The organism is Methylobacterium sp. NMS14P, from assembly GCF_028583545.1.
GTDB lineage: Bacteria > Pseudomonadota > Alphaproteobacteria > Rhizobiales > Beijerinckiaceae > Methylobacterium.
In genome coordinates this window covers 4459686-4684381 of the sequence record NZ_CP087106.1, presented here as the reverse complement: position 1 = coordinate 4684381, position 224696 = coordinate 4459686, and the positions used below count along the sequence as shown (strand labels likewise).

Sequence of the window (224696 nt, the reverse complement as noted above, 5' to 3'; positions counted from 1 at the left end):
GCATCGTCCCCTCGTAATTGGCCAGCGCCTCGATCAGCATCTCCTTGGTGCCCATGTCGAGGTGGTTGGTCGGCTCGTCGAGCACCAGGAAGTTCGGCGGGTCGTAGAGCATCAGCGCCATGACCAGCCGGGCCTTCTCGCCGCCCGAGAGCACCCGGCAGCGCTTCTCGACGTCGTCGCCCGAGAAGCCGAAGCAGCCGGCCAGCGCCCGCAGCGACCCCTGGCCGGCCTGCGGGAACGCATCCTCCAGGGTCTGGAACACGGTGCGGTCGCCGTCGAGCAGGTCCATGGCGTGCTGGGCGAAGTAGCCGAGCTTCACGCTGCCGCCGACCGTGACAGAGCCGTCGTCCGGCGCGGTGGTGCCGGTGACGAGCTTCAGGAGCGTCGACTTGCCGGCGCCGTTGATGCCCATCACGCACCAGCGCTCCTTGCGCCGCACCGAGAAGTCGAGCCCCTCGTAGATCGTGCGGGTGCCGTAGCGCTTGTTCACGCCCTTGAGCATCACGACGTCGTCGCCCGAGCGCGGCGCCGGCTGGAACTCGAAGGCCACCGATTGCCGCCGCCGGGGCGGCTCGACGCGCTCGATCTTGTCGAGCTTCTTCACCCGGCTCTGCACCTGGGCGGCGTGGGAGGCCCGGGCCTTGAAGCGCTCGATGAAGGCGATCTCTTTCGCCAGCATCGCCTGCTGGCGCTCGAACTGGGCCTGCTGCTGCGCCTCGTTGAGCTTCCGCTGGCCCTCGTAGAAGGCGTAGTCGCCCGAGTAGGTGGTGAGCGCGCCGGCGTCGATCTCGATGACCTTGGTGACGATGCGGTTCATGAACTCGCGGTCGTGCGAGGTCATCAGCAGGGCGCCGTCGTAGGCCTTGAGGAACGATTCGAGCCAGATCAGGCTCTCGATGTCGAGGTGGTTCGACGGCTCGTCGAGGAGCATCACGTCCGGGCGCATCAGCAGAATGCGGGCGAGCGCGACGCGCATCTTCCAGCCGCCCGACAGGGCGCCGACGTCGCCGTCCATCATCTCCTGGCTGAAGCTCAGGCCGTCGAGCACCTCGCGGGCCCGGCCCTCCAGGGCGTAGCCGTCGAGCTCCTCGAACCGGGCCTGGACCTCGCCGTAGCGCTCGACCAGGGCGTCCATCTCGTCGGCGCGGTCGGGGTCCGCGAGCGCCGCGCCGAGCTCGGCGAGCTCGGCCGCGACCGCGCTCACCGGGCCGGCGCCGTCCATCGTCTCGGTGACGACGCTGCGCCCGGACATCTCGCCGACATCCTGGCTGAAGTAGCCGATGGTGATGCCCCGGTCGGCGGCGACCTGCCCCTCGTCGGGCTGCTCCTGGCCGATGATCATCCGGAACAGGGTGGTCTTGCCGGCCCCGTTCGGGCCGACCAGGCCGACCTTCTCGCCCCGCTGGAGGGCGGCCGAGGCCTCGATGAAGACGAGCTGCCGCCCGTTCTGCTTGGTGATCTTGTCCAGGCGTATCATGGCGGCGGGCGCTGTCCGGGAGGTCGCTGTCCGGAAGGTGTCCGGGAGGTGTCCCGGCCGCTTACGGCATCGGCCGACGCGGCGCAAAGGCAGGGTGCCGCAGTGCGGGATAACGCTTGCGTCCGGCGCAGGCCTGGGCGCATCCCGGGACCCAGGATGAGGCTCGGCCGTTGCCCTGGGCAACATGAGGATCGCGATGCTGTTCGGTTGGTGGATGACGGGCATGGACATGGCCATGCTGGGGCTGGAGGCGCAGGGCGTCATCGCGCAGCGCATGGCGATGTTCGCCCTCGGCGGCCCCGCGGCCCAGGCCGAGGCGCAGCTCATGGTGACCGAGAAGATGCTGGCCGCCGGCGAGGCGGCGCTCATGCTCGCCGCGGGCGCCTCGAACGGCAAGGTGATCCGCAGCTACCGGCGGAAGGTCCAGGCCAACGCCCGGCGGCTGAGCCGGGGGTGAGGCCCGTGCCCGCCGGGTCTCGGCACGCCGGCATCGCGAGCGCAGCGAAGCGATCCGGCGGCGCCGCAGCCGCCGATGCCGCGCTACCCCGGGGTCGCTTCGCTGCGCTCGCGATGACGGGGTCGGCTCCTGAAGCCGAGGCCCGTCCTCAGTTGTTCGCCGTCCGGAACGTGTCGCAGGACTTGGTCTGGCCGCTCTTGTAGCCGGCCATGAACCAGCGCTGGCGCTGGGCCGAGGAGCCGTGGGTGAAGGAATCCGGCACCACGTAGCCCCGCGAGCGCTGCTGGAGCGCGTCGTCGCCGATCTGCGCGGCGGCGTTCAGCGCCTCGTCGATGTCGCCCTTGTCGAGCTCGGCGTACTTGTCGTTGGAGTTCTTGGCCCAGACGCCGGCGAGGCAGTCGGCCATCAGCTCGATCCGCACCGAGAGGGCGTTCGCCTCGGTCTTGCTGGAGGCCTGCTGCTGGCGCTGCTGGACCTTGCCGAGGATGCCGAGCACGTCCTGGACGTGGTGGCCGACCTCGTGGGCGATCACGTACGCGTAGGCGAAGTCGCCCTTCACGCCGAACTTCGAGGCCATCTCCTTGAAGAAGCCCGTGTCGAGATAGACCTTCTTGTCCAGCGGGCAGTAGAACGGGCCCATCGCGGCCTGGGCCGAGCCGCAGCCGGAGCGCGTGCCGCCGGTGTAGAGCACCAGCGTCGTCGGGGTGTACTGCTTGCCGGTCTGCTGCGGCAGGATCTGGCTCCACACGTCCTCGGTGTTGCCGAGGATCTTCGAGGCGAACCGGCCGCTCTCGTCGGTGGGCGCCTGGCGCCGCTTGGCCTGGGTCTGCGGGTCGGCCTGCTGCTCCTGCTGGCCGCGGCCGCCGCCGATCTGCTGGGCGCCGCCGATCAGGATCGCCGGGTTGATGCCCGTGAAGTAGCTGATGATCAGCAGCACCACGATGGTGCCGATGCCGAGCCCGCCGGCGCCGCCGCCGGGAAAGCCCATGCCGCCCCCGCCGCCGCCTTCACCGCGCCGATCCTCGACGTTGTCCGAGCTGCGTAGATCTTCCCAGCGCATGGTTGGGTCCCGCCATCGATGCTGCGCCGGCCGCCTCGGGCGGGCCGGATTTGGCTGTGCGTCGTCGTGTCCGGCCGCCGGAGCACCGGCAGCGGGAACGAAGCTCTAATGGCGGGAGGGGAGAGCCGGTTCCGCCCGCGCGGTCAAGCTTTCCCGTCGAGGAGGGCGCGCAGGGACCGGAAATCCCGCCACGCGAGGCGCTTCTGGACCGGCTGGCGCAGCAGGAAGGCCGGGTGGAGGGTGGCGAGCAGCTTCACCTCGCGGTTCGGCAACTTGTACGGGAATAGCCGGCCGCGGGTTCGCAGGATGCCGTCCTTGGTGCCGGTCAGCGTCTGGGTCGCGGGCGCGCCGAGGCAGACGATGATGTCCGGGTCGACGAGCTCGATCTGGCGCTCCACGAACGGCCGGCACACCGCCACCTCCTGGGGCGTCGGGTTGCGGTTGCCCGGCGGCCGCCAGGGCACGATGTTGCCGATATAGGCGCTGGTCCGGTCGAGCCCGACCGCCTTCATCATCTTGTCGAGGAGCTGGCCCGAGCGGCCCATGAACGGCTTGCCGATCCGGTCCTCGTCGGCGCCGGGCGCCTCGCCGAGAAACATCACGCGCGCCTCGGGATTGCCGTCGGCGAAGACGAGGTTCTTGGCGGTGAAGCGCAGCGGGCAGGCGTCGAAATCCGCCAGGATCTTCTCCAGCTCGTCGAGACTCCCGGCCTGCCGCGCCCGGGCGCGGGCGTCGCTCGCGGCCTCGTCGGGCTGGGCGCTGGCGGCGCGGCCGAAGGTGCGCGGCGCCGCGGCCGGCGGGGCCGAGCCCGGGGGCGGCACGAGCGTGTTGGCGACCGGGCTGGCGGGCGGCTCGGCGGGCTGCGCGGTGCCCCGCGGGGCGGCCCGGCGCGGCGCGCGCAGGGTCGGTGCGGGCGCGTCCGCCTCGGTGAAGCGGTCGTGCGGGCGCTCGTCGAGCGCCGCGTCGGCTCCGGCCTCCACGTGGAAGTCGAGATAGGCGATCAGGTCGGCTTGCGCGTCGGTGGGGCTCGGCATCGGAGGTATCATGTGGGCGTGCCGGGTCCTGTGGACAACTCTCGAAACCTTCCGGGCGGGCAAGGCCTTGCGTGACGGAACAGCGCGGTGCCGAGGGGCGGGTACGGATCGTCCTACCCGCCCCCTCAGCCTGGAGTGCCGGAGCGCAGCCGAGGTCTCGGAGAAGGGAGGAGGCGGGATCACACCGACAGCCTCCCGTGCGGCAAAGGGAACTTTGCCATAACCCTGGGCGTCGGCAACTTGCCTTTCTAGCTTGGAATCGCTTGAGACGGCATCAGGAAGGCCGGCCCGGCGACGAACCGGGCGCCGGAACAAGAAAAGGAACCCGAGGATGGCGCTGCCCGAACGCGAGAGCATGGATTTCGACGTGGTCGTGGTGGGCGCCGGCCCGGCCGGCCTCGCCGCCGCGATCCGCCTGAAGCAGCGCGCCGCCGAGATCGGCGAGGAGATCTCGGTCGTCGTCGTCGAGAAGGGCTCGGAGGTCGGCGCCCACATCCTGTCGGGGGCGGTGATCGATCCGATCGGCTTGGATCGCCTGCTGCCCGAGTGGCGCACCGACCCGGAGCGCCCGCTCAAGACCGAGGTGCAGCGCGACGAGTTCATGATGCTCACCAAGAACAGCGGCATCACCCTGCCGAACGTGTTCTTCCCCAAGCTCATGTCGAACCACGGCAACTTCGTCGGCTCGCTGTCGAACACGTGCAAGTACCTGGGCGCCCAGGCCGAGGCGCTCGGCGTCGAGATCTACCCGGGCTTCCCGGCCTCCGAGGTGCTGTTCGACGACAGCGGCGCCGTGGCGGGCGTCGCCACGGGCGATCTCGGCATCGGCCGGTCCGGCGAGCCGCGCGAGGACTACACCCGCGGCATGGAGCTGCGCGCCAAGTACACGGTGTTCGGCGAGGGCGCCCGGGGCAACCTGACCAAGGGCCTGATCCAGCGCTTCGCGCTCAACCGGCACAGCGACCACTTCAAGTACGGGCTCGGCGTGAAGGAGCTCTGGCAGCTCGCGCCCGGCAAGTTCGAGCCCGGCCTCGTGCAGCACACGATGGGCTGGCCGCTGCCCAACAAGGCCGGCGGCGGTTCCTGGCTCTACCATTTCGACGACAACCTGCTGTCGGTCGGCTTCGTCACGCACCTGAACTACGAGAACCCGACCCTGTCGCCGTTCGAGGAGTTCCAGCGCTTCAAGACCCATCCGATGATCGCCGAGACCTTCGAGGGCGCCAAGCGCATCGGCTACGGCGCGCGGGCGATCATGGAGGGCGGCTGGCAGTCGGTGCCGAAGCTGGTCTTCCCCGGCGGCTGCCTGGTCGGCTGCTCGGCCGGCTTCGTGAACGTGCCGCGGATCAAGGGCTCGCACAACGCGATCCTGTCCGGCATGCAGGCGGCCGACGCCATCGCGGACGCCCTGAAGGCGGGCCGCGCCGGCGACGAGCTGACCGCCTACGAGGCCGGCTGGCGCGACAGCCCGATCGGGCAGGACCTGAAGGCGGTGCGCAACGTCAAGCCGCTCTGGTCCAAGTACGGCACGCTGGTCGGCGTCGGCCTGGGCGGGATCGACATGTGGGCGACCAGCATCCTCGGCGCCTCGCCGTTCGGGACGCTCTCGCACGGCAAGCCCGACCACGCCTGCCTCAAGCCGCTCTCGGAGGTGACGCCGATCGTCTACCCGAAGCCGGACGGCAAGCTGACTTTCGACCGGCTCTCCTCGGTCTACCTGTCGAACACCAACCACGAGGAGGACCAGCCGCCCCACCTGAAGGTCCGCGACCTGGAGCTGCAGAAGCGCTCCGAGCACGACGTCTACGGCGGGCCGTCGGGCCGCTACTGCCCGGCGGGCGTCTACGAGTGGGTAGAGGACGCCTCCGCCAGCGACGGCGTGCGCTACCAGATCAACGCGCAGAACTGCGTCCACTGCAAGACCTGCGACATCAAGGATCCGAACCAGAACATCGACTGGGTGACGCCGGAGGGGCCGGGCGGGCCGAACTACCCGAACATGTGAGGTCAGCCCTCGGCTGAGGAGCCGAGGTACCCGTCTTCGCGAGCGGAGCGAAGCGATCCAGCGGCGCCACGCTTGCCGCGGTCCCGCCGCCCTGGGTCGCTTCGCTGCGCTCGCGATGACGGGAAGGCGGACGACCCGGGCATCCGCCCCCGCGCCATCCTTTCGCCTTGCGGGGCTGGCGGGATGGGTTCAGTGTCCCCAACGTTTTTTCGGGGATGCCCCGCCATTCTCGCGCCCGGCCCTCTTGTGAGCCGGCGCCCAGGAGCCGCGATCGGTTCATGATGATGACACGCGCCCGCCGGAGCGTTTCGGCGCTCGCCCTGCTGCTCGCCGCCGGGCTTCCGCAGACCGTGCTCGCGGCGCAGCCGAAGGAATCGACCCCGGTGCTCGACTACGAGCCCGCGGACTCGCTCGAGGGCAACTTCCTCTCCGCCTACATCGCGGGCGCGTCGCGGGACACGGCGGCGGCGGCGACCTTCTACCGCGAGGCGGTGAAGGCCGACCCGCGCAACGCGGAACTCGTCGAGCGCGCCTTCATCTCGCTGCTCGCCGACGGCGCCCTGCCGGACGCGTTCCGCACCGCCGAGAAGCTGATCGCCCGCGATCCGACCAACGGCCTCGCCAACCTCTCCCTCGGGGTGCGCCAGATCAAGGCCGGCCAGTGGGCGGCCGCCCGCCAGAATTTCTCGAGGAGCGGCCGCGGGGCGGCGACCGATCTGACCGCCACGCTGCTGACCGCCTGGTCCTACGCGGGCGCGGGCGACAGTAAGAAGGCGCTGGAGACGGTCAACAAGCTCCGGGGCGAGCGCTACTACAACACCTTCCGGGACTACCATGCCGGCCTGATCGCGTCGGTGACCGGCGACAACGCCGAGGCCGAGCGCCGCCTCAAGGCCGCCTACGACGCCGACCACAACACCCTGCGCATCGTCGACGCCTACGCCCGGATGGAGGCCAGCCTCGGCCGCACCGACCTGGCGATCCAGGCCTATTCCGACTTCGACCAGCTCTCGCCGCGCCACCCGCTGGTGCGCGATGCCCTCGAGAAGCTGAAGGAGGGCAAGCCGCTCACGCGGCTGATCGGCACCGCCCAGGAGGGCGCCGCCGAGGTGCTGTACGGCCTCGGCTCGGCCGGCTCGACCCAGGGCGACGAGCTGCCCGCGGTGATCTACCTGCGGCTGGCGCTCTACCTCGCCCCCGACCACGCCCTCGCGCGGCTGACGCTCGCCGACACGCTGGACCGGATGAAGCAGCCCGAGCGCGCCAACGAGGCCTACGCGCAGATCCCGGCCAATTCCCCGCTCAAGCTCAACGCCGACATCCAGGTCGGCCTGAACCTGGAGCAGATGGGCAAGGGCGACGAGGCGCTGGCCCATCTCGACGCGGCGATGAAGGCCCACCCGGACGACATCGACGTCATCACGGCGCTGGGCAACGTCCAGCGCGCCCGCAAGAAGTACGAGGAGGCGGCGGCCACCTACACCCGCGCCATCGACCTGATCGGCGACCGGCCGCAATCCAACTACTGGACGACCTACTATTTCCGCGGCACCGCCTACGAGCGCGCCAAGCAGTGGCCGAAGGCCGAGGCCGACCTGAAGAAGGCCCTGTCGCTGGTGCCGGCCAACCAGCCCGCCGCCAAGGCGCAGGTGATGAACTACCTCGGCTATTCCTGGGTCGATCAGAACATCAACATCGACGAGGCGTTCAAGCTGCTGCAGCAGGCCGCGGACGCCAGCCCGCGGGACGGCATGATCGTCGACAGCCTCGGCTGGGCCTACTACCGCCTCGGCCGCTGGGACGACGCGGTGCGCGAGCTGGAGAAGGCGGTCGAGCTGAAGCCCGGCGATCCGACCATCAACGACCACCTCGGCGACGGCTACTGGCGCGCGGGCCGGCGCCTCGAGGGCAAGTTCCAGTGGCAGCACGCCAAGGACCTGAACCCCGAGCCGGACGACCTCACGCAGATCAACGCGAAGCTGAAGGACGGGCTGCCCGACATCGAGAAGCCCACCGCCACCGCCGAGACGGTGCCGGCCCCGGTCGCCGCCCCGCACAATCCCGACAACCCGGAACTCCCGAAGGGCGCGCCCCAGCCGCACGAGGCGCCGGGCTCCGCCGACAAGGCCAAGAAGTCGGGGGGCTAGGGCTCCCGCCCGGCCCCGGCCGCGCCGGGAGATCCGGCCGGGGCGCGTGTCGGCCTGACCAGGCTCCGGGCGCCCGCGTCGGTCCCCCGCGATCGCGCGCGCTGTTCCCGGAGGCCGTAGGTCGAGCGACCTAATTGCCTGCCGATCCGCGCCCGCTATCGTCGCGCCTCCGAAACGTCCGGAGTGCGTCGTGAGAGCGCTGAAGCCTGTCGGGATCCTGCTGGCCCTCGCCTGCGCGGCGTCGGGGATCGGGGCCGCGCCCGCGCGGGCGCAGGACCCGGCGGCCGCGCCGCCGGCCTTCGCGCCCGACGCCGTTCCCGTCTCTGAGGCGCCGCTCGGCCGCTTCCCCTACTTCGCGCTGCCCGACGGCTACCAGCCGCTGAACCCGCCCGAGACGCGGGAATTCGGGCATTTCCTGTTCTGGACCGGGACGGCGCTGCACGAGGTCGAGGGCAGGGTCTTCCTGTCCCTGATCGGTCCCCGGGACGGCAAGACCTTCTCCGCCTACGAGCTGAGGAAGAACGTCGAGGCCGTGCTGACCCAGGCCGGCGGCCGGAAGATCGCGGACGGCCAGATCCCCGCCTCCGTGACCGAGACGCTGCCGGAGGACATCCGGGTCGGCATGTACGAGGGTCTGGGCAACGTCTACGGCGCGCCGGCGCAGACCTGGGTGATCCGCCGGCCGGACCGGCAGATCTGGGTGCATTTCGTGCCCGACAGCAACGGCGCGGCCTGGACGATCCTCGAGACGCGGCCGTTCGTCCAGACCGCCGCCCTCCTGCCCGCCGAGCAGCTGAAGCAGGATCTCGACAGGACGGGTAAGGCGGTGATCCGGGTCAACTTCGCCACCGACAGGACCGAGATCCTGCCGGCCTCCGCCCCGCAGATCGACGCGGTGGCGGCCCTGCTGCGGACGGATCCCGGCCTGCGGCTCGCGATCAACGGCCACACGGACGGGACCGGGGCCGCCGCGCACAACCGGACCCTGTCCGACGGGCGCGCCAAGGCGGTCATGGCGAAGCTCGTCGCGGCCGGGATCGCCAGGGACCGGTTGAGGGCCCAGGGCTTCGGCGCCGCCAGCCCGGTCGCCGCCAACGACGGTGAGGCGGGGCGGGCGCAGAACCGGCGCGTCGAGCTGGTCAGGTTCTGAGCGGCGCGGGCGCGCGGCGGCTGCCCGGCGCTCGGCGTTGCGCAGCTGACTCGGGACCGCTCCGCGCCTGAGCAGGGGGCAGCGGACTCGACAAGAGTATTTTGTCCGCCAGCTCATAAAAATCGACGCGCATTTTCGCGGGCTTTGACGCACAGTGCGTGGCCGTTCGCGGGCGGCCAAGCCGCGGCCCGCACGGCAGGAGAGTCGCACGGCAAGAGCCGGCGGGCGGGCAGCGTGCCCGCGACCCAGGGAAGGAAGGCCCATGCCGTCAGACATCGAGATCGCCCGCGCCGCGACCCTGAAGCCGATCGCGCAGGTCGCCGAGAAGCTCGGCATCCCGGATGACGCGCTCCACAATTACGGCAAGCACATCGCCAAGATCGACCACGGCTACATCGCCGGGCTGGAGAGCCGGAAGCCCGGCAAGCTCGTGCTGGTCACCGCGATCTCCCCGACCCCGGCGGGCGAGGGCAAGACCACCACCACGGTGGGCCTGGGCGATGCCCTGAACCGCATCGGCGAGAAGACCATGATCTGCCTGCGCGAGCCCTCGCTCGGGCCGTGCTTCGGCATGAAGGGCGGCGCGGCCGGCGGCGGCAAGGCGCAGGTCGTGCCGATGGAGCAGATCAACCTGCACTTCACCGGCGACTTCCACGCCATCACGTCGGCCCACAGCCTCGCGGCCGCGCTGATCGACAACCACGTCTACTGGGCGAACGAGCTCAACATCGACGTCCGCCGCATCCACTGGCGCCGCGTCGTCGACATGAACGACCGGGCGCTGCGCCAGATCAACCAGTCGCTGGGCGGCGTCGCCAACGGCTTCCCCCGCGAGGACGGGTTCGACATCACGGTGGCGTCCGAGGTGATGGCGGTGTTCTGCCTCGCCAAGGACCTCGCCGACCTGGAGGAGCGCCTCGGCCGGATCGTCATCGCCGAGACCCGCGACCGCAAGCTCGTCACCCTCAAGGACGTCAAGGCGACCGGCGCCATGACGGTGCTGCTCAAGGACGCCCTGCAGCCGAACCTCGTGCAGACGCTCGAGGGCAACCCGGCGCTGATCCACGGCGGCCCCTTCGCCAACATCGCCCACGGCTGCAACTCGGTGATCGCCACCCGGGCCGGCCTGCGGCTCGCCGACTACACGGTGACGGAGGCCGGCTTCGGCGCCGATCTCGGCGCCGAGAAGTTTTTGGACATCAAGTGCCGGCAGGCGGGCCTGACCCCCTCGGCCGTGGTGGTGGTGGCGACGATCCGCGCCCTCAAGATGCACGGCGGCGTCGACAAGAAGAACCTCGGGGCCGAGAACATCGACGCCCTGGAGAAGGGCTTCGCGAACCTCGCCCGGCACGTGACCAACCTGCGCGGCTTCGGCCTGCCGGTGGTGGTCGGCGTCAACCACTTCCACGCCGACACCGACGCCGAGCACGCCAAGCTCAAGGAGTTGTGCCGCGAGCGGCTCGACGTGGAGGCGATCACCTGCCGCCACTGGGCGGAGGGCGGCGCCGGCGCCGAGGAACTGGCCCGCGCGGTGGTCAAGCTCAGCCAGGCCGAGCCGGCGCCGATCCGGCACGCCTACGAGACCGAGAGCCGCCTCACCGACAAGATCCGGGCGATCGCCACCAAGCTGTACGGCGCCGCCGACATCCAGATCGAGACCAAGGCCGCCGGCAAGCTCGCCACCTTCGAGAAGGACGGCTACGGCCACCTGCCGATCTGCATGGCCAAGACCCAGTACTCGTTCTCCACCGACCCGACCCTGATGGGCGCCCCCGAGGGCCACATCGTCGGCGTGCGCGACGTCCGGCTCTCGGCCGGCGCGGGCTTCGTGGTGGCGATCTGCGGGGAGATCATGACCATGCCGGGCCTGCCCCGGGTGCCCGCCGCCGACACGATCCGGCTCGACGCCAACGGGCAGATCGACGGGCTGTTCTGAGGAACGCGCACGGGGCTCGCCCACGGGCGAGCCCCGCGCCTCGTCATCGCGAGCGCAGCGAAGCGACCCAGGGACACACCGCGTCCGGAGATCGCGCGCTGCCCTGGGTCGCTTCGCTTCGCTGCGCTCGCGATGACGGAGCGGGTCGGATCATGGGCCGCCCCTACGCGTCCCCGAACAAGTCCACCGCCAGCCGGGAATGCGCCTCGCGCAGCATCCCGGTATCGACCCCGAGCGGCTGCCCGTCGATCACCCGCCAGCGCCCCGCCACCATCACCCGGTCGGCCCGGGTGGCGCCGCACAGGACCAGGGCCGCCAGCGGGTCGTGGGCGCCGGAGAAGCGCAGCTCGTCCAGGGTGAACAGGGCGAGGTCGGCCTCGCGGCCCGGCGCGATCTGCCCGATATCGGAGCGGCCGAGGCAGGCGGCCGAGCCCTCGGTCGCCCAGCGCAGGGCGTCCAGGTGCGTCACGGCCTCCGCCCCGTAGCTGAGCCGGTTGATCAGCAGGGCGTGGCGCACGCCCTCCATCAGGTTCGAGCTGTCGTTCGAGGCCGAGCCGTCGACGCCGAGGCCGATGGGCGCGCCCGCCGCCTCCAGCTCGCAGGTGCGGCAGCGCCCAGAGGCCAGGGTCATGTTCGAGGTCGGGCAGTGGCAGACGCCGACGCCCGCGGCGCCCAGCCGCGCGACCTCGGCGTCGGTGAAGTGGATGCCGTGGGCGAGCCAGACCCGGTCGCTCAGCCAGCCGACCGCCTCGAGGTACTCCACCGGGCGGCAGCCGAACGTCGCCCGGCAATAGGCCTCCTCGTCCCGCGTCTCGCCGAGATGGGTGTGCAGCCGGCAGCCGCGCCGGGCGGCGAGCTCCGCACTCGCGCGCATCAGGCGCTCGGTCACCGAGAACGGCGAGCAGGGCGCGAGGGCGATCTGCACCATCGCGCCGGGGGCGGGGTCGTGGAACAGGTCCAGCACCCGCTCGCAGTCCGAGAGGATCGCGTCGTCGTCCTGGGTCAGGTCCGCGGGCGACAGGCCGCCCTCCCGGTCGGACAGGCTCAGGGAGCCGCGGCTGAGCGCGGCCCGGATCCCGAGGTCGCGGGCCTCGGCGACCTGGATGTCCATCGACGCTTCCAGGCCCTTCGGGAACAGGTAGTGGTGGTCGCCCGCCGTGGTGCAGCCCGAGAGCAGCAGCTCGGTGAAGGCGACCCGCGTGGCGAGCCGGAACGCCTCCGGGGTGATCCGCCCCCAGACCGTGTAGAGCGCCTCCAGCCAGGGGAAGAGCGGCTTGTTGAGCGCCAGCGGATGGGCGCGGGTCAGCGTCTGGAAGGCGTGGTGGTGGGTGTTGATCAGCCCCGGGATGACCACGTGGCGCGACGCGTCGAAGGTCGCGTCCACGGGGCCGGCGGGCCGCGCGCCCGCCGGCACGCACTCGACGATCCGGGTGCCGGCCACGACGAGCCCGCCGCCGGCGCCCTCGGCCAGGACGGCGCGCGGATCGCGGATCCAGAGGCGCCCCGGTCCCGGTTCCCCTGCCTCGGCCATGCGCGTCCGCTCCCGTCGCCCGAGGGGCCTGCGTAGCGGAGGCGTCGGGCCGGCGGCAATCCCGCGTGATCCCGCGTCGCCGTGCTTGAGGATCCGCGTCGGTCGGCGCCCCGGCCGGCCCGGCCAGGGTTGACGGGCCCGGGCCGCCTTGAGAAACGTCATGGGGACTGACCTATCACCCGTTGGGAGCGGCCGCGCCGTGACACGGACAGCCCCGCGCGAGGAGATGTTCGCGCCGAAACCCGTCCCGGGCGCCGCGCCGGCCGCCCTCGGCAGCGACGACCTGATCGAGCTCCTGTTCTTCGCCTACCGGGATTTCGTCGGCGATCCGGACCGGATCCTGGCCGCCTACGGATTCGGCCGCGCCCACCACCGGGTGCTGCACTTCGTCGACCGGTACCCGGGCCTGACCATCGCCGAGCTCCTCGATATCCTGCGCATCACCAAGCAGAGCCTGAACCGGGTGCTCAAGGACCTGATCGGGCAGGGCTACGTCGCGCAGAAGCCCGGTTCCAGCGACCGGCGCCAGCGCCTCCTGTACTGCACCGAGGCCGGTGCCGGCCTCGCGGCCGACCTGACGCGGGTCCAGGCCCGGCGCCTCGCCCGGGCGCTCGCGGCACCGGATGCCCGGGGCTCCCCGGAGGACTTCCTGATGGCGATGATCGAGCCGGAGGACCGGCCGGCGGTCCAGCGCCTGATGGCGCGGCGCGGGGGCGGGGCCGAGGGGCGCGTCGGCGCGGAGGAGCCCGCGTGAGCCACGCTGCCCGGTCCGACCTGCCCGACGAGGCCCCTCACGTCCTCGTGGTCGACGACGACCGTCGCCTGCGCGAGCTGCTCGCCCGCTACCTCACCGACCAGGGCTTCCGGGTCACCGCGGCGGCGAGCGCCGCGGAGGCGCGGGCCCGGGCCCAGAGCGTCGTGTTCGACGCCATGGTGCTCGACGTGATGATGCCCGGCGAGAACGGCTTCGACTACGCCCGCAGCGTGCGCGAGACCTCCCGGGTGCCGATCCTGATGCTCACGGCCCGCTCCAACCCGAACGACCGGGTGATGGGGCTGGAGATCGGCGCGGACGACTACCTGCCGAAGCCGTTCGAGCCGCGGGAGCTGACGCTGCGGCTCAACAACATCATCAAGCGCAGCGCGCGGCCCCGCGCGCCGTCCGCCGAGGCGGTGACCTTCGGGCCGTTCGCGTTCCGGATCGACCGGGGCGAGCTGCGCCGGGACGACGAGCTGATCCGCATCACCGAGCGCGAGCGCGAGATCCTGACGATCCTGGCGTCGGCGGGCGGCGCCAATGTCGAGCGCGAGCAGCTCGCCGGGCCGGGCGGCGCCGCGGCGGAGCGCACCGTCGACGTGCAGATCAACCGCCTGCGCCGCAAGACCGAGGTCGATCCCGCCAACCCGGTCTTCCTGCAGACCGTGCGGGGCGTCGGCTACCGGCTGGCGGTCGATTGAGCCGCGCGGGCCGGCACCGGGCGGCTCAGACCACCCGCGGCGCGTCGGGCTTCAGCTTGAGCGCCTTGGCGATCCGGGTGGACAGGCTGCCCACGATGGCGAGGCTGGCCGACGAACCGGCGAGGGCGCGGACGGCCTCCAGCGCCTCCTCGGCGCTGGGCTTCATCACCGCGTAGACCGTGGCGCCGGGCGTTGCGCCCCCGCCCTCCGCGGTGACGGAGACGAGGAAGGTCGTGTGGCGTCGCCGCAGGCGTCCAGGCATGGTCCAGCATTTGGCATGTCGGCTAACCATCACCAATGCCCGAGTCCCGGAGCCGGCCGGGAAACGGCACGATCCCGGCACGAGAACGCGTGCCGGGTCTCTCAGCTCAGGGCAAGGTCGATGCCGGGAAGCCGCAGCCCGTCGAGCCGCGTGCGCCAGAGCTGACCGGGGGCGACGGGAAGCGCGTCCGTCAGCGTGCCGGTGGTGACGACAGCCCCGGCCGCGAGCGGCGGGGCCGCCGGATCCTTAGCCAGCACATCGACGAGGTGCGAGAGAGCGGCGAGCGGCCCCGTCCCGAGCACGCAGCGGCCGCCGCCGCGGTCGGCGACGACCCCGTCCCGCAGCAGGTCGACGGTGAAGCCCGCGAGGTCGTCGATCCAGGCCGATCGCGCGTCCGGGGAGATCCGCACCCGTTCGCCCACCACCAGCAGCCCGTGCAGGCCGAAGGCCGCGACGGTGTCGGGCGCGGCGAAGCGCCAGCCGGGATAGAGCGACTGCACGATCTCGAAGCCGCTCGCCGCCCAGTCGAGGCAGGCGATCAGCGCCGCGGCATCCATGCCGGGCTCCGGCGCGCGCGCCAGCCCGAACACGATCTCCGGCTCGATCCGCGGCTCGACGAAGGCGGCGAGCGGGACCGGCCCCGACAGCGCGGCCCGGTCGCGCAGGGTCGTGTCGTAGACGTGCCCCCAGATCGGCGCCCGGACGCCGTAGCGCTCCCACAGGGTCGTGTTGGTGAAGCCGATCTTGTAGCCGACGGGTCGCTCGCCGCGCGCGGCGCGCAGGGCCCGGACCGCCTCGGCGACCCGGTAGGCCGCCGGCAGGTCGAGGGCCGGATCCCAGTCGGTCAGCGGCGCGATCGGGCGACGATGCTCGTGCGCGGCCAGGATCGTGCGGGCATGGGCCGCGGCGGAGATCGGCTGGGTCATCGGCGAACGGTGTGAGGGCCGACGGGGTGACATCCGCGCCGGGCCGCGTCGATCGCGGCGCCGTCGATCTTACGCAGGGTCCTCATCGCCGGGAACGCGCGATTTGTCCCCGCGCCGCCGGCCGCCGGGACTGTCCGACCCGTCGCGGCCGAGGACGGCGCCCCCGCGGCGGCGCCCCCGCCCGATCGTCCCGGGCGTTCCGGACCGGGACGGCGGCGCCGTACGGAAGGAAGGGGTCGTCGGTCAGCCGGGATCCGGGCTCCCGGTCCGGCCGCATATTTTCATTAGATCAATACCAAAATACGTTTCTCGCAGATGTGTCGTCAGGGGCACATACTGCTCACGGATCCGTGATAGCTGGACATCGGCGCCAATCTTCGCCCAGTAGTTCTTGTTTAGAGTCGGTGTAATGTCGAGATCTGTTGAGGGGCGGACCGCGTCGCGCGCGTTCGATCATGCGGAGAAGCTGCTCCGGATCGGGTTTGTATCGTCGACATCTATACTCGCGCTCGGGACGGCCGCGCTCGCGCAGCCCGCGCCCGTCCAGCCGGCGCCCGCCACGGAGATCGAGCTGTCCGAACTCAGCGTGATGGGCGAGGGGCGCGGGCGCAGCCTGAACAGCGATCTGTACGGGCGCGGCGGAGCGACCGGGCCGGTGCCCGGCTACGTCGCCAGCCGCAGCACGGTCGGCACGAAGACCGACACGCCCATCCTGGAGACGGCCCAGTCGGTCTCGGTCATCGGGCGCCAGCAGATCGAGGACCAGAACGCCCTGACCATCAACCAGGCGCTGCGCTTCACCCCGAGCGTCACCACCGAGCAGCGGGGCGGCGCCGGCTCGACGCGCCTGGAGCAGTTCTACATCCGCGGCTTCACCGCGCCGATCTTCCTCGACAACATGGCGCTGCCGGGGAACCGCGACGCCTTCCCCAGCGTCGATCCCTACCGCCTGGAGCGGGTCGACATCATCAAGGGGCCGGCCTCGGTCCTCTACGGGCAGTCCGGTCCGGGCGGCCTCGTCAACCTCGTCTCGAAGGTCCCGCAATTCGTCCGCCACGGCGAGATCTTCGTCCAGGGCGGCGGCTTCAGCGAGGTCCGCGGCGGTTTCGACGTCGGCGGCCCGATCGCGTCCGACATCCCGGGGCTCGCCGATCAGTTCGCCTACCGGGTCATCGGCCTCGGCTGGAACGGCGACGGGCCGGCCGTGACCACGAAGGTCGAGCGCGCCTTCATCAACCCGAGCCTCACGTGGCGGCCCTCCGCCGACACCTCGCTCACGATCATCGCCAACTACCAGCGCGACCCGTTCTCGGGCTTCTACGGCGGCTTCCCGGCCGTCGGCACGGTGTTCCCGCGCAACTTCGGCAACGGCGTCTTCGGCCGGCTGCCGGTGAACTTCTACGACGGCGACCGCAACATCGAGCGCTCCGACCGCACCCAGGCCTCCGTCGAGTACCTGTTCGACCACCGGATCACCGAGAACCTGCGCTTCCACTCGGCGGGTCGCTACCTGCGCTCGAACGGTGACTACCGCAGCGTGTTCACGACCTTCGGCGACGTCAACGGCCCGTACACGAGCGGCCCGATCATCGGCCGCTCGGTCGGCGGCACTCAGGTCGACATCGAAGCCTACACGATGGACAACAACTTCATCGCCAATTTCGACACCGGCCCGATCGCCCACACGGCGCTGCTCGGCGTCGACCACCGGACCTTCAGCACGCGGTCGGTCACCGGCCCGTTCCCGGCAACCACGAGCCTGAACGCCCTCGCCCCCGACCACGACCTGCCGATCCGGTTCCCCGCCTTCACGTCGACCTCGCGGATCGACGCGCAGCAGACCGGCGTGTACTTCCAGGATCAGGCGAAGTTCGACCGCTTCATCCTGACGCTCGGCGGCCGCTACGACACCGCCCGGCAGACCGGCCCGACCCGCACCTTCGCGCCGAACGGGCTGACCATCCAGGACGTGCCGGCCGAGGCCTTCACCGGCCGCGCCAGCCTGCTCTACCTGTTCGACAGCGGCGTCGCCCCGTACGTCTCCTACAGCGAGGCGTTCGAGCCGATCGTCAACGGGCGGATCTTCGACACGGCGTTCGGCTCGGCCGGGCGCATCCCCGTCCCGATCGCCAGCAACCAGTACGAGGCCGGCATCAAGTACCAGCCCCCCGGCACCGACATCCTGCTGACCACCGCGTTCTTCGACATCCGCCGCTCGAACGCGACCACCACCGACCCGGTCAATCCCGGCTTCGTCGTGCAGACCGGCGAGGTCGGCGTGCAGGGCGTCGAGTTCGAGGCGCGGGCCACCCTCGCCGAGGGCCTCAGCCTGATCGGCGGCTTCTCGCTCCTCGACATCCGCAACGTCCGCGACACCGGCTTCACCACGAACGACCTCACCCGCCGGCAGGTGCCGCTCCAGGGCTTGCGGCCGGTGCTGGTGCCGGACACGACCGCTTCCCTGTTCGTCGACTACCGCTTCACCGATGGCCCGCTGCTCGGCCTCGGCCTCGGCGGCGGCGTGCGCTATCTCGGTCCATCCTGGGGCGATCCCGCCAACACCTTCAAGGTCCCCGAGAGCGTGCTGCTCGACGCCGTCGCCTCCTACGACATGAAGCATCTCGACCCGCGACTGACGGGGCTCACGGCCCAGATCAACGTGCAGAACCTGCTCGACGAGCGCTACGTGACCGGCTGCTTCACCTATTCGGGCTGCTACTACGGCCTGCCGCGCACGGTCTACGCGACCCTGCGCTACCGCTGGTGAGGCGGTCGCCGTGCGCAAGACTTTCCGGCAGTCGATGGCGTGGCTCCATGCCTGGTCGGGCCTCGTCGTCGGCTGGGTGCTGTTCGCCGTCTTCGTGACGGGCACGGCGAGCTACTACCGGCCGGAGATCTCGCAGTGGATGCGGCCCGAGCTCCGCACCGACCGGTCCTTCGGGCCGGCGGAGCTCGCGGCGGCGGCCGAGCGCGGCGTCGCCTACCTGCAGGCCCACGCGGGCGGCGCGCGGACGTGGTTCCTCGCGCTGCCGCGGCCGGACCGGCCGGTGATGGAGCTGTTCTGGCGGACGGGCCCGGGCCGCCCGCCCGGCCACGTCCTCCTGGATCCCGACAGCGGCGCGCCGGCTGCGGTGCGGGCGACGCGGGGCGGCGACTTCCTCTACCGATTCCATTTCGAGCTGAACCTGCCGCCGCTCTGGGGCCGATGGATCGTCGGCGCCTGCGCGATGATCATGCTGGTGGCACTGATCTCGGGCATCGTCACGCACCGGCGCATCTTCGCCGACTTCTTCACCTTCCGCCGGGACAAGTCGGCCCAGCGGGGCTGGCTCGACGCGCACAACGTCACGGGCGTCCTCGCCCTGCCGTTCCACCTGATGATCACCTATACCGGGCTCGCCACCCTCATGCTGATGTACGTCCCCTGGGGGCTGAGCACGGCCTATCGCGGCGACAGCCAGCGCTACTTCGCCGAATCCGGCCAGATCACCGCGCCGCGCCCGCCCGCCGGCCAGCCCGGCACGCTGGCGCCGGTCGGCCCGCTGGTGGTCCGCGCCCTGGCGATGCGGCCGGAGCCCCTGGAGCGGATCACCGTCGTCAACCCGGCGGACGCGCGGGCCACCGTGGTGGCGGTGTTCGAGGAGCCGCACGGCCTCTCCCACGAGCACCCGCAGATCGCCTTCGACGGCGTGACGGGCGCGGTCCTGGAGGTGCGCGCGGGCGGCCTGCGGCCGGCGACCAAGACCTTCACCGCGATGGTCGGCCTGCACGAGGCGCACTTCGCCGGCCCGGCCCTGCGGGTGCTGTTCTTCCTGTGCGGTGTCGCCGGCAGCGCCATGGTGGCGACCGGGCTGCTGCTCTGGGCTGTGGCGCGCCTGCCCAAGGGGGAGGCGTCCCGGGGCTTCGGCCTGCGCCTCGTCCAGGGCCTGAACGTCGCGACGATCGCCGGCCTGCCCGCGGCCGTCGCCGCCTATTTCCTGGCCAACCGGCTCCTGCCCGCCGCGCTGCCCGCGCGGGCGGACTGGGAGGTCGGGGCCTTCTTCGCCGTCTGGCTGCTCGTCGCCCTGGCGGCGTTCCTGCGCCCGGCCGGGCGGGTCTGGCCGGAGACGCTGACGGCGGCGGCCGGGCTGTACGGCGCCGTCGCGGCCGCGGATGTCGGACGCCTCGTCGCGCACCGCATCGGCGGGGACGCGCCGGTCGAGCCGGTCTTCCTCGCCTTCGACGGCGCGATGCTGGCCCTCGCCGCCCTCATCCTGATCGCGGTCCGCACGCTCGCGCGGCGCGGCGGAGCGTCCCGCGGCCCCGCGAAGGCCGCCGGGCTCTCGATCGCGGGGCCCGCGCGGCAGGACTAGGCCCAGCCCGGCATTCCGGTACCGGGAGATCGAGGGTCGATATGATAAAATTGAACTGGTATCCTGAACCGGGTTCGACGAATAAATTCAAAATACTTCCTCGGGACTGACATATATCGGATGCGCATCGACTGTATCTGTGCAGAATGGAGCGGCCGGCATGCCAGCCGGTCGCGCCTGTGTCGTCGATTTTCACGCCCTTGATCCTTCGGCCCAGGCGTTCCAGCGCGGTCCATCCCAAGCGCACGCTGGACATGTCCCCGAGACCCAGAACTTGAGCCTCGAGGCGCGGCCCTCGGGGCTCTTTTTCTGCCGCGCCGGACGACGGGGCCCCGGCTGCCGTTCACGGACCCCGCGTGCCCGTACCAGAGGGCCACGGGAGCGGCAGGACGGGCATGCAGCGCATCACCATCGACGACGCCCTGGCGCCGCCCGCGCCGCGGAGACCGGAGGATCGGGGGCCCGCTACGGGGCCCTGAGCTACGTCTAGAGCCTTCACCCGCGACCTGGCTCGCCGGCCGACCGGCGAGGGGCATGAGCACGGCGTCTCCATCGCCAGCCTGCACGTGCACCGGAACCGCGACGCGTGCCTCGACGTGGCGGTCCTGCGCGGGCCGGTGGCCCGGATGCAGAGCTACGCCGACGCCGTCGTCACGCAGCGCGGCGTTCGCTACGGCCACCTGCACCTCATTCCCGAGCTCGTCGGCGCGGTTGAGTTCCACAAGGGGCCGTACTTCGTGCGCGACGGCGACCTTCGCCTCCGCGGGCCCGGTCGCATCGACTCTCTCGACAGCGTGCCGAAGAACCTCGCGCTGACCACGGTCGGCAGCTTCGGCGACGAGCGGGGCCCGTCGATCGCCTCGCTCCCGCTGGGCGAGGGCACCCTGCTCGTGGCCGGCGCGGCGCGGTTCTACGACGGGCCCTGGGCCGTCCCGGACGCGCTGCGCAAGCTCCAACATCGGCTACCCGGTCGACACCGGCGCGCTTCTTGGCGTCCCGCGCGTCGACCCGGCCTCCGGGCCGCGATCTCCGCGACGGCGGTGCATGGTCTGCACGGGCATCGCTTCGGTCTTCCGGCAGCCCTCGTCCCGGAAAGACCTTCCCGCCGGTAAGAGAACTACGAAAGCTCATTCTGCCGGCCGCGCGCTATCCTGGGATTGTCTCGGGAAAGTCCCGGATGTCCTGCCGCGCCGGATCGTAACGCATGTCCACCCTCGATGCCTATCTCGACGACAAGAGGCGCGCGCTGGCGGACCGCGCGGCGCGGATCCGGCGCGGCGCGGTCTCGCCCGTCCCGCTGTCGGCGCGGGCCACCGTGGAGGGGCGCAGCGGCGCGCGCCGGATCAGCATCCGCCGGCACGCGGTCGTCACCGACAGCCTGCCGGACTTCGCGGGCTCCGATCTCGGGCCGGGCTCGCCCGAGCTGCAGCTCGGCGTCCTGGGCTCGTGCCTCGCCCACACCGTGCTGATCCAGGCCGCGCTGCAGGACCTGCCGATCGCCTCCCTGGAGGTCGAGGTGACCGGCACCTTCGATCCGCGGGCCGGCGCGGAGGGGTTCGCCGACATCCCGGTTCACCCGCAGGACCTCGCCTACGCGGTCCGGATCGGGTCGGAGGCGGATCCCGCGCGGATCGAGGCGCTCCAGGCCCGCGTGGAGGCGGTCTGCCCGATCCTCAACCTGCTGCGTCTTCCGCAAGCCGTGACCGGCCGGTTCGAGCCGGTCGAGGCGCCCGCCCACCCCGCGACGGAGATCCCCGCGTGACGACCACACGACGCCGCGCCGCGGCCCTGATCCTCGCCCTCGGGGCCGGTCTCGCCACCGGCGCGGCCGCGGGGGACGCGGCGCCGAAGGAGTTCCGGATCGGCTACCAGAAGGTCGGCGTGGTCGTGGTGGCGCGCCGGCAGGGCGTCATCGAGACGCGCCTCGCGCCGCAGGGCGTCGCTGTCCGCTGGGTCGAGTTCCAGGCCGGGCCGCCGCTGCTGGAGGCCCTCAACGCGGGCAGCATCGATTTCGGCTTCGCCGGGGACACGCCGCCGATCTTCGCGCAGGCGGCCGGCAACGACCTCGTCTATGTCGGCGCCTCGGTGCTGTCCGGCGACGGCGAGGCCGTCGTGGTGAAGGCAGGCTCGCCGATCCGCACCGTCGCCGACCTCAAGGGCCGGGCCGTCGCGGTGGCGCGGGGCACCAGTTCGCACAACCTGCTGGTGACGGCCCTGGAGAAGGCGGGCCTCGCCTTCTCCGACATCCGGCCCGCCTACCTGCTGCCCTCCGACGCCGGCCCTGCCTTCACGAACGGCAGCGTCGACGCCTGGGTGATCTGGGATCCCTACCTCGCCCTGGCGCAGGCGCACGACGACACGCGGGTCCTCACCACCTCGCGGCAGATCCACGCCGTGTCGGACTTCTTCCTGGCGCGCCGGGACTTCGCCGACCGGTATCCGGGCGTCGTCACGGCGACGGTGGCGGCTCTGGCGGACTCGGCCGCCTGGGCAGAGGCCCACCGGGATCAGGTCGCGCAGGCGCTGTCGAGCGTGACCGGCGTCCCGTACCCGATCGAGACGACCGTCGCCGCGCGCTCCGAGTTCGGCGTCGGCCCGGTCACGGACGCGCTCCTGGCCAAGCAGCAATCGACCGCCGACCGGTTCCATCGGCTCGGGCTCCTCCCGCGGCCGATCCAGGTCCGGGACGCGGTCTGGACGCCGCGGACCTGACGGACCGGCCGCGCCGCGGCGAGGGACCGGCGGGCGGAAGGTTCCCCCGCGGATCGATCCGGCTTCCCGTGCTTGCCGGCGACCCGTATGGAGAATCCCGCCTCGCTGATCGCACCGGAGCCGTCATGGCGCGCACCCCCTCGTTGAAATCCTGCCTCGGCGCGCTCGCGCTGGCGTCGCTGAGTCTGGTCGTGGGGACGGCGGCCCGCGCGGACGCGACCCTCGACCGGATCAAGGGCCGCCAGAAGCTCACGGTCGGCATCATCCTGTCGGGGGCCCCGTTCGGGTACATCGACCCGCAGACCCGCGCCGAGAAGGGCTTCAACATCGACCTCGCCCGGGCGCTCGCCGACAAGCTCGGCGTCAAGGTCGAGCTGGTGACCGTCACGCCGCCCAACCGCGTGCAGTTCCTGCAGCAGGGCAAGGTCGATATCCTGATCGCCAACATGCAGTACACGGCGGACCGCGCGAAGATCCTCGACCACGTGCCGACGCCCTACGACCGCGCCGGGGGCGCCGCGCTGGGCCGCAAGGACAGCGGCATCCACGACTGGGCGGACCTGAAGGGCAAGCCGGTCTGCATCTCGCAGGGCTCGAACTACGCGCAGCCGCTGGCCGACACCTACGGCGCCGTGGTGAAGGGGATCCCGAGCCAGCCCGAGTCGATGCTGGCGCTCCAGGGCGGCAACTGCGTGGTGGCGGTCCACGTGGCGCCGACGATCAAGCTCCTGCTCGCCGACCGTCCGGACGCGTGGAAGGACTACGCCATCGTCATCCCCACCGAGCTGGAGCCGGCCGATTCCGTGATCTGGCTGCGCAAGGGCGAGCACGACACGAGCGCGGCCCTCGACGCGGCGGTGCGGGACCTGCACGGCTCGGGGGCCATGCTGGCCATGGCCAAGGCGAACCGGCTGGTCGACCCGACCTTCCTGGAGGAGGAGCAGCGCAAGTTCGCCGCGCAGGCCAAGCCGTGATCGATGCCGTGATCGATGCCGTGATCCGGACGCGGCCGGCGGCACGGGCGGCGGCACGGCCGGCATGATCGACGCGGTCCTGCAGCGCTTCATCGCCGGCGCGGCCACCCTGGGGCTGCACTACGACTTCCTGCTGAGCGGCGGCGAGGTTCGCTCCTGGCTGGCTGGCATGGCCATGACGCTGCTGCTCGTCGTCCTGGCGATCCCGCTGAGCCTCGCGGCCGGGACCGCCTTCGCGGCGGCCCTGACCTCCGGCCGCCCGTGGCTCGCCGGGCCGGTGCGGGCCTATGTCGAGCTGACGCGCAACACGCCGACGCTGGTCCAGCTCATGTTCGCGTTCTTCGCGCTGAACATGCTCCTGTCCCGGGCGCTGGGCGGCGCGGCGCACAACCCGTTCAGCCCCGTCTTCTGGGTGGTGGCGGTGACGGGCCTGCACGTCGCGGCCTTCCACGCGGAGGCCCTGCGCGGCGGGATCGAGGCCGTGCCGGCGCCGCTCGTCGAGGCCGCCCAGGCGACCGGCTTCTCGGGCCTGGAGATCCTGCGCTACGTGACGCTGCCGCTGGCGCTCCGCACGGCGCTGCCGGCGCTCGTGAACAACCTCGTCAACCTCGTGAAGCTCACCACCATCGGCTCGGCGATCGCCGTCAACGAGGTCACCTACGCGTCGATCATGATCTGGACGCAGCGCGACAACGTGCTCGAATTGATGATCGTGATCCTGCTGTTCTTCGGGCTCATCAACCTGACCGTGTCGCGGATCGGCCGCCTCGTGGAGCGCCGCCTCGCCGTGCCGGGATACGGCGCGTGAGCGCCGCCGCGCTTCCCGTCCGCTTCGCCCTGCGCGCGGCCTGGCCCTGGCTCGCCGCGGCCGGCCTGCTCGGGTGGCTCCTCGACGCGCGGCTCACCCGCGACCTGCTGGACTGGCTGCCCTATCTCGCCTCGGGCTTCGTCATGAACGTCGTGATCAGCGTGCTGGCCATGACGCTGGGGACGCTCGGCGGCGTCGTCCTCGGCGCCATGGAGCTGTCGGCCGCGCGGCTCGTGCGCGCCCCGGCCGTGGCCTACGTGCAGGTCTTCCGCAACGCCCCGCACCTCGTGCTGATCTTCGCCACCACCTACATCTTCCCGTTCGAGATCGTGGTGGCCGGCAACTACCTGCCGTTTCCCGACTGGCTGAAGGCGGTGCTCGGCCTCGCGGTTCCCGCCGCGGCCTACGTCGCCGAGATCGCGCGCGGCGCGATCCAGTCCGTGCCGACGACGCAGTGGGACGCCGCCAAGGGCATCGGCCTGTCGCGGGGGCAGACCCTGCGCTGGATCATCCTGCCCCAGTGCCTGCGCCGGGCGCTGCCGCCCTGGATGAACCTCTACGCGTCGATCACCATGAGCACGGCGCTCGCCTCCCTGGTCGGCGTCCACGAGCTGCTCCACGCCGCGACCGATGCCAGCACGGCCGTGCGCCGCGACGACTTCACCGTCGCGATCTACCTGACGGTGCTGCTCGCCTTCTTCCTGTTCTGCTACCCGATCTCGCGTCTGACCCGGCGGCTCGAACGCCGCCTCGCCCGCCGCTGACCGCCGGACCTTATGGCTCAAGACCCCGCAAACCGGCCGATCCTCGTGGACCTCCAGGATGTCCACCTGTCCTTCGGCGCCGTCGAGGTGCTCAAGGGCATCGACCTCACCGTGGCCAAGGGCGACGCGGTCTCGATCATCGGCCCGTCCGGATCGGGCAAGTCCACGATCCTGCGCTGCATCAACGGGCTCGCACAGCCGCAGGCGGGCCGGATCACCGTGGCGGGTGTGCGGGTCGACGCCCTGAGAACCGAGGCCGAGCGGATCGCCCTGCGCAAGCGCATCGGGGTCGTGTTCCAGCAGTACAACCTGTTCCCGCACCTCACGGTGCTGGAGAACATCACCCTGGCGCCGGTCCGGATCCTCAAGGTGCCGCGGGACGAGGCGGAGGGCCACGCCCGGGACCTCCTCGCCCGGGTCCGCCTCGCCGACAAGGTATCGGCCTATCCGGGCGCGCTGTCCGGCGGCCAGCAGCAGCGCGTCGCCATCGCCCGCGCGCTCGCCATGCGGCCGGAGCTCGTGCTGTTCGACGAGGTGACCTCGGCCCTCGATCCCGAGATGGTCGGCGAGGTGCTGGCCGTGATCCGCGAGCTCGTCCGCGAGGGGCTGACCAGCATCTTGGTCACCCACGAGATGCGCTTCGCCGAGGAGATCAGCGACACGATCGCGTTCACCGAGAACGGCCGCATCGTCGCGCAGGCGCCGCCCGCGGAGCTGTTCTACCGGTCCGACAACCCGCGCATCCGCCAGTTCATCGGCGGCTTCCAGGGATTCCGGGACGCGGTGCAGGACCGGGAGGGCATCTGATGCCGGACTCGCTCACCGCCGCGCTGGCGGATTCCATCGCGGGGTCCCGTCCGGACGCCGATACCGCCGCGATGGCGGCGGCGCGCCTCGCCCTGGTGGACTTCCTCGCCTGCGCCCTCGCGGGCAGCCGGGACCACACCGTCGTGACCGTGCGGACCGCGATGGGCGACACGCCCGGCCGGTCCCCGGTCATCGGCTCGACCCGGCCCGCGGACCCGCTCCTCGCCGCCGTCCTCAACGGCTATGCCGGCCACGTGCTCGACTACGACGACGTCCACGCGAGCGTGCGCGGGCATCCCACCACGGTGATCGTGCCGGCGCTCCTGGCGGCCCTCGACCCGGAGGCGCCGCCCTCCGCCGAAGCGTTCCTCGCGGCCTACCTGGTCGGCCTGGAGACGATGGCCCATCTCGGCCGCGCCATCGGTCCCACCCACTACGAGCGCGGCTTCCACGCCACCGCGACGCTGGGGCCCCTCGGCGCGGCCGCCGCGATCGCGCATCTGCGCGGGTTCTCGGCCGAGACGACCGCGATCGCTCTCGGTCTCGGCGCCACGCAGGCCGCCGGGCTGCGGCTGCAGTTCGGGTTCGACGCCAAGCCGCTCCATGCCGGGCTCGCCGCCCGCAACGGCCTGATCGCGGCCCGCCTCGCCGAGGCCGGCCTGTCCGGCGCCCCCGAGAGCCTCGACGGCGCCAACGGCTTCCTGCAGGTCTACGGCTTCGGCGAGGCGCGGCCCGAGCGCGTCCGCGAGGGCTGGGGGGCGCCCTGGCAGATCCTCCGCCCTGGCCTGACCCTGAAGGCGTTCCCCTGCTGCACGGCGGCCCATCCGGTGGCGGTGGCCGGCCTCGCCTTCCATCGCGAGGGGTTTCGCGACGCCGCGCGGGCGACCATCACCTTCCCGCCGGGGGGCGACGCCGCCCTGGTGATCCGCGCGCCGGGCACCGGCATCGAGGCCCGCTTCAGCCCCGAATACATCCTGGCCGCCGCCCTGGTGGACGGCGCGGTGCGCCTCGACCACTTCGACGCGCGCCCGGTCCGCCCCGACCTCGCGGCGCTCGCCGCGCGGGTCGAGCGCCGGCACGACGAATCCGCGCCCCGCCTGTCCGCCGATCCGGCGACGCGGTTCGTGGTGGTGGAGATCGCCGACGCGCAGGGCCGCACCGCGCGGCGGCGCGTCGACGGCCTGCCCGGGCTCGACGATGCCGACGCCAAGTTCCGGGACGCCACCGCGGGATCCGACGCGCTGAGCGCGGTGCCGGATCTCGTCCGCACCATGCGCGATGCCGGCGATCTCGCGCGCCTCCTCCAGCTCCTCGCCCAGCCGTGAGCCGCCCCATGACGACCGACCGGACCGCCGCCGCGCCGCGCCAGATGCATCTGGGCCTGTTCCTCCAGGGGGCCGGCCACCACGTCTCGGGCTGGCGCCACCCGAGCGCGGAGGCGGGCAGCGAGAATTTCGACCTCCTGCGCCGCGTCACCCAGATGGCCGAGGCCGCCAAGTTCGACATGGTCTTCCTGGCGGACGGCCTCACCAGCGCTGTCGACGCCCACCCGTCCATGATCGCCCGGTTCGAGCCGCTGACGCTGCTCAGCGCGCTCAGCATGGTGACGGACCGGATCGGCCTCGCGGCGACGGCCTCGACCACCTACGGCGAGCCCTACCACGTGGCCCGCGCCTTCGCGTCGCTCGATCATCTCAGCGGCGGCCGGGCGGCCTGGAACGTCGTCACCACCTCGTACGCCCGCACCGCCAACAACTTCTCCAAGGAGCACCCGGCGCACGACGAGCGCTACGCGGTCGCCGAGGAGTTCGTGGACGTGGTCTGCGGTCTCTGGGACAGCTGGGACGACGACGCCTTCGTCAAGGACAAGGCCCGCGGGGTCTACGCCGACCCCGCCAAGGTGCGGATCCTCGACCATGCGGGCCGCTATTTCCGCGTGAAGGGGCCGCTCAACATCCCGCGCGCGCCGCAGGGCCATCCGATCCTGATCCAGGCCGGCTCGTCCGGCCCCGGGCAGGACCTCGCGGCGCGCCGGGCGGACGTGGTGTTCACCGCCCAGCAGGACATCGCGGAGGCCCGGAGCTTCTACGCGAGCCTCAAGCAGCGGGTCGCCGGCTTCGGGCGCGATCCGGCGACGGTGGCGGTGATGCCGGGCTTCCTGCCGGTGATCGGCCGCACGCTGGCGGAGGCGAGCGCGAAGCTGATCGAGCTCGACCAGTGGACCCCCATCGCCAGCGCGATGCCGCTCCTGGAGGAGCGCGTCGGCCACTCGCTCGCATCCTACGACCTCGACGGACCCCTGCCCGACCTGCCGGTCTCGGACCAGCTCCGCAGCCGCGCCGAGCTTCTCACCGCCCTGGCACGCCGGGAGGGCCTGACCATCCGCCAGCTCGCCCTGCGGGTGGCGGCGGGGCGCGGCCACCACATGATCGTCGGCACCGCCGCGGACGTGGCCGACCGCATGCAGGCCTGGTTCGAGGGGGGCGCGGCCGACGGCTTCAACGTCATGCCGCCCTTCTTCCCCGACGGCCTCAGCGACTTCGTGCGCGAAGTCGTGCCGCTGCTGCAGGAGCGCGGCCTGTTCCGGACGGAGTATGCGGGCACGACCCTGCGCGCGCATCTCGGCCTGTCGCGCCCGGAGCCGGAATAGGGCGCCGCACAGGGGGCTGTCGCGCATCGTCGGCCAGACCAACCTGCTGGCGCTCAACGCCACGATCGAGGCGGCGCGGGCGGGTGCGGCGGGGCGGGGCTTCGCGGTGGTGGCCTCCGAGGTGAAGGCGCTGGCCGAGCAGACCGCCAAGGCGACCGAGGAGATCGCCCGCCAGATCGGCGAGGTTCAGGGGGTGACCGCGCAGGCGGTGACGGCGATCGGCGGGATCACGGGGCGGATCCGGGAGATCGACACCGTGGCGACGTCGATCGCGGCGGCGGTGGAGCAGCAGGGCGCGGCCACGCAGGAGATCGTGCGCAACGTCGCGCAGGCCTCGGAGGAGACGGGGGCGGCGGCCAGCCAGGTCCTGTCGGCGGCCTCCGAGCTGTCGCGGCAATCCGAGCATCTCGGTGCCGAGGTCGGCCGCTTCCTCGCGACGGTTCGCGCCGCCTGAGCGCGTCAGCGCCGGGTGCGCGACGGCGCATCCGGGCCCGTCGACGGGGCGGCCCGGGCCGCGAGCTTCAGCGCGTGGTTCCGGACGTCGGGGGGCCACGCCGCCATGCGGTCGGCGAAGCCCGCGCCGTCGCCGGCGAAGAGCGCCCGGATCACCTCCTCGAAGCCGGGCAGATCGCCCGCCACGGCGGCGAGGAAGCGGTAGGCGGCCTCACGGGCAGCCTTCACCCGGCCCTGCCCGCCTTCCGTCCGCCGCGCGTCGTCGACGAGCCGCCGCAGCGCCTGCGAGGCGCCACCGGGCTGCGCCGCGAGCCACTCCCACTGACGGGGGAGCAGCGTCACCTCGCGGGCGATCACGCCCAGCTTGGGGCGACCGCGGCCCCGCGCGGCGCCCTCGAGGTCCGGCCGGCTCCCGCGACCGTTCGCGGCGGCGTCCGCGGTTTCACGCCGGGCGAGCCGGGCGACGACGTCCGCCTCGGTGCCGCGCAGGTCGAGGTCGACGACGGCACCGGACCGATCGTCGAAGGTCAGGGCGGGGTCGCCGCCCTTCGCGGCCCATGCCTTCACGGCGAGCGCCACGTCGCGCAGGGCGCCGCCGGCGAGCCGCCGCGGGCCCACGAAGGCGGTGTAGGTCGGCGGTGCCTCATCCGACTTGGCAGGTCCGTCCGAATCCCGGCCGGGGCTGTCCTGGTCCATAATTTTACCCGGGTAATATTGCCTGCGTCCGGCCCCTTCGATAGCATCGCTGCCGAAGTGAGAGGACGTCCAATGCCGAAGGAAGCCCGGAAGGCGGCCGTGAACGCCTACAAGGAGCGCACGGTCGAGGCCGGTATCTACGCGATCCGCTGCGCGGCCACCGGCGAGACCTGGGTCGGCGGGGCCCCCGACCTGTCGACCATCGGGAACCGCCTCTGGTTCACCCTGCGCCTGGGCACGAACCCGCACCGCGCGCTCCAGGACGCCTGGAACCGGCACGGCGCGGAGGCCTTCGCGTTCGAGATCGTCGAGCGGCTGGACGAGGAGGCGAGCGGCTACGTCAGGGACCGGGTGATGAGGGAGCACCTGACCCGATGGGCGGAACGCCTCCGGGCCACCCGGATATGAGCGCGCCGGACGTGTCGGGCCGCCTGTCGGCCAACGGCATCACCCTGGCCTATGACAGCTTCGGCGACGCGGCCGCCGAGACGATCCTCCTGATCGCCGGTCTCGGGACGCAGATGATCCGCTGGACCGAGACCTTCTGCCGGGCGCTGGTGGACCGCGGCTTCCGGGTCGTGCGGTTCGACAACCGCGACTCGGGGCGCTCGACCGCCTTCACCGCGCACGGCGCCATGGACTTCGCGACCTTGTCGGCGGCGCTGGCCGAAGGCCGGCGGCCGGACCTCGCCTACACGCTGGCCGACATGGCGCTGGATGCGGTCGGGCTGCTCGATGCCCTGTCGGTCCGCCGCGCCCATGTCGTCGGCCGCTCCATGGGCGGCATGATCGCCCAGATCCTGGCGAGCGAGCATCCCGCGCGTGTGGGATCCCTCACCGCGATCATGTCGAGCACGGGCAATCCGGACCTGCCCGCGGCGGCGCCCGACGCGATGGCCCTGATGATGCGGCCCGCCCCCGACCCGTCACTGGACGCGGCGGGCTTCGTCGCGCAGGCCGTCGCCGTCGCCCGACGGCTCGCCGGCCGGTCCGACCCTCTGGACGAGGCGGCGTACCGGGCGCTCGTCGACGCGGAGCTGAGCCGCGGCTACGTCCCCGACGGCTTCGGACGGCAGCTCGCCGCGATGGTCCTCGCGGGCGACCGACGCGCCCGATTGGCGGCGATCCGCGCGCCGACCCTCGTGGTGCACGGGACGGAGGATCCCCTGTTCCCGCTCGCCTGCGGGCAGGACATCGCCGACGCGATCCCCGGCGCGGCGTGGCTGCCGATCCAGGGGATGGGACACGACCTGTCGCCGTCGCTGCACGGCCCCATCGCCGACGCGATCGCGCGAACCGCGCGGCGCGCGACCCTGTCGGTGGCCGGAGAACCGCCGGCCATCGATCCGGAGCGCGGCGCGTGACGGTTCGTCCGCGGCGGTCCCGGTCGCGTCAGCCGCCGCTGCGGGAGGCCCGGTAGTCGCGCGGAGTCAGGCCGTAGGTCTCCCGGAACGCACGACTGAGCTGGGCGCTGCTCCCGAAGCCGTACGCCTCCCCGATCTCCCCGATCGACCGCGGCTCCAGCGGATTGTCGAGGGCGGCCCGCACGGCCGCGAGGCGCTGCCGCGCGCGGTAGCGCGCCACTCCGCCTTCCGGTTCGAACAGGCGGTAGAGCTGGGAGCGCGACATGCCGAGCGCCCGCGCCACGGCGTCGATCCGGGGCGGCGTGTCGAGCTGGCCGCGGATGAGCCGCTTCGCGGCCCTGAGCCGGGCGGCCTCGAGCGGTGCGGCCGCGCGGGCCGCCCCGTCCAGGCTCGGGCGCGCGCAGGCCGCGACCATGTGGAGCGTGGCCTGGGCGATATGGGCGGCGTCGGTCGTGGTGATCGCTTCGCTGTGCGCGGCCAGGCTCCGGATGTGATCGGCGAGGAGGCAACCCGCGCCGCCGGCCAGGATCAGCCCGTGCATCGCGTCCTCGTCCGGCAGCACGGTGGCGATGGCGGCGCGCGAGACCGCCAGGATCAGCGAGTCCGTCTCCGGCACCCGGCTGCGGCGGTACGGCTGCGACAGGTCGTTGAGGCTGACCGCGCCCGCCGGAACCTCCACCACACCCCGTTCGGTCTCGACGCTGTAGGCGTGCCGGCTCAGGTGCAGGACGAAGCCGTCCTGTCCGTCGCGCCGGATCTGGGACCGGGACCGCGCGGGCCCCTGCGGTGCGGCGTTCATCACGCGCAGGGCCATCGGGCCGATCAGCGTCGTCTCGATCCGGCCCGTGAAGCCGTGCGGATCGGCATCGAGGTCGTGGGCGGAGAACAGCGCCCGCCATGCGGCGAAGCGGTCGCGTTCCGGAAGGGCGTCCGTGGTGAAGAGAGACCGGGGTACGAAGTTCACGGCGGGACCAACGACCGAGGGTGGGCGATTTTACCTTACGTTGCGCATTCGGCCAGTGCCAACGGGACACAATCTACGATCGGCGGCGGCCGGTCCTGCGGTGTGATGGCCGGTGACCTCTGATCCACCGTCTGGCCGAGGCCACGCCCGCGCTGGCTCCTGAGGCGCGTAGGCTTGCACGAAACATAACGTGTTATATGATGCGAGTCTGGGAGGACGACATGCCTGCAGACATCCTCGACGATCTCGGACCGCTGTTCCTGGGCAGCCGCCTCAAGCGCCTCGCCGACCGCTTCCAGGCCGACGCAGGCCGCATCCTCCAGGACGAGGGGCTCGGCATCCAGCCGGCCCAGTTCCCGCTCCTCGCCGCCATCGACCGCTACGGTCCGCTGACCATCGGCGCCGCCGCCGCCGCCCTCGGTGTCAGCCAGCCGGCGGCCACGCGCACGGCGGCCAGCCTCGTCGAACTCGGATTGCTCGACGAGGCGCGGTCGGGCGCGGACCTTCGCCAGAAGGCCCTGTCACTCAGCGGTGCGGGCGAGGCCCTGATGGCGCACGCCAAGGGCGCGCTCTGGCCGCGCGTCGACAGGGCCGTCGCGGGCCTGTGCGCCGGGCTGTCGGGCTCCCTGCTGGATCAGATCGCCGTGCTGGAGCGCAGGCTCGACGCCGTCCCGTTCGCGGCCCGCATCCGCCAGGACACCGCGGCCGGCGGCGCCGCGACGGGCCTGACGATCCGGGACTACACGGACGCGCTGGCGGGCCGCTTCCGCGACATCAACGCCGAGTGGATCGAGGCGATGTTCGCGCTGGAGGAGAACGACCGCCGGATCCTGTCCGATCCCCGCGGCCAGATCCTGGACCGCGGCGGGCTGATCCTCTTCGTGGAGGCGGAGGATCTCGGAATCGTCGGCACCTGCGCGCTGATGCGGACGGATACGGGCTGCTACGAGCTGACCAAGATGGCCGTGTCCGCGCGGGCCCGGGGCCGCAAAGCCGGCGAGCACCTGCTGCGGGCTGTGCTGGCCCGGGCCGCTGCCATGGAGATCGAGACGCTCTATCTGCTGACCAACACCGAGTGCGAAGCCGCCGTGCACCTGTACGAGAAGGTCGGGTTCCGGCACGACCCCGAGATCATGGACCGGTTCGGCCGGCGCTACGCGCGCTGCAACGTGGCCATGCGCTATCCCCTGTGACGCCGCCGGCCCGGCGGTTCGCGATCGACCGCGTTCCCCATGGCGCCGTCCGGCGCGGCGACGGAGGATCCGCAAGATGTCGTGGTTCGCCGACGGTGCGGCGTCGCCGCGGGCCCGCGCGTCAGAGGGCGGCCTCCGGGACCGGCGCGCCCGCCGCGCGGTCCGACGCCAGGCGGATAACCTGATCGCCGTCGCGGACCGAGGCCATCCGGTGCGTGACCGCCACGATCGTCAGCCGGTCGGCCTGCCGACGCAGGCCGTCCATGATCTGGCGCTCCGTCTCCGCGTCCAGCGCCGAGCTGGCCTCGTCCAGGATGAGGATGCTCGGGTCCGCGTAGAGGGCGCGGGCGATCGCGATCCTCTGCCGCTCCCCGCCCGACAGCTTCAGGCCGCGCTCGCCCACCACCGTCTCGAAACCCTCCGGCATGGCCTCGACGCGCGCCAGGATCGACGCCCGCTCGGCGGCCGCCCGCAGGCGCGCGGGATCGGAGGGACGCCCCAGCACGATGTTGACCGCCAGGGTGTCGTTGAGGAGCATCACGTCCTGCGGCACGACGCCGACATGGGCGAACCAGTCGTGGCTGCGCACGCGGGCGAGGTCGACGCCGTCGACCAGAATCCGGCCCTCGGTCGGGGCGAGCCCCTTGAGCAGCATCTTCAGGACTGTGGATTTGCCCGATCCGGTCTCGCCGACGAGGAAAGTGGGCCGGCCGCGCCGGGCGGTGAAGCTCAAGTCGGCGACGCCGCGCCCGTTCGGGTAGCGGAAGCCGACCGCCTCGAACGCGATCCTCCCCTCGGCCCCCCGATAGGGGAGCGGATCGGACGGTTCGGCCTCCTCGGGCGCGGCCCACATCCGGACCAGCGGGCGGAAACGGGCGGCGGCCTCCGCGGTCTCCTTGATCGCCATGCCGACGAGGTGGAACGGTTCGCTGAGCTGGATCAGCATCGTGTTGAACAGCACGATGTCGCCGACCGACAGCTGCCCGGCCTCGTAGCGCGGGAGGAGCATCAGGAACGTCACGGCCAGCTGCAGCGCGGCCGCGGCCCCCAGGGCGCCGCTGAACACGCCGCTCGCCAGCGCGAACCGGCGCCAGTTCGCGTACGCGTCCGCGGCCCCGGCCGCGAAGCGCGCGCTGATCCAGGCCTCGCCGCGGGTCTGGCGGAGCGTGTCGATGAGGGTGATGGCGTTGCCGACGAGCCGCGCGTTCTCCTGGCCGCGCTCCATGGCGGCGTCCAGGAAGGGCCGCACGCGACCGATGCGGAGGTAGTCCAGGCCGATCACGACGGCCCCGTAGACGAGCACGATCGCGGCCGTCTCCCAGCTCAGAAGGCTGCCGAGAAGTGCGGCCCCGACGCCGATCTGCACGGCGCCCGGCAGGAGTCCGCCGATTCCCAGCTGCGTGACGACGTTGAGGGTCCGGGCGCCTTCCTGTCGGGCGCTGCCGACCTCCGCGGGGTTGTGGTCCAGGAAGAAGGCCGGGGTCTTGCGCAGCAGGCGGGCGAAGAATGCGGCGTTGGCGATGACGCTGAGGCGCTCGGCGGACAGGAAGGCCATGAAGCGCGCGGCCTGACCGCACGCTCTCGCGACCCCGTAGACGATCGCGTAGAGCAGCAGCAGATGCAGGGCCGCCGCCGTGTCCGGCCCGCGCGCGAGCGCGTCGACGGCGCGGGAGAAGAGGTAAGGGGCGGACACCGCCGCCACGGCGCCCGCGAGGGTGGCGGCGAGGACCAGCAGGATCGTCCAGCGCGCCTCGTGCCAGTAGGCGCGGAGGAGGGAGCGGAGAATCGGCGCCATCGCTGCAGGGGTTCGCTTCCGACGCCGGACAGGATCGTCGGTGCGCGCGGCCGCGTCTACCCGGACGTCACGCATCTGCCCGGCCCGGCATGACCGACGACGGCGGATCTCGGGCCGCGGACCCGGTCGGCGCATCGGCGACGGGGCCGGAGCCCGGACGAGGTGCGGAGCGCTCCGAGCCGCTCCAGTCCGGGACGGCTCATGGCACCGTACGCGTCAGGTCTCGCGCAACAGTGGAGATGCGCGGGCAGACGAGACACCGGACACGAAGAATTCAACTGAAAATTGATTTGAGCGCTTTGTTTGTGAGCGCATCGGAAGCAGATCCTGTAACGGAATATTATCGTCGCGCTTCCAAGTTAGTGGCTTCGATCTGGAGCTGCGCTCGGACTATGAAAGCTTGGTTCGCGAAACTCTCGATCAAGCACCGGCTCGTCGGCGCACTCGGTCTGCTCATCGTTTGTCTGCTTCTCGTCGACGGCGTGGGCCTGCGCGCCGTCGGCAATCTCGCCGAGGACCAGGGCCGCCTCGGCGACAACACGCTGCCCAGCGTGCGGTACGCCGGCGAGCTGCGCGGCAACGTGATCGATGTGCGCGTCAGCGTCGTGAACCACATCCTCTACCCCGAGGCCGCCCACATGCGGGCCGAGGAGGCGGCCCTGTCGAAGAAGACGGAGGCCGTGGCCGCCGCGATGCGCCACTACGCGCCGCTGATCGACGGCCCGAAGGAGCGCGCGCTCTTCGACGTGTTCGATCGGGAATGGAAGAGCTACCTCGCGGCGATTCCCGCCGTGCTGGAATACTCGCGGACGGGCCACAAGGATCTGGCGTTGCGCGAGAGCCTCGTCGGCGTCCGCCCCCACATCAAGGCGGCGTCCCAGGCGCTCGAGGAGATCGTGGCGCTCAACAACGCCAGCGGTGAGACGGCGATCGCCCAGGGGGCGGCCACCGCGTCCGGCGCGAAGCGGCTCATGCTGGCGATCGGCGCCGTGGCCCTCGCGCTCGCCATCGCGCTCGGAGCGCTGATCGTGCGGAGCATCGCCGCCAGTGTCCGCGCCGTGCTGGAACCGATGCGGCGGCTCGCGGCCGGGGACCTCGCGGTCGCGATCCCGCACCAGGGCGAGCGGAACGAGATCGGCCAGATCGCCGACGCCGTGCAGGTCTTCAAGGAGTCGGGGATCGAGGCACGGCGGCTGGCCGCCCTGCAGGCCGAGGCCGACGCCGCCAAGATGCGCCGCGCCGAGCTGCTCGACCGCATCACGCGCGGTTTCGAGCGGGAGGCCGGGGCGCTCACGGACGAGCTGACCGCCGCGGCGACCGAGATGGAGGCGACCGCCGCCTCGATGACCGAGATCGCCGCGCAGACCAACACCCTCGCGGCGAGCGTCTCGGTCGCCGCCGAGCAGACGTCCGGCAACGTCCAGCAGGTCGCGAGCGCGACCGAGGAGATGGCGGCCTCCGTGCAGGAGATCAGCGGGCAGGTGACCCATTCGGTGGAGATCGCCGCCTCGGCGATCGCGCGCGCGCAGGAGACCGGCAGCATCATCCGGGAGTTGTCCGACAGCGCCGACCGGATCGGCGCGGCGGCCGGCCTGATCTCGGGCGTGGCGAGCCAGACCAACCTGCTCGCCCTCAACGCCACCATCGAGGCGGCGCGCGCCGGCGAGGCCGGGCGCGGCTTCGCGGTGGTGGCCGCGGAGGTCAAGACGCTGGCCGAGCAGACGGCCCGGGCGACCCAGGAGATCTCCGCCCGTATCGGCGCGATTCAATCTGCCACGCGCGGCGCGGTGGAGGCTGTCCAGGGGGTGACCCGCACGATCGACGACATGTCCGGCATCGCCACCCACATCGCCTCGGCGATCGAGGAGCAGGGCGCGGCCACGCGCGAGATCGCGCGGAACGTTCAGGAGGCCGCGCGCGGGACCCGGCAGGTCACGGGCCATATCGGATCGGTGCGCGAGGGGGCCGGCGAGACGGGATCGGCCGCGACGCAGGTTCTCGGCGCCGCGCGCACCCTCGCGATGCGGTCCGACGGGCTCAGCCGGGCCGTCCGCAGCTTCCTGGACGAGGTCCGGGCCGCCTAGGGCCGGGGCCGCCGCGGTCGCGAGGCCGCGCGGGTCTGCGCGCCCGGGGATCGGGCAGCCCCGCCTCCGCTCAGTTGCAGCCGTCGCAGATGCTGCGCTCGATCTTGTTGAGCCGGGCGCGCTCGTGCTCCTGCACGGCGCGCGGCGGCACTTCGCCCGGGCCGAGCGAGGTGCCGGGGGGCTTGGTCACGCCGAGGCTGTTGGTGTTCGGCGCCGTGATCGTCGAGGCCGGGCCGCCGCCCGTGCCGGTCTGGTCGGGCGCCAGGCCCTGTGCCGCGAGCGTGGCGGGCACGGCCAGGCTCAGCAAGGCCAAGCCCGCGGAGCGGAAGAGGGTTCGGGTCATTGTGCCTCCCGTCGTCGAGCGCGCGTGAAACAACCTGGCAGTACCCGTCGCCTGCCGGAACCGCCTTCGTCCAGTCGTGAGCCGGATGGCTCCACTATCCACCGTAATCTGACCGACCGATAGAGTCCCGATGGCGCTCGGCATGGGCGGATCTCTGGCCAGGCCGACCACCGGCCCTGTCGATCTGAACTGGTCGTCTCGATCATCCCCCGAAATCTAAGCGGACGGACCTTAGTCAAACGCTAATAAATCTTAGCTAAACATTTACAAGAACGAGGTCAGGTCCCGTCGAGAGCTTGGCCGGGAATCGGGAGGCTTTCATGTGCGTCGCGTGTGATTGGGCGCCCCATTTCCAGGCCTTCGGGGGCGGGCGCGCCGTCAATCGGCGCGCGGTGCTGCGGTCGGGCGCCGCCATGACCGCGACCGCCATGACCGCGACGGCGATCACCGCGACGGCCCTGGCGCTGGACATCGTCCCGACGGACGCCCGCGCCGGACAGGGCGCGCCCCGCGCGACCACCGCGGGGCCGGCCGACGTCGTGTTCCACAACGGTCCCGTCTACACGGTGGCGGGACCGGCCCCCTGGGCCGAAGCCGTCGCGGTGCGCGGCAACACCATCGTCCATGTCGGTGACGCGGCCGGCGCGATGGCGCTGGGCGGCCCGGCCACGCAGATGGTGGATCTCGAGGGCCGGCTGCTGATGCCCGGCTTCGTCGAGGGCCACACCCACCCGTTCCTCGGCGCGTTCCTGACGTCCGGCGTCGACCTGCAGCTCGACAACCTCGCCCAGGTCCTCGCGGCCATCGAGGCCTACGCGCGGGCGCATCCGACCGGCCCGATCCGCGGCTTCGGGTGGCGCGTCGACATGTTCCCCCCGGAGGGCCCCAACCGGGCCGAACTCGACGCCATCCTGCCGGACCGGCCGGCCTTCTTCTTCGCCATCGACGGGCACAGCCTGTGGGCCAATTCCGAGGCGCTGGCCATGGCCGGCGTCGACCGGGACACGCCCGACCCGATCCCGCGCTTCAGCTACTACGCGCGCGACCAGAAGGGCGACCCCACCGGCTACGTGCTCGAGGTCAACGCGGTTCTCGGGCTGGTCAACGCCGTGGAGCCCATCAGCGTCGCCGCCATGGGCAGCCTGCTGGAGGGCTGGCTGCCCAAGGCCGCGGCCGCCGGCATCACCACGGTCTTCGACGCGGGCGTCCCGCCGGTCGGCAGCGATCAGGCCGCCATCATCGCGCTCTACGTGGAGGCCGAGAAGCGCGGCACGCTGCCGTTCCGCGTCTCCGCCTCCTACTCGGTGAAGTCGCTGCCGATCGACGACACGGTCGAGCAGTTCAACGCCGTGCGTCGGCAGGTCTCCGGCGAGCTCGTGCACGTCGACATCGTGAAGATCGTCGGCGACGGCTCGCAAGGTGGCTACACGGCGTGGCTGATCGAGCCCTACGCCGACCTGCCCGACTCGACCGGAGGGTCGCCCTTCACCGAGGCGCAGTGGCACGACCTCGTCGGCGCGGTCGACGCGGCGGGCTTCGACGTCCACGTCCACGCCTGCGGCGAGCGGACCGCCCGCGTCGCGCTCGACGCGATCGAGAAGGCCGTCGCGAACAATCCGGCCCGCGACCGGCGTCACGCCATCGCGCATCTGGTCTATGTCGAGGACAGCGACGCGCCCCGCTTCGCCCAGCTCGGCGTGACAGCGCAGTTCTCGGCCAACTGGTCGTCGGCCGATCCCGACACGCTGCAGAACATGATGGCGCGCTACGGCGCGCATCGCGCCGGCCGGATGTTACCGGACCAGGACGATCCTGAAGCAGGGCGGCCGCGTCTCCTTCGGGACGGACTGGCCGGCGGCCGGCTATGTCTCGACCTACGCGCCCCTCACGTCGATCCAGGTCGGCGTGACGCGGCAGCTGGTCGGGCGGCCGGACGCGCCCGTGCTGAGCCCGGCCGAGGAGCGCCTGACGGTCGCGGAGGCGATCCACGCCAACACGATGGGCGCCGCCTACCAGCTCCGCATGGACGACAGGATCGGGTCGGTCGAGGTGGGCAAGCGCGCCGACCTGATCGTCCTCGACCGCAACATCCTGGCGATCGACCCGCACGAGATCCACCGGACCCAGGTCGTCCTGACCATGATGGACGGCGTCGTGCGGCACCGGGCCTGAGGATCCGGCCGGCCGCTCAGGCGCTCGGTGCGGCGCCGGCGGCCGTCCCGCCCGAATCCGCGAGCCGGTCCGCCACCATCCGGCAGAACGCTTCGGCGGCCGGCGGCATCGTCCGACCCGCCTTCTTGATCAAGCAGACCGGGCGCTCGAACAGCGGGTCGTCGATCGCCCGCGAACGGAGCAGGGGCTCGGCCCGCATCTCCCGCGCCGCGCCCGGGAGGATCGTCAGGCCGAGGCCGGCCCGGACCATGCTGACGGCGGTCATCATGTAGGTGGCCTCGCAGGCCACACGGGGCAGCCGGCCCGAGCCGACGAAGGCGCGGTCGACCACCGCCCGCACGCTCGTGGCCGGATCCATCAGGATCAGGGGGTGCTCGGCGAGCGCCGCGATCGTGACCCGGGGCAGCGCGCCGATCGGGTGATCGGCGGGGTAGATCACGTGCAGGGCGTCGCGCGTCCCGTGCAGGACGCTGATCTCCGGATCGCGGACGTCGCCGCCGACGATGCCCAGATCGGCCTCCTCACCGCGCACGAGGTCGAGCACCCGCTGCGCGATGACGTCCTTGATCAGGAAGGTCACGGCGGGGTGCTCGGCGCGGAAGCACGCGATCGCGTCGGACAGCACGCTCGCCGCGAAGGACGGCAGCGTCGCGACGCGCACGACCCCGTGGCGCCGCGCCGCGAGGTCGCGGGTGTCGACCACCACGGCGTCGAGGTCGCGCAGCACCCGCTGGAACACGGGCAGCAACTCGCGGCCGAGCCGCGTCGGCGCGACGGTGCGGCTGGTCCGGTCGAGGAGCCGCGCGTCGAGCATCGCCTCCAGGCGCTGGATCTGAACCGTCAGGGCGGGCTGAGACAGGTTCAGCAGGGCGGCGGCGCGGGTGAAGCTGCCGGTCTGGACGACGGACACGAAGGCCCGCACCTGCCGCAGGTTGAGATCCATAGCCCCGGACTATCGCTGCGATCCGATCTTTTCAATTGTATCATGAAGTCTTCCGCCGTCTCCTGACCCGATACAGGCGCGGATTCGAACCGCGTCGGCGCCCAACGGGAGGAACGGATGCTGGCCCTGCTCGGCCTGTGCACCATCGCGCTGCTGCTCGCGGTCATCCTGACCAAGCGGATGTCGCCCCTCGTGGCGCTGATCGTCATCCCGGTCGCGGCCGCCCTGATCGGCGGGTTCGGGTTCGACACCGGCAAGTTCGTCCTCGCGGGCCTGCAGAGCCTCGCGGGCGTCGTCGGGATGTTCGTGTTCGCGATCCTGTTCTTCGGCATCGTCAGCGATGCCGGGATGCTCGACCCGATCATCGACCGGATCCTCGCCCGGGTCGGCACCCGCCCCACCCGGATCGTGCCCGGCACCACCCTGCTGGCGCTGCTGATCCACCTCGACGGGTCGGGCGCGGTGACCTTCCTGATCACCATCCCGGCGATGCTGCCGCTCTACGACCGCGTCGGCATCGACCGGCGCGTCCTGGCCTGCGCCGCCTCGATGGCGGCGGGCGTGAACTTCCTGCCCTGGACCGGGCCGATGATCCGCGCCTCGGCCGCCCTGAAGCTGCCGATCCCCGAGATCTTCTCGCCCCTCGTGCCGGTTCAGGCGGTCGGGCTGGTCTTCATCTTCGCCGTCTCGTACTGGCTCGGCCTGCGGGAGGAGCGCCGTCTGGCCCTCGTCCCCGGGGCGGCGGGGTCCGCGGGGTCCGCGCCCGGCCCGGCCCCGAGCGCCCGCACCCTGAGCGACGCGGAGCGGACCCTGCGCCGCCCCGAACGCTTCTGGATCAACATCGTCCTCACGGTCGCGGTCCTGGGGACGATGGTGTTCCTGGCCGAGAAGGTGCCGCCGGCGCTGATGTTCATGCTCGGCACGGCGCTCGCTCTGGTCATCAACTACCCGCAGGTCGACGCCCAGCGGCAGCGCATCGACGCGCACGCCAGGGCGGCGATCCTGATGGCCTCGATCCTCCTCGCCGCCGGCGTGTTCACCGGGATCATGCAGGGCACCGGCATGCTCAAGGCCATGGCCCAGACGGCCGTCACCTTCGTGCCTCCGGAGATGGGGCGCCACATCCCGTTCGCGCTCGGCCTCGTCTCGATGCCCCTGTCGATGCTGTTCGACCCGGACTCGTTCTACTTCGGCGTCCTGCCGGTGGTGGCGGAGGTGGCCCACCAGCTCGGCGTCCCGCCGGTCCAAGTCGCCCAGGGCGCGCTGCTCGGCCAGATGACGACGGGATTCCCCGTCAGCCCGCTGACGCCCGCGACCTTCCTGGTCTGCGGTCTGACCGGGGTCGACCTCGCCGACCACCAGAAGTTCACCTTCCCGTTCCTGCTGGCGGCCTCGGTGGTGATGACCCTCGCCTGCGTCGTCCTCGGCGTCTTCCCCCTTTGACTCGCCCTTTGACTTCCTCTGACAGCGGAGAGCGCGCCATGAGAACCGTCCGCCTCGGCGCCGGCGCCGGCTATGCCGGGGACCGCATCGAGCCCGCCGTCGAGCTCGCCGAGCGCGGCGACATCGACTACCTCGTGTTCGAGTGCCTCGCCGAGCGCACCATCGCGCTGGCGCAGCAGGCGAAGCTGCGCGACCCCGAGGGCGGCTACGATCCGCTGCTGGAGGCGCGGCTGCGGGCCGTGCTCGGCCCGTGCCGGGCCCGCGGCATCCGCATCGTCACCAACATGGGCGCGGCCAACCCGGTCGCCGCCGCCCGGAAGGCCGGGGCACTCGCGCGGGAGATGGGTCTCGCCGGCCTGCGGATCGCCGCGGTGACCGGCGACGACCTGCTCGACGCGGTGCGGGCGGGCGACTTCGTCCTGGAGGAGAGCGGCGAACCGGTCGCCAGCCTCGGCAACCGCATCGTCTCGGCGAACGCCTATCTCGGCGCGGCGCCGATCGTGGCCGCCCTCGCGGACGGCGCCGACGTGGTCATCACCGGCCGCGTCGGCGACCCGGCCCTGTTCCTGGCCCCCCTGGTGCACGCCTTCGGCTGGGCGATGGACGACTGGGAGCGCCTCGGCCGCGGCACCCTCGTGGGCCACCTCCTCGAATGCGCCGGCCAGATCACCGGCGGCTACTTCGCCGATCCGGGCTGCAAGGACGTTCCGGACCTCGCACGTCTCGGCTTCCCCATCGGGATCGTGGCCGAGGACGGCACCGTCGAGATCACGAAGGTCGCGGGCTCGGGCGGCCGGATCAGCCTCGCCACCTGCAAGGAGCAGCTGCTCTACGAGGTGCACGACCCGGCCCGCTATATCCAGCCGGACGTGGTCGGCGACTTCTCCGGCGTCGAGATGGAGCAGACCGGCCCCGACCGCGTCCGGGTGAGCGGCGCGGCCGGCGCGCCGGCGACGGGCCTCCTGAAGGTCTCGGTCGGATACGTGGATTCCTATATCGGCGAGGGGCAGATCTCCTACGCCGGACCCGGTGCCCTGGCCCGCGGGCGCCTCGCCCTCGCGGTGGTGCGCGAGCGCCTCGCCCTCACCGGCGTGGCGACGGGCGAGCTGCGCTGCGACCTGATCGGCGTCGACGCGCTTCACGGCGCGGCGCTGTCGGGCGGCCGGGAGCCCTACGAGGTCCGCCTGCGGGTCGCCGGTCGTACCGAGACCCACGCCGAGGCCGTGCGCATCGGCAACGAGGTCGAGACGCTCTACACCAACGGCCCGGCCGGCGGCGGCGGCGCCTGGAAGTCGGCCCGCGAGGTGGTGGCGGTGCAGTCGGTCCTCGTCCCGGCCGCGCTTGCCCGGCCGCGCGTGCACGTCGTCGAAGTCTGAGAGCCGGGAGTCCCGAGGATGAAGCTGCGCGCGCTCGCCCATGCCCGCACGGGCGACAAGGGCAACACGTCGAACATCGCGCTGATCGCCTACGACGCGGCCGATTACGGGCACCTCGCGGCGCACGTCACGGCCGAGCGGGTGCGGGAGCATTTCCGCGGGATCGTGACCGGCGATGTGACCCGCTACGCGCTACCGAGGATCGGGGCGCTGAACTTCGTGCTCACGGGGGCGCTCGGCGGCGGCGTCACCCGCTCTCTGGCCCTCGACGCGCACGGCAAGGGCCTCGGCTCCGCGCTCCTCGATCTGGACATCCCGGACCGGCCCGAGACCGGGATCGCGCCGCGTTGAGGCCGCCGGCCCGACGCGCGATCCCGGGGCTCAGCGCCAGCCGAGCAGCACGACGAAGCTCGAGAAGGTGAGAGCCGAGGCCATGAGGGTGAGAACGAGCGGATCCATCCCCACCGGCTAGCGGGCGGCCGCCGGCGCGGCCATCGGGCGTTCGGCCGCTGCGGCATGATCGCGGCCGGCCCGCGATCCGGGTTCGAACCAGACGCCGCTCACGACCGTTGACGGTCGTTCAGCGTGACCGTTCGAAGAGCCCAGATGGACCGCCCCCGCCGCGTCGGACTGCCCTGGTACGCCCCGGAGCAGTACCAAGCCCTGCGCACCCGCCTCGCGGACGGTGCCAAGCTGCCGCCCGACTACGAGACTTGGCGCATCGCCACGGAGCAGATGGAGCGGGAGGTGCAGCGCAGCGGCGTCGAGGTCGTGCGCGTGCCGATCGAGCCGGAGATCTTCGCGGCGTGGTGCGAGCGCGCCGGGCTCCCGCGGGATGCGGCGGCGCGCGCCCGGTACGCGGCCGCCGCGCTGGCGGCGGATTGGGCCGTCTGAGAGCGGGATCCGGGGAAGGCGACGGGCGCAGAAGATCGCCGCGCCGCGATGCGCGAACGCCTCCGATGATGCTCGACCCGCGCCGTCGCGGGTCCATTGTCCGGCCGCTTACAGCGCGCCGCCAAGGAACGAGTGCGGGCAGTTCTTCCCGCCCGTGGTTCGTCTCCGATCGAACAAACAGATCCGGGACAATCGCGCATATTGGAATTATTACATGTATATTTTGCCGATTATCTACGGTTGAGCTGCTGTTATAGAGCCGAGAGCGGGTTCGATATCTTGCGTCCGTGTATCGCGGGCGCGCAGATGGGGGTGTTCAGCCTGACCGGACCGATAGTTTGGACCGAGCCGATTGGGAGGCTACTGGATGGCCGCTGTCATGGGTAGCCGGAAGGTCAGATCCGGGTAGCTGACAGGCGCGGGTGGCCGATAGCCCAGGGACGAATGCGGCCGGACGAGGTTGTAGGTAGTTTGCCAAAGGCCGATCACGATCTGCGCCTCCTTCAGCGAGTAGAAAATCTCCTGTCTCAGGCACTCATCCTGAAGCTTGCCATTGAAGCTCTCGTAAGTCACCGTTCTCCCACGGCGAGCCCGGTGCGATGTACTGGATCTGTGCTCCGGCTTTGGCGGCCCATTTGCGCAACACCTTGGAGATCATCTCAGGGCCATTATCGCAGCAGATGTGCTTCGGGATGCCGTGCAGGCACATGGCGTCGGCCAGCGTCTCGATCACGCCGACGCTGTTGATGCGTCGCGCCACTTTCAGCGCCAGACAAGCCCCGCTATGCTCGTCGATCAGCGTCAGGACCCGGAGCGAGCGTCCGTCGTGGGTCCGCGCCGTGGGTCCGCGCCTGGACAAAGTCGAAGCTCCAGACGTGATTGCGGTGGAGCGGACGCAGTCGCACGCACGAGCCGTCATTCAGTCAAAGCCGGCTGCGCGGCCGGTGCTTCTGCGGGACCTTGAGCCCCTCGCGACGCCAGATGCGCTGAACCCGATCCCTGCCCACCTGCCACCCTGCTGCCTGCAGCAGCGCGGTGACGCGGCGATAGCCATAGCGTCCGTACTCGGACGCCAGGGCGATGATGGCGTGGGTCAGCTCATCCTCGTCGGCCAGCACAGTCGGCACGTAGCATTGCGTGCCGCGGTGCTGGCCGACGATCCGGCAGGCGTGACGTTCCGAGAGGCCGTACTTCTCCCGGATCCCGTCGACCGCCTGCCGGCGTCGCTCGGGGGCTAGATGGGGTATTCGGGGTGCCTCGCGCTGCGGAAGCGGCGGCATGATGGCGCTCCGATCCAATCCCGGAGCCCCACCATGAGCGAGCAGCACCACGTCGGCCTCGATGTCTCCGTGAAGGAGACCGCGATCTGCATCGTCGATCCCCATGGTCAGGTCGTGCACCGGGCCACCGTCGAGAGCCATCCCGAGGTGATCGGCCGGCATTTGATCGACCTGGGCCACAGCTACGCGCGTGTCGGTCTGGAGGCGGGACCGCTCTCACCGTGGCACTACGCCGGCTTGGTCGAAGCCGGACTGCCGGCGATCTGCGTCGAGACCCGCCACATGCATGCGGCTCTCTCGGCCCGCATCAACAAGACCGACCGCAACGACGCGATGGGCATAGCTCAGATGATGCGGGTCGGCCTGTTCAAACCGGTCCACGTCAAAACGCCTGCCAGCCAGCAACGCCGCCTGCTCCTGACCTCGCGCAAGCTGCTTCAGCGCAAGGCTTACGACATCGAGAGCGACCTGCGCGGCCAGCTGCGCAACTTCGGCCTCAAGGTGGGTGTCGTGGGGGCTGCCGGGTTCGAGCAGCGCGTGCGCGACCTCGTGCTCGATCTGCCCTTCGTCGCGGCCGTGGTCCTGCCGCTGTTGGAGGTGCGCTCGGCGCTGCGGACCCAACTCGCCAAGCTGCACAAGATGCTGCTGGACCAGGTCCGCACCGACCCGGTCTGCCGGCGCTTGATGACCGCGCCGGGCGTCGGGCCGGTCGTGGCGTTGACCTACCGTACCTGCGTCGACAACCCGGCCCGCTTCGGCCGATCGCAGTGTGTCGGGGCGCATTATGGTCTGACGCCGCGGCTCTACCAGTCCGGCGAGACGCTGCGGGTTGGCCGGGTCTCGAAGTGCGGCGACACGATGATGCGCGCCGCACTGTATGAGGCCGCGCTCGTGCTGCTGACTGGCGCTCGGCTTCGATGGTCCTCGCTGAAGGTCTGGGGGCTGGCTGTGGCCAAGCGCAGAGGCATGCAGAAGGCCCTCGTGGCCGTCGCCCGCAAGCTGGCGATCGTGCTGCATCGCATGTGGCGCGACGAGAAGGACTTCCGTTGGTCGGCCGAAGCCGCGACGGTGGCCTGACGCCTACGGATCAGCGCAACACGTAACACCGAGCTCCTCCGGCGTGGAGGAGGTCCCTGTGGGGACGACGGGAGCGGGTGAGACCGAGGAAACTCGAGCGTCGGTTCTGCCGAGCGCGCGGCTTGAGAATCGCTCCGCCCACTCCCTCTAACCCCATCATGAGGCGGCACCGGCCGACCTCGGAGAGAAGCAAGAGCTCCACTGGACCGATCACGCGTCGAGCCAGGATGCGCACGAAAGGGCGTTGACCGATGAACCCCGGATAGAGAACAAGTTTCCCGAGGCGACGTCCGTCAGCACCTGCTTTTCCAGGGACAGGTCAGCCACGAGCCGCCGTAGCCGCGCGTTCTCGCGCTCCAGATCCTTCATCTTCCTGGCTTGATCGACTTGGAGGCCGCCGTACTCCTTGCGCCAGCGGTAGTAGATCTGCTCGGAGAGCTCCGCCTCCTTGCACGCCAGTGACAAACTTTTGCCCTGGGCCGTCTGCACCTCGATCTGGCGCAGCTTCAGCACCACCTGCTCCGTCACGGCAACGCTACGGTCCAGCGCGCCAAGGCCTACGTCGAGGCTCATTTGAGTGACGCGACCCTCGACCCACCGCAGCTCGCCGCTGCGGTCGGCGTGTCCCTGCGTCGGCTGCAGGAGCTGTTCCACGAGCGCCGCCGTCACATCTCCGACTACATCTGGGCACGCCGCCTGGAGGCGGCAGCCAGGCGCCTGGGCGATCCGGCATGCGCCCACCTGTCGATCGGCATGCTGGCTTACGGCTGCGGTTTCAGCAGCCAAGCGCATTTCGCTCGCCGCTTCAAGGATCGCTCCGGCATAAGCCCGCGTGACTACCGGCAGGCGCACAGGTAGGACGTGTCATCGGTCGCGTCCGCTTGCGGGCTACCGGCCTCGGCAGCTGAGTGACCGGATCGGGTGGTTTCCCGCCGGTCCGCTTATAGAAACTGCAGCCACAAAACCAGATCTCACTCAGCCCATGTAACAGCGCATATGAATCCATCCAGCCAATGACGCCTATGGTTGCAATACTGCTTCTCTGCTTGTCGAGAGCGCAAGCACAGCAATTCCGTGTCAATTCTGCTCAAACGAGCGACGGGTAACGGCGCTAGCTGTAAGCGCATACATGCTTAGCAGGCAAGCCAGCAGCACCATAAAGCCGTTTCGACCACTTAAGAGGATAGCCGGCCCTTGAAGCACCGGCCAGTCCGGTGTCACGATGAGCGGTACGGTCACTGGAAGCGCAAATGCACAGAGGGCAAGGCTCCAAGTAACAGCAGCCAATCGCCAACGTCGTTGCGCCAATCCGCCAATGGGCGATTGGCGCGCGCTCAACAGCGCACCATAAAGGGCTGGCCATATCAAAATGAGGTGATCACCTTCCATCAGCGGACCACAGCTTAACGCGAGGCCCAACGTCAGGCCGATCTCGGTCAAGGACCGTCCGGCATCTGAAGGTTCACCGCGCGTTGTCGGATCCGGAAGCAGTGCAATAGCCACCAGAAAAATCCCGACTGCGATGGCAGCGGCGAGGATGCCGACGACGGGAATGATTGCCGGCGCGTCGAACCAGGGAACGCTGTACGGGTTCTCGCCGAATAGCCGCATAGCCAAGCTGCGAAACGACTGATGGTCTTGCCGTGCGGCGGCGGGCAGCATCGTGTAGAAGGCCGACGTCGCGAGCCACCCCCTAACTCCCTCTATCGGATTGCTGATGAGGAGGAACGGGCCGGTAAAAAGAACAGCCGCAATGCTGGCTGTCAGAACAGCGGCGCGCCAACTACGTCGGCATAATAGATAGAAGATCAACACCCCCATGAAAGGTTTGCATACTATCACAAAGGCCCAGGCAATTGCGCCACGAACGTCATCAAATTTTAGGAATGATCGGAGCCCGAGTAGAGTGACAAAAAGCAGAAGCAAATTTATCTGCCCATGATAGAGATCGGAGCGAACTATGCGGCTGCACAGGAGAATTCCGGTCAGGAAAAGGAGCCATTCGTCCGGGACAATGCGCCCGAAATTTCGCAATAGAAGCACGCTGCCGACTAGGCATCCGATGCTAAGGCAAGGCCAAATTATCCAGAGCTTGCCATAACCAAGCAAATGACCGGCCGAGGCGACGAGGGCGGCCACAAGAGGCGGATATGCAAAGGGATCTTGGCTTCCGTTGAATACATAGGGACTTTGCCCCTGTGCAAAAAGCTGCGCGGCATCAAGGTATAAGCTCAAATCCACTGTGGATGGCCAAGCAGGGTCCCTTGCGATCTTAACAAGCGCAAGCGCAATCCCGGCCATCATCAACACAACGCCAAAAATCCCCACGACACGCTGTATGATCGTGGGAATCTGGTCCGAGATGTGCGATGGGCCTGTTTCCGCCGAATTCTTCAATAATACGGGCATCGCGCAGTCCAGCTGTTTCAAAAGTGAGGGATTTGCTTAGTGATGCTCGTCAATGAATTGAGAGTGCCCAGCTTCTTATCAAATGGTCCGAAAGGTTATACTTTTGTGGCCAAGGTAATTGGTGGCGGCACCAACCGCTATTCCCACTGCGTGGGCGGTTGGGTCCGTCAACACACTCGGACCCAGCGTAGGCGATAGAAGCGTGCGGACAGCAATCGCGATCGTGATAGTGACAGCGGCGCCCGCGAGATTTACGAACAGGAACCCCACCAACTGCGCACCTAGCGACTGGCGTGAGTCTGGGAAGACGTAGCTTCGATAGGTCACAAAACCAATCATCATGCCAACCGCAGTCGCAACAGCGACTGCAGCCGCGTAAGACATTAAGGTGCTGAAGAGAAAGCGAGACAGCCAGCTTATGCCCGAAGCAAAACCACCAGCCAATAGAAATCGGACGCGCCGATCAAGGTGATGATGCTGTGCCATCTCAGGTCGAAACCCCCGCCCAGGCCAGCACAAAGCAGACCGATAGGGCCGTTCCAGCTGCAAGCGCGAGCCGGTCGGTCAACGCGAAGACCACTGGGTCATCCTGCAACTCCCCGCGCTGACAGGCTACCCAGATCCGCCCTAGGATAATGGAGAGAGCAAGCGGGAAGCCCCAGAGCCAAGCCACGTCGCCATAGAAGGTCTGTTTAAAGGCATCATCGATTACGTAGAACACTAGGATCAACAGCGCCGAGGTGCCCGCCGCCACTCCAGCAGCCAAAACCAGGGGTAGATCGACGCTTTGATAGCCGCGCCCGCCGATCCGGCCGCTTTCGCGCGCTATGGCTCGGGCGATTTCCGTATGTCGCTTGGCCAGAGCTAGGGAAGCGAAGAGGAACATCGAGAACACGAACAGCCAGGGCGAGGCAATCGCCGCCACCGCCGCTGTGCCGACCGCCAAACGGATCGTGAACAGGCAAGCTAGGGTAAGCGCGTCGAGAAGCACCACACGCTTAAGATAGAATGAATAAGCTAATGTGAGCCCTGTGTAGGCGGCTAGGGCCAGCACCACCTTACCCCCCGCCAGCGTGCCGAGCAGAAACCCGGCGGCTAGGCCCGCTGGCACAGCCGCAAAGCCGTAAACCATAGGCAAGCGGCCGCTAGCCAGCGGACGGTTCTTTTTCGACCAATGACGGCGGTCGTCAGCCACATCCCAGATATCGTTAAGGATGTAGGTGGCCGAGGCAATCAGGCTTAGTGCCAGGAAACTGATGACAAGCTGGAAAAGGGCACCTGGCTCGAAAATACGCCCAGCCAGGATCGCGGGGACCAGAACGAGTGCGTTTTTCACCCATTGGTGTGGCCGCATGCTCTTGAATAGTAGGCGCGCGTAAGAGGGGCGCCGGAAAACACCGACTACATTGGCAGCCAGAGTAGCTGCCCGCTCAACCCGCCCCGAGGCCTCGACCACGATGGCTTTGCGCGCAGCCCGCCACACAGGCAAATCGGCTCGACTGTCACCTGCATAGTCGAAGCCGAGCGGGTAGCGACGGGCGAGTTCAGCAGCCTTCTTCTGTCCCTTCAAGTTCGTTACACCGTCACTGGCGATGACGTTGGTGATGAACGAGAAGCGCCGCGCAATTTGAGCAGCTGTCACGTTGTCGGTGGCCGTCGACATATGAACAAGGCGCCCACTCTGGGCCTCGGCCTGCGCAAAGGCCATCAACTCGGTGTTGATGGGCAGAGCCTCAATGTCGAGGGTGGCGGCCTGCGCCATACGACGCTTGAGATAGGCACGCCCACTCAGAGCCCAGTAGAGGATCTTCAACAGGTTGAGCAAATCTGCTCGTACTAAAGCGATCGCTTTCTCGTAGAGGACGTCGGCGCGCAGCAGCGTGCGGTCGAGGTCGAGGATCAGCGGTACGTCAGGCGATGGGCGCGCAATCGGATCCGCCTGGAAGGAGGCTTTCGCCGGAGGCTGTATTTGCGCTGATAGCACCGGAGCGGCTCCACAATTCCCGCTTGAGCATCGTGGGATTCCGGGCTCGATGAATTCCTCCTTTCGACGTATCCAGGACCGACTGCGAGCCTCGACCAATTGCATGATATGCAGATACCTGCACCGCTGTCATGGGTCGGCGGGAGCCTGTCGTCTCTAGAAGGCTCCTACTCTGGGCGTTCATTCCGCTTGCAGCCGATCCCTGCCATCTGGAGAAGCAGAACCCGAGGTCTGCTTTCAGCTCATTGTGTTGAAAAACTCGCGACTGATCTGAAGCAGCACTGCGAGCCACGCTGTTCGGAAAAGGTCCTGCTATCACGTCGCCCGCGATTCACCGCGCAAGTGGCTGTGGGTTGGAAAGGAGAAACGGGAATTCTTAGGAACGCCTGTTTGAATGGCGCTTAAAGCGCTGCCTCCGAGTTTTTCAACAAAATCAGCTATTTGCCACACAAGCCTGCACGACCGGGTTGGCTCGGCTGCGGAACGACCGCATCCAGTAGGAGGTCAACCGTCTGCTCAAGAGGTCGGGATTGCTCGTCCGGATAACCCGTCGATCGCGGCCTCAATCGCGGCGACCGCCTCTTCCCGCGTAAGAAGGGCCATGTCCACCACTAGCCTGGGCGAGGTCCACGGCACGTAGTCGCCTCCCATGACTGACGACCACGAGGGAAGCTCGAACCCGGCTATGTCCGCGGTTCTGGCCTCGACGCGGCGTCGATGTTCCACCCCATCGCTACAGATGACCTCGGTCTCAAGGAGGCGCGCGGCCTCTCCGCACGCCACGTCCCGCCAGCCCTTTCGGCTCTCCGGGACTGGATTGACGCTGTCGGCGATAACGAGGCTGCCGAGCCTGAGGTTCTATGCGGCAACGGCGAAGGCCGCCACGTAACCTGCCGCACCGATCTCTGGGCCGAGCTTCGCATGGTGGGTAAGAGCATGCTCGATCTCCTCCACGCGGCCGTATGCAGCGGAACGCTTGACCGCGAGGGCCTTCCCCAAGATCGTCTTGCCTGTGCCGGGTAGTCCCCCGAGGACGACGAGCATGCGGGCCTCTAGGGCTCTGCTACGTCCGCTTATAGGGTCAGCCGGGTTGATCGTGAACGACTGAGGCGGGTCGCTAGCGGGTGGCCTATCGGCTAGAGACGATGAGCAATGAACACGCGCCTTGCTACACCCAGAGATGCCGCGGCTGGTAGCAGCGTCCTCCGGCGGTCAATCTCCGAACTTTGCCATGCCGACCACGCCGGCGATCCAGCCACCATCGCGGCATGGACGGCGAATAAGACCCCTGACAGTTGGCTCGTTTGGCTGGCCCAGCCCGGCGCATCGCTTCTCGTAATCGAGCGTGCGACCGAGATCATCGGTGTAGGTATGGTCGATAGAGGGGGGACAATCCTACTCAACTACGTCGCACCGGAGGCCAGATATCAAGGGGTCAGCACTGCGCTCCTTGAGGCGATGGAAGATGTCAGCGCCCAACATGGGGTCGCGATGTGTCTGCTGGAGAGCACGAAGACGGCGCAGCGGTTCTATATCGCGCGAGGCTATGGACCACTGGAGGGGTATAGCTCCGTGGTCATGGCTAAGCCTCTGGCAGAGAAGCTCGCAGATCGCCCCAAACCGAAACAGACGGGCGGTTGACGGATGTCGGCTTTCGGGATGCTCCGACAGGTGTCTGAACGGCTGGGTTGGGTCGGCAGCGGGCCATCCGCTCGGGGTGGAAAGCTTCCGGTCTGCTCATCGATTGGCAGCTCGGGAAGCTGCCGTCGCCCCAGCCATGGTCGTGCTCGGAAGGGGCTCAGGCTTTCGCGACGACTGGAAGCCGGAAGGGCGCTCCGAGCCGATTGAATGCGTTCATCGCCGCGATGGCGATCGTGAGATCCACGAGATCCTTTGCCGTGAAAGCCGCGCTCGCGGCCTCATAGGCTTCGTCGGAAGCGTGCGTCTTGCTGACCAGTGTGACTTCCTCCGCCCACGCGAGCGCAGCTCGGTATTGGTCGGAGAACAGGTGGGGCACCTCGGCCCAGACTGGCACCAGGACGACCTTCTCGAACGGCATCGTCTTGAGGAGATCGCGGGAATGTAGGTCGATGCAATGCGCGCAGCCATTGATCTGCGACACGCGCAAGAAGACGAGGTGGATCAGTTCGTGGGGTAGGTCGGTGCCCGTGGTGATGTAGTGGTGGATGCCGAAGAGCGCCCTCGCGCCCTGCGGCGCCACCTCAGTCCAGACCAGCCGCTTGTTCTGACTCATGACGGATCCCAGTGCTCGGGACGCCGGAGATCGACGTTCGAAGCTACGACGAGCTGGCCCGCAAAGATGTGACATGCCACGCCACATTCCTGCTCGACAGGCGGACACGTGGCTCGTTCACGCTCGGACGTCCGCTTCGGAGCAGTCTCTCCGAGTCATCCGCCGACCGGATTGGATCGCAAGCGGGAGGTCCGCTTGGGGTGAGAAACGGCCTGTCCGCTTCCAGCTGGAAAACGAGACAAGCCGCCGTTGCGCGGAGCTATTTCAACGGCAGGAATAACTCCGCGATCGCCTCATGCTCAGGAACCTCCGGGAATAACGCAAGGCGCTGGCAGTAGAGTGGAAAATCCCGGGTCTCCTCGCCGCTGGAGGGAAGCCACTTGCGATAGAGGTAGATCGCGGGAACCTCTAGGTTTTCGGTGTTGCCCATGACCCGGAGCACCGCGCAACGTCCACCAGGGATTTCACCGACCCTGATCTGCTCGCCATTCGCCTCAATCGGTTGGTCGGTCCCGACGCAGAGGTCAACGCTATAGTCGGCCGGCGACGCGGGACGGCGCTCGAACCGCCATACGTTAAACGTCGGGTTCGTCCTGGGGTGGAGACCGGCGGACTTCCGCCACGCGATGAACCTCTGGATGGTGGCACCGAGCGTCGCCGGATCGCCGCGGTGCTCCATGATCGCCACCCGCATCGATGGCGCATCACGGATCACCACGTCGTCGGCTGTGAACGTTCTTTGCATGAGCTTGCTCCTCGCTTCTTCGAGAGGCCCGAAGGCCGCAAGCCACGGTTCCCAGTCGGGAGCCTTCCTGAACGACGAGGGCGACTGTCTGAACCGTTGCCGAAAGGCTCGGGCGAAGGCGTCCGGTGCGTCGTAGCCGGCGTCCATCGCGACTTCAGTGACGCTCTGGGCGTCTCTGTAGGCCAGCCGGTATGAAGCGCGCTTCATGCGAGCAAGCTGAACGTAGCGATGCACGGACAACCCGAAGGTCGCCGTGAACTGCCGATGGAAGTGGTACTTCGAGAAAGCGGCGATGGCGCTGACCGTCTCCAGGTTCAGATCGTCGTCCAGGTGCCGATCAATGTGATCCAGCACCCTCTGCATCCGGGCGTGGTAGTTTCGGAGCGCCGCACTCATCGTCCCGACCTTCGTGGCGAGACCAGCTACGCGCACATGCGTATGACTTACTCGACCGATCTTGCGGTTCGGCTAGAGTTGAAGGCTGTTCCAAGGTTTGCTTGCGGGCTGACCGGATCCTCAGGTGAAAGGCTGGGTTGGGTCGATCGCGGACCGACCGCTCAGGGTGGAAAAACGACGACCGCCGGCTATGAAGCAGGACTGCCCCAACGCCAACGCCGCAAGTGGCGGGACGGATTGGATGGAGACCGATCGACCCATGTTAGGTGGAATGTCAATTGTGGCAGCCGTTGACCGTATTGCAGACTATCTCAACGCTCAGCAGAAACGTGGGCTCATGGTGGGCGTAGACGGTGTAGACGGCGTCGGCAAAACGACCTTCGCCGATGATCTTGGGGGCGCGCTGCGGGCACAGGGACGCGAGGTCATCCGCAGTTCGGCAGATGGGTTCCACCATACTCGTTCAGTTCGCTACCGCCTCGGTCGATCATCTCCCGAGGGCTTTTACCGGCATTCCTACAACTACCCCCTTCTCCACCGCGTGCTGCTGCAACCGTTGATGGCGCAGGGCTCGCGGCTCATCCGGCCCGCAGCTTTCGATCATGTAACGGATAAGCCGATAGAGGCAGAGGAGCGGATCGCGTCAAATGACGCGATCCTCGTCTTTGATGGCCTGTTTCTGCATCGCCCGGAGCTGCGTGGCTACTGGGATTTCACAGTCTTCCTCGATGCGCCGTTCGAGGTCACCATATCAAGGGGAGCAAGCCGAGGTCCAGGGTTCGGCGATCCTGATCCTAAGGCGACATCGAACCGACGTTACATCGAAGGCAATAGGCTGTATTTCAACGAATGCAAACCAAGGCAGATTGCCTCGGTTGTCGTTGACCACTCGGATCTAGCACGGTCCCATATCATCGCATGGAATGACTAGCACTGCCTTCGTGATCTCATGTTCTTTTTCGGGTTTGCTCGCCCCACCGACCCCTTATACCGCTGACGGCCAATCCCTTGAAAGCTCGAATGGCAATGGCCCTTCACCCGACCGCTCGCTCTATCATCGACCCAGAGCCGACATTTATGAAGCGGGAGGTCGCTCCATAAAGCAGTGTGCCTCGGAGCGTGTCAGTTCCACGAAGCCAAAACGTCTATAGAGCCTCCCTACCGGGTTCCAATATAGATATTTCAGTCTAATCGGAATATTGCGCACCTCCGCTAGGCCGATAAAATGCTGAAGGATCGAGCCTCCGCGTCCTTTTCCTTGAAACATCGGAAGCAAATAGAATTCACCAAGCCGCATATGTGTCGGCAAAATCTCGATTGAAATCGTACCTATTCGTTGTCCTATGTGCTGGATTGCAAAGAAAGGCTTTGCGGCGTATCGCTCTTCGTGAACTCTGCGCTGCAAAGCTTCGTCCCAGCCCCATCGCGCTGCAATGTGTGGCCCTAGCGCGGAGCGCTTTGCTTGGAAGGCAAAGTTGATGTCGTCAGCGTTGTTCCCAAGGCGTGGGAACGAAAGGTCGGGGGGCAGGCTGGGTAACTCCACTTTTGCATTGTAGCCGAGGAAGAGGACCGCCTGCCACTCCGAGCTGACATTTACAGGAGGCCGCCGAACGACCGCTTGTAGGAAGCGTTTGTTGCGATCCAGGCGGCTTGGTTGGGTCGCTAGTGCGTGGCCTATCGGCTAGAGACAATGAGCAATGAACGCGCGCCTTGCTACACCCAGAGATGCCGAGGCTGGTAGCAGCGTCCTCCGGCGGTCAATCTCCGAACTTTGCCATGCTGACCACGCCGGCGATCCAGCCACCATCGCGGCATGGACGGCGAATAAGACCCCTGACAGTTGGCTCGCTTGGCTGGCCCAGCCCGGCGCATCGCTTCTCGTAATCGAGCGTGCGACCGAGATCATCGGCGTAGGTATGGTCGATGGAGGGGGGACAATCCTACTCAACTACGTCGCGCCGGAGGCCAGATATCAAGGGGTCAGCACGGCGCTCCTTGACCTGATGGAAGATGCCAGCGCCCGACATGGGGCCGCGATGTGTCTGCTGGAGACCACGAAGACGGCGCAGCGGTTCTATATCACGCGAGGCTATGGACCATTGGAGGGGTATAGCTCCATGGTCATGGCTAAGCCTCTGGCGGACAAGCTCGCAGATCACCCCAAACCGAAACAGACGGACGGTTGACGGATGTCGGCTTTCGGGATGCCCCGATAGGTGTCTGAACGGCTCAGTTGGGTCGATAGGTAGCCGTCCGCTTTTCCGGCGCCCCGTGTCCGAGGCGGACATTCCGCTTACGGCCACCTCCGGCTGCCCCTCGGGCCAAGGCGAGCGTCTCTGATGGGTGGATTTCTGCCGGTCTGCTTTTGCGCGCAGAGTTAGATAAGCGGACGCCCTGCGATTGTCTGAATGGCGCCGGATGCGGAATGGTGGCTTCGATCAAGCGTCAGCGGCAGTCCGAGCGGCTCGCACCGCTGTCGGACGGTAAAGCTTCATGGTGTGCGGGGACGTACGACTTACGGGAGCAGACGTTTCGTAGGTACTGGCATCAGGTAAGACGCGCTTGGGGGTGGCAGTCACGGAAGGCCCGCGCGTTTACGCGTGACCGATCGCCGATTTGGCGCAGCACAGTCAGCGTTGCCAATCCGGTTTGAAACTTCCCCTTCCATGCCCTCGTACAGGTTGGCGTACGCCCGGCCTGGGCGCGGCGCGAGGCCCTGCCCCGGCGTCCGATTTGTTGTGCTCAAACGCTGTTGGATTACAATTTTTATTTGAGAAATCAGGAAATTGGTGGTCGTCCCTTATCTTCCCTCACTGTGCGGAGGGGGATTCCTTCCCCCTACAGGAGACGTCGAATGAAGATCGCCACCATTGCCCTCGCCGCCTCGGTCCTCGGCAGCCTCGCGCTCGGAGCTGGCGCCGCATCCGCCGCGCCGTTGGGCCCGAACGGTCTCCAGGCCAGCCCGGCCGGCGTCACCCAGGTCCGCATGATGCACGGCGACCGGATGATGATGAAGAAGCGCATGATGCACCGGAAGATGATGCGCCGGCACATGATGAAGAAGCGCATGATGAACCGGATGTAGGCCTCGTTCCGGCGGCGGTCCCCCGGGCCACCGCCGCCCCTGTCCACGTTCATCAAGCACCCGCGCCTTGCCACGCACCTACCTGACGCGGTCCGCGCATGACCTGGGCGAGGTCGAGCGCCGTCGCTGGCACGGAGGACTTCGTCAACCCTCGATGGCGCCGATCTGCTTCAGGATGCCCAGCTCGTCGGAGGAGCCCCAGCGCTCGACCATCTTGCCGTCCACGAAGCGGCCGATCTGCATGCCGCGGACCTTGATGGCCTTCCCGGTCGGCTTGTGGCCGTTGAAGTCGCCCTGGTGCGTGCCGGTGAGCGTGTAGGCGAAGGCGACGCTGTCCCCGTCCGCGACGAGCTTCTTCACCTCGACCTGCATGTCGGGAAATGCCGAGCGGAGCTGCGTGAAGAAAGCCTGGTATCCCTCGGGCCCCATGTGCTGGCCCGGCGCGGGGTCATGGTCGTGGCAGTCCGGGGCGACGACCTCGGGAAAGGCATCGAACCGGCCGCCGTTGACGAGTTCGCCGAATTTCTCTGTCGCCTGGATGCTGGTCTCGCGGGACATTTTGTTCCTTGGAGTTTGAAGGAGGCGACCCGCCCCCCGGGTATCTGGACGGACTCGAAACGCCCGCCACGGTCCGACGTTGCGGGTGCGACGTCCACGAGGGCGGCGATGGCCGACAGGCCAGGTCGCCCGTCCCTAGGTGACGTTGACCGGCACCCGATGCCAGCAGGCGCAAAGGTAGCCCTTGTGGTTCCAAATCTCGTCCGGCAGCGCCGGCTGCGTCTGGCCGGCCGCGTCCCAGGCGCGCACGGCGAGTTCGTGCCCGCCGGGAGGCAGGTCGAGGTTCGCGCTCCAGAACGTCCAGGCGAACGGCGCGTCGGCCTCGTGTTCGAGTTCGGCCTGCACCCAGGACCGACCGCCGTTCCCGGAGACGTCGACGCGTACGACGGCCCGGTCGCCGCTCACCGCATAGCCGCGGACCCTGTTGCTCCCCGACTTGAGGGCGGCCCCGGACCCGGGCTCGCAGATCGCCGCGTTCAGCGGCATCGCGTCGATGGTGTGCCCCTTGGCCGGATCGGCGGTCTCGGCGGTCACGTCGGCCGGGTACAGCTTGTAGTCGCCGGCCTGGATCGGGTTGTCCGACGGGTGGTCCTGGACGCTCAGGCGCCTAAGCCATTTGGGGCTGCGCACGCCGGCGAAGCCCGGCACCACGGCGCGGACCGGAAAGCCGTGCTCCGGCAGCAAGGCCTCGCCGTTCATGGCGTAGGCCAGCAGGGTCTCGGGCGCCATCGCCTTCGCGAGCGGGATCGAGGCCCCGTAGGGGTGGCCTTCCACCGTGTCGTGGCTCTCGAAGGCGACATGCAGGCCCAGGCGCTCGGCGACCCCCGCCTTACGCAGGACGTCGCTGAGCCGAACCCCGGTCCATTCCGCGGTGCCGATGGCGCCGGCATCCCATGGGTCGCCCGAGACCGGGGCGACCGCACGCATGTCGGCGCGGCGATTGCCGGCGCACTGCATCGTGGCCGTGACCCTGGTTTCCGGGAAGCGGGTCCGCAGGTCCGATAGCGACAACTCAAGCGCGGCGCCGGTTCCTCCATCGACGGTGAGGCGCCAGGTCGCCTCGTCGAGGTCCGGCAGGTCGCCGTGCGAGCGGACGTAGAAATCCTTCGCCGGCGTCCGGTAGGAGGCCCGCAATCGGTCGAGGGGCGGCTCGGCGTTGTAGGGCCGGTCGCCGTGAATGATCAGGCGTGCCTTGCGCTCGGTCAGGCTCGACATCGGGGCTCCCGTACGGGTGGGGTCTCCGGAGTGAACGCCTCGGCGGCGGTAAGGGTCAGTCGGCGGCCGAGGGACCAGGGCGGCGGCAAGGGGCATGGCCGATCTCGGGGGACAACCGGCCTTGGTGCTCGTTCGCCCGGACGGCCACATCGCGTTCCGTGGGTCCGCCGATCAGCCCGAGCGCCTCACGGAGTACTGCGCACGTGTGTTCGGCGAACCGATCCGGCCGTAGAATCGCCGTCCATCGAGCTGCCGGGAAGGGGACCTTCCCGGGGTCCGCGAAGGGTGGGTAGCGAGAGCGGGGTTGCCGCCAGCTTCAGTCCCCTGGCCGCCCTGGCATCCGTGAGCGACACCGCCTGCGGCGCCCCTCCGTCCGATTTGGTACGGAGGGGCGAGCCTTCCTCAGTTGCGGGCGTCGCCGTCGCGCATCTGGCCCGTCGGCTCCTGGACGTGGGCTTCAAGGAACCAGAGTTGCTTGTCGACGGCGCGCGAGACCTCGGTGAACAGGTCCGCCGTGCCGGGGTCGCCCGCCTCGTCCGTCTCGTCGATGTTCTCGCGGACGGCATTGGCGTAGGCGGCGTAGCTGTCGATCAGCGCGGCGACATGGTCGGCGATGGCGTAGATCTCGGTCGGGTAGGCCGGCAGCTTCGTCGCCCCCGCCACCACCTGCGCCGTCCCCATCGCCGTCCCGCCGAGCTGCACCGCCCGCTCGGCCACCTTGTCGTTGAGGTCGCTGATCTCGGCGCGGAACCCGTCCAGCATCAGGTGGATGCCGATGAACTGCGGCCCCTTGAGGTTCCAGTGGGCCTGCTTAATCGCCAGCGCGAGGTCGATGCCGTCGGCCAGCCGGGCGTTCAGGGCCTCGATGGACACCCTCTTGGCATTGGAATTGGTGTCGTTGCGCGTCTGGTGGGTGCGCGGGGTGCTGCTCGTTGCCATGCATCTGCTCCGTGATGTCGACGCGGCAATTGTGGAGCGGAGGGGAGGTTCCCCCTGCCGGGGTCCGACCCGCACGCTTCCCGTTCCCCGGCCGTCCAGGGTCGACCGTCAGGCATGACCGTCCGGCGTTACGATCCCGCGTCCCTGGCGGGGCGCAGGACCACGACGTTTTCGACTTGCGCCGTCACCGTGGCATTACCGAGCACCTCGGCGACCTTGCGGGCGAGCTGCTCGCGTTTGAACGGCTTGGCCACGAGGTGCACCCCGTCGTCCAGCCGGCCGTGATGCACGATGGAGTTCTCCGTGTAGCCGGACATGAACACCACCCGCACCTCCGGGCGCAGGGCCTGGACGCGCTCCGCGAGTTCGCGCCCCCTCACCTTCCCGGGCAGGATCACGTCGGTCAGCAGCAGGTCGACGGTCGCCGCGTTCGCGCCGAACACCCGTAGCCCCTCCTCGCCGTCGACCGCTTCCAGCACCCGATAGCCGAGATCGGAAAGGATCGCGCAGGCGATCTCGCGCACCCCCGCCTCGTCCTCGACGACCAGCACCGTGGCCGTGCCGCGCGGCAGTTCCACCGGGGACGCCGTGCGCTGCCCCACGGCGGTCACCGCCCCGACCGCCCGGGGCAGGTAAATCTTCACGGTCGTGCCCTCTCCGGGCTCGGAGTAGATCTTCACGTGCCCGCCCGACTGCCTGACGAAGCCGAACACCATGGCGAGGCCGAGCCCGGTGCCCTTGCCGTCGGGCTTGGTCGTGAAGAACGGCTCGAACACGCGGGCCACGATCTCGGGCGTCATGCCGTGGCCGGTATCGGAGACCGCCACCATGGCGTAGTCGCCCGGCGTGATCTCGGCGTTACCCCGGGCGTAGGTCTCGTCGAGAACCTTGTTGCCGAGCTCGATGGTCAGCCGGCCGCCGCCCGGCATCGCGTCGCGCGCGTTGAGCGCGAGGTTGAGTACCGCGCTCTCCAGCTGGGCCCGGTCGGCCATTGCCGGCCACAGGCCCGCGGTCTCGACGTAGCGGACCTCGATGTGCTCGCCGAGCGTGCGCCGCAGGAGGGGGATCAGGTCCGGCATCGTCGCGGCGAGGTCGACGGGCGCCGGGGCGAGCGGCTGCTTGCGGGCGAAGGCGAGGAGCTGGCCCGTCAGGGTCGCGCCGCGCTGGGCCGCCCAGGCCGCGCGCTCGATCCGGGTCTGCAGCCTAGCGTCGCCGTCGAGCTTCGCCCGGACGAACTCCAGGTTCCCGAGGATGACCTGCAATAGGTTGTTGAAGTCGTGCGCGATGCCCCCGGTCAGTTGGCCGACCGCCTGCATCTTCTGGGCCTCGCGCAGCACGGCCTCGGCCTGGGCGCGCTTGGTCATGTCCGAGATCGTCAGGACGAAGCCGCCGTCCGGCATCGGCGTCCGGCGGATCTCCAGGTGGTGGCCGTCGGCGCGCTCGCGCTCGTAGGTGACCGCCTCGCGGGGATTCCGGCTGCCGTGGCGGACTTGGTCCTCGCTCTCCAGGGCGGGGCGGCCCGGCTCGCCGGTGTGCTCGGCGAAGGTGCCGTAGGCGGTGCCCGGCCGCAGCATCGCCTTCGGCAGGTCGAGCAGCACCTGGAAGCACTCGTTCCAGTTCGCGAGCCTGCGCCCGGGCCCGAACACCGCGACGCCCTGGCTGAGGCTGTCGAGGGTGGTGCGCAGGCGCAGCGCCAGCGCCCGCTGCTCGGCCTCGGTGCTGTGGGAACGCGACCAAGCCTGGTTCAGGAGGCGGGCCGCCCAGAGCATGGTGAGGACGGCCAGCGCCGAGCCGGCAATGACCATCCAGCGCACCCAGGCCGCCCGGCCGTCATTCTGCGAAAGGCGTTCGTCGAGCAGGCGTTGCTCCTCGGACAGCATGCCGTCGAGCATGGCCTCGGCTTCGCGCATGTGGTTGCGGCCGGCATCCCCGTTGATAATGCGAAGGGCGTTCTCAAGCCCGCCGTCGCGGCGCGCCTGCAAGGTCTGCGCGAGTTCCTCCAGCTTGTGCTGGATGGCCGGCGCCAGGGCGCGGATGCGCTCCTGCTGCACGGGGTTGTCGGCGGTCAGCCTCTGCAGCTCGCCCTGAAGCAGGCCCAACCGGTCGCGAGCCGCGTCGTAGGGCGCGAGGTACTCGTCCCGGCCGGTCAGGACGTAGCCTCGCTGGCCGCGCTCGGCGTCGCGCAGGGCGATGGCGAGGTCCTTGGTGGTGCTGAGGACGCGGTAGCTGTGCTGCGACCATTCCCGGGCCTCGCGCGAGGCGTTGAGGCGCTCCCAGGTCACCGCGCCGACCAGGGCGACGATGGCCATCAGGACGCCGAGCACGAGAAGGTTGGCGCGCCTGACGAGGTATTGGGTCATGGTGTCCGTGACTGCGCCGGCCGTTCGCGGTCGCCCTTCGGACGCTATCGCCGTACGACCTTGGCCTGGAGCTGGAAGCGTGGGCATCGCCTGCCCGTGGGTCCGTGGCCACCGCCTATGTCGTGATTGCGGGAATTTGCGGGCGGCCCGACGCAGGGCGGCGCTCCGAAGCCGTGGAGATGGCTGCCACCTTCGTCATCGTCCGCGGGGACCGGGGACCGTCCAGGCGTTTACGGATGCGTCTGTCCAACCGGAGCCGTTATGTTGAACCCCTTCTATGCCGCGTTCCTGCTCGCCGTGGAGGCGCAGAAGGTCATCGAGTTGCGGCTGGTGCGGATCGCCTGGGGCGGCGCCGAAGGTCAGGCCGAAATGGTGTCTATGGTCGGCGAGAAGGTCGTGGCCGCGATGGAGGCCACCAACACCCTGATGGCGGGAGGAACCCAGGGCGATGTCATCGCCCGCTACCGGGAGCTCGTCGCGGACAACACCCACCGCCTGATGGCCTGAGACGGCCGTCCCGACGGTCGCGGGACCGCGCCGGGCAGGCCACTCGCGCTCACGCGCCCTCCGACCTTACGGCCAACCATCGGTATGTGGCTTCGCAGGCGGGGTGTCGTCCTCCGGAGGGAGCAGCGGCAAGTGGGGAGGCGGGACGCGTCCCGGGCTCGGCAGCGTCGGCAGGCCGAGGTCCTCGGTCGGTTCGGGTGCCTCGTCGGTCCGGTCCTTCTCGTCGGGCATGTCCGTTCTCCAGCGGTCCTCGATCACGCGCTCAAGCCCGTTCGGATGTCCGGCCGGTCACCCGGCCTACGGGGACACGCCGGTCCGGCGCACCGGAGCCACGCGGAAGAGCAGGCTGTTGGTGACCGAGAAGGTTCAGGCGACCGGCGAGGCCGCGGTGACCATCGCAACGGGAGGCACGCCGCGCAAGGTCGTGAGGAGCTACCGCAGCAAGGTCCGGGCGAACCGTCGACGGCCTCGCCGGTCAAGCCCATGCCCGTGACCCAAGTGCCCGGGCGGTCCGGCCCGACGTGCAATTGCGGGCGCGACCGTCCGGCTCGACGCGCGTTGTCGTCGGCTCCCGCACGAGGGGCGACCAAGGGGGACACGTCATGCAATCCGACACGTCGCGCCCGGGTGACGATCCGCTGCCGCCCATAGGCGACCCGCCGCCGGATCCGGCACCGCCGGAAGGCGATCCGCCAAGCGAGCCTCCGGCACCCCAGCAGCCAGGCCCCATCAACGGGCGCTAGCCCCGGGAATGCGGTCCCCCGGACCCTGCGGTCACGCAGTCCCCGGGGCATCGCCCACGTCGGACTTCGGTTCGGCGGTCGCTCAACCTCCCCGCCCCGTTGGCCTCGCCGGCGGTCCACGCGTGGCTCGGGGCGGACGTCAGGATGATGCGCTTGCCGCAACTCCATGGCGCCCCGGGTTCGCCTTCCGGTCGTTCACGACCACCCTCGGGAACGGGGGCTGCCGCGGCATGCCGGTCCCCGCGTGCGGCCCTCCTCGCCGTAGCCGAAACCCGCCGACCTGCCTGCGACCCTGAGCCAAGCCAGCCGAATCCCAGTCCCGCCCACACCGCAAGAAAAGACCGCCCGATGAATATCCGTATTCCCACCCTGGCGATGCTCGCGCTTGCGACGCCCCTGGTCGCGAGCTGGCCATGCGCCGCGCAGGAGGGACCGGGGATGGAAGCCATGAGGGCGAGTTGCGGGGGCGACTACCTTCGGTTCTGCGCCGGGATGAGGTCTGACGGACCCGAGGTGAAGGCCTGCTTCAGACGCAATCGCCCGAATTTGTCGGAGGGATGCTCGTAGGCCATCGTCGCCTACGAGCGAACCCGTGCCGGATCGGCCGGCAGGGCCGATGACTGAACCGCGCTACGAATTACGCGCGTGGCCTCGGCTCCCTGCGGCCGACCTTCCGACCGGCAACATCCGGGGAACCGTCCGACCCTCGATCCTCGAAAAAGTGCCCGCCCGGTGGTGGCCGGACGGGCTGAGGGAGAAGGTCGAGTCTCGATGGGGCTGATGACCTGAGCCTTCAGCCGGCGCAGTTGTCCCGGCGATGCGGGTAGGTGCAAGCCTGGCCAGGGTCGCGGTGCGCGCCGCGGTCACGTACCGTTACCCCCGGGGCCCGGCAGCCAGCCTCACGACCATCCAACTGCCTTCGAGCGATCAACCATCGGGTCGAGGGCCACCGTTGTCTTCGGCCCTAGTTGACATGAACGAGGAGGCCGCCGGCATCATGACCATCGCACGCAAACTCATCTACGCCGCGTCGAACGGCGACCGCTGGTTCCTATGCGTCGGCGAGCGCCCAGCGGACGTGTTCGTCCTGCATGAGCCGAACGGTCCCTCGGGCGGGAGACCGTCCCGCGTCGAGCTCTCGACCTTCCTCGCCACCGGAGCGGACCATCCGGAGCGGCTCGCGCTGCTCAACGTGATAGGCTCGCTCGTCGCGGCCTCCGGCGCCATCGTGCCGGCATCCTCGTCCGCGCCGGAACCCGGCGCCGCCGGGGCCGAACCGACACCGGGGGAAATGGTCTCATCGACCTGAAGGCAGCCCGTGGCCGATGCGCCCGGTGCATGCATCGAACTCCATGTCGGCGCCCTTGGCTGCTTCCATGCGCAAAGCGGCGCCCGACGGACCGTCGGACGCCGCTCGTTGGACGGTTCGGCGCAGCCAGCGGCCCGCCGTTCGAAGCGACGGTTTAGTATCCGTAGCCGTAAGCCGGGTAGCCGTATCCGTAGGCCGGGGCGTAGCCGTAACTGGGTGCGTAGCCGTAGCCGCCATAGTACCCGACCGGGCGGCCATAGCCGTAACCGTAGCCACCGTACGAATTCGCGACGATGGCGCCTGCGGCGAGACCCGCGATCCCGAGGCCGATGGCTGCACCGGAGCCGATGCCGCGGCGATAGCCGTAACCGCGATAGCCGTAACCGCGTCCGTAGCCGCCGTAGCCGCCCCGGAACCCGATGCCGCGATATCCGCCGCCGTAACCGTAGCCGCCATGGCCATAACCGTAGCCGCTGCCGTAACCCCAACCGCGTGCTTCGGCGGGCGCCGATGCCAGCAGACCCAGGCCGAACAAGGCCGTGGAGGCGAGTGCGATCTTACGCATTCGACATCTCGTGATATGTGGGGATGCCCTATAAGCTGCAACGGCCGGGCGACGTTCCGGGACGACGTGAGGCGCGGAACGTCGCGGCATCCCGGCCAGGACGAAAGGCGGCGGGGTAGGCATCGAGGCCATCCCGACCGGCGCAGGTCCGCAGGTCGGAACCCGCCCGCCACGGACCGTCGCCCGAGCAGGGCCGGCCTCGCCCAGGGGGTGGAACCACCGGACGAAAAAAAGGTGCATTCGAACCTCCGTGTCCGGCGCACGTCGCGGATGCCCTCCGGCGTGCCCGGCTCCCCCACTCCCCGGACCCGCACACAGGGTGCCGGGCCGATACGTGCGAAAGGTCGTGCCCGTGCCGAACTCCCGGCAGCCGCTGCAGTCGAGAGCCGCCGCCAATGCGCCCCTGGTGAGCCTGCGGCGGGGGAGCGGGCAGCTCTTCGAGACCGAGCGCCGCCTCAACGCGGTCCTGAACAACGCCTCCGTCTCCATCTTCCTGATGGATGACCGCCAGCACTGCATCTACATGAACCGCGCCGCCGAGGCGCTCACCGGCTGGACGCTCGCAGAGGTCCTGGCGCGCGACTGCCCGCTGCACGACATCGTGCACCACACCTACCCGGACGGTCGGCCGTTCCCGCTGGCCGAATGCGCCATCGACCGCGCCTTCCCCGAGAACAACCAGGAGCGTGGCGAGGAGGTCTTCGTCCACCGGGACGGACATTTCTTCCCGGTCGGCTTCACCGCCAGCCCGATCCACGACGATGCCACGAACATCATCGGCACGATCATCGAGGTCCGCGACATCAGCGAGGAGAAGGCGGCGGCCGAGCGCCAGCGCCTGCTGATCAACGAGCTGAACCACCGGGTGAAGAACACCCTGGCCACGGTGCAGTCCATCGCCGCTCAGACCTTCCGCGGGCGGACGGAACAGGCCGTGCGCGCCGTGTTCGACGCCCGCATGGCCGCCCTGTCGAACGCCCACAACGTGCTGGTCGAGGACAACTGGGAGAGCGCCAGCCTCCTGCAGGTGATCGAGCGGGCGCTGGCCCCCCACCTTTTGGCGGAGGTCAACGTTAACCGCTTTCGGCTACAAGGACCGGACGCGCGGTTGCACCCCAAGGTGGCGGTCACGTTGGCGATGGCGCTGCACGAACTGATGACCAACGCAGCCAAGTACGGCGCCCTGTCGGTTCCCGAAGGTCAGGTCGCGGTGACGTGGTCCTCGCATGACGGGGACGAGGGGCGCCAGCAGTTCGACCTGCTCTGGGAGGAGAGAGACGGACCACCGGTCACGCCGCCGGCCCGCAAGGGGTTCGGCTCCCGCCTGATCGAGCGGCAGCTTCCCATGGAGTTCGACGGGAGCGCCGTGATCGACTACGCCCCGGCCGGCGTCACCTGTCGGCTGGAGATCCCGCTGACCACGTTGGGATGGGTCGGCCAGGAAGCCGTCGAGGGGCGGGGCAACCCATGACGATGTTGGTCGGACGCCGTGTGTTGCTGGTCGAGGACGAGAGCCTCGTGGCCATGCTCGCGGAGGACATGCTGCTCGACCTCGGTTGCGAGGTGGACGTCGCCATGCGGCTCGACAAGGCGCTCGGCCTGGCTCGGTCCGAGGCCTTCGACCTCGCCGTGCTGGACGTGAACCTCGGCGATGCGCGCAGCTACCCGGTCGCCGACCTGCTCTTCGGGCGTGGCATCCCGTTCCTGTTCGCGACCGGCTACGGCCAGCGGGGACTTGAGGTGAACTACCGGGGCATCCCGGTGCTGCAGAAGCCCTACCAAGCCGAGCCGTTGGAGCACCTGCTCGTCCGGCTGCTGACCGGCGAGGCGTCCCTTCGCGGCGGCGGCCGCGACCTGCCGCCGTCATGCCGGTGCCAGGACACGCATGGCGGCGGCACCCGGTTTCGTGCCGACCGAGCCAGTTGAGGCAGTCCACGACACCTTGACGTCTCCGGCCCATGGCCGGGATGAGGTGTGGTCGATGGAGATACGGTGCGTAGGTAGCGATACAAGGCGACCGTCGGCGGTGGACGGTCGACCGAGGGAGCCGTCGGGAGAGGGACGGCAATGAAGGCGGGGAACGGGAACCGGGTGGTCCTGCTCGCGAACGACGGCCGTCCCCGGGGCGTGGCCCTCGGGGACGACGGCCAGGCGGAGCACGTGGGCGCGTGCCCCGGATTGCGCGACTGGCTCGGCATCCCCAACGATGCCGGGTCCGTCGGGGAGGCCTGCTGCAGGCCGAAGGCGCCCGGGCCGGACGCCGTGTTGCACCCCGAGGCATCACTCCCTATGGTCGCTCACACCGCTCGGATTGCCGCTCAGGTCCCCTTGGAAGGTTTCGCAGGCGCGAGCGAGGTCGCACCCTCGGCCACACACGCTCCCATCGCGCCGGAGGTCCCGGAGGCCGAGCGCCATTCGGTCGAGACCGATGCGACACGGAGCTGACTTCGATGTCCCGCCTGCCGGGAACGACGCGGTTGGGGCGTCGCCGCCGGTCGTCGTCGATCCCGCTCGCGTTGCCGCACTCGACGATCTGGCGATCCTCGATACCCAGCCCGAGGCCGCCTTCGACGACGTCGTACGCCTGGCGACGCGCCTGTGCGCCACGCCCGTCGCCCTCGTCAGCCTGGTCGCGGTCGACCGCCAGTGGTTCAAGGCGCGCGTCGGCTTCCCGCGATGCGAGACCGATCTCGATGGTTCGGTCTGCAAGTTCGCGCTCGCCGAGCCCGACCTCCTCGTCATCCCGGACCTGACGGTCGACAGCCGTACGGCCGCCAACACGCTCGTCACCGGCGAACCCTTCATTCGCTTCTACGCGGGCGCCCCCCTGCGCCTGTCGGACGGGCAGGTCGTCGGTTCGCTGTGCGTCATCGACACCGAGCCGCGCCCGTCGGGCCTGACGCGGGAGCAGGCCGACGACCTCCGCGCCCTGGGCCGGCAGGTCGGCGAGCTCCTGGAATTGCGCCGGGCCCTCGGGGCCCGCGACGCGCTGCTTGCCGAACAGGAGGCCGGACGACGCGAGCGCGATCTCCTGGCACGCACCAACGCGACCGTGGCGGCGGCCGGGGGGGACCTCGACGCCATCCTCGACGCGGTGACGGCGGGAGCGATGCTGGGCGTGCCGGCGGCCGAGGGTGCCGTCGTCGAGCTGGTCGACGGCGAGGACCTCGAATACCGCGCGGTCACCGGCGCCCTGGCCGCGCACCGGGGCCTGCGCGTGCCGCTGCACGACAGCCTCGCCGGGCGGTGCGCGTTGGGCGACGTCCCGTTGCTGGCGAACGACGTGCTTCGTGACGGGCAGGTCAAGCCGCACCTCGCGCACATGGTGGCCATGCGGTCCGCCGTGCTCGCGCCGATCTCGCGCGGAGGCCGTGTCGTCGGCGTGCTGAAGCTCCAGTCCGGTCGGGTCGGGGCGTTCCGGGAACGCGACCGCGACCTGGCGCGGCTGTTCGCGGCCGCCGCGACGGCGGGCCTGACCGCCGTGGCCGAGGCCGAGGAGGCCACGGCCAGGCGCCGTGCGCAGCAGCGCCTCGACCTGCTGTCGCGGGTGTCGGCGGCGCTGCTCACGGCCGACGACCCCGCCCGGGCCGTCGAGCCGATCCTGGCGGCCGGTGCGGCAAGCCTCGGATTCGACCAGGGCTACCTCTACGACATCGCCCCGGACCGGCGGCACCTGCGGCTGACGCACGCCATCGGGGCGAGCGAGGAGATCCAGGCCGCCCTGCGCCATGTCGGCTTCGACAGCCCGTTGTGCGGCATCGTCGCCGAGACCCGGCGCCCTTTCGTCCTCGCGGCGGTCCAGGCCACGCGGGAGCCGCGCTATGCGCTGGCCCGGCAGGTCGGCATCGACGCCTTCGCCGGTTACCCGGTCATGAGCCGCGGCTCCGTCGTCGGGGTCATTTCGTTCTGTTCGGCCCGGACCCCCGCCTTCGACGCCGAGGCCCTGGCCTTCTTCGAGACCGTGGCCCGCTACGTCTCGGCCGTCCGGGAACGCATCGCGGGCGAGGTGGCCCTTCGCGAGGGCGACAAGCGCTCGCGCCTGGCGCAGGAGGCGGGGCAGGTCGGCACGTTCGAGGTCGACGTGGAGACCGGGCTGATCAACGTCTCGGCCGAGTTCGCGCGGATCTACGGAGTGCCTCCCGTCGGCCTGTACTCGGTCGAGCGGTTCGAGACGCTGGTCGTGCCGGAGGACCGCGCCGTCGCTTCGAACGACGGGACCCGGCGGGCCGGCACCGCGGCGCTCGACGTCGAGTACCGCATCCGCAGGGCCGACGACGGCGCGCCGCGCTGGATCGCGCGACGCGCGAACTTCCTGCGCGACGCGGCCGGCGCCGCCACCCAGATGTTCGGCACGGTGCAGGACGTCACCGACCGTCACGAGGCGGAGGAGGCGCTGCGTCGGAGCGACGCGCGCTTCAGGGCCATCCTGGACACCGTCGAGACGGCGTTCGCCATCGTCGAGGTCAAGTTCGACGACGACGACGACCGGCCGGTGGACTACCGCTTCGTCGAGGCCAACCCGGCCTTCGAGCGGCAGGCCGGGGTCAACCTGCGCGGCAAGTGGGTCACCGAGTTCGCCCCCGACCTGGAGCGGTTCTGGTTCGACACCTACGGCCACGTCGCGCGGACCGGCGAGCCGGCGAACTTCGAGAACTACGCCGAAAGCTTCAAGCGCTGGTTCGACGTCCGCGCCGTCCGCGTCGGGCAGCCCGAGGAGCGGCGGATCGCGATCTTCTTCAACGACGTCACCGCGCGGCGGGACGCCGAGGAGCGCCTGCGCGCCAGCGAGGCCCTCGCGCGCCAGAACGTCGACCGGGTGCGGCTCGCGCTCGCGGCCGGCGCGATCATCGGGACATGGCACTGGGACCTGCCCTCCGACCGCTTCACCGTGGACGAGGCGTTCGCGCGCAGCTTCGGCCTGGACCCAGCGCTCGGTCGTGAGGGGATCCCGCTCGCCCAGATCGTCGCGACGGTGCATCCTGACGATCAAGCCGGGCTGTCCGCCGCCATCACCGCCTCCATCCTGCGAGGCGGCGCCTACGCCCACCAGTACCGGGTGCGGCGCGCGGACGGGCGCTACTACTGGATCGAGGCCAACGGTCGGGTCGACCACGGTCCGGACGGAACGCCGCTGAGCTTCCCGGGCGTCCTGCTCGACGTCGAGGAGCGGCGCGCGGCACAGGAGGCCCTGCGCGAGAGCGAGGAGCACTGGCGCGGCCTGTTCGAACGCCTGAGCGAGGGGTTCCTCGTCGGCGAGGTCGTGCGCGCCGACGGAGGCTCCGTGACGGACTGGCGCTACGTCGACGTGAACGCGGCCTGGGGTGCCCTCGTCGGGATCGAACCGTCCCGCGTCGTCGGACGCACGATCCGCGAGGTCTTCCCGGGAATCGAGGACGCATGGGTCGACGAGTTCGCGGATATCGTCGAGACCGGGCGGCCCATCACCTTCATCCGACAGGTCGGCACGCTGAAACGGTGGTACGAGGGCCGCGGTTTCCCGCTCGGACCCGAGCGCTTCGGCGTCATCTTCCTGGAGGTGACGGCCCGCGTCGAGGCGGACGCGCGTCGCGACGCGTTGCTCGCCCTCGGCGAACGCCTGCGCGAGACCGACGACGTGCCGACGCTCGTCCAGGCCGCCGCCGAGATCATGTCCGGCGCACTCGGCGCCACGCGGGCCGGCTACGGGCTCGTCGATGCGGCCGAGGAGACGGTCGACATCCCGACCGACTGGTGCGCCCCGGGCGTCGCCTCGGTCGCCGGGCTGCACCGGTTTAGGACCTACGGGAGCTACCTCGACGAGTTGAGGCGCGGCGAGGTCGTCGCCGTCGAGGACGTCGAGCGCGACCCCCGCAGCCAGGCCGCGGCGCTGCTCGGCATCGGGGTGCGCGCTCTCATCAACGTGCCGGTCATCGAGCGTGGACAGCTCGTGGGGCTCGGCTTCGTCCACTACGCGGAGGCCCATGCCTTCACCCGCGACGAGCTGGCCTTCGTGCGGACCGTCGCCGACCGGATACAGACGACCGTGGCCCGGGTGCGCGCCGAGGCCGACCAGCGGGTGCTCAACGAGGAGCTGTCGCACCGGCTCAAGAACACGTTCGCGATGGTTCTGTCGATCGCCACGCAGACCCTGCGTCGCGTTCCCGACCGCGCGCCCGTCGAGGCGTTCGAGAAGCGCATCCACGCCCTCTCTTCCGCCCACGACGTGCTCCTGCGCCAGAGCTGGACCGCCGCGCCGGCGAGGGAAGTCGTCAAGGCCGTGCTCGCGGGCGTCGGCCACGGCGACCGCATCGATGTGTCGGGCCCCGAGATCGACCTCGGTCCGCGCGCGACGCTGTCCCTGTCCCTTCTGCTGCACGAGCTGGCGACCAACGCGGCGAAGTACGGGGCCCTGTCCGTCCCCAATGGCCGCGTCTCGGTCGACTGGCGCCTCGACGGCGAGGACGAGGCCAGGGAGGTCACCTTCGACTGGGCGGAGCGCGACGGCCCGCCGGTGGCACCGCCGACGGCCGGCGGCCGCAAGGGCTTCGGGTCGCGCCTGATCGGCCTTGGGCTCGTCGGAACGGGAGGGGTGGACCTCTGTTACCCCCCGTCAGGATTCCGGGCGACGATGCGCGCTCCCCTCGTCCAGTTGCAGCATTCCTGAGGAGGTGCGTTTGGGCCAGGCAATGCCCCCTGCGAGCTTGGTCGTCCTCGTCGTCGAGGACGAGCCACTGCAGCGCATGATGGCAGTCGACCTCGTCGAGGAGGCCGGGTTTGAGGCCCTCCACGTGGCCAGCGCCGCCGACGCCGTGCTCATCCTGGAGACGCGGCTCGACATCCGCGTGGTGTTCACCGACATCGACATGCCGGGCGGCCTGAACGGCATGCACTTCGCCGCCGCGGTCCGGGACCGCTGGCCGCCCATCGAGCTCATCATCGTTTCGGGCAAGCGGCGCCCCCTTCCGGAGGAATTGCCGGCGCGGGGCGTGTTCTTCCAGAAGCCCTACAAACGCGACGAGGTCACCGCGACGATGCGAAGGATGATGGCTTGAGGGCCCAGCCTCTCAGTCGGCCGAGATCGGGTTCCGAGTGCGCTTGACGTGTGTGCATTCGCTTCCTCGAACCGGTGACCGGAAGGGGCGGCCGAGGTGCTGCCGGCCGGGTCCGCCCGTGAGGACTGCCCGGCCGCGCGCTGACTTACCGGAGCGTCGGGGACTCGCCCGGCTGCAGGTGTCGGTCGCCGCCGTCCGGCCCGCCGGGCGAGACGTGGTCGTTCAGGCGGCCCAGGTGCTCGAAGACGTGCTCGAAGGCGGCGGTGACGGCCTTCTCGAAGCTCCCGTCGCCCTTGCCCTGGGCATCCCGCAACGCGCCCAGCAACGCGCGGTGCTTCTCGGTATCCGTCGACATGGCGTTCCTTTCCGCCCGGGCCCGCCCCGGGGTCGAGGGGAAGCCGCGGTTGACGGCGGTAGTTCCTGAGGCCTCGACGGAGACTAGGAACGCCCGGAGCCTCGAATAGTTGGCTCCCTAACGGGCCTCCCTTTTCGCGCAGGCCCTACCCCCTCCCCAAGGATACCGAATGACCGTCCGCAAGCCGCTTCGCCTTGCCTTCGTCCTGGCCGGGACCACGTTGCTCGCCTCCCCGGCTCTCGCCGCCGACCAGCCGCAGCCGACCGTCAAGGACCGGTTCGACGCGGCGGTGTCGTCCGTGACCGGATCGCCCATGGCCGACCTCGACATCGACATGAAGCACGTCCTCGACGCGATGAAGAAGCTCGACCCGAAGCCGATCCCGAAGCTGTCGCCGGAAGAGGCACGCAAGCAGCCGACGCCCGCCGACGCCGTGAGGGAATACCTGAAAGAGCAGGGCAAGACCGCTGCGCCGTTGCCGGGGGTGGCCACGAAGGACACGGCCTACGAGACCGGGGGCGGCACGCAACCGGTCCGGATCTACACGCCCGAGGGCGCGCAAGGTCCCCTCCCGGTCGTGGTCTACTATCACGGCGGCGGCTTCGTCATCGCCGACATCGACACCTATGACGCCACCCCGCGCGCCATCGCCAAGGGCGCCAACGCCGTCGTGGTCGCGGTCGAGTACCGCCATGCGCCTGAGGCCAAGTTCCCGGCCCAGCAGGAGGACGCACTCGCGGCCTACAAGTGGGTGCTGGCGAACGCCAAGACCTTCGGGGGCGACCCGGCCAAGGTCGCGCTGCTCGGCGAGTCCGCCGGCGGCAACCTCGTGACGAACGTCGCCATCGCGGCCCGGGACCAGGGACTGGAGAAGCCCGACCACGTCGTGGCGGTCTACCCCATGGCCGGCACGAACCTCGATACGCCTTCCTACAAGGCCAACACCTCAACCAAGCCACTCAACAAGGACATGATGGCTTGGTTCTACGACCAGACGGTCCGCACCGACGCCGACCGCGCCGACCCACGCCTGGACATCGTCGGCAAGGCCGACCTCAAGGGATTGCCGCCGTTCACGGTGGTGACCGCGCAGATCGACCCGCTGCTGGACGATGGCAAGGCCCTGGCCGACAGGATCAAGGCGGCCGGCGGGCAGGCGACCTATCGCGAGTACCCGGGCGTCACGCACGAGTTCTTCGGGATGGGCAACGTGGTCTCCAAGGCCAAGCAGGCCGAGGACGCGGTCGTGGCCGACCTGAAGAAGGCGTTCGCGAACGAGGCGACTGGGACGACCGCCCCCCGTAACTGACCTGAGTACGGGAGCGGCCGTATCGCCGTTTCCCCGCTTTCCGGAGGCCGCCCCGATCAGTCGGGGCGGCCCTTTTCCTATGGATGTTCCCCTCAGCGTCCCTGGCCACGCCGGACGCATGCCGTCAACTCAGCTTCGAGGCGGGGCTGTCGGGCGCCCCTAGGCCCCCATGGTCATGACGGACCCTCCGTCGACCCGGAGGAACTCGCCGGTGATGAAGCTGGCTTGTTCGGAGCAGAGGAACGCCACGGCGGCGGCGACCTCCTCGGCCCGGCCACGGCGCTTGGCGACGATGCCCGGCCGTTCCTCGTCCAGCGTCTGCTTCACGGCCTCGTCGAAGGAGATGCGCTTTTCCTTCGACTTCTTCTCCATCTGGGCGTCGGTCATCGGCGTGGCGATGAAGGCCGGCCCGACCGCGTTAACCAACACGCCGTCCGGCCCGTAGGCCTTGGACAGGCCCTTCGCGAGGTTCAGGACGCCCGCCTTGGCGGCGGCGTAGGGCAACTCCTCGACGTAGGGCTGCACCGCGTCCTCGGACGAGAACAGCACGACGCGGCCCCAGCCCGCCTTTCGCATGTGCGGGATGAAGGCCCTGGCCGCGCGCACGCCGGCCATGAGGTCGGTCTGGATCGCCTCCAGCCAGTCGTCGTCGGTCAGTTCGAGGAAGTCCCCGGACGCGCCGGTGATGCCCGCGGCGCAGACCAGGATGGTCGGCTTGTCGTCGTAAGCCATGTTGGCGAAGGCGGCGAGCACCTCGATGCCCTTGGCCTCGCTGAGGTCGGCCTGGACGGCGCGGACCTGACCCAGCGCTGCCAGTTCCGCGGCGGTCGCCTCCAACTCGGGGCCTTCCTTATCGGTTAGGACGACGTGGACGCCCTCACGCAGGAGTTGTTCGGCGGTCGAGCGGCCCATGCCCGACTTAGCGCCCGTCACGACGGCGACCCGCCCTTTGATTCCGAGATCCATCTGTTTCGTTCCATTGGCGCCCAGGTCCCGCCAGATATGACGAGGACCTTGGATGCGTGAGTTGACGGGGATCGGCGCAGTCGCTCAGCTCGGGTGGAACACGACCTTCACGCAGCCGTCCTTCTTGTCGCGGAACGTCTTGTAGAGGTCCGGACCGTCGGCGAGGTTGGTGGAGCGGTGGGTGATCATCGACGTCATGTCGATCTTACCCTCCTGGATCAGCTTGGTCAGCGTCTCCAAGTAGCGCTTCACGTGGGTCTGCCCGCTTTTCATGGTCAGGCCCTTCTGGACGATCATGCCCATGTTGACCGGGATCGGGCCGCCGTAGACGCCCGGCACCGAGACGATGCCGCAGGGCCGCACCGCCTTGATCGCCTCCATCAGGGCATACGGGCGCTCGGTCGAGGTCAGCTTCTCCTGCAGCGTGTTGACGAGGCTGGCGACACCGTGGCCGGCGCTGGCCTCCATGCCGACGCAGTCGATGACGCCGTCAGCGCCCTCGCCCTTGCTGATCTCCTTGATCCGCTCGAACACGTCCTCCTTGGCGTAGTCGATGATGTCGGTGGCGCCGTACGTGCGGGCGAGCGCGAGGCGCTCCGGCACCGTGTCGATGGCGATGATGCGCTCGGCCCCCATGATCTTGGCCGACTGGATCGCGAACAGGCCGACCGGCCCCGCGCCCCAGACCGCGATGACTTCGCCGCCCTGGATCTCGCAGTGCTCGGCCCCCTGCCAGCCGGTGGGCAGGATGTCGGTGAGGAACAGCAGCGACTCGTCATCGACGCCCTCGGGGGCCAGCATCGGCGCCACGTCGGCCATCGGCACGCGGACGTACTCGGCCTGCCCTCCGGCATAGCCGCCGGTAAGGTGCGAGTACCCGAACAAGCCCGCGGTCGGGTAGCCGAACTGCGCCGCCGCCATCTCGCCGTTGCGGTTCGAGCGCTCGCAGACCGACCAGTTCCCGAGGCGGCACTGCCGGCATTCGCCGCAATTGATGTTGAAGGGGACGACGACGCGGTCGCCCTTCTTGAACTTGGTGAAGCCGGGGCCGACCTCGACGACCTCGCCCATGAACTCGTGGCCGAGCACGTCGCCGGCCTCCATGGTCGGCATCTGGCCGTCCATCAGGTGGAGGTCCGAGCCGCAGATGGCGCAGGACGTCACCTTGAGGATGATGTCGCGCGCGTCCTCGATCCGGGGATCCGGCACCGTGTCGCAGCGGATGTCGCCCTTGCCGTGCCAGCACAGTGCCTTCATCGAGGTTCTCCGGTCGGGGGCGAGGCCACATTCCCCCTTAAGAGGAACGCGCTCGCGAACGAGGCTTCCTTTGGGAAGTCAGCCTCATTCACGGGGGTTCCGTAGCGCCCGTCCACGTGCCGCGACGAGTGCGGCCCACGTTCGAACCCTCACTTTCGAAGCCGGGGCGAGGATCGCATTCTGGGGCGTGCGGCTCCACAGGGAATCGGGAGGAACCCTGCTCGTCGAGCTCCTGTTGGCCCGGGCAACCGGAGGATCCCATGTCCGCAGAGACGTCCAAGCCATTCGCCGTCGTGACAGGCGGCTCGAACGGCATCGGCTTCGAGCTCGCCCGCCAGCTCATCGGGAGCGGCCACGACGTGCTCATCGCCGCGCAGGACGAGGGACACCTTGCGGATGCGGCGCGGCGACTCTCGACGGAGGATGCCCAAGTCAGCACGCACGCCTCCGACCTGTCGTCGGAGGCCGGCGTCGACAGCCTCTTCGAGGCCATCCGCTCGGCGGGACGGCCCGTGGACGTGCTGTGCGTCAACGCCGGCTTCGGCCTGGGCGGTGCCTTCGTGGACACCGACCTGCGGCGCGAACTCGCGATGATCGACCTGAACGTGCGCGGCGCCGTCCAGCTTACCAAGCCCGTGGTCAAGGACATGGTCGCGCGCGGCAGCGGCAGGATCCTGTTCACGTCGTCCATCGCCGCCTCGATGCCCGACCCATTCGAGGCGGTCTACGGCGCCACCAAGATGTTCCTGCGCTGGTTCGGCGAGGCACTGCGAAGCGAACTGAAGGACACCGGGGTGACCGTCACCGTGCTCATGCCGGGGCCGACGGAGACCGATTTCTTCCGCCGGGCCGAGATGCTCGACACCAAGATCGGCGCCTCGAACGGCAAGGACGATACGGCAGCCGTGGCCAAGGCCGCTCTCGACGCATTGCATTCGGGAAGCGACAAGGTGGTCCCGGGGCTCAAAAACAAGGTCATGAGCGCCGTGACGGAGGCACTGCCGGACACGGCTGCGGCCGCGCTTCACCGCGGCCTGTCGAAGCCTGGCTCGGCGGGCTGAGCCTAGCAATCTGGGACGCCGCGGGCGCCCTCGGGCGACCGTCTCGATGGGTCCCGCGTCAGCCTACACCGATGAACCCGAGGATCTCCGCGGCCAACCCCTCCGCGTTCTCCTCGGGTATCCAGTGGTTCGACCGCTCGACCGTCCGGAACGTCACGTCCTTCGCGACCTCTTGCATCATCGCCTCGGTGAAGGGGGCGAAGGTGCTCTCCACGCCGGCCAGGGCCAGGACCGGCAGCCTGAGCTTGCCATCCCGTTCGACTTGGGCCCGGTTGTGGGCGTCGTCGGTCGGAAAGGCACGATAGAGCTCGAACCCGGCCCGCATGGCACCCGGGCGCGAGAAAGCGCGGACGTAGCGCTGTATGGCATCCGGTCCTATGGCCTCGGTATCGTAGGCGAGGTCCTGATAGAAGCGTTCCAGGTAAAGTTGCTCGCGCCCGGCGGTGAGGAGTTCCGGGACGTCCGGCGCGCGGTGGAACTGGAAGTGCCATAAGCGGTCCGTGTCGCCCAAGGCCGTCGTGTAGGCATCGGTCCCGGGAAGGGGCGCCTCCATCACCACGAGACGGTCGGTGCTGTCCGTGAAGCGCCGGGCGAAGGCGTAGGCGACCATCATGCCGATATCGTGCCCGACCACCGTCACCGGACCGGTCAGGCCCATGTGCTCGTAGAGCAGCGCGTGAAGGTCGCCCGCCATGGTGTGCTTGTCATAGCCGCCTAGCGGCTTCGACGAGCCGCCCGCGCCGCGGTAGTCCGGAACCACGACGCGGAGGCCCGCCCGCACGAGGAGCGGGGCGACCCGACGCCAGACGTAGGCGGTCTCCGGATACCCATGGACCAGCATGACCGTGCGCTCGCCCGCGCCGGCGGTGCCGTAGTGCACCCGTATGCCGGGCTCGATCTCGGCGGAATCCCACTCAACCGAGACCTCGTCCCACATCTCTCTCATCGGTACCTGTCCCGCATGATGCGGCACGGCCTACGAACCGCGCCGAAAGGTCGTGTGAGGGTCGTCCTGACCCACGCCCCGGTCAGGCGCTGCGGGCCTGGTCCGGATGGCGTCCTTCGGCGAACTCCTCGACGATCTTGGCGCAGAAAGCGGGCAGGTCCTTCGGGTTGCGGCTGGTGACGAGGCCCTTGTCGACCACCACCTCCGCGTCGACCCATTCCCCGCCCGCGTTGCGGATGTCGGTCTTCACCGTCGGGAACGAGGTCAGCTTGCGCCCCTTCACGACGTCGGCCTCGACCAGGGTCCAGGGCCCATGGCAGATGACGCCGACCGGCTTGGCCTGCCGGAAGAAGTCCCGCACGAACTCGACCACTGCCTCGCTGCCGCGGAGCTTGTCGGCCCCGACGCTGCCGCCGGGGATGACGAGACCGTCGAAGTCCGAGGCGGACACGCCGTCGATGGCCTTGTCGACCGGGTACTTGCCGGCCGGGTCGAGGTCGTTGTTGACCGTCTCGGCCTCGCCTGCCTCAAGCCCGACCACCGTGACCGTCGCGCCGGCGGCGAGCAGCGCCTCGCGGGGCTTGGTGAATTCCGGCTCCTCCGTCCCCCGGGGGGCGATGAGGATGGCGATGGTCTTTCCCTGAAGGGTCATGTGTCATTCCTCTCTGCGGGATGTGGGAAGGGGTAAGCTCAGGCCGGGATGCTCTCGGGCGTGGCGGTGTTCTCGGCGGTGACGCCGTTCTCCCGATGGCGGAAGTCGCTCAGCGCCCGGTAGACTTGGAGCCGCGCCCGCATGATCGACCCGAGGGGGCGGTGCGCCGAGAGGCTGTGCGCGGGGCGGAATGTCATCACCTCGTCGAAGTAGCGCACCCGCTCGGGGGAGTAGGCGTCCTGCCGGGGCAGACGGAGCGTCGCCACCGTGCGGTAGGGGCTGATCGCGACCGGCCAGTCGACCGAGGCATCCTCAATGGGCTGGCGCTCGGCATCCGCCCAGAGCTGCGCCTTCAATTCGAACACCACGTCGTCGTCGCGGAAGAACGCGACCGTGGCATGCCGGAAGCCGTCCTCGTCCACGTGCGGGTCGAGGCGCCATTCGGCGAGGTCCCGCTGCGCCTGCGTCGCCGGCACCGCACCGAGCTTGGCGACGTAATCGCCGAACCGCATCGGGGCCTGGCTGAAGTAGCTGTCGGCGAGCGGATGGCTGTAGGGATGGCCGAAGAAGTCCGCCATGGCGCTCTCGGTCCCGAAGGCGTGGAGCACCTTGTTGAGGGTGCGGGCGCCGGCCGAGACCGCGCTCTTCACGCCCTCCGGCATGCCGGTCGACTTGCCGATCACCGTGCCGTCCCGCAGGAAGCCCGCCGCCGTGCCCGACGGGAAGGTGGTGCCGGTGGCGAGCACGAAGTCCTGGGTCTCGACATCGTGCCCCGGAAGCTTCTCGCCGGGCACGCCGAACACCTTGATCGACATGCCCCGGTGGGTCGACACCCGGTCGCCCAGGGTCTCGCCGGGCCCCTGCGCGAAGCGCACGGCGACGGGGTGCGTGCCGGGCTTGGCGAACAGGCCCTGCGCGAGTTCCGGGGGCAGGTTCTCCGAAACGACCAGCTCCCCGACGACGCAGGCCGAGCTCTTGGCATGGCTCGCGCGGACCGCATGGTGCTCGCGCTTCTCGACCGTCTGCGACTGCTGGGTCATGCCCTGGATGATGCCGTCGATGGTCTCCTGTTCATCCGGCGCAGGCCGCTCGATGTCGGGAGCGTAGCGAAGGCTGGACATGGCGGTCTCTCCATTGCGGCCCGACCGCGGGAAGAGCCGAACGCATGACGTTCCTGGCCCGACCTCAGGCCGTGGGACTGCAAGTCCGCGAGGGTGCACCCCACGACTGGCAACCCGGCAACGCGACATTCCCGAGATCGTTCACGGGCGATCGAGTGGCCCGCAATCGGGAACGTCGCCCGTTCCACCCGGTTCTGTCCGGAGCCGAACAAAGGAGGCCCGACCTTGCACGCACTTGTCCGCTACAGCCCCGACGTCGAGACCGTTCAGCCCGACGAGGGCGAGACCATCGCCGGGCTGAACGAGACCTTCGACACGATCCTGGAGAGGGTCGCGAAGGACTCCGGGCACGCGGTGCGCTCGGTGCACGCCAAGGCCCACGGCATCCTGGAAGGGACCCTGACGGTCGAGGCGGGCATTCCGCCCGAGCTTGCCCAGGGCCTGTTCGCGACGCCGGGCGAGCACAAGGTCTTCATGCGCCTGTCCACCAATGCGGGCGACATCCTGCCGGACGCCGTCTCGCTGCCGCGTGGCCTGGCCTTGAAGGTCCTCGACGTGCCGGGCGAACGCCTACCGGACGCCGAGGGCACGACCCAGAACTTCATCATGGTCAACGGGCCCGTCTTCCAGGCCCCGAACGCGAAGAAGTTCCTGGGCAGCCTGAAGCTGCTCGCCGGCACCACGGACCGGGCCGAGGGACTGAAGGTCTTTGCCTCGACGGTGCTGAGAGGGGTCAACAAGGCGCTGCAAGCGGTAGGGGTCGAGAGCCCGACCATCGGCTCGCTCGGCGGCGCGCCGAACGTCGACCCGCTCGGCGAGACCTATTACAGCGTCACGCCGTTCCGGTACGGCGACTACATCGCCAAGTTCTCCATCGTACCAGTCTCGCCAGGCTTGACCGACCTGACCGGCAACGAGATCGACGCGTCCGGTCGCCCGAACGCCATCCGCGAGACGGTGCGGTCCGAGATGCGTGCCGTCGAGGGCGTGTGGGAGTTCCGGGTGCAGCTCTGCCGCGACCTCGAACGCCAGCCGGTCGAGGATCCCACAGTGGAGTGGAAGGAAGACGAGGCACCCTTCCGGAAGGTCGCGACGATCCGGGTCCGCCCCCAGGACAGTTGGGAGCCCGGGCGTGTCGACGCCGTCGACGAACGCATGCGGTTCAGCGTCTGGACCGGGTTGGAAGCCCACAGGCCGCTGGGCAACATCAACCGCGCCCGAAACGCGCCCTACAAGCACTCGGCGGAGTTCCGGCAGCGGTTCAACGGCTGCCCGATTCACGAGCCCACGGGGCGTTGAGCTCGCCTTGAGGAGCATGCGGGAAGGCGCATGGGGCAAGTCGCTCCCCGTCACCTTCCCGGGTGCCATTGTCGATCCGCGCCGGGACGTCGAAGGAACTCGATGGAAGCGAACAAGGACTTGGTCCGCCACTACTTCACGGCATTCAGGGACCGCGACGCGGCGTGGTGGGAACGCTTCATCGCCCCGGATTTTGTCCGCCACGACCCCGGCCTCGACTTCGAGGTCCGGGGGCCGGCGGGCGTCGCCAGGCTTGGCGAGGTGCTGCACGGGGCATTCTCGGACATCGAGATGCACGTCGCCGAGGTCATCACGGAGGGCGACAGGGTGCTGGCGCGGCTGCGCTTCACCGGCCGCCACACCGGCGATTTCCAGGGCAAGGCGGCCACGGGCAACACGGTCGACATCGCCGTCATGGATTACTTCCGGGTCTCGGACGGGCGGCTTGCCGAGCACTGGGCGCTCATGGACAACCTCACCCTGCTCAAGCAGATCGGCGCCGTCGAGACCTGAGGCGTCGCACCCCAGGCGAACGAGATACGAGGGCCCGGCGAGGTTGGTCCCGATACGACGGCCGGTGAAGGTATTTCCATGGTCCGGCGCCGGGTCAGGCGCGGCTTTCGGAAGGCGGCTTGGGCGGGGATGCTTCGGCCTCAGGTGGCGGCGGCAGATGAGGCGGCGGAACCCGCCCCGGGCTGGGCGGCGTCGGCAGGCCGAGATCCTCGGTCGGCGCGGGTAGCTCTTCGATGCGGTCCTTGTCTTCGGGCATGGTCACCTCCGTCGGCTTGCGACTACGCGCGGGACGGGCATCGGATGCTTATGGCCGACCGTCCCTGGCCCGTCTTCGATTGCGGCACGGCCGGGTGGAACCGGCCACGCCACTGCAACTTGGCCCCAGGACATGAGCGGTTGCGGGTTGGCCGGGCCATCGAGAGTAACGGATCTTGAGCGGTTCGGACCTGAAGTCGCTGTCGCGCGAGGAGCTTGAGGCGGAGATCCTGCGCCTCAGACACCGATTGGACGAGCCCGATCCGGATGCGTCCGGCCGGACCGTCCGGCAGCAGCGCCCTGATGCGGTGGGCCATCGCGATGCCGCCCATCCCCGGCATCACCACGTCGGAGAACACCGCGTCGAACCGGTCCGGATCGCGCTCGATCTCGGAGAGGCCCTCCTCGCCGTTCTTCGCCCAGACCGTGGAATGCCCGAGCTCCTCAAGGATCTGCGTGCAGGTCCGCCCGACATCGAGGTTGTCCTCGACGACGAGGATGCGCAGCGCCCGGCCGTCGGACGCCGCAGTCCCTTCGTCCGGCGCCTCCACGGCGGGGGCGTCGACCTGGGGCTGGTACAGGGTGAAGGCCGTCCCGCGGCCAGGGACGCTGGCGACGTCGACGTCGCCGCCGGACTGCTTGGCGAAGCCGATGACCTGGCTGAGTCCGAGGCCGGTCCCCTTTCCCACGTCCTTGGTCGTGAAGAACGGCTCGAAGATGTGGGGGAGCGTCGCCGGGGGGATGCCCGTACCTTGGTCGATCACCGAGACCGCGACGAACGGCCCGCGCGTGCCGGCGTGCCCGCGGATCTCGGGCAGGCCGCGGCGGCATTCGAGGCGCAGCGTCAGCGTGCCCTCGCCGTCCATCGCGTCCCGGGCGTTGACCGCCATGTTGATCAGCGCGGTGTCGAACTGGGTCGGGTCGGCAAAAACGTGGCAGGACGCCGTCGGGACCTCGACGACGACCCGGATGCGGGCACCCGTGACCGAAGACAGCATGTCCGCGGTCGAGGCGATGCGCGCGCCGACGTCGAACGTCTCCGGCATCAGAGACTGGCGGCGGGCGAAGGCGAGGAGTTGGCCCGTGAGCTTGGCGGCTCGGTCGACCGTATCGGAGACCGCGTCGATGTACCGTCGCCGCCGCTCCTCCGGCAGGTCGGGCTTGCGCAGCAGGTCCATCGACGAGCGGATGATGGTCAGCAGGTTGTTGAAGTCGTGGGCGACGCCGCCGGTCAACTGGCCGACAGCCTCCATCTTCTGGGCTTGGCGCAGGGCCTCCTCGGCCTTGGCGAGCTGTTCGAGGTCGCGCAGCCGCTGGGTCACGTCGGTCGCGTATTGGAAAGCGCCGATGCGTCGGCCGTCCGCGTCGCGCAGCGGGGTGAAGGCGAGTTCGTAGTAGGGCCGCTTGCGGTCGGGGTCGCCGAAATCCTCGACCAGCGTGAAGGCATCGCCCGTCAGCGCCCGGGACCAGACGGCGCGGGCCTGTGCCTGCTGGTCGGGGTCGTGCGAGAGCAGGCCGATTAGGTCGTCGCCGACTTGGGGCCGGATGCCGTAGATGGCCTCGAATTCGTCGGCGTAGGCCCGGTTGAGGGCGAGCAGCCGGAACTCCGGGTCGAGGGCGCAGACGAGGGCCTCGGTGATCTCGAAGACGTCCGCCCAGAGCTTGCGCTGGGCGAGCGCCTCCTCGATGCGGCGCTCCAGGTGCGCGTTGAGCTCGCGCAGGTCGCGCTCGGCGAGCTTGCGGTCGTGGATGTCCTCGACGACGCCGTACCAGGAGACGATGGCGCCGGTTCCGTCCCGGCGCGGCTGGGCGCGGGCGCGCATCCAGCGGTACTCGCCTGTCGAGCCCATGCGCAGGCGGTAATCGACGTCGACGGGGTCGCCCGAGGCAAGGCAGGCCGTGAAGACCGTGACCGTCGACGGGATGTCCTCGGGATGGACCGCCTTGATCCAGCCGGACCCGTAGGGCTCGCGCGGCCCCTGGCCTGTCAGGGTCAGCCACCGGTTCGAGAACGAGGTGATGTTTCCTTCCGGGTCGCAGGTCCAGGGCACCTGCGGGTTCAGCTCGACCGTGTGCCGGTAGTGGTCCTCGCTCTCCCGGAGCGCCGCCTCGCCGACGACGCGGGCGGTCGTCTCCGCAGTGACGCAGAACAGGCCCGCGATCCGACCGTCCTCGTCGAAGGCGGGCGAGTAAGTGAAGGACCACCAACCCCGCTCGGGTCTGCCGTCGCGCGAGAGGTCGAGCGGCATGTCGGTGACGGTGGTGCCCTCGCCGGCCAGCGTCGTGGCGACGAGCGGGCCGATCTCGTCCCAGATGCTGGCCCAGACCTCCCGGAAAGGACGTCCCAGCGCCGTGTCCCCGCGGTAGCCGAGGATCGGCCGGTACGCGTCGTTGAAGAAGCACAGGAGATCGGGCCCCCAAGCGAGAAACATCGCAGTGGGGCACGCGAGCATCTGCGCCAGCGTGCCCTTGAGCGCCGGCGACCAGGTTCCGGGCAGTCCGAGCGAGGTGCCCGCCCAGTCGCGCTTACGGATCTCGGCGCCGGTGACACCGCCGGCGGGGAGGAACTGGAACGGATCGATCACGCCGGGTCGGACCCAAACACCGCGGCGCGGCGGGCATCCCGGCAAGGGTTCGTTCCTCGGCGGCGGAAGTCGCCGCCTGGAGCGAGCGAGCGGAAAATCGACTGGAGTGGCCACATGCGGCGGCTATCGCCCGTGATGGTGGGCCGGGCAATCGGACGGCCTGTCACGCCTTGCCACCGGCAGTTGGTGCAGGTTCGTCGCCTTCTTGACCGCTCCAGCCCTGGTCCTGATCGGGCGGAGGCAGGTGCGGCGGGGGCAACCGACCGGGGCTGGGAGGCGTCGGCAGGCCGATGTCCTCGGTCACCGGCGGGACTTCGCCGGATTCGATGTCGCCTTCCATTGCCATGCCCTACGCTCGACAGCGAGGGACAACGCGGAAGGATCCGGAAGGTCGCCGGCCCAATCCTATACCGAGATGTCGAGACAGGAACGGCAAACGGCCAGACCGTTCGCACCGGGGACGCCGTCCGTGCCGCCACCGGTTGCACAACACCTCGCCGGTGCCGCAGCTTGCCTTCCATTTGGCTAAGAGCACGTGAAGCAGGGGCTGACTCGAACGACTGCCGGACCACGGCACGGCGCGTAAGACCTGACTTTATCAGCTACTTACAGTAGTCGGCCTCAGGATGTCCGACAGGCAGTCCCATCCGGGCCGAGATAGACTGATCGGCGCCTCAAGCCCCCATGGTCATGACCGAGCCACCGTCGACCCTAAGGAACTCGCCCGTGATGAAGCTGGCATGCTCCGAGCAGAGGAACGTGACCGCGGCTGCGACTTCCTCCGCGCGTCCGCGGCGCTTGGCGACGATGCCGGGACGCTCCTCGTCCAACGTGAGCTGGACCGCCTCGTCGAAAGAGATGCCCTTCTCCTTCGCCTTCTTCTCCATCTGAGCATCGGTCATCGGCGTGGCAATGAAGGCCGGCCCCACCGCGTTCACGAGTACGCCGTCCGGCCCGTAAGCCTTGGAAAGGCCCTTAGCGAGGTTCAGGACACCCGCCTTTGCCGCAGCATACGGCAGTTCCTCGACGTAGGGCTGCACGGCATCCTCGGAGGAGAACAGCACGACCCGGCCCCAGCCGGCCTTGCGCATGTGGGGGATGAACGCCCTAGTCGCGCGCACTCCAGCCATGAGATCAGTTTGAATTGCCTCAAGCCAGTCGTCATCGGTCAGTTCGAGGAAGTCCCCCGATGCACCAGTGATGCCTGCGGCGCAGACGAGGATGGTGGGCTTGTCGTCGAAGGCCATGTTGGCGAAGGCGGCGAGCACCTCGATCCCCTTGGCCGTGCTGAGATCCGCCTCGACGGGGCGAACCTGGCCCAGCACCGCAAGTTCGTTGGCCGTGGCCTGCAGCTCGGGGCCTTCCTTGTCGGTCAGGACGACGTGGACGCCCTCGCGCAGAAGGTGTTCGGCGGTCGAGCGGCCCATGCCCGACTTGGCTCCCGTCACGACCGCGACCCGTCCGCTGATGCCGAGATCCATTTATCCGGTTCCGTCAAATCTTGAGAGGTCCACCCAGGGGGCTGGCTGGACCGGTAGTTGAGAAGTCCGCCTTTTGACGGGAGTTCCGTTCCCTTAATCCTCCCCGGGGGAGCACAAGCTTGACGTTCGCGTGGGCCTGGACCGAACGACCACTTCAATCGGCGCAACGACCCCGCGTCGAACCGATGCACCCTGGACGATGCGGGGCCTCCGAACCTTGCAGGTCAGGCTCCGACTGGGGAACCTCCTCCACACTCCACTATTGCCGCCTCGACACAGTGGAGCATAGGCATGGCCACGAGCAGCACCCCGCGTACTCACCAGACCCGCAACAACACCAATTCTAACGCCAAGAGGGTTTCCATCGAAGCGCTGAATGCACGGCTGGCCGACGGCATCGACCTCGCCCTCGCGATCAAGCAGGCCCACTGGAACCTCAAGGGGCCGCAGTTCATCGGCATCCACCTGATGCTCGATGGTTTTCGTGCCGAGATCAGCGGCCTCAACGACAAGGTGGCCGAGCGGGCGGTGCAACTCGGTGGCACGGCACTGGGCACAGCGCAGGTCGTGGCAGGGTCGACCAAGCTCCCGGCCTACCCGATCGGCATCTATGCCATCGCCGACCATATCGCCGCACTGATCGACAGCTACGCCGCCTATGCCAACGCGGTGCGTGAGAACATCGACGAGACCGACGAGGCGGACGACCCCGATACCGCGGACTTATTCACCGAGGTCTCCCGCACCGTCGACAAGCAACTTTGGTTCCTCGAAGCCCACGTCCAGGAGCAGACGGGCCAGATGCGCGACGGCGACGCTCGCAACTGAGCAGTGGTCGCCCCTCCGTACCTGACCGTGCAGAGGGGCGCTCGTAAGAAGCGTGGCGCCAAGCCGGTATGCTTTCGGGCGAGGCTGTGTTCTCTGCGGTCACGCCATTCTCGTGTTGCCCAAAATCGCTCCGCGCTTGATAGGCCTGGAACAGTGCGCGCATCACCGAACCGAGTGGCCGGTGCTCCGCAAGGCTGTACGCCGGCCGGAGAGTCATCACCTAGTCGAAGTAGCGCACCCGCTTGGGTGAGTAGGCATCCTGTCGAAGAAGCCGAAGCGTCGCTACCGTCCGGTAAGGGCTGGCCGCGACCGGCCAGTTGATTGAGGCGTCCTCGATAGGCTGGCGTTCGGAATCCGCCCAGAGCTGTGCATTCAGATCGTAGACCACCTCGTTGTCGTGGAAAACCGCCGCGGCCACATGGCGGAAACCGTCCTCGTCGCCGTGCGGGCCGAGCCGCCATTCTGCTATAGCCAGTTGCGCCTTCGAAGCTGGGATCGCTCCGAGCTTGGCGGCGTAGTCGCCAAACCGCATCGGGGCTTAGCTGAAGTAAATGTCGGCGAGCGGGGGCGCTGTAGGGTGGACAGCGGAAAGGACTACTAGGCCTTTGTGCAAAAACTGGAGGAACCGTTCCCTAAGAATCAATTGCATCTGAGCGGTCGGGCCACCGAAAAACATTCTCTTCAACCCCGTAAGCCTCGGGATGACATGCCTCAGGACTCGATGATCGACCGAATCTTAGTAGCCAGTCCATCGACGGGGAAGGGTTTTGTGATCATCTGCATGCCGGGATCGAGGTGCCCGTTCCCAAAGGACGCGTTCTCGGCGTAGCCCGTCATGAAGAGAACCTTCAGGTCCGGCCGGGTCGTCCGTGCCTGGTCCGCTAGCTGGCGGCCGTTCAGTCCGGGCAACCCGACGTCGGTGACCAAGAGGTCGATGCGCACGTCGGACTGGAGGATGCGCAGGCCGGCCAGCCCGTCGGGCGCCTCCCGCGTCGCGTAGCCGAGCTCGCCGAGGACCTCCACGACAAGGGTGCGAACGGTGTCGTCGTCCTCGACCACGAGGACCGTCTCGCCATGTTCCGCGCGCGGCGTCTCGACGGCGGCGGTGCCATCCTCCTCCGCCTCGCCGAAGTAGCGTGGCAGGTAGAGCTTCACCGACGTGCCCTGCCCGGCTTCGGAGTAGATCTTGACGTTGCCCTCGGACTGCTTGGCGAACCCGTAGATCATCGACAGGCCGAGGCCGGTACCCTGGCCGATGGGCTTTGTGGTGAAGAACGGGTCAAACGCCTTGGCGATGACGTCGGGCGGCATGCCGGTGCCGGAATCGGTCACGCAAACGCAGACGTACTGGCCCGCCCGCACTCCGATCTCGCGGGCGACGTAGGCGTCGTCCAGGAACGCGTTGGCCGTCTCGATGGTCAGCCTGCCACCGTCCGGCATCGCGTCCCGGGCATTGATGGCGAGGTTGAGAATGGCGTTTTCCAGCTGGTTCGGATCGCAAAGCGTCAGCCAGAGGCCGCCCGCGACGACGACCTCCAGCCGGATGCGCTCGCCGAGGGTCCTGCGCAGCAGGTCGTCCATCGAGCCGACCAACCGGTTCATGTCGACGGGCTTGGCCTCAAGCGGCTGCCGGCGCGAGAAGGCGAGCAGACGGTGCGTGAGCGCGGCGGCGCGCTGGGCGGAGGCCATTGCGAGGCCGGCGTAACGCGTGAGGTTCTCCGTCCGCCCCTCGTTAATGCGCGTCTGCATGAGGTCGAGCGAGCCGACGATCCCGGTCAGCAAGTTGTTGAAGTCGTGCGCTATGCCCCCCGTGAGCTGGCCGACCGCCTCCATCTTCTGGGATTGGCGCAGTTGCTCCTCGGCCTGCTCGCGCTCGGCGATGGCCTCGCGGACGCGGGCCTCAAGGGTGTCGTTCAACTCGCGGAGCGCGACCTCGGAGGCCTTGATCGCCGTGATGTCGTAGACCACCCCGACGTGCCGAAGCTCCGCGGAGGCATCATCGCGCACGGCTTCGCCGCGCCGGGCCAGCCAGCGGTGTTCGTCCGTACCGGCCAGCCTGACCTGCATTTCGCCGTAGGGCAGCTCGCCGGGTGTACGCAGGTCGGCGTCGAGCAGGGAATTTCCCTGGACCACGAGCGCGTTGACGGCGCTGACCGCAAGCGTTTCCGTCGGCATGATGCCGAGGAGGTTGCAGAACTGGGACGAAACCTCGACCGTCGCGAAGCTCGGCACGTACTCGAACGTTCCGATGCGCCCGGCGGTCTGTGCGATGCGCAGCCGCTCCTCGACCCGCTTCTGCTCCGTGATCTCTACGAGGGCGCCGGTGAACCGGACGGGGGTTCCGTCCGTGCCGTACACGCAGCGGCCACGGGCGTGGACCCAATGGATACCGCCGTCGGGCGCCTGCAACCGATACTCCCGGTCGAAGACCTCGGCTCCGTTGAGGATGCCGCTGACAGCGATCTTGACCCGCGTTCGGTCTCCCCCGTGGATGCGATTGAAGAAGGCGCTGACCGGGACGCCGTCGAGCCCTCCGTTCCGTTCGATCCCGTTGAGCAGGGCGAAGCGGTCGTCGACGTGCAGGCGCTTGCCCGGTATATCCCAGTCCCAGGTGCCGGCCACGCCGGCGGCCGTCAGCGTGATCTTCAATTGCTTCTGGGCGTCGACGAGCCGTCGCTCGACGCCGACAAGTCGCTCCCGGGCCGCATCGCCGTTGCGGGCACCGCTCACGTCGACCTGCGAGGCGAAAAAATTCGTGATCTCGCCGCGCTCGTCGAACACCGGGCTGAGGTAGAGCTCGTTCCAGAACGTTCCGCCGTCTTTGCGATAGTTCAGGAGCGCGACCTGGACTTCGCGCCGCTCCGCCACCGCAGCCCGCACCTGGGCAATGGCGGCGGGGTCCGTCTCAGGGCCCTGAAGGAAGCGGCAGTTCTGTCCGACGATTTCGTCGGCCTCGTAGCCGGTCAAGGCGAGGAACGCGCGATTGGCGAAGACGATGGGATTGTCGGGCAGGCGCGGGTCGGTGACGACCATCGGCTGCCGGGTGCGCTCAAGCGCCACGACGAAGGTACCGGCGTTCCGGCGCATCGCCTCGGTCGCGTCGCGGACGGTGGGCGGCGCGGTGCGCCGTGCCCCGTCTAGGTCGAACCGCTCCGTCACGCCTCGGTCTCGCCGATCGCGCGCTCGACGAAGTCGTCGATCAGCACCCTCAGGTTCTCCAACGCGGGCAGGTCCATCAGCATGGCGATGTAGCCGCGGATGTCGCGCTCGCGCACGGAGAAGTTGATGTAGAGGAACAGCACCAGCGCATCCCCGGCCGAGCCCGACACGGGTTGGAAGATGCGCTGGCCGTCGCCGCGCATCACCTCGGGCAGCGACATGTTGAGCGTACGCTGCAGCAGGTTCGCCATGGTGGCCAGGCAGCCGTTGAGGATGACGTTGCCGGTTTCGGTAAGCGCCTCGTCCTCCATCTCGGCGGCTTCATCCGCGGAGAGATCCTCGCCGGTGACGGCCCTTACGAGCTCGCGCCCGTTCTCCTGCGGGAAGATCAGCAGGGCACGGCCGGCGAAGGCGCCGGTGAAGTCCTGGTGCACGACGACGAGCTCGGAGGCCTCACGCTCGCCGATCATGCGCGCGGCCTGCGCCTGGGAGACGATCTCGACGGACGGCACGGACAGGATCACCTGCACGCCAATCATCTTGCGAAGGCTCGCTGCGGCCCGGCTGACGCCGATGTTTACGAGCTCGGTGAAGGCGTCGCGCTGGAGCTCGCTGAGGTCGACGGTCGCCGCCGTCACGATGCGGCCCTGCGCAGCCTGAGCGCGGCGCCGGACAGGAAGCCGGACAGCGTCTCCTCGGTCAGCGGCTTCGGCAGAAAGGTGGCGTCGACGCTACGGGCGCGCGCGATGATCTCGTCCTGGATGTTGGCCGAGACCACCGCGATGGGCATGCCGGGCTTCATCGCACGCAACTCGGCGGCGAGTTCGAGACCGTCCCGGCCGGGCATGTTGAAGTCGAGCAGGGCCAGGTCGACCTGCCGCTCCCCGACCAGGGCGAGGGCGGCGTCGGCGTTGGCGGCCTCGGCCACCTCCCAATCCGGCTTAAGTTGTCTGAAGAGCTTCGCGACCACGAGGCGGGCGAGCTTGCTGTCGTCGACGATGAGGGCTGTGGTCGTCATCGGTATGGTCGCGGGACTTGAAGGTTCGGGGCGTCCGCCGTGCGGGCCGATCACGGCCTATATGCGGCAGGATAGCGTCACCGGCAAAGAGGATGGAGGCTAATTGTCCCTGGACGTCGGGGTGTTCAGCCAACGGGCCACGAACGGGTCGCCGCACGTGCCGAGAATGGTCGGCCGCAACCGCAGGACCACCTGGTAGACCGCGGTGTGCATGCGCGTGCAGGCGCCCCAATCGACCGTCGCGGCCGGGTCTTCCAGAAGCAGCCCGGCCAGCGTCTCCGCATCCTCGACCGGGCAGACGCCTTCCAGGCGTACGATGCCCCTCGCTCCTGCCTCGGCTATGCGGTTCACGGCCATCGCTCGCCTCCGTGCGTCCCGTGGTTCGGTGTAGAAGGGTCGGCCAGCATGGAAGCGGGGTCAAGGATAAGCAGCACCCGCCCGTCGCCGAGCATGGCCGTGCCCGCCACGCCGGGCACGGTCCCAACCAGACCGACCGGCGGACGCACGACCGTGTCGAGGCGATCCTCGATGCCGTCGACCTCCAAGGCGACACGCTCCCCCCCGATGTGCACGACGAGCAGCAGGGCGTCGCTCCGCTGCCCGGACATGGACGGGATCGGTTCGGCGAGCAGGTCCGCGAGCGGGACGACGGGCAGCGTCCGGCCACGGTGGACCGTCGCGGTCCCACCGGCGACCGAATGGACGTCGGCCCGGGGACGCCGCACGACCTCCTCGATGGCGTCCATCGCCACGCCGTATGTTGCCCCGCCTCCGGCGACCACCATCACGCGGACGAGGGCCACGCTCCGCGGCAGGTGGAGGCTGACCGTGGTGCCGTTGCCCACCTGGCTGTCGACGCCCACCCGGCCGCCCATGCGCTCCGCCGCGGCTCGCACCGCATCCATGCCGACGCCCCGGCCGGACAGGGCCCCGACGTTTTCCGCGGTCGAGAAGCCGGGCTCGAAGATCAGGTCGGTCACCGCGGCGTCGTCCAGCGCCGCCACCGCCTCGGCCGAGCGCAGGCCGCGCTCGACCGCACGGCGGCGGATGAAGGCCGGGTCGAGGCCGCGCCCGTCGTCGCTGACGGAGACCACGATGCCGTCGCCGTCCTGGCCGGCGCGGATGCGGACGCGCCCGGCCGCGGGCTTCCCGGACCGGCGGCGGGTCTCCACATCCTCAAGGCCGTGGTCCACGGCGTTGCGCACCACGTGCAGGAGCGGCTCGAACAGGTTGTCGACGATGGCCTTGTCCGCCTCCGTGTCCTCGCCGCGCACGTCGAGCTCGACCTCTTTGCCGAGGCCGCGCGCTGCCTCGCGGACCGGCCGAGCGAAGCGCCGGAATACCTGCGACAGCGGCGTGAGCCGGAGCGAGACCGCGCCGCGATGGAGTGCGGTCGCGAGGCGGCCGATGGTGGCGTCAGCCTCGCGGATCCCCCGTGCGAGGGACGCGGCGTCCTCGCCGGCCTCGGCCCGGGCCGCAAGATGGCCGAGTGCGTTGCGAGCCACGACGAGTTCGCCGACGCCGGCGACGAGCGCGTCGACCCGGACGGCGTCGACCCTCAGCGACCGTACCGCGTCGGCGCCCGGCGACGGATCCTGCCGCATGGCGTCCCCGGCCTCCTCCCCGCCGGGCGGGGGAACCGAGGCTTTGGAGATCGCTTGCGGCGGCTCCGACAGGATGGACGAAATCGCCGCGGCGACGGCGTTCGCGTCGCGACCGGCCACCTCCTCGCAGAGCTCGGCGTCCCGATCCCGCCCCACCGAGCGCAGCGCGTTAGCCGCAGCCCGCGCGCACGACTCGACTCGTCCGCCCTCGATAGAGGCGTCGGTCTGAGCGGAGAGCACTCGGACCTGCTCGGCCATCACGGCGGCGAGGACCGGATCAACGACCCCTCCCGACGCCTCGGAAGGCCCCGCCCCGGGCGCGGGACCGATGGCGGCAGGTACCTCGACCAGTGCGACCTGGTCGCCCACGAGCCTGAATACAGCCTCCACGTCGCCGCGCGGCGCGGACGCCAGCAGCATTACGACCAGGTTGCAGGCGTAGACGTCTATCTCCTCCTCCGGCGGCCACGGAGCCACCGGCTCGACCTTCACGGCCCGGAGGCCCGGGACCTTGCGCACCAGCCCCAGCGGATCGTCCCCGGAGAAGAAGCAATCCGCACGGGGCTCGTAGCGGACCGCAATCGCCGCCGCCCCCGCGGCATCCGAGGTCGCGACGAGGCGGTCCACCCACCGGGGTAGCGCGACCGCTTCCGTCGCCGGGGCCGCTCGATCCCGCGAGACGAGTGACCGATACCGCTCGGACAAGGCGGCGGCCTCGGATGCGGCGGCATCGGGCAGGCGCTCCGTCGCCTCGACGGCATCGGCCCAGCGCGCGGTTGCATCCAACGTTTCAAGAGACAGATCGACCAGGGCGGCGTCGACGGCCAGCGTCCCGGCCCGCGCCGCCGACAGGCCGTCCTCGGCCGCGTGCAGGACGGCGAACCATGCCGGGTAGTCGAACAGCCCGACCGAGCCCTTGAGCGTGTGGAAGGCGCGGAAGACCCGGTTCACCGCTTCCGCGTCGCCCGGTGACGCCTCCAGGGCCAAGAGGTCGTCCGTCGCGGACTGTACGAGTTCCCGCGTCTCGACCAGGAACTGTTCGAGGAGCTCGTTCACGTCTGCCGTCCCGCCGGGATGCCGGCGAGCGCACGGGAGTGTGCGACAAGCACGTCCTCCGACAGCGGCTTCACCAGGTAGAAGTTGGCGCCCGCCGCGCGCGCGGCCTCGCGGTCGCCGTCGCCGGCCTCGGTGCTGGTCATCAGGGCGGGGATCGAGCGGATCGGCGGCTCTCGCCCGCGCAGCGCCCGCAGGAAGCTGAACCCGTCCATCTTCGGCATGTTCACGTCCACGACCAAGAGGTCGTAGGTCGCGCTGAGGACCCGCTCCAGCGCCTCGACGCCGTTAAGCGCCTCGTCGACAGCGAAGCCCGCGCGCTCCAGGGCGCCGCGGTAGTACATCCGCACGAGGCCGGCGTCGTCGACCACGAGCACGCGCGGCGGGGCGAGGGAGCCGGGTTCTGTCTCAGACACGCTCGCCCTCCCGCGGCCGTCGGTAGACGATGGCGTCATCGTAGCGGCAGACCCTGAACAACGGGGAAATGCGGCTCATGCTCTCGGTGTGGCCGAGGCAGACGAAGCCGCCGGGGACGAGCGCATCGTAGATGTGGTCCGCCGCAAGCCGCCGGGAGGCGTCGTCGAAGTAGATCAGGACGTTGCGACAGAACACGACGTCGAACCGACCCTGGCCGGCCATGTCGGCCGCATCCGTCAGGTTGCAGGGCGTGAACCGGACCGAATCCCGCAGGTCGGCGAGGATGCGCCAGGCCGGCCCGAGGCGCGTCTCCTCAGGGGTGAAGTAGCGCGCGACAAGGTTTGGGTTGAGCCGCATCAGGGCACGCTCCCCGTACAGGCCGTCCTCGGCTGCCCCAAGCGCGCGGGTGTCGATATCCGACCCGACGATCTCGATGTCGTAGCGGTCGACCTCCGGCCAGTTCTCCAAGAGCCAGAGCGCCACCGAGTACGGCTCCTCGCCGGTCGAGCACGGCATCGACCAGATCCGGACGGCCGAACCCGCCGGCCTGCCGGCGACCACTTCCGGCAGCAGCGAGGCCGTCAGGCAGCGGAGCTGATGATCCTCGCGGTAGAAATAGGTCTCGTTGATGGTGAAGGCGTTGATGAGGTGCTCGATCTCGCAGTTGGCCTCGGAGCGCAGGCGGGCGAGGTAGACCGCGAACGACCGGGACGCGGTGGCCTGCATGCGCTCCGCCAAGCGCCGGTCGACGAAGTAGCGCTTGGCCGGCGTGAACAGGATGCCGGTGCGCCGGTAGAAGAACTCGCAGAAGCGCGCGAAGTCGGCGTCGGAGACCGGCGATGGGGTGTCCGCCACGCGCTCAACGCCCCGATCCGATGCGGGCCAGCACGGTGTCGATCGCCATGGAGAGGAACGCCTCGTCCGCGAAACGTGCCTTCGCCGCCGTCAGGGCCGGCACCGCCTCCGGCGAGCCGACCTCGGCCAGGACCTCGACCGCGGCCCCGCAGACGTTCGGATGGGTCTCGCCCTCCAGGAACCGAGCCAGCAGGTCGTTCGCCGTTCCAGTAGGCTGCGTCCGGGCGATTTCCGTCGCAAGAAGCCTGACGTCCGCGTCCGGATCGGCGAGCAGGTCGGGGAGGACCGACAGCGCGGGGCCCGGCATGGCCTGCAGCGTCTCTATGCAGGCGTTGCGAAGGCCGGCATCCTCCGAGCGGAGATGGCCGGCCAGCGCCGCGGCGGCCGCGTCGTTGGCAATGGCGAGGAACCTGGCGAGGATGGCCTCGCGGCTCCGCAAGTTCTTTTCCCTGCCGAGGGCGGCGGCGAGGTCCCGGGGGTCCTCGGAGGCCGCGCCGACCGCCTTCGCGGCGGGAATGGGGTCGCGTCGGACAAGCGGCATCAAGGTACCATTTCGAGGAGCGCTCCGGCGATGTCGTCGAGGGGCGTAACGACGCTGGCGCCGCCGGCCCGGACCAGCTCTCCCGGCATGCCCCAGACCACCGCCGTCTCCTCGCTCTCGGCGATGGTTCGCCCGCCGCGTCGGCGCATTTCGGACATGGTCACGGCCCCGTCCCGGCCCATGCCGGTCATCAGCACGCCGACGAGGCGCGCCGGATCGACCAAGTCGAGGGCGCTCGCGACGAGGCGGTCGACGCTTGGATGCCACAGGTAATCCGCGTGCGCCGGGACGGGTTGCACGACCAGCCCGGACGGTCGCCGAGCAAGCGTCACGTCCGCGTCCCCCTTGCCGACGTAGACGTTGCCCGGGGCGAGCGGCATCGGCCGTGCGGCCTCCTGCACGCGGAGGGCGCAGAGGCCGTCGAGCCGTCGGGCCAAGGGACCGGTGAAGCTGCCCGGCATGTGCTGGGCGACGACGACCGGCCAAGGGAAGTCGGCAGGCAGCCCGGAGAGCAGCGCGTCAAGGGCGGGCGGCCCCCCGGTCGACGTCCCGACCAGGACGATGCCATCGACCGCCCCGGGGACGGGGGCGGGCCCGGGACTTGGCGATGGCGGCCGTACAATTTGGCGGCCCTTCACGCGCGGACGCTCGGCCCGACCGCCCTCGAAGCTCGTAGTCCTCGCCCGGACGCGATCCGCGAGGCGCAGGGTGGGGCGTAGTCGGGCACGGGCAGCCGCCCGGACCTTCGACACGATCAACGGGCCCAGGCGATCCATCTCCAGCGAGACCGCGCCCCCGGGTTTGGCCACGAAATCGATGGCACCCCGGTCCAGCGCGTCGAGGGTGACCTCCGCGCCGTCCGCCGTGAGGGACGACACCATCACCGTCGGCGTCGGCCTATCCAGCATGATCCGGTCGAGGCAGGCGAGACCGTCGAGGCCCGGCATGTTGACGTCGAGCGTGACGACGTCAGGTAGGAACCGACCGAGCTCGGCCAGCGCCTCGTCGCCGTCCCGGGCGAAGGCGACCTCGAAATCTCCCTCGGCCGCGAACACGCTGCCGAGGAGCTTGCGCATCAGGGCCGAGTCGTCGACCACCAGCAAGCGGATCATGCCGCGCCGTTCGCCTTCGTCCCCCGGCCGTCGGGTCGCCTCGCCACCGCGCGGATCGCCTGTTCCGTGCCCGCAAGGAGGGCCCGCGCGTCGACGATGGGTAGAAGCTCGCCGTTCTCCAGGGTGGCGACGCGGTCAACCGCCGCACCGGCTTCCCCCGAGAGGTCCGGTGTGGGACGAACGGCGGTCGCCGGGAGGCGCAGCAGGCGCGAGACGCCGTCCACCAGCAGACCGGCCGCCGTTCCCCCGCCGTCGAGCACGACGATGCGTCGCCTGGCGTCGGGCTCGCCAGGCGGCAGCCCGAAGCGTCTGCGCTGGTCGATGACGGCCAGAACCGTACCGCGGACGTCGACGGCCCCGGCGACGAGGTCCGGGGAGCGCGGCAGCCGCGTCATGGTTTTCGGGACACGAAGGACCTCGCGAACCGCGGACACCGGCAGCCCGTAGCTCTCCCCTGCCAGGTGAAAGACCACGAACTGCTCCGTCGATGCATCCGCGTCGGGGGCGTTTGGATCCTCGACGTCGGCGGCTCGCTCGGACGTGGCGGTCACGGTCGCACCCTTCAGAAGCAGGTCCACGGAGAGGACCGAGACCAACCTAACGCCGGCGTCGATCCGGCAGATGGCCTCGACGGCGGTCGCCCCACCGCGACGCAGGGCCGCCGGGACGGGCTCGACCGCCTCCGGCGCCAGCCGCATGATCGGCCCGAGCGCATCGACGACCAAGCCGACCTGCGCACTTGCGGCGCGGGCCACGACCACACGTGCCTCGGCGGCCGGCGTGAACCCACCGTAACCCAGCAGGGCGGCGAGGCCCAAAAGCGGCAGCACGCCGTCGCGCAGCGCGACCACCCCCAGCGAACCCTCACCGGCCCCGGGTACCGGAACGATCTCCGAGGGCAGGCCCATCACCTCCGCGACGTGCTCCAGAGGCAACGCGTAGGTTCGGCCGCCCGCCACGAAGGAGACCAGGGAGATGCGCTCGGCCTGCCCGGCCCCGACGTCGGGCGACGCCTGTCGCGAAACCTGTCCCGGTGCGCGAACCCGGCGGGGGAACGCTCCGGCGACCAAGGCCGGCAGATCGATCAGGCGGGCCGCGCCGGCGTCGGACGAGAGCGTCAGTCGTCGGGTCCCCGCGGGGTCGCCTTCCCCGGCTTCCACCCTTCCACCGGCGAACGCGACGACACGGTCCACCAGCAGGCCGACCGGTTCGCCCGCGTCCGCTACCACTACGCGTGACGGCTCGGTGCCGGGCTCCCTGTCGGGGGTCACGATCCGGCGCAGGTCGAGCACGGGCAGCGCGGCGCCGCGTAGGTTCGCCAACCCCGACAGGGCGGCCGGCGCCCCGGGCACGCGAGTCAGCGGCGGCGGTCGCAGCAGTTCCCGGACGGCGCCCGCGTCGAGGGCGTAGTCGTCTGCCCCGAGGCAGAAGACGAGGTAGCGCCCGTCGCCCTGGCTGGCGGCTCCCGTCCCGGCCTCACGCATCCGAGGCCTGCAGCTCGTCGGCCAACGAGGCGATCTCCTCGATGCTCGCCGCGAGATCCTCGGCGCCGCGCGATTGTTCGCGCGCCGCGGTCGCCGCCTCGCTGGAGGCGCGGTCGGCCTGCTCGGCCGCGGCCGCGATCTGCTGCGAGCCCCTCAGCGCCTCGCGGGCGGCGACGACGATGGCGTCGGCCCCCGCGGTGACCTCGGCGTTCCCCGCCTCCAGACCCGCGATGTCGGCCTCGACGCCACCCAGGCCGGCGACGAGGGCGCGGTTGCGCTGCACCTCCGTCTCGCCCGCGGCGATGACCTGCTCCAGGGCGCGCCGAACCGCGGCGACGCCGTCCTGGATGTCGCGCACGGTGTCGCGGATGCGGTCGGCGTTCGCCGCCGCGTCGCGGGCGAGCGCACGGATGTCGTTCGAGACGACCGCGAAGCCCCGCCCGCCCTCGCCGGCGCGGGCGGCCTCGATGGCGCCGCTGACCGCGAGCATGTTCACCTGCACGGCCACCAGCGCGATGGTGCCGACGATCTTCTCGATCCGGCGGTTGCTGGTCTCCAACTCGCCGATGCGGCCGAGGCAGGCGCGGGTGTCGTCGAGCGCCCGTTCCACGCCGTCCGCGAGACTGCCGACCGCGGCGCGCCCCTCCTGCAGCGAGGCGGCGATGGCGGCGACCCGTTCGCCGGCGCTCGTCGCACTCGCCTTCGAGGCGGTGGCGCTCCGCTCGACCTGGCCCATCGCGGCGCTGGACTGCTGCGCGGCGGCGCTCTGGATGCCGGTGCCGCGGCTGATCTGGTCGATGGCGGCGAGGATCTGCCCGGCCGCGCCCGACAGTTCCTGTACGGTGGCGGACAGCTCCTCCGCCGCCGACCCCACCTCCGCGGCGCCGACCCCAGCCGAGCCGCCGCCGGTCAGGTCTTCGGCGAGGCCGGCCAGCGCCTGCGCCGTCGTCTGGGCCTGGTCAAGGGACTGCGCCTGCTGCGCCACCGCCTGCTGAGCCTGGCCCGCCGCCGCGGCCTGCTGCTCGGCGGCGGTCGCGATCTGCTCCGCCCCGCGCTGCGCCTCGCGGATCGCGGTCTCCGCCTCGACGGAGGCGGCGAGGATGGCCTGCGCGCCTTCCGCGACCATGCCGAGGTCCGCGCGCGCGCCGTCCAGCCTGTCGGTTACGCGACCGCCGGCCTCGGCCTCCGCCGCCGCCTTTCGGGCCGCCGCGCGGATGGTCTCGCCGATGCCCCGGACCTCCGTCCGGATGGCGTCGGCCAAGGTCCGGACCTCGGCAGCGCTGCTCTCGGATGTCTCGGCCAGAGCCCGCACCTCGTCGGCGACGACCGCGAAGCCGCGTCCGTGCTCACCGGCCCGGGCCGCCTCGATGGCGGCGTTCAGGGCCAGGAGGTTGGTCTGGTCCGAGACGTTTTCGACCGTTCCGGTAATCTCGCCGATGCTCGCCGCGCCGCGGTCGAGTTCCTCGATGAGCGCGACCGTCGCCGCCTGCCGTTCGGAGTTGGTCCGGACCGCCGAGACCGAAGCCGTAATCTGCACGCCGGCCTCGGCGAGCAGCGTCTGGAACGCGGTGGTGGCCTGCCGCGAGGCGTCGGCGCGCTCGCGGGCTTCGGACAGGCGTCCGACGATGCCGGTGATGGCGGTCAGGGATTCCTGCGCCGCGCCCGCGGCCTCCTCCGCGCCGGCGGAGATCTGCTCCATCGCCCGGCGCAACTCCTCGGCGGCGGAGGACGCCTCCGTCACGCCGGCCGCGAGTTCCTCGGTCGCGGCCGCGAGCCGTTCGGCGGCCTTCTCCCGCCGGGCACGGGAACGCTCGCGCGACCGTGCCGCCGTGGGTACTTGCCGCGAGGGTGGCGACGTGACCTCGGCTTCGGTCGCCTCGACGGGCACCGCCTGCGATACGAGCCGCGTCGTCTTCACCAGCGCCATGGACCGGTCACCCGCGTTCGACCGTCCTTCCTGCCGGATGCCGCTCAGGGGATGGTTCGGAAATGATGCCACGCTTCTTAAGCGAGCACCGACTTCGGTCAAGCAGCGAGCCGGGTGGATCAATCACGATTGCCGCCGGGCGGACTTCGTCGGGTATCGAAATCTCGGTCACCGACACCGGCCTCGGCATGTCGCCCGGTCGAGTGGACGACCTGTTCCGGCTGGACAGGCGCGTCACCACGCATGGTACCGCCGGCGGACGCGGTAGCGGACTGGGTTTGCTGCTTTGCCGGGATCGCGTGGAGCGTCAGGACGACCGCCTCGAAGTGCGAAGCGCTTTGGGGCGCGGCACGACCTTCAGCTTCGTGTTGCCGGCGACCGATGACACCCGTTCCGATGCACGGACCATGTCCGGGTCGCTGCGCGACAGAGAGGTCAGTCCGGCAGGCGGCAACGTCGCCCGAGGCAACTCGGAAGCTCCGTATGCCGGGTGCAACCGTGGGACGGTCGGTCAGTTCTAGTGTTTTCGGGAATGCCTGGACGCGCCGGATCCGGTCGCGGGATCCAGGTGGTGGAACGGCGGTCGGGAGTACGTTTCGGTGTCGCGTCGAGACGAGAACGGTTCAGTCGGGATCAACCTGCAACTTCTACAGGCTGCGGTCGAGGCGACCGGAGAGGCCATCCTGATAACGACCGCGGACCTCGACGAACCCGGACCGGCCATCCTCTACGCCAACCCGGCCTTCACCCGCCTGACCGGGTATGAGTCGCACGAGGTGGTCGGACGCTCGCCGCGGTTCCTTCAAGGCCAGGAAACAGAGCGTCCGCCGTTGGACGCGGCACGCGCGTCGCTAACCGCCGGGGAGGCCTTCCAGGGCGAGGCTCTCAACTACCGAAAGGACGGGTCGACCTACAGGGTCGAGTGGCTGATCACGCCCGTGCGGGCTGCGGACGGAGGCATCACCAACTGGGTCTCGGCGCAGCGCGACATCACCGAACGTCGGGCGTTCGAGGACCGGCAGGCGCTGATGGTGCGCGAGCTCCATCACCGGGTGAAGAATACCTTGGCGACCGTCCAGGCCGTCCTGAACGCGACCATGCGTTCGTCGGTGTCGATGGTCGAGTTCTCGCGGGCCTTCACCGGGCGGATCGTGTCGCTCGCCAGGACGCACGCCCTCATCACGGAGGACATGGCGCAGGTCGCCTCGTTCGAGGGGCTGTTGCGGGCCGAGCTCGACCCGTATGACGACGGCGGACGCATCGCGCTCGACGGGCCGAACTTGAGGCTGCCCTCCGAACTCGCGGTTCCGGTCAGCATGGCCCTGCACGAGCTGACCACAAATGCCCTGCGGCACGGCGCGTTGGGTCATCCGAACGGGCGGGTCGTGGTGACGTGGAGCGTCGAGGATGGCGCGACCGGGCCGTCACTATTCTGGACCTGGAATGAGCACGACGGTCCGCCGCCGACGCTGCCGACGCGCGAGGGGTTCGGCACGCGTCTCCTGAACAAGATCCTCACGGCGCAGACGGCGGCGGAAGTCGATGTGGCCTTCGACGCCGACGGTTTGCGGATCAGCGTGCGCATACCACTCCGTCAAAGCTGAGGCCGGCGGAGGGGGACATACTGGCACGAGGGCTTCTGACCCCGCACACGCAGGACGCTGCGGTCGCGCGATTGGGCATGAGAAGGAACCGTGTCGCCGTCCCGCGATTGGCCCTGACGCACGTGCCAGCTCCCTCGCTTCTCCGGTGGGAAGCCGCGCGACGCGTGACAGTCATCACCCACCCTCAAACTTGGTTCTGGCGTCCCTAGTCTGGTCCGGACGCCTGTCCGGAGCATCGCGCATGGAATACGGTCTGGCGACGGCGGTGCTATGCATTGTGGGCGGTGGCATCGCTGCCCAGGTGCTCGCCGCGTGCCTGCGCATCCCCGCCATCGTGCTGCTGCTCGCGCTCGGGTTCCTCGTCGGCCCCGTGCTCAGCCTGCTGCACCCGACCCGCGACTTCGGTGAGAACCTGCGTCCGCTGATCGGGCTGGCTGTCGCCATCGTGGTGTTCGAGGGTGGCCTCGCCCTCGACTTCCGCGAACTCAGGGCCTCGGGAGAGGGCGTGCTCCGCCTCACCGCCTTCGCGCTGCCGGTCAACTTCGTCCTGGGCACCCTAGCGGCCCATCTCATCGGCGGCATGATGTGGGGGCCCGCCTCGGTGTTCGGCGCCATCCTCGTCGTGACGGGCCCGACGGTGATCCTGCCCCTGTTGCGCCACGCGCGCCTTGAGCGACGCTCGGCGGCGTTCCTGAAGTGGGAGGCCATCGTCAACGACCCGGTAGGGGCCATCCTCACGGCTGTCGTCATCGAGATCCTCGTCGGCGTGCCACATGGCGCGGACGAGACCCCGGCGGTCGCCCTGGCGCTCCACCTCGCCGAGGGGATGGTCGTGGCAGGCGGGCTCGGCGTCGGCTTCGCCCTCGCGGTCGCCTGGGCGTTCCGGCGCGATCTCGTCCCGGAAACGCTCAAGACGCCCGTGCTGCTCGCCCTCGCCCTCGTCGCCTACGTCGTCCCGAACCTGCTCATGCACGAGGCCGGGCTGATCGGCGCCACCGTGTTCGGCATCGCCCTGGCCAACCGGCACGTGCCGGGCCTCGCGGAGTTGCGACGGTTCAAGGAAGCTCTCGTCGTCCTGCTCGTGTCATGCCTGTTCGTCGTGCTGACCGCCGACCTCGACCTCGGCGTCCTCGGCAAGCTGTCCCTGCCCATCCTCGGCCTCACGGCCGCCATCCTGTTCGCGGTCCGCCCGGCCGCCATCTGGCTCGCGACGCTGGGCAGCGACCTGTCGCGGGGGGAGCGCCTGTTCGTAGGCTGGATAGGCCCCCGCGGCATCGTCGCGGCCGCGGTCGCCGGCCTGGCCGGGCCCCGCCTGAGCGAGGCGGGCTATGCCGGCGGCGACCTGATCCAGCCCACCGTGTTCGCGGTCATCGTTGCCACCGTCATCCTCCATGGCTTCTCGCTGGGCCCGCTGGCCCGGCGGCTGGGCCTGTCGACCGCGACCGAGACCCAAAGGCTCGCGGTCGTCGGCGCGTCCCCATGGGCGAGCGACATGGTCATAGCGCTGCATCGCGCGGGGGTACCGGTCGTGCTGGTGGACACCTTCCCGGGAACCCTCCAGGCCGCCCGTGACGCGGGGGTGCCGACCCTGCAGGCCGAGCTCCTGTCAAGGCATGCCGAAGAAGGGCTCGCCGACCATCCCCCGGACCACCTGCTCGCGGCGACCCGGGACGAGCTTTACAACGCGCTGGTGTGCACAAGGCTGGCCCCTGAGATCGGGCGCGAGCGGGTCTACCAACTGGCGCTGTCGGCGGACCATCTCCTGCACGAAGATACTGGCGTGAGCCGGGACGCCCGCGGCAAGGTGTTCGGTGACGGCAAGGCCGACTTCGATGCCCTCGCCGGGCGGCACGAGGCCGGTTGGCGGTTCGAGGTCGTCCCCGCGAACGCGGAGGCGCAGCCCGACGTGGTTGCCCTGCTGAACATCCGGACGGACGGATCGGTCGAATTCCTGTCGCCCGACAACGAGCGTGCCGCCCTCGGCGAAGGGGACCGCATGCTCACCCTGTCCCCGCCGAACGTCCCTACCATTGACGTCGGGGAAGAACCGGCACCGGTATACGCCTGACGACGGGCCTTCGAACGATATTCGGGCTAGACGGGTTCGCCCTCGGACCGAATGGTCTTTCCTGTGAGCCACCCCTTGTCGAACCCGGCTCAATAGGTCAGCGTCGCCCGTAGGCCGACCACTGTGGCGTTCTTGATCCTGCGCCCGAGCTCGTCGCGTGGATCCGGGACGTTGCCGCCTGGGTGGAAGACGTACTGCAGGTTCGGCTGCACCGTGACGCCCGGGCCGAGAACCGCCTGGTACGTCGCCTCGACCAGGGCCTCGAACCGGCGCCGGGGCATCGCGATGCCCGTCTCCAGGATCGTGTCGCGGTCCGCGCCGCGGGCCGAGGGCGAGATGCGCGCGTAGGACACGGCGACGCCCGCGGTATCGTCCGACCGCCCGGGCAGCAGGCCGCGGTAGCCGATGCCGGCGTCGAGGTAGAGGTCGACCAAGTTGCGGTCGCCGGGCGAAGCCATGGCGCGGACGAAGGCGCTGGCGCCCTCGTCGTCCTTGCCGGGCTCGCGGTACACGGTCTGGTCGATCATCGCGTACAGGCCGTCGTCGCCGCGGAACCGGCGTGGGGTGCCCGTGGTCGCGGGATCGGCGAGCGAGTGGCCGGTGTCGTCGACCCGGAGCGAGTCGAACCGCCCGAAATGGTGCCAGCCCCCGAACGTCACCGTCCCGGGCTCGTCCAGGACCTGACCGGTCCGGGCCCGTTCCTGGACGTTGTAGGCGTAGGCGACCTCGGCGATCAGGAAAGCCGGGTCGGACATGCGGAAGTTCGTTCCGGTGCGGTTCCGCCGCTGCGGGTCCGGGTCGTTCCACGCCTGCGCCGGTCCGGCCGGGTCTCCGTCGAACAGCCCGACCTGGAACGAGAGGTTCGGGGTCGGGAGGTACTTGGCGCGGACCGCCGGGGCGCCGAACGGGTAGGCCGGGCCGCCGCTCGGAAGGTTGGTCCCGGTGAGGGTCGGCCAACCGAACGTCGAGTTGATGAACAGCGTCGCGGTCTGGCTGACCAGGAACTCGGTGTCGGCCGCGACTTGCCCCAGCTTGATGGTGAGCTGGCCGTCGAGGAGCTGCTGCTCGACCCACAGTTCGTACAGGCGCGTCGACGGCAGCGCCTCCAGTTCGCTCACCACCGCGAGGTCGTTGACGGCCGCGCGCGTCAGCCCGGCGCCGTTGATCTGGAAGGCTTCGGCCCGGAACGCCAAACCTTTCCATCCCGCGAGGCGGTCGAGGTCGGCGTCGAGCTGCATGTCGAGGCGACCGATGACGGTGGCGGTCCGGCGCGTACCGCCGCTGGTGTCCCCGAGGATGTCGGCGATGGCGTTGAAGCTGAGGACGACCCCGCGGTCGGACAGGTACCGGCGCAGGCCCGTCGGGTCCGCCGCGTCGCCCAGAACCGCCTGGATCGAGGTCGTCGCCACGGCCGACGGCTTGCCGGACACCTCCGGCTGGGCCACCGACGTGCGCGGGTCACCGCCCGCGCCGGTGTTGGTCGTCTGCGCAACGGCAACCAACGGGACGCAGCCGAGGATCAGGGCGGTAACCCGGATCAGGGATGCCCGCGCATTCACGTCCAGGGCACTCCCACGCGATCGGCGAATGGACGTGTTCGCGGGGCTGAACGGGCTGGCCTCAACCCGATGACTATGTAGCGCTGGAATGTCGGATGGGCCGGCCATGCCGCTTGTTGGTCGCCCTGGATTCGGGTGTGGGCCGCACCATACCGGAGATACGGAGACGCGTGAAACACTCAGGCTAAGGCGCAGTTCGTGGTCGCTCGTTCGCCGAGCCCGAATGGAAACACCCGATGAAGCCGTCGAACCAGCACGAGGATGGTCCCGGGGCAACCTCGCCCCCTGCCGGTCGTGAGTGGCCGGGAACACCGGGGGAACCTCTTTGGGCGATGGCGTTCGATGCCGAGGGGCGGGGGCGGACCATTACGGTGTCGGAGGCGACGGCGGACCTCGACGCGTTCGGCGGCGGCTTCGTCTGGCTGCACTACGATCTGGATGCTACTGACCTCGTTCGGCCTTCGCGTGAAGGCAAGCTCGGCCCTGCCCGGCTCGCCGAGGCGGTGTTCGCACCCGACGAGCACCAGCGCGTCACGGTCGAGGGCGACCACATCGCCGGTGTCGTCGCCGACCTCGCCAGGCCCGGCGCGAAGCCGGTCCCTGCCGGCAGGCTCCACTTCGTCATGGGGCCACGCAGCCTCGTCAGCGGCCGACGTGGACCGGCGGAGAGCCCGGACGCGACGCGGGAAGCGGTCGGTCGGGGTGACACCGCCGCCTCACCCGTCCTGCTGCTGGAGATCCTGGTCGGTCACGTCGTCTCGGCGATGGCATTGACTGGGCAGCGTCTCTCGGATGCCCTCGACGGGATCGAGGACCACGTCCTCGACGGGCGCCCTCGTGACGACCGTCGCCGCCTCGGGCCGGTGCGGCGCAACGCGGTGCGGCTGCATCGGCAGATCACCGGTCTCGCCGCGGTGTTCCACCGCCTGGAGACGGACGGGGCAACGGCGGACGTGCACGGGCCGGCGATGGCCGCAGCGGCCCGCCTGGCGCAACGGCTCGACGCTCTCGACCGCGACATGAGCCTGCAGGCGGAGCGTGCCCGGCTGCTTCAGGAGGAGGTATCCGAGCGGACGGCCGAGGAGGCGAACCGTCAGCTCTACACGCTGTCGGTCCTCTCGGCCCTGTTCCTGCCCCCGACCTTCATCACCGGGCTGTTCGGGATGAACGTCAAGGGCCTGCCCTTCACCGATGCCCCCCACGGGTTCGGTGTCGTCTCCGTGCTCGCCGCGGTGTCGGCCGTGGCGGCCTACGCCGTCATCCGGGGCCTCGGGATACGCGGTCCCAGACGGTGACCATGATCCGCCGGACATCCGGTCCCGTTCACCGCGGCTGGGGGTCCCGGAGCGCAAGGTCGAGCTGGCCGCTCTCCGTGTCGCGGCCGCTGCGGTGGTCTAGGTGGCGCAGCACCGGCGTGACGGTGATCCCGTGCATGACGATGGAGACCAGCACCGCCAGTCCGACCGTCGCCCAGATAAGGTCCGGCGCCTCGAAGGAAGCATGCCCGAACGCGTACGCGACGTAGTACATCGTGCCCAGGCCGCGGATGCCGAAGAAGGAGATCACGGCCCGTTCCTCGGTCGGCAGCCCTGAACCGGCCAGTCCGACCCACCCGCACAAGGGACGGACGATGAGCAGGGCGAGGACCACGAAGACGGCCGCGGGCCAAGTCAGGCCCCCCAGGAGCCCCCCACCGGTCAGCGCGAAGCCGAATCCCACGAGGAGGACCATCATCAGCAGGCGTTCGAGTTCCTCCGCGTAGTCGTGCATCTTGCGATGGTAGTCGTGGCCGCTGTTCGATGCCCGCAAGGCCAACGCCGCTGCGAAGACCCCGACGAACCCGTAGCCGTCGACCGCCTGGACGATGCCGTAGGCGAGGCAGGTCACACCGAGCGCCACGAAACCGTCGCCGGTTCGCGAGAGCTTGGAGACGTTGGGCAGGTGGAAGGTCAGCCATCCCAGCGCCCGGCCGACCAGCGCACCCAGGACCGCCCCGACCGCGACCTTCCACGCGACGTCGACGGCCAGCCAATGCCCGAGGGACAGGCCACCGCTGGCAAGGGCGATGGCGAGGTTGACGAAAGGGAAGGCGAGGCCGTCGTTCAACCCGGCCTCGGAGGTGAGCGCGAACCGCATCTCGTCCTCCTGCCCCTCCGAGGGATGCCCGACCTGAACGTCGGAGGCGAGCACCGGATCGGTCGGTGCGAGCGACGCGCCGAGCAGCAGGGACGCCGCCGCCCCGAGCCCGAGGAGGGTGGACGCCAGGACGGCAAGGGCCGCGATGGTCAGCGGCATGGCTATGCCGAGCATCCGCCACGTCGTCGCCCAGCGCTTCCAGCCGATCAGCCGGTCGATCTTCAGCCCGGCGCCCATCAACGAGATGACGACGACGGCCTCGGTCGCGTGCTCGACCAAGCGAATGTGCTCGGCCGGGTGTCGCGCCAGCCCGGCGAAAGGTGGGACGAGGGACAGCGCCGCGCCCGCCACGACACAGCAGATGGGGAGGGACAGCGGCAGCGCCCGCAGGACCATCGGCAACCACGCCGTGAGCAGGACGAGTGCGCCGAAACCGGCGACGACGAAGACGTGAGGTTCCATCGCTTGGCGAACCGGTGCTGGGCGGAACCGTTCCGCGGCGGTCCGTTGTCACCATGAGTGTACGGTCTGCCCCGGCATTCCCCGGATCGGCGCGACCGGGACCGCATCGCGCCGCCGACATGGCGGGAGGCGCTTCCGGAACCGCCTCGTTATCAATTCCCCTGGCGAGGAGGGCGTATTCGGAACGGTGCGGGGGGCTCCGGCGCGGTCGCACAAGGTCGGGCGACGTCCCTGTGCATGACCGGAAGCATGGTGGTGATCCGCGCAACTCGTGGCCTCGACCGACGTTCGCCAATTGACGTTCCCGGTACCCTCCCGGGGCAATCAATCGGACGATGACCATGCAGGACGAACGCACCCATCTCGACATTCACGACCGATCCAGCCGCGAGACCTACGCACGACAGTTCGGGGTCAGCGAGGACCAGTTGCGCAAGGCCGTGCGGCTCGTCGGAAGCCGTATCAGCACGCTGCGAGGCCACCTCAAGCGCCCCGCTTGAACGCGGTCCTCGGTATGCCCCTGGGGCGGCGGGAGGATCGGCCCACGTGGCCGGCCCCTCCGCGCATGGTACGCCTCCGACCATCTCGGGTGGCTCACACCGGATGTTGCGGCGACGCCACGCCCCTGCGCATCGTTTGACCGGTGCGGAACGGCTGACTTTGGTGACCTGTTACCCGGGCCATGGAACACTACCGGTCCACCCTGGGCACCGCCGCCATCGCCGCCATCGGCCTTCTCGTGGCCGCCCGCGTGCTGCATCCAGGCAACTTCGAGGAGCTGCCCCGTGCCGCGCGACCGGTCCCGGCGCAGTCCGGGGCAGCGTCGACTCCCGTCACAGCGAGGGTCGACCCGCCCTTCGGCCTGTACATGCGCCCGAGTGCCCTGTCGTCGGAGATGGCGGTGTTGGCCCCGCGGCTGACTGCGCCGCTACCAGCCGGAATGACGATGATGCCGATCCTGCCGGCGTCGATGGCGAACGCCTTCGGTCAATCCCGGTACACCGAGGCGCGACGACAGCCCAGGGCCGCCGAGCGGATGGTCCACGGGAAGCCGGCAACGGTGGCGCGCGCGAGGACGGCACAGACCTCGTCGAGGGACGCTCGGTCGACACAGGTCGAGACGCAGGAAGTACCGGGCCGTGAGCTCGCGCGTGATGACGAGGGCTGACCTCCGATCCGCCTAACCTAATAAACCCAGGAGAGGACGTATGAAAACTCTGCTCGCCGCCGGCCTCGTCGCCGGCCTGTTCCCCGCCGTGCCTGCCCTGGCGCAGAGCATCGACATCGGTCCCGGCGGCATCCGGGTCGACCCGCGCTCGCCGCGCGAGCGCGAGTACGACGCCATCCGCCGGGAGGAGCGCCGGGATGAACTTCGCGAGGAGCGGCGCGACGCCATCCGGGACGACATCCGCCGGGAGGAGCGCCGCCGCGACTTCGAGGATGGCGTGCCGCCCCGTGGCCGGTACTGAGGAACACGGCTGCCGATGGTCTCGGAATGGCGGCGGGCAAGGTCCCGCCGCAAGCGGAAGGGCGATTCGACGATGCGAACGAACTTGGTCCTCCTAGCCACGCTGGGAGTGATGGTGGCCGGTCCGGCCGGCGCCCAACAGGTCACCACGGGTGGCGCTGGCAATACCGGCGTCACCGCGCCCGCCACCGTCGGCGGCGTCGGTCCCGGCGCCCGGGACCTTGGGCCTAGTCCGATCACACGGGGCAACGAGGCCAACCCCAGCAACTCGTCGGTGCCCGGCACGACGCCGGACGTGAACATCGGCGGCACCCCGACAGGTGGACCACCCGGCACCGGCGGCACCTCCGGCGGCCCTTCCCTCGACGGACGGTGACCGGCGGTCGCTTCCAAACCCGATCAAGGATCAGAGCATGAACCTCGTCACCATCCTCCTCATCGTGCTGATCGTGCTAGCGCTCGGCGGCGGCGGTTACGGCTACTACGGTGGCGGCTACAACGGCATCGGCGGCATCGGCCTGGGCGGCATCCTGATCATCGTCCTGGTCGTGCTGCTGGTGACCGGGCGGCTCTGAGGGCGGTGCCACCCGTCGGACGGATGAACGAGCTCCTCAGTTCCAGGTCAGCCGTCCAGGAGCATTCTCCAAGCCATCCGGACCGACATGGTCGGGCCGCGGGCCTTTGGAGTTGCAGTCATGATGGGCTTGAAGGTGATGGGCCTCGCCGGTTTGATCGGAGCAGGTTTCGCCTCCTCGGCGGCCGTTGCCGCCCCGGTCGGATACGGGTTCGGGCCGCCCGAGCGTGAGGCATTCGTCGAGCGGGTCGCCGGCGGCTGCGGTCCCGGCTTCCACCCCAACCCCTGGGGGCGCTGCCGCCCGAACGATTGGGGCCGGGGAGGCTGGGGCGGACCGCGGGGCGATTACGGATACGGCTACCGCGGCCCGGACCACGGTGGGTATGGCGGCTACGGCCGTGGCCCTAACGGCTACGATGGCCCGCGGCGGTTCTACGGCGGATACTAAGCCGCGCGCTTCCGGGGCGGCCTCTGAGCGTCCCTGGCCGATCTGACGTCAACCCATCGTCGGCAGCGAGGGGCAAGGGAACGACGAGGCCGCACGGTCTCAGCCGCATCGTCCGACCTCGGGTTTCCCAACTAATGTTCGCGATGTCGCCCAGGCGTGGTAGCGGCACACGTGGCAGTCCAAGGGAAGAGCCGCCAAAGGTCGTTCGGTCAGTCGGCACGGACATGCCCCCGTCACCGCAACGGCGGCAGGGGCTCAACCCTGACGCCTACGGCTTGGCCTTGAGAGCGACGAACGGATTGGTCTCCGTCGCCGACCCGTTCTTCGCGTAGCACGCCTCCAACCGGTCCAGCCCCGCGGCGCTCTTGTCGAGCGCCACCCTGATGGTCGCGCCCTCACCCTTCACGTCCAGGGCGTCGGCGAGCTTCAGCGACTTGAGGAACCGCTCATCCTTGACCGGCAGCGACACGGCGTTGCCGGACGCGGCGACGGTCGCCTGCAGGACCGAGGATCCGGCGGCCAGCTCGACCGGGTAACTCTTGCCGCGACCGAGCTTCCACTTCGGCGAGCTCATCGTCAGATCGAGCCCGGCAGCGTCGCGGGCAAACTCGACCTCGACGCCGTCGTCGGTGGTTCTGGTCATCGTGCAGCGCTCGAATTTCTGCCCTTTCGAGACCGCCTCGACCTTCCACGGTCCGATGGCGACCGTTCCCTCGGGCGTCTGTGCGACCGCGGAGACGGACATGACCGACAGGATGAGGGCGGCGAAGGCAAGGCGCATGCGGGTCTCCTGAGTGCGCGGACGGGATCAGGTCACGAAACGCCCCGGGGTTCCCGGCGGGTGTCGATGCTTCGGACGAGGAAGGGGGAACACGACGGTGCCGTGTCGCCGTCGTGACCCGTTCCTTTTCATGTCGCTTCCACCACGCGGCCGACTTCATACGGGTTCCGCGATCCCGGGGCCTTTCGCTGCCAGGGCCCATGCGTAGCTGCGGACCGCATCCGCCGTGCGCCGCGCGCGTTGACGTCCGCTCCCGCCTCGGGGGCGAACAGGGGGGACAAACCATGCAATCGGATACGCCACGCCCTGGGGACGACCCGTTGCCGCCCATCGGCGATCCGCCCCCCGACCCGGCACCTCCGGAGGGCGAGCCGCCGAACGAGCCGCCGGTGCCCCAGCCGCCGGGTCCGATCAACGTGCGATAGTCTTGCAAGCTGGACGCCGCCGGGAACCGTGCATCCCGGCGGCCGGTGCCGGACGATCCGGGATCGGGGCGGAAGGTCCGTCGGAGCACGGCGGTTCGGGTCCCTAGGCGGTTCGCGCTCGCGCAACCTCCGCGAGGCATCCGTGTTGTCGACCGCACCAGCGGAACGCGCCGCCGCCACGAGGCAGCCTGGCGTCGGCGAGCGCACCGGCCCCCCGCCAGCGAGGCGTCCATGACCGATCCGACGCCGCTGCCATCCGAAGTCGGGAACGCTCGTCGCCTCGACGCCCTGCACGACTATGCCATCCTCGACACGCCGCCAGAACAGGGGTTCGACGACATCGTCGAGCTGGCGCGCCTGACCTGCGCGGTTCCCGTGTCCCTCGTCAGCCTCGTTGCGGGCGACCGGCAGTGGTTCAAGGCCCGCTCGGGCTTCGACCCCTGCGAGACCACGTTGGACAAGTCGGTCTGCGCGCATGCCCTGGCCGAGCCAGACCTCCTGGTCATTCCGGACCTGACGCAGGACCCGCGGACGCGCGACAACCCGCTCGTCACCGGCGAGCCGCACCTGCGCTTCTACGCTGGGGCCCCCTTGCAGGCACCGGGAGGGGAGCGCCTCGGCAGCCTATGCGTGATCGATCTCGAACCGCGTCCGGCCGGGCTGACCGAGGCTCACGCCACGGCGCTCCGGGCGCTGGCCGGTCAGGTCATGACCCAGATGGACCTGCGTCGAGCCATGGTCGAGCGCGAGCGCGTCCTCGCAGGCCAGGCGGCGCTGATCGCGCAGCAGAACGCGCTGATCTCCACGCAGGCGGCCATCACCAGGGCGAACGGTGACCGGGACATCATCCTCGACGTCCTCGTGGCCGGTGTGATGAAGGCGGTGCCCCAGGCCGAGGGCGGCGTCATCGAGATGCGCGAGGGTGACGAACTCGTCTACCGCTCGACACGCGGGACGCTCGCGGACCATGCGGGCCTCCGGGTACCCGTCGATGGCAGCCTATCGGGCCATTGCCTCAAGACCTCCAAGCCGGTGCTTTGTCCGGACGTCACCTTGGACCCCCGTGTCAGGCAGGAGCTCGTCCCGATGCTCGCCCTGCGGTCGGCCGTGTGCGTGCCCATCGCCCGAGGGAACGAGACCATCGGCGTCCTGAAGCTCCAGTCGAGCCGACCCGGCGCCTTCACGGGCCGGGAGCTGCGCGTCGCCGTCCTTTTCGCCGGGACCGTCCCAGCTGGCTTGGCCGAGGCCGGCGAGGCCGAGGCGCGGCGCGGCATCCGTACCGGCGAGGCGACCCTGCGCACCGTGATGGAGACGCTCCCTGTCGGCGTCCTGATCGCGCAGGCCCCTTCCGGCCGTATCATAGGGCACAATGCGCGCGCCGCCGCCATCCTCGGGCACGGGCTGGCCCCGGCGCAGCCCGGCGAGGGGCCGGCCCGCTGGGTCGGGTTTCACCCGGACGGGCGCCCCGTTGCCCTGGGCGAGTGGCCGCTCCTGCGGGTGACCCGGGACGGCGAGCGCCGGGCTGAACTGGAGGTCGACTACCAACGGGGCGACGGCACGCGTGCTTGGGTCAATTTCACCGCCGCCCCGATGTTCGACCACGATGGCCGCCAGATGGGTGGCGTAGTGGTCGTCACCGATATCGACGGGCGTAAGCGGGACGAGCTCGACCTCGCCGCCGCCAAGAAGGTCGCCGAGGAGGCCAACAGGGCCAAGAGCGAGTTCCTGGCGAACATGAGCCACGAGCTGCGCACCCCGCTCTCGGCGGTCATCGGCTATTCCGAGATGCTGCAGGAGGAGATGGAGGATCTCGGCCAGGAGGACCTGCTGCCCGACATGCGCAAGATCGAGGCGAACGCGCGCCACCTGCTCGGACTCATCAACGACGTCCTCGACCTCTCGAAGATCGAGGCGGAGCGGATGGAGACCTACGTCGAGGACTTCGCGGTCGAGACAGTGGTCCGCGACGTCGCCTCGACGGTGGAGGCTCTCGTCGCCCGCAAGGGCAACACGCTGACCCTCGACCTCGGCACCGACCTCGGCGAGGCGCGCACCGACGTGACCAAGCTGCGCCAGTGTCTGATCAACCTCCTAAGCAACGCGGCAAAGTTCACCGAGGACGGGCAGGTTAGGCTGTCGGCGGCGCGGGACGAACGAGATGGAGGAGCCTGGCTGACGTTCGCGGTCTCCGACACTGGCATCGGCATGTCCCCGGAACAGCAGTCGCGGCTGTTCGAGCGCTTCACCCAGGCCGACGCATCGACCACGCGCAGGTTCGGCGGCACGGGCCTCGGCCTGTCCATCACCCGGGCGTTCGCGGGAATGCTGGGCGGAGACATCGCGGTGGCAAGCGAACCGGGGCGGGGCACGACCTTCACGGTCTCGGTGCCGACGTGCATCACCGGCACGAACGATGAGGTCCCCTCTGCAATCGACGATGCGGGTCCCATCACCGTGGATGCGGCCGGCGACGGTGTCGTCCTCGTTGTGGATGACGACGCGGCGACGCGGGAACTCCTGGCCCGCTTCCTGGAACGGGACGGATACCGGGTTGCGGTGGCGGCGGATGGCAAGGAAGGCTTGGACAAGGCCCGGAGCCTCGTGCCGCGCGTCATCCTCCTCGACGTGACGATGCCTCAGATAGATGGGTGGGCGGTCCTGCGCACCATCCGGCGCGATGCGGCCCTGCAGGAGACGCCCGTCGTCATGGTGACGGTCCTCGACGAGCAGAGCCGCGCCTACGCGCTGGGCGCCACCGACTACCTGCAGAAGCCGGTGGATTGGAACGAACTCCACACGGTGATGGACCGGTTCCGCCCACGGACCGTCGCCCCGGAGCGAGGGCCGCCTAGTCGATGATCTCGACAACCCGGCGTGTGCGCGGGTCCACTAGCACCGGATGGTCGTTCACGACGGTGTAGTTGTAGCGCGGCAGGGCGAACTCGGGGGGCACGTCGTAGTAGACGACACCGTCATCAGGCAGCACGGTTCCGACCTTAAGGGTGCCCGGATAGGCGAAGGACGGACGCCGCTCGCCCGTGGCGTAGATGCGGAAGCGCTCACGCCGGTCGATGCCGAGGATGCCATTGGCCGTGCCCACCGCCGCACCGACCGCACCGCCCACGACGGCGCCCAGCGGCACGGCGATCATCTCGCCGCGGTTCGCTCCTTCCTGCGCGCCGCGTTCCAGCCCTTGGGCCTGGGCCGCCGCCGCCCATGCCACCATCGCCGCCGCAACCACTAGTCGCACCTTGCCTGCCATCTTCCATTCCCCCCTGATGCCGGTAGGCCCGGCGTCCTCGTTGCCCGCCGGTCGAGGGCTCAGCGGCTGCCGGTCATGGCCCGCACGGGTGCACCGGCCAGGTCGACCGTCGAACCGACCGTGTCCCGCAGGCCGGAGCCGACGTTGGACAGGTGCTCGCCGTAGGTCTCGCGCGTCTGCGGGTCGACGATGGCCACCGGGGCCGCGACCGCCAGAGCCGCACCGGTCGCGACCGTGGAGGCGGCCCCGGCCGCCGTGCTCACCAGCCGGTCGCCGATGCCGACCTGCCCGTCGGAGATCGGCTGGCCGTCCGCGAGGCGCTTTCCCAAAAGGGCGACAACGTCACCGGAGGCGAACTTGCCGTGGTTCAGCGGGTCGTCGCCCTTCACGGACGAGAGGTTCAGGACACCGATGTTCTGGCGCTCCAGCTCGGACCTGTAGGGCTCGACGGACGGGTCGATGGCGCCCAGCCGCACGCTGTCCCCCCAGACGAGCCGCGACACCGCCAAGGCCTGATCGTCGCCCGACACCATCAGCGTCAGGCGCGGCCGGTCCGGACCCATGTCGCGGAACGCCTCGCGGGCTAGGTCCATGTCGACGTCCGGGGCAGCGAGGATGACGTTGCGGATCTTGGGCGCCACGCGCCGGTCGCGGATGGCCATCTGGCGCAGGCTCTCCAGCGTCAGCCAGTTGCCCATCGAGTGTGCGAGCACCGTGACCTCTCCGACGTTCGGATCCTTGGCCAGATCCCGCAGCAGCGTCTCCAGGCCGTTGCGCGAGAAGTTGGTGCTCTCCCGGTCGTAGCCGTAGGCCAGTACGCTGCCCTTGGACGGCCACGTGAACAGCACGGGCGCGACCTCGGCCCCGGAATCGTGGACGATCTGCGCGAAGCGGAAGACGGCGTCCTCGAACTTGTTGTTGAAGCCGTGCACGAAGACCAGCACGTGGCGCTTGACCCCGCGTCGGACGGCCCGGCCGGTCCAGGCCGCGACCTTCGAGCGGTCGACCGGATCGGCGCGCAGGGCGACGAAATCGGTGGCCGGGTTCCCGGGGAGCGACTTCGGCCACTGCACGGAGCCGGGCTGGCGTGTGGCGTCGGGCGGGATGGAGACGGCGAGGTCGGTATAGGTGACGGCGTCGCCACGCTCGCCGGAGAACAGCACGCCGCGGTCGCTGGCCGACTTGCGGGTCGTCGCCACCAGCATGTCGACCAGCGAGGTGCCGGGGGCCGTTTCGACGGCGGCGACCGGAAGCAGCACTCCGGTGGGGCGACCGGCGCAACCGGCCAGGAGCGAGAGGGCTGCGGCGGCTACGATGCCCCGGATTGCCCCACGTGGCCCCACAAACGTCCCGTACACCGGCGTCCCCCGACAAACCTCGACAAGGCAGGGCGGGATAATGGTTTATCAATTCCTACCCGGGACCCGGATGCCACCCGATTGCGGCGGACCCGGGTCCGGTCATTGTCGCCAGGTCCCACGCCCGGCGCCCGGTCGATGGTCTCACTGGGTTTCGTTTAAGGGGCGGTCTCGTCTCGGAAGATTGCGAACCGACCGCTCATGCGGCGTCCCGGTCAGGCTGGCTCGTGTGGCCGGCAGACCGGAGGCATGCTTCGACCGCCTCGCGTAGCGACGACACGTAGGCATCCGCGCCGACCTCGCGCCCCACGGCCGCGTCGGTGAGAACCTTCTCGCCCACCGGCCACAGGCCGACCAGGATCGGCACGCCTGGCGCCCGCCGCCGCAACCGCTCCAGCAGGTAGCGCAGGTGCGAGGGATTGCCGGTGATGTCGAGGTAGGAGACGCAGACCATCGCCACGTCCTTCATGTCAAGATCGCGGATGCCCTCGCGCGAGGCGGCTTGGTACGGGGCGACCCGGGCCCCCAGGCCGTGCTTGCGCAGCAGTTGCGCCAGCATCGCGGACGACGCCTCGTCGAGGGGGCCGCGGCCGGCGAGGCAGAGGACCGGCGTCTCCCCGCGCCAGCCATCCGGGAGCTCCTCGCGAGGCGCCGCCTGGCCGGGCACGGCCTCGGTCTTGGCGTGCGTCCTCTCGGCCAGCGTCGGGGTGTCGGCCGGGTTCACGGCCTTCGCGTCCTGGCTCGGCTCGCCGTCTTCGTGGTCCTCGAAGTCCTCGACGAGGGAACGCGACGAGGAGCGGATGTTCTCAAGCTGCGCCGGTGTTACGACCCCTCGGGCGTAGTCGTTGGCGGCGAGCTGCAGGCCCTTGAGTGCCACCTCGTCGTAGTACGAGGAGAGCGAGCGCTCCTTCAGCATCCCCTCGGCGATCTCGCGGACCTCGTCCGGGTCGCCGGCGAGCATGCGCTGGTAGAAGTTCTCCACCGGCGTCAGCGGCGGCCGGTCGCCCAGCAGGACGTCGAGGAACTCCAAACTGTCGACGTGGCGGCCGAGCACGACGAGGCAGACCGTGAACGGGGTGGCCAGGATCAGGCCGATGGGCCCCCACAGGAACCCCCAGAACAGGGTCGAGACGATGACCGCGAAGGGCGAGAGGCCGGTGGAGTGGCCGTAGAGGAGCGGCTCGACCACCTGCCCGAAGACGGGCTCGGCGATCAGGAACAGCGCCGCGGTGGCGATGACCATCGACCAGCCCGGGTCGACCGCGGCCGCGAGCGCCACTGGAAAAACGCCCGAGACGATGGCGCCGATATAAGGGATGAAGCGCATGATGGCCGAGAGCACGCCCCACAGCAGCGGGTTGGGCACGTCGATGAACCAGAGGCCGATGCCGATCAGCACGCCGAAGGCGGCGTTCATGCCGAGCTGGGCTAGGAAGTAGGTCCCGAGCCGGCCCGCGGCGTCGTCCATCGCCACGGTCGTGCGGTGCAGGTCGCTCGACCCGAACAGGCGGATCATGCGGTTCCGCAGGTCCTCGCGCTGCAGGAGCAGGAACACCACCACGACGAGCACGATGCCCACCGTGGTCAGCGGCTCGACGACCGGGCCGAGCACCTTCTCGGCCAGGGCCAACGGCGAGAGCTCGGGCTCCTGGACGCGGACGAGTTGCGCCTTGGGCGTCTCGCCCGCGGGACCCGTCTCGGCGGACGTACCGGCGGCGTCGGCCTTCTGCGTCGCGTCCTGGACCTGGTGGCTGAACTTGGCGATGACCCGGTTGGCCTCGCCGAGCCAGCCCTGCTGCAGGCCGGCGAACTTCTTCTGCACGGTGGACTGGTATTGCGGCAGGTTGCCGGCGAGCCCCGCGACCTGGGTGCCGATGACCGCCCCGATGCCGCCGAGCACCGCTAGGGCGAGCAGCACGGCGACGATGACGGAGGGCACCCGACCAAGCCTTAGGCGTCGCAGCAGGTTGACCACCGGCCCCAGGACGAAGCTGAGGAGCACCGCCAGAACGAGGGGGACAAATACCTCGCGCCCGAAGTAGAGCGCCGCGACCAGCACGACGCCGACCGCGAGGGTCAGGAGGCCGCGCAGCCCGGGCACGAGCGGCGGGGGCACCTGGGCGGGCTGCTTCGGGGCACCCGCAATGTCTGTCGGCATACGCTGGACTCCTTGCCGCGGGATGTCGCGCGGCATGCCCCTCCCAACGTCGTCGTCCCTGTTTCGTCCCCTCAAATCCTCGAACGGGTGCGTCGCCACCGAATGACGGGTGCCCCACGCGTATCGGGGAACGACGGCCTGGCGGACATCTTGCCTGGGCTGAGGTTTCCGATCTGGGGATCCGTTCATGCGCATCCGTTGCGGCTACACCCTCTCCCTCGACACGTTCGCCCCGACTTCGATGGTGCTGCTGCTCAACGTCCGGCCCGAGCGGCAATCCGACCTGCGCAGCCGCGAGGACATCGCGTTCGATCCGCCGGTCGAGGCCAGGCGGTTCCGCGACCCGTTCGGCAACGTCGCCACGCGCATCCTCGTCCCGGGCGGCCGCATCATCATGTCGACGGACTTCGAGATCGAGGACCACGGCCGGCCCGACGACCACGCGCCGGACGCCCGCGAGATCCCAGTCCACGACTTGCCGGACGAGGCGCTGCCCTTCCTGCTGGGCTCGCGCTACTGCGACACCGACAAGCTCTCGCAGACAGCCTGGAACCTGTTCGGCGGGGTGGCCCCCGGCTGGAACCGTGTCCAGGCCATCGTCGACTACGCGCACGGTCGGCTGCGCTTCGACTATATGCAGGCGGACGCCACCCGCAGCGCCTTCGACGGCCACGGCCAGCAGGTCGGCGTCTGTCGGGACTTCGCCCATCTGGCAATCACGCTCTGCCGGTGCATGAACATCCCGGCGCGCTACGCCACCGGCTACCTCGGCGACATCGGAGTGCCGAAGGACCCCGCGCCGATGGACTTCTCCGCTTGGTTCGAGGTGTACCTCGACGGGCCGGCGGGACCGCGCTGGTACACGTTTGACGCCCGGCACAATCACCCGCGCATCGGTCGCATCGTCATGGCCTACGGTCGCGACGCCACGGACTGCGCGATCACGACGAGCTTCGGACCCTCGCCCCTCGCCGGCTTCACGGTCGTCACGGACGAGGTGGTCGAGGGGACCTGACGGCGAGGAAGGTGTTCCGCGGGAGGCATCGAAGCGAGCGCCTTCCCGTGTCGGGTCGCGGACCATGGCCGCCTGGCCCGCGCGGCGGCGAAAGGTTGGGATGTGCCGGCTTGGCGGCCGGGTTGGCCGGAATGCCGGGAACGCAGCACCGCGCTATGGGCGATTGCGTTCGCGCGGGGGCCTTTCGGTATCGCGGCGACGGCCTCGGCCTGTGTCATCGTCAGCAGGGATCAGGCTCCTGCCCGGGCGTTGTCGGATGCGACCGTCCAACCGGAGCCGTTATGCTGAACCCGTTCTATGCCGCGTTCCTGCTCGCCGTGGAGGCGCAAAAGGTCATCGACTTGCGGCTGGTGCGGATCGCCTGGGGCGGCGCCGAGGTCCAGGCGGAGATGGTCTCGATGGTTGGCGAGAAGGTGGTAGCGGCCATGGAGGCCACCAACACCCTGATGGCGGGCGGCAGCCAAGGTGACGTCATCGCCCGCTACCGGGAGCTCGTCGCGGATAACACCCACCGCCTGATGGCCTGATTTAGCTTAAGGGTCGACCGAGGCCTTCACCTCAGCCGACCTAGAGGCGTATCGGCCCTTGTCTTGCGGCTTGATGTAGTGGTTGTAGGAGCCCCGTAGGTTCATCATCTGCTAGGCGTACGCGGCCATGTCCGCTTCCAGGGCGCGCCCAGGTGCACGTGAACGACTGCGTTGGGTCGGTAGCAGGCCGTCCGCTCCGGGTGGAGGCTGTGTGAGAACGCATTTGTGGTCTGGAAGGACCTGACAGCGCGTTGCGCAAAGAGGCCGGGCTTTCAGCCCCGGATGGCTGCGATGAGCGGACCGGCACCGAGGATCGCGATCACGCGCTTCATGTTGTAGGCGAGAATCTGCAGGCTCATCTCACTGGCCACGTTCTTCAGCCCCCGGGTCAGGAAGTGGGTCGCTCCCATCCAGGCTTTGAGGGTGCCGAAGACGTGCTCGACCGTCTGGCGGCGCTCACGCATCGCGTTCGGGTTCTCGTCGCGCCGGCGTTGGACGGCTTCCAGCACGTGCTCGTGTTCCCAACGCGTGACGCGCCGCTGCTCGGCGGGCGTACAAAGGTTTTTGATCGGGCAAGCCGGACAGGCCGACGTCCAGTAGCGTCGCAGGGTCATCCCGTTCTCGACCCCCTCGAAGCGGTAGGTCAGCGTCTGGTCTCCCGGACAGCGGTATGTGTCGTCGCTCGCTTGGTAGACGAAGTCCTGCTTGCCGAAGCGGCCCTCGGCCTTCGCACCGGATGTCATCGGCTTTGGCAGCGTGACCGCGATCCCCGCCCGGTCGCAGGCCAGGATCTCCTCACCCGAGAAGTAGCCGCGATCCGCCAGGACCTGGATGGTTTCCTGGTCGATGGCGCTCTGCGCCTGGCCTGCCATGTTGGCGAGTTGGGTGCGGTCGTGGCCGACGTTGGTGACCTCATGGGCGACGATGAGGTGATGCTTCGTGTCCACCGCTGCCTGAACGTTGTAGCCAACGAGCCCGGTGCCCTTGCCGTTCGTCGCCATGGCCCGCGCATCGGGGTCGGTCAGCGAGATCTGTCGGTCCGGCGCGGCCTCGACGAGTGTCTCCATCGCCTGCAGCGCGCGCAGCCGATCTCGGAGTGCGGCGAGCCGCTCCTTCAGGCGCGGGGTTCGAAGCTCCGTCACCTCGGCCTCCTGACGGTCGGCGGTATCGAGGGCCGCGAGGTAGCGCACGATGCTCGCCTCGACCTGCTCGATGCGCCTGCGGACCGCGGCCGGAGTGAAGTTTCGGTCGCGCGTGTTCACGGCCTTGAACCGACTGCCGTCAACGGCCACGATGCCCCCGGCCAGAAGACCGACCTGTCGGCAGAGCATTACGAAGTGCCGACAGGTCGCGCGAAGCGCGTCCCCGTTCTGAAGTCGGGTGCAAGGCGTCCGACCAGCCACATCAGCTCGACATTGCGGCAGGCCTCCCGCTCCAAGCGCCGGCTCGACGGGATCTGGTTGAGATATCCGTACAGGTAGAGCTTCAACAGCGTCGCGGGATGATAGCCCGGTCGGCCGGTCGCGGCGGGCCTCACGCCGGCAAAGCCAAGGGCCGTGAGATCGAGCTCATCGACAAACACATCGACGACGCGGGTCGGGTTATCCTGGGCAACGTAATCCTCCAGACAGGCAGGAAGCAACGTGACCTGATCGCGGTCTGCTGCTTGGACAAAGCGTGCCATATTTCATCTCCCACCTTGGGAGAAAGAATATCAAAATAGGCACGAACCTCGAACAAGAAGATCGCCTATGCACATCGTTCGCATATACGACGCGACTGACAACATGCTTGATTTCGACCTGCGCCATATCCTTGCAGCGCTTGGAGCACAGGCCACCGAATGCTCATGGATGGTGAGCGGTGTCGCAGCATACGACGAGGCTTTCGATGCGACGGGCGAACAGGCTGGAGGTCTCGAAGAGCTTGCCGCCTCCGGGAGACGGATTAAGGGAGATCGTCTGCGAGACCTTGCCAACGGAACCCAGCAGGTCATCTGGGGCGAGTTTCAGGCTTACGCGGATGCCAGCGCTACGGCGCCCGTATTTATTCTGCGCGCCATCGACAGCAGCTTCTACGAGGTTGCCACCAACGACCCGCATGTCCTGCAGAACCTCAGGGCGACCTTCCGCGATGTCAGGTCAGCCTGATCACCAGACGCTCTTTTCACACAGCCTCGGTGGATTTCCGCCGGTTCGCTTTCGGGCGGCGAGGCATCAAAGCTGACGTAAGCTACTCAGCCAGTGGCGCACTGACGTGCATAAAGCCCTCTTGAATCCTCGCCATGACATCACTTCGATCCATGTCGTGGCCGAGCTTCACTGCCGAAGCAAACCCCTCGGCGTTGGTATCACTGGAGTTGACCCGTTTTGGTGGATCGGTGGAACGCTTGCGGATCAGGGGTCGGCGAACGCGCTCGGTGGGGCACGTCGAGCCGCCGAGTTGACCAAGCGGTTGCTCGCATTCTCGCGGCTGCAGCCCCTGCAGCCACAGCCGACCGACGTGAACCGGTGCGTCTGCGACATATCCGAGATGCTCCGGCGCTCGCTTGGCGAAGGCATTGCGGTCGAGACGGTTCTGGGGGCGGCCTGTGGCCGGCGTTGGTCGACCGGCCGCAGCTCGAGAGCGCGATCCTCAACCTGGCCGTGAATGCCCGCGGTGCCATGGCGGGCCAGGGCCACCTCACCATCGAGACGGCGAATGCCATGCTCGATCAGGCCTACGCTGACGACCATGTCGAGGTAAAGCCCGGCCAGTATGTGGCGGTGTCGATCACCGACACGGGCGTCGGCATGGGCCAGGAGGTGATGGCCAAGGCCTTCGACCCGTTCTTCACCACGAAGAGCGTGGGGCAGGGGACGGGGCTGGGCCTGAGCCAGGTGCACGGCTTCGCCAAGCAGTCCAATGGGCACGTGAAGCTATACAGCGAGCCCGGGATTAGTACGACGGTGAGGCTCTACCTGCCGCGTAGCCGGGTCACTCCGGAAACCGCTCAGGTCGCCGCCGCGCGCCTCTCGCCGGATCTCGCCGGGCAGAAGGTTCTCGTGGTCGAGGATGAGGCCGGTGTGCGCAGCTTCGCCCTGAGCGCGTTGCGCGAGCTAGGGTGCCAAGCCATCGGCGCCGACGGACCTGAGAGGGCGCGCCGCATACTCGCCGAGCATCCCGACGTCACGATCGTGCTGACTGACGTCGTGATGCCCGGAGAAACCGGACGTGCGCTCGTCGACAGCATCCGGGACACGCATCCCGACCTCATCGTGCTGTACATGACGGGTTACACGCGCAACGCCATCGTCCACAACGGGATGCTAGATCCCGGCGTGCGCCTGCTCAGCAAGCCCTTTACCGTGTCCGATTTCGGTCGGGAGCTGCAGGCGGCTTTGGAAGAGAGGCGGCGCGCTCACGTCTCGCCCTAGGCTACACCTCGGAGCCGTCGATTGGGGGCTAACTTTAGGCCCTGCCACCTGGCGTTCATGTCGATTTGGCGTACGTTGCCCTTAGCCGAGGAAGGACGACATGGGCTTGCTCGCTTTCATCCTGATCGGTGGCCCGTGGGTGGCAGCAACGGCCTGGCTCTGGCACCGCGCTGGCGGCGTCGAGGCATGGCGGAGCGTGGTCCACGGCAAAGTGCCCAACGGACAGTAATGGGTTCCGCGTCCGCCGTGAGCCTCTAACGCTTCTGACAGGGATGGCTCCCTAAACCTGACCCGTGGGATCGTCGCCGGTGTGGCCAGGTGGCTTACGCTGTCGACTGCGCCGCAAGCCGGGGCGAGCAAATGACTGCATCGGTTATCCCCCTACCGTTGAAGGGATCTGCGCTTCGAAGTTTCGACGACACGGCTGCCGAGATGCTGGCTGGAGGCCGGGTAACAACCCTCACAGCCGCGAGGATCATCCTGCTCCTGGAAGACATCCAGGCGAAGCGGTCTGAGCTGATTGCGGTGATCGACGACCTTCAATCACGCCCGCCCAGCGGGAACGCACAGGTCGACAGGATTAACGCGGACCTGCGCGTGGAGGCCGTCAAAGGTCTCGGCCACATTGATCAGATGATCCGGCTTCTCGGTGTCTTGCAGGTCGACACTGCGATCAAGGACCCGCCGGGTTGACCAAGAACAACCCATCAGCGGTCGCGGTGCCAACATCGAGCTACCTGGATCGAGTGCCTTAATCGATTGTTAACCATGCCCCTTAAGAAATCGTTAGGAGTTGAAATTTCGGCAGGCAATCAAGCTGGATACAATTTTCTGGGTATCAGTCATCGTTGCGATCTTATGCGGCATCTTTATCTTTTGCCTTGAGCAATATGAGGAATGGATCCACGAAAACCAAGCCACCGATGAAATAGTCAGTTACGACCGCGCTTGACGGCGGAGTTAAACCCCAACTTCACCTTCACATTCGAGGACGGCTGTTTCGCCAGTAGCTTGCCGATGACCAGGATGTGTGGCCGCGCACAAAACCCGGCGAACGATCGGCAGAGTATGCCGTTGAGAGGTCACAGCCGGCCAAGCACAGCCGCCGCGATCAAGACCGCCGCACCGACGATCTTCCTCACGCGACCCGACTGACCGGATGGCTTCCTTGTGAAGTCAAACGAATTTGCATGGAGATCGTCATGAAGCTGCATCTGCTCGCCGCTGCCACCCTGGTTGCCGTCGCCACCCCCGCTCTGGCGCAGGGCATCGACAGCAAGCACAGCCCCTACCCGGCTTCCGCTTACTCAGGCTACGCCGGCAACGCCTCGGTGGTCCTGCCGGAGATCTCGGTGACCCACTACCGCGCGGCCCCGGCCTATCGGTACTCGGGCCAGCATGCAGGTGGCCCGGCCGATGCCCTGGCCCGCTGACGAGCCGACACGGCTGCGTCTCACCTGAAGCTAGGTGTGACGCAGCCTCAGGCATCGCGGGAGCCTAAGCCATGGTGTGGAAGCGCACCTGAGCAGGCGTCGGGCGCCACTTATGCACGTAACGAAGTCCCGACAGCGGTTGTGCACTGCACTGTGCGGGCTTAGGTGGAGATCGTGAAATCGCGATGGCGTCGCGGTTTTGCAGCCCTTCCCAAGGGCGTTTCCTCTCAAGACTTCGGGCCGCTCCAAAAGGGCGGCCTTTTTTCTGTTTGCATACCTGCTACAGTAACGCTTCCCCCTGCTGATGTGCCCGAGGTGTTCGCGACACCACACGGCGCTGTTGCGGGCGGACGCGCGATGATAGGTAGTGCGGACCAGTTCTCCGCACCTGACCCGTGAAGCCTCGGACGGGCGGTCGCCTGAGGGTCGGCGCAGTGCGGGGGAACTGGACACCGCGGAGCGCTGGCCCACGGCCATCATAGCTGCCGACGCAAGTCTCAATGGGCGCGGGCGCCTGGTTGGACCGAAGTCATGTTTCGAGCCAGCAGCACACCAGCAACCACTAGTGCCTGCCTCAGCACCGGCAGCATCTCCTTCGCGCCGTCCTGTTCGACAAGTCCGTGCGCGATCAGCAGGTGGTCCGCCACGGCTTCAAGGGTCGAGCCGGGTGGCGTCGTCGGGCTCATGGGGGGCGGGACGAAGTGGTTGAGGGCGCCGTAGGAACTGAGCGGTTCGGAGCCGCTGGGGGTGATCTCGGTCAGGGAGCCCAAATAGCCCAGGAAGGTGCGATCCGGTGGTCCGTAAGAGGGGACTGCGCCAATCATCACCCAGGCGTAGCTGCCATCGGCCCGACGCAGGCGAGTGCGGAGGCTGTACTCGCTCTGCTGGTCACGGGCGCCGCGCAGGAACGTGACTGCGGTCTCGTAGTCGTCGGGGTGCATGCACTTAAACCAGCCGTGTTCGACGGCCTCAGCGGCGGCTTGGCCTGTAAACGTGGTCCACTCGGGGCTGACGTAGGTCACGCCCCCATCCGCCTTCGCGACAAAAATCATCTCCAACGCTCCATGGGTCAGAGCCCCGCATTTGCGTCAGGAGCCGATCGCCGATCGGAGAGGACTACCGCGTAGTCCCTACTTATGTCGAACTTTAACTTGCATTAGCTCCTGGGTACGGCCAAGGGTTGTCACCGTTGCGTGGTACAATTTTCTCCTGGCGCCTCTCAAATGGAAAAATTCAACCCGCCAGCGCAGGTGTTGCTCTGCCGCGTCGCGGACGCACTTGGCATACCGGTAGATAGCTTCCTGACAGATCCGTTGCCCGAGGAGATGGCGCTGACCACGGAGCAATGCCTGCGCCTGTGGTCTGAAATTAAAACAGACGAGGGGCGCCAGCAGGCCTTAGAGGCTTTGAGGGCTATCGCAGAACAGGAACGGGCGTAGCGTTCTATTGGTGAAGATTGCTCACCGCATCTGGCGGAGCACCTGCTTCAGTGGAGTCACGGTCGGATCGGGGCGCTTTGCGCATCGAGTTTGATTTCGGCCACCTGCTTTTGCATCGTACAGAGCTTCGTCCGCCAGTTGATAGAGATCGGCGAGCACATAGGCTTCTTCGGTTCCTGAAACGGCAACCGCGAGCCCAATACTGACCGTCACCGCTCCAGCGCCTATGCCGGCGGAACCGATGCTCAGGGCCGATACCTCAGCATGGACCTTCTCCGCGATGCGAGCGGCCCCGGCTCGGTCAGTGTCCGGCAGCATGAGAGCGAATTCTTCGCCGCCAACGCGGCAGACGAGGTCCGCCGGGCGGTGCACGCTAGCTGAGAGGCACTGCGCCAAGCCTCGTAGCACCTCGTCCCCTACTTGGTGGCCATACCGATCGTTAAAACGCTTGAAGTGGTCGGCGTCGACGATCAGCAAAGACAGCGGCTGACCGCTCCGATGTGCTTGCGCCCAGACTGTAGACCCGACCTCGTCGAAGGCCCGGCGGTTCGGCAGGCCAGTCAGGGCATCAGTCAATGACAGCCGCTCAAGTTCCGCCTGTATGGCTTCACGGCGTCGTAACTCGCGGCCGAATAGCAAGGAAAGCGCGATCGTGAGCCCACATAGCACGAGCACGATGGTGCCAATGACGAGCGCCTTCACCCGCCACTCGGCCTCGATTTCGGCCGTTGAGAGAGCGACGTTCAGGATTAGGGGTAAGTCGCCGACCTGGCTGAAGCGGTAGTGCCGCTCGACGCCGTCTCGGACGGAGGTGTGAACGAAGCTGCCGCTGCGCTCGCGTGTGAAGCCCTGGAATGTAGGGGCACCGGCGATATTCACCCCGATATCCGCCTCTGCGAAGGGGTGGCGCATGATCCGCGTGCCGTCGCGAAGGTACAGGTTAATTGCGCCGTCGCGCCCGAGGTCGATCTGGCTGAATAGGTTCGTAAAGTAGGACAGCTTCACGCTGCCGAGGACGACACCGCCGAAAGTGCCATCAGGCTTGTTGATGCGGCGACTGAACGGAAGCATTCGCTCGCCGGTCAGGCGTGAGACGATCGGCCGGCCGATATAAAGGCCCAGCCCAGCGCGCGCTCTGTGGAGCTGAAAATACTCACGGTCGATATAGTTGCCCTTGCGCGGAGGGACCGCATCAATGTCGGCGACAATGTCGCCGTGCTCATCAATGACGATCATCACGCCCATGTCACGGGCGGTAGCAGCGCGGTCGAACAGGATTAACTGACGCAGGTCCGGTGCCATCCCGGACAGACCTGGCGTTTTGAGATTGTCGACGGCCGATTGGATCGAGAGGTCGTACATCTCGACGTTACGGGCAATATCGCGTTCCAGAACCTGCACGAGGTTCTTTGAAGTCTGCTCGGCTCGGTCCCACGCGTCCCGACGCATATCAAGGAGCATCAGGCCGGACACCATCAGCATGCCGACCGGAGCTAGAACGCCGAGCGTGATCCAAGTGCGGGCGGGACGGAACGGGCGTGCCAGTCGCTGCAGCGGAGGCATCTGATACCTCGCGATCAAACCCACAGCGGCGATGGTAGCGGGGCAAGCCTTAAGCAGCCCTTTCCGACTCGCGGAAACCGCGATCGAAGCCTGCAACATGCACGTTCTGGTCGAGGCGCGAACCCTGTTCAAGGTTTTGAAGCGGGGCTTTGAAATCAACGTCGCTTTTCAAGGCGCCTATTTTGCAGCTGCATGCGCGCTTTACAGCTCGCACTTCCTAGAGGCTGTTATGAACCTGTGGCGAGTTGAGCGGCCTGTCTGAGCATGAGGCAGACGAAAGCGACGAGGTGCAGGTCTGCCAGGGTGCTGGCATAGCGCTCGTAATCTTTGACGAGCCTGCGGAAGCGGGTCGCCCAGGCAAAAGAGCGCTCCACGACCCAACGGCGCGGGAGCAGCACGAAGCCGCGCTTAGCCTCGGGCAGCTTCACCACCTCCAGTGCAATGCCATGCTCGCGGGCTGCCGTGGCCGGCTTCTCACCGGTATAGCCCTGATCGACGAAGGCGACCTCGACGCTCTCACCGGTCGCCGCCTGCACGGCCTTGGCGAGCCGGCCCACCTGGGCCCGATCATCGGCATCGGCGGGCGTGACGTGCAGCGCCAGGAGATGGCCGAGGGTGTCCACCGCCATGTGCAGCTTCGAGCCCTTCTTGCGCTTGGCCCCATCGTAGCCGGCCCGCTCGCCGCTCTCGGGCGAGGAGCGCAAGGTCCGGCTGTCGAGCACAGCCGCCGTCGGTTCCGGCGCACGACCCGCAGCCAGACGCAGCACCGCGCGCAGATCCTCGGCCAGTTGCTCGAAGCAGCCGGCCGATAGCCAGCGCTGGGCCTGCTGATACACGGCAAACCAAGGCGGCAGATCATGCGGCATCAGCCGCCACGGGCAGCCGCTCCTGACGACGTAGCGCAGCCCGTTGAACACCTCCCGCAACGCATGCTCGCGCTGACCGGCATCCTCGTGCAGCAGCGTCAGGTAGGGCGCGACCAGCGCCCACTCCTCATCGGAAACGTCGGACGGATACGGCTGGCGGGCAGGGCTCATCCCCACCCATCTGAGCATCAGACCCACCCAGGTCCATAACAGCCTCTAGGACGGGTTGAGAGCTGAGGTTAGGGGCGCCTCACCGTGATGACGCGGTGAGATCATAGATGGCTACCTCGACGCCCACGTAGCCAAGCTGCTTGCACCAACTTGGTCTACGGCCACGGGATCGAAGGCATCTTCTGGCGGTGCGTCCAGACCAAGCCGCGATAGGAGCTTGTCAGCGTCGCGACACCTGGTCGATCGCCTAGGAAGGCATCCACAGCCTGAACAGAACGGCTGACCGCGGCTTCGATGCTCGAGGCGTCAAGCACGGCGCTGTGGGTGTCGACCCCGCCTTCTGGGCGCATGCGGGCGATCCGTAGATAGTACCGCATGACCGAAGTCCGTGTTCACAGACGAGTCACCGGCATATGGGGTCGTGACCTCGTAATCGCGAAACGCGGTAGTGCCATGACAGCGAGTCTTCAGACGTAGGGCCCGCCGAACAGATCCCCGAGCGCCTTCCTGCGGAACAACGTGCGCCAGCGTCGCCGCTGATGCTCTGGCCGGTCGTGGATCATGTGGCAACGCTGGCAGAAGGCCGCGAGGTTGGCGTCCGCGTTATTCGAGGTGTCGTGATCCCGATGGGCGGCGGCCAGGACCACGCGGGTCTGGCGCGCCCGCCTGAGGATGTCAGCTTCTACCGCAACCCGGATCCGCCTGCCCCAGCCATCACGCCACCGGCTGGCTTCCGCATCCCACCAGCGCCCGTCGCCGAGGTGGTAGACGATGCGCCCGTGCGGTCGCCCGCAGCCCTCGCAGCAGCCTTTCGCCCTCCCGAACCGTATGACGGCCGAGAGCTGCGCCCAGTCGATGGGGTAGAAGAAGCGGTGCTGGGGGCGGATCGGCATCGTGGCGGCACTCTGCCACTCGGCGTCAAGAAAGCGTAGCGGTATTCTCTGCAGGATCTGTCAGGCAGACGCGCCGTACGCTTACCATCGCGCACTTAGTGCTGCCGCAACCAGTACACCCAGCGTTGCGCCAAGCTGAGCACCAGTTAGGGCGCCAACCCAATTCCAGTTGAAGCCAATTGCGAACCCAATCGCACCAAGCACGAAGGCAATGCACAAAAGCAGGATAAACACCACTGTGCCTCGCGCGTTGGTGTGTGATTAAATCAGCATACACTCACGGAATTGTAAATACATTTGGGACATGGCAATGATATTTTGATTTCAATCCTTTTGCAACCTGAGATACCTTCGAGGAATGCCGATAAGAGAGGCGCTGACAACAATATAAGGGTTGTTTATGGCATAATATTCTGTTAACGTTGACGCGAGGCACTTATTCCCAGTCATCCGTCATCTATCTTGAGAGGTCGGATCATGGAGCCGCGGGCTGTTCTTCCTGTCTCCGTCGCTGCCGGTACGACGCAAGACATTGCCGAGATAGCCGAACGAGTCGCAGACCAATTTACCGAACAGATTAGCCTGGCAGCCGAAGCTTTGGTGCCTACAGTTTGTATGGTCCCACAAGACAGACGGTTGGCTTGGGCGTTCAAACGCGGGCTCGATGTTGGCGTGGCGGTCACGGCGTTGTTCCTACTCCTACCGCTGCTGATCCTGATCGCCGCGCTCGTCTACGCCGGCGATCGCAAAGCGCCGATCTTCCGCCACATGCGGGTGGGGCGGGACGGACGCCGCTTCGGCTGCCTGAAGTTCCGCTCCATGGTGACGGACGGCGACGCCGTGTTGGTGACGCATCTGGCCGCCAATCCTCAGGCCCGCGCCGAGTGGGCGGCCACCCACAAGCTCAGCGACGACCCGCGCGTGACCGCGATCGGCTACGTACTGCGCAAGACATCGCTGGACGAGCTGCCGCAGCTCTGGAATGTGCTGCGCGGTGAGATGAGCTTGGTCGGTCCGCGCCCGATCGTGCCTGCCGAAGTCGCCCGCTACGGGCGGGCCTTCCCGACCTGTTTCGCCATGGCGCCGGGTGTGACCGGGCTGTGGCAGGTCTCGGGCCGCTCCGACACGACCTATGCCGAGCGCGTGGCCCTGGATCTGGACTACGCCACCCGTTGGACCCTGCACCGAGATCTCGCCATCATGCTCCGCACCGTACCCGCCGTCCTCGCGCAACGCGGAAGCAAGTGAGCGCTTGAGTTTCGAGGCGCACCAGCGGGCGAACTGATGCCGCCCCGGCGCTCTGAGGATCCCAATGCGATTGCCCCCGTCAGGATCGAGGTCATCTCGCGACGAGGTCTGAGCCAGGTCGAGGCCGGCCGGTACGTCGGGGTCAGCATGCCAACGTTCGACATGCTCGTGAGCGAAGGGCAGATACCCCAGCCTTTCCGGGTTGGCCGTCGGGTCATCTGGGATCTGCGCAAGTTGGATGCCGCCTTTGACGTGCTGAGCGGCCCGGAGGAGGGCCCCGGCTGGGAGGACTGGGACGACCCAAAGAAGCGGATCATCCCTTTGTAGCCACCGGCAGAGCTACCGTTGTCGCCCGGCGCCCGCGCCGCTACACGCCCATGCTTGAGGATGACGCCGGGGCCTGGATGAGCGATGTTGTGGCCGCTCTCCTGCTGGCCTTGGCGGCCGAGAACGCCGAGCTGCGGGAGGAACTGGCCTCGGCCCAGGACATGCTCGTGGAAACCGCGATCGACGCCGGCAACATGCACGCCCTAGTCAAGGCCATGCGGACCGAGCGGGATGCGTGGCAAGAGGAAGCCGAGCAGTTGCGGGCGCAGGCGATGCGCAGGGCCTGACGCCTCGACACGCGCCCCGCCGACCGCCATCTTGAGCTTATGCCCGCACAGCACGGCCAGACCTACGATCCGCAGGAGGAGTCAGCGTTCCGGGGCGGGTAGTTCAGGGCTTCACACGACCGTAATCCGACGGTGTCTCATGCATCAACGTAACTGCCTCGATGCGTCCGACGTGCGCATCCTCATGGCTGCGGGACGCGCAGAGGCTGAACGGCGCAGCCTTCCGGTGACGTTCGCGATTGTCGATGAGGCAGGCGTATTACTCGCCCTTGAACGCCTCGACGGCGCGCGGCTTCACACGCCGGAGGCGGCTTGGTTGAAGGCTCGGACGGCCGCGATCACGCGCACGTCGACCCAGGATCTTCAGGGAGCGATCCAGGCGAACGCGGCGCTTCTCGCCTTTCCAGATCGCCTACCTCTGACGGGTGGATTGCCGCTGCTGGTCGGCGACGAGATCGTGGGCGGCGTCGGTTCGTCCGGTGGCGAGCCCGAGGACGATCTAGCCGTGTGTCACGCCGTGTACGAGGCGCTCCGACGGCTGCCCCTCCCTGGCTAAGCGTCTGCGGCCGGGCTGGACGCACGCAACGTCGCCCACGTCATCATCAGATGACCCAACCGCATCAGCCGATGGGGTGCCGAGACCCCGCCGTAGCTCGGCCGTTTGTGTCTTGCGTCGATCCGGTATGGATAGGGGGCCTCTCATACGGAGGCGCACCTATGTCGGACGAGAACGAGACCCCCGAGCCCACCTCGAGACGCCCAGGTTGGACACCCGCGGCCCGGAAGTCCCGCAAGGGCATGTCGAAGCGGCTGAAGCACAGCCTCGATGCCCACGCCGAGACCGAGGGCGAGCGCCGTCAGAACCGCCTGAAGACCGGCACGCCGAAGCGGGACGATGTCGGCAGGGCGGTGCTGCACGCGGTGCTGCGAGCCATGGATCGGAACCCGCATCTGGAGGGCCCCAGGAGATACGGCGCTACACGATCGCCCTGCTCGGCCAAGCGCTCTTCAACAAGGAGGAGGCCGAGCGGGTGATCGCCGACATGATCGTCCGAGCCGACCACGACTTCGAGGAGTCGATCTACGGCCGCGCTTTCCGGGCGTGGCTCGATGGCGGGTGCCGGGGGCCTCGTCCCGAACGAAAGGGCGATGACAAAGGCAAAGTGCGGTCGATCCCGCGGCGGCCGGACGGCACGATGCCCTGGACGAACACGACGCCTCGTCCGCCGGGCTCGAGGCGCCGGAAGCAATCATCGGATGATGCTGCCTGAGCGGTCATCGGCTGGCTTCTACTAACGGGGGGCCGAGGTGAATTCTGGGTGCGCCGGGGTCCTCACCCGACCGCCCAGAACAGCGGGAGCGCACCGGCCAGGAACAGAGCCGACGAGAGGAGCACGGCGAGGCGCTCGCGATGGTGCAGGACGAAGGCGTGAGGGCTGGCGAACATGGCAAGGCCGGATCGGGAGTGAGGTCAGCACGCTCGCTCCTGAACCTTGACGGATCGGGGGCGCTTCGCGCTGTCCACAGGTGATGGCCGATCCCTGTCGCTACCGAGCCACATCCTTCTGGATGTGCTTGGGCGCACCTCACGGAGGCAGCGTCGGGCGTAGCCCTTCCTCAAGGCCGCTATCGCCCCTCTGCGGCCCGATCCAGCGGCGCAGTGACCTCACGGGTTGCTGCGCCGTTGTCGTTCTGGGTCCTTGCCCGAGAAGGCGGAAGCACCAGGAACGGCGTGACAGTCGACGCTGGCGCAAAAGGCGCGGGCCGAGCCCTCAGGGGGCCGGCCCGCTTGCCGTTCGGTTTCGCCTGTCAGAAGCCGTAGCGACGCCGCAACATAGCTGACCGCCGTCGGCGGCTGCCATCCGTAGCGACCGCCTTGCGCCGTTAACGCTTCCTCAAGAATGTCGCTTCTGCAGGGCTAGCGATGTCAGCACGAATGGAATGCCTCTCCGTGCCGGTCACGGTCACGACAGAGCGCCCATCCTTCGCGAACCGCTTGTCGGCCTGCGAAGCCCACTCGTCAGCAGACGGGAGGGGAAGCCCGAGCTGGCGGGCGAGCGAGACGAGGTCCTTCAAACGGCCGGTCTGGGTCTTGCGCCGCAGGTTGAGCCGATGGGTCTCCACAGTGCGAACACTCAATGCCAGGCGCCGGGCGACCTCCTTGTTGCTGAATCCGGCGCAAAGGAAGCAAAGGACGTCAATTTCACGGGGCGACAAACCGAAGTTGCAGCTCTGGCCCGATTTCATGACGCCTGGCTGCTCCCGGGGAACGAGGCAAGCCGCTCCCTCCACAAGCGCGAGAAGCGCCACTCTCAGTTCCTGCTGCGAATGTGGGCGCCCAACGAACGCGTCAGCACCCGCGTCCAACAGAGCTTTGGAGTGGCTAGCGGTCAGCGCGTCAAAGATCAGTAGGATGCGCAGGTCCTGCCGACGCTTCCTTAGGCCGGCAACGCGCTCAATCCCGCCCGCAAGCTTGTCCGCGCTAAGACAGATCACGGCGACCCTGGGCTCATCAGCGGCGTTCTCCAAGGCGGTCTCGCCTAGCAAGCTGATCCCTGGCAAGTGCTCCAGAGCAGCGCGCGCAGTTGCGCTCAGGTCTTGCGGTTCATCCAGGATCAGGACGCCAACGGTCGTACTCATAAACTCGCACCTTTTGCCTCCGGGTTCGATGTACCGAACCGGGATCAGAAGCGGACTTGCGAGGAATTTTTAGGTGCTTGTGGCGATCAATCATATATGCGCTGGATATTATCCAAATGTGATTTCAGGTAAATTTTCCAGATAATTATAATATACTAAAATTTACAGAATTGAAATCTTAGGCGCGTCCTTATGTCTGGATATAAACCGATTTAGATCCAAATAAAGTCTATGACTGTGACACAGATTGTAATTGGCTATGGCTCAAGAACACCACTCAACGCGCGGTTGAATGTCGCGGTATGGGTGGCCGATCAGTGTTTTCCGTTCCGCCGAGCCTGATCCGTCTCCTCAGCCGCGACTGCTTCAACGGCGGCAATGACGTTCTCCAGTTCGGCGACCTGACGGATCGCGCTCTGCGCCGGCAGGCCATCATGCTCGGCCATAGCCAGGATGAGGGTGCGCTGGTGCGCCTTGAGGCGTTCGAGGAGGGCATCGAGCTTGTCGGACATGGGCAGGCTGTAGCTGCAAGATGCCGGCTGGGCCAATACCAGCGCCTCGACACCCGCGGTGACGTTCGCCATCCTAGAAATATGCTCGAGCAGCAGGATTAGATCTACGACCCGCAGAAGAGGCCGGCCTTACAGAAAGGCTTGGCTAGGCATGCTCGATCTCTCGCCCTCGGCCACCTCTCAGGCGCGCGCTGGGCGCTGGTCCTTTTCACGCTCGCGAGCTGCAATGCGGTCGCCGGGCCGGCCAAGGCGCCTGAAGCTGCGCTGCCTCAAGACGCTGCTCGCCTCGACCAGGCCGCACGGATGATCGTCCGCGTGACCCTCATCGGCCAGAACTGCGCACCGTTCTACGCTGTCGATCAGGCCCAACTGCAGGAGATCGGAACCACGCTTTTCTCCCAGTCGCTCGACCGCTTCGGTCAGGACCGGCTGCTGAAGGCCATGAATGTTGCCGAGACCGAAGACACAGCGGCGCTCCGCGAGAGCGGTGCCGCGTTCTGGTGTCCTCTCCAGCGGGCCTACCTGAACAGCCTGAGGATGCGAGGCTTGATCGGGGGACAGCGGTAAGGGCCAGATCCAGGTCCCGACAGACGAGCTGACGCTTTGTGCGGCCGGATCAGCTCCGCGCCCGCACCCCGTGCTGTTGCAGCATCGTGAAGAACTTCGACGGGTCGTACACCCGAGCACGCAGGCGAGCGCACATGACAGTTTACGGGTAGCGGCTGAAACAGACCCCCAAAATCCCCCAAACCCCCATGTGGCTGAGCCGCAGGCGCGAAGCGCCATGTCAGGCCCGCTGCATCTCCGTGTCGGTGCTCGACGGCAGGAGTTCAACCCGACAGGCGTAGGCGATGCCACTCAGCAGGATCAGGAGCACGAAGGCGGGGAGCGGCATCAGAGCCGGATCGCCGGCGAGCAGGTGGCTGCCGACCGCACCGGCCATGAGCACCGCGAGCAATCCCGCTCCGAGGGCGACGCACCCGCGGGCCCAGAGCAGCACCGCCCCAAACAGCTGCAGGGTGCCGACCACGTACATGAACCAAAGCGGGTAGCCGAAGCGGGCGAAACCCTCGACCTCGAACGGCACAGCGGCGAACTTCATGCCGGCCGCTGCCAGGAACACCACCGTCAGCAGGCCGCGCAGTACCGTGCCGCCGACGCGTCGCCGATCCCAGACTCTCGTCATCGCTTTCCCCTCTTCCTCGCTGCTGCGGATCAGCTTGGGCGGTTCACACGAAGTGAGCCGGTAGCGCCGCAGTCTGCGCGACCTGAAGGAGGGCGAGGACCAAGCCCGACATCATCGACCAAGCCACGATGTGGTCGGTCACGGTCATGCCCCGGGTCATCATCTTGGTGGCCATCGTTCGTCCCCTTGTCTGTGCAGCCGTGGGTCGGCTGTCCTGGGGCGGCCTTATGGTTAAGCTCGGTTGCGCCGATATTGCTTCGATTGTTGCGTGTGGCGGTGCCAAATCAGTTTGTCGGCCGCGCCTTGGCGCCTCTCCGTGCCGAAAACTTTATTCACGGTCAGCCAGCCACCCTCACCCGTTGAGCCTGAAAGGAGACACCATGTCGAACGTCATCACCCTGCCGCCCCCCGCGAAGGCCGACGCCTCGACAGCGCGCTATCAGGAGGTTGCCGTGTACGGGCACGCCGGCCCTCTCACCGTCACCCTGGCCCGCCGTGAGGATGCCGCCGGCTGGCTGCATGTCCTGCTGCTCGGATCCGCTGTCGGTCTGGAGATCATCGCCAGCCTGCCGGACGATGAGAAGGGCCGCGCTGTCGCCGACTTCGTGGGCCCTGCCGTGCTGCGCACCGCGGAGCTGACCGAGACGGAGTTCGCTGCAGGGCCGACTCGGGGGGCCTGCTGATGTTCGAGTCAGCTTACGTTTCCACATCAGCAGGATCGTCCCACCGGATACGGCGAGGACGCGCCATGGGTGCGGCCGCGGCAATGCCGATCCGAGTTGCGGCAGCCACAACCGCTATGATGAGGCAGATGAAGAACAGCTGGTCGAGCATAGCACCGCCCTCAGATGTAGGCTCGGGCGACGAGATGGCGGCGTGCCGAGCGCTGGCGCGCGCGTGCGTTGTGCAATCGCCGCATCTGCTCCTGGAGAATTTCGTCCTCATGCGGAGGCCGAATTGTTATCGCTGTGGGCTGCGGAACGCTCAAACGGTCCTCGCGCTGCGGATAGATTGGTTTCATGGCCGCCCTCCTCCGTAGTAATTACGGAGAAGCTTAGCCATTCGTTAACCAATTGCAACCCGGCGGCGTGGATAAGCGCTGAAGCCGTCGACAGCCGATTGCGTCCTGCCCTTCCTGTGGGTGCCATAACCCTTGTGACGAGGCCGATCACGAGTTGTAGCTCGCCTTCACACGAAGTGCGGCGGCAGGATCATGAACTGCGCGTGCACGATCAGGCTGAACGCCATGGCAGCCGTCACGACGGCGTCGACGAGGCGGTTCGTCAGGGTGATCGGCTTGGTCATCGTGGCCTCGTCAGCTCGGCTGTTCCGAGGCCGCCTTATGGCCAAGCTAGATGTCTCGAGGATTGCTCCGATTGTTGCGTCGAGGAGCGAGAGCCGGAAGGGCTTCGCGAGGTGCCCTCCCAGCCGGTTCAATTCACGCGAAGTGCGCCGGCAGGCTCAGAGCCTACGCGTAGGTCACCAGCGCGATCGCGCCAGCCATCAGGGTAGCGGCTATGGTGATGCGGTTCGTCCAGGTCATTGTCGACTCCATCAGGTTCGCGATTGTCGTCGCGGTGTTACCCTGATGTATGCTCAAGCTTACGGGCTCGGCGTGCTCTGGAGCACCCGCAAAGACGGAGCTGTCCAGGAGTCGTGACCGCTGCAGTCGCCTTCGTGGCCTGTGCTGCTGTCAGGGCACGGAGCGCCTATCGAAAACGTCTGGAAGGGCCCCTCGCCTCTATGCCCTACGTCAACAGTGCCGTTCAGCTCTGTCTGATAGCACTCGCGTCCTTCGTCGTTGCGAAAATACTGCCATAAATGTTCGTCAGTATAGGAAGTAGACCTAGGATTAAATCTTTAGCGGAACCCAATCTTCGGCTTCATATCAATCTCAATCGCCCTCAGTGCATTCTCGAATGCTTTGTCTTCAGTCAAGAAAGACCGGTCAGAGCGCTCAATCAGTTTGCCGCTTCTCCGAAGGGTCCATCCAAACTGGCCTTCCGGCTTCTTTAGCGGTTCCACGGTGATTGAATAGGGGTGCGGCACATCGAGCGTCATCGCCGAGCTATGCCGCCTTCACGTCTCGGCCGCAACCATGATGTTCAGCGACGAGGATCAATCCTGTGAGGTCGTGCCGAGCACCGCAAATGATGGCGACAGCGGCGCCAGGTTTGGCTCTTCACCTGGGAATGTTTGCCCGAATTCGCGGCAACTTCAGCAGCCGGCCGCATGGTCAGCATGACGCGGATGGCTGTGATCCAGGAGAGTCACAGGACGATCATGCAGGAAGCCCGCCGTAGAGTCGCGATGCAGACGGATCCCGATTTCGGAGACGCCGTCATAGGCGCATTCAAGCTAGTCGAAGACGCCTATGCACGGGGCGTCATCTCGCCGAAGCGTCGAGGTGAACTGCTTGAACTGCTGGCAAACGATGGGGCAGGTCTGTTCGAGGTACGTGAGTACGAGAAGCCTCGTCCCGATCCCACGGTAATGAGCATCGGCGTGTTCTTGGAACCAACCGCAGCCTTCCTGAACGAGCTTGGATTGTCAGGGCTAGAGACGACCTCGCTTGAGCAAGCCAGCTCTGACACCGACGTGAAGCGCTAGAGGCAAGCACGCCGGGACGGATGCCCCGGCGCGGCAGTGTTTCTTAGCGACAGATGCGGCGCGGGCCGACCGGGGTACGGCGCACGACGCAATACGGGCCAGGCCGGAAGCCACGGGCGATCGGGCGGCAGCGGCCGAGGGGGCCACGAGCGAAGCCGGGACCACAGCCCACAGCTACGGTGGTGACGTGGGCAGCGCCCGCGAGGGTTCCGGCACCGATCGGCGCAAGAGGTGCAGCGCTAGCTGCGGATGCGAAGCCGAGACCGCCAACGAGAGCGGCTGTGGCAGCGAGCATCTTCAGGTGCGTCATGGTCATCCCCCACGAGGTCAAGCGCATGCGCCGCCCCGCAGGCCTTGTCGTAGCGAAGCCGGAGCCTGTAAGTTGCTGTTTTCTGATCGCCCGGTTGTCATAAGGAACCGATTGTATCAGCCTAGGTCAACAAGCGCCTGAGAGAGAACACGTGTCCAAATTGATCTTCGTCAATCTGCCGGTCGAGAACCTTGACCGATCCATCGCCTTTTACGAGGCTATTGGCGCCCGAAAGAACCCGCAATTCTCCGACGACACCGGTGCTTGCATGGTTCTATCCGATGTCATTCACGTGATGATCCTGACCCACGACAAATTTAAGCGCTTCGCGATCCGGCCGATCCCGGATGTGCGGGCAACCGGGAACGAGGTGCTGCTCTGCCTATCTGCCGATAGCAAGACCGAGGTCGACGCCCTCGTGACTGCTGCCGCGAGTGCCGGCGGACGCGCCGACGTCAACGCGCCTGACGACCACGGCTTCATGTACGGCCGCTCCTTTGAGGATCCGGACGGCCACGTTTGGGAGACGATGTGGATGGACATGGCGGGTTTCCAGGCGGCGCAGGGTTAGGTCGGCAGCAGCACATCTTGAGAGCGCGTCGATGTCCGCCGGCGCCTCGCCCCGGCTGAGCCGAGCCGCGTCGCCCGGCTTGGGGCCTCGTCCTGAGCGACCGAGTAGGTAGCGTCGCTCAGCGTTCCGGCGTCGTGCCGGCACGCGTCGTCAACCTACACGACCTTCACTCCGTCAGGCTTGTCCACTCCGGAGCATCGCCGGCAGATGCCGGGGTACCCGGCACCGACGCCAAGCCGAGTGGCCGCTTTTCGGTAGTGGCTCAACGTCGGTTCGCCACCCCGAGCTGAAGTTGTCAGGTGGCCGACGAGTGTCCGCTTCCGGGAAGCGCGGATGGCGGTCGGAACGGCTGGGTTGGGTCGGATGCGGAATGACCGGATGGGGTGGTTTCCCGCCGGTCTGCTTCCAGACGATGGACGCATCGAAGCGGACACCGCCGATCCGCCCGCTCACGGCCCATAGCAGGCCTTGGGAACGTTCGCTCTCAGGCTCTTGGTGAAGCAGGTTTGGACGACGGCAATAGGCCGAAAAGAGACCGTTTGCTCCAGGAAATCGTCGAGGCGAAACGATCATCCATGGGCGATGAGTTCGACTTCTCTTCGCTCATGTCACATCTGCCGACCCCGTCTCGTCTTTGTGGATGACGCGCGTTTCGTGATCCTGACGTGCCAGGTGCGCGCGCGTCCCGTGGAAGGGATGACGATGAATACTGTAGTACCTGCCAATGCCGGACGAACCGATCCGGGATACGCTGGCTCTTCGCGTGTACGAGGTGAGGAGTTGGTGCCATCGCGCTACATGGTGCGGGTCGGTGAGATCGATGTGCTGGTCGTCAGCGATGGAGTGCTGCCGCTCCCGACCAAGATGTTGGGACATAACGTCGATACGGCCGAAAGGGCGGCTTGGCTCAACGACATGTTCCTGCCGTCGGACGCGTTCGACTGGTCGCTGAACGTGGTTGTGGTCCGCAGTGGCGGCCAGACCATCCTCATCGACGCCGGCTTGGGGCTGGACCCGAACCTGAACCTGCCGCGGGCCGGACAACTGGTCAGGCGACTGGAAGCCGCTGGCATTGATCTCGCGGCTGTGACCGACGTGGTGCTCACCCACATGCATATGGACCATGTCGGCGGGCTCCTTGTCGACGGAGTGAAGGAGCGGCTGCGCTCGGATCTGCGGATCCACGTGGCGGCTGCCGAGGTCAAATTCTGGGAAGCGCCCGACTTCACGCAGGTCGACATGCCAGAGGGGTTTCCTGATGCGCTCAGAGCGGCCGCTAAGCGGTTCGCGCAGGAGTACCGCAACCAGTTGCAGCTGTTCGACGAAGAGCACGAGGTCGCCCCGGGCGTGATGGTCCAGCGCACCGGCGGCCACACGCCCGGGCACAGCGTGGTCCGCCTGTCATCCGGCGGCGATCGGCTGACATTCGCCGGCGATGCCGTGTTCACGGTCGGGTTCGAGCATCCCGACTGGCACAACGGCTTCGAACACGATCCCAAGGAGGCGGCTCGCGTTCGCGTTCGGCTTCTGCGGGAACTGGCGGCGACCGGCGAGCAGTTGATCGCCACGCACCTGCCGTTCCCGTCCGTCGGCCGGGTTGCGGTTGATGGCGACGCTTTTCGGTGGGTTCCCGTGTTCTGGGACTTCTGAGTGCACGGAGCCCGTGCTGGCCCGGTCGTCCGTTGAACCCGGGAGTTCGTGCACGGGTGCCTCATCGACAATCGTTCATCCTCGGGATCGATATCGGTCCTGAGGATGCGCTTCCGTGGGATCGTGCACCGTCCCGGCAGGTTTGAACCGGGAAGACGTTTTCCACGTTGCCCCGGTCCCGAGCATCCCACAAGGTCAAGCCGTCGCTAGGCTCAAGTCGGGCGCATTGATCTTCCACGTCAATGTCACACTGCGAGGGGCGCTCCTCGTCATGACCGCGACCGTCCCGACGGGACTGAAGTTGAGACGGAGCGTCACATGAAGATCGTCGTCATCGGCGGCACTGGGCTGATCGGCTCGCAGGTCGTCGCCAACCTGAGGAGCGCCAACCTGAGGAGCGCCGGCCACGAGGTGCTCGCGGCCTCGCCCAATACCGGAGTGAACGCTGTCACGGGCGAGGGCCTCGCAGATGCGTTGAAGGGCGCCAGCGTCGTCGTCGACGTCGCCAACGCGCCCTCCTTTGCCGACGACGCGGCGATGGACTTCTTTGTCCGCGCCGGACGGAACCTCGCGGCGGCAGAGAAGGCTGCGGGCGTCACGCACCACGTGGCGCTCTCGGTGGTCGGGACCGAGCTCCTGCTCGACAGCGGCTACTTCCGCGCGAAGCTTGCCCAAGAGGAACTGATCGCTTCGGCGGGCGTGCCCTGGACGCTGGTCCGCGCCACGCAGTTCTTCGAGTTCGTCGGCGCGATTGCGGGAGCGGCTATCATCGACGGCGTTGCCCGGGTGACCTCCGCCTCAATCCAGCCGATCGCATCGGCCGATGTAGCCGAGAAGGTCGCTGAGGCCGCGCTCGCACCACCTCGCAACGGCATGATCGAGATCGCCGGTCCTGAGCGGCTGCCGATGGTCGAGCTGGTGAAGCGCCAGTTCGACGGCATCGGCGAATCGCGTGAAGTCATCACGGACGACACCGCCCACTATTTTGGAGTGCTCCTCGAAGATCGCTGGTTGACACCCAATGGTGACGCTTGGCTGTCAAAGCGGCGCTACAGGGACTGGCTGGCTGCGCAACCGAAGCGCGTGGCCTGAGGTATGCTGCCGATGGATGCGGCCTACGTCTCGGCGCTTTCCGCGCTTGCGGGTTCCAGCATCGGCGCGATGGCCTCCTTCGCGACCACATGGCTGACGCAACACAGCCAGGAGCGCGCAACTCTGCTGGTGCAGGACCGCGCGCGACGGGAAGCCCTCTACGGCGAGTTCATTCGGGAGGCGTCGACCTTGTTCGGCGACGCCTTCCAGCATGACCTTAAAGATCCGGCCAAACTGGTGAACCTGTATGCCATCGTGAACAAGATCCGGCTCTTCGGCGGGCCGGAAACGCTCGAAGAGGCGGAGCGTGTCATGCAACGCATCGGCGAGACTTACTTCGCCCCGCATAAGAGTATCTCGTCCTTCGCGGACATCCACCACGCCGGCGACCTCGATCCACTCTGTACCTTTTCCAGGGTATGCCGCAGGGAGCTCGCAATCGCCCGGCGGTGAGACTCATTGGGGCATCTGCTCTCCCGCTGCCCCTCCGAACAGCCTTGCCATACGTTCGAGCTTGTCCGGGTTGCGTGTGAAGTAGATTCCGACGATCAGGCCGCCCTGGATATCGAGGGCCACGGTCTGGAGGGTCCCGCCCGGCTCCAGGCTGAAATAGCCCGGCAGGCCATCGATCCAGAGGTCCTGCAGCTTCTGGGCATGCTGGATCCACGACTTCCGCGCAGCTCCCTCAAACATACGCATGACCTTGTCGATGCCGATGATAGGCCGCGGGAATGCGTGTACCTTCCCGCCACCATCGGAATGCACGATGACGGCTTCCGCGAGCATGCTGCGAAGCTCCGCGACGTCGCCTGTCGCCGACGCCGCGAAGAAGGCTTTAGCGATGCGTGTCCCCTCCTCCCTGTCGACGGGGAAGCGCGGACGTGCCGACTGCACGTGCCTCCTCGCTCTGGCTGCGAGCTGACGGACAGCTGGCGGCTCACGCTGAAGTGTCGCCGCGATCTCCCCGAGCGGAACCGCGAAAACGTCGTGCAAGAGGAACGCGGCCCGCTCCAAAGGCGAGAGCCGCTCCAAGGCGAGCATCAGCGTAAGTGTCAGGTCATCGCCAGAGGCCTCGTCCGGAGCCATGGCGACGGGCTCGGGCAACCAAGTTCCAAAGTATGTCTCTCGCCGTGCGCGGGCGGACTTCATGATGTCCAGGCAGAGCCGCGTCACCGTGCGCGACAGGAAGGCACCGGCCGACGATACACCAGCATGGTCGACGTACTGCCAGCGAAGCCAGGCGTCCTGCACGACATCCTCGGCCTCGCCGAATGAACCGAGCATGCGGTATGCGAGCCGGACGAGCCGCGTCCGCTCCTGTTCGAAGATGAGGGTCGGATCATCAATGGTCGGCATGGCGAAACGACCAAACGCTGAGGGTGACCGCAATAAGCGCAGGAAGTGTCACCGCGGGGAAGTCGCGGGGCAGAACCTCCGGCCCGCAAATGCCCACTGCAACCTCCCAGAAATGGAACAGCGCATGCCCTGAGAGCCAGATCGCAGCCATGCTCCAAAGCAGAACACGCGAACCGGGCCTCGCCGCCCCGTAGAGAAATCCCGTACCGATCAGCACGAAGATCAGGCCGATATCGCGCAAGAAATGCTGATTGAATGGGCCTGTCGAGGTCACGCCTGGCACCGCGAAGTACCAAGTCTCAGGCGAGGCGAGCATGAAGATACCGTTGCCGGCTAGTCCTACGCCGAGCAGGCTAGCCAAAACTGGAATAAATTGGCTCATCGCACTCTCCCCTCGTGATCGGTCCACGAGGGTGACGACGCACGAAGGCCGGATGTGACATCGGTTGGAAAGAATCTCGAGGCTGTCGTCAAAGCCTCGGCCTTGCACAGCCCATCTCGCCAAACTCGTGTCGACTGCCGCTGACCGCTCGAACGTCCGATTTCAGCCCCACAGCGAGAAACCGCCTCTCACCCCGAGCCGAAGTTGGCGGACCGCTGACGAACGACCGCTTTGGAGAAGCGCCGACGACGGTCCGAGCGGCTGGATTGGGTCGCCAGCGGAACGTCCGCATATGCCAGCTCTCCGCACCTTCGGTTCGGGTCTCTTATCGCCTCGTCGGCATGGGCCGACGAGGAGATAGGCGATGGGACACTCAGCACACGATCCCGCCCCGAAAGGGCGACCGGCCTGGAACGCTGGCCGCAAACTCGGCGCCAAGCGCGCCCTCAAGCCTCAGCAGGTTTGGGCCATCCGGTTCTGGCTCGACCGCGAACGGCGCACACGCGACCGGGCTATGTTCGACCTCGCCATCGATAGCAAGCTGCGTGGCTGCGACATCGTCAAGCTCAAGATCAGCGATCTCGTCAGCGGTGGCCGCGTCCGCAGCCGGGCCATCGTCATCCAGCGCAAGACTGGCCGGCCGGTACAGTTCGAATTGCTCGAACCCGCACGAACCAGCATTCTGGCATGGCTGGAAGCCAGGAGTGGAACGCTCGACGACTATGCCTTCCCGAGCCGGCTCGACGGCGTCACGCACATCAGCACCCGGCAGTATGCACGCTTGGTCGATGAGTGGGTCACGGGCATCGGGTTGCGTAGCGAGGACTATGGCACCCACTCCCTCCGCCGCACGAAGGCGTCTCTGATCTACAAGCGGACCGGCAACCTGCGGGCGGTCCAGATCCTGCTCGGCCATACCAAGATCGAGAGCACGGTCAGGTACCTCGGTGTGGACGTCGAGGATGCTCTGATCCTGGCCGAAGGAACTGAGATTTGAGCGTCTGGCTCCTCGACGTCAGTGTCGAAGGGTTTCAGAACCAGCCCGACAGCAGTGCGCCCATACCCGCCGTTGAAGCGTGCTGCCTGCGTCGCGGCAAGCAGACAGTGTCGGCATCAACTTAAACTGTCGTTTTCCGTTATGAAGCGATCGATACTGGTGCCGGAGAACATTGTATGCCCTGAAAGTCGATGGTGCCATAGCACTGATGGGTAAGTTCGGAACGGAAATCAGCGATCCCGTAAGATCGTCGGAGCGACGACACGGCGTATTCTATGAGATCAGCCGGCCGGCCAGAAACTGGTTGTGCCGCCGGGATCATGCTAACCTGTAGGAATGTCTGAGGCTCTCGAGATCGCTCATGGCACGTTCGGTCGCGTGGCGCTCCTCGACATGGACCGGAGCCTTGTCCGGCACGCGCATCCGCACTGTCACGTTCTTCTAAAGGTTGAAGGGGACGACACCGAGTTCCTCGTCGGAGACCGTGTCGTCGCGCTGACCGACGAACAGGCCGTGCTCGTCAATGCCTGGGAAACGCACGCTTATCTCCATGATCCGCGCCGCGCCAAGGCGATGATCCTAGCCCTCTATATCGAGCCGGACTGGCTGAGGGCCTTCCGGCGCAATTGGGCGGCGAGCGGGGCGCCTGGCTTCTTTGGAAAGCCCTTGGGCGGCGTGACCCCGACGATCCGCCGCTTCGCGCACGACCTCGCTGCGGAGATGGTCTACGCGCCGCACTCCTCGCACATTCAGGATCAGTTGCTGTCGGGCCTGATGATCGCGGTAATCGAGCGGTTCACCGCGTGGCGTGAGGAGGCCGAGTCGCTCCGCGCCGCCGCCGGGCGCAACGCCAGCGATTGGCGCATCCGGCGGACTATCGCGCGAGTGCGCGCCGAGCCCGGTGCCACGTTGGGGATCGAGGCCCTGGCCCAAGAGGCGGGCCTTTCCCGAGCGCAATTCTATCGCCTGTTCGAGCAATCCACCGGAGCTCCGCCCCACGTCTTCCTCAACGCGATCCGCATCGAGCAGGCCGTCGAGTCGATCGTGGGCAGCGAGGAATCCCTGGCGGCGATCGGCACGCGCCTCGGCTTCGCCGCGCCTGCCCATTTCTCGCGCTTCTTCCGAGATCACGTCAGCGTGCCCCCGAGCGTATTCCGCAGCATCGTCCGGCGGAGCGGCCAACCCGCCGTCTGAAGCCAAAGGCCCTCCGCCACGTCGAAAATGAGACGTTTGGGTAAGTCGCGAGACGCCTCGGCATCGTGGCGCCCGCCCGGATCCGTCACTCTGCCCGCGACAAGGACCCCATCGAGAGGTCCGGCGGAGGAAGCGGCTTGGGCATCGTGTCAACGAGCTATGTCGGACGGTCCGTAGAGCGCGTCGAGGACGCCGCCCTGCTCTCCGGGCTCGGCCGCTACATCGACGATCTCGGCACGCGGCCCGGCACGCTGCACGCGTCGATCCTGCGCTCGCCCCACGCCCATGCGGACATCCTCGCCATCGACGTCCAGGCGGCCAAGGCGCTGCCCGGCGTCACCGCCGTGGTCACGGGCCGTGACCTTGATGCCGTCACCACCGGTCTCGTCCCGGCCCTGCGGGCGGCCGTCGATGCCCGCGCCATCGCAGTGGACCGGGTGCGCTATGTCGGCGAGCCGGTGGCTATCGTCGTCGCCCGCGACCGCTACCTCGCGGAGGACGGCTGCGACCTGATCGAGGTTCAGTACCGGGTCCGCCCGGCGGTGGTCGACCCGCTGGCGGCCCTCGCCCCCGACAGCGAGATGCTGCACGAGGGTGTCGGCGCGAATCTCGTGAGCGACCGGCGTTTCCGCTACGGTGACCCCGAGGTCGCCTTCACAGATAGCCCGCACAGCCTGTCCGTGACCGTGCGCTACCCGCGCAACACCGGCTCGCCGATGGAGACCTACGGCGTCGTCGCTTCCTACGACCCCACCGACGACTCCTACGACGTGCTCGCGAACTTCCAGGGGCCGTTCAGCATTCACGCGGTCGTGGCCCGGGCGCTCAAGGTGCCGGGCAACCGCCTGCGCCTGCGCACGCCCCCGGATTCCGGCGGCAGCTTTGGGGTGAAACAGGGCGTCGCCCCCTACGCGGTCCTGATCGCCGCCACGGCCCGCCTCGTGGGAGGGCCGGTGAAGTGGATCGAGGACCGGCTGGAGCACCTCTCGGCCTCCGTCTCCGCCACGAACCGGGTCACGACCCTCCGGGCCGCCTTCGAGGCGGACGGGCGCGTCACCGCTCTCGATTGGGATCAGGTCGAGGATTGCGGCGCCTACCTGCGGGCGCCCGAACCCGCCACGCTCTACCGGATGCACGGCAACCTCACCGGCGCCTACGCGATCCGCAACGTCGCCGTACGCAACCGGGTGGTGCTCACCAACAAGACCCCGACCGGCCTCGTGCGCGGCTTTGGCGGGCCGCAGGTCTACTATCCGCTCGAACGGCTGATGCAGCGAATCGCCGTGACACTGGGCCTCGATCCCTTCGCGGTGATCCGGGCAAACCTAATCCCGGCCGACGCCTTTCCCTACCGCACCGCGACAGGCGCTCTCTACGATTCCGGCGATTACCAGCGCGCCCTCGACGAAGCCGCCCGGGATGGCGGGCTCGTCGAGTTGAAGCGGCGACGGGACGCCGCCCGCGCCGAGGGCCGCCTCTATGGGATCGGCCTGACGGCGGCGGTCGAGCCCAGCGTCTCCAACATGGGCTACATCACCACCGTCCTGACGGCGGAGGAGCGCACCAAGGCCGGGCCGAAGAACGGCGCGCAATCGACCGCCACCATCACCCTCGATCCGGTCGGCTCGGTGACGGTGCAGGTCGCTTCGGTGCCGCAGGGCCAAGGGCACCGGACAGTGCTGGCCCAGGTGGTGGCCGACGTCCTCGGCCTCCCGATGGAGCAGGTCCGGGTCACGGCCGACCTCGACACCGCCAAGGACGCATGGTCCATTGCCTCCGGCAACTATGCGAGCCGCTTCGCCGCCGCCGTGGCGGGGGTCGCGCACCTCGCCGCCACCCGCCTGCGCGACAGGCTCGCGCGGATCGCGGCGGCGCAGCTGAACCTACGTCCAGAGGACCTGCTCTTCGCGGGTGGGCGCATCGCCTCGCGATTGAACCCGGATGCAGGCCTGCCCTTCGCGCGGGTGGCCGCCACGAGCCACTGGTCGCCGGGCCTCGTGCCCGAGGATCTCGGCGCGGTGATCCGCGAGACGGTGTTCTGGACGCCCCCGGAGCTGACCGCTCCGGACGCGGAGGACCATATCAATTCCTCCCTCTGCCACGGCTTCATCTTCGACATCTGCGGCCTGGAGATCGACCGGGTCACAGGGAAAATCACCATCGACCGCTACGTCTCGATGCACGATTGCGGGCGCGTACTGCACCCGGGCATGGTCGAGGGCCAGGTGCGCGGCGGCTTCGCGCAGGCGCTCGGCGCGGCGGTCTACGAGGAACTCGCCTACGGCGACGACGGCGCCTTCCTGTCCGGCACCTTCGCCGATTACCTCCTGCCCACCGCGACCGAGGTGCCGGACCTGCGCATCCTGCACGTCGAGAGCCCGTCTCCCTTCACGCCGCTCGGCGCGAAGGGGGTCGGTGAGGGAAACTGCATGTCGACGCCGGTCTGCCTCGCCAACGCGGTGGCCGACGCCCTCGACCTCGAGGCCATCGACTTGCCCCTGACGCCTGCCAAGCTCGCCGCCCTCGCGGCAGGGGGCGACGAGCCGGCGCCGCCGGCCGGTCGAGCCGCGAAGGCCGCCGCGAAGGCGGGCGACCGGACCCTGCGCGGCGACGGCGCGGCCACCGTCACTGCCCCGCCGGAGACGGTCTGGGCGATGCTCCTCGACCCGGACGTGCTCGCCTCCGTCATTCCCGGTTCGCATGGGGTGCGGAAGCTCTCCGACACAAGGTTCCAGGCCGACGTCACCCTCGGCGTCGGTCCGGTGAAGGGTCGCTACAAGGCCGAGGTGATCCTCTCCGATCTCGATGAGCCCCGGGCGGTGACGCTCACCGGAACGGTGACGGGCGGCCTCGGCAGCGGCGGCGGCACCGGCCGTCTGACCCTGGAGCCCGACGGCTCGGGGGGCACGCGGATTGCCTACGTCTACGAGGCGGCGGTGGGCGGCAAGGTCGCGGCGGTGGGCGGACGCCTCCTCGACGGGGCCGCGCGGGTGATCATCGGCGGGTTCTTCACGGCCCTCGCCCGGCGAGCCGGCGGGTCCGGCAAGCGCGGGCTCCGCCTCCGGGCCGCCCTGCGATGGCTCCTCGCGCGTCTGGGGGTGTCCGCATGAAACCCGCGCCCTTCGCCTATCTGCGCGCCACGTCCGTGGACGACGCCCTCGAAGCCCTGCGCCAGCACGGCCCCGAGGCCCGGATCATCGCGGGCGGCCAGTCCCTGATGCCGATGCTCAACATGCGGCTGACGAAGCCCGCCGTGCTCGTCGACGTGATGCGCATCCCCGCTCTCAAGGAGCCCCGCCTCGACAAGGGGGCCCTCGTCATCCCGGCGGGCGTGCGGCAGGCGATCCTGCTCGACCGGCCGGGGCTCGCCCGGGACCTGCCGCTGCTGGCCGCCGCCCTGCCATGGGTCGGGCACATCCAGACCCGGGCACGGGGGACACTGTGTGGCTCCGTCGCCCATGCCGACCCGAGCGCGGAGATTCCCCTCTGCCTCGTGGCGCTCCAGGGCGAGGTGCATCTGCGCAACCGGCGAAAGGTCCGGCGCGTCGCGGCGGAGACCTTCTTCGCTGGCATGATGGTCACTGACCGGGCCGACGACGAGATGATCGAGGCCATCGCCTATCCGCTGCGGCGGGAGGGCACCGGCACGGCCTTCGCTGAGATCGGGCGGCGACACGGCGACTACGCGATCGTCGCCTGCGCCGCCGTGGTGGACGGCACCCAGATGCGGCTCGCTGTCGGCGGCGTCGCCGACCGGCCCACAGCCCGCGACTTCCCCCACCTCGACGGCTCGGCGCTCGACGATGCCCTCAACGCCTTCGCCTGGGACCTCGGCGCGGGGGACGACCTCCACGCCACCGCCCGCTACCGCCGCGACCTCGTGCGCAGCCTCGGCCGCCGGGTGCTGGAACAAGCCGCCAAGGTCGCCCGCGGCGACACCCATCAGGAGGCCGTGCCATGCCACAGCTAGACGCGCAGGGCCGTCACACCGTCGCCTTCACCCTCAACGGGCGCGAGACCGCGGTCGAAGTCGAGACCCGCACCTTGCTGACCGACGCCCTGCGCCACGGGCTTGGGGCCACGGGCACGCATGTCGGCTGCGAGCACGGCGTCTGCGGCGCCTGCACAGTGTCCATCGAAGGCGTGCCCGCCCGGGCCTGCCTGACCCTCGCGGTGGGGGTCGAGGGCTGTGCCGTGCGGACCGTCGAGGGTCTGGCTCCGGAGCCCGGCCGCCTCGGGGTGCTGCAGGTGGCCTTCCGGCGGCGGCACGCCCTGCAATGCGGCTTCTGCACCGCCGGCATCCTGATGTCACTCGACGCCTATCTCGCGCTCCGGCCGAACCCGTCACGACGAGAGATCACGGAAGTAATTGGGGGCCATCTCTGCCGCTGTACCGGCTACGCGCCGATCATCGAGGCCGCCCTGGAGGCGGCTGCGGAACTCAGGGGCGACATCCCGGCCCCATCATCCCCGGAGGCCGCCCATGCTTGATCTCGGCACCAGCTTCCTCGCGAGCGTCTCCCGCGATCCCTGGGCCCTGGCCCTCGTCGACGGAAAGACCCGGCTGACCTACGCGGAGTGGTTCGGGGTCATTTCCGCGACCGTGGCCGGGCTCGACCGGCTCGGGCTGAAGCCCGGCGACCACCTCGTCACGGTCCTTCAGAACCGGCACGAGGCGGCGACCCTGCACTGGGCCTGCCAGTTCTTGGGAATCGTGATCACGCCAATCAACTGGCGGGCCAAGGCCGAGGAGATCGATTTCGCGATCGAGAACGCGGAAGCCTGCGCCATCGCCTACGAACCGGTCTCGGCCGCGAGCCTGCGTGAGAGCGCGGCATCGCAGCGGATCCCGCGCATTGCCGTCGGCACGCCACCCGGCCCCGGCGAGATAGCCTTCGCCGACCTTGCGGCCACCGAAGGCTCGCCGGCGACGCCCCGGGCCGACGCGGAGGCGATCTCGCTGATGCTCTACACCTCCGGCACGACCGCCAAGCCCAAGGGGGTCCCACGGCGACACCGGGCGGAGCGGGCGGCGGCCGTGGCCCACGTGGCGCAAAATCTCTACGGGCGCGGCGAGCGCACGCTCGGCGTGATGCCGCTCTATCACACGATGGGGGTGCGCTCGCTCCTCGCCATGTCGCTGATCGGTGGGACTTTCGTCTGCCTTCCCCGGTTCGATGTGGCGGGGGCGCTGCGGCTGATCGCGGCCGAGCGGATCACCAACCTCTACCTCGTGCCGACCCTCTACCACGACCTCGTGCACCACCGGGATTTCCAGGCGACCAACACGACCTCCGTGCGCAAGCTCGGCTTCGCCGGGGCACCGATGACGGACGGCCTGCTCGCCCGCCTGACCGAGGCGTTCCGGCCGGACCTCTTCGTCAATCATTACGGCTCGTCGGAGGTCTACACCTTCACAATCAACCACGAGGCGGCGGTTAAGCCCGGCTCGGCCGGGCGGGCGGGTCTCAACACCATGGTACGTGTCGTGTCCCTGGGGGGCGATCCTAACCAGACCGCCGCGCCGGGCGAGGAGGGCGAGATCGCCGTCATCGCCAAGGGCGACGAAGCCTTCGAGGGCTACTGGCATCGCCCCGAGGCCGACGCCAAGGCCTTCCGCGACGGCTGGTACTTCACTGGCGACACCGGCTTCGCCGACGCCGACGGCGACCTCTACGTCACCGGGCGGGTGGACGACATGATCATCACCGGAGGCGAGAACGTCTCGCCCGTCGAGATCGAGAGCCGCCTGTCCCTGCATCCGGCGGTGTCCGAAGTCGCCGTCGTCGGCCTGCCCGACGAGCGCTGGGGCCGGATCGTCGCGGCCTTCATCAAGCGGAGCGGCAGCACCGACGCGGCGGCGCTCGACGCCCATTGCCGGGCCGGCGGCCTGCCGAGTCACAAGCTGCCGCGCCGCTACGTCTTCGTGGACGAGATCCCGAAATCGCCGGTCGGCAAGCTGCTGCGCCGCCAACTCGTGGCCGGCGAGTACGTCCTGGAAGGCGGGGCCGAGCCCCATGCCGAAGGCCACGAGGCTGCCTGACGGTCCCGCCCCCACTCCGAATCACAAGCGAGAGACCAAACCCATGACGAGCGACACCCACACCATCGACCCGCGCCTGACGAACCTCGACGGGTTCCGCGTCGAGATCGACTCGGAGCGCGAGCGCGCCGACGTGATCCTGGCGCGGCCGCCCATGAACGTCATTGCGATGCCCCAGCGCGACGAGATCCGTAAGGTGTTCGAGGCGCTGGACGAGGATCCCCGCGTGCGGGTCATCGTCCTGCGGGCGGAGGGCGAACACTTCTCGTCGGGGGGCTACATCAAGGGCTTCCTCGACGCCTCGCCCGAGCACGTCTCGAAGCTCGCCTGGAACATGGCGGCGCCGGCCCGCTGCTCGAAGCCCGTCATCGCCGCCAACCGGGGCTACACGTTCGGCGTCGGCTTCGAGATCTCGCTGGCCTGCGACTTCCGCATCGTCTCCGAGACCTGCCGTTACGCCCTGCCCGAGCAGAAGCTCGGGCAGATTCCCGGCTCCGGCGGCTCGGCCCGTCTCCAGAAGATCGTCGGCATCACCCGGACCAAGGACATCGTGATGCGCTCCAAGCGCATCCCCGGACGGCAGGCCCTCGACTGGGGCATCGCCACCGAATGCGTGGCCGACGCGGACCTGGAGAAGGCCACCGACGCGCTGGTCGACGAATTGCGCGCCTTCTCCCCCATCGCCCAGCGCACCGCCAAGAAGCTCCTCAACGACACCGAGGATGCGAGCCTCTCCATCGCCATCGAGCTCGAAGGGCATTGCTACAGCCGCCTGCGGCAGGCCGATGACTTCCGCGAGGGCGTCGAAGCGTTCCACGCCAAGCGCGCGCCGCGCTTCACCGGCTCATAGCCCGGCCGCGCCGGGGGGCTGCATAGCGGCTCCCCCCATCCCGTGACCTTCACCGCATCGCTTCGATCCCGCCCAGGCGGGAAACGACGGCGCGCGCCCGAATGGCTCCCGTCCAGACCCAGCGCCCGAACCGGCCCCACCGCGGCAACGACCGCATCCCCCGGAGGAACCCCATGCAGACCGCCGCCACCTTCGCATCCGATCCCCCCGCCCTCGCCAGGCCCACCGGCCGGCAGACGGCGACGGCCGCCATGGCCTCGCTGTTCGGCTGGGGGCTCGATCTCTTCGACCTGTTCATTCTGCTCTACGTGGCGCCGGTCGTCGGCACCTTGTTCTTCCCGGCGGACAAGCCGATGCTATCGCTGGCCGGAGCCTATGCCTCCTTCGCGGTCACGCTGCTGATCCGGCCCCTCGGCTCCGCCCTGTTCGGCTCCTATGCGGACCGCTTCGGCCGCCGCCGCGCCCTCATGGTGGCGGTGATCGGCGTCGGCCTGTCGACGGCGGTCTTCGGCCTCCTGCCGACGGTCGGCCAGATCGGATGGCTCGCCACCGCGATCTTCCTGTTCTTCCGCCTCGTCCAGGGCGTCTTCGTCGGCGGTGTCGTCGCGGCATCCCACACGATCGGTACGGAATCTGTGCCGGAGCGGTGGCGGGGGCTGATGTCCGGGGCGGTCGGCAGCGGGGGCTCGGCCATCGGCGGCCTCCTGGCCTCCCTGGTCTTCTATCTCGTCTCGCTCATGGCGCCGGGCGAGGCCTTCGCCGACTGGGGCTGGCGGGTGATGTTCTTCTCGGGCCTACTGACCTCGGTGATCGGCCTGATCCTCTTCCGCAACCTCGAGGAATCCCCGATCTTCAAGGACCTGCAGGCCCGCAAGGCCGCGCTCCGGGAGGGTGCTCCGGCGAAGGCCTCGCCGATTCGCTCGCTGTTCTCGCCGTCCAACCGGGGAAGCTTCGCGGTCGCGACGCTCATCTCCTTCGGCGGCGGCGCGGCCTACTACCTCACGTCCGGCTACCTGCCGACCCTCCTCAAGCTCGTGAACGGCGTACCGAACGCCACTGCCTCGATGATCCTGATCGGCGCCAACGTGGCGGCGGCAATCGGCGCCTGCGGCATGGGCGAACTAAGCCAGCATATCGGGCGCAAGCGGTCGTTCTTGCTGATGGGAGTCATCCGCCTGTTCGCCTTTCCCGTTCTCTTCCTGACCATGGCGAACACGACGAGCCTCATGGGGGTCGCGGCCTGTGCCTTCCTTCTCTCGCTCATCGCCAACGCCAGCTACGCGCCGCTGTTGATCTTCCTCAACGAGAAGTTTCCGACGGCCGTGAGGGCCACCGGGACGGGCCTGACCTGGAACATCGGCTTTGCGCTCGGCGGCATGCTGCCGACGTTCGTCTCCCTCGTTGCCGACGGGCCGACGCAGATCCCGATGGTGCTGACGGTCGTGATGACCGGCGTCACGCTGGTCTACCTCGTCGGCGCCGTCATCACGCCGGAGACGCGGGGCAACCTCGACCGGGCGTGACGGCCCCTCGTGCAGGCGGAGCGACCTTCCGGGGCGAGCGTCCCGCTGGTCCTCCGCCTGCACGCCCCCGTCCGGTCAGTCCTTCCCTGTTCCAAGGAAAGGACGACAAGTGCTGGTCGAATCCCGGTGGGAGTGATGACATGGCTCGCCTGCAGTCCTCCGGCTTCTTCGATCTCGGCGATGGCCGGCTGGAATACCATTTCATCGGTCGACAGCCGGAGGTGGCCCCCACGCTAGTGTTGCTCCACGAAGGCCTCGGTTCGGCGATGCAATGGGGTGCCCTGCCCGAGACCCTCGCCCGAGCGACCGAGTGCGGTGTCCTGGCCGTCTCCCGCCAGGGCTATGGCGCATCGAGCCCGGTGCCCTTGCCTCGCCCGGCCGACTATCTGGAGCACGAGGCCCGCGCGGTCCTCCCGCGGATACTTGACGCGGCGGATGTCAGGAGCTGCGTGCTGATCGGCCATTCCGACGGCGCCTCAATTGCCGCGCTCGCCCTGGCGGAAGGCGGTGTCCGCCTGCGGGGCGGCGTGCTGATCGCGCCGCATTTCTTCGTGGAGGAGGTCACGCTGTCCGCGATCCGGCGAACCCGAGCCGCCTACGAGCGGGGGCTCTTGAAGACACGCCTCGGCCGCTGGCACGCCGATGTCGAAGGGACCTTCCGCGGCTGGAACGACGCTTGGCTCGATCCGGGCCGGCGTGGATGGACGATTGAGGCTGCGCTGACACGCCTGACCGTCCCCGTGACACTCATCCAGGGAACCGAGGACGCCTACGGGACACGAGCCCAGATCGCTGCAGCCCGCAGATCTTGTCCGCCCGGCCTGCTCACCGTCCGTGAATTGCCACACGTCGGACATGAACCACATCGCGAAGCTTTCGCAGGTACGATCGACCTCATCTCGGCCTTCATCAGGCATATCCTGAAAGACGAAGGAGGCCAAAGAGAACTACAATCCTGATGGCGCTATGATGAGTGAGGCGGCTGTCTTCGATAACAGAAGCACATCTTCAGTTCGCGATTTTGCGAGAGGCCGAAACGCCATGTCTGCTATCTGCTCCCCCAACTTCCGCAAACCGCCCTTCCGCTTACGGCCATCCTCGGCCGCCGCCAACCGCCCTGGGCGAACGTCTCGGGTGCTTCCTGCCAGTCCGCTTCCGAGCAGTTCACGCATCGAAGCAGAAGTTGCCGCTCCGCGCGACTCACCCTTTAGAGCCGGTCCCGGGCTGATTGCGACGGATTAGCGGGTGGCGGGTTGACGGGTGAAGGAGCATGCTGATGCCTTCACCTCTGTCCGTCGACTTACGCGAGCGTGTCGTGGCTGCCGTGGCGGCAGGTGCCTCGTGCCACCGAGCCGCGGCTCGCTTTGGGGTCAGTGTCTCGAGCGCCAGCCGCTGGTCGCAGCGCTCACACCAAGAGGGCCATGTCGCGCCCAAGCCGATGGGCGGTGATCACACCTCGAAGCGCATCGAGGCGCATGCTGGGCTGATCCTGATGACTTCCGAGCAGGAGCCTCGCCTCTTCTTACGCGAGCTGCGCGACCGGTTGGCTGAGCAGGGCGTCCAGACCAGCACGAGCGGCCTGTCGCGCTTCTTTGCCCGCCACGGGATCAGCTGGAAAAGGGGCGACGTACGCAGCTGAGCAGGAGCGTGCCGACGTAAGAGCGGCCCGCGAGGCGTGGTTCGAGGCACAGCCCGAGCTCGACCCGGACCGGCTGGTGTTCCTGGACGAGACGGCGGCGGCCACCAACATGGCGCGGCGCTATGGTTGGGCACCACGCGGCGAGCGCTGCCGGCTCGCAGCCCCGCAGGGTCACTACAAAACCACTACCGTCACCGCTGCCCTGCGCACCAGCGGGCTGTGCGCGACCGCGCTGCTGGACGGTCCTACGAACGGCAGGCGCTTCTGCAGCTACGTCACCGAGACCCTGATCCCGGTGCTGCACCCGGGCGACATCGTCGTCATGGACAACCTGCCAGCCCACAAGGTCGCTGGCGTGCGTGAGGCGATCGAGGCCGCAGGAGCGCGGCTGCTCTACCTCCCGTCATACAGCCCTGATTTCAACCCGATTGAGCAGGCCTTCGCAAAGCTGAAGGCGCTGTTGCGCAGCGCGGCCGCTCGCACGATCCCGGATCTCTGGCCGGCGATCCGCCAGGCCTTCACGCGCTTCACTCCGCAGGAGTGCCGCAACTACCTCGCCGCAGCTGGCTACGAGGACGACTTGGCTGTCGCTACCTGACCGGGAACGGCTCTAGCAACCCGTTCTTGCCATCTTCCAAATCCAGACATAGGATCTCTACCTGGCCTCAGGATAGGCCAACGGTCCGCGTGAAGGGCGTAGCCCATTCGGCATCCTTGATCATACCTGACTTCCTGCCCAGCAACGCGGACGATGGGCGCTGAGGAAGGAAGGAATCTATGGTCGAGGCCATCCTGTCGCACGCCGCTCAGACGCGTGCTCTCCCGGATCGTCCGAACCTTGAGCATCTTCGCAACGAAGCGAAGGCGCGGCTCAAGACGCTTCGTGTGTCTGATCCGGCCGCACAGTTGTCGGCAGCCCAGAAGGAAATTGCCCGCAAATACGGATTCGCTAGTTGGCGTCGATTGCGTGCAGAGGTGAGGAACTGACCAGCAGGATCGGCGCGGAAAGCGACGCAGATAAGGTTGAACGCCTGAAAGCGGAACAGGCGCTCCCCCGCAAAGTGGTGGCCATCGATCCAGCAGCGCTGGATCAGTTCGTAGGCTTCTATCAACTGGCCCCGACCAAAATCTTCACCATCGATCGTGACGAAGGAGGTTTGATTTCCAGGCTCACGGACCAGATGTTTTTCTCCATTCTCGCGGAAAGCTCGTCAAAGTTTTTCTATAGAAATTCGCATATTAAGGCGCAGCTCAGCTTCGTGAAAGATGACAGCGGCGCAGTGACTGCATTGATACTTCATCAAAACGGCAAGGAGCAAACTGCGCCGCGCATCAGCAAGGAAAAGGCGGATGCTGTTGAGGAGTCCATCAAATCGCGGAAGGCCGCGAACAAACCGAAACCCGGCAGCGAGCATGCACTTCGTCGCATGATCAAAGCAACACAGCTCGGGGTTCCCGAACCCGACCTAATGTCTCCAAATTTGGCGCAAGCCTTTGAGAAGCAGCTTATCGATAATAAGCGAGTCCTAGAATGGTGGGGCGAGCTGCAATCGATCAAATTTATTGGCGTCTCAATGGCTGATGACTGCGACGTATACGGCGTCAAATTCGAGCAAGCGGAAACAGAATGGCGGCTTAGCTTGAATGATATGTCAAGGATTGAAACCGCAAGTTTTCGCATAGTGCCCTGACAACTTATGTCTGCATGGCTGCTTGAACGGTGGGAGGAGCCTGCTGTCGAGGCGGAGCAGCGGTCTGCCAGCCGGCGGAGCAAAAGATTAGTGACCTTGTCACGACCACGTGGGTGGCTTGCCGGCGGGATAGTCACCCTCCACCTGCCTCGACAACGCTTGAAACTCGCCAACAAGGGCTAACCGCTTTCACGATAGTGGAGCGCATGCGGTTCTAGCTCAAAGACGTTCCGCTTATCAATTGTATTTTGATAAAGCGGCCAGAACGGGATCTATCGGCGTGCTTAGGCAACAACTTTACAGAATGATAATTTTAATAACTCAATATTTTCATAGATCAAGATGAGCAAATGAGTGATTTGCTGTATCAAACGAGGGTTATGAGTGATGGACGATATAAGACACTGACAACGAAGATATGGACGATTTCGGAGGCCAAAATAGTTGCTGAAGAGCAATTCGAATTCCTAAAAATGGCGGTGTGCATCTACGATGCACAAGATAGACTGGTGATGACAATTGACAGGATACGAAAGAAAACAAATCTCTACGATACGAAGACGTAGATCATGATCCGTTGCGTGAGAAACAGGGGCATACGCTCCGAGTTGGGTTCAGGCCGCAACGTCTGGTTCGCTGCGAGAGGTCAGGGTTCGGTTTCCACTCCGAGCCAAAATTGCCGGAAGTCTGGCGAACGACCGCTTCGGATAAACGCAAACGGCGTTTCCGGCGGCTGGAGTCGATCGATTGCGGATCGACCGCTCAGGGTGGATTTCCGCCGGTCCGCTTTCGGGCAGATAGACACCGAGGCGGACGCAGCCTTCCCGGAGGCGGTAGGGCGAGAGTGTGCGTCTTGAGCTCAGGTCTCGATGAGGCATCCCCGCCGGTCGGTAGCCCTTGCATGTTCGTGCAACTAGGGCACAGCCGAGCGTAAGCCGTACGAGGAAGCCAACGTGGCCGATGAACTTCACAGGTCGCGCGACGCGCCACTGGATCGGGCCCTGGCCATCCTGACCTTCGTGGCCGAGCAACGGAAGGCACTGTCGGCGGCCGAGATCGCCTCGGCCCTCGCCCTGCCGCTTCCCACCGCGCATCGACTCATCGGCAACCTTGAGGACCGCGGCCTCATCCAGAAGGCTCTCGGCACGAAGCGCTACGTCGTCGGGAGCACGCTGGTCACCCTCTCGGCCAAGACCATCGGGGCGGCCTTCCGCACGGTGCGGCGGCACGCGGTCCTGAGCGCGGTGGCCGACCGGATCGGTGAGCAGTGCGAGATCGGCATCGTCCGCGATAACGCGGTGGCATATGTCGACAGCGTGCAGACGAAGCAACAGCAGGGCCTGCAGTTCAATCCCGGATCAGCCGCACCGCTCCACTGCACCTCGACGGGCAAGATCTACATGAGCCGGCTGCCTACCAAGGTCCGGCAACGACTCGCCCACTCCCTTCCGCTCGCGCAGTACACTCCGACGACCATCGCGGACCCGAAGACGCTTCTCGCCCAGCTCGACGTGATCCGGCGCAGGGGCTGGGCGAAGACCAACGAGGAATACGTCCTCGGCGTCGTCGGCTGCGCCGTGCCCATCGTCTCGCCGAAGGGGGACCTGATCGCTTGCCTGGGCGTGTCGGTGCCCTCCGCCCGCGTCGGCTTCGAGGACCTCGACGCGTTCATCGAGCCCCTTCAAGAAGCGGCCGCCCTCTTGTCCAGCACCATCCTGCAAGACAACGACGATTTCGATAATTCTCAATTTTCGGAATGAAAAATACCGCTGGATGATGATCCGGCTCGACGCGTAGCGGACGTAGTGTATTTTCTTGTCATGCCACTGACATGCCCGGCTTTTGGGCACGGATTGGCAGATATAGTAGCACTGCCGCCATTCAAAGCTTGAGATGGGTCGAAGGCTCGCCGGGACTTCCGGCGCAACGCCTCGTCGCGTCTGCGCTACCGGAGGGTATCATGACCCAACACTACGACGTCGCTGCCGTTCGTCAGGCGTTTCCGGCCGCCGAGCACGTGGTCTATCTCGACAGCGGCTTCCAGACCCCGCTCTCCCGCCCCGTGAAGGAGGCGTACGAGCGCTTCCTGCGCGAAGGGTTCGAGACCGCCGGCCCCAAGCAGGTCTGGCTCAGCCGCCTCGAAGAGACCCGCGCCAAGGTCGCGACGCTGCTCGGCGCGCAGCCGCACGAGATCGCGTTCACCAAGAACACCTCGGAGAGCATGAACATCGCCGCCAACGCGCTGCCGCTGAAGGCCGGCGACAAGGTGCTGATGATCCACGGCGACCATCCGAACAACGCCTACGCCTTCCTCAACCTGAAGAAGAAGGGCGTCGAGGTCGTGTTCATCCCGATGACCCAGGTGGTGAACGCCGACAGCTTCCGCTCGCACATCGACGACAGGACGCGGGCGATCTCCATGTCGCACGTGACCTTCCACGCCGGCCATCGGTTCGATGTCGAGAGCGTCGGCGAGCTGTGCGAGCGGCACGGCCTCTACTTCGTCGTCGATGTGATGCAGGGCATCGGCGTGACGCCCATCGACGCCAAGACGATGAAGGCGACCTTCATCGGCTCGGGCACCCACAAGGGCCTGCTGGTGCCCCAGGGGTTGGGCCTGCTCTACTGGGACTCCTCCAAGATCGAGATGGAGCCGGCCTACCTCGCCGCGGCCAGCCTCGCCGAGCCGCCGACCGACTTCATCGCCCGGGAGGACAACATGGCCCTGCCGGCGACGGCGTGCCGGTTCGAGCTCGGCAACTACAACCTCCCGGCCATCCAGGGCCTGGGTGCCGCCATCGACCTCATCAACACGGTCGGCATCGAGAACATCGAGGGCCACTGCTTCGACCTCGGCGACTACCTCATCGAGCACCTCGACGAACTTGATGTCGGCTTGGTCGGCCCGCGCGACCGTCAGCACCGCGCGCCGCATATCTACGTCATCGCCCTGCCGGCGGCCGAGTGGCTCGACTACTTCACGCAGAACGGCATCCGCGTCTCGCCCGAGCGCGACGGCATCCGGGTGTCGCTCGGGATGTTCAACACCACGGCGGACATCGACCGGCTGATCGAGGCGGTCCGCGCCCGCAACGTGCCCTCGACGCAGGCCCGCACGGCCGTGCTGTCCAAGCTCGGATAGGCCGACGAGCCTCTTCAATCCTGATCGTTGCCGGCAGCCGAGACGCAAGAAAAACAAGCGCCACGCTCGGTTGCCGCTCCACTCGGTGGCGCGGAGGACGACGTCATGCAGGTGAGCAGCAAGCCTCACGCCTCGAACAGGCTGACTACCTACATCATGGTCAGCCTGTTCCTCGGAATAGCGACCGGTTACCTGTGCAACACTTTCGCGACGCCGGCTGAGGCCAAGGCGATTGCCGGGTACTTTACCATCGTGTCGGACGTCTTCCTGCGCATGATCAAGATGATCATCGCACCGCTGGTGTTCGCCACCATCGTCTCCGGCATCTCCAGCCTCGGCGCGAGTGGCGGCGCCGTCGGCCGGGTCGCGTTCAAGGCGCTGGGCTGGTTTATCACCGCCTCCGTGGTGTCCCTGTCCATCGGCCTCCTGCTCGCCAACCTCCTGCATCCCGGTCACGGCCTGAACCTGCCGCTCCCTGAAGCCAGCGCCACCACGAACCTGCAGACCGGTGCCCTGAACCTCAAGGATTTCGTGGCGCACGTCGTGCCCGTCAGCATCGTCCAGGCGATGGCGACCAACGAGGTGCTTCAGATCCTCGTCTTCTCCGTCTTTTTCGGCTTCGCCCTGAGCTCCGTGAAGACCTCGCTCGCTCCGACCGTCGCCAAGTCGATCGACGAGATCGTCCCGATCATGCTCAAGTTCACCGACTACGTGATGCGCTTCGCGCCGGTCGGCGTGTTCGCCGCGATGGCGGCCGTCATCACCACGCAGGGCCTCGGCGTGCTGGTGACCTACGGCAAGTTCGTCAGCGCCTTCTACTTCGGCCTCGCGGTTCTCTGGGTCGTCATCATCGCGGCCGGAACCGTGGTGCTCGGCGGGGCGATCAAGACCCTGCTGCGCCTGCTGCGGCAACCGATGATGATCGCCTTCTCCACGTCGAGCAGCGAGGCCTCCTTCCCGAAGATGGTCGAGCAGTTGATGAAGTTCGGCGTCTCGGAGCGCATCACCGGCTTCGTGCTGCCGCTGGGCTACTCGTTCAATCTCGACGGCTCGATGATGTACCAGACCTTCGCGGCCCTGTTCGTAGCGCAGGCCTTCGGCGTCGAGATGGACCTCTCGACGCAGATCACCATGCTGCTGGTCCTGATGGTGACCAGCAAGGGCATCGCCGGCGTGCCCCGGGCCTCTCTGGTCGTGGTGGCGGCGACGATCCCCTCGTTCAACCTCCCCACCGCCGGTCTCGTCCTGCTGGTCGGCATCGACGCCTTCCTCGACATGGGCCGCACCATGACGAACGTCATCGGCAACGGTGTCGCGACCGCCGTCGTCGCCAAGTGGGAGCACGAGCTCGGCGCCCCGGTCGAGGACGATGCCGAGTTCCTGTCCCCGGTCGGCGTCGTGACGCCGACCGGGGCGGCTCAAAGTGCTTCAGCCTAGCCGATCAAACCCATCCCGCGGCGCTCGCCGTGTGGTCAGGCCCCGCGAGACCCGACCGAGGTCCGTATCCATCCAGAGGAGATGATCGATGTTTCAGGGCAAGGACTTCGTACGGCTGTCTTGCGCACTCGCACTCGGCCTCGCCGCCACAGCGGCATCGGCCGAGAGCCCGATGCTGGCCAAGATCAAGCGAACCGGCAGCGTGACGCTCGGCTACCGGGAGTCCTCGATCCCGTTCTCCTATCTCGACAACGGCCAGAAGCCCGTAGGCTTCTCCCTCGACCTGTGCGCGCAGGTCGTAGACAGGATCAAGACCGACCTCAAGCTCGACAAGCTCGCAGTCAAGCTTCAGCCGGTCGACTCGTCCAACCGCATCCCGCTCATCCAGAACGGGACCATCGACATGGAATGCGGGGCGACGTCGAGCAGCCCCGCCCGGCTCAAGCAGGTCTCCTTCACGGTCGCGATCTTCGTCTCGTCGGCGCGGTGGCTGACCAAGGTCTCATCCGGCATCCACGACGTGAAGGGGCTCGACGGCAAGACGGTGGTCGTCACGCAGGGCTCGAACGCCACCGGCTTCGCGTTCGGCATCAAGGCCAAGGGCGGCACATTCAACATCATCCAAGGCAAGGACCACGCAGAGTCCATGCTGACGCTCCAAAGCGGGCGCGCCGCCGCCTTCATGGAGGACGACATCCTGCTCGCCAGCCTGAAGGCCCGCGCGCCCGATCCCGCCGCGTACGCCTTCCTGCCCGAGACCTACACGCTGGTGCCCTACGGGCTGATGCTGCCGAAGGACGACCCCGAGTTCAAGGCGCTCGCCGACGACGTCCTCAAGGACATGATGGCCTCCGGAGCCTTCACCAAGCTCTACGCCAAGTGGTTCGAGAGCCCGATCCCGCCCCACAACGAGAATCTGAACTTCCCGATGTCCGACGCCCTGAAGGAGCGCGTCGCGCACCCGAGCGACTCGGTGGATTTCTGACCGGCCGCCCAGGACTATGATGTCATCCCGACGAATGCGGGCCGAGCGTTTCCAAGAGGGGGCCACTCACATGTCCAAGAGGCAGCCTGACGTGAGCAAGGAAGATGAAGAGCCGGCTGTGACGGCATCAGGTCAGCGGGATGCACCCACCGAGTTGGCGGTCGCCACGGTCCGCACCGTGAACCTAGAGACCGCCAAGACCCGCTCCGAGCACGACCTGCTCGGCGACGGGGAAGTCCCGGCAGACGCGCTCTGGGGCATCCACACCAAGCGCGCGGTGACCAACTTCCCGATCACGGGCGTGCCGGTCGGCCACTTCCCGGAATTCGTCCGGGCGCTCGCGCTGGTGAAGCAGGCCGCCGCCCGCGCGAACCGGCGCCTGGGCTACCTAAAGCCCGGCAAGGCCGACGTGATCGAGCGGGCCTGCGCCCTGGTCGCCGAGGACCGCGGCTACGACGCCGCCTTCGTGGTCGATGCCATCCAGGGCGGGGCCGGCACCTCGACCAACATGAACACCAACGAGGTGATCGCCAACGTCGCCCTCGGGCTGATGGGGCGCAAGCCAGGCGACTACGCCGCGCTCCACCCCAACGACGACGTGAACATGGCGCAGTCGACCAACGACGCCTACCCGACGGCCCTGCGGCTGGCGGTGATCTTTGGGACGCAGCCGCTGGTGAAGGCGCTCGACGACCTCGCCTACGCCTTCAAGGGCAAGGCGGTGGAGTTCGCCGACGTGCTCAAGATGGGCCGCACCCAGCTCCAGGACGCCGTGCCGATGACCCTCGGGCAGGAGTTCGACGGCTTCCACGCTACCATCAAGGAGGACGTGGCGCGCCTCGGCGAGATCGTCGCCCTGTTCCGCGAGGTGAACCTCGGCGCGACCGCCATCGGGACCGGCATCAACGCCGATCCGCGCTACGCCGCCCTGGCCGTGGAGGAGCTGTCACGGGTCTCCGGCCAGCCGATGGTGCTGGCCTCGAACCTTATCGAGGCGACGTCCGACCTTGGCGCGTTCGTGCTGTTCTCCGGCACCTTGAAGCGCGTGGCGGTCAAGCTCTCGAAGATCTGCAACGACCTGCGGCTGCTGTCCTCGGGCCCGCGCACGGGCTTCGGGGAGATCCGGCTTCCGGCCGTGCAGGCCGGCTCCTCGATCATGCCGGGCAAAGTCAACCCGGTGATCCCGGAGGTGGTGAACCAGGTCGCCTACATGGTGATCGGCCAGGACCTCACCGTGACGCTTTGCGCCGAGGGCGGGCAACTACAGCTCAACGCCTTCGAGCCGACGATCGGCTACTGCGTGCTGTCGTCCCTGCGGATGCTGACGGCGGCGGTGGACACGCTGACCAAGCGTTGCGTCGAGGGCATAGAGGCTGACCGGGAGCGCTGCCGCGCCCTGGTCCAGGGCTCAATCGGCTTGGTGACGGCGCTCGCCCCGACGCTCGGCTACGAGGCGAGTTCGCGGGTCGCGCAACGCGCGCTTAAGGAGAACCGACCGGTGGCCGAGCTCGTCTTGGAGGAAGGGCTCCTTACCGAAACGGAACTCAACAAACTCCTGGAACTGGAGGCGATGATCCAGCCGACGCGGCGCCAGAAAGCCGCCACCGCGCCGTAGGTCGATGCGCGGCGGTCACAACTGTCTGGTCCCCATTGCGACGAGTCGGAACGGCCATGTGTCATCGGCGCCAATTGCCCCTCAAGGCGTCCCAGATGGATGGTTTCAAGACGGTCCGCTTTCGGACAACAAGGTCTCCAAGCGGATGCCGTCTCCGCTCTCACGACCAACCCCGATTAACCGCCCAGATCGCGCAATCTACGACGTTTTCGCTGAACGCCGTGTAGGCTGATCTCTATCGCTATCGCGCCACATCCATTTGAATGTGCTCGGGCGCACCTCGCGGAGGCCGCGTTGGGCGTAGCCCCATTTCAAGGCCGCTATCGCCCCTCGGCGGCCCGATCCAGCGGCGCAGTGACCTCACGGGTTGCTGCGCCGTTGTAGTTTAAAGCGGAACGGCTAGGGTCTCTTGATCCTGTCGGCCTCCTCCGCCGTAACCGCCTCGACCGCAGCGATCACGTTCTCCAACTCGGCGACCTGACGTATCGCGCTCTGTGCCGGTAGGCCGTCATGCTCGGCCATAGCCAGGATGAGAATGCGCTGGTGCGCCTTGAGACGTTCGAGGAGAGCTTCGAGCTTGTCGGGCATGGGTGGACCTGTAGCTGCAAGATGACGGCAGAGCCAATGTTAGCGCCTCGACACCCACCGCGACGTTCGCCATCTTGGAAATATGCTCGAGCGACAGGATCTGACCTACGACCCACAGAAGAGGATCGCCTCACGGAGAGGCTTGGCTGCGCACGCTCGGTCGCTCGCCCTCGGTCGTCGCTCCATCGCGCGCTGGGCGCTAGCCATGTTCGCGCTAGCGAGCTGCAATGTGGTCGCCGGGCCGGCTAAGGCGCCTGAAGCTGCGCTGCCTCAAGATGCTACTCGCCTCGACCAAGCCGCACGGATGATCGTCCGCGTGACCCTCATCGGCCGACACTGCGCGCCGTTCTACGCGGTCGATCAAGCTCAACTGCAGGAGATTGGAACCACGCTCTTCTCGCAGTCGCTCGATCGCTTCGGCCAGGATCGGCTTCTGAAGGCCATGAATGTTGCCGAGACCGAAGACACAGCGGCGCTCCGCGAGAGTGGTGCCGCGTTCTGGTGTCCTCTCCAGCGGGCCTACCTTAACAGCCTGAGAATGCGAGGCTTGATCGGGGGGCACCGGTAAGGGCTCCGTCTATTCCAACCGCCTTGGGCCAAGCGCGCCGGGACAGATGTCCCGACGCAGAGATGTTCCTTAGCGGCAGATGCGCCGCGGGCCGACCGGGGTCCGCCGCACGAAGCAATGCGGGCCAGGCCGGAAGCCGCGGGCGATCGGGCGGCAACGGCCGAGGGGGCCACGAGCGAAGCCTGGACCACAGCCCATAGCTACGTTGGTGACGTGGGCGGTGCCCGCGATGGTCCCAGCACCGATCGGCGCAAGAGGTGCAGCGCTGGCTGCGGATGCGAGGCCCAAGCCGCCGACGAGAGCGGCTGTGGCGGCGAGCATCTTCAGGTGCGTCATGGTCAGACCTCCTGTGGTTGAGCCGCAGGCCGCGAAAACGGCCAGCCAGCGTGCGCTGGTGCCACGGAAAGGGTGAACGAGACGTCACCCGTCACCCGACCGCGGCCGGCTGCGATCAAGGAGAGAGGGTCGCATTTCGCTAAACGCGGCTGATGTCTGGCCTGTTCACGCTGATCGACGAGGTCGCGTTCGCGCCGTTAGAGCAGCGCCTCGCGCAACGGCTCCTGTCCGAGGCCGATCCGAGGGGTATCGCCGCGGTGACCCGTCAGAAGCTCGCTGACGACATCGGCAGCGTGCGTGAGGTAGTCAGCCGCCTATTGGGGCAATGGGCCGAGGCGGGTCTGATCGAGCTTCGCCGGGGCGCAATCGAGATCGTCGACCGTACCAGCTTGGCAGCCGCAGGTCGGCACTGACTTGGATCGTGGGGGTGTCTGCTTCGAGGCCACGGCGGGTCGAGCTTTTTGACTGAGTTGGGTCGCATGCGGAAGGTCGGCTTCCGGATGGACAACCCTGTTCCGATCGCGATCCCGGCCAAACGCTCGTGTAACGCGCGCTTATGGGATGAAGCTCAACGCGGTAGCAAATGGCAACTGTCGGCCCGGCCTCTCTCTTTGATGTCAGGTCGTGCCTTGGCAGCATCGCGAACTTTAAATGCGGAATAATCCAGAATCATTATTCATTTTTGCTTCGACGCAGTAATATTGAAGCGTCGGTTGATGATTGCCCTGGAGATGTGCTTCCGTGTTTAAGGAGATGTATGGCTCGTAAAGATTTTGTTAACCATCTTTGAGGAAGACATTCGTCGAATTGAGCGGCATCGGTGACCGGCAATCCGTGCACCGATGACCCCAACCCTCTCGCGGAGGGCTGCGCGGATGTGCAGATCCGAGCGAGCAACGAGTTTCTTCTCGATGCCGTCTCTGTCAGGTCAGCCGTCTGTCATATTCTGCCACGAGACGGTCCGTAGCAGCGAACGATTTCTGGTTACGGCCATCACCGCCCTGGCATTGACCTTCAGTTCTTCTGCGCGCGCGGCCGACCAACCCCAACCCCAAGTGGCCATCGGCGCAAATGGCCGGGATGGCAAAGTCCTCATCATCGGCCGTAACACCTCTGCCACGCCCGGTCAGGCCGGCGGCGATCTGACCTTGATCGATGTCGATATTGCAGCCGCCGGGCTTGATCCCGCCGTGACGATCAACATTGGCTCGAAGGGCGGACGCGGTGGAAGAGGCGACGATTTTGGCTTCGGTTCGGTCTTCGGCGCCAATGGAGGGGCCGGCGGTGCCGTCTCGGTAACGTTGTCGGAGGACGTCGCCGGCCAGGGCGACCAAGTCAGCAGCGGCGCGCGGCCGGAATTCAAGCCCATTCCCCGGCTCCTCGTCTATTCCCGGGGCGGGGATGGTGGGTTCGCCCTGACGAACTTCGGCGGCGGCGGAGATGCCGGCCCGGTTGCACTCACCCTTTCGTCCACGGTCTCGACCGTGGGGCAAGCCTTCCTCGGCGTTCGAGTTAGCGCCACCGGGGGAAATGCCGGCTCAGGTGGAGTTGCCGCTGACCAGACTGCGTTCCGGAAGGGCGGGACCGGCGGGTTGGCCTCGCTCGTCGTGACGCCCTCAGGGCAGGTCAGCACCGACGGTGCCGGTGCCACCGCGGCGATCGTCGAGTCCATCGGCGGCGCGGGCGGCAACCGCGGATCGGGAACCGCCTACAGCAAGCCCGAGGTGACGCAGGGCGGCATCGGTGGCCCTGCGCGCCTCGACATGGCCGGCACGATTAGGACCGCTGGCGACTATGCCTTCGGCACCCTCGTCCAGAGCATCGGCGGTCGAGGCGGAAGCCAGGGCGATGCAGGTGGAAGGGAGGGGGCCCGAGGCGGCGACGGCGGCACCGTCACGGTGATCCAGAGCGGCACCGTGGTCACACAGGGCAATTATGCTCTGGGCATCGTCGCGCAGTCGGTCGGCGGCCCCGGCGGCAAGGGCGGCGACGGCGTCTTCGGCGGCGGCAAGGGTGGGGATGCCGCCACGGGCGGATCGGTGACGTTAACCAACAGCGGCACCGTGACGACCGCCGGCACCGGGGCGATCGGTCTGGTCGCGCAGAGCATCGGTGGCGGCAGCGCCGACACGGCCCTGCCGCTTTCGCCCCTGGCCGTGAGGTCTGAGGCGAATGGCGGCGGTACCGGAGGCAGGACGCTGTGGTTCTCCACCGGCGGGACAGGCGGCACCGGGGGGAGAGGCGGGACCGCCGAGATCGTCAATGCCGGCGGCAGGATCGTGACTGCGGGTGACGCCGCGTACGGAGCCCTGGTCCAAAGCATTGGCGGTAGCGGCGGCACCGGCGGCGACGCGTTCACGGCGAATGCCTTCTTCTCGGTCGGCCTTGGCGGTAGCGGCGGCGGCGGCGGCGATGGCGGCCTCGCCCGCTTCACCGGCGTCGGCGGTACGATCGAGACCGGCGGTGACGGCGCCACGGCCGTGCTGGTTCAAAGCATCGGCGGCGGCGGTGGTGCCGGCGGCGAGGCCAGGACCAAGGCGGTGGGTGTCGGGCTTTCGGCGTCGTGGGCGATCGGCGGGAGCGGAGGCAGGGGCGGACAGGGCAGCTCTGCCGTCATCGAGAGCAGCAGCACGGTCACGACCGTCGGCCTCGGCGCGGACGGCCTCGCGGCGATCAGCATCGGCGGCGGCGGCGGCGTGGGCGGCCTGGCCAACGCGCAGGCGATCACGGCACCGCTTGTGACGCCGAGCGGGAAGGCGCTGCCGAGCTTCGCGTTCTCTACCGCGATCGGCGGTTCAGGCGGGAATGGTGGCGCGGGCGGCACAGCGCGTGTCGTCAACACCGGCCTCGTGACCACTTACGGCGATGGGGCGACTGGCCTCCTCGCCCTCAGCGTTGGCGGCGGCGGCGGCATCGGCGGCAACGCGACGGCCTACGCGTTGGCCGTCGCGTTGCCGCAGCAGATGGCTGTGGCTGCCACCACGATCCTCGGCGGTACGGGCGGCGACGGCGGCAACGGCGGCAGCGCCACCGTCACCAATCGCGGGACCGTGCGGACCTCCGGCGACGGTGCGTCCGGCATCGAGGCCCTGAGCATCGGTGGCGGCGGCGGAACCGGCGGTGGCGCGACCGCGACGAGCAACACCTTGAGCCTGCGCCAGAACATAGCCATCACCCGGGGCATCGGCGGGAAGAACCGCGACCGGAGCGGTGGGGAGGGTGGCGGCGGCGGCACCGGCGGTGACGTGACCGTCACCCAGGCGGGTCGCGTCACGACCGGAGGCGACGCCGCGATCGGCATCCTCGCGCTGAGCGTCGGTGGCGGTGGTGGTAATGCCGGGCCGGCCTCGGCAGTCGCGACGTCCGGAGTCTCGTTCGACAAGACCCTCAACGAAGTTCTCGGCAAGCTCCCGATCGCCGACACCCTGTCGGTGAGCGATACTGTCGGTGGCTCAGGCGGCGTCGGCAATCGCGGCGGTAGCGTCCGGGTGACGAACGAAGGCACGATCCTGACCGGAGGCTCGAACGCGACCGGCATCCAGGCCCAGAGCATCGGCGGTGGCGGCGGCAACGGCGGCGAGGTGTCGGGTACCGCCACGGGCACGCTCAAAATCACCCGCCAGCTCGGCGGATCCGGCGGGACCGGAAGCACGGGCGGCTCCGTGGCTGTCGTCAACGCCGCGACCGGCACGATCGCGACCTCGGGCGACGGCGCACACGGGATACTCGCCCAGAGCATCGGCGGCGGCGGCGGTACGGGGGGCAGCCTCGCGGCCGGGACCGAGGTCGCGCCCGACGCCGTCGGGGAGATCTGGCAGCAGATCAAGCAGGCGATCGGCGTCGAGGCGTATCAGCAGTGGGCCGCCGACAAGAACAACAAGGACGACAAGAAGGCGCTCGAACAGTTTCTCAAGGACATCAAGGCCAGCGACACGTACAAGGGGATCGCTGACAAGCTGAAGCAATCGGATTTCGGCAAGGCGCTGAAATCCTACTCGACCGGCATCTCCAACTACCTGGACACACAGAAGAAGTCCGGGACCAAGCTGCCCGACGTCTCGGCCACGCTGGCTCTGGGAGGCGACGGTGCGAGTGGGGGCTCCGGCGGAGAGGTCAACGTCAAGAACGAGGGGACGATCACGACTCTTGGAGCCTCCGCTCACGGGATCATGGCCCAGAGCATCGGCGGCGGCGGCGGCCAGGGCGGCGTTTCGTTCGCGCAGGCCACCAATCGGACCAACATCTCGGCGACCGTCGGCGGTTCGGGCGGCACGGGCAATACCGGTGGTTCCGTTGGCATCCTCAACCTCGGCACGGTCTCCACAGAGGGGAATGCAGCCTACGGCCTCTACGCGCAGAGCATCGGCGGCGGCGGCGGAACCGGTGTCGGCGCCAGTGTCGACAGCCAGGTCAACAAGGGTTTGACCCTCAATCTGAACGTCGGCGGGCGCGGCGGTGCCGGCGCGCATGGCGGTGACGTCACGATCGAGAACCGCGGCACCGTCGTGACGACCGGGATCGAGGCGCATGCCGTGGTCGCTCAGAGCATCGGCGGCGGCGGCGGCAGCTTCGCCGCACCGGCTGGCGACGACGCGGCTGACGACGGGACGACCAAGGACGGCTCGGGGAGCGACGCCAAGAGTGGCGCCAAGGACGACACCAAGAGCGATGCCAAGGCGCTGACGGATTCCCTGCTCGCAGCGCTCGACATCGTGCAGATCGCACCGCCGGAGGATCCCGCCTCCGTCTCGGCGAAGTCCGGCAGCCTGACGCTCGGTGGGTCTGGAGCCCTGGCGGGCAACGGCGGCACCGTGCGGATCGTTCAGGACGGCACGATCGCCACGAGCGGCTTCGGCGCGGTCGGCATCCTGGCCCAGAGCATCGGCGGCGGCGGCGGGCTCGCCTCCGTGGCGGCGGGCCCGGGTGGCCACAAATACACCTTCGGGCTCGGTGGCACGGGCGGTGCCGCCGGTGATGGCGGTTCGATCCAGGTCAGGATCGGGTCAGGCGCGCAGATCCTGACCACCGGCGACGCGGCACCGGCCCTGTTGCTGCAGTCGATCGGCGGCGGCGGCGGCTACGGCGGCGCCCATCAGGCCATGGGCTACGCGATCCCCTACGGGCTGGCGGACGGCGGCAGCGGCTCCGGCGGGGCGATCAGCGTCAGCCTCGAGCAGGGCTCCGTCATCCGCACCGCGGGCACGCAATCCCACGGCATCGTCGCTCAGAGCCTCGGCGGAGGTGGCGGGCTCCTCGTCGGCCTGTCCGGCGAGACGGCGATGCAGCCCGTGCGAAGCCGCGCCGTAACCGGGAGCGGCGGCGACATCTCCATCGAGGCGTCCGGGTCGATCATCGCGTCCGGCCTGGACGCCCACGCGATCCTGGCCCAATCCGGCGTCCAGCGGACCGATGGTAGCCTCGAGCCCGATCCGAGCCGCGGCGGCAAGATCGTCATACGGGTCAGCGGCCTCGTCACTGGCGGCAGCGGCGCGGGCGCGGCGATGCGCGTCGAGGGCGGGCAGGACAATAGGATCGCCATAGAGGAGGGTGCCGTGGTCAGCGCCGTCTCGGGCCGGGCAATCGTCGGCGCGTTCACCACCGGCACGATCACCAATCGCGGCACCCTGATCGGCGATGTTGACCTCATGGGCGGAGGGCAGACGGGTCACGTCCTGTTCGACAACGGAATCGACGGCGCAGCTTCGGCGATCCTGCGCACCGGTCCCGACGGTGTCATCGCCCTGGGAGATGGCGGCCGCCTGCGCAACGGCGCCATCCTCGACATCGGCGGGGTCAGCAAAGTCGCCCGCGCAACGGTGACCGGCAATTTCGAGCAGACCGAATCCGGGCGCATGTTGGTCGATATCGCACCGCTGGCGACGGATCCTGCCCTGCGGAACGATGTTCTGACCGTCACCGGCACCGCCTCACTGAGGGGCGTAGTCGAGCCGCACTTGATCGATGGTCTCTCGCCCGGCCGCTACACTTTCCTCAGGGCCGGCCAAGTGGAGAATGTCGGCGCCAGCGCCACCGGAAGCAGCATCAGCTCGGGGGCTGTTCCAATCTCCTGGACGATCGTCTCGACGGGGAACAGCATCGCGCTGGTGCCGCAGGCTCATTTCACGGCTCCGGTAGGCGTGACTTTGACCGAGGACCAGCGCAGCGTGGCGCAAGGCCTGCAGGATGCCTGGGATGGAAACACGACCAAGCTGGGCACGCTCTACGGGCGCTTCCTCTCCGTCGACAGCTCGAAGGCCTACGCCGCCGCCCTGGACGAGTTGAAGCCGGAGTCCAACCAGGACAACCTGACCGACCGGACGCTCGATACCCGCAAGGGCCTCCAGCGCGCCATGAGTTGTCCGGCATTCACAGGTACCGGCACGCTCCTGCGTGAGGGCGAATGCGTCTGGGGGCGCATCACCAGCGCTCACACGACCCAGTCCGCCACCGCGGACGACGTTGGCTACCGTCAGACCGCCCTCAGCTACCAGAGTGGGCTTCAGACCGAGTTCGCCCCGGACTGGTTCTTCGGCCTGACTGGCGCCTATACCCGCGCGATCCAGAGCGATCCCGACCGGATTACCGGGACGACGAGCGACGCAGCTGATGTCTCTGCGGCGCTCAAGCACCAGATCGGCCCTTGGCTACTCGCGGCCTCAGCCAACCTCGGTTATTCCTGGGCCGACAACAAACGCCTGATCGATTTCGGTGGCGCTACAGCCACGGCGCGCAGCAAGTCCGGAATACTCACCGCGGGCGGTCGGCTGAGGGCCAGCTACCAAGTCTTGTTCGGTGATTGGTATCTCAAGCCCTACGCGGATCTGGATCTTCTCTACAGTTTCAGCCCCGCGTATTCCGAGACCGGGGCACCGGGCTTCAACCTCGACATGCGGCCAGTCGCCAAAACGCTGGTGGCATTCAGCCCGATGATGGAGATCGGCGGCCGGATAGACCTCGATGGGGGGCGCTGGGTCCGCCCTTACGGCACCCTCGGCGTGACGCTCCTGTCGGACGACCATTTCACAGGCAAGGCGAGCTTCCAGGGGACCGGCGCGCTCGGTCTGTTCGCGACGGAATCGTCGATCCCCGATCGCCTCGGCGAGGTGGGGCTGGGTTTCCAGGTCAGCCTCGGCGGTGGCATCGAGGTGACCGGCGAGTACCAAGGCCAGATCGGAGACCACTTCCTCTCGCATGTGGGGACTGCTCGGATGCAGCTGCGATTTTGAAGAATAGTATGTCGACCTCCGCGATATCGATCGTGTGCGGTGTCGACAAGCTGGCGCAACGGCCATCTGCGAGGCAGCACGACACCTGTTGATGCGGTTCCTCGCAGCCGTGTACGGCACCTGACACGAACCTACCGCCGCGAGCACAGGAAAGAACGACTGCTCTACCAACGTCCGCTTCCGCCTCATCTTCAAGAAGAAGCGAAACGGCAAAAGATCCACCCCGAGCAATCATTCAGGGTTCCTTCCCACGGCACGGGATCTGGCCGGTAGCGGGCCGTCTGCTCAGGGTGATTTCCTGCCGGTCTGCTTCGAGACCGCTTAGCAATGAAGCGGACGTCCCCGCTTCGCCCGCGCCCGACCTCAGTGAGACGTAGGCGATTGCCATTGCTGATGTCTGCCAAGCGTGTCTGAGCTAACCTTCAGGGCGCGCACAGCCGGGCAGCGGCTCGCACCACCTGTCGGAAATCCGTCGGCTTGCGGATCCGCTCAACACCGTCGAAGCGAGCAGGGATCACGACGTCGTCGTAGCCAGTGACGAACACGAACGGCACACCGAGGTCCTGCAGCGCGCCAGCCACATCGAATTGCGCGCCTTGGCCGAGATTGATGTCGACCAGGGCACAGGTCGGGGCCTCGGTTTCGATCAAAGCGAGGGCCTGCTCCTCTCGCGCGACAGGCCCGAGCACGACGCCGCCCGCTCGCTTCAGGGCCCGCTCCGTGTCCTTCGCGAGGAAGAAGTCATCCTCGACCACCAGCACCTTGCACCCCATCAGATCCGCCTCGCCCGCCATGTCCAGCGACCCTCCCGCAATGGCCGTGCTCAAGGTGGCGGTGTCGGTCTCCAGGATGCTGTCGCCGCGCCGGAGGGGGAACTCCAACCGGCATCGTGCACCCTCGGGCTCCACGTCGATGCTGCCTTGGCCCTGTAGCTCGTAGGGTATGCGTCCGCGGATCAGAGTTGTTCCGAAGCCCTCCCGCCGCGGCGGGGCAAGTGGCACGAGAGCGCCGGTCTCGACCCATGCCAACCGCAGCCACGGCTCGTCGCCCGGATAGTACACGTCCCAGGTCACCGCGAGCTGACCGGCGAGGTGGGAGAACGCACCGTATTTCAGCGCGTTCGTCGCCAGCTCGTGGATGGCCAGCGTCAGCACCTCGGCGGCTTTGGGCGAGAGCATCAGCTCTGGTCCGCTCAGCGTCCATTGGCTTTCGTGCGCAGCCTGGGCATCCACCTCGGCCCGGATCAGGGTGGCGAGGTCCACGCCGACGTTGTCCGCTTGCGTGAGCAGCACCTGCACGCGCGCAAGCGCCCGCAGCCGTCCCTCCAGCAGGTCGCGGTAGTCCTCGACGTCGCTTGCTGTGTCGCCGGTCTGGTCAGCGACTGAACGGATCATCGCGAGGGTATTACGCACCCGATGCTGCAACTCGTGCACCAGTACGCCCTGGTGTTCGGCTGCTTGCTTGGCCTCAGTCACGTCCTCGACGATGCCGCCGATGCGCCGCACGCGCCCATGTTCGTCCAAGAGCGGAAAGTCGGTGTCGCGCACCCAACGGAAGGCCCCGTCGGAGGGGCGCAGTATTCGAAACTCGCACACCGCCGCCTCGCCGCGCTGAGCTTGTGTCACATGCTCTAAAGCGGCATCGCGGTCCTCGGGAACGATGAGAGTGGCCCAGTTCTTCAAATCTCCGAGGACGGCATCCTTCGGAACGCCGTATATCGCCTCAATGGCGGGGTTGGCGTACTCCATCGTCAGGGTCGCCGCGTCCCGGATCCAGAACGCGTCGGCCGAAGAAGCTGCGAACTGCCTGAAGCGCTCCTCGCTCTCGCGCAGCGCCGTCGCGGCGCGAGCCTGCTCCATGGCAGCCCAAATCCGCTCGGCAGCCTCCTCGATCACGGCGGTCTCGCCCCGCGTCCAATGTCGAGGGTGCGATGACACCGCAACGGTCGTCCAAAGCGGGTTATGTTCGCCTTTCCGCAGCGTGGCCGCGACCAGTGCACGAAGTCCGAGGCTACCGATGTTCTGCCTGTCGGTGCCAGAGAGGCCTTTCGTCTCGGCGAAATCATCGATCACCAACGTCCCCGCGGCGGCGACCTGGAGGGCATTGGGAAAATCGGAGAGGCGGATGCTGGTCGGCAAGGGCGGGACGCCGTCGTTGCCTACCTGATGCGGGAGGTCTGCTCTATCCTCGGCGGGCAGGTATATGCCGATGTAGCAGCGATCGAGGCGCAGGCGCTCGGAGAGCATCGACAGCCCACGTTCTGCGATGGCGTCGGCGTTTGGTTCGGCTCGCAGCGCATCGGAGAGTTGGAGCAGGAAGGCTTGTCGTCCCTGGCTCTCGCGCAGGTCTTCCTGGCTTGCTGCGCGCTGCCGCTCGCCGAGTACCTGCTCGGTGGTCTCGAAGGCGGTGATGAGCACACCGACGATTATGCCGGTCTCATCCTGCACCGGGCTGAGGGTGTAGTTGAAGAACGCCTGCTCCGAGTGGCCGTGGCGTAGGAGCGTGAAAGGCGCGTTCTCGAAGCGGATCGCCTCACCTTGCAGAGCCTGCTCCAGTTGCGGCGCGGCGGTTTCGCCCGCTTCAGCCCAAACGTCCAGGATTGGCCGACCGAGTGCTTCGGGCTTACTGCCGAGGAGGGGGCGGTAAGCGTCATTGTAGAGCGTGACGAGATCGGGCCCCCAGCATAGCGCCATCGAGAGGGGGTGGTTGAGAACCATGCTGAGCGCGATGCGCAGCGTCGGGGGCCAGTGCTCGATGGGCCCGAGCTGCGTTGCCGCCCAGTCGTGTCTGCGGATGTAATCCGCCATCGAGCTGTTGCTCGGGAGCCAGGCCGGTTCAAGCTTCGCCATAGCTGCGCTTAGCAGCATCCAGGATTGAGAACTTCATCGTAGGTAAATTTGGTCAATGAGAGAACCCAAAAGAGCAACCAGTGATTTCGAAGCGCAGGTGACCGCCTCAAGCCGGAGGCGTCGAACAGCCGACGAGTGGCCGCTATCAGGAAGCGCTGAATAGCGTCAGGATGGCTGGCACGGGTCGCTATCGGACTGTCCCCTCGAAGTGGTTTCCTGCCCGCTCGCTTCTGGCTGATGCATGCATCGATGCGGACATAGCCCCAGGGACCACTCCGACCCTTTGCAGACCTCCTAGCTTGCCGGCCTTACATGCCCGCTCCGTGGCAAGAAGCGGAGCCGCTATCTCCCGCCAATGTCGGGTGATTCGTGGCGACGCCGCCGTTCAGGCCGGCATCCTGAAGGTGAAGGTGGTCCCATCCGGGCCGGACGTCGCCTCCAACGTGCCGCCATGCGCCTTTGCGATCTCGGAAGCGATGTAGAGCCCAAGGCCCAGCCCCTGCCGGCTCGGACGCTCGGACGCTCGGACGTAGGGCTTGAACAGCCCAGCCATCACTCCAGGCGGTATCGGCTTGCCGCCGTTGGTGACAGCCAGCTCGACGTGCCCATCTGTCACGCTCCCGCGTACCCAGATCGGCGCCCCCTCGTTGCCGTGGGTTACCGCGTTGGCCAGAAGGTTCGACAGCAACTGCCCGATCCGGACCGGGTCGCAGTGGCAGTCGGAGATGTCGTCGAGGTCGACCTCGATCCTCTGGTCGGGGCGGTTGCTCTGGATCTCCCCAACGACCTGGCGGAGCATCGGGACGAGCGGAACCTGGGCACCCCTCTCCACGCCGATGCCGCCGCCGAGCCGCCCGCGGGCGAAGTCGAGCACGTCGTCGATCAGGCTGCCCATGCGGGCGACGCTTTTGCCGAGCAGGCCGAGCACGGTGCGCCCGCGCTCCGACAGGTTCTCCCTGCCCAGGAACTTGGCGCCGGCCTCGATGGAGGCGAGCGGGTTGCGCAGGTCGTGGCCGAGCACCGCAATGAACTGCTCACGCAGTTCGGCGGTCGCCCTCTCGTCGACGAGGATCGCGGCACTCTTCGCAAGGTCGGCGCGGCTGGTGGCGAGGTCGGCTTGGCTCGTGTCAAACGCTGCCCAGCTGCTGGCGAGATCCTCTCGGCTCGTAGCAAGATCTTGCGCCCCGGTCGCCAGCCGTATGTGCGCGTCGACGTGGAAGGCGATGAGCTCGGCAAACAGCCTGAACATGCCGCGGATGTGCGGGGAGAGCTGGCGCGGCGCCTTGTCGAGCGCGCACAGGGTTCCGAACATCTCGCCGTCGGGCAGCAAGATGGGGAACGAGACGTAGCTGGAGAAGCCATACATCGCCGGGGTCGGATGGCGGCAGAAGACTGGGTCGGCGGCGACGTCGGGGATCACGACGGGTTCGCGCGCGTCGCGGATCTCGTCGCAGATAGTCGTCTCGACTTTGAGCTCGCCGCCGGGCTTAAGACCGAAGCCGATCTCGTCCCGAACTTCGCAGGCGATCCAGCGGTCCTTCGTGACCCGGGCGACGGTCGCGAACCCCATGCCGGTGGTCCGGCACACGACCTCAAGGATGGTTGGTACGGCCTCAATGCTGGAGACTAACTCGACCACCTTCGCTCGTTCGTCTGCCACCGGCCAGCCCGTCCCACATCCTTTCGATTGAGCACGACCATATCCTGGGCCCACGGGCCATCCAAGGGACAGGAAAGCCCGCGCTTTAAGCGGCCAATCTGAGTTTTTTGAAGATCCACTGGTAGCGCAATCAGGCCGCTCGGCATTCGTCCACCGGATCGCCGCTTCCCACCCTGAGCCGACGTTGCTGGGCGACTGATGGACGGCCGCTTTGTGGAGTGGCTAGAGGCGATCCGGACGGCTGGGTTGGGTCGGGTAGGAGGCTGTCTGTTTTTGCGGCAGAGCTACTCCGAAGCGGACCTGCCGCTTTCGGCCAGCACCGGCCTCGTCCGCAAGCGCGGCGGAACGGCTGGGTTGGGTTGGAAAGCCACCGGTCCGCTCTAGGCGTCGTATCGCCGAAAGCGGACCTTGCGGCTCAAGTCCGGGACCCGGAGTACTGTCCTTCGGTGACCTGCTGCATCCAAGTCACGGCCTTGCCGTCGAGACGCTCCTGGATTGCGACGTGCGTCATTGCTGTGGTCGCGGTGGCCCCGTGCCAATGCTTCTCGTTCGGCTCGAACCAAACGACGTCGCCCGGCGCGATTTCCTCGATCGGACCGCCCTCGCGCTGAACCCATCCGCGTCCGAACGTGACGATCAGCGTCTGGCCAAGCGGGTGCGTGTGCCACGCCGTCCGTGCGCCCGGCTCGAAGGTAACGCTCGCCATCGCGACGCGGGCAGGATCAGGTGCGCTGTGGAGCGGATCGATTCGCACCGTGCCGGTGAACCACTCGGACGGTCCTTGGCCCGGAGGCTGGCTTCCGCTGCGCTTGATGTCCATGCGATCTTTCCTCCGTCGTCCTGAAAACGCCGCTCAGAGCGACCAGCCGCCATCGACCGAAATCGACGCGCCTGTGACGAACGCGCCGAGATCCGAACACATCCACAGGACGGCTTCCGCGATCTCCTCGGGCTTGCCGAGCCGCCCAACTGGCTCAAGGTCGATTGCCTTTTGAATGTCGCCGCCCGTGAAGCGATCCATCATCGGCGTCTCGATGTTTCCGGGCAGGACGGCATTCACCCGGATGTTCGCCTTGGCATAATCGAGGGCGGCCGACTTGGTGAGGCCGATGAGGGCGTGCTTGGAGGCTGCGTAGCTCGCGCCGCCCGCCACGCCCCTGATGCCCGCGCCGGACGACGTATTGACCACCACGCCGCTGCCCTGACGCAGCATCTGCGCAATCTCGTGCTTCATGCACACGAATGTGCCGCGCAGATTGATGCCGAGGATGCGGTCCCACTCTTCGAGGGCGATCTCGTGGACAGGAGCGGCCTTGTTCTCAACACCGGCATTGTTGAAGGCGCAGTCGATGCGGCCGAACCGCTCGACAGCTTTGGCGACCGCCGCCTCGACGTCCTCCGGCACCGACACATCGCACCGGATCGCAAGCGCCTCGCCGCCCTCCGCTTCGATCTCGGCGCGAAGCTGATCGAGCCCAGCCTCGGTCCGGTCGGTGATCGCCACTCGCGCGTCTTCCCGCGCAAATGCGATGGCGGCGGCGCGGCCGATGCCGCTGGCTGCACCCGTGATGAAGGCGACTTTCCCGGTGAAACGGCGCATGTTTGTATCCGTCGGCTGAACTCGATGGGCCGGACGTAGACATTGTGCCGGTCGCTGATCAGCCGTTCGCCCTTCAACGGAACGATGAGCGCTGCTCATCGTCGGAGCGGGTGGCCTCTACAATCCGAGCGGCTTTGCCTCGCGGATTAGATCGATGAGGAGCCGCAATCCCGTCGGCAGTTGGCGACGACCGGGATAGTAGAGGTGGAAGCCCGGTCCTAGAGGAGCCCAGTCTGCCAGGACGACGCGTAGTTCGCCGCGGGCGACCGAGGGGCCGACACACGCCTCTGGGAGGTAGGCGAGGCCACCACCCGCCGCCGCAAGCGACAGGGCAAACTGCGTGTTGTCGAGCGTTACCCCGCCTGGGACGTTGAGCGCGATGGCCTCGTCCTTCCTCTCGAACTCCCACCGGTATAGGCTCTCGTCGCCGAGGCGGATGCGCAGGCATCGGTGGTCTGCGAGGTCCCGCGGATGATCGGGCGTCCCATTCCGATCGAGATAAGCTGGAGCGCCGACCACGACCCAGCGCAGATCGGCTGATAGGCGCTGCGCCACCATGTCCTGCGGGACCGTTCCGCCATATCGGATGCCCGCATCGGCTCCGGCCTCCACGACGTCGAGCAGATCGTTGGACACGCGAACGTCGATCTCGACCTGCGGGTGGCACTGGTGGAAGAGAGGCAGCACAGGGGCGAGCAGCAACGTGCTCGCATGTTCAAGCACGTTGAGGCGGATGCGCCCCGTCGCCTTCGTCGTCTCTCGGTGCTGGTTGAGAAGATCAAGCGCAGAGCCAATCGCCGCGAACGGAGCGTCCAGTGAAGCGAGCAGATCCTCGCCCGCCGCGGTCAGCGTGACGCTGCGGCTGGTGCGGTTGAGGAGGCGGACGCCGAGGCGCGCCTCCATCGCCTTGAGCGCGTGGCTGAGCGCAGAGGCGCTAACGCCAAGCTCCAGGCCCGCCCTCCGGAAGCTGCGGTGGCGCGCGATAGCCAGGAAGGTCCCGAGGTCGGCCAGTTCAGCTCGATTGATCCGCATCGGGGCAGTGGAATGTCTGATAGCGGGAAAGCAATCTGTATCGCGTCATGACCGGGTTGGGTCGCTATCGAACTGTCCGCTCGGGGTGGTTTCGCGACGGTCTGCTTCCGGGTGAGCGGTATGCGAGAGCGAACGTCGCTGCGGCCCAGTCTCCTCAGGGCTTGATGACGGCAAGGATAGCGATCGCGGCCACGGCTGGGGCGACGAGAGCCGAGGCCGGTGATGATCGGTACTCTTGACCCGCGACGAGCCGCCGGATCCGTCCCGACTGCAGGCCGTGGATGGCGGACAGGATCACGACGAGAAACAGCTTCGCCTGGAGCCAGCCGAAGGCGAGCCAGCCGCCCGACACGGCCAGCCCGATGCCGAAGGCCCACACACCCAGCATCGCCGGCACCGTGACCGTCCGATCCCATTGCCTCAGGACCATCGCGACCGGCGTGATCCGGTCCAGGTCCGTCGCCGTGCGCCCGGCGGCCAGGAGCAAACCGCTCGCAACGACGCCGCCGACGAACAGCAGCGCACATGCCACATGCAACGCCTTGAACCACGGATAGGCGTCAGCCAGGGTCATCTTCCGGGCCCCCGATAGAACTGATTCGGAGTGCGGTGGACGAGACGGTGAGCCGCGAGGTAGCCGGCCAGGGGGATGAGCGCGCAGAGGGTGAGCCGAGCCGCCACGCTACGCGACAGTAGGCCAGCACCGAGGGATTGGAGGATCAGCCAGAGGTAGGCGACGAAGGCGAAGCCATGGATCGGCCCGAGGATGCGGACCGCCAGCGGCCAGCCGCTGAAGTGCTTCAGTGGCACCGCTACGCCAACGAGGAGCAGCAGCGTCGTCGCCTCCGCCACAGCGGCGATCCTGAGCCAACGCAGCTGCCCCGGATCGGCCTGTGCGTCTTCGACGTTCGGGATGTTCGGCCTCAGGGTGTGCGGCCGGGTGTGCCGTCGATGCTGCCGACGATCCGTGTCCAAAGTGCGTCCCCCCTCCAGTGCCGGACCGAAGTATCGGATGGGTGAGGAGCGGTGTGAGTGGCCGAGAGGACGTTTACCGATCACTTTCTGCCAACAGCCGGATCTCCTACGGATGGGTGGATCGGAGGGCATCGCTTTAATGGCTCACGTTGTCGGCGTGTTGGCGTTGAATGGGGTTGTCGCGGCCGACCTCTCGATCCCGTGCGCGGTCTTCGACCGCGTTGCGGGACCCGACGGCGGGGCCTTCTACGAGGTTCGGGTCTGCGGCGAAGCCGACGAGGTGCACGCACGACACTTCGGGTTGCGCGTTCCCTATGGGCTCGACGCGCTCGCCGGGGCGGACACGCTCGTCATACCGGGCATCGAGGATCCGACCGGGCCGGTCCCACCGGCCGTGCTCGCAGCCATCCGGCGGGCCTGGACAGCCGGCGCGCGGGTCACATCAATCTGCACAGGTGCTTTCGTGCTCGCGGCGACCGGCTTGCTGGACGGAAGACGCGCCACCACGCACTGGCTCGGTGCGGGGCACCTCGCCGCGTGTTACCCCGCCATCGACGTCGACCCAAACACGCTCTTCGTCGACGAGGGGCGGATCGTCACGTCGGCGGGTGCCTCGGCGGGTCTGGACATGTGCCTGCATCTCGTGCGGCGCGACCTAGGGCAGTCGGCAGCAGCGCAGGCAGCCCGGCTCGCGGTTGCTCCGCTCGACCGCGACGGCGGACAAGCGCAATTCATCCGCCGCGAGCCGCCCAGCACGAGTGCCAGCCTAGCACCCGTGCTCGAATGGATGCTCGGACACGTCGACCGCCCCCTGAGCATCGGGGCCATGGCCGCCCGCGCGGGCATGAGCGGGCGCACGTTCGCACGGCGCTTCCAAGAGCAGACCGGCACCACACCAATGCAGTGGTTTCTCCTTGCCCGGATCCGGCGCAGCCAGGAACTGCTGGAGAGCGGCGGTGCATCGATCGATCAGGCGGCGCTGGCCAGCGGCTTCGCGTCGCCGGTCACCTTCAGGGCGAGCTTCCGCAAGCTGGTTGGGGTCAGTCCGGCGACCTACCGGGCACGCTTCAACGCCGAGCGAAGGCTGGCACCGAAGCGTGCGGGGTGACCGGTTCGTGCGAGCCGTTTGGCCCCTGATCGTCGTTGGGTCGGACGCCGTCGTGACTTCGTGCGAGCCGACCTCGGCGGCGAGGTTAGATCGGAAGCGGGAGGGCCGCTCCGGGTGGATCTCCTCCTGTCCGCTTCCTGTTCAATTGACGAAGAAAGCTGCCGTTTGCAGCCGTCCCGACGAGCGAGGGCGTGAGGAAGCCGTTGCACTTCATCGATGCAAAAATGCCGAACTAGGCCCGGGCCGCTCGATGCAGGCTCAGAGTCGAGGCCCATACGCCCAACGCGATGCTACTGAACCCCGCCCCGAGCGCCGAGACCCAGAGCCAGCCCGCTTGGGCGTAGGCCGTGGTCGCGCTGATCGCGCCTACGGCGCTGCCGACCGCGTAGAACACCATGTAGCCGCCCACGAGACGGCTGCGAGCCTCAGGGTGCCGGGCGAAGAGCATGCTTTGATTTGTGACGTGTACCGCCTGCACCGCGAGGTCGAGTAGGACGACACCGACGAGAAGGAGAGGGATCGACTCCGCCAGCAATGCGATCGGCCCCCAAGAGCCCAGCAGGATCACCAGAGCCAAGCCCGTCGTCCACTGGCCAAGGCCGCGATCCGCGAGCCGACCGGCAACGGTGGCGGCGAGCGCTCCGGCCATGCCGAGGAGGCCGAACAAGCCAATCTTCGTGTGGGAGTAGGTAAAGGGCGCAGCGCTGAGTGGTAGAACCAGCGCCGTCCAGAAGGTGCTGAAGGCTGCGAAGACGAGGAGCGCTAGGATACCTCGCACGAGCAAAATCGGGTCGCGCAAGAATAGGGTGGGAATGGAGCGGAGCGTAGCGGCGTAGCTACCCGCGCGGTCCTGAGCCGGATGCGGCGGCAGAGTAAGGGCGAGGAGACCGAGCATCATGAGCGTGAGCCCGGCGGAGGTCAGGTAGACGGCCCGCCACCCGCCGAAATCTGCCACCGTCCCCGCTACGAAGCGAGCGGCGAGAATGCCGGTGACGATGCCGCTCGTCACGGTCCCGATTGCCCGGCCCTGCTCAGCCGGCCTTGCCAACGTCGCAGCGTAGGCCACCAGCACCTGGACCATCACAGCCAGCAGGCCCACCGCTGCCATACCGGCAAAGAGCATCGCCTCCATCCCCGCGGTGGCCACCATGACCAGCGCGATCACCGACAGCGCGCCTTGTACGAGAACGAGACGGCGGCGGTCGACGCGGTCGCCGAGCGGTACGATGAGGATCAGGCCCAGCCCGTAGCCGATCTGGGTTATTGTCACAACGAGACCGGCGGCACCGGGTGAAATCCTGAAATCCCGCGCCATCGCGTCGAGAAGCGGCTGGGCGTAGTAGACGTTCGCTACGCTGAGGCCGGCGGCCATCGCCAGGATCAGCGTCGTGACCCGCGTCAGGCCGGAGTTCATCCGGTTCGGGTTTCGGCACTTGTCCGCCTGCGGCATCGATCCTGTCCTGCAAGAGCTCCTTCTGGTTTCATGTTAAGACCACTTGTGCACTCCATATTCTAGTTCTAAATCAGAACCAGATTGCTCGGGCGGGGGCGGGATGATGATTAAGCGGGTCAGCTTCGGCAGCGCGGCATGCCCAGTGGCACGAGCTCTCGACGTCATCGGCGACTGGTGGTCGCTCCTTATTGTCCGCGACGCCTTCGATGGTGTGCGGCGCTTCAGCGAGTTCCAGGCTGGGCTCGGCATCGCGAAGGGCATGCTGGCGGCCCGGCTTCGCGACCTCACGGAGCGCGGTGTCTTAGAGACTGCGGCGGCTTCGGACGGCAGCGCCTACCGCGAGTACATTCTGACCGATAAGGGCCGTGGCCTCTTCCTAGTCATCGTCGCGCTTCGGCAGTGGGGCGAGGATCACCTCTACCGTGCCGGCGAGAGCCGATCCGCACTTGTCGACACGGCGACGGGCCTCCCGGTTGCACGGATGGCGTTGCACTCGGCTGAGGGGCGTCCTCTGGCCTGGACCGAGACCTGCGTGAGGAAGACGAACGACGATAGAGTGGGCGCCGTACCAGTGAGGGGAGCCGGAACATCCACTTGCAGGTAAGAGGATAGCCGCCGGTTTCCACCGCAGGCCGAAGTTGCCAACCGACCGACGAACGGCTGCTTTCGGGCAGCGCCAGAGACGGTCCGGGCGGCTGGGTTGGGTGGGAAGCAGAATGCCCGCTATGTCACTCACGCTCCGTGCTGTCCGTCAGATCATGAAGCGATGGGCCCAGCCGCCAGTCGCCAACGCAGCACCTGTTCTGTCCCGGTCCTGACTGCGAGCGCGTCCGCCTGCGATCCCGCCAGCGCACGGGTTGCGTGCAAGGTCCGCTCGCGAGCTGGCAGGCCAGCCCGTGCGGCGAGTTCGGTTGCAGTGGCCGGTTCGGGCGTCAAGATGTCTAGGACGCCCGCGAATATCCCGACGCGGCTTGGCGCCACTTGGCGAGGGCGTCTTAAACATGGGCATGGGCTATCGCGGCGCATCGATTAGGACCGGCCTCAATCCACCGCCCAACGGACCGCGACAGGCTCATGGCCGTCCAACGATCGGCAGATCGTGCGTCATGACGAGGGCGATCCGGAGCGCTTGCCGGAAGGACTCGTCGGTCGGCGCCGGGCCTGGGCTTCCCTCGCCCACCGGCTTCATCAATCCGGCCAACGTAAAGCGGGCTATCACAGCTTCGATCTTTGCCTCGACAGTGAGGTCAGCATCGACCCCGTGCTCCAGCGCGCCTAGGCGGTCGAGCGCGGCGTTGACCGTCTCCCCAAGCCGGATGAAATCCTGACCGATATCCTCGAGCACCGTCGCTAACTGAAATGGCAGGTGAGGCGAGGCACACAGCTCATCCACGAGGGCAGCATAGAGCGGGAGCGTCGCTTCACGATAGGTGCGAAAGAACAGGACGCTCCGCTCGGCTGACGATGGCATCGTCATCTCCTTCGCCCTGGGCCTCACTGCAGGACTGGCATCGGAAGGTCGGCCTTAGCCGCGCGGGCAAGTCCCTGGGGGACGTGCAGGCTTGCCTCCGGCCAAGCCGCGAAGGCTGCATGCGCTGTCAGAAGCGTGTGTTCGGTGAGATGTGCGTAGACCAGTACAAGGTAGCTGCCCTCCCATTTTGTCGGGCAGGCGAGCGGCTCTGCATCCCAACCCGTCTCCATCAGGCGATCAACGAGCGACGGATGCAGCTGTACGAGCAGGCCTTCGAGATCCAGACAGTTGGCCGCGAGTGCCACGGCGCCTGACATGACGTTCGAGAACGCCGTCGCCACGATCGCTTCCCGCATCGTGGGCGCAATCGCGTGGCGCGTCCATTCGTAGATCCGCGGTCCCGTCGGCGCTGGGCGGCCTTGCAGGATCTCCGGGTAGAGGTGCGAGAGTAGGTGAGGGCGGGTGGTCGGCAGGAGGCGCGCGTAGGCGAGGATCTCCGCGCCCTCCTCGCCGAGGATATGAACGCTATCGGGGCCGTCGAAGCGATCGCGCTCGCGGCAATCAGCCTGTCGGCAGCTCTCCCGCCGCAGGTATTCGACGAAATAGGCATGACGGAAGGCATAAATCCGGTCGGCCATTCGCGGGTCTGCCGCGTCAACATTGCCAATGATAAGTGAGAACATTGAGGCGCCCTTCAAGAAGATTGACAACCTTCTCAGAAAGAGCAGTTCGATCCAGCCGTAAGATTACGGTGGGGCGCAAACGGCGGTGTCAGTCTATGATGCCGCGACGCAAGGCCTCTGCCACGCTCTGGACACGACTGACAGCGTCCAGTTTGCGCGCGGCGCTGGCGAGATACTGTTCGACGGTTCTCCTAGAGATCGACAGGATGACCGAGATTTCCCAGGCCGTCTTGCCGGAGGCCGACCACTTAAGGCATTCGACTTCGCGGTCGGTCAGGTGCGCCGGCGCGGGAAGACCATCGTCTGCATCCGCCATTCGGCGCAGGATCGCCCGCGCCGCCGACAGGGCATAGATGCCGATCAGGTGCAGCGCGGCGCGCTCGTCTTCTGAGGGGGCGAGCCGCTCCCCACCGAAGCTCAGACCCGACTCACCGTCGCCGACCTGATGGAGCGGCACGCAGAAGCCATCGACGATGCCAAAGGCCCGCGCCTCCTCCAGCACAATCTGGCCTTCATGTCGGCCGGGCGCATCGAGGGCCTCGCGCCAGAGGAATGGGTCGATGCTATGCCGGATGTGCCGGATGACGGGATCGATGTGGACGAAACGCTCGGCCTGATAGCGCTGCTGCCATTCGAAGGGCCAACCGGAGAGAGTCGCGCAGTCGAGGAGGTTTTGCGTCGGTGACTGTGGGAGGCGCCCCATCAGGAACGTATCATATCCGAAAATGCGGCCGCTCGATTTCAACTCCGATAATAGATCTTCCAGCCGGCTAGCGCCACGCCGCCTTGCGAAAATGTCGAACGCGGATTGTGGAACGTGCTTCATCGCGTGCACCCGATCGGAATAGCCTTCCGCCGGGCGATAAAGTAGCGCTAAAAATTATTTTTTGACTGTGACATCGAACTTACGACTGACGAAATGCCCCTCTGAACACATCTCGTCCGCACCAAGGCGTACGTTGGCGCGTGGAGAGGCTTGACGTCTTGATGTCGGTACCCGCGGCTGACACGCGACACGCGACACGCGACACGCGACACGCGACACGCGACACGCGGCGCGATGAGCGCGCTTCACCGGAACGTGATCACGTCTTCAACAGGTGGAGCAACTGTCGGATTTGCGCGCCGAGACTCGAAAGGAGTGCAACCCAAAGGACGAGGTCGACGACGAATGCCACGACGCGGATCCAGTGGGGAAGTCGGACGTGCTGAAGGCGTGGCGGCCGGTCAGGAAGAGGCGCCTGCTTTGCGAGCCAAGCGCTGAGCCGCTCCTCAGGCGTGGCTTTCGAATCGAGCGCCATGCCTTCATGGCTAAGGCAGCTAAGGTGGTGCGTCCATTTAGCGAAAGGCTTCGCTCTCTCGATCTCCCATTCGCTGGTGGGGCAAATGGTGGGGCAACCCCCCTTCTGATCGAAAAAAGTGTTACCAATCAAAGGCAACTGGCGGAGACGGAGGGATTCGAACCCTCGATACCCATTTCTGGGTATGCTCATTTAGCAAACGAGTGCCTTCAGCCGCTCGGCCACGTCTCCGGCGCTCTGGCTCTAGAAGGTCGGATCCGGCGGGTCAACCCGATCCTGGCGGGCGGCGGCCACGCGGCGGCGCTCGACGTGCTTGGCGACGCGCAGATGCCGCGAGATCGCGTAGTTCATCGCCGTCAGGAAGCCGTAGGTGCCGCGCACGAAGTGGCGGCGGCCGAGATAGGCCTTCAGGAAATTGCCCGGCAGCTCGACGAACACCCGCCAGGTCGGAATCACCACGCCCCGCGATTCCAGGTCGTCCGCCTGCTGGTCGGAGTAGCGATTTAGCTTGTCGAGCTGGTCGCCGAGCGAGCGCACCGAGAAATGGTGGATCACGCCCCTGAGCCGTCCCGGATTCACCCCGGGTTCCAGCGCCACCCGGTCGTGTACCGGTGAGGCGGCGTAGCGGCCCCGGTCCTTCCGGTAGAGTCGCACCGGCGTCAGCGTGTAGGCGAGCGGGTGCGGCCGGCCCTCGCCGGGGAAGATCTCCGCAATGCCGATCCGCCAGGCCGGGCGGCGCGGCTCGCCCGCGACCCAGAGGCCCCGGATCTCCCGGACCAGTTCCGGCGGTACCACCTCGTCGGCGTCGAGGTTCAGGAGCCAGACGTGCCGGCACTGCTCCTCGGCGAAGCGCTTCTGCGGGCCGTAGCCCGGCCAGGGATTGTGCAGCACCCGCGCGCCCAGCGACGCCGCCAGCGCCTGCGTCCCGTCCGTGGAGCCCGAATCGACTACCACGAGGTCGTCGGTCAGGCCGCCCACCGCCCGGATCGTCGCGCCGATCCGGTCCGCCTCGTTGTGGGCGATGATGAAGACCGACAGCGGCAGGGGCCCGTCGGGTCCCGGGGCCGGCGTGGAGGCGGCGCCCGCCGGAGGGCGGCTCACGCCAGCCAGTCCGGCACCCGGTCGAGGGCGATCAGCGCGTCGACCTCGAGGCGCGGGCGCACCACGGCCGCCCGGTCGCCCCGCACCAGAACCTCCGGCACCAGCGGCCGGGTGTTGTAGGTGCAGGACTGCACCGCCCCGTAGGCGCCGGCGCTCATCACGGCGATCAGGTCGCCGGGCCTCACCTCCGGCATCTCGCGGTTGAGGGCGAGGTAGTCGCCGCTCTCGCAGACCGGGCCGACCACGTCGGCGACGAGGCGCGGAGTCTCGGGGGCCGGCTCGATGACCGGCCGCAGGCCGTGATAGGCCTCGTACAGGGTCGGGCGGATCAGGTCGTTCATCGCCGCGTCGACGATCACGAACGTCCGCCCCTCGCTGTGCTTCACGTAGAGCACCCGCGTCAGCAGGATCCCGGCATTGCCGACGATCATCCGCCCGATCTCGAAGACCGGGCGCAGGCCGAGGGGCGCGAAATGCGGCCGCAGAGTCGCCGCCAGCGCGGCCGGGTCCGGCGGCGGGGCGTTGTCGTCGCGGTAGGGGATCCCGAGGCCGCCGCCGAAGTCGATGTGGCGCAGGGGATGCCCGGCCGCCATCAGCTCCCGGGCGAGGCCGGCGAGCAGCCGGGCCGCGTCCGCGAAGGGCGCCAGATCGGTGATCTGGCTGCCGATATGCATGTCGACGCCGTGCACCGCGATTCCCGGCAAGGCGGCCGCGGCGGCGTAGACCGCCGGCGCCCGGGTGATCGGGATGCCGAACTTGTTCTCGTACTTGCCGGTGGAGATCTTGGCGTGCGTGCCGGCATCCACGTCGGGGTTCACCCGGATCGAGACCGGCGCCCGGAGGCCGAGTCCCACGGACACCTCGGACAGGACCGCGAGCTCCGGCTCGCTCTCGACGTTGAAGCACAAGATGCCGGCCTTCAGCGCGGCCTCCATCTCGGCGCGGGTTTTGCCGACCCCCGAGAACACGATCTTGTCCGGGTCCACACCGGCGGCCAGCGCCCGCTGCAGCTCGCCGCCCGAGACGATGTCCATCCCGGCGCCCCGGGCCGCGAGGGTCCGCAGGACGGCCTGGTTGGAGTTCGCCTTCATGGCGAAGCAGACCAGCGCGTCGTCGGCCGCGAACGCCTCCGCGAAGACGCGGTAGTGCCGCTCCAGGGTGGCGGTGCTGTAGCAGTAGAACGGTGTGCCGACCTCCGCGGCGAGGCCGGTCAGGTCGACCTCCTCGGCGTGCAGGCGGCCGTCGCGATACTGGAAATGGTGCATCTCGGCCGTGTCTCGTCGCCGTGTCTCGTCCGCGCCGGAGCGCGGGCTGTTTCCCGTGAAACACCCCGCCGAAGGCCGCGGCGGTCGCGCGCCGATGACCGGGTCCGACCGGGTCACCGGGCGCGCGGCACCGCGACGGCGTGCCGGCCTCCGCCCTCTACAGCAGCGGATCCAGAATGAAAGGCTCCTTCGGCACGCGGTAGCCGCGCCGCGCGCCGCGGCTGGTCTCCACCGGCGCCTCGGTGCCGCCCGGCGGCACCGCCGCCGCCGAGAGCTCGTCGCCGGCGCGCACCGAGGCCGGATCCGGTTCCGGGGCGCCGCCGCCGAGACCGACCGAGACCGGCAGCGTCCGCCGCCCGGTCGGCCCGTCCGGGCCCGCCTGCGCACCGGCCCGCGCGGCCGCGGGGGCCGCCGTCTGCGGCGGCTCCAGCGCGCCCCGCCGCCCGCAGGCGGAGGCTGCCAGGGCCACGAGGCCGGACACGGCGAGGAGTTTCAGGGCGGGTTTCGACAACATCGCGCGAGGGTCCGGCGGGCTCGGCACCGGCACGCGAGGGCCGGCGGGAGCGCTACCTTAGCCGCTGCCGCGCTCGGGCGCGAGCGCCCGCCCGCCACAGGCCGGCCACGGCATGCGGCCGGGCGCCCGTTGCCGGGTTCCCCGCCCGGGCCTCACCGGCCGGAACGCGTCAGCCCCGCCGCTCCTTGCCGCCCTGCGAGCCCTGCCGGTTCTTGGCAGGGGCGTTCTGCTGCTGCTCGGCCTCGTAGGCGTCGATCGCCCGGCGGCAGTTCTCGCTGAGCTTCTTCCAGTTCTTCTGGAAGCAGGCATCGGTGGCCGGATCGTCGGGGGCCAAGTTGCCGCAGTAGGTCAGGTAGTCGCCGGTGCAGTACTTCTTCAGGGTCTCATTGCCGCGCTTCGTCTGCTGCGCCGCTGCCGGCAGCGTCAGGGCAACGGCCGCCGTTACGGCGAGGACGATCGGCTTCAGGCGCATGGGTATCCGTACCATCTGTCGAAGTTGTGAATGCAGGACGCGTGGGCGATGCGATGATGCCTTTGCGTGGTCGAAACAAGGCAGTCATCGCAGGTTTTCGGTTGCGTTCCGGTAGCCAAACCCCCGTTTCGGGGGCGGCTTCGCTCAGACCCGCTCGGGTTGCGGCATCGCCGACGCGGCCCGGGGCATCCGCCCCGGGGCCGTGAGGGCGTCGGCGACCTCGACGATTCGCCGCCGGAGATCGGCGTTCTCCCGTTCGATGCCGGCCTGCCGGTCCTGCGGCGGGCTTCCGGCCCGCTCGCTCTGCCGGTCGGCCACGGTCAGGGCCAGAGCCTCCTCGGCCGCCTTCAGGCTCGCGCGCAGGTCGTCGCGCTCGGCCGCCAGCGCGGCGGCCTCCGGCGCCGGGGCCGTGCCCTGCCGGAGCGCCAGGAGGCTGTCGAGCAGGTCGGCATGGGCGTCCTCGAGGGCCTGGAGCGTGGCGAGGCTCGCGCCCCCGTCCTCGCGGGCGAGCGCCAGCTCGGTCTCGAGCTCCCGGGACTTGGCCTGGGCCTGGGCGATCTCGGCGTCGCGGGCCGCGACGTCGCGCGCCAGGGCGGCGACCCGCATCGTCCCGGCCCCGATCGCCGCCATGTCGGACTGCCGCCGCGCCTCGACGGTCTCGACCCGGCGCTCCAGGCGGCGCTGATGCACGGCGAATTGCGCGCGCAGGAAATCGCGCTCGGCGGCGATCTCGGCCGGCGACAGGGGCAGGCGCGCCTCGGCCCGGCGCCGCTCCAGGCGCGCGGCGCGCGCGTTGAGGGCCGGCAGCAGCAGCAGGCCGCACAGGCTCGCCGCCAGGAAGCCCAGCGCGAAGATCATCACCGTTTCGATCACGAGGGTGCAGTCCGCGCGTCCGGCCGGAAAACCCGACCCAGCTCCACTCTAGCCCAGGTTGGCCGCGAGGGTGAAATCCCGCGGCGCCGGTCAATCAGAACGCGTTCCGACCCCGTCGCGGATCAGGCCGGATCAAAACGGGTTCCAAGTGGGCTCACGGGTGAACTTCAGATAGCCGACATTGATCCCGAGGCGGGCGCCGACGCCGCTGCGGATCGGCACGACGATGACCCGGTCGTTGACCACCGCGGTCATCCCGAAGCCACCCACCAGGTAGGCCGAGCCGTCGACGCCGGCGAAGCGGCGGTACAGGTCGCGCACGTTGGGCAGGTTGTAGACCAGCATCATGGTGCGGGCCCCGTCGCCGCCGACATCGAAGCCGACGGACGGGCCCTGCCAGTAGATGCGGCGCTGGCCGGCATTGCGGGTGTAGAGGGTGCCCTCGCCGTAGCGGACGCCCGCCACCACGGCGCCGCCGCCCTCCTGGCCGAGGATGTAGCCGTTGGGCTCGCCCCAGCGCCGGCCGGCCTCCTCGACGGTGAGCGCGAGGCCGCGCGACACCGTGCCGAAGAACCGGTGGCCGGAATCCACGATCTCGCCGGGACGGAAGGTCTCGGGCGTGTCGAGATCCTCGCCGGCCGCGCGGGCCGGTCCCGCCGCGCCGAGGCCGACGAGGGAGCCGCCGAGGGGAGCACCCAGCGCGAGGCCGAGGCCCGCGCGCAGGAGGGTGCGGCGGTCGGTGCCGCGATCGGTGCCGCGATCGTCTCGTGCCGTCATCGTTGCCTCCTCGCCCGGTTCGATTAACGGTTCGTGCGACGGACCTATGCCGCTCTGTCCCCCCGGGCCGGCAGAGGCCGCGCCGGGCGGATGAGTCGGACCAGCTTCTGAGGGAATCCGCAAGATGTGGTTAACGCGTCCTGACCCCGCAGCCCGTGCGCGCGCAGCGACCCGCGCGGCCGGGCGGTCAGGCGCGATCGACCGGAGGGCGGCGCTCGCGCTCGCACTGGCCGTCGCGCTGTCCGCCCCCGGCGGGGCCGCGGCGGAGGAGGGCCTGCCGGCCCGGACGCGGATCGAGCTGCTGACGCTCAACGGCTTCGATCCGGTCAGCTACTTCCTGGAGGGCGGGCCGCGGGCCGGCCTGGCCCGGTTCGAGCTGTCCTGGGGCGGGCAGGTCTGGCGCTTCTCCAGCGGCGCCAACCGCGCGGCCTTCCGGGACGATCCGGCCGCCTACGCCCCGCGCCTCGGGGGCTACGACGCCGCCGGGATCCTGGATGAGCGGCTGGTGGACGCCGATCCCCTGGTCTTCGCGGTGATCGGCGAGCGCCTCTACCTGTTCCGGGATGCCGAGCGCCGCGCCCGGTTCCTGGCGGAGCCCGGCCTGGCCCGGCGGGCGGAGGCGGCCTGGCCGGCCGTGAGCCGCCTGCAGGATGTCCCACCCGACGTCCCGCCTACGGATGCGCCGCGCTGAGCGGCGCCGTCGGCCGGACGGTCGCGCGCGCCGGCAGCGCGAGCCGCGGCGCCAGGGTCGGGTCCCCGAGGGCCGCGAAGGGCCCGTTGCGGTGATCGGGCCCGTGCTGGCCGTAGCGGATCGGGCCGCCGCCCGGCACCACCACGCAGCCCCCCGCCGCCGCGACGATGTGGTCGCCCGCGGCCGTGTCCCATTCCATGGTCGGGCCGCAGCGGACGTAGATGTCGGCCTCGCCGGCGGCGATCAGCCCGAACTTCAGGGCGGACCCGACCTGGCGCGTCTCCGCGACCGGCAGCGCCGCCAGGCAGGTGGCGGTCTCGGGGTCGCCGTGCCGCCGGCTGCCCAGGGCGACGAGGCCCGACTCCGGCACCGGCCGCGCGCGGACCGGCCGCCCGACTCCCGGCCGGCCCGCGATCACGGGGCCCTCCAGGGTCGCGGGGCCCGCCCACCAGACCCGGCCGAGGCCGGGGGCCGCCAGCGCGGCCGCCACCGGGCGGGCGCCCGACACCAGCGCGATGTTGACCGAGTAGTCCGGCGTCCCGGCGAGGAAGTCGCGGGTGCCGTCCAGGGGATCGACGAGGAAGAAGAGGTCGGCGGGGCGCGCAGTGTCGCCCTGGGCGCGCTCCTCGGCCACGACCGCGATCCCCGGGAAGCGCCCGGCGAGGGCGTCGACGATCAGGTCCTCGGCCTCGACGTCGGCGGCGCTGGAGGGGGAGCCGTCCGGCTTCAGGGCGTGGGGGCAGGGACCCCGGTGGTAGCGGCGCAGGATCTCCCCCGCCGCGCAGGCGATCTCGGCGAGCGCCGCGGCGATCCGCTCACGCTCCGGCCCCGAGATCGTCGCCGCGCCCGTCATGATGCCTCCCAAGACCGCTCTGAATGCCCGAGCGGGGGATGATTGTCGACGGCCTCCGGCCGGAGCGCCGCCTCATCCGCGCTCCGGCGGCTCCCGCACGGCGGCCGGCAGCCGCGCCGGCATCCGAACCGTCCGCCGGATCCGTGCCAGCAGGGCCTGGCTCCGGCGGCGGTGGCGGCGCAGCTCCGCCGCGAGGCCGCGCGCGTCCGGGAGACCCACCGCCTTGGCGATCTGCCGGGACGCGGTCTCGGACGGCTCGGCGGCGGGATCGGTCATCACGAGCCGCTGCCACTGGTAGACGGCGTCGAGGAACCCGTAGGTCTCGGCGAGGGCCTCCCCCGCCGCCGCGGGCAGGAGGCCGCGCGCCGCCGCCTCCCGGAAGAGCGCCTCCGCGCCGAGGCCGATGCAGCCGGGCCAGTCGCGGGCCTGGCTCAGCACGATGGCCTGGGCCAGGAAGTCGAGGTCGAACAGCGCGCCCGGGGCGAGCTTCAGGTCGTAGGGGCCGGCATCGCCCCGCTCCCGCGCGACCAGGGCCCGCATCGCGCCCGCCTCGGCGCAGACGGCGGCGGTCTCGCGCGGCTGCCGGAGGATTCCGGCGATCGCGGCCGTGACGTCGGCCGCCAGGGTGGCGTCGCCGGCCACGACCCGGGCGCGGGCGAGCGCCATGTGCTCCCAGAGCTCCGCCTCGCCGCCGTGATAGGCCGCGAAGCCGCTGAGCTGCACGGCGGGCGGGCTGTGGCTGCCGTAGGGCCGCAGCCGCAGGTCGACCGCGTAGAGCCGGCCGCGCCGCGTGGCCGTGGTGAGCGCCGCGAACACGCGCTGCGCCAGCCGGTTGTAGGCCACCACCGCGTCGAGGGGCCGCCTTCCGTCGCTGGTGCGGTTCTCCGGGTCGAAATCGTACAGGAACACGAGGTCGAGGTCAGATTCGGCGCTGAGCTGGCGGGATCCGAGGCGGCCGAGCGCCAGGATGCAGCAGCGCCCCGCGGGCACCGCGCCGTGGTCCAGGGCGAACCGGCGCTCCTCCGCCTCCAGGCTCAGCGTCACCGTGGCGTCGGCGATCGCCGCGTAGGCCTCCCCGGCCTGGCGCGGGGTGAGGATGCCCGACAGGAGTCGCGCGCCGGTGACGAAGGCCATCTGCCGCGTGGCGTCCCGGCAGCGGTCGAGGCTCTCCTCGTGGCTCGCCGGCTGGCCCAGGAGCGCCCGGTACTGCGCGCGGACCTGGTCGGGATCCGTGGTCGGCGTCACGAAGTCGGCGTCGAGCACGGTGTCGAGGACGTGCGGGCTCAGGCCCACCGTGTCGGCGAGGCGCGGCGCCGTCCCCAGGATGTCGGCGAACAGCAGGCGCAGGCGCTCGTGCGAGCGCAGGATGGCGAGGAGTTCGGCCACCGCGGGCATGCGCGCGAAGGCCCGGTCGAGGGCGAGGAGCGCCGCGTCGGGGTCGGCGGTCCCGCCGAGCGCCCGCAGCAGCGCCGGGAGCATCTCGGCGAGGATCTCCCGGGCCCGGCCGGTCCGCAGGGCCGGGCGGCGCCCGAGATGCCAGCCCTGCACGGTCTCCCAGGCCAGGGGCGGGTCCCGGAACCCGAAGGCGCCGAGCCGCGCCAGGGTCTCGGGGTCCGGCTCGCTCTCGCCGAAGACCAGGGCGGCGCCGTCCGCGCCGGCCTCCGGCTCCGCCTCGAACAGCAGGGCGTAGTGCGCCTGGACCCGCCCGGCGTGGTGGAGCAGGGCCGCCTCGAAGGCCGGCAGGTCGGGGAAGCCCGCGAACAGGGCAAGCGCGGTCAGCGCCTCGATCCCGGTGGGCAGGCGCTGGGTCTGCTCGTCCCGGATCATCTGGATCCGGTGCTCGAGGGTGCGCAGGAACGCGTAGGCCGCGGAGAGCTCGTCCCGGGCCCGCCCGTCGATCCAGCCCTCCGCGACGAGCTCGCCGAGCATCGGGACGGTCTGGCGGCCCCGAAGGGCGGGCTTGCGGCCGCCGAAGACGAGCTGCTGGGTCTGGACGAAGAACTCGATCTCCCGGATGCCGCCGCGGCCGATCTTGATGTCGTGGCCGCCGACCGCGATGGTCTCGTGGCCGCGGACCATGTGGATCTGCCGCTTCAGGGCGTGGATCTCGGCGATGGCCGGGAAGTCGAAGTGCCGGCGCCAGATGAACGGCGCGAGCTCCGCCAGGAAGGCCTCGCCGGCCGGGATGTCGCCGGCGATCGGCCGGGCCTTGATGAAGGCCGCGCGCTCCCAGTTCTGGCCGAGCGTCTGGTAGTAGTCGAAGGCGAAACCCGTGGAGAGCGCCACCGCGGTCGAGCCCGGGTCCGGCCGCAGCCGGTAGTCGATGCGGTGGACGTATCCGTCGGCGGTCCGGTCGGCCAGGAGCTTCACCAGACCCTGCGCCAGCTTGACGAGGAAGGGCTTCGGGTCGCCGCCGGTCGCCGCGGCAGCGGGCTCGGCCTCGTAGAAGACGACGAGGTCGATGTCGCTCGAGTAGTTCAGCTCGCATCCGCCGAGCTTGCCGAGGCCCAGGACGATCAGGCCCGACCCGTCCTGCGGAGCCTCCGGATCCGTGGGCCGGTACCGCCCGGTCGCCATCCCCTGCCGGAGGAGCGCCTCGACCGCCGCGCTCACCGAGGCGTCGGCGAAGGCCGACAGGGCGTGGGTCACCGCCTCGAGGTCCCAGCAGCCGCCGAGATCGGCCAGGGCGACCAGGAGGGCGTGCGCCTCCCGGTTGGCGCGCAGCCGCCGGCCGACCTCGGCGAGGTCGGGATTCGCCCCGCAGGCGGCGCCGACCCCGCGCTGCCGCGCGATGATGTCCCGGCTCGCCGCGTCCGGCGGCTGATCCAGCAGGGCGACGAGCCGCTCGGGCGACCGGGTGGCGGCCCGCCACAGGAAGGGGGAATGGTCCGCGAGGCCGAGGAGCAGGTCCCGGCAGGGCGGCGTCAGGACTCCGTCCGGCAGCGCCGGCGCGAGCTCGGCGAGCCGGGCGCGCGCGGCGTCCGGGTCGGCGAGCCCGAGCCGGGGGCGCAGGCCCGCGCGCAGCGTCGTGGCAGATCCGTTCGCCGATCCGTTCCGGAGACCGGTCTCGTCTCTCATGCCGCATCCTCCCTGGCGCGACGGGGCCGGCATCGTAGCCGACCGGGCCGCCCGTGTCCGGCCCCGCGCGCATGGCTCATGGCGCCCGCCGCGCGTTCACGATGCGGCCAGGACAGGGCCGAGACGACGCGTTCGCGGCCCCGCGGGCCCGGATTCGGGGTCGTGCCTCGCCTTCCGTTCGATCCGGTAACGCTTTTCAAAGCCGACCGTGGCGTCTATCCGTGCGGACCGGTCGTCGCCCCCGGTCCGGCCCGCGGGCCGCGCGGGATCCCTTCGGGCGACTCGCTCGCCGCAGGGGCGGCCGAGGACTGGGCGGCCGAGAACCGGGCGGCCGGGAACCGGCAGCCCCAATCGGGGCCCCGGCCCGCAGACGTCCGCACCTCAGATCCGCCCGCCCGGAGCGCACCATGTCCTCCCCGACCTCGCCCATCCTGAATCTCGACGGCCTCGACCTCGCCGCCCTGCTCTGCTCCCGCGTCTGCCACGACGTGATCAGCCCCGTCGGCGCGATCGTGAACGGGCTCGAGGTCCTGGAGGACGACCAGGACGAATCGATGCGGACCTTCGCCCTGGAGCTGATCGGGAAGAGCGCCCGTCAGGCCTCGGCGCGGCTGAAATTCGCCCGCATCGCCTTCGGGGCCGCCGGCTCGGCCGGCGCCTCGATCGACCTCGCCGACGCCGAGAGCGTGGCCAAGGGCATGTTCTCCGACGACAAGACCAAGCTGACTTGGAGCGCGCCGCAGGCCCTGTTCCCGAAGAACAAGGTCAAGCTCCTGCTCAATCTCGTGATGGTCGCCACCTCGGCGATTCCCCGGGGCGGCCTGATCGACGTCGTCGTCTCCGGCGACGGCGAGGCGCCCACGCTGGTGCTCAAGGCCAAGGGCTCCCATGCCCGCATCCCGCCCCACGTCGAGGAGCTGATGGCCGGCCGGCCCGAGAGCGGCACCGTCGACGCCCACGGCATCCTGCCGTTCTACGCGGGCCTCGTGGCGCGGGCCGCCGCCATGGATGTAAGCTTCGCCATCGAGGGTGATGAAGTGACTATCACCGCCACGCCCGCAGTGATCGACGCGTCCGAAGACCCCGATGGAGAGGCTTCGGACACGGCGCTGGCGTGAAACTCTGAAAAAGGTGCCGCGCGGGGCCGGGATGGAAACGCTTCCCTAACCCCGCGCGAGTAAGTAGGTTGCGCGAGACCTTCTCCGCGTAACGAGTAGCGCCTATGGACGACCTGCTTCGCGAGTTTCTGACCGAGAGCGGGGAGCATCTCGACACGGTCGATGCAGAACTGGTTCGATTCGAGCAGGATCCGAACAACGAGACTATTCTTCGGAATATCTTCCGACTCGTGCACACGATTAAGGGGACCTGCGGGTTCCTCGGTCTCCCGCGGCTCGAAGCCCTGGCGCACGCCGCCGAGACCTTGATGGGCCGCTTCCGCGACGGGCTGCCCGCCACGTCCGATTCCGTCACCCTGATTCTGCTGACGCTGGACCGGCTGAAGGCCATCCTGGCCGATCTGGAAGCCACCGGCACGGAGCCCGCGGGCTCGGACGACGACCTCATCTCCGCCCTCGAGCGCATGGCCGAGGGCTCTCCCGAGCCGGCCGCCGCCCCCCCGCCGCCCGAGCCGGTCCTGCCCGATCCGGTGGTCCGCGAGCTGAAGCCCGGCGAGGTGTCCCTGGACGACCTGGAGGCCGCCTTCCTGGCCGCTCCCGGTCCGGATGAGTCGGATTTCCTCCCGCCGCCGGCCCCAGTGGCCGCCGTCGCGCCCGCCCCGGCGCCCGCCGTCAGCGCGGCGCCCAAGGACGAGAAGAAGCCCGAACCGGCCCGGGCCGAGCCCGTCGAGACCGAGAAGGCCGAGAAAGCCGAGCCGGCGCGCGCCGAGAAGGTCGAGGGCGCCGAGGGCGAGACGACCGCCGCCGCCAAGAACCAGACGATCCGGGTGAACGTCGACACGCTCGAGCACCTGATGACGATGGTCTCGGAGCTGGTGCTGACCCGCAACCAGCTCCTCGAGATCGCCCGCCGGCACGAGGATTCGAGCTACAAGGTCCCGCTGCAGCGCCTGTCGCACGTCACGGCCGAGCTGCAGGAAGGCGTCATGAAGACGCGCATGCAGCCGATCGGCAACGCGTGGCAGAAGCTGCCGCGCGTGGTGCGGGACCTGTCGGCCGAACTCGGCAAGCAGATCGACCTCGTGATGGTCGGCAACGAGACCGAGCTCGACCGGCAGGTCCTCGAGGTCATCAAGGACCCGCTGACCCACATGGTCCGCAACTCGGCCGACCACGGCCTCGAATCGACGGCCGAGCGCGTGGCGGCGGGCAAGCCCGCCCGCGGCACGATCCGGCTCGCCGCCTACCACGAGGGCGGCACGATCACGATCGAGATCGCCGACGACGGCAAGGGCCTGAACCTCGCGGCGATCCGCAAGAAGGCGGCGGAGCGCGGGCTCGCCTCGCAGGCCGATATCGAGCGGATGACCGACGCCCAGGTCGCCAAGTTCATCTTCCACGCCGGCTTCTCGACGGCGGCGGCGGTGACCTCGGTCTCGGGTCGCGGCGTCGGCATGGACGTGGTCAAGACCAACATCGAGACCATCGGCGGCCTGATCGACATCGCCACCACGGCGGGGCGCGGCACCACCTTCACCATCAAGATCCCGCTGACGCTCGCCATCGTGGCCGCCCTGATCGTGCGGGCCGGCGAGCACCGGTTCGCCCTTCCGCAGGTGGCGGTTCTGGAGCTGGTCCGGGTCGATGCCGGCGCGCAGCGGGTCGAGCACATCAACGGCGCGCCGGTGCTGCGCCTGCGCGAGCGGCTGCTGCCGATCGTCTCGCTCACCGGCCTGCTCGGCCAGTCGAGCCCGGGCGCGGAGACGGACCAGGCCGGCTTCGTGGTGGTCGCCCAGGTCGGGCGCGAGCGCTTCGGCATCCTCGTCGACGAGGTCTTCCACACGGAGGAGATCGTCGTGAAGCCGATGTCGGTGAAGCTGCGGCACATCCCGATGTTTGCCGGCAACACGATCCTCGGCGACGGCGCCGTGGTGCTGATCGTCGATCCCAACGGCGTGGCCCGCCAGGTGGCGCAGGGCGTCCAGGGCAGCGGCGGCCACATCGACGCCGACGCCGACGAGGCGGTCGAGATGGCCGACACCAAGACCACGCTCCTCGTGTTCAAGGGCGGCCAGGGCAGCTTCAAGGCGGTGCCGCTGTCGCTGGTCACCCGCCTCGAGGAGATCGAGTGCGCCAAGGTCGAGTGGCTCGGCGGCCGCGCGCTGATCCAGTACCGCGGGCGGCTGATGCCGCTGGTCCCGGCCGACGCGGCGATCACCATCAAGTCGGAGGGGACGCAGGCCCTGGTGGTGTTCTCCGACGGCGAGCGCGCCATGGGTCTCGTGGTCGACGAGATCGTCGACATCGTCGAGGAGCGCCTGGACATCGAGATCGCGGCGGACCGGTCGGACCTGATCGGCTCGGCGGTTCTGCGGGGCCGGGCGACCGACATCATCAACATCGCCCACTTCCTGCCGCTGGCCTACGACGACTGGGCGCGCGGCCTGAAGCGGCCCGAGCAGATCTCCACGATCCTGCTGGTCGACGACTCGGCCTTCTTCCGCGACATGCTGAGCCCGGTGCTCAAGGCCGCGGGCTACCAGGTGGTCACGGCGGCGAGCGCCGAGGCGGCGCTGTCCGCGCTCCAGGCCGATCCGCAGATCGAGGTGGTGGTCACCGACCTGGAGATGCCGGGCCGCAGCGGCTTCGACCTCGTCGCCGCCATGCGGCGGGCCGAGCCGCGCCTCGCCGGACTCCCGGTGATCGGCCTCACCGGGGCGATCGGCGCCGACGCGGTGGAGAAGGCGCGGGCGCTGGCGATCAGTGACCTCGTGGCGAAGTTCGACCGCAGCGGCCTGATCTCGGCGCTGGCCGAGATCGGCGCCGCCACGGTGTCGAAAGCCGCCTGAGCCTCCGCGCCGCCCGCCCCAGGGCGATCGACCCAGGCCGATCGCTAAGAGCCGATCGTGACGATCGCGACGAACGAATCCGGAGAGTTCCGATGCAGGCTGCCAACGCCAACACCAGCGGCGCCCCCACCAACGGCGTCGAGACCGGCGCCACCGACGACTTCGTCACGGTCTATGTCGGCGAGACGCTGTTCGGCCTGGCGATCGAGCGGGTCCACGACGTCTTCGTCCCGTCGGGCGTGACGCCGGTTCCCCTGGCGCCGGCCGAGATCGTCGGCCTCCTGAACCTGCGCGGCCGGGTCGTGACGGCCATGAGCCTGCGCCGGCGCCTGGGCCTGCCCGACGCGGAGGCCGAGGCGGACGGCACCAAGGCCAGCCCGAAGATGGCGATCGGCCTGGAGCAGGCCGGCGAGACCTTCGCGCTGGTGGTCGACGGCGTCGGCGAGGTGCTCAAGCTCGGCGCCGACAGCCGCGAGGCGGTGCCGATCAACCTGGATCCGCGCTTCCGCGGCCTCGCGACCTGCGTCCACCGCCTCGACGGGCGGCTCCTGGTGATCCTCGACGTGGACGCGCTCCTCGGCTTCACGCCCGCCGGCGCCAAGGCGGCTTGAGGGAGAGGTCGATGAAGGCGCCCCACGAGACCACCTGCCTGGTGGTGGACGATTCCGCGGTGATCCGGAAGGTCGCCCGACGGATCATCGAGGATCTCGGCATGAACGTCAGCGAGGCCGAGGACGGCAGCGCCGCCCTCGAAGCCTGCGCGGCCAGCATGCCCGACGCGATCCTGCTCGACTGGAACATGCCGAACATGGACGGCTACGCGTTCCTCCAGGCCCTGCGCCAGAGCGAGGGCGGAGGGGTGCCGAAGGTCCTGTTCTGCACCACCGAGAACGACGTCGGGGCGATCGCCCGCGCCCTCCGGGCGGGGGCCGACGAGTACATCATGAAGCCCTTCGACCGCGACATCCTGACGGCCAAGCTCGAACAGGTCGGACTCGTCGCCGACGCGGCCTGATCGCCTGCTCCCTGACCCGCGGCCCGAGCCCCGCGACCCTGCACCCGAGGCAATCATCATGGCCCTGAGTCCCGCGGTCGCCCCGCTGCGTAGGCCGCCAACCCAGAGCACGACCTCATCGGCCACGGCGATCCGTGTCCTGGTAGCCGACGACTCGGCCGTGGTGCGCGGCCTCGTGGCCCGCTGGATCGGCGAGGCCGGGTTCGAGCTCGTCGGCACGGCCTCGAACGGCCGGATCGCGCTCGAGCTGATGGCCAAGCACGACCCGGACGTGGTCCTGCTCGACATCGAGATGCCGGAACTCGACGGCACGACCGCGCTGCCGCGCATGCTCGCCATGAGCCCGAGCGTGCAGGTCGTGATGATGTCGACGCTGACGACGCGCAACGCCGACATCTCGCTGAAATGCCTCGCCCTCGGCGCGGTGGACTACATCGCCAAGCCGGAGAGCAGCCGCGGCGTCACCACCTCGGACACGTTCCGGGTCGAGCTGATCGAGCGCGTCCGCGTGTTCGGCTCCGCGCGCGCGCGGAACCGGCGCCCGGCCGCCGCGCCCGCCGGCCACACCCCGGGGCACCACGCCGCGCCCGCGCCGGTGGCCGTGCCGGCGGCGGCGGTGCATCCGGCGCCGGCCGCGGCGCGCCCGGCGACCCCCTTCACCCTCCGGCCCAAGGTCCGCAACCGGACCCAGCCCCGGGCCCTGCTGATCGGCTCCTCCACGGGCGGGCCGCGGGCCGTGGGCGAGATGCTGGAAGGCATCGGCGCGGCCGCCCTGCGGCGCCTGCCGATCCTGATCGTCCAGCACATGCCGCCGATCTTCACGGCGGTCTTCGCCGAGCACTTGGCCACCCGCACCGGGCTCCCGGCGGCCGAGGGCAAGGCCGAGGAGCGGGTCGAGCCGGGCCGCATCTACGTGGCCCCCGGCGGCCGCCACATGGGGCTGGCCGCCGGGGCCGGCGGCCCGATCATCAAGCTCACCGACGGCCCGCCGGTGAATTTCTGCCGCCCCGCGGTCGACGTCCTGTTCAAGGACGCGGCGGTGGTGTTCGGCGCCGCCACCGCGACCGTGATCCTCACCGGCATGGGCTCGGACGGGACCAACGGCGCCCGGGCGCTCACCGAGGCCGGCGGCCCGGTCCTCGCCCAGGACGAGGCCACCAGCACGGTCTGGGGCATGCCGGGCAGCGTCGCGCGGGCCGGGCTCGCCGAGGCCGTGCTGCCGTTGCCCGAACTCGCGACGGCGCTGCGCGCCCTGATCACGGGGCAGCCGGCATGACCGAACTCGAGTTCGAATTCTTGCGCACCTTCCTGAAGCAGCGCTCCGGCCTCGCGCTGACGGCGGAGAAGCGCTACCTCGTGGAGAGTCGGCTGACCCCGGTCTGCCGCCGCTTCGGCCTCGCCAGCCTCGGCGACCTGATCGGCACCCTCAAGCTCGCCCAGAACAGCACGATCGAGCGGGCCGTGGTCGAGGCCATGACCACGAACGAGACCTTCTTCTTCCGCGACCGGATCCCCTTCGACCTGTTCCGCGACACGCTCCTGCCGGACGTGCTGGCGCGCAATGCCGGCCGCCGCCGGTTGCGGATCTGGTGCGCGGCGGCCTCCACCGGGCAGGAGCCGTACTCGCTGGCCATGCTCCTCCAGGAGGCGGCGCCGCGGCTCGCCGGCTGGCAGGTGGAGATCGTCGCCACCGACCTGTCGACCGAGGTGATCGAGAAGGCCAAGCTCGGGCTGTACAGCCATTTCGAGGTCCAGCGCGGCCTGCCGGTGCAGTGGCTGATCAAGTACTTCACCCAGGTCGGCGAGCAGTGGCAGATCGCCCAGAGCCTGCGCAGCATGGTGGATTACCGGCAGCTCAACCTGCTGCACAGCTTCGCCTCGCTGGGCCAGTTCGACGTGATCTACTGCCGCAACGTGCTGATCTACTTCGACGCGCCGACCAAGTCGGACGTCCTGGCGCGGCTCGCGGCGCAGCTCGCCCCCGGAGGGGCGCTCCTGCTGGGCGCCGCCGAGACGGTGATCGGCCTGACCGACCGGCTGTCGCCGAACCCGAAGCACCGCGGACTCTACGGCCACGCCGAGGCCGCGGCGCGCCCGGCCGAATCGGCGCCACTGCGCATGGCCGCGAGCCTCTGAGCGGCGCGATCGGGGTTCCCGGTCGCGCCCCGCCGCGGGGTCGCCGCCGCGCTCGGCCCCGCGGCGGGGATCGCGGCGAGTCCGGAAACGCGGCTTTAAGAATCGCGTGGGTAATTTGCACACGGACCCGCCGCCGGGCGAATCCGGCGCATCCGTGACCCGAGCCCCGTCATGAGTACCCTCACGTCCACCGCGGCAGCACAGCTCTCCGCGCAGCGATGGTCGCCGCCGCCGTCGCCCAAGACCCAGATGTCCGACACGATCAGCAGCGCGCTGTCGGCCGGCACGATCAGCAGCACCGACGCGACGGCGCTCACGAGCGCCCTGAGCAGCATCGATTCGAGCCTGTCGTCGGGCAGCTCCGCCTCGGGCAGCACCGCGACCCGGTCCGAGCTCGACCCGTCCTCCATGAAGGGCCGGATCGACGGCCTGATCGCCGATCAGGTCAGCAGCGGCAGCCTCACCGCCGACCAGGCCACGGAGCTGAAGAACCTGTTCGCCAGCCACGGCCAGAGCACCCAGAGCGCCGACGCCACCGGCGAAGGCACCGGCGACGGGACTGGCGGCGTCGCCGGTCCGGACGGCCCGCCGCCCGGGCCGCCGCCTGGGGACGCCGCGGGCAGCGCCGGGAGCGGGACGTCGGCCTTTGCCTCGGCCTCGACGTCGACCACCTCGGCGGTGCGGGCGACGAACGACCTGCTGTCCACCTTCATCCAGCGACTCCAGAGCAGCCAGTCGGGCAGCGCCGGCTACGGGGCGAGCGGCACCGCCAACAGCGGCACCGTCTCGGCGCTTCTGGTCGACTTCCGCAGCTGAGGCCGCGGCCCGTCCCGGCGAGGGGCCGGGACGGGCCGGCGGGCCTCCCGCCCGGCGCATCGCCCGCCTGCGCGCGGCCGGGGTCGACCCCGGCCGCGCGACGCGGCATCACAGCGTCGGACAGGGTTGGGAGAGACGGCATGGCGGCAGGATCGGGGACCGGATTGCCCAAGGTCGCGTTCATCGGCACGGGCGGGACGATCTCGTCCCTCGGCCGCGACGCCCTCGACATCCTCGACTACACCGCCACCGACCGGCGCCTCGAGGCCGGCGCGATCCTGGACGCCGTCCCGGAACTCGCGACGGTCGCCGCGGTGGTGCCGGTGCCGTTCCGGGCGGTCCCGAGCCCGGCGATCGGGTTCGCCGAGTGGCGCGACCTCGTCCGCCTGTGCGAGCGCCTCGCGGCCGAGCACCCGGATCTCGCCGGCATCGTCATCGGGCACGGCACCGCCACCCTGGAGGAGACCGCCTACGCCCTCAGCCTCACCCTGACGGTGGATCTGCCGGTGGTGCTGGTCGGCTCGCAGCGGCCGATGAGCGCCCTCTCCACGGATGCCAAGCTGAACCTCGTGGCGGCCGTGCGCACGGCCGCGGCGCCGGCCTCCCGCGGGCGCGGCGTGCTGGTGGTGCTCAACGACGAGATCCAGGCGGCGCGCGAGGTGACCAAGACCTCGGTGGCGCGGCTCCAGACCTTCCGGACCCCGGATTTCGGCGTGCTCGGCCACGTCGACGGCGAGTCCGTCCGGTACTACCGCCGCTCCGAGCGGGCGCACGCGCCGGGCACGCCGTTCGACATCCGGACGCTGTCGGCGCTGCCGCGGGTCGACGTCGCCTACGGATACGCCGATGCCGACGGCACCGCGGTCCGGGCCTTCGTGGCCGCCGGCGCGCGCGGCCTCGTCGCGGCCGGTCTCGCCCCGGGCATGACCCCGCCCGCCGAGGCCGAGGCCCTGGAGGCGGCGGCCGCCACCGGGATCGTGGTGGTGATGTCGACCCGGGCCGGCAGCGGCGTGGTCCCGCTCACCACCCGGCTGCGCAGCCGCGGCATTCTCAGCGCCGACAACCTCACCCCGCAGAAGGCCCGGATCCTGCTCGCCCTGGCGCTGACCGTCACGGCGGAGCCCGGGGCGGTGGCGCGGCTGTTCGCGACCTACTAGGCGCCGTTCCCGATCGTGTTGCAACGGTTTGGAAGGATGACGACTCGCGTCGAGGCCGCCGCGCCATCCCGCCGCCCCATGCCCACTCTCCCGCATGGGAGAGGGGACCCGCGTCTCTTTCGGCAAGGGCTCGGCGATCGCCCCCGTCCCGACCCGATCGGGACTGGTGCCGGGGCGATGCGCCGGCGGGACCGCGGTCGGGGCGCGCACCTGTCTTGCCGGCGGGACCCGTCCGCAGGGACCAGAGATTCATGCCGCTGATCGACCCCGCCCGCTCGCTCCTCCTCGTCATCGACGTTCAGGTCCGGCTGATACCGACGATCGCCGAGGGGGCCGGGGTCGTCGCCAACGCGGGGCGCCTCACCGCCGCCGCGCGGCTGCTCGACGTCCCGGTCCTGGTCACCGAGCAGAATGCCGGCGGCCTCGGGCCGACCGTGCCTGCCCTGGCGCCCGAGCCCGGGACGGCCTTCCCGAAGATGAGCTTCGGCGCGACCCGGACCCCCGGCTTCCTGGAGCGCCTGCCCGCGGATCGCGACCTCGTGGTCAGCGGCTGCGAGGCGCATGTCTGCGTGCTGCAGACGGTTCTCGGACTGCGCGAGTCCGGTCGCCGCGTCGCCGTGGTGGCCGACGCCGTGGGCTCGCGGCGGATCGGGAACCGGGACGCCGCGCTCGCCCGGATGGCGGCCCACGGCGCCGAGATCGTCACCACCGAGATGGTGGTGTTCGAGTGGCTCGGCACGGCGCGGCACAGGCGGTTCCGCGACGTCGTCGGGCTCATCAAGTAGGCGCCGCGGCGGAGCGCACCTCAGGAGCCGTCGAGGGCCGCGCGCGTCTGCGGGTCGGGCCCGATATCGTCGGTGCCGGTCATGCCCAGCACCTCGATCAGGCGGGTCCGGGCGCGGCTGACCCGGCTCTTGATCGTGCCCACCGCGACGCCGCAGATGGCCGCGGCCTCCTCGTAGGTGAAGCTCTGGGCTCCGACGAGAACCAGCGCCTCGCGCTGGGCCGGCGGCAGGCGGTTCAGCGCGCTCTGGAACTGCGCCATCTCCATCCGGATCTCCTGCTCGGGGAGGGCGGTCAGGCGCCCGGCATGGACGCCGTCGGCATCCTCCACCTCGCGCTTGCGCTTGCGCTGCTCCGAGTAGAACAGGTTCCGCAGGATCGTGAACAGCCACGCCGTCAGGTTGGTCCCGCGGCGGAAGCTGGCGGCGTTGATCCAGGCGCGCACCAGCGTGTCTTGCACGAGGTCGTCCGAGCGGTCGAGGTCGTAGGTCAGCGAGAACGCGAAGGCCCGCAGCGCCGGGATCGCCCCCAGCAGGAGGTCGCGCATCTCGGCGTCGGCGCCCTGAGGAGCCGGACCGGACCCGCTCCCCGCGGGAGCGGCTTGCAGCATCAGGGTCATCGCGAGGCCTCCGTGTCGGAGTGGGCGGCGAGCTCGTCGAGCAGCGTCCGGAGCCGGTCAGGGATCGGCAGGGCCAGGACGCCGGCATAGTGCAGGCGCAGGCCGCGCCCGATCCGGTCCCGCGCCCCGTCGTCGATCGGCCGGCCGGGCCCGCCGTCCCGCCGTGCCGGACGGGGCTCCGGATCCGGCGCCGAGTCCGGCACCGGGCGTGACGCGGCCGCGGCGACCGTTCCGGCCGCGTCCGCCGCACCGGCGGAGCCCGGAATCCCTGGATCGTCCTCGGTCCCTGACATGGTCGCGCCCCCGGTCGTGCGCGATGCGGCCCCGCGGGGCCCGGCGGTCCGCCGGACCGTTGTCCCCATCGGTTCGGCGAAGACGCGTCACATCGCCTTCGGGCAGCGCTGGTAGGCGCGGTGGATTTAATCGGTTCTGAACTCCGCATTCATCAAATTTTAATCCTGAAATAGCCCAGCTTGCGCCAGATTTAATCCTTATAATCTCAGATACAATTCAGAAATACTTATGTTTAGCTTGGCTGTGGTGACAGTTGTCCGGCCAGCCTGAACGGGCGATGAGCGGGGCGAACCGCGCCAGGGCCAGTCGAACGGCGGACGGCGAGCGCGCGGACCCGGAAATTCGAGCGGCCACGCTCGCTTTTCTAACCTACCTTGTAGGACGGGCGCGCGGATTGCTGTCTACTTGCCTCATGACACATGCTGGTTATCAGTATCTGCAGTATGTCATCACTGCCAGGGCGCCGAGCGGCGTCATTCAGCAGACCAGAACCCGGGCTGCCAGCGCGGTCGTACTCGCGAAAGCTTGGCTCGCGGCGGGTCACGCCGATGTCCGGATCGTGGATCCCCTCGGCAAAGCGCTCCACCCCGAAGGCTACCGCACGGCGATCATGAAGGGCGGAAGAGCCTACCGCTGACGGCCGCCGCGCGCGGGTCGCGCGCCGTCCCGCACCGGCGGACGGGACCGCTCAGAGCTTCACGCCCTCGAGATAGCCGCGGTTCCAGGTGGGGCTGATCAGGATCTCGTTGACGCAGACGGACGCCGGCAGGCGGGCGACGAACAGAATCGTCTCGGCGAGATCCTCCGCCTGCAGCATGCGCCTGCGATCCTCCGCGGTGACCGGAACCGGCCGCTTGTCGAGGAGGGGCGTCGCGACCTCGCCGGGGCAGATGCAGCAGGACCGGATGCCGTGCCCGCACTCCTCCTGGTTCAGGCTCTCCGAGAGCGCCACGAGCCCGTGCTTGGCGGCGGAATAGGCCGGCCCCGTCAGCTTGGAGACGTAGCGGCCGGCCCAGGAGGCGACGTGGATGATCAGGCCGCCCCGCTGCGCCCGCATGGTCGGCAGCACCGCCCGCGCCGCGTAGAAGGGGCCGTTGAGATTGACGCCGACCACGGCGTCGATGCCGGCCGGCGTGATCTCGCTCCAGCCGCGCTGCGGCACGTTGAGGCCCGCCGAGTTCACCAGCAGGTCGCAGCGCTGCCACGCGGCGTGAACCGCCTCCCAGGCGCGCTGCACGTCGTCGGCGACGCCCATGTCGGCAGGGGCGACCAGCGCCTCGCCGCCCGCCGCGCGGACGAGCTCCGCGGTGCGCGCGAGGGCCTCCTGACCCCGTCCCGTGAGCGCGAGCCGCATCCCGGCCCGCGCCAGCGCCACGGCGGCCGCCTGCCCGATGCCGGATCCGGCCCCCGTCACCCAGGCGACCTGCCCTTCGAGTGCGCGCATCATGGTGTTCGGCTCCGTCCCTACGGCTTGGCGACGAGCGGGCAGCCGCCGTCGGCCAAGGGGCGGAAGGCCTGCTCGGCGGGGATCGTGTCGAGGAGCGTGTAGAGGTCCCACGGGCCCTTCGACTCGGACGGCGCCTTCACCGCGAACAGGTACATCGGGTGGATCTTGCGCCCGTCCGCCCGGACAACGCCCTTGCCGAACAGCGGGTCATCGGTCGGGTTGGCCTTCATCCAGGCCATGGTCTTCTGCGGGTCCGTCGACGTCGTCGCCGCCACGGCCTTCAGGTAGTGCAGGAGCCCGGCATAGACGCCCGCATGGTTCATCGTCGGCATGCTGTTGCCGTTGCGCGGGTAGAAGCGCTCCGAGAAGGCCCGCGTCTCCGGGTTGAGATCCCAGTAGAACGACTCGGTCAGCACCAGTCCCTGCGCGGTCTGCAGGCCGATCGCGTGGACGTCGACGGCGTAGATCAGCAGGGCGGCGAGTTTCTGGCCGCTGTCGGTCAGCCCGAACTCGTGCGCCTGCTTGACCGCGTTGACCGTGTCGCCGCCCGCATTAGCCAGACCCACCACCTTCGCGCCCGAGGCCTGCGCCTGCAGGAGGAACGAGGAGAAGTCCGTGGCGGGGAACGGGACCCGGGCGGCGCCCAGCACCCGCCCGCCGCCCGTGTCGATCACGGCCTTCGCCTCGTTCTGCAGGGAGAGGCCGAACGCGTAGTCGGCGGTGAGGAAGTACCACGTGTCGCCGCCGCGCTTGAGCATGGCGCCGGCCGTGCCGTGCGCGAGGGCGTAGGTGTCGTAGGTCCACTGGATCGTGTTCGGCGAGCATTGCTTGCCGGTCAGCTCCGTGGTGCCGGCCCCCGAGTCGATGAAGATCTTGTTCTTCTCGCGGGTGACCTGGCTCACCGCCAGCGCCACCGAGGAGGTCGGCACGTCGAGGATCGCGTCCACGCCGTCGCGGTCGTACCACTGGCGGGCGACGGCGGCGCCGACGTCGGGCTTGTTCTGGTGATCGGCCGAGACGATCTCGACCTGCACGTCCGGGTTGGCCTTGGCGAAATCCTCGACCGCCATCTGCGCGGCGACGACGGAGCCCTTGCCGCCGGTATCGGCGTAGACGCCCGACATGTCGTTGAGGACGCCGACCTTGACGCGGATCGGCGCGGCGGCGGCCTGTCCGGCGAGCACGGCGATGCCGATCGCGACCGAGAGGACGCAGCTCCGGATCAACGCCATGGCAGACCGTCCTCCGCGGCAGTTTCTGTCTTTCGGCCAGGAGGGCACGCTGGCATCCCAGCGTCAAGCGCCGGTCCGCGACCGGGTCCGGGGCCGGCGAGACAGGCCGGGGGCGGATGTGTCGCGCCGGTGACGCGGCCTCCGGCCGGCCGCGCGGGCGGACCTGCCGCAGTCGGCGGCACCGCGATGACCCGTGGCGGCCCGCTGCGGCCCGACCGCGACCGTGGCCCGGTCTCGAGCTCAGCGGTAGACGGTGCAGCTGTCGACGTCCCCGCTCGGCAGGAACTCGCAGTTGGTGACCGGCGGGATGATCCCGTCGTCCGTCAGGGTCGAGACGGCCGCCTCGCTGATTGGCGGCGAGGTCAGCATCACCGTGCCGAACGCCAGGCTGGCGGCGGCGAACGCGAGAATGAACAGCAGCACGTTGCGCCGGAGCGCGGGGAGCAGGGCGGTGGCCATGGATGTCCTCCCGAGCGGCGCAGCGTCTGCGCCGGCGGAGAGGCTAGGCTCCGAGGGTTCGGGGCGCGTCCCCCGAACAGGGGAGGGACGCGTGAACTCACGCGACCCCGATCGAAGGTTCGCCGGCCGGCGACCGCCGCGACGCTCGGGGCGGTCGCGCCCGAACGCTCACCGGGGACTCCACGCCCGCCCACCAGGGTCTTGAGGGGGTCACCAAGTCGCGGGCGTGGAGGTCGATCACCGTCGACCGCTCAGCTGTGGCGCCGATCCGACACGCTCGCTGTATCGTCTTGTAACATCGGCCGCCGCCCACGCGTTCGTGGGGGCCGCACCACCGGCGGCAATCCACGCCCGCCCACTCCGGACGGAGATGCTGCTAAGCGGGCGTGGACGGCCGGCGGGGGCTTAGGCCACCGACAAGCTCGGCCCTAGCCGACGCGCATTGCCGGATGATGTCCGCGCCGCGTGCAGAGCCGGGGCGGCCGGCGGAAGGCCAGCGAGACGCCGCCACCGCTATCCCCTGGCGCCCGGCCGGGACGTGAGGACCTCGGGAGGCGAAGACAGGTTTCGGCACTCGAATTCCGTGGTGCCGGCGGAGGGGATCGAACCCCCGACCTTCGGTTTACAAAACTGACGAAGAACCATCTCGCCGCCTAACACAGGCTCACCACGAATGGTGTTTGCGAACAGTTGTGAACGTTTGTTTTCCCAGCAGTGTTGGCTAGTGTTGATCACGGGGCCTAACAGGTCCAAGCGCGCCTTCGATGTTCCCCTGAATGCAGAGGCTGCTCAGCGGGGGGGGCGTGAGGGCCGCAAGTTTTTTACCGACGATCCCGAGCCGGTAACAAACGAGGGAGCGGCGATAGGAAACGAAGGCACGTTGGAACATCCGGCCAAGAGCGCGGAGCCCGCCGCTTCTTATCTTCTTACCGTTTTCACAGGCGTAAGGGTTCAGGGAACGAGTGGTCCGTCCCAGTGCTGAGGCGGGAGGCGGCTGAGTGATCGGATCGACCAGACGCCGGACAAACGGGACATCTGTCCGGATTGTGCTAGTTGTCCGCATTCTCCGGCTACGAGGCTCAGGCGGCTTTGTCGTCGACCACCGGCACGGCGAAGAACTTGAACGGGTCCTCGACCACCCCACCCTGCGTATCCATCGCGTCGGCACAGTGCTGGCTCTCGATCGGCGTCGAAGGTCGAGACGAGAAGGTGGCGGCAGGCGCCTCTAGGCTTGCGGCTCTGATTTGCTTTTCGATTTCGCCCCCATGGGTCGAATGGCAGAACATCCAAGGCTCGCCATCCTTCTCGATCGTCACGTAGGCCATGAGCATCTCCTGCGGTTCGGCAGGGACAACGCAGCAGGATGCGATTGGGCAGCGTGGGATCGTCGCGGTGACATCACCAAAAATCTTCGCCGATCAGCGTGCCACTGCGGTCGAAGGTGCCGCGCCAGCCTCTATCAGGCAGGCGAACGGTCACTAGCGTTTGGCCGGTATCCTCACTGCAACCGGCTTTGATCCGAGCATCGACCTGGCCTTGACGTTCCATGCGCTTCAGGTCCGTCGCACTCACACCGAGACACAACGCCAGTTCGCGGGGGTCGACGATCCAATCGCCCTGATGTCCGAAGGTGAGCCTCATGGGGCAGCCGTTCATCAGTTCGGCAGCGGTAGCGAGGTAGCGAGTGAAAATGGCGCGCCTTAGCTTGAGGCGGGCCGTGGCGCTTACCCGATGATCAACCGGATCAGCAGGCACGCCACTGCCGAGCCCACGAGTGCGATGCCGAGCAGGTATGGGCTGGGAAGCTGATCGCCCGAGTTGACGTTTTCACCCCACCGATGAGCCGGCTTGTTGGCCGCCGTGCCGCTTGCCGAGGTAGTGTTCACGTCTGGATAGATGTGCGCGCTCATGGCGAACTCCCTCCCCTGGATAAGCCGGCGGAAAATTATTCGCCCGCCGGCTGCGCGGTGCAGCTCTGCATCCGCGCAGGGAAACTGATTTCTGAACTGGGGTATATTTGCATAACTGTGTGAGTCTGGATATAACAAATTATCGCAGTTCATAACTACGTCTGATGGTGAGGTGTCAGGCAAAATTTATACAGATCCGGCAGCAACTTGCCGCGTCGCATCATGTAATCCATCGTTCTAGCTACGCAGTGATTGAGGCGTAGCCGCATCATAACCAATCCTCTTCGACGAGACGCCCTGCTTCGGTTGAAGGTCGCGACCGATCTCGCCCGAGCGGTGGAGACCACACCCCGCCAGCGCGGCCAGACCATGAGCGAGTTCACGCGCAAGTGCCTGCGCGCGCATCTCGCCCGTCACAGTGTTCGGCTCAGCCCGGATGACGATCCTCGCACCCCGCCGGCCGCTCCCGCTCTCGCTCGTGCAGCCTGAAGGAGACTGGCATGACCCCTCAGTACGTCAACGTGCGGCGCAACCGTCCCGACGGTACCGTTGCGCCGCACGTTAGCTTTGGCCGCAGCCGTGCTGACTTGCGGCCGCCGCCTGAGGCTGGGCCCTCAGACCTCAGCGCAGATCTTCGCCGAGGGTGAGCATGCGCGACGTGAGTGCGATGCCTTGTTGGCGAACCATGAGGACTTGCTGCCGCGAGGCTCTACCGAGGATGTTGTGGATCTCGATACGCGCATCGAGTCGGCCCGGATCCAGATGCTGCAGGCCAACACGCAGCACGCTGCCGCCTTGACTGCCGAGGTTGAGGCCCAGGCCAGGCCCGAGGCCGAGCAGAAGCGTCGCAAGGATCTGCACCGCAAGGCCATGAAGGCTTCTGCCGAGGTCGACAGGCTGGTGGCCGATTGCGTCACTGAGGCGCAGCGTCTCGTGCCGCTGCTCGAGAAGATCCGCGAGCGAGCGACGCTGATCGAGGCCGCCAACTTCGCCGTGCCCGACAGCGCTGAGCTAGTGCCACCCGGCGAGCCCCGCTGCAGCTGAAACGGCGAGCCTGACCGGCCGCACAACTCGATCGCCAGCCGCGTGAAGCTACCCGCCCTCGGCAACGACGCCGGCTTCATCTGTGGCGAAGTCGCCGCCCCGCTTCCCTACAGGATCGTCCATGAACCGTTCCGAGGTCGAAGTCGGCACCGCCTGGACCCGTCGCGCCCTTCGCAAGCCTGGGCCAGTGATACCTAGCGAAAGCCCACCCAGGCCGAGCGCATCGCTGCTTGGTCGGCTCGGTGGCGCGATGCCGATGGCAGCAGCACTCAGACTCGCTCGACCGTCGAGCGGACTCGGCGCGACCTGAACACGCCCGGCTCAGCCTCCCCGGTCGGCGCTGAGCGGTATGCGGCCGATGGCTCCCGCTGGAAGCGCCTGGCCTGACACGAGATCGCGTGGGTCAGATCCGCAAGGGCCTCCTTCACCCACGCCATTAAGGGCGATGCAGTCAGCACAACAGCGGAAAGCCAGCCTGTTCCTCACGCCCATGGCCATAGTGAGGAATGCCAAGGCCGGCGGGACTGCACTCCCTGACCAAGCAGGGGCTTTCGGAGATCGCGGCGGAGGGTCGCCCCGCTGCGACCTCCTTCGAGATCAGGACATGATCATGCCAGTCGGCACTCAGTGGATGGAGGAAGACCCGTCACTCCGCGGCGTGCAGTTGCACAGCCTCGTCGCCCTGATGCTGTCGCGGCTCGCAGGGGATGAACTGGCTCACCGTCCAGAACAGGGCGACAGCACCGACAGCTGTAGCGCTGCCAGCGAACGGGCTCACCGCAATAGCGGTTAGCACACCGTGGTTCAGCATCAGCACGAAGCAGACGCAACCGCCGAGCATGGCGGCGATCGACGCACGGATGATGCAGCACTCGGATGCTTGCATGGCGATCTCCTTCTGCACGTTGCAACCTGTGCGTGCAGTGATGGATCCCAGCCTTGACGCGGAAGAGTACTGAGGCGTGACTCGCTGATCACCGCCCAGGGATTGTGTCCGGTCAGAGGTGCCCCCGGTCGCGTCCCCGGGTCGTTGTTTCGGGTGGTCAAGCCTGAGGGGCCGCCCGAGCAAAGCTTCCGTCTAGGTGCAAAGTCCCAAAACTATGCAACGCGTAATTTGCAACTCACGCAATATGGCAACAACCGAGACCACAGCCGCCTTTGCCCGCGGTCACCGCGTGAACCGTTCGACGGTCGGCCGCTGGGAAGCCAAGGGCAGTCCTGTGCTGACGGTGGATGATCTCGTGAACCTCGAGGCGTCGGAGCAGTTGCTAGGCGGTCGGGCGGAAACCTTCCGGGGCGGCAAGGCCAAGGGGCCGCGCGCGCAGAAGGTTGAGGCGAGAAGCCGACCCAAAACTGGATGCTCCCGCTGCCCAAGATCCGCTGGCGCTCGCGCACTCCAGCGTCGTTGAGGTCATCCGGGCGATCGGTCCCTACGCGGCCCGGATGGCTGTGGAGCTCGGCATGCCGTTGGAGGTGGTCTACTTGCTCGATCAGGCCGTTGCCGTCGAGGCTGATCTCGCTGCAACTCGCTTCCTAGTTCAGCACGGTCACGCTGAGATGTCCAACGGCTACGCCGTTAGGGCGCTTCTCACGTCGAGGCGCTGGCGAAAGGACTGAACAAGGTCGAAGGCGCTGCCTGCTCTACGGGACAGGCCGCGCAGACCGTTCCCCAATCCTGCATTGGCTATGGTGGATGTCACGAGCCTCGGCACGGGCGTGGCGGTGGCCGGCGTCGTGAACGCGCTGCGCAACTTGGGGGGCCAGCTTGTCGAGCCTCGGGCAGCTCGGCCGCGAAACCGGAAAGACCGCGGACCAACTGCGGGTGTTCGCGTGCGTAAGGGCATGCACGACATCGGCGATGAGCTAGGCAAGATTGATTGGGAAGCCGCTGGCCAGAACGCCGAGCAGATGCTGACGAGCACGACGATGCAGGTGAAGCCGCTGGCCGAGAGCGTGAAGGAAATCGCGGCGGCGATCAATAGCTTCAACGAGGGTAAGCCGGCTGAGGCGCTGCGGAACCTCGACGGGGGCAGCGAGCCCGCTCGCGCGGCGTCTCGCCCCGATGCGGGGTGACCACGAGATCAACGCCCAGGAGAACGTCGACCGACTGCGCAAGCTGCGGGACGTATCGAAGGAAGCGTCTCAGCATCTCATCGGCCGTACGCAGCAACGCATGGGGCTGCTCGACACACTGGAGGTTGTAGAGAAGAAGCTGGCCGACGCCGAAGCGGAGCTGAGCCGCCTCAAGGCTCGCACGCCGAAGCAGCGTCAGAAGGACTACGACCAATCGACAGAGCGGCTGGGCAAATCGATCGATGGCCTGTCGAGCAGCTGAAGACCCGGCAGAACGCCGCGAATCTGAACTTGGGCTTGAAGGCTGATGGATTGTTCGGTCAAGCTCGGATCTAGGCGGCCTCACTTGGCGGCGCCAGGATCTTCGGTGGCCCTGGTGGCGCCGGCCCGATCTTCGAGTTTCAGCGTGAGGCAGCACGCGAAGCGTTCCAGCGCTACTTGATGAAGAAGGTCCCGGGCGACGATGGGGCCATGGTGCCGACCGGGGCGCACGGGTGGATCTCAGGGTTCGGTGGCAGCGGTGGCTCGCAACGTCTGCCGAGCATCGGCGAGGCGGCAGCGAACCGCCCAGCGGCTACACCGGCAATGACGGGCGCCGGCGCCGCCGACCGCCGCATATCCACGTCCGGCGGCGAGAACGTCGCCTCGTGGATGGAGTTTTATCGTCGCCCCACCGACCAGGGCGGCATGGGCTACACGGAGCAGGCCCGCGGCCGGATTGCCATGATGCAGGGGGAGGCGAGGTTGAACTTGAGCCCGGCTGCAAAGGGTGACCATGACCGTAGTGGGATGCCCCACGCATTCGGCACCGTTCAGTGGATCGATGCCAAGGGCAATCAGCGACTCCCCCAGCTTCGCGCGTTGAGCGCCGAGATGGGCAAGGACTGGACGGATCGCTCGGTGCAGCAGGAGATGTACCGCCGCGAGATGATGGGAGCCTTTTGCTGGGTCTGCGATCGCATCCGCGGCGCGCAAACCGGTGAGCAGTCGCTGTGGACCGGCATAATCGGGTACGAGAACCCGCGCGAGCACAACCTCGCCTACGGGATCCGAAAGCCCTCCTCGACCGACTGCGTTGGCAGGGCGTCGAGCCGCCGACGGCTCGCACGTTGGGCCTGCCCCGCTCAGATGTGGGCCAAGTCGACGGCGAAGGCTGGGCAGCTAGGGAGAAGGTCCGACGAGCTTTCGAGACGATGCAGAAGGACGAGGGCCGCCTTGATGCCTTTGCCTTCCGTGCCGGCGTCATGGCGGACCCAAGATCGAGAACAACGGTAGCCTCGGCGTCGTCGTGCAGCGACCAGGCCGGACACGACCGTCCGTACCTCGGCTTCCGGCAACCTATTCAAAGATGTAGTGCTTCAGCGAGGTTGGACGATGGCTCCGGCCGCGGACACCTTAGATTTTCGGGGGAACGCAGCGGATCGCGGAACGTATCCTTCAGCAACGGAGGCTTTCCCCATGATGCAGGCTGACACCCCGATGCCGGGAGAAGATCCCGGCACTTTGATCGAGGATCCCTCCCGCCTGGATGAGATCGAGCCGTCGCCAAAGCCCTCCGTGCCAGAAGAGGACGATCCCGAAGTCAAGGACACGGAGATTCAGCCAACTTGAGCGGCTGAGGATCGGGATCCGCCCGCCCGACTATCCAGTGCGGGCGGCTTCGTGACCTACCTGAGTGCCCCGACGCCAATCCCGGTTAGCAGCTCAACTTACGACCTTCGGCCATCCCAACCTTCCGGTAGTGTTCCAGTCCGGACTTGATTGCTCGACCTATGACCGCCCGGCGCACGTCCGGATTGCAGCGCAGATACTCCTCCTCGTTGAAAGCGTAGTCGCCACGCCCGCCCCGCGAGCCTCGGTCATAGTCCCGATCATAATCGCGGCGATCACGATCTCCGTAGCCTCGATCGCCATATCCGCGATCTCCGTAGCCTCTGTCGCGGGAGCCATAGTCGCCGCGGTCGTAACCATAGTCGCGCCCGCCGTAGGATTGCCCAAAAGCCGGAGCTACGCCGCTGAGTAGCGCCATGCCGAGGACGGTCGTCGAGATCACCTTCATATCGCGTTCCTTGCCGTTGAGAGTCTGAAACGCATTTAGCGGAGGGTAGTTCGCTGCGAGCCACTATGCCTGCCGCCAGGGTCACGTTCTCGACCGCCGGCACCCTGTTCCGCGACGTAGTGCAGAACCATGGACGGCAGATGGCTGAGGCTGGTGGGTAATCGGGCGGTTACCTACTGCTTAGGTTCTGCGTAATCCGAACCCTCTGCACTAAAAAATTTTCCGTTGAGGTCGCGTCGATCAGATATATACCACTTCCAGTTGCATCAGTCGATTGGAAGAGGGGCAGCGCGTCCGATGCCACAAGCCATCCTTGCACGCGAGCAACCAAGCGAGTGGATACCCAGAAGCAGTCTGGGTCTTCTGCTTCTTGCGCCCGGCGCGCTGCTATGGGTCTCAATAGTCCTCTGCATGCTCCCAATCACGGTGCTGGCATTTCCTGCAGAATGGATGTTCAAGAACAAGCCACAACTTCATGCGAACGCGGTCATGACACTTGTCTGCATGGGGGCGGCCAACGTGGTGATTACTCCTGCGAGTGTGATTTACATTTTTTGTGCCTAGGCGCGCCGGCGCGACGGCTGCTCGTAGCAGGAACGAAGCTTGCGGATCTCGATTGGATACACTGATTACGCGGTGAATTATGGCTCAGACCGAGGCAATTCCGGTTCAAGATCAATCTATGCGACGGTGGATGGACCACATCCTCACGATGATCATGGTCGCAGGCGGCGTGGCGACAGTGGCGTGGATCGCTGCGATGTTAGTGGCTGGCTGGCAAATGGCCGTAGTGCTGCTGGCCCTGAGCTCAGTCTGACGGTCCCCCATAAGGGTTGCCGCGAGTGACTTCAGGTAATCTCTTCCGCGACGTGGTGCAGAACCACGGGCGCCAAATGGCGAGAGCTGAGTAGGTCAGCCTCCACCGCCACCACCTCCACCTGTTCCGGGTCCGCCGAGATTGCCGTCCTTGTTCGGCGTGTTCCAATGGATGATGCCGTCACCAGACGGCTGGAGCACCGTGGCCGGTGGCCTAGAAAAGCCGAGTTGCAGCGCTTCGATCCTTGCACGAGGAGCCGCTCTATGAATCCGCCTGCGCTGCGCGTCAGCTGCAGTGCTCACGCTGATCATAAGCGCGACCATGAACCATCTGATCAGCGCGGCGCTCATGATCATCCCGCGTCGTGCAGAGTGCACTTCCCGGGAGTGAGGGCTGTGCGCATGGCGGCAGGATAGCTGAGCCACCGGCGCCGGCAATCTGAGGCCCTACCGACGCCGTGGAGCGCTCATATCGATCTCGGGCGTATGGACGATCGTCACGCCGTCTTCGAAGCGTGAGCCGGTCGGAACGAGCATCACATCGAAGGTGCAGGCCGGCTTGGCGAGAGCGGGGAGCCCGTTGCACGGGCCGATCAGCTTCTCAGCAATCGTCCCCGTCGTCGCTCCGCCGAGCCCGGAGGCATCCAACCTTAGCTGCTGGCCGCTCACCTTGGCCTCGCAGATGAACCCTCCAGGTCCGGGGTCGACGCATCGGATCCCAAGGACGGCGACTGCCTCGCCTCGATGCCCCTTGGGGTCGGCGAGCGGCTGGTTGACGCTCACCGCCACCTTTCCTGCCGCCAGCGTCGGGCCGGCAGCGACGATGAGAGCGGGGACGGCGAGAACCGTGCGCATGGTGGCAGGGACCTTTCGGTATGAAGCAGCAAGAGACTATAGGTTGCTCGGAGGCAGCTGAGAGCCAGCGGCATAAGGAAGATACATGCGGACCAATCGGCTCACTTCGTAGTATAAAATATCTGAATTCATGTCGCCGACAGTAAGTATTTTCGTGTCGATCGGGTAATAAAAGTACTGCACATACGGTGTATCAGCATATATCCCAGGCCTGAGAGGCGGCAGCCGAATGGATCTTTTGCAACCATGATTCTGTAACGCTTCGACATGCTGGATTTTGACAAAATATTCCGAAATTGAAATCTGATTATCCGGCGCATTTTTGGTTCAATCTGGTTCGTATCCTGCGGCGGAGAAGAAATTGGCGCACTCATCGGGTGTGATCGTGTCGATGAGCCGGCCGATGACCGACCATAGTCCTTCGGCCGTGCGCTCGGCTGCCTTACGCAGCAGCGCCTTGAGCTTGGAGAAGGCCATCTTGATCGGGTTGAAGTCGGGCGCGTAGGGCGGCAGGAACAGCAACCGCGCGCCAGCGGCTTCGATTGCCGCGCGGACGGCTGGCCCCTTGTGGCTGCCGAGGTTGTCCATGACGACGACGTCGCCGGGGGCGAGTTCGGGCACGAGCACACGCTCGACGTAAGTCTGGAAGGCGTCGCGATTGGTCGGCCCGTCCAGCACGAACGGTGCAGCGATCCCGGACAGACGTAGGCCCGCACGAAGGTGGTGGTCTTCCAGTGGCCATGCGGCACAGGGGACCGCAGCCGCTCCCCGCGTGGTGAGCGTCCGCGGGTGCAGGCTATGTTGGTCAGGTCCAGGTCTCGTCGAGGAGCACGAGGCGGCCGGAGGCGAGGTCGAGCTGGCTTTCAAATCACGCCTCGCGGGTGGCCTTCACGTCCGGGCGGTCCTGCTCCGTGGCGTGAGCTGTTTCTTTTTGTAGGTCAGGCCGCGCCCGTCGAGGAACGCCCACAGCGTGCCCAGCCCAACCGTGAGGTCTTGCTCATCCTTCAGGTGGACCGGCATCTCCTCAGGGTGATGTCGTCTCTCCCGGCGATCAGGGTCCGCAGGAACGTTTCGTGCCGGTCGAGCTTGGAGCGGCGAGCCCGCCCCTGCGGACGGGCCGCCACCGTCCCGGTCGTCGTCAGGGCGGTCATCGAGCGGATCGCCGTGGCCACGCCGACCCCGAAGCGCGCGGTCGCCTGTCGACGCGACGTCGTTCCGGCCGCGTCAACGACGCGTTCGCGTAGGTCTTGGTTGTAGGGTCGACCCGTGCCGCGCTCCTCATCTGGAGCGCGCAGTGAGTCCGCCCCACACCAACGCGTGAACCCCAAACGCACGACTCAGCTCAAACCGAAAACGCTGTAGCGGTGTATAATCTCATATTGACCTTTGTTTGCGGGAACTGCTGCCATCAGCTTTGCTGATTCAAGCTAATCTTGAGGTCTGGTGGCAGGATTGCGATCTATGGCTGCCGCCAATTATTCATATTCTAACATATATACGAAATCTGACGGGGTAAATCCAGCAGACGTCCTGCTTCTCGCTGCCTCCTGCGCATTCTTCAAAGTTTCAATCTGCTGCGTTGCAGAAAGCATCTCGGTGCTAACCCCGGTCGGGCTTGCTTTCCGCTTTTGAGTTCTCTTCAAGAAATCGATGATTGCACTGCGGAATTCATAGCAGGCAACAATCGGCCAAGCGACAGTCTTCGAATTATTCGCAAGTCCCAGAATTATTCGTGTGCCCGGCAGTGCAATTGCTATAAATATATCTATTTTTACTAGGATTTATCTCTCTTCAGCGCCTCTTCGAAAGCAAATCTAATAATTTTCGGTTGCTCGCCTTGCTTCGGTTGTGGAATAAGTAAAACACTCACTTGAGTGATGTTCTGCATGAGTTCTGCGGGGCGTCCGTTGACATCTCTCCCGATGAAAGTGATCAGATCCGGCCGTCAAGCTGCGAGGGTTAAGGGTGGGGGATCGGTTCCCCACTTTCGGGGCCGATCCGGCCGCAGACACGATACCGTAGCGCTTTTGAAAAACGGAACCGGTTTCCGTTCTTGCTGGCCGGATCTCAGCATCCACGCCCGCCCGAACTGCTGGGGGCGAGCTTGAGGCGGGCGTGGACTGTCGACGAACAACCCCCTCAAGGCGCGCCGACAACGCACAGCTAAGCCGAGGTGCAGGCGTGCCCAGCTGCCACTTATGACCGCCGCTCGCACATCCGGTGCGGGCAGCAGTAGCCAGCAAAACACCCCCGCCGTTACCCCCACTGCTACCCCAGCTGGGGAGTATGGGCCTCGGCGGAGGAGAAAATAGACCTAAGTCTTTGAAGGATATGGTGCCGGCGGAGGGGATCGAACCCCCGACCTTCGGTTTACAAAACCGCTGCACTACCGCTGTGCTACACCGGCAGGCGCTCTGAAACCATTGAGGAAAATGGCGGTTTCTGTGCGTCAGAAGCGCTTTTGACTACGTTTGGGGGCGCCTCGTCAAGGCGCGAAGTCGGCGCATCCCGTTCCTCGCTCGTTCGCGCTACCCTTCGAGGGCGCCGTAAAAGCAGGCCCGCGAGCCATTCGAGGGTCGGTACAGGAGTCGGCACAGGCCCCGGCAGAGGATCGAATGGTCAAGCAACCCCCGACCGTCCCCGAGCCGAGCGAGGCAGCCGAGGTCGTCGACCAAGAGATCGACGCCGCGTCCGCGGAGATGGCGACCGAAGTCCATTCCCTCGCGGAGGGCTGGATGCTCGACCTCGTCGAGGTGCGCCGCACGAACACCCGTGCGGCCGAGGCGCTGACCACCGACGAGCCGGTCTGGAAGCGCAACGTGGTCCGGACCGCGGTCCTGCTGGCGCACCCGGTGACGGAATGAGCGAGACTGATCCCGAAGCCGGCCGCGCGACGGCCGGCGAACGCCTGATGGAGCGGTTGCGCAGCTTCGCGCGGGGAACCGGGATGAGCGGCACGGACACCCGCTCGATCATCGGGCGCGTGATCGCATCCGATCCGTCGGTGGAGGACGGTGATCATGGACTCTTCACGAGTCTCGAAGGCGTACAGGGTCCCGATGCAGTCTAACGGTTATCGCGAACGGGGTGCGCCGCATCGCACGATCTTGGGCAGAAAATCACCGGATAGTTTCGGTGTCTATCATGACCTTGTCGGGGCGAGTGGGGCAGGGGTATCTCGACTGGGAGATGCCTTTGAGGCGACCGTCATAGCCTACCATTCTGACAGGCTCACGCTGTTCAATCGACAGCTTGTCGGCGCGGAGCATCTCCGAGACAGCACACAGATCCGACGTGACGATTTCGACCACTACTACCTGCAGGTCCTGCGCTCGGGTCGGATCGCGAGTGGGCGCAGCGGAGACGAGCGTCGGCTCGCACCGGGCGATGCCGTGCTCTTCGACGCGACGCAGCCGATGCGAACCCGGGTGGAGGATGCCGACTACGTTACCGTCATCCTGGCCCGCGATTTGGTCGAGGCCGCCGCACCGAACGCGCGGCGCTTGCACGGGCACATCCTTTCAAGGAACCTGCCGAACTCGATCGGCAAAGCTGTTCTCTCGATCGCCCGACGCGCAGCGAGCTTCTCGAGCGACTTGGAGATCGGGAGCAGTCAACTCCTCGCCGGTCTGCTCGGCCAGATCGAGGGAGACCGGGTGGACATCCATGACGGATGCTCCGGTGAGACGGAACTGGAAGCGTCGAGGCGATTGCGGGCGGAGTTGTTCATCGACGACAACCTCGGGCTCAATCTCGACGTGGACTTGATCGCCCGTCGTACCGGCGTCTCGCGAAGTTCGTTGTACCGCGCATTCCGGGCGGTTGGCGGCATCGAGATGACCATCGCCAAGCGCCGTGCCGCGCGGCTAAAAAGTCTCATGCTCCGACCGGATGAGGGGCGCCAAATCTCCAGCCTCGCGTTCACGCTCGGCTTCTCGAACATCAGCCACTGTTCCCGGGTTTTCAAGGAGATCTACGGGCAGACGCCCAGCCAGCTTCGGGCGATCGGTCGCGATGCGGCGGGTTCGATCTCACACACACTGCAAGTCGATCGCATGCGGGAATGGTACAACGTCATGAACCGCGGCCCGCGAGGAGGGTGAATGTCGGCCCTCGCATCGGCTTCCCTCGGGCCTTCGCTG

At 68.3% G+C, this 224696-nt stretch carries 209 protein-coding genes, 3 tRNA genes and 9 pseudogenes (1 of these 221 only partly in view); 118 read left to right on the top strand and 103 right to left on the bottom strand.

The features are described 5' to 3' along the window. Positions 1–1477, bottom strand: partial view of an ABC-F family ATP-binding cassette domain-containing protein gene (locus LOK46_RS22285; protein WP_273560578.1) — the 5' portion only. 146 nt of this gene lie to the left of the window's left edge; only the first 1477 of its 1623 coding nucleotides appear in the window; the start codon lies at positions 1475–1477; its stop codon lies off the left edge, out of view. Positions 1478–1673: 196 nt separating this feature from the next. On the opposite strand from LOK46_RS22285, the gene LOK46_RS22280 reads away from it, so the two are divergent. Next, positions 1674–1934 carry a hypothetical protein gene (locus LOK46_RS22280; RefSeq protein WP_020094308.1) on the top strand — a complete coding sequence of 87 codons (261 nt, stop codon included), beginning with the start codon at positions 1674–1676 and terminating at the stop codon, positions 1932–1934. A 148-nt stretch (positions 1935–2082) separates the two neighbouring features. On the opposite strand, the gene ypfJ is transcribed toward LOK46_RS22280, so the two are convergent. Continuing rightward, a complete protein-coding gene (gene ypfJ, locus LOK46_RS22275; RefSeq protein ID WP_273560577.1) occupies positions 2083–2994 on the bottom strand; it encodes a KPN_02809 family neutral zinc metallopeptidase in 912 nt (303 codons plus the stop codon). Positions 2995–3137: 143 nt separating this feature from the next. Next, on the bottom strand, positions 3138–4028 hold the full coding sequence (locus LOK46_RS22270; protein ID WP_273560576.1) for a uracil-DNA glycosylase: 891 nt from the start codon (positions 4026–4028) through the stop codon (positions 3138–3140). Positions 4029–4359: 331 nt separating this feature from the next. On the opposite strand from LOK46_RS22270, the gene LOK46_RS22265 reads away from it, so the two are divergent. The 4 genes from LOK46_RS22265 to LOK46_RS22250 all read left to right on the top strand — a co-directional run bounded on the left by LOK46_RS22265 (position 4360) and on the right by LOK46_RS22250 (position 11266). Then, the gene (locus LOK46_RS22265) at positions 4360–6033 is read left to right on the top strand and encodes an electron transfer flavoprotein-ubiquinone oxidoreductase (protein WP_273560575.1); all 1674 of its coding nucleotides are present in this window, start codon (positions 4360–4362) and stop codon (positions 6031–6033) included. Between the two features lie 278 nt (positions 6034–6311). Then, the gene (locus LOK46_RS22260; RefSeq protein ID WP_273560574.1) at positions 6312–8180 is read left to right on the top strand and encodes a tetratricopeptide repeat protein; all 1869 of its coding nucleotides are present in this window, start codon (positions 6312–6314) and stop codon (positions 8178–8180) included. A gap of 190 nt (positions 8181–8370) precedes the next feature. After that, positions 8371–9330 carry an OmpA family protein gene (locus tag LOK46_RS22255; RefSeq protein WP_273560573.1) on the top strand — a complete coding sequence of 320 codons (960 nt, stop codon included), beginning with the start codon at positions 8371–8373 and terminating at the stop codon, positions 9328–9330. A gap of 262 nt (positions 9331–9592) precedes the next feature. Beyond that, positions 9593–11266 (top strand): formate--tetrahydrofolate ligase, encoded by a 1674-nt coding sequence (locus LOK46_RS22250; RefSeq protein ID WP_273560572.1) that lies wholly within the window; start codon positions 9593–9595, stop codon positions 11264–11266. Positions 11267–11429: 163 nt separating this feature from the next. Here LOK46_RS22250 and LOK46_RS22245 read toward each other — a convergent pair whose 3' ends face one another. Beyond that, positions 11430–12797, bottom strand: coding sequence for an 8-oxoguanine deaminase (locus tag LOK46_RS22245; protein WP_273560571.1), 1368 nt, complete (start codon positions 12795–12797; stop codon positions 11430–11432). 226 nt (positions 12798–13023) lie between these two features. On the opposite strand from LOK46_RS22245, the gene LOK46_RS22240 reads away from it, so the two are divergent. Together LOK46_RS22240 and LOK46_RS22235 are read left to right on the top strand one after the other, a co-directional pair. Next, positions 13024–13551 (top strand): MarR family winged helix-turn-helix transcriptional regulator, encoded by a 528-nt coding sequence (locus LOK46_RS22240; protein ID WP_273564670.1) that lies wholly within the window; start codon positions 13024–13026, stop codon positions 13549–13551. Then, positions 13548–14255, top strand: coding sequence for a response regulator (locus tag LOK46_RS22235; protein WP_273560570.1), 708 nt, complete (start codon positions 13548–13550; stop codon positions 14253–14255). The genes LOK46_RS22240 and LOK46_RS22235 overlap by 4 nt, the downstream gene beginning before the upstream one ends. Positions 14256–14280: 25 nt before the next feature. On the opposite strand, the gene LOK46_RS22230 is transcribed toward LOK46_RS22235, so the two are convergent. Further along, entirely contained in the window at positions 14281–14517 is a 237-nt protein-coding gene (locus LOK46_RS22230; protein ID WP_273560569.1) for a hypothetical protein, read from the bottom strand. Positions 14518–14618: 101 nt separating this feature from the next. Continuing rightward, positions 14619–15443, bottom strand: coding sequence for a 2-keto-4-pentenoate hydratase (locus LOK46_RS22225; RefSeq protein ID WP_273560568.1), 825 nt, complete (start codon positions 15441–15443; stop codon positions 14619–14621). Positions 15444–15852: 409 nt separating this feature from the next. On the opposite strand from LOK46_RS22225, the gene LOK46_RS22220 reads away from it, so the two are divergent. The 12 genes and pseudogenes from LOK46_RS22220 to LOK46_RS22165 all read left to right on the top strand — a co-directional run. Next, positions 15853–18210 carry a TonB-dependent siderophore receptor gene (locus tag LOK46_RS22220; RefSeq protein WP_273560567.1) on the top strand — a complete coding sequence of 786 codons (2358 nt, stop codon included), beginning with the start codon at positions 15853–15855 and terminating at the stop codon, positions 18208–18210. A gap of 10 nt (positions 18211–18220) precedes the next feature. Next, the gene (locus LOK46_RS22215) at positions 18221–19795 is read left to right on the top strand and encodes a PepSY-associated TM helix domain-containing protein (protein WP_273560566.1); all 1575 of its coding nucleotides are present in this window, start codon (positions 18221–18223) and stop codon (positions 19793–19795) included. A 506-nt stretch (positions 19796–20301) separates the two neighbouring features. After that, complete coding sequence (locus LOK46_RS22210; RefSeq protein WP_337251975.1) at positions 20302–20907, top strand: hypothetical protein; 606 nt, start codon at positions 20302–20304, stop codon at positions 20905–20907. Between the two features lie 92 nt (positions 20908–20999). Beyond that, positions 21000–21557 carry an OsmC family protein gene (locus LOK46_RS22205; protein WP_273560565.1) on the top strand — a complete coding sequence of 186 codons (558 nt, stop codon included), beginning with the start codon at positions 21000–21002 and terminating at the stop codon, positions 21555–21557. Then, positions 21554–22507, top strand: a complete 954-nt coding sequence (locus tag LOK46_RS22200) for an aliphatic sulfonate ABC transporter substrate-binding protein (RefSeq protein WP_273560564.1) — start codon at positions 21554–21556, stop codon at positions 22505–22507. The genes LOK46_RS22205 and LOK46_RS22200 overlap by 4 nt, the downstream gene beginning before the upstream one ends. 125 nt (positions 22508–22632) lie before the next feature. Next, the gene (locus LOK46_RS22195) at positions 22633–23481 is read left to right on the top strand and encodes a transporter substrate-binding domain-containing protein (RefSeq protein ID WP_273560563.1); all 849 of its coding nucleotides are present in this window, start codon (positions 22633–22635) and stop codon (positions 23479–23481) included. 64 nt (positions 23482–23545) lie between these two features. Then, on the top strand, positions 23546–24289 hold the full coding sequence (locus LOK46_RS22190) for an amino acid ABC transporter permease (RefSeq protein WP_273560562.1): 744 nt from the start codon (positions 23546–23548) through the stop codon (positions 24287–24289). Positions 24290–24318: 29 nt separating this feature from the next. Then, the gene (locus tag LOK46_RS22185; RefSeq protein WP_273564668.1) at positions 24319–25053 is read left to right on the top strand and encodes an amino acid ABC transporter permease; all 735 of its coding nucleotides are present in this window, start codon (positions 24319–24321) and stop codon (positions 25051–25053) included. A 12-nt stretch (positions 25054–25065) separates the two neighbouring features. Next, positions 25066–25860 carry an amino acid ABC transporter ATP-binding protein gene (locus LOK46_RS22180; RefSeq protein ID WP_273560561.1) on the top strand — a complete coding sequence of 265 codons (795 nt, stop codon included), beginning with the start codon at positions 25066–25068 and terminating at the stop codon, positions 25858–25860. Then, a complete protein-coding gene (locus LOK46_RS22175; RefSeq protein WP_273560560.1) occupies positions 25860–27185 on the top strand; it encodes an MmgE/PrpD family protein in 1326 nt (441 codons plus the stop codon). Before LOK46_RS22180 ends, LOK46_RS22175 begins: the two co-directional genes overlap by 1 nt. A gap of 8 nt (positions 27186–27193) precedes the next feature. Next, positions 27194–28510, top strand: a complete 1317-nt coding sequence (locus tag LOK46_RS22170; RefSeq protein WP_273560559.1) for an LLM class flavin-dependent oxidoreductase — start codon at positions 27194–27196, stop codon at positions 28508–28510. Between the two features lie 16 nt (positions 28511–28526). Continuing rightward, a pseudogene (locus tag LOK46_RS22165) lies at positions 28527–28964 on the top strand (methyl-accepting chemotaxis protein); the annotation flags it as partial. Positions 28965–28969: 5 nt separating this feature from the next. Here the strand turns inward: LOK46_RS22165 and LOK46_RS22160 are convergent. Further along, entirely contained in the window at positions 28970–29659 is a 690-nt protein-coding gene (locus LOK46_RS22160; RefSeq protein ID WP_273560558.1) for a DUF2239 family protein, read from the bottom strand. Between the two features lie 72 nt (positions 29660–29731). On the opposite strand from LOK46_RS22160, the gene LOK46_RS22155 reads away from it, so the two are divergent. Continuing rightward, entirely contained in the window at positions 29732–30067 is a 336-nt protein-coding gene (locus LOK46_RS22155; RefSeq protein WP_273560557.1) for a GIY-YIG nuclease family protein, read from the top strand. Further along, positions 30064–31023, top strand: coding sequence for an alpha/beta fold hydrolase (locus tag LOK46_RS22150; protein WP_273560556.1), 960 nt, complete (start codon positions 30064–30066; stop codon positions 31021–31023). The genes LOK46_RS22155 and LOK46_RS22150 overlap by 4 nt, the downstream gene beginning before the upstream one ends. A 28-nt stretch (positions 31024–31051) precedes the next feature. Here the strand turns inward: LOK46_RS22150 and LOK46_RS22145 are convergent, their stop codons facing one another. Further along, a complete protein-coding gene (locus tag LOK46_RS22145) occupies positions 31052–31987 on the bottom strand; it encodes a helix-turn-helix domain-containing protein (RefSeq protein WP_273560555.1) in 936 nt (311 codons plus the stop codon). Between the two features lie 221 nt (positions 31988–32208). On the opposite strand from LOK46_RS22145, the gene LOK46_RS22140 reads away from it, so the two are divergent. After that, positions 32209–33180 carry a bifunctional helix-turn-helix transcriptional regulator/GNAT family N-acetyltransferase gene (locus LOK46_RS22140; RefSeq protein ID WP_273560554.1) on the top strand — a complete coding sequence of 324 codons (972 nt, stop codon included), beginning with the start codon at positions 32209–32211 and terminating at the stop codon, positions 33178–33180. 121 nt (positions 33181–33301) lie between these two features. Here LOK46_RS22140 and LOK46_RS22135 read toward each other — a convergent pair whose 3' ends face one another. Beyond that, positions 33302–34975 carry an ABC transporter ATP-binding protein gene (locus LOK46_RS22135; protein WP_273560553.1) on the bottom strand — a complete coding sequence of 558 codons (1674 nt, stop codon included), beginning with the start codon at positions 34973–34975 and terminating at the stop codon, positions 33302–33304. Positions 34976–35367: 392 nt separating this feature from the next. Between LOK46_RS22135 and LOK46_RS22130 the strand changes: the two genes are divergently transcribed. Next, entirely contained in the window at positions 35368–37059 is a 1692-nt protein-coding gene (locus LOK46_RS22130; RefSeq protein ID WP_273560552.1) for a methyl-accepting chemotaxis protein, read from the top strand. Between the two features lie 70 nt (positions 37060–37129). Here LOK46_RS22130 and LOK46_RS22125 read toward each other — a convergent pair whose 3' ends face one another. Continuing rightward, a complete protein-coding gene (locus LOK46_RS22125) occupies positions 37130–37402 on the bottom strand; it encodes a hypothetical protein (RefSeq protein WP_273560551.1) in 273 nt (90 codons plus the stop codon). A gap of 320 nt (positions 37403–37722) precedes the next feature. Between LOK46_RS22125 and LOK46_RS22120 the strand changes: the two are divergent. Beyond that, positions 37723–39087: pseudogene (locus LOK46_RS22120) on the top strand (amidohydrolase); the annotation flags it as partial. Between the two features lie 503 nt (positions 39088–39590). On the opposite strand, the gene LOK46_RS22110 reads toward LOK46_RS22120, so the two are convergent. Beyond that, positions 39591–40517 (bottom strand): LysR family transcriptional regulator, encoded by a 927-nt coding sequence (locus LOK46_RS22110; RefSeq protein ID WP_273560550.1) that lies wholly within the window; start codon positions 40515–40517, stop codon positions 39591–39593. Between the two features lie 117 nt (positions 40518–40634). Here LOK46_RS22110 and LOK46_RS22105 point away from each other — a divergent pair, with 117 nt between their 5' ends. From LOK46_RS22105 to LOK46_RS22090, 4 genes are all read left to right on the top strand, one after another. After that, positions 40635–41960, top strand: a complete 1326-nt coding sequence (locus LOK46_RS22105; RefSeq protein WP_273560549.1) for a CitMHS family transporter — start codon at positions 40635–40637, stop codon at positions 41958–41960. A gap of 38 nt (positions 41961–41998) precedes the next feature. Beyond that, the gene (locus tag LOK46_RS22100) at positions 41999–43336 is read left to right on the top strand and encodes an acyclic terpene utilization AtuA family protein (RefSeq protein ID WP_273560548.1); all 1338 of its coding nucleotides are present in this window, start codon (positions 41999–42001) and stop codon (positions 43334–43336) included. Between the two features lie 18 nt (positions 43337–43354). Continuing rightward, positions 43355–43687: an AtuA-related protein gene (locus LOK46_RS22095; RefSeq protein WP_273560547.1), complete on the top strand. Its 333-nt coding sequence runs from the start codon at positions 43355–43357 to the stop codon at positions 43685–43687. 255 nt (positions 43688–43942) lie between these two features. After that, positions 43943–44230: a hypothetical protein gene (locus tag LOK46_RS22090; protein WP_273560546.1), complete on the top strand. Its 288-nt coding sequence runs from the start codon at positions 43943–43945 to the stop codon at positions 44228–44230. 360 nt (positions 44231–44590) lie between these two features. On the opposite strand, the pseudogene LOK46_RS22085 reads toward LOK46_RS22090, so the two are convergent. Next, positions 44591–45468, bottom strand: a pseudogene (locus LOK46_RS22085) (IS3 family transposase); the annotation flags it as partial. A 75-nt stretch (positions 45469–45543) separates the two neighbouring features. Between LOK46_RS22085 and LOK46_RS22080 the strand changes: the two are divergent. Then, positions 45544–46587, top strand: a complete 1044-nt coding sequence (locus LOK46_RS22080) for an IS110 family transposase (RefSeq protein WP_273560545.1) — start codon at positions 45544–45546, stop codon at positions 46585–46587. A 270-nt stretch (positions 46588–46857) separates the two neighbouring features. Here the strand turns inward: LOK46_RS22080 and LOK46_RS22075 are convergent. Next, positions 46858–47160, bottom strand: a pseudogene (locus tag LOK46_RS22075) (transposase); the annotation flags it as partial. Here LOK46_RS22075 and LOK46_RS22070 point away from each other — a divergent pair. Next, positions 47113–47445: pseudogene (locus LOK46_RS22070) on the top strand (helix-turn-helix domain-containing protein); the annotation flags it as partial. The pseudogenes LOK46_RS22075 and LOK46_RS22070 sit on opposite strands and share 48 nt — an antisense overlap. 219 nt (positions 47446–47664) lie before the next feature. On the opposite strand, the gene LOK46_RS22065 reads toward LOK46_RS22070, so the two are convergent. From LOK46_RS22065 to LOK46_RS22050, 4 genes are all read right to left on the bottom strand, one after another. Continuing rightward, positions 47665–48996: a glycosyltransferase family 87 protein gene (locus LOK46_RS22065; RefSeq protein ID WP_273560544.1), complete on the bottom strand. Its 1332-nt coding sequence runs from the start codon at positions 48994–48996 to the stop codon at positions 47665–47667. Between the two features lie 78 nt (positions 48997–49074). Then, a complete protein-coding gene (locus LOK46_RS22060; protein ID WP_273560543.1) occupies positions 49075–49482 on the bottom strand; it encodes a GtrA family protein in 408 nt (135 codons plus the stop codon). Position 49483: 1 nt separating this feature from the next. Further along, positions 49484–50980, bottom strand: a complete 1497-nt coding sequence (locus tag LOK46_RS22055; RefSeq protein WP_273560542.1) for a UbiA family prenyltransferase — start codon at positions 50978–50980, stop codon at positions 49484–49486. Between the two features lie 858 nt (positions 50981–51838). Continuing rightward, complete coding sequence (locus tag LOK46_RS22050; RefSeq protein WP_273560541.1) at positions 51839–52024, bottom strand: hypothetical protein; 186 nt, start codon at positions 52022–52024, stop codon at positions 51839–51841. 108 nt (positions 52025–52132) lie between these two features. Here LOK46_RS22050 and LOK46_RS22045 point away from each other — a divergent pair, with 108 nt between their 5' ends. Continuing rightward, positions 52133–52621 carry a GNAT family N-acetyltransferase gene (locus LOK46_RS22045; protein ID WP_273560540.1) on the top strand — a complete coding sequence of 163 codons (489 nt, stop codon included), beginning with the start codon at positions 52133–52135 and terminating at the stop codon, positions 52619–52621. Positions 52622–52778: 157 nt separating this feature from the next. On the opposite strand, the gene LOK46_RS22040 is transcribed toward LOK46_RS22045, so the two are convergent. Further along, positions 52779–53234, bottom strand: coding sequence for a carboxymuconolactone decarboxylase family protein (locus tag LOK46_RS22040; protein ID WP_273560539.1), 456 nt, complete (start codon positions 53232–53234; stop codon positions 52779–52781). A 259-nt stretch (positions 53235–53493) separates the two neighbouring features. After that, positions 53494–54375, bottom strand: coding sequence for an AraC family transcriptional regulator (locus tag LOK46_RS22035; RefSeq protein WP_273560538.1), 882 nt, complete (start codon positions 54373–54375; stop codon positions 53494–53496). 190 nt (positions 54376–54565) lie between these two features. Here LOK46_RS22035 and LOK46_RS22030 point away from each other — a divergent pair, with 190 nt between their 5' ends. Continuing rightward, positions 54566–55306 (top strand): uridine kinase, encoded by a 741-nt coding sequence (locus tag LOK46_RS22030; protein WP_273560537.1) that lies wholly within the window; start codon positions 54566–54568, stop codon positions 55304–55306. A gap of 144 nt (positions 55307–55450) precedes the next feature. On the opposite strand, the gene LOK46_RS22025 is transcribed toward LOK46_RS22030, so the two are convergent. Further along, the gene (locus tag LOK46_RS22025; protein ID WP_273560536.1) at positions 55451–55918 is read right to left on the bottom strand and encodes a GNAT family N-acetyltransferase; all 468 of its coding nucleotides are present in this window, start codon (positions 55916–55918) and stop codon (positions 55451–55453) included. 154 nt (positions 55919–56072) lie between these two features. Between LOK46_RS22025 and LOK46_RS22020 the strand changes: the two genes are divergently transcribed. Continuing rightward, the gene (locus tag LOK46_RS22020) at positions 56073–56561 is read left to right on the top strand and encodes a GNAT family N-acetyltransferase (protein ID WP_273560535.1); all 489 of its coding nucleotides are present in this window, start codon (positions 56073–56075) and stop codon (positions 56559–56561) included. A 668-nt stretch (positions 56562–57229) separates the two neighbouring features. Next, entirely contained in the window at positions 57230–57460 is a 231-nt protein-coding gene (locus tag LOK46_RS22015; protein WP_273560534.1) for a hypothetical protein, read from the top strand. A gap of 144 nt (positions 57461–57604) precedes the next feature. Here the strand turns inward: LOK46_RS22015 and LOK46_RS22010 are convergent, their stop codons facing one another. Both LOK46_RS22010 and LOK46_RS22005 read right to left on the bottom strand, forming a co-directional pair. After that, complete coding sequence (locus LOK46_RS22010; RefSeq protein ID WP_055950637.1) at positions 57605–58018, bottom strand: ester cyclase; 414 nt, start codon at positions 58016–58018, stop codon at positions 57605–57607. Between the two features lie 135 nt (positions 58019–58153). Then, on the bottom strand, positions 58154–59233 hold the full coding sequence (locus LOK46_RS22005) for a molybdopterin-dependent oxidoreductase (protein WP_273560533.1): 1080 nt from the start codon (positions 59231–59233) through the stop codon (positions 58154–58156). Between the two features lie 94 nt (positions 59234–59327). Between LOK46_RS22005 and LOK46_RS32865 the strand changes: the two genes are divergently transcribed. Further along, entirely contained in the window at positions 59328–59465 is a 138-nt protein-coding gene (locus tag LOK46_RS32865) for an aromatic-ring hydroxylase C-terminal domain-containing protein (RefSeq protein ID WP_337251950.1), read from the top strand. A 170-nt stretch (positions 59466–59635) separates the two neighbouring features. Here the strand turns inward: LOK46_RS32865 and dps (LOK46_RS22000) are convergent, their stop codons facing one another. Further along, complete coding sequence (gene dps, locus LOK46_RS22000; protein ID WP_273560532.1) at positions 59636–60172, bottom strand: DNA starvation/stationary phase protection protein Dps; 537 nt, start codon at positions 60170–60172, stop codon at positions 59636–59638. 128 nt (positions 60173–60300) lie between these two features. After that, complete coding sequence (locus tag LOK46_RS21995; protein ID WP_273560531.1) at positions 60301–62532, bottom strand: CHASE3 domain-containing protein; 2232 nt, start codon at positions 62530–62532, stop codon at positions 60301–60303. A 261-nt stretch (positions 62533–62793) separates the two neighbouring features. On the opposite strand from LOK46_RS21995, the gene LOK46_RS21990 reads away from it, so the two are divergent. Beyond that, a complete protein-coding gene (locus tag LOK46_RS21990; RefSeq protein ID WP_273560530.1) occupies positions 62794–63039 on the top strand; it encodes a hypothetical protein in 246 nt (81 codons plus the stop codon). A gap of 1716 nt (positions 63040–64755) precedes the next feature. After that, on the top strand, positions 64756–65091 hold the full coding sequence (locus tag LOK46_RS21985) for a hypothetical protein (protein WP_273560529.1): 336 nt from the start codon (positions 64756–64758) through the stop codon (positions 65089–65091). 154 nt (positions 65092–65245) lie between these two features. Here LOK46_RS21985 and LOK46_RS21980 read toward each other — a convergent pair whose 3' ends face one another. After that, the gene (locus LOK46_RS21980; RefSeq protein WP_273560528.1) at positions 65246–65656 is read right to left on the bottom strand and encodes a hypothetical protein; all 411 of its coding nucleotides are present in this window, start codon (positions 65654–65656) and stop codon (positions 65246–65248) included. A gap of 352 nt (positions 65657–66008) precedes the next feature. Here LOK46_RS21980 and LOK46_RS21975 point away from each other — a divergent pair, with 352 nt between their 5' ends. The 4 genes from LOK46_RS21975 to LOK46_RS21960 all read left to right on the top strand — a co-directional run bounded on the left by LOK46_RS21975 (position 66009) and on the right by LOK46_RS21960 (position 72687). Next, entirely contained in the window at positions 66009–67127 is a 1119-nt protein-coding gene (locus LOK46_RS21975) for a sensor histidine kinase (RefSeq protein WP_273564666.1), read from the top strand. Beyond that, positions 67124–67582 (top strand): response regulator, encoded by a 459-nt coding sequence (locus LOK46_RS21970; RefSeq protein WP_337251949.1) that lies wholly within the window; start codon positions 67124–67126, stop codon positions 67580–67582. The genes LOK46_RS21975 and LOK46_RS21970 overlap by 4 nt, the downstream gene beginning before the upstream one ends. A 502-nt stretch (positions 67583–68084) precedes the next feature. Then, complete coding sequence (locus LOK46_RS21965) at positions 68085–72299, top strand: GAF domain-containing protein (protein ID WP_273560527.1); 4215 nt, start codon at positions 68085–68087, stop codon at positions 72297–72299. 22 nt (positions 72300–72321) lie between these two features. Further along, positions 72322–72687 (top strand): response regulator, encoded by a 366-nt coding sequence (locus LOK46_RS21960; protein WP_273564664.1) that lies wholly within the window; start codon positions 72322–72324, stop codon positions 72685–72687. 145 nt (positions 72688–72832) lie between these two features. Here LOK46_RS21960 and LOK46_RS21955 read toward each other — a convergent pair whose 3' ends face one another. Beyond that, on the bottom strand, positions 72833–73042 hold the full coding sequence (locus LOK46_RS21955; RefSeq protein WP_273560526.1) for a hypothetical protein: 210 nt from the start codon (positions 73040–73042) through the stop codon (positions 72833–72835). A 169-nt stretch (positions 73043–73211) separates the two neighbouring features. Between LOK46_RS21955 and LOK46_RS21950 the strand changes: the two genes are divergently transcribed. Beyond that, the gene (locus LOK46_RS21950) at positions 73212–74351 is read left to right on the top strand and encodes an alpha/beta hydrolase (RefSeq protein WP_273560525.1); all 1140 of its coding nucleotides are present in this window, start codon (positions 73212–73214) and stop codon (positions 74349–74351) included. A gap of 159 nt (positions 74352–74510) precedes the next feature. On the opposite strand, the gene LOK46_RS21945 is transcribed toward LOK46_RS21950, so the two are convergent. Both LOK46_RS21945 and LOK46_RS21940 read right to left on the bottom strand, forming a co-directional pair. Continuing rightward, positions 74511–75317 (bottom strand): SDR family NAD(P)-dependent oxidoreductase, encoded by an 807-nt coding sequence (locus tag LOK46_RS21945; protein ID WP_273560524.1) that lies wholly within the window; start codon positions 75315–75317, stop codon positions 74511–74513. A gap of 84 nt (positions 75318–75401) precedes the next feature. Beyond that, on the bottom strand, positions 75402–76574 hold the full coding sequence (locus tag LOK46_RS21940; RefSeq protein WP_273560523.1) for a zinc-dependent alcohol dehydrogenase: 1173 nt from the start codon (positions 76572–76574) through the stop codon (positions 75402–75404). A gap of 260 nt (positions 76575–76834) precedes the next feature. Between LOK46_RS21940 and LOK46_RS21935 the strand changes: the two genes are divergently transcribed. Further along, positions 76835–77635: an SDR family NAD(P)-dependent oxidoreductase gene (locus LOK46_RS21935; protein ID WP_273560522.1), complete on the top strand. Its 801-nt coding sequence runs from the start codon at positions 76835–76837 to the stop codon at positions 77633–77635. 58 nt (positions 77636–77693) lie between these two features. Here the strand turns inward: LOK46_RS21935 and LOK46_RS21930 are convergent, their stop codons facing one another. The 3 genes from LOK46_RS21930 to LOK46_RS21920 all read right to left on the bottom strand — a co-directional run bounded on the left by LOK46_RS21930 (position 77694) and on the right by LOK46_RS21920 (position 80354). Beyond that, a complete protein-coding gene (locus LOK46_RS21930; RefSeq protein ID WP_273560521.1) occupies positions 77694–78581 on the bottom strand; it encodes an alpha/beta fold hydrolase in 888 nt (295 codons plus the stop codon). A gap of 82 nt (positions 78582–78663) precedes the next feature. Continuing rightward, entirely contained in the window at positions 78664–79233 is a 570-nt protein-coding gene (locus LOK46_RS21925; RefSeq protein ID WP_273560520.1) for a type 1 glutamine amidotransferase domain-containing protein, read from the bottom strand. A gap of 38 nt (positions 79234–79271) precedes the next feature. After that, the gene (locus LOK46_RS21920) at positions 79272–80354 is read right to left on the bottom strand and encodes a catalase family protein (protein WP_273560519.1); all 1083 of its coding nucleotides are present in this window, start codon (positions 80352–80354) and stop codon (positions 79272–79274) included. Between the two features lie 225 nt (positions 80355–80579). Between LOK46_RS21920 and LOK46_RS21915 the strand changes: the two genes are divergently transcribed. Next, positions 80580–81653 carry a catalase family protein gene (locus tag LOK46_RS21915; RefSeq protein ID WP_273560518.1) on the top strand — a complete coding sequence of 358 codons (1074 nt, stop codon included), beginning with the start codon at positions 80580–80582 and terminating at the stop codon, positions 81651–81653. Positions 81654–81755: 102 nt separating this feature from the next. Further along, the gene (locus LOK46_RS21910; RefSeq protein WP_273560517.1) at positions 81756–82166 is read left to right on the top strand and encodes an ester cyclase; all 411 of its coding nucleotides are present in this window, start codon (positions 81756–81758) and stop codon (positions 82164–82166) included. Positions 82167–82260: 94 nt separating this feature from the next. On the opposite strand, the gene LOK46_RS21905 is transcribed toward LOK46_RS21910, so the two are convergent. From LOK46_RS21905 to LOK46_RS21890, 4 genes are all read right to left on the bottom strand, one after another. Further along, positions 82261–82422, bottom strand: coding sequence for a hypothetical protein (locus LOK46_RS21905; protein ID WP_273560516.1), 162 nt, complete (start codon positions 82420–82422; stop codon positions 82261–82263). Positions 82423–82444: 22 nt separating this feature from the next. Further along, positions 82445–85006 carry a PAS domain-containing protein gene (locus tag LOK46_RS21900; RefSeq protein WP_273560515.1) on the bottom strand — a complete coding sequence of 854 codons (2562 nt, stop codon included), beginning with the start codon at positions 85004–85006 and terminating at the stop codon, positions 82445–82447. A gap of 163 nt (positions 85007–85169) precedes the next feature. After that, entirely contained in the window at positions 85170–85346 is a 177-nt protein-coding gene (locus LOK46_RS21895) for a hypothetical protein (RefSeq protein ID WP_273560514.1), read from the bottom strand. A 334-nt stretch (positions 85347–85680) separates the two neighbouring features. Further along, complete coding sequence (locus tag LOK46_RS21890) at positions 85681–86487, bottom strand: SDR family NAD(P)-dependent oxidoreductase (RefSeq protein WP_273560513.1); 807 nt, start codon at positions 86485–86487, stop codon at positions 85681–85683. A 291-nt stretch (positions 86488–86778) separates the two neighbouring features. Here LOK46_RS21890 and dps (LOK46_RS21885) point away from each other — a divergent pair, with 291 nt between their 5' ends. Beyond that, a complete protein-coding gene (gene dps / locus LOK46_RS21885; protein ID WP_273560512.1) occupies positions 86779–87315 on the top strand; it encodes a DNA starvation/stationary phase protection protein Dps in 537 nt (178 codons plus the stop codon). 220 nt (positions 87316–87535) lie between these two features. On the opposite strand, the gene LOK46_RS21880 is transcribed toward dps (LOK46_RS21885), so the two are convergent. The 13 genes and pseudogenes from LOK46_RS21880 to LOK46_RS21825 all read right to left on the bottom strand — a co-directional run bounded on the left by LOK46_RS21880 (position 87536) and on the right by LOK46_RS21825 (position 100587). Next, positions 87536–87847, bottom strand: a complete 312-nt coding sequence (locus LOK46_RS21880; protein WP_273560511.1) for a hypothetical protein — start codon at positions 87845–87847, stop codon at positions 87536–87538. A gap of 179 nt (positions 87848–88026) precedes the next feature. Beyond that, positions 88027–89322: pseudogene (locus tag LOK46_RS32950) on the bottom strand (ATP-binding protein); the annotation flags it as partial. A 369-nt stretch (positions 89323–89691) separates the two neighbouring features. Next, a pseudogene (locus LOK46_RS32945) lies at positions 89692–90348 on the bottom strand (PAS domain-containing protein); the annotation flags it as partial. Positions 90349–90470: 122 nt separating this feature from the next. Continuing rightward, entirely contained in the window at positions 90471–91112 is a 642-nt protein-coding gene (locus LOK46_RS21870; protein ID WP_273560510.1) for a chemotaxis protein CheX, read from the bottom strand. Further along, on the bottom strand, positions 91109–91492 hold the full coding sequence (locus LOK46_RS21865) for a response regulator transcription factor (protein ID WP_273560509.1): 384 nt from the start codon (positions 91490–91492) through the stop codon (positions 91109–91111). Before LOK46_RS21865 ends, LOK46_RS21870 begins: the two co-directional genes overlap by 4 nt. Before the next feature lie 99 nt (positions 91493–91591). Continuing rightward, positions 91592–91849 (bottom strand): hypothetical protein, encoded by a 258-nt coding sequence (locus LOK46_RS21860; RefSeq protein ID WP_273560508.1) that lies wholly within the window; start codon positions 91847–91849, stop codon positions 91592–91594. After that, entirely contained in the window at positions 91840–94152 is a 2313-nt protein-coding gene (locus LOK46_RS21855; RefSeq protein WP_273560507.1) for a chemotaxis protein CheA, read from the bottom strand. The genes LOK46_RS21860 and LOK46_RS21855 overlap by 10 nt, the downstream gene beginning before the upstream one ends. Then, a complete protein-coding gene (locus tag LOK46_RS21850; protein WP_273564662.1) occupies positions 94149–94493 on the bottom strand; it encodes a response regulator in 345 nt (114 codons plus the stop codon). The genes LOK46_RS21855 and LOK46_RS21850 overlap by 4 nt, the downstream gene beginning before the upstream one ends. Before the next feature lie 64 nt (positions 94494–94557). Continuing rightward, a complete protein-coding gene (locus tag LOK46_RS21845; protein ID WP_273560506.1) occupies positions 94558–95421 on the bottom strand; it encodes a CheR family methyltransferase in 864 nt (287 codons plus the stop codon). Between the two features lie 4 nt (positions 95422–95425). Continuing rightward, on the bottom strand, positions 95426–95962 hold the full coding sequence (locus LOK46_RS21840; protein WP_273560505.1) for a HEAT repeat domain-containing protein: 537 nt from the start codon (positions 95960–95962) through the stop codon (positions 95426–95428). Then, on the bottom strand, positions 95962–97074 hold the full coding sequence (gene cheB / locus LOK46_RS21835; protein WP_273560504.1) for a chemotaxis-specific protein-glutamate methyltransferase CheB: 1113 nt from the start codon (positions 97072–97074) through the stop codon (positions 95962–95964). Before cheB (LOK46_RS21835) ends, LOK46_RS21840 begins: the two co-directional genes overlap by 1 nt. Continuing rightward, positions 97071–98558: a chemotaxis protein CheW gene (locus LOK46_RS21830; RefSeq protein ID WP_273560503.1), complete on the bottom strand. Its 1488-nt coding sequence runs from the start codon at positions 98556–98558 to the stop codon at positions 97071–97073. The genes cheB (LOK46_RS21835) and LOK46_RS21830 overlap by 4 nt, the downstream gene beginning before the upstream one ends. Continuing rightward, on the bottom strand, positions 98551–100587 hold the full coding sequence (locus LOK46_RS21825) for a methyl-accepting chemotaxis protein (RefSeq protein ID WP_337251948.1): 2037 nt from the start codon (positions 100585–100587) through the stop codon (positions 98551–98553). Before LOK46_RS21825 ends, LOK46_RS21830 begins: the two co-directional genes overlap by 8 nt. Here LOK46_RS21825 and LOK46_RS21820 point away from each other — a divergent pair. From LOK46_RS21820 to LOK46_RS21810, 3 genes are all read left to right on the top strand, one after another. After that, positions 100548–101006 (top strand): ATP-binding protein, encoded by a 459-nt coding sequence (locus tag LOK46_RS21820; protein ID WP_273560502.1) that lies wholly within the window; start codon positions 100548–100550, stop codon positions 101004–101006. The two genes, LOK46_RS21825 and LOK46_RS21820, sit on opposite strands and share 40 nt — an antisense overlap. Positions 101007–101084: 78 nt before the next feature. Next, positions 101085–102089, top strand: a complete 1005-nt coding sequence (locus LOK46_RS21815) for an HWE histidine kinase domain-containing protein (RefSeq protein WP_273560501.1) — start codon at positions 101085–101087, stop codon at positions 102087–102089. Between the two features lie 241 nt (positions 102090–102330). Then, positions 102331–104157, top strand: a complete 1827-nt coding sequence (locus LOK46_RS21810; protein ID WP_273560500.1) for a cation:proton antiporter — start codon at positions 102331–102333, stop codon at positions 104155–104157. An 89-nt stretch (positions 104158–104246) separates the two neighbouring features. On the opposite strand, the gene LOK46_RS21805 is transcribed toward LOK46_RS21810, so the two are convergent. Further along, complete coding sequence (locus LOK46_RS21805) at positions 104247–105824, bottom strand: carbohydrate porin (protein ID WP_443192832.1); 1578 nt, start codon at positions 105822–105824, stop codon at positions 104247–104249. A 224-nt stretch (positions 105825–106048) separates the two neighbouring features. On the opposite strand from LOK46_RS21805, the gene LOK46_RS21800 reads away from it, so the two are divergent. Then, positions 106049–107011 carry a CorA family divalent cation transporter gene (locus LOK46_RS21800; RefSeq protein WP_273560499.1) on the top strand — a complete coding sequence of 321 codons (963 nt, stop codon included), beginning with the start codon at positions 106049–106051 and terminating at the stop codon, positions 107009–107011. A 28-nt stretch (positions 107012–107039) separates the two neighbouring features. Here the strand turns inward: LOK46_RS21800 and LOK46_RS21795 are convergent, their stop codons facing one another. Continuing rightward, positions 107040–108314: a cation:proton antiporter gene (locus LOK46_RS21795; RefSeq protein ID WP_273560498.1), complete on the bottom strand. Its 1275-nt coding sequence runs from the start codon at positions 108312–108314 to the stop codon at positions 107040–107042. A gap of 341 nt (positions 108315–108655) precedes the next feature. Between LOK46_RS21795 and LOK46_RS21790 the strand changes: the two genes are divergently transcribed. From LOK46_RS21790 to LOK46_RS21765, 6 genes are all read left to right on the top strand, one after another. Continuing rightward, positions 108656–108814 (top strand): DUF3606 domain-containing protein, encoded by a 159-nt coding sequence (locus tag LOK46_RS21790; RefSeq protein WP_243931462.1) that lies wholly within the window; start codon positions 108656–108658, stop codon positions 108812–108814. Positions 108815–108996: 182 nt separating this feature from the next. Beyond that, positions 108997–109482 carry a hypothetical protein gene (locus LOK46_RS21785; protein WP_273560497.1) on the top strand — a complete coding sequence of 162 codons (486 nt, stop codon included), beginning with the start codon at positions 108997–108999 and terminating at the stop codon, positions 109480–109482. A gap of 40 nt (positions 109483–109522) precedes the next feature. Beyond that, the gene (locus tag LOK46_RS21780; RefSeq protein ID WP_273560496.1) at positions 109523–109783 is read left to right on the top strand and encodes a hypothetical protein; all 261 of its coding nucleotides are present in this window, start codon (positions 109523–109525) and stop codon (positions 109781–109783) included. Between the two features lie 72 nt (positions 109784–109855). Then, positions 109856–110158: a hypothetical protein gene (locus tag LOK46_RS21775; RefSeq protein WP_273560495.1), complete on the top strand. Its 303-nt coding sequence runs from the start codon at positions 109856–109858 to the stop codon at positions 110156–110158. A 37-nt stretch (positions 110159–110195) separates the two neighbouring features. Continuing rightward, entirely contained in the window at positions 110196–110357 is a 162-nt protein-coding gene (locus tag LOK46_RS21770) for a hypothetical protein (RefSeq protein ID WP_273560494.1), read from the top strand. 120 nt (positions 110358–110477) lie between these two features. Then, positions 110478–110804, top strand: a complete 327-nt coding sequence (locus LOK46_RS21765; protein WP_273560493.1) for a GCG_CRPN prefix-to-repeats domain-containing protein — start codon at positions 110478–110480, stop codon at positions 110802–110804. 268 nt (positions 110805–111072) lie between these two features. Here LOK46_RS21765 and LOK46_RS21760 read toward each other — a convergent pair whose 3' ends face one another. Further along, the gene (locus LOK46_RS21760; RefSeq protein WP_273560492.1) at positions 111073–111585 is read right to left on the bottom strand and encodes a hypothetical protein; all 513 of its coding nucleotides are present in this window, start codon (positions 111583–111585) and stop codon (positions 111073–111075) included. Positions 111586–112241: 656 nt separating this feature from the next. On the opposite strand from LOK46_RS21760, the gene LOK46_RS21755 reads away from it, so the two are divergent. Further along, positions 112242–114869, top strand: coding sequence for an ATP-binding protein (locus LOK46_RS21755; RefSeq protein ID WP_273560491.1), 2628 nt, complete (start codon positions 112242–112244; stop codon positions 114867–114869). Here LOK46_RS21755 and LOK46_RS21750 read toward each other — a convergent pair. The 3 genes from LOK46_RS21750 to LOK46_RS21740 all read right to left on the bottom strand — a co-directional run bounded on the left by LOK46_RS21750 (position 114859) and on the right by LOK46_RS21740 (position 118788). Then, positions 114859–115272, bottom strand: a complete 414-nt coding sequence (locus tag LOK46_RS21750) for a DUF1236 domain-containing protein (RefSeq protein WP_273560490.1) — start codon at positions 115270–115272, stop codon at positions 114859–114861. The genes LOK46_RS21755 and LOK46_RS21750 overlap by 11 nt on opposite strands. 59 nt (positions 115273–115331) lie before the next feature. Further along, positions 115332–116531, bottom strand: a complete 1200-nt coding sequence (locus LOK46_RS21745; protein WP_273560489.1) for an alpha/beta hydrolase — start codon at positions 116529–116531, stop codon at positions 115332–115334. A 298-nt stretch (positions 116532–116829) separates the two neighbouring features. Next, positions 116830–118788, bottom strand: coding sequence for an AI-2E family transporter (locus tag LOK46_RS21740; RefSeq protein ID WP_273560488.1), 1959 nt, complete (start codon positions 118786–118788; stop codon positions 116830–116832). Positions 118789–118975: 187 nt separating this feature from the next. On the opposite strand from LOK46_RS21740, the gene LOK46_RS21735 reads away from it, so the two are divergent. Beyond that, positions 118976–119803 (top strand): transglutaminase-like domain-containing protein, encoded by an 828-nt coding sequence (locus tag LOK46_RS21735; protein WP_273560487.1) that lies wholly within the window; start codon positions 118976–118978, stop codon positions 119801–119803. Between the two features lie 281 nt (positions 119804–120084). Then, the gene (locus tag LOK46_RS21730; RefSeq protein ID WP_273560486.1) at positions 120085–120330 is read left to right on the top strand and encodes a hypothetical protein; all 246 of its coding nucleotides are present in this window, start codon (positions 120085–120087) and stop codon (positions 120328–120330) included. 272 nt (positions 120331–120602) lie between these two features. On the opposite strand, the pseudogene LOK46_RS21725 reads toward LOK46_RS21730, so the two are convergent. Beyond that, positions 120603–122014, bottom strand: a pseudogene (locus tag LOK46_RS21725) (IS1182 family transposase). A gap of 67 nt (positions 122015–122081) precedes the next feature. Between LOK46_RS21725 and LOK46_RS21720 the strand changes: the two are divergent. The 4 genes from LOK46_RS21720 (at position 122082) to LOK46_RS21705 (ending at position 125179) form a co-directional block, all read left to right on the top strand. Further along, positions 122082–122480, top strand: coding sequence for a hypothetical protein (locus LOK46_RS21720; RefSeq protein WP_273560485.1), 399 nt, complete (start codon positions 122082–122084; stop codon positions 122478–122480). A 450-nt stretch (positions 122481–122930) separates the two neighbouring features. After that, complete coding sequence (locus LOK46_RS21715) at positions 122931–123746, top strand: ATP-binding protein (protein ID WP_273560484.1); 816 nt, start codon at positions 122931–122933, stop codon at positions 123744–123746. 318 nt (positions 123747–124064) lie between these two features. Beyond that, on the top strand, positions 124065–124439 hold the full coding sequence (locus tag LOK46_RS21710; RefSeq protein WP_273560483.1) for a hypothetical protein: 375 nt from the start codon (positions 124065–124067) through the stop codon (positions 124437–124439). A 509-nt stretch (positions 124440–124948) separates the two neighbouring features. Further along, positions 124949–125179 carry a hypothetical protein gene (locus LOK46_RS21705; RefSeq protein WP_273560482.1) on the top strand — a complete coding sequence of 77 codons (231 nt, stop codon included), beginning with the start codon at positions 124949–124951 and terminating at the stop codon, positions 125177–125179. Between the two features lie 497 nt (positions 125180–125676). Here LOK46_RS21705 and LOK46_RS21700 read toward each other — a convergent pair whose 3' ends face one another. Beyond that, positions 125677–126201, bottom strand: a complete 525-nt coding sequence (locus LOK46_RS21700) for a PAS domain-containing protein (RefSeq protein WP_273560481.1) — start codon at positions 126199–126201, stop codon at positions 125677–125679. 201 nt (positions 126202–126402) lie between these two features. On the opposite strand from LOK46_RS21700, the gene LOK46_RS21695 reads away from it, so the two are divergent. Next, positions 126403–126618 (top strand): hypothetical protein, encoded by a 216-nt coding sequence (locus tag LOK46_RS21695; RefSeq protein ID WP_273560480.1) that lies wholly within the window; start codon positions 126403–126405, stop codon positions 126616–126618. A gap of 21 nt (positions 126619–126639) precedes the next feature. On the opposite strand, the gene LOK46_RS21690 is transcribed toward LOK46_RS21695, so the two are convergent. The 3 genes from LOK46_RS21690 to LOK46_RS21680 form a co-directional block, all read right to left on the bottom strand. Next, positions 126640–128181, bottom strand: a complete 1542-nt coding sequence (locus LOK46_RS21690; protein ID WP_273560479.1) for a sensor domain-containing diguanylate cyclase — start codon at positions 128179–128181, stop codon at positions 126640–126642. A gap of 227 nt (positions 128182–128408) precedes the next feature. Next, the gene (locus LOK46_RS21685; protein ID WP_273560478.1) at positions 128409–129218 is read right to left on the bottom strand and encodes an IS5 family transposase; all 810 of its coding nucleotides are present in this window, start codon (positions 129216–129218) and stop codon (positions 128409–128411) included. Positions 129219–129685: 467 nt separating this feature from the next. Beyond that, positions 129686–130111 (bottom strand): hypothetical protein, encoded by a 426-nt coding sequence (locus LOK46_RS21680; RefSeq protein WP_273560477.1) that lies wholly within the window; start codon positions 130109–130111, stop codon positions 129686–129688. A gap of 615 nt (positions 130112–130726) precedes the next feature. Between LOK46_RS21680 and LOK46_RS21675 the strand changes: the two genes are divergently transcribed. The 5 genes from LOK46_RS21675 to LOK46_RS21655 all read left to right on the top strand — a co-directional run bounded on the left by LOK46_RS21675 (position 130727) and on the right by LOK46_RS21655 (position 133008). Continuing rightward, complete coding sequence (locus LOK46_RS21675; RefSeq protein ID WP_443192905.1) at positions 130727–131359, top strand: sugar transferase; 633 nt, start codon at positions 130727–130729, stop codon at positions 131357–131359. A gap of 36 nt (positions 131360–131395) precedes the next feature. Beyond that, entirely contained in the window at positions 131396–131686 is a 291-nt protein-coding gene (locus LOK46_RS21670; protein ID WP_273560475.1) for a helix-turn-helix transcriptional regulator, read from the top strand. Between the two features lie 77 nt (positions 131687–131763). After that, a complete protein-coding gene (locus LOK46_RS21665) occupies positions 131764–131973 on the top strand; it encodes a hypothetical protein (protein WP_273560474.1) in 210 nt (69 codons plus the stop codon). 139 nt (positions 131974–132112) lie between these two features. Next, the gene (locus LOK46_RS21660; protein WP_273560473.1) at positions 132113–132529 is read left to right on the top strand and encodes a GlcG/HbpS family heme-binding protein; all 417 of its coding nucleotides are present in this window, start codon (positions 132113–132115) and stop codon (positions 132527–132529) included. Between the two features lie 161 nt (positions 132530–132690). Next, on the top strand, positions 132691–133008 hold the full coding sequence (locus LOK46_RS21655) for a hypothetical protein (RefSeq protein WP_273560472.1): 318 nt from the start codon (positions 132691–132693) through the stop codon (positions 133006–133008). Between the two features lie 849 nt (positions 133009–133857). Here the strand turns inward: LOK46_RS21655 and LOK46_RS21650 are convergent. Both LOK46_RS21650 and LOK46_RS21645 read right to left on the bottom strand, forming a co-directional pair. Further along, complete coding sequence (locus tag LOK46_RS21650) at positions 133858–134613, bottom strand: LuxR C-terminal-related transcriptional regulator (protein ID WP_273560471.1); 756 nt, start codon at positions 134611–134613, stop codon at positions 133858–133860. A gap of 314 nt (positions 134614–134927) precedes the next feature. Continuing rightward, positions 134928–135197 (bottom strand): hypothetical protein, encoded by a 270-nt coding sequence (locus LOK46_RS21645; protein WP_273560470.1) that lies wholly within the window; start codon positions 135195–135197, stop codon positions 134928–134930. A gap of 243 nt (positions 135198–135440) precedes the next feature. Here LOK46_RS21645 and LOK46_RS21640 point away from each other — a divergent pair, with 243 nt between their 5' ends. Beyond that, positions 135441–135692 (top strand): hypothetical protein, encoded by a 252-nt coding sequence (locus tag LOK46_RS21640; protein ID WP_273560469.1) that lies wholly within the window; start codon positions 135441–135443, stop codon positions 135690–135692. A 220-nt stretch (positions 135693–135912) separates the two neighbouring features. Here the strand turns inward: LOK46_RS21640 and LOK46_RS21635 are convergent, their stop codons facing one another. Beyond that, the gene (locus LOK46_RS21635; protein ID WP_273560468.1) at positions 135913–136311 is read right to left on the bottom strand and encodes a DoxX family protein; all 399 of its coding nucleotides are present in this window, start codon (positions 136309–136311) and stop codon (positions 135913–135915) included. 43 nt (positions 136312–136354) lie between these two features. Further along, on the bottom strand, positions 136355–136486 hold the full coding sequence (locus LOK46_RS21630; protein WP_273560467.1) for a hypothetical protein: 132 nt from the start codon (positions 136484–136486) through the stop codon (positions 136355–136357). 205 nt (positions 136487–136691) lie between these two features. Between LOK46_RS21630 and LOK46_RS21625 the strand changes: the two genes are divergently transcribed. Continuing rightward, positions 136692–136994 carry a hypothetical protein gene (locus LOK46_RS21625; RefSeq protein WP_273560466.1) on the top strand — a complete coding sequence of 101 codons (303 nt, stop codon included), beginning with the start codon at positions 136692–136694 and terminating at the stop codon, positions 136992–136994. A 1549-nt stretch (positions 136995–138543) separates the two neighbouring features. Beyond that, on the top strand, positions 138544–138921 hold the full coding sequence (locus LOK46_RS21615; protein ID WP_273560464.1) for a hypothetical protein: 378 nt from the start codon (positions 138544–138546) through the stop codon (positions 138919–138921). A 43-nt stretch (positions 138922–138964) separates the two neighbouring features. Here LOK46_RS21615 and LOK46_RS32940 read toward each other — a convergent pair whose 3' ends face one another. Continuing rightward, positions 138965–139231: a GCG_CRPN prefix-to-repeats domain-containing protein gene (locus LOK46_RS32940; protein WP_273560463.1), complete on the bottom strand. Its 267-nt coding sequence runs from the start codon at positions 139229–139231 to the stop codon at positions 138965–138967. Positions 139232–139382: 151 nt separating this feature from the next. Here LOK46_RS32940 and LOK46_RS21605 point away from each other — a divergent pair, with 151 nt between their 5' ends. The 4 genes from LOK46_RS21605 to LOK46_RS21590 all read left to right on the top strand — a co-directional run bounded on the left by LOK46_RS21605 (position 139383) and on the right by LOK46_RS21590 (position 142997). Then, positions 139383–139802, top strand: a complete 420-nt coding sequence (locus tag LOK46_RS21605; RefSeq protein WP_273560462.1) for a VOC family protein — start codon at positions 139383–139385, stop codon at positions 139800–139802. Positions 139803–140498: 696 nt separating this feature from the next. Continuing rightward, entirely contained in the window at positions 140499–141452 is a 954-nt protein-coding gene (locus LOK46_RS21600; protein ID WP_443192904.1) for an MBL fold metallo-hydrolase, read from the top strand. 318 nt (positions 141453–141770) lie between these two features. After that, a complete protein-coding gene (locus LOK46_RS21595) occupies positions 141771–142544 on the top strand; it encodes an SDR family oxidoreductase (protein WP_273560461.1) in 774 nt (257 codons plus the stop codon). A 12-nt stretch (positions 142545–142556) separates the two neighbouring features. After that, positions 142557–142997 (top strand): hypothetical protein, encoded by a 441-nt coding sequence (locus LOK46_RS21590; protein WP_273560460.1) that lies wholly within the window; start codon positions 142557–142559, stop codon positions 142995–142997. Positions 142998–143000: 3 nt separating this feature from the next. On the opposite strand, the gene LOK46_RS21585 is transcribed toward LOK46_RS21590, so the two are convergent. Together LOK46_RS21585 and LOK46_RS21580 are read right to left on the bottom strand one after the other, a co-directional pair. Beyond that, complete coding sequence (locus LOK46_RS21585) at positions 143001–143900, bottom strand: sigma-70 family RNA polymerase sigma factor (RefSeq protein WP_273560459.1); 900 nt, start codon at positions 143898–143900, stop codon at positions 143001–143003. After that, positions 143887–144282, bottom strand: coding sequence for a hypothetical protein (locus LOK46_RS21580; RefSeq protein ID WP_273560458.1), 396 nt, complete (start codon positions 144280–144282; stop codon positions 143887–143889). Before LOK46_RS21580 ends, LOK46_RS21585 begins: the two co-directional genes overlap by 14 nt. A gap of 364 nt (positions 144283–144646) precedes the next feature. On the opposite strand from LOK46_RS21580, the gene LOK46_RS21575 reads away from it, so the two are divergent. The 17 genes from LOK46_RS21575 (at position 144647) to LOK46_RS21495 (ending at position 165398) form a co-directional block, all read left to right on the top strand. Next, entirely contained in the window at positions 144647–145279 is a 633-nt protein-coding gene (locus LOK46_RS21575) for a tyrosine-type recombinase/integrase (protein WP_273560457.1), read from the top strand. A 336-nt stretch (positions 145280–145615) separates the two neighbouring features. Continuing rightward, positions 145616–146473 carry a helix-turn-helix domain-containing protein gene (locus tag LOK46_RS21570; protein WP_273560456.1) on the top strand — a complete coding sequence of 286 codons (858 nt, stop codon included), beginning with the start codon at positions 145616–145618 and terminating at the stop codon, positions 146471–146473. A gap of 137 nt (positions 146474–146610) precedes the next feature. After that, positions 146611–149583 carry a xanthine dehydrogenase family protein molybdopterin-binding subunit gene (locus tag LOK46_RS21565; protein ID WP_273560455.1) on the top strand — a complete coding sequence of 991 codons (2973 nt, stop codon included), beginning with the start codon at positions 146611–146613 and terminating at the stop codon, positions 149581–149583. After that, positions 149580–150443, top strand: coding sequence for an FAD binding domain-containing protein (locus tag LOK46_RS21560; RefSeq protein ID WP_273560454.1), 864 nt, complete (start codon positions 149580–149582; stop codon positions 150441–150443). The genes LOK46_RS21565 and LOK46_RS21560 overlap by 4 nt, the downstream gene beginning before the upstream one ends. Then, complete coding sequence (locus LOK46_RS21555; protein ID WP_273560453.1) at positions 150431–150964, top strand: (2Fe-2S)-binding protein; 534 nt, start codon at positions 150431–150433, stop codon at positions 150962–150964. The genes LOK46_RS21560 and LOK46_RS21555 overlap by 13 nt, the downstream gene beginning before the upstream one ends. Continuing rightward, on the top strand, positions 150957–152516 hold the full coding sequence (locus tag LOK46_RS21550; protein WP_273560452.1) for an AMP-binding protein: 1560 nt from the start codon (positions 150957–150959) through the stop codon (positions 152514–152516). Before LOK46_RS21555 ends, LOK46_RS21550 begins: the two co-directional genes overlap by 8 nt. 43 nt (positions 152517–152559) lie before the next feature. Beyond that, positions 152560–153366, top strand: coding sequence for an enoyl-CoA hydratase/isomerase family protein (locus tag LOK46_RS21545; protein WP_020096249.1), 807 nt, complete (start codon positions 152560–152562; stop codon positions 153364–153366). A gap of 173 nt (positions 153367–153539) precedes the next feature. Further along, positions 153540–154889, top strand: coding sequence for an MFS transporter (locus LOK46_RS21540; protein ID WP_273560451.1), 1350 nt, complete (start codon positions 153540–153542; stop codon positions 154887–154889). Positions 154890–155029: 140 nt separating this feature from the next. Then, positions 155030–155848, top strand: a complete 819-nt coding sequence (locus LOK46_RS21535) for an alpha/beta fold hydrolase (protein ID WP_273560450.1) — start codon at positions 155030–155032, stop codon at positions 155846–155848. Positions 155849–156165: 317 nt separating this feature from the next. Beyond that, positions 156166–157126, top strand: a protein-coding gene (locus tag LOK46_RS21530) for an IS630 family transposase (RefSeq protein ID WP_273560449.1) whose coding sequence is annotated in 2 segments (ribosomal slippage) — positions 156166–156506 and positions 156505–157126 — 963 coding nt in all. Because the reading frame shifts where the segments join, the coding sequence is not laid out codon by codon here. A 179-nt stretch (positions 157127–157305) separates the two neighbouring features. Then, complete coding sequence (locus LOK46_RS21525) at positions 157306–157515, top strand: hypothetical protein (protein WP_273560448.1); 210 nt, start codon at positions 157306–157308, stop codon at positions 157513–157515. Further along, positions 157482–158219: a DUF3471 domain-containing protein gene (locus LOK46_RS21520; RefSeq protein WP_273560447.1), complete on the top strand. Its 738-nt coding sequence runs from the start codon at positions 157482–157484 to the stop codon at positions 158217–158219. Before LOK46_RS21525 ends, LOK46_RS21520 begins: the two co-directional genes overlap by 34 nt. Before the next feature lie 953 nt (positions 158220–159172). Next, positions 159173–159979, top strand: a complete 807-nt coding sequence (locus LOK46_RS21515; protein WP_273560446.1) for an IclR family transcriptional regulator — start codon at positions 159173–159175, stop codon at positions 159977–159979. Between the two features lie 200 nt (positions 159980–160179). Next, positions 160180–161361 (top strand): aminotransferase class V-fold PLP-dependent enzyme, encoded by a 1182-nt coding sequence (locus tag LOK46_RS21510; RefSeq protein ID WP_273560445.1) that lies wholly within the window; start codon positions 160180–160182, stop codon positions 161359–161361. A gap of 105 nt (positions 161362–161466) precedes the next feature. Then, positions 161467–162798 (top strand): dicarboxylate/amino acid:cation symporter, encoded by a 1332-nt coding sequence (locus LOK46_RS21505; protein ID WP_273560444.1) that lies wholly within the window; start codon positions 161467–161469, stop codon positions 162796–162798. Positions 162799–162886: 88 nt separating this feature from the next. Further along, a complete protein-coding gene (locus tag LOK46_RS21500; protein ID WP_273560443.1) occupies positions 162887–163783 on the top strand; it encodes an amino acid ABC transporter substrate-binding protein in 897 nt (298 codons plus the stop codon). A gap of 70 nt (positions 163784–163853) precedes the next feature. After that, a complete protein-coding gene (locus tag LOK46_RS21495) occupies positions 163854–165398 on the top strand; it encodes an aspartate ammonia-lyase (protein ID WP_273560442.1) in 1545 nt (514 codons plus the stop codon). Between the two features lie 399 nt (positions 165399–165797). Here the strand turns inward: LOK46_RS21495 and LOK46_RS21490 are convergent, their stop codons facing one another. Next, positions 165798–165986: a hypothetical protein gene (locus LOK46_RS21490; RefSeq protein ID WP_273560441.1), complete on the bottom strand. Its 189-nt coding sequence runs from the start codon at positions 165984–165986 to the stop codon at positions 165798–165800. Positions 165987–166302: 316 nt separating this feature from the next. On the opposite strand from LOK46_RS21490, the gene LOK46_RS21485 reads away from it, so the two are divergent. Beyond that, on the top strand, positions 166303–166554 hold the full coding sequence (locus LOK46_RS21485; RefSeq protein WP_273560440.1) for a hypothetical protein: 252 nt from the start codon (positions 166303–166305) through the stop codon (positions 166552–166554). 69 nt (positions 166555–166623) lie between these two features. Here the strand turns inward: LOK46_RS21485 and LOK46_RS32935 are convergent, their stop codons facing one another. Then, positions 166624–166890: a GCG_CRPN prefix-to-repeats domain-containing protein gene (locus tag LOK46_RS32935; RefSeq protein ID WP_273560439.1), complete on the bottom strand. Its 267-nt coding sequence runs from the start codon at positions 166888–166890 to the stop codon at positions 166624–166626. Positions 166891–167042: 152 nt separating this feature from the next. Here LOK46_RS32935 and LOK46_RS21475 point away from each other — a divergent pair, with 152 nt between their 5' ends. Further along, positions 167043–167303 (top strand): Crp/Fnr family transcriptional regulator, encoded by a 261-nt coding sequence (locus tag LOK46_RS21475; RefSeq protein ID WP_273560438.1) that lies wholly within the window; start codon positions 167043–167045, stop codon positions 167301–167303. Between the two features lie 498 nt (positions 167304–167801). Then, positions 167802–174116, top strand: a complete 6315-nt coding sequence (locus LOK46_RS21470; protein ID WP_273560437.1) for an autotransporter outer membrane beta-barrel domain-containing protein — start codon at positions 167802–167804, stop codon at positions 174114–174116. A gap of 422 nt (positions 174117–174538) precedes the next feature. On the opposite strand, the gene LOK46_RS21465 is transcribed toward LOK46_RS21470, so the two are convergent. From LOK46_RS21465 to LOK46_RS21435, 7 genes are all read right to left on the bottom strand, one after another. Beyond that, complete coding sequence (locus tag LOK46_RS21465; protein ID WP_273560436.1) at positions 174539–176923, bottom strand: PAS domain S-box protein; 2385 nt, start codon at positions 176921–176923, stop codon at positions 174539–174541. 427 nt (positions 176924–177350) lie between these two features. After that, positions 177351–178625 carry a GAF domain-containing sensor histidine kinase gene (locus LOK46_RS21460; protein ID WP_273560435.1) on the bottom strand — a complete coding sequence of 425 codons (1275 nt, stop codon included), beginning with the start codon at positions 178623–178625 and terminating at the stop codon, positions 177351–177353. Positions 178626–179040: 415 nt separating this feature from the next. Then, complete coding sequence (locus LOK46_RS21455; RefSeq protein ID WP_273560434.1) at positions 179041–179445, bottom strand: (R)-mandelonitrile lyase; 405 nt, start codon at positions 179443–179445, stop codon at positions 179041–179043. Between the two features lie 33 nt (positions 179446–179478). After that, positions 179479–180225, bottom strand: a complete 747-nt coding sequence (locus LOK46_RS21450; protein WP_273560433.1) for an SDR family NAD(P)-dependent oxidoreductase — start codon at positions 180223–180225, stop codon at positions 179479–179481. A 117-nt stretch (positions 180226–180342) separates the two neighbouring features. After that, positions 180343–181257: a LysR family transcriptional regulator gene (locus LOK46_RS21445; RefSeq protein ID WP_273560432.1), complete on the bottom strand. Its 915-nt coding sequence runs from the start codon at positions 181255–181257 to the stop codon at positions 180343–180345. Positions 181258–181411: 154 nt separating this feature from the next. Further along, positions 181412–181831 (bottom strand): CopD family protein, encoded by a 420-nt coding sequence (locus LOK46_RS21440; protein ID WP_273560431.1) that lies wholly within the window; start codon positions 181829–181831, stop codon positions 181412–181414. Then, complete coding sequence (locus tag LOK46_RS21435) at positions 181828–182232, bottom strand: DUF3817 domain-containing protein (RefSeq protein WP_273560430.1); 405 nt, start codon at positions 182230–182232, stop codon at positions 181828–181830. The genes LOK46_RS21440 and LOK46_RS21435 overlap by 4 nt, the downstream gene beginning before the upstream one ends. 139 nt (positions 182233–182371) lie before the next feature. Between LOK46_RS21435 and LOK46_RS21430 the strand changes: the two genes are divergently transcribed. Continuing rightward, entirely contained in the window at positions 182372–183340 is a 969-nt protein-coding gene (locus tag LOK46_RS21430) for a GlxA family transcriptional regulator (RefSeq protein ID WP_273560429.1), read from the top strand. Positions 183341–183572: 232 nt separating this feature from the next. Here LOK46_RS21430 and LOK46_RS21425 read toward each other — a convergent pair whose 3' ends face one another. Beyond that, complete coding sequence (locus LOK46_RS21425) at positions 183573–184790, bottom strand: MFS transporter (protein ID WP_273560428.1); 1218 nt, start codon at positions 184788–184790, stop codon at positions 183573–183575. Positions 184791–184896: 106 nt separating this feature from the next. On the opposite strand from LOK46_RS21425, the gene LOK46_RS21420 reads away from it, so the two are divergent. Then, positions 184897–185397: a winged helix-turn-helix transcriptional regulator gene (locus LOK46_RS21420; protein ID WP_273564658.1), complete on the top strand. Its 501-nt coding sequence runs from the start codon at positions 184897–184899 to the stop codon at positions 185395–185397. A 468-nt stretch (positions 185398–185865) separates the two neighbouring features. Here LOK46_RS21420 and LOK46_RS21415 read toward each other — a convergent pair whose 3' ends face one another. The 10 genes from LOK46_RS21415 to LOK46_RS21370 form a co-directional block, all read right to left on the bottom strand. Beyond that, positions 185866–186264, bottom strand: a complete 399-nt coding sequence (locus tag LOK46_RS21415; protein ID WP_273560427.1) for a hypothetical protein — start codon at positions 186262–186264, stop codon at positions 185866–185868. 23 nt (positions 186265–186287) lie between these two features. Next, entirely contained in the window at positions 186288–186902 is a 615-nt protein-coding gene (locus LOK46_RS21410) for an acyl-homoserine-lactone synthase (RefSeq protein WP_273560426.1), read from the bottom strand. A 133-nt stretch (positions 186903–187035) separates the two neighbouring features. Beyond that, complete coding sequence (locus LOK46_RS21405; protein WP_273560425.1) at positions 187036–187773, bottom strand: LuxR family transcriptional regulator; 738 nt, start codon at positions 187771–187773, stop codon at positions 187036–187038. Positions 187774–188387: 614 nt separating this feature from the next. Further along, positions 188388–188479 (bottom strand) — tRNA-Ser (locus LOK46_RS21400). Between the two features lie 12 nt (positions 188480–188491). After that, entirely contained in the window at positions 188492–189349 is an 858-nt protein-coding gene (locus tag LOK46_RS21395; RefSeq protein WP_273560424.1) for a glycosyltransferase family 2 protein, read from the bottom strand. Continuing rightward, a complete protein-coding gene (lysA, locus tag LOK46_RS21390) occupies positions 189346–190614 on the bottom strand; it encodes a diaminopimelate decarboxylase (protein ID WP_273560423.1) in 1269 nt (422 codons plus the stop codon). The genes LOK46_RS21395 and lysA overlap by 4 nt, the downstream gene beginning before the upstream one ends. A gap of 157 nt (positions 190615–190771) precedes the next feature. Continuing rightward, the gene (locus LOK46_RS21385) at positions 190772–191128 is read right to left on the bottom strand and encodes a hypothetical protein (RefSeq protein WP_273560422.1); all 357 of its coding nucleotides are present in this window, start codon (positions 191126–191128) and stop codon (positions 190772–190774) included. Between the two features lie 169 nt (positions 191129–191297). Then, positions 191298–191600 carry a 3',5'-cyclic-nucleotide phosphodiesterase gene (locus LOK46_RS21380; protein WP_273560421.1) on the bottom strand — a complete coding sequence of 101 codons (303 nt, stop codon included), beginning with the start codon at positions 191598–191600 and terminating at the stop codon, positions 191298–191300. Between the two features lie 144 nt (positions 191601–191744). Further along, entirely contained in the window at positions 191745–192473 is a 729-nt protein-coding gene (locus LOK46_RS21375; RefSeq protein WP_273560420.1) for a hypothetical protein, read from the bottom strand. Between the two features lie 132 nt (positions 192474–192605). After that, positions 192606–193250 (bottom strand): DUF1134 domain-containing protein, encoded by a 645-nt coding sequence (locus tag LOK46_RS21370; RefSeq protein WP_273560419.1) that lies wholly within the window; start codon positions 193248–193250, stop codon positions 192606–192608. A gap of 124 nt (positions 193251–193374) precedes the next feature. Between LOK46_RS21370 and LOK46_RS21365 the strand changes: the two genes are divergently transcribed. After that, on the top strand, positions 193375–193941 hold the full coding sequence (locus LOK46_RS21365) for a YHS domain-containing (seleno)protein (protein ID WP_273560418.1): 567 nt from the start codon (positions 193375–193377) through the stop codon (positions 193939–193941). Here LOK46_RS21365 and LOK46_RS21360 read toward each other — a convergent pair. Beyond that, positions 193922–194794, bottom strand: coding sequence for a 3'(2'),5'-bisphosphate nucleotidase CysQ family protein (locus tag LOK46_RS21360; RefSeq protein ID WP_273560417.1), 873 nt, complete (start codon positions 194792–194794; stop codon positions 193922–193924). The genes LOK46_RS21365 and LOK46_RS21360 overlap by 20 nt on opposite strands. A 72-nt stretch (positions 194795–194866) precedes the next feature. Then, the gene (locus tag LOK46_RS21355; RefSeq protein ID WP_273560416.1) at positions 194867–197872 is read right to left on the bottom strand and encodes a bifunctional [glutamine synthetase] adenylyltransferase/[glutamine synthetase]-adenylyl-L-tyrosine phosphorylase; all 3006 of its coding nucleotides are present in this window, start codon (positions 197870–197872) and stop codon (positions 194867–194869) included. Between the two features lie 407 nt (positions 197873–198279). Between LOK46_RS21355 and chpT the strand changes: the two genes are divergently transcribed. The 9 genes from chpT to LOK46_RS21310 all read left to right on the top strand — a co-directional run bounded on the left by chpT (position 198280) and on the right by LOK46_RS21310 (position 207748). Continuing rightward, positions 198280–198990 carry a histidine phosphotransferase ChpT gene (gene chpT / locus LOK46_RS21350; protein ID WP_273560415.1) on the top strand — a complete coding sequence of 237 codons (711 nt, stop codon included), beginning with the start codon at positions 198280–198282 and terminating at the stop codon, positions 198988–198990. A gap of 104 nt (positions 198991–199094) precedes the next feature. Next, positions 199095–201839, top strand: coding sequence for a hybrid sensor histidine kinase/response regulator (locus tag LOK46_RS21345; protein ID WP_273560414.1), 2745 nt, complete (start codon positions 199095–199097; stop codon positions 201837–201839). 92 nt (positions 201840–201931) lie between these two features. After that, positions 201932–202450, top strand: coding sequence for a chemotaxis protein CheW (locus LOK46_RS21340; protein ID WP_273560413.1), 519 nt, complete (start codon positions 201932–201934; stop codon positions 202448–202450). Positions 202451–202461: 11 nt separating this feature from the next. Next, entirely contained in the window at positions 202462–202854 is a 393-nt protein-coding gene (locus LOK46_RS21335) for a response regulator (protein ID WP_043352407.1), read from the top strand. Positions 202855–202912: 58 nt separating this feature from the next. Beyond that, entirely contained in the window at positions 202913–204130 is a 1218-nt protein-coding gene (gene cheB, locus LOK46_RS21330) for a chemotaxis-specific protein-glutamate methyltransferase CheB (protein WP_273560412.1), read from the top strand. Then, positions 204127–204990 carry a CheR family methyltransferase gene (locus LOK46_RS21325; protein ID WP_273560411.1) on the top strand — a complete coding sequence of 288 codons (864 nt, stop codon included), beginning with the start codon at positions 204127–204129 and terminating at the stop codon, positions 204988–204990. Before cheB (LOK46_RS21330) ends, LOK46_RS21325 begins: the two co-directional genes overlap by 4 nt. Positions 204991–205161: 171 nt before the next feature. Next, entirely contained in the window at positions 205162–205806 is a 645-nt protein-coding gene (locus tag LOK46_RS21320; RefSeq protein ID WP_273560410.1) for a hypothetical protein, read from the top strand. A 140-nt stretch (positions 205807–205946) separates the two neighbouring features. After that, complete coding sequence (locus LOK46_RS21315) at positions 205947–206963, top strand: asparaginase (protein WP_273560409.1); 1017 nt, start codon at positions 205947–205949, stop codon at positions 206961–206963. A 251-nt stretch (positions 206964–207214) separates the two neighbouring features. After that, positions 207215–207748 (top strand): isochorismatase family protein, encoded by a 534-nt coding sequence (locus tag LOK46_RS21310; protein WP_273560408.1) that lies wholly within the window; start codon positions 207215–207217, stop codon positions 207746–207748. Between the two features lie 20 nt (positions 207749–207768). Here the strand turns inward: LOK46_RS21310 and LOK46_RS21305 are convergent, their stop codons facing one another. Both LOK46_RS21305 and LOK46_RS21300 read right to left on the bottom strand, forming a co-directional pair. Then, positions 207769–208365 (bottom strand): sigma-70 family RNA polymerase sigma factor, encoded by a 597-nt coding sequence (locus LOK46_RS21305; RefSeq protein WP_273560407.1) that lies wholly within the window; start codon positions 208363–208365, stop codon positions 207769–207771. Continuing rightward, a complete protein-coding gene (locus LOK46_RS21300) occupies positions 208362–208658 on the bottom strand; it encodes a NepR family anti-sigma factor (protein WP_273560406.1) in 297 nt (98 codons plus the stop codon). Before LOK46_RS21300 ends, LOK46_RS21305 begins: the two co-directional genes overlap by 4 nt. Before the next feature lie 278 nt (positions 208659–208936). Here LOK46_RS21300 and LOK46_RS21295 point away from each other — a divergent pair, with 278 nt between their 5' ends. Further along, entirely contained in the window at positions 208937–209296 is a 360-nt protein-coding gene (locus LOK46_RS21295) for a hypothetical protein (RefSeq protein WP_273560405.1), read from the top strand. A 51-nt stretch (positions 209297–209347) separates the two neighbouring features. On the opposite strand, the gene LOK46_RS21290 is transcribed toward LOK46_RS21295, so the two are convergent. The 7 genes from LOK46_RS21290 to LOK46_RS21260 form a co-directional block, all read right to left on the bottom strand. Next, on the bottom strand, positions 209348–210106 hold the full coding sequence (locus tag LOK46_RS21290) for an SDR family oxidoreductase (RefSeq protein ID WP_273560404.1): 759 nt from the start codon (positions 210104–210106) through the stop codon (positions 209348–209350). Between the two features lie 17 nt (positions 210107–210123). Continuing rightward, on the bottom strand, positions 210124–211338 hold the full coding sequence (locus LOK46_RS21285; protein ID WP_273560403.1) for an ABC transporter substrate-binding protein: 1215 nt from the start codon (positions 211336–211338) through the stop codon (positions 210124–210126). A 240-nt stretch (positions 211339–211578) separates the two neighbouring features. Beyond that, on the bottom strand, positions 211579–211797 hold the full coding sequence (locus tag LOK46_RS21280; RefSeq protein ID WP_273560402.1) for a hypothetical protein: 219 nt from the start codon (positions 211795–211797) through the stop codon (positions 211579–211581). A 584-nt stretch (positions 211798–212381) separates the two neighbouring features. Beyond that, a tRNA-Thr gene (locus LOK46_RS21275) sits at positions 212382–212451 on the bottom strand. 425 nt (positions 212452–212876) lie between these two features. Continuing rightward, on the bottom strand, positions 212877–213122 hold the full coding sequence (locus LOK46_RS21270; RefSeq protein ID WP_273560401.1) for a hypothetical protein: 246 nt from the start codon (positions 213120–213122) through the stop codon (positions 212877–212879). Positions 213123–213195: 73 nt separating this feature from the next. Beyond that, positions 213196–213438 (bottom strand): DUF6522 family protein, encoded by a 243-nt coding sequence (locus LOK46_RS21265; RefSeq protein WP_273560400.1) that lies wholly within the window; start codon positions 213436–213438, stop codon positions 213196–213198. Between the two features lie 83 nt (positions 213439–213521). Further along, entirely contained in the window at positions 213522–213707 is a 186-nt protein-coding gene (locus tag LOK46_RS21260) for a hypothetical protein (protein WP_273560399.1), read from the bottom strand. Positions 213708–214430: 723 nt separating this feature from the next. On the opposite strand from LOK46_RS21260, the gene LOK46_RS21255 reads away from it, so the two are divergent. Beyond that, complete coding sequence (locus tag LOK46_RS21255; RefSeq protein ID WP_273560398.1) at positions 214431–214751, top strand: hypothetical protein; 321 nt, start codon at positions 214431–214433, stop codon at positions 214749–214751. A 646-nt stretch (positions 214752–215397) separates the two neighbouring features. Here the strand turns inward: LOK46_RS21255 and LOK46_RS21250 are convergent. Continuing rightward, on the bottom strand, positions 215398–215655 hold the full coding sequence (locus LOK46_RS21250) for a hypothetical protein (protein WP_273560397.1): 258 nt from the start codon (positions 215653–215655) through the stop codon (positions 215398–215400). A 938-nt stretch (positions 215656–216593) separates the two neighbouring features. On the opposite strand from LOK46_RS21250, the gene LOK46_RS21245 reads away from it, so the two are divergent. The 4 genes from LOK46_RS21245 to LOK46_RS21230 all read left to right on the top strand — a co-directional run bounded on the left by LOK46_RS21245 (position 216594) and on the right by LOK46_RS21230 (position 218435). Then, on the top strand, positions 216594–216824 hold the full coding sequence (locus LOK46_RS21245) for a hypothetical protein (protein WP_273560396.1): 231 nt from the start codon (positions 216594–216596) through the stop codon (positions 216822–216824). After that, complete coding sequence (locus LOK46_RS21240; RefSeq protein ID WP_273560395.1) at positions 216814–217086, top strand: hypothetical protein; 273 nt, start codon at positions 216814–216816, stop codon at positions 217084–217086. The genes LOK46_RS21245 and LOK46_RS21240 overlap by 11 nt, the downstream gene beginning before the upstream one ends. Positions 217087–217265: 179 nt before the next feature. Beyond that, positions 217266–218099: a hypothetical protein gene (locus tag LOK46_RS21235; RefSeq protein ID WP_273560394.1), complete on the top strand. Its 834-nt coding sequence runs from the start codon at positions 217266–217268 to the stop codon at positions 218097–218099. Between the two features lie 183 nt (positions 218100–218282). Continuing rightward, a complete protein-coding gene (locus LOK46_RS21230; RefSeq protein ID WP_273560393.1) occupies positions 218283–218435 on the top strand; it encodes a hypothetical protein in 153 nt (50 codons plus the stop codon). A gap of 85 nt (positions 218436–218520) precedes the next feature. Here LOK46_RS21230 and LOK46_RS21225 read toward each other — a convergent pair whose 3' ends face one another. Then, complete coding sequence (locus LOK46_RS21225; protein ID WP_273560392.1) at positions 218521–218883, bottom strand: hypothetical protein; 363 nt, start codon at positions 218881–218883, stop codon at positions 218521–218523. Positions 218884–219577: 694 nt separating this feature from the next. Between LOK46_RS21225 and LOK46_RS21220 the strand changes: the two genes are divergently transcribed. Beyond that, the gene (locus LOK46_RS21220; protein ID WP_273560391.1) at positions 219578–219700 is read left to right on the top strand and encodes a hypothetical protein; all 123 of its coding nucleotides are present in this window, start codon (positions 219578–219580) and stop codon (positions 219698–219700) included. Between the two features lie 95 nt (positions 219701–219795). Here the strand turns inward: LOK46_RS21220 and LOK46_RS21215 are convergent, their stop codons facing one another. The 4 genes and pseudogenes from LOK46_RS21215 to LOK46_RS21200 all read right to left on the bottom strand — a co-directional run bounded on the left by LOK46_RS21215 (position 219796) and on the right by LOK46_RS21200 (position 222961). Continuing rightward, entirely contained in the window at positions 219796–220050 is a 255-nt protein-coding gene (locus LOK46_RS21215) for a hypothetical protein (protein ID WP_273560390.1), read from the bottom strand. A 96-nt stretch (positions 220051–220146) separates the two neighbouring features. Then, positions 220147–220554 carry a hypothetical protein gene (locus LOK46_RS21210; RefSeq protein ID WP_273560389.1) on the bottom strand — a complete coding sequence of 136 codons (408 nt, stop codon included), beginning with the start codon at positions 220552–220554 and terminating at the stop codon, positions 220147–220149. Between the two features lie 327 nt (positions 220555–220881). Continuing rightward, positions 220882–221849: pseudogene (locus LOK46_RS21205) on the bottom strand (IS630 family transposase). Positions 221850–222886: 1037 nt separating this feature from the next. Then, positions 222887–222961, bottom strand: a tRNA-Thr gene (locus LOK46_RS21200). Positions 222962–223169: 208 nt separating this feature from the next. On the opposite strand from LOK46_RS21200, the gene LOK46_RS21195 reads away from it, so the two are divergent. The 3 genes from LOK46_RS21195 to LOK46_RS21185 are packed head-to-tail and all read left to right on the top strand — an operon-like array spanning position 223170 to position 224657. Next, positions 223170–223418: a hypothetical protein gene (locus tag LOK46_RS21195; RefSeq protein ID WP_273560388.1), complete on the top strand. Its 249-nt coding sequence runs from the start codon at positions 223170–223172 to the stop codon at positions 223416–223418. Continuing rightward, a complete protein-coding gene (locus tag LOK46_RS21190) occupies positions 223415–223624 on the top strand; it encodes a hypothetical protein (RefSeq protein ID WP_273560387.1) in 210 nt (69 codons plus the stop codon). The genes LOK46_RS21195 and LOK46_RS21190 overlap by 4 nt, the downstream gene beginning before the upstream one ends. Further along, positions 223614–224657 carry a helix-turn-helix domain-containing protein gene (locus LOK46_RS21185; RefSeq protein WP_273560386.1) on the top strand — a complete coding sequence of 348 codons (1044 nt, stop codon included), beginning with the start codon at positions 223614–223616 and terminating at the stop codon, positions 224655–224657. Before LOK46_RS21190 ends, LOK46_RS21185 begins: the two co-directional genes overlap by 11 nt. Positions 224658–224696: the final 39 nt, after the last annotated feature.

What these genes read in the sequence shown, in the direction of transcription:
- LOK46_RS21590 (WP_273560460.1), top strand. Translation starts at nt 142,557, where the DNA reads ATGGATGCGGCCTACGTCTCGGCGCTTTCCGCGCTTGCGGGTTCCAGC.
- LOK46_RS21910 (WP_273560517.1), top strand. Translation starts at nt 81,756, where the DNA reads ATGGAAGCGAACAAGGACTTGGTCCGCCACTACTTCACGGCATTCAGG.
- LOK46_RS32865 (WP_337251950.1), top strand. Translation starts at nt 59,328, where the DNA reads ATGGCCGATCTCGGGGGACAACCGGCCTTGGTGCTCGTTCGCCCGGAC.
- LOK46_RS21385 (WP_273560422.1), bottom strand. Translation starts at nt 191,128, where the DNA reads ATGTTGTCGAAACCCGCCCTGAAACTCCTCGCCGTGTCCGGCCTCGTG.
- LOK46_RS21420 (WP_273564658.1), top strand. Translation starts at nt 184,897, where the DNA reads ATGATTAAGCGGGTCAGCTTCGGCAGCGCGGCATGCCCAGTGGCACGA.
- LOK46_RS21670 (WP_273560475.1), top strand. Translation starts at nt 131,396, where the DNA reads ATGCCGCCCCGGCGCTCTGAGGATCCCAATGCGATTGCCCCCGTCAGG.
- LOK46_RS21615 (WP_273560464.1), top strand. Translation starts at nt 138,544, where the DNA reads ATGGTCAGCATGACGCGGATGGCTGTGATCCAGGAGAGTCACAGGACG.
- LOK46_RS21820 (WP_273560502.1), top strand. Translation starts at nt 100,548, where the DNA reads ATGATGCCACGCTTCTTAAGCGAGCACCGACTTCGGTCAAGCAGCGAG.
- dps (WP_273560532.1), bottom strand. Translation starts at nt 60,172, where the DNA reads ATGGCAACGAGCAGCACCCCGCGCACCCACCAGACGCGCAACGACACC.
- LOK46_RS21555 (WP_273560453.1), top strand. Translation starts at nt 150,431, where the DNA reads ATGCCACAGCTAGACGCGCAGGGCCGTCACACCGTCGCCTTCACCCTC.
- LOK46_RS22130 (WP_273560552.1), top strand. Translation starts at nt 35,368, where the DNA reads ATGAAAGCTTGGTTCGCGAAACTCTCGATCAAGCACCGGCTCGTCGGC.
- LOK46_RS21405 (WP_273560425.1), bottom strand. Translation starts at nt 187,773, where the DNA reads ATGAAGCACGTTCCACAATCCGCGTTCGACATTTTCGCAAGGCGGCGT.
- LOK46_RS21625 (WP_273560466.1), top strand. Translation starts at nt 136,692, where the DNA reads ATGTCGAACGTCATCACCCTGCCGCCCCCCGCGAAGGCCGACGCCTCG.
- LOK46_RS21570 (WP_273560456.1), top strand. Translation starts at nt 145,616, where the DNA reads ATGTCTGAGGCTCTCGAGATCGCTCATGGCACGTTCGGTCGCGTGGCG.
- LOK46_RS21595 (WP_273560461.1), top strand. Translation starts at nt 141,771, where the DNA reads ATGAAGATCGTCGTCATCGGCGGCACTGGGCTGATCGGCTCGCAGGTC.
- LOK46_RS21660 (WP_273560473.1), top strand. Translation starts at nt 132,113, where the DNA reads ATGCATCAACGTAACTGCCTCGATGCGTCCGACGTGCGCATCCTCATG.
- LOK46_RS32935 (WP_273560439.1), bottom strand. Translation starts at nt 166,890, where the DNA reads ATGACGCACCTGAAGATGCTCGCCGCCACAGCCGCTCTCGTCGGCGGC.
- LOK46_RS21270 (WP_273560401.1), bottom strand. Translation starts at nt 213,122, where the DNA reads ATGGCCTACGTGACGATCGAGAAGGATGGCGAGCCTTGGATGTTCTGC.
- LOK46_RS22005 (WP_273560533.1), bottom strand. Translation starts at nt 59,233, where the DNA reads ATGTCGAGCCTGACCGAGCGCAAGGCACGCCTGATCATTCACGGCGAC.
- LOK46_RS21785 (WP_273560497.1), top strand. Translation starts at nt 108,997, where the DNA reads ATGGAACACTACCGGTCCACCCTGGGCACCGCCGCCATCGCCGCCATC.
- LOK46_RS22035 (WP_273560538.1), bottom strand. Translation starts at nt 54,375, where the DNA reads ATGAGTGCGGCGCTCCGAAACTACCACGCCCGGATGCAGAGGGTGCTG.
- LOK46_RS21575 (WP_273560457.1), top strand. Translation starts at nt 144,647, where the DNA reads ATGGGACACTCAGCACACGATCCCGCCCCGAAAGGGCGACCGGCCTGG.
- LOK46_RS21560 (WP_273560454.1), top strand. Translation starts at nt 149,580, where the DNA reads ATGAAACCCGCGCCCTTCGCCTATCTGCGCGCCACGTCCGTGGACGAC.
- LOK46_RS21210 (WP_273560389.1), bottom strand. Translation starts at nt 220,554, where the DNA reads ATGCGCACGGTTCTCGCCGTCCCCGCTCTCATCGTCGCTGCCGGCCCG.
- LOK46_RS21775 (WP_273560495.1), top strand. Translation starts at nt 109,856, where the DNA reads ATGCGAACGAACTTGGTCCTCCTAGCCACGCTGGGAGTGATGGTGGCC.
- LOK46_RS22045 (WP_273560540.1), top strand. Translation starts at nt 52,133, where the DNA reads ATGAACACGCGCCTTGCTACACCCAGAGATGCCGCGGCTGGTAGCAGC.
- LOK46_RS21280 (WP_273560402.1), bottom strand. Translation starts at nt 211,797, where the DNA reads ATGGCCACCGCCCTGCTCCCCGCGCTCCGGCGCAACGTGCTGCTGTTC.
- LOK46_RS21465 (WP_273560436.1), bottom strand. Translation starts at nt 176,923, where the DNA reads ATGGCGGATTACATCCGCAGACACGACTGGGCGGCAACGCAGCTCGGG.
- LOK46_RS22095 (WP_273560547.1), top strand. Translation starts at nt 43,355, where the DNA reads ATGAAGCTGCGCGCGCTCGCCCATGCCCGCACGGGCGACAAGGGCAAC.
- LOK46_RS21550 (WP_273560452.1), top strand. Translation starts at nt 150,957, where the DNA reads ATGCTTGATCTCGGCACCAGCTTCCTCGCGAGCGTCTCCCGCGATCCC.
- LOK46_RS21295 (WP_273560405.1), top strand. Translation starts at nt 208,937, where the DNA reads ATGAGCGGGGCGAACCGCGCCAGGGCCAGTCGAACGGCGGACGGCGAG.
- LOK46_RS21335 (WP_043352407.1), top strand. Translation starts at nt 202,462, where the DNA reads ATGAAGGCGCCCCACGAGACCACCTGCCTGGTGGTGGACGATTCCGCG.
- LOK46_RS21940 (WP_273560523.1), bottom strand. Translation starts at nt 76,574, where the DNA reads ATGAAGGCACTGTGCTGGCACGGCAAGGGCGACATCCGCTGCGACACG.
- LOK46_RS21215 (WP_273560390.1), bottom strand. Translation starts at nt 220,050, where the DNA reads ATGAGCGCCGCGCTGATCAGATGGTTCATGGTCGCGCTTATGATCAGC.
- LOK46_RS22065 (WP_273560544.1), bottom strand. Translation starts at nt 48,996, where the DNA reads ATGCCCGTATTATTGAAGAATTCGGCGGAAACAGGCCCATCGCACATC.
- LOK46_RS21805 (WP_443192832.1), bottom strand. Translation starts at nt 105,824, where the DNA reads ATGGCCGGCCCATCCGACATTCCAGCGCTACATAGTCATCGGGTTGAG.
- LOK46_RS21990 (WP_273560530.1), top strand. Translation starts at nt 62,794, where the DNA reads ATGTTGAACCCCTTCTATGCCGCGTTCCTGCTCGCCGTGGAGGCGCAG.
- LOK46_RS22160 (WP_273560558.1), bottom strand. Translation starts at nt 29,659, where the DNA reads ATGGACCAGGACAGCCCCGGCCGGGATTCGGACGGACCTGCCAAGTCG.
- LOK46_RS21230 (WP_273560393.1), top strand. Translation starts at nt 218,283, where the DNA reads ATGATGCAGGCTGACACCCCGATGCCGGGAGAAGATCCCGGCACTTTG.
- LOK46_RS21345 (WP_273560414.1), top strand. Translation starts at nt 199,095, where the DNA reads ATGGACGACCTGCTTCGCGAGTTTCTGACCGAGAGCGGGGAGCATCTC.
- LOK46_RS21535 (WP_273560450.1), top strand. Translation starts at nt 155,030, where the DNA reads ATGGCTCGCCTGCAGTCCTCCGGCTTCTTCGATCTCGGCGATGGCCGG.
- LOK46_RS21630 (WP_273560467.1), bottom strand. Translation starts at nt 136,486, where the DNA reads ATGGCCACCAAGATGATGACCCGGGGCATGACCGTGACCGACCACATC.
- LOK46_RS21645 (WP_273560470.1), bottom strand. Translation starts at nt 135,197, where the DNA reads ATGGCGAACGTCACCGCGGGTGTCGAGGCGCTGGTATTGGCCCAGCCG.
- LOK46_RS21790 (WP_243931462.1), top strand. Translation starts at nt 108,656, where the DNA reads ATGCAGGACGAACGCACCCATCTCGACATTCACGACCGATCCAGCCGC.
- LOK46_RS22245 (WP_273560571.1), bottom strand. Translation starts at nt 12,797, where the DNA reads ATGGCCGAGGCAGGGGAACCGGGACCGGGGCGCCTCTGGATCCGCGAT.
- LOK46_RS21310 (WP_273560408.1), top strand. Translation starts at nt 207,215, where the DNA reads ATGCCGCTGATCGACCCCGCCCGCTCGCTCCTCCTCGTCATCGACGTT.
- LOK46_RS21765 (WP_273560493.1), top strand. Translation starts at nt 110,478, where the DNA reads ATGATGGGCTTGAAGGTGATGGGCCTCGCCGGTTTGATCGGAGCAGGT.
- LOK46_RS21505 (WP_273560444.1), top strand. Translation starts at nt 161,467, where the DNA reads ATGCAGGTGAGCAGCAAGCCTCACGCCTCGAACAGGCTGACTACCTAC.
- LOK46_RS22105 (WP_273560549.1), top strand. Translation starts at nt 40,635, where the DNA reads ATGCTGGCCCTGCTCGGCCTGTGCACCATCGCGCTGCTGCTCGCGGTC.
- LOK46_RS21635 (WP_273560468.1), bottom strand. Translation starts at nt 136,311, where the DNA reads ATGACGAGAGTCTGGGATCGGCGACGCGTCGGCGGCACGGTACTGCGC.
- LOK46_RS21220 (WP_273560391.1), top strand. Translation starts at nt 219,578, where the DNA reads ATGGACCACATCCTCACGATGATCATGGTCGCAGGCGGCGTGGCGACA.
- LOK46_RS22260 (WP_273560574.1), top strand. Translation starts at nt 6,312, where the DNA reads ATGATGATGACACGCGCCCGCCGGAGCGTTTCGGCGCTCGCCCTGCTG.
- LOK46_RS21510 (WP_273560445.1), top strand. Translation starts at nt 160,180, where the DNA reads ATGACCCAACACTACGACGTCGCTGCCGTTCGTCAGGCGTTTCCGGCC.
- LOK46_RS22270 (WP_273560576.1), bottom strand. Translation starts at nt 4,028, where the DNA reads ATGCCGAGCCCCACCGACGCGCAAGCCGACCTGATCGCCTATCTCGAC.
- LOK46_RS21995 (WP_273560531.1), bottom strand. Translation starts at nt 62,532, where the DNA reads ATGACCCAATACCTCGTCAGGCGCGCCAACCTTCTCGTGCTCGGCGTC.
- LOK46_RS21770 (WP_273560494.1), top strand. Translation starts at nt 110,196, where the DNA reads ATGAACCTCGTCACCATCCTCCTCATCGTGCTGATCGTGCTAGCGCTC.
- LOK46_RS21445 (WP_273560432.1), bottom strand. Translation starts at nt 181,257, where the DNA reads ATGCGGATCAATCGAGCTGAACTGGCCGACCTCGGGACCTTCCTGGCT.
- LOK46_RS21470 (WP_273560437.1), top strand. Translation starts at nt 167,802, where the DNA reads ATGCCGTCTCTGTCAGGTCAGCCGTCTGTCATATTCTGCCACGAGACG.
- LOK46_RS21290 (WP_273560404.1), bottom strand. Translation starts at nt 210,106, where the DNA reads ATGATGCGCGCACTCGAAGGGCAGGTCGCCTGGGTGACGGGGGCCGGA.
- LOK46_RS21795 (WP_273560498.1), bottom strand. Translation starts at nt 108,314, where the DNA reads ATGGAACCTCACGTCTTCGTCGTCGCCGGTTTCGGCGCACTCGTCCTG.
- LOK46_RS21500 (WP_273560443.1), top strand. Translation starts at nt 162,887, where the DNA reads ATGTTTCAGGGCAAGGACTTCGTACGGCTGTCTTGCGCACTCGCACTC.
- LOK46_RS22205 (WP_273560565.1), top strand. Translation starts at nt 21,000, where the DNA reads ATGTCCACCCTCGATGCCTATCTCGACGACAAGAGGCGCGCGCTGGCG.
- LOK46_RS21495 (WP_273560442.1), top strand. Translation starts at nt 163,854, where the DNA reads ATGTCCAAGAGGCAGCCTGACGTGAGCAAGGAAGATGAAGAGCCGGCT.
- LOK46_RS21365 (WP_273560418.1), top strand. Translation starts at nt 193,375, where the DNA reads ATGTGGTTAACGCGTCCTGACCCCGCAGCCCGTGCGCGCGCAGCGACC.
- LOK46_RS21905 (WP_273560516.1), bottom strand. Translation starts at nt 82,422, where the DNA reads ATGCCCGAAGACAAGGACCGCATCGAAGAGCTACCCGCGCCGACCGAG.
- LOK46_RS21980 (WP_273560528.1), bottom strand. Translation starts at nt 65,656, where the DNA reads ATGCGTAAGATCGCACTCGCCTCCACGGCCTTGTTCGGCCTGGGTCTG.
- LOK46_RS21545 (WP_020096249.1), top strand. Translation starts at nt 152,560, where the DNA reads ATGACGAGCGACACCCACACCATCGACCCGCGCCTGACGAACCTCGAC.
- LOK46_RS22080 (WP_273560545.1), top strand. Translation starts at nt 45,544, where the DNA reads ATGAGCGAGCAGCACCACGTCGGCCTCGATGTCTCCGTGAAGGAGACC.
- LOK46_RS22110 (WP_273560550.1), bottom strand. Translation starts at nt 40,517, where the DNA reads ATGGATCTCAACCTGCGGCAGGTGCGGGCCTTCGTGTCCGTCGTCCAG.
- LOK46_RS22180 (WP_273560561.1), top strand. Translation starts at nt 25,066, where the DNA reads ATGGCTCAAGACCCCGCAAACCGGCCGATCCTCGTGGACCTCCAGGAT.
- LOK46_RS21370 (WP_273560419.1), bottom strand. Translation starts at nt 193,250, where the DNA reads ATGACGGCACGAGACGATCGCGGCACCGATCGCGGCACCGACCGCCGC.
- lysA (WP_273560423.1), bottom strand. Translation starts at nt 190,614, where the DNA reads ATGCACCATTTCCAGTATCGCGACGGCCGCCTGCACGCCGAGGAGGTC.
- LOK46_RS21260 (WP_273560399.1), bottom strand. Translation starts at nt 213,707, where the DNA reads ATGAGCGCGCACATCTATCCAGACGTGAACACTACCTCGGCAAGCGGC.
- LOK46_RS21600 (WP_443192904.1), top strand. Translation starts at nt 140,499, where the DNA reads ATGACGATGAATACTGTAGTACCTGCCAATGCCGGACGAACCGATCCG.
- LOK46_RS21245 (WP_273560396.1), top strand. Translation starts at nt 216,594, where the DNA reads ATGCACGACATCGGCGATGAGCTAGGCAAGATTGATTGGGAAGCCGCT.
- cheB (WP_273560412.1), top strand. Translation starts at nt 202,913, where the DNA reads ATGGCCCTGAGTCCCGCGGTCGCCCCGCTGCGTAGGCCGCCAACCCAG.
- LOK46_RS21675 (WP_443192905.1), top strand. Translation starts at nt 130,727, where the DNA reads ATGGTCCCACAAGACAGACGGTTGGCTTGGGCGTTCAAACGCGGGCTC.
- LOK46_RS21685 (WP_273560478.1), bottom strand. Translation starts at nt 129,218, where the DNA reads ATGAGCCCTGCCCGCCAGCCGTATCCGTCCGACGTTTCCGATGAGGAG.
- LOK46_RS21185 (WP_273560386.1), top strand. Translation starts at nt 223,614, where the DNA reads ATGCAGTCTAACGGTTATCGCGAACGGGGTGCGCCGCATCGCACGATC.
- LOK46_RS22030 (WP_273560537.1), top strand. Translation starts at nt 54,566, where the DNA reads ATGAAGCAGGACTGCCCCAACGCCAACGCCGCAAGTGGCGGGACGGAT.
- LOK46_RS21830 (WP_273560503.1), bottom strand. Translation starts at nt 98,558, where the DNA reads ATGCGTGAGGCCGGGACGGGAGCCGCCAGCCAGGGCGACGGGCGCTAC.
- LOK46_RS21705 (WP_273560482.1), top strand. Translation starts at nt 124,949, where the DNA reads ATGAAGCTGCATCTGCTCGCCGCTGCCACCCTGGTTGCCGTCGCCACC.
- LOK46_RS22175 (WP_273560560.1), top strand. Translation starts at nt 25,860, where the DNA reads ATGCCGGACTCGCTCACCGCCGCGCTGGCGGATTCCATCGCGGGGTCC.
- LOK46_RS21810 (WP_273560500.1), top strand. Translation starts at nt 102,331, where the DNA reads ATGGAATACGGTCTGGCGACGGCGGTGCTATGCATTGTGGGCGGTGGC.
- LOK46_RS21300 (WP_273560406.1), bottom strand. Translation starts at nt 208,658, where the DNA reads ATGTCAGGGACCGAGGACGATCCAGGGATTCCGGGCTCCGCCGGTGCG.
- LOK46_RS21585 (WP_273560459.1), bottom strand. Translation starts at nt 143,900, where the DNA reads ATGCCGACCATTGATGATCCGACCCTCATCTTCGAACAGGAGCGGACG.
- LOK46_RS22265 (WP_273560575.1), top strand. Translation starts at nt 4,360, where the DNA reads ATGGCGCTGCCCGAACGCGAGAGCATGGATTTCGACGTGGTCGTGGTG.
- LOK46_RS22015 (WP_273560534.1), top strand. Translation starts at nt 57,230, where the DNA reads ATGAAGATCGCCACCATTGCCCTCGCCGCCTCGGTCCTCGGCAGCCTC.
- LOK46_RS21450 (WP_273560433.1), bottom strand. Translation starts at nt 180,225, where the DNA reads ATGCGCCGTTTCACCGGGAAAGTCGCCTTCATCACGGGTGCAGCCAGC.
- chpT (WP_273560415.1), top strand. Translation starts at nt 198,280, where the DNA reads ATGTCCTCCCCGACCTCGCCCATCCTGAATCTCGACGGCCTCGACCTC.
- LOK46_RS21760 (WP_273560492.1), bottom strand. Translation starts at nt 111,585, where the DNA reads ATGCGCCTTGCCTTCGCCGCCCTCATCCTGTCGGTCATGTCCGTCTCC.
- LOK46_RS21360 (WP_273560417.1), bottom strand. Translation starts at nt 194,794, where the DNA reads ATGACGGGCGCGGCGACGATCTCGGGGCCGGAGCGTGAGCGGATCGCC.
- LOK46_RS21475 (WP_273560438.1), top strand. Translation starts at nt 167,043, where the DNA reads ATGTCTGGCCTGTTCACGCTGATCGACGAGGTCGCGTTCGCGCCGTTA.
- LOK46_RS21690 (WP_273560479.1), bottom strand. Translation starts at nt 128,181, where the DNA reads ATGCCTCCGCTGCAGCGACTGGCACGCCCGTTCCGTCCCGCCCGCACT.
- LOK46_RS21455 (WP_273560434.1), bottom strand. Translation starts at nt 179,445, where the DNA reads ATGGACATCAAGCGCAGCGGAAGCCAGCCTCCGGGCCAAGGACCGTCC.
- LOK46_RS21800 (WP_273560499.1), top strand. Translation starts at nt 106,049, where the DNA reads ATGGCGTTCGATGCCGAGGGGCGGGGGCGGACCATTACGGTGTCGGAG.
- LOK46_RS21695 (WP_273560480.1), top strand. Translation starts at nt 126,403, where the DNA reads ATGGAAAAATTCAACCCGCCAGCGCAGGTGTTGCTCTGCCGCGTCGCG.
- LOK46_RS22225 (WP_273560568.1), bottom strand. Translation starts at nt 15,443, where the DNA reads ATGACCCAGCCGATCTCCGCCGCGGCCCATGCCCGCACGATCCTGGCC.
- LOK46_RS21490 (WP_273560441.1), bottom strand. Translation starts at nt 165,986, where the DNA reads ATGCCCGACAAGCTCGAAGCTCTCCTCGAACGTCTCAAGGCGCACCAG.
- LOK46_RS21320 (WP_273560410.1), top strand. Translation starts at nt 205,162, where the DNA reads ATGAGTACCCTCACGTCCACCGCGGCAGCACAGCTCTCCGCGCAGCGA.
- LOK46_RS21925 (WP_273560520.1), bottom strand. Translation starts at nt 79,233, where the DNA reads ATGACCCTTCAGGGAAAGACCATCGCCATCCTCATCGCCCCCCGGGGG.
- LOK46_RS21950 (WP_273560525.1), top strand. Translation starts at nt 73,212, where the DNA reads ATGACCGTCCGCAAGCCGCTTCGCCTTGCCTTCGTCCTGGCCGGGACC.
- LOK46_RS21235 (WP_273560394.1), top strand. Translation starts at nt 217,266, where the DNA reads ATGAAGAAGGTCCCGGGCGACGATGGGGCCATGGTGCCGACCGGGGCG.
- LOK46_RS22020 (WP_273560535.1), top strand. Translation starts at nt 56,073, where the DNA reads ATGAACGCGCGCCTTGCTACACCCAGAGATGCCGAGGCTGGTAGCAGC.
- ypfJ (WP_273560577.1), bottom strand. Translation starts at nt 2,994, where the DNA reads ATGCGCTGGGAAGATCTACGCAGCTCGGACAACGTCGAGGATCGGCGC.
- LOK46_RS22040 (WP_273560539.1), bottom strand. Translation starts at nt 53,234, where the DNA reads ATGAGTCAGAACAAGCGGCTGGTCTGGACTGAGGTGGCGCCGCAGGGC.
- LOK46_RS21540 (WP_273560451.1), top strand. Translation starts at nt 153,540, where the DNA reads ATGCAGACCGCCGCCACCTTCGCATCCGATCCCCCCGCCCTCGCCAGG.
- LOK46_RS21655 (WP_273560472.1), top strand. Translation starts at nt 132,691, where the DNA reads ATGTCGGACGAGAACGAGACCCCCGAGCCCACCTCGAGACGCCCAGGT.
- LOK46_RS21860 (WP_273560508.1), bottom strand. Translation starts at nt 91,849, where the DNA reads ATGGCCGTGAACCGCATAGCCGAGGCAGGAGCGAGGGGCATCGTACGC.
- LOK46_RS21840 (WP_273560505.1), bottom strand. Translation starts at nt 95,962, where the DNA reads ATGCCGCTTGTCCGACGCGACCCCATTCCCGCCGCGAAGGCGGTCGGC.
- LOK46_RS21865 (WP_273560509.1), bottom strand. Translation starts at nt 91,492, where the DNA reads ATGACGACCACAGCCCTCATCGTCGACGACAGCAAGCTCGCCCGCCTC.
- LOK46_RS21580 (WP_273560458.1), bottom strand. Translation starts at nt 144,282, where the DNA reads ATGAGCCAATTTATTCCAGTTTTGGCTAGCCTGCTCGGCGTAGGACTA.
- LOK46_RS21355 (WP_273560416.1), bottom strand. Translation starts at nt 197,872, where the DNA reads ATGAGAGACGAGACCGGTCTCCGGAACGGATCGGCGAACGGATCTGCC.
- LOK46_RS22155 (WP_273560557.1), top strand. Translation starts at nt 29,732, where the DNA reads ATGCCGAAGGAAGCCCGGAAGGCGGCCGTGAACGCCTACAAGGAGCGC.
- LOK46_RS21965 (WP_273560527.1), top strand. Translation starts at nt 68,085, where the DNA reads ATGCGACACGGAGCTGACTTCGATGTCCCGCCTGCCGGGAACGACGCG.
- LOK46_RS21735 (WP_273560487.1), top strand. Translation starts at nt 118,976, where the DNA reads ATGCGCATCCGTTGCGGCTACACCCTCTCCCTCGACACGTTCGCCCCG.
- LOK46_RS22230 (WP_273560569.1), bottom strand. Translation starts at nt 14,517, where the DNA reads ATGCCTGGACGCCTGCGGCGACGCCACACGACCTTCCTCGTCTCCGTC.
- cheB (WP_273560504.1), bottom strand. Translation starts at nt 97,074, where the DNA reads ATGATCCGCTTGCTGGTGGTCGACGACTCGGCCCTGATGCGCAAGCTC.
- LOK46_RS21225 (WP_273560392.1), bottom strand. Translation starts at nt 218,883, where the DNA reads ATGAAGGTGATCTCGACGACCGTCCTCGGCATGGCGCTACTCAGCGGC.
- LOK46_RS21195 (WP_273560388.1), top strand. Translation starts at nt 223,170, where the DNA reads ATGGTCAAGCAACCCCCGACCGTCCCCGAGCCGAGCGAGGCAGCCGAG.
- LOK46_RS22195 (WP_273560563.1), top strand. Translation starts at nt 22,633, where the DNA reads ATGGCGCGCACCCCCTCGTTGAAATCCTGCCTCGGCGCGCTCGCGCTG.
- LOK46_RS22140 (WP_273560554.1), top strand. Translation starts at nt 32,209, where the DNA reads ATGCCTGCAGACATCCTCGACGATCTCGGACCGCTGTTCCTGGGCAGC.
- LOK46_RS22190 (WP_273560562.1), top strand. Translation starts at nt 23,546, where the DNA reads ATGATCGACGCGGTCCTGCAGCGCTTCATCGCCGGCGCGGCCACCCTG.
- LOK46_RS21880 (WP_273560511.1), bottom strand. Translation starts at nt 87,847, where the DNA reads ATGCGGTTTGGCGACTACGCCGCCAAGCTCGGAGCGATCCCAGCTTCG.
- LOK46_RS21850 (WP_273564662.1), bottom strand. Translation starts at nt 94,493, where the DNA reads ATGTACTACCGCGGCGCCCTGGAGCGCGCGGGCTTCGCTGTCGACGAG.
- LOK46_RS21740 (WP_273560488.1), bottom strand. Translation starts at nt 118,788, where the DNA reads ATGCCGACAGACATTGCGGGTGCCCCGAAGCAGCCCGCCCAGGTGCCC.
- LOK46_RS21525 (WP_273560448.1), top strand. Translation starts at nt 157,306, where the DNA reads ATGGTCGAGGCCATCCTGTCGCACGCCGCTCAGACGCGTGCTCTCCCG.
- LOK46_RS21920 (WP_273560519.1), bottom strand. Translation starts at nt 80,354, where the DNA reads ATGTCCAGCCTTCGCTACGCTCCCGACATCGAGCGGCCTGCGCCGGAT.
- LOK46_RS21665 (WP_273560474.1), top strand. Translation starts at nt 131,764, where the DNA reads ATGAGCGATGTTGTGGCCGCTCTCCTGCTGGCCTTGGCGGCCGAGAAC.
- LOK46_RS21960 (WP_273564664.1), top strand. Translation starts at nt 72,322, where the DNA reads ATGCCCCCTGCGAGCTTGGTCGTCCTCGTCGTCGAGGACGAGCCACTG.
- LOK46_RS21240 (WP_273560395.1), top strand. Translation starts at nt 216,814, where the DNA reads ATGCGGGGTGACCACGAGATCAACGCCCAGGAGAACGTCGACCGACTG.
- LOK46_RS21935 (WP_273560522.1), top strand. Translation starts at nt 76,835, where the DNA reads ATGTCCGCAGAGACGTCCAAGCCATTCGCCGTCGTGACAGGCGGCTCG.
- LOK46_RS21720 (WP_273560485.1), top strand. Translation starts at nt 122,082, where the DNA reads ATGCACATCGTTCGCATATACGACGCGACTGACAACATGCTTGATTTC.
- LOK46_RS21315 (WP_273560409.1), top strand. Translation starts at nt 205,947, where the DNA reads ATGGCGGCAGGATCGGGGACCGGATTGCCCAAGGTCGCGTTCATCGGC.
- LOK46_RS22280 (WP_020094308.1), top strand. Translation starts at nt 1,674, where the DNA reads ATGCTGTTCGGTTGGTGGATGACGGGCATGGACATGGCCATGCTGGGG.
- LOK46_RS21890 (WP_273560513.1), bottom strand. Translation starts at nt 86,487, where the DNA reads ATGGATCTCGGCATCAGCGGACGGGTCGCGGTCGTGACGGGAGCCAAG.
- LOK46_RS21680 (WP_273560477.1), bottom strand. Translation starts at nt 130,111, where the DNA reads ATGCCGATCCGCCCCCAGCACCGCTTCTTCTACCCCATCGACTGGGCG.
- LOK46_RS32940 (WP_273560463.1), bottom strand. Translation starts at nt 139,231, where the DNA reads ATGACGCACCTGAAGATGCTCGCTGCCACAGCCGCTCTCGTTGGCGGT.
- LOK46_RS22170 (WP_273560559.1), top strand. Translation starts at nt 27,194, where the DNA reads ATGACGACCGACCGGACCGCCGCCGCGCCGCGCCAGATGCATCTGGGC.
- LOK46_RS21285 (WP_273560403.1), bottom strand. Translation starts at nt 211,338, where the DNA reads ATGGCGTTGATCCGGAGCTGCGTCCTCTCGGTCGCGATCGGCATCGCC.
- LOK46_RS22100 (WP_273560548.1), top strand. Translation starts at nt 41,999, where the DNA reads ATGAGAACCGTCCGCCTCGGCGCCGGCGCCGGCTATGCCGGGGACCGC.
- LOK46_RS22010 (WP_055950637.1), bottom strand. Translation starts at nt 58,018, where the DNA reads ATGTCCCGCGAGACCAGCATCCAGGCGACAGAGAAATTCGGCGAACTC.
- LOK46_RS21410 (WP_273560426.1), bottom strand. Translation starts at nt 186,902, where the DNA reads ATGGCCGACCGGATTTATGCCTTCCGTCATGCCTATTTCGTCGAATAC.
- LOK46_RS21440 (WP_273560431.1), bottom strand. Translation starts at nt 181,831, where the DNA reads ATGACCCTGGCTGACGCCTATCCGTGGTTCAAGGCGTTGCATGTGGCA.
- LOK46_RS21895 (WP_273560514.1), bottom strand. Translation starts at nt 85,346, where the DNA reads ATGGAAGGCGACATCGAATCCGGCGAAGTCCCGCCGGTGACCGAGGAC.
- LOK46_RS21415 (WP_273560427.1), bottom strand. Translation starts at nt 186,264, where the DNA reads ATGCCATCGTCAGCCGAGCGGAGCGTCCTGTTCTTTCGCACCTATCGT.
- LOK46_RS22125 (WP_273560551.1), bottom strand. Translation starts at nt 37,402, where the DNA reads ATGACCCGAACCCTCTTCCGCTCCGCGGGCTTGGCCTTGCTGAGCCTG.
- LOK46_RS21780 (WP_273560496.1), top strand. Translation starts at nt 109,523, where the DNA reads ATGAAAACTCTGCTCGCCGCCGGCCTCGTCGCCGGCCTGTTCCCCGCC.
- LOK46_RS21750 (WP_273560490.1), bottom strand. Translation starts at nt 115,272, where the DNA reads ATGGCAGGCAAGGTGCGACTAGTGGTTGCGGCGGCGATGGTGGCATGG.
- LOK46_RS21380 (WP_273560421.1), bottom strand. Translation starts at nt 191,600, where the DNA reads ATGCGCCTGAAGCCGATCGTCCTCGCCGTAACGGCGGCCGTTGCCCTG.
- LOK46_RS21305 (WP_273560407.1), bottom strand. Translation starts at nt 208,365, where the DNA reads ATGACCCTGATGCTGCAAGCCGCTCCCGCGGGGAGCGGGTCCGGTCCG.
- LOK46_RS21340 (WP_273560413.1), top strand. Translation starts at nt 201,932, where the DNA reads ATGCAGGCTGCCAACGCCAACACCAGCGGCGCCCCCACCAACGGCGTC.
- LOK46_RS22050 (WP_273560541.1), bottom strand. Translation starts at nt 52,024, where the DNA reads ATGCTCGTCGTCCTCGGGGGACTACCCGGCACAGGCAAGACGATCTTG.
- LOK46_RS21650 (WP_273560471.1), bottom strand. Translation starts at nt 134,613, where the DNA reads ATGAGTACGACCGTTGGCGTCCTGATCCTGGATGAACCGCAAGACCTG.
- LOK46_RS21430 (WP_273560429.1), top strand. Translation starts at nt 182,372, where the DNA reads ATGGCTCACGTTGTCGGCGTGTTGGCGTTGAATGGGGTTGTCGCGGCC.
- LOK46_RS22060 (WP_273560543.1), bottom strand. Translation starts at nt 49,482, where the DNA reads ATGGCACAGCATCATCACCTTGATCGGCGCGTCCGATTTCTATTGGCT.
- LOK46_RS22135 (WP_273560553.1), bottom strand. Translation starts at nt 34,975, where the DNA reads ATGGCGCCGATTCTCCGCTCCCTCCTCCGCGCCTACTGGCACGAGGCG.
- LOK46_RS21930 (WP_273560521.1), bottom strand. Translation starts at nt 78,581, where the DNA reads ATGAGAGAGATGTGGGACGAGGTCTCGGTTGAGTGGGATTCCGCCGAG.
- LOK46_RS21425 (WP_273560428.1), bottom strand. Translation starts at nt 184,790, where the DNA reads ATGCCGCAGGCGGACAAGTGCCGAAACCCGAACCGGATGAACTCCGGC.
- LOK46_RS21325 (WP_273560411.1), top strand. Translation starts at nt 204,127, where the DNA reads ATGACCGAACTCGAGTTCGAATTCTTGCGCACCTTCCTGAAGCAGCGC.
- LOK46_RS21730 (WP_273560486.1), top strand. Translation starts at nt 120,085, where the DNA reads ATGCTGAACCCGTTCTATGCCGCGTTCCTGCTCGCCGTGGAGGCGCAA.
- LOK46_RS21955 (WP_273560526.1), bottom strand. Translation starts at nt 73,042, where the DNA reads ATGTCGACGGATACCGAGAAGCACCGCGCGTTGCTGGGCGCGTTGCGG.
- LOK46_RS22250 (WP_273560572.1), top strand. Translation starts at nt 9,593, where the DNA reads ATGCCGTCAGACATCGAGATCGCCCGCGCCGCGACCCTGAAGCCGATC.
- LOK46_RS22150 (WP_273560556.1), top strand. Translation starts at nt 30,064, where the DNA reads ATGAGCGCGCCGGACGTGTCGGGCCGCCTGTCGGCCAACGGCATCACC.
- LOK46_RS22220 (WP_273560567.1), top strand. Translation starts at nt 15,853, where the DNA reads ATGTCGAGATCTGTTGAGGGGCGGACCGCGTCGCGCGCGTTCGATCAT.
- LOK46_RS21190 (WP_273560387.1), top strand. Translation starts at nt 223,415, where the DNA reads ATGAGCGAGACTGATCCCGAAGCCGGCCGCGCGACGGCCGGCGAACGC.
- LOK46_RS22090 (WP_273560546.1), top strand. Translation starts at nt 43,943, where the DNA reads ATGGACCGCCCCCGCCGCGTCGGACTGCCCTGGTACGCCCCGGAGCAG.
- LOK46_RS21265 (WP_273560400.1), bottom strand. Translation starts at nt 213,438, where the DNA reads ATGAGGCTCACCTTCGGACATCAGGGCGATTGGATCGTCGACCCCCGC.
- LOK46_RS22240 (WP_273564670.1), top strand. Translation starts at nt 13,024, where the DNA reads ATGTTCGCGCCGAAACCCGTCCCGGGCGCCGCGCCGGCCGCCCTCGGC.
- dps (WP_273560512.1), top strand. Translation starts at nt 86,779, where the DNA reads ATGGCCACGAGCAGCACCCCGCGTACTCACCAGACCCGCAACAACACC.
- LOK46_RS21755 (WP_273560491.1), top strand. Translation starts at nt 112,242, where the DNA reads ATGACCGATCCGACGCCGCTGCCATCCGAAGTCGGGAACGCTCGTCGC.
- LOK46_RS21970 (WP_337251949.1), top strand. Translation starts at nt 67,124, where the DNA reads ATGACGATGTTGGTCGGACGCCGTGTGTTGCTGGTCGAGGACGAGAGC.
- LOK46_RS21945 (WP_273560524.1), bottom strand. Translation starts at nt 75,317, where the DNA reads ATGGATCTCGGAATCAAAGGGCGGGTCGCCGTCGTGACGGGCGCTAAG.
- LOK46_RS21985 (WP_273560529.1), top strand. Translation starts at nt 64,756, where the DNA reads ATGAACGAGGAGGCCGCCGGCATCATGACCATCGCACGCAAACTCATC.